The following is a 230,686-nucleotide window of genomic DNA, read 5'->3' as shown; positions in this document are numbered from 1 at the left end:
TTGACCATTTTCAGACTTAATTATGCGGTGGATTTGCGCTATGGCGTGCTTTTGGAAATAGCGAAATCGGTTAAAGCAGGAAAGCCTATTAACATCACCATGGGAAATGTGAACTGTATTTGGCAGGGGGATGCGAATGAAATGGCTATTCGTTCCTTGAATATTGCCAGTTCCCCGCCTACATTCTTAAATGTATCCGGTCCTGAAACTTTATCGATGCGTTGGGCGGCAACGATGTTTGGCCAAAGATTTGGTGTGGAACCTATCTTTGTAGGCGAAGAATCACCAACGGCTTTATTGAGCAACTCGGCGAAAGCTCATCAGCTGTTCGGCTATCCTCATGTTTCCATGCAGCAAATGATTGAATGGACCGCTGAGTGGTGTTTGGCTGATGGTCATACGTGGAATAAACCAACCCATTTCCAAGAGAGGGAGGGGAAATATTAAAGATGAGCAGATTTATACCACTTAGTGCGGAAAAAAACAAAGCCCTGCATGAGGGAGTGGTCATTCCCGCGCATCCGCTTGCTTTGAACGCTGCAAGAGAGCTGGATGAACGCAGGCAAAGAGCCTTGACACGTTATTATATGGCTTCAGGCACGGGCGGCATCGCAGTTGCTGTGCATACGACACAGTTTGAGATCAGGGACAAGGAGCATAATCTTTTCGAAAAGGTGCTGAGATTAGCATCCGAAGAAGTGAAGAATGCCAAGTTAAACAGGCCATTCCTTCAAGTAGCCGGCATATGCGGCCCAACCGAGCAAGCCGTTTACGAAGCGGAAACAGCGGCGGGCCTCGGATATGACCTCGGTTTAGTCAGCATGGGAGGACTCCAGAGTTGGACGGAGAAGGACTTATTGAAGCGAATTGCCACAATCGCGGAGATCATTCCGGTATTCGGCTTTTATCTGCAGCCTTCTGTTGGTGGAAGAGTATTGAGTTATGATTTCTGGAAAGAGTTTACGAACATTTCTGGCGTGGCTGGTATCAAAATGGCACCGTTTAATCGTTATCAAACGATCGATGTCGTGCGTGCCGTATGTAATTCCGAACGGAGAGATGAAATTGCTTTGTATACAGGCAATGACGATAATATTGTGAATGATCTGTTGACCACTTACCATTTTGTCGTTAACGGAAACAAGGTTGAGAAAAAAATAGTAGGCGGCTTGTTGGGTCATTGGTCTGTTTGGACGCAAAAGGCTGTTGAACTCTTGGATGCCATCAAACTTGTACGAAACGATGAAAGTCTAAGTTCCCACTGGTTGACTCGCAATATTGAAGTTACGGATTCGAATGCGGCATTTTTTGATACAGCAAATGGGTTTGCAGGCTGTATAGCCGGGATTCATGAGGTGCTTAGGAGACAAGGTCTTCTGGAAGGACGTTGGTGTCTGAACCCCGAAGAAGAGCTGTCTAACGGACAAATGGAGGAAATTGATCGTGTCTATCGGGATTATCCGAATTTGAACGACGATGAATTTGTTAAGAAGCACTTATCCGAATGGTTAGCAGATTGAATGTCGAATGGAGGTTATACAGATGATGTCTGATAAACCGATTCGAATTGGGATGATAGGACTCGATTCATCGCATGCTCCCACATTTACGCAATTGCTAAACGATAAGAATCATGCTTATTATGTGCCAGGCGGGGAAGTAACGGTTGCTTTTCCAGGTGGTTCAGACGACTTTGAGATGAGTTATTCACGAGTTGAAGGGTTTACGGAGCAAGTTCGCGACAAATATGGTGTGAAAATCGTTGAGTCGCCGGAGGAAGTGGCTGATGCTTGCGATGCCATTCTGATGGTGTCGGTCGATGCTCGGGTTCATCTCGAGCAGTTTCGCTGCATTGCGGCTTATCGCAAACCGATCTTCATCGATAAGCCAATGGCTCTTTCTTCTTCCGATGCGAAGGCAATCGCGGAACTAGCGCAGCTGCATCGTATACCGATGATGAGCTGTTCTTCGCTTCGTTATGCCGAAGCATTAACGGAGGCGCTTCTTACCTCTGAAAGCGGCAGCATTATCGGCATGGACTGTTATGGTCCGCTAGCTTTGCAACCTACACAGCCGGGGTTATACTGGTATGGCGTGCATACGGCGGAGATGCTTTTTAAAACGCTGGGTAAAGGTTGCGTGAAGGTTTCGGCCGTTACCAATGAGGAGCATGATCTCATTACCGGCGTCTGGGAAAATGGTATCATCGGTACGATTCGCGGTAATCGCCAAGGCAATTCCGAATTTGGCGCACTGCTGCATAGGGAAACCAAAACGCAATTTATCGATGTATATCAACATCCGAAACCGTATTATGCCAGCTTAATGGAGAAAATAATGAGCATGTTTGCAACAGGAACACCTGATATCGATATGGAAGAGACGCTGCAGATTATGCGATTCTTGGAGGCGGCTAACGAAAGTCGTGAATCCGGTTTAGAGGTATATTTGTAGAATCGGGAAAGGATGAAACGGCCATGCAAAACGCAGAATTAAGGGTAGCGGTGCTTGGTGCGGGTATTATTGCCAAAGAACATTTTGATGCTATCCGAGCAACGTCAGGCTTTGCAGCTTGCGCGGTTGTAGATATCAATCTCGATAAAGCGAATGAAATCGCCCAGCTCTATGAAATAAAGGCCTATATCGATTACCGTGAGATGATCAAACAGGAAAGACCGGATGTCGTGGTCATTGCATTGCCTCATTATTTGCATAAAGAGACAGCCGTGTTCGCAGCGGAACATGGATGTCATTTGATGCTGGAGAAACCGATGGCTTTGTCCGTATCGGAATGTGATGAGATTATTGAGGCTGGACGAAAAGCGGATATTCGCATCTTGGTAGGACATACTCAGCACTATATTGCTGAGAATATACAGGCCAAAAGGATCATCCAAAGTGAAGAATTAGGAAAGCTCGTCATGATTCATGATGTCAGACATACGAACTACTTCCAAGACTCTCGTCCGCAGTGGTTTCTCGAAAAAGAGAAATCAGGCGGTGGCATTCTGGCTAATTTGGGTACGCATTCAATCGATAAAATTCAATGGCTCACAGATTGTACAGTCCGTAAATTAAAATCATCTGTGAGTTATCATGGAAGCCGGGGCAATGTAGAAGGCAGCGGCATGATTTATCTGGAACTTACATCAGGCATTCCTGCGACGATTGTTCAATCGGGTTACTTAGGGGCAGCACGCAATGAAACGGAGATTATTTTTACGGGTGGTATGCTGAAACTTGTTACTGGTGATAGCTTATGGATGAGTCGGGGCGGTGAGTATGAAAAACTGGAGAAGTTAAACACCGTTTCTCCATTCGAATTGCAGTATTTCGACTTGCTCATGGCCATACGAGACCATTCGGAAACAAGCTGCTCTCCAGTGTATGCGCGAGGCGTTATAGCTGCACTGGAGGCTGTATACCGTTCTGCGGAAACAGGTTTGGAACAGTTCGTTGATCGTAAAATTGGATAGTGAGCATGAAAAAAAGGGGTTGTTTTCAAGGTCTTCTCAGACCTGAGAAATAACCCCTTTTGCTTTCTAGAATTTATGCACACATTGTTGAATTGAATGCATATCTTCGTGTTCTCCTTAGACTTATAATCTATGAGAATGCAATTTGTAAGCGCTTTATTTAAGGGTGGTACACTAATTTGCCAGGAAAGGAAGGTTATTCATGAGTCGATTTAGAAGTTCGCAATTCTTATCTGTTTTCCTGTCTGTTGTAATGGTGCTTTCGGTATTTACGGGATTTCCCGGAAAAGCAAAAGCGGACCCGCCGCCGTTTCTTCTTAACAGTGGATTCGAGCAGGTATCCGCTGGAAAGCCTGTTAACTGGTCCGTTATGAGCGGGACGGTGACATCTTCAACGTACACAGTACACAGCGCAGTTTACAGCGTGCAGTTAACGGATAATAGCAGTACGGCATCCGTTGGTCTGCGTAGTCAGAAGATCGCGGTTACGTCTGGCAAGGATTATGAGGCTTCCGTGTATTCTTACAATGCACAGGGCAGTTCGTCCCTTTATTTGGAGTTCTGGGATGCGAGTAACACGCTCATCCTTTTCCCAACTGCCACTAATAATACTTTAAATCAGTGGAAGCAGCTCGGAATCAGTCAAACTGCGCCGACAGGAGCTGTTTACGCAAGCCTAAGAGTCTATTCAGGGCTAGGGAACATCGGAACCTCTTATTTTGACGATGCAGATTTCCAAGAGTTGGTGAAGGAACCGAACACGCCACTCAGAAACGGTGGAATGGAGAGTACGATTGATGGAATGCCTCGGTATTGGGATTCTATCTTCGGCGGTAATATTACATCCTCCCTGGAACGGAAGCGTTCGGGAGATCGCAGCATAAAAATGGTGGATACGAGCGCAACCGCTGGCATCGGAGTCCGAAGTCAGAAAATGCCAGTTTCAGTAGGAGTGAAATATGAAGCGGAAGTATTTGCCTATGACGAATCCGGCGCCTCTACTATTTTTCTGGAGTTTTGGGATGCCAATAACACAAATTTAACGAACGTGATTGCGGGTAGCACTTCCCAGAATGAATGGAAGCCGATTCGCGCAGTCGGTGCTGCGCCTGTTGGAGCAGCTTGCGCCACGATAAGATTGTATCTGGGGGCCACTAACATCGGTACGACTTATTTTGACGATGCCAAATTCGGTGAAGCCCCGCCAGACCCAAGTCCCTATTTGAATAACGGCAGATTCGAGTTGTTGGATAATGGCAAGCCAAGTCATTGGCGGGGAGTTGATGGGGGTGCGGAGGTTTCTGGCGAGTTGGCCTATGAAGGAGTCCGCAGCATCAAAGTAACAAATGCGGCAGACCAGTCGGCAGGACTGCGCAGTCATCTCATTCCCGTTTCACCCCGCGTTGAATATACGGCAAATGTGTTTGCTTTCATGAGTACAGGGACAGCTGAGTTGAAGGTCGAATTATGGGATGCGGACAAAGTCCTCCTTTCATCAGTGTCCCAGACGGGTACGTCCAGCAACACTTGGAAGCCCATTACGCTTAAGAGCATTTTTCCAGAGCAGACCGCTTATATTAGTCTTCGATTAGGCACCTCACCGTCAGCTGGAGGAACTGTATATTTCGATAACGCGACATTCATTAGGTCGGGTGAATTGATGAATAGCAAAACGAGGACAACACTGTACAGCCAGGAGAAGGTCGCTGCCGCCCGGCAAAATATACAGCAGCTGCAATGGGCAAAGAATTTGAAGGATGCGGCGGTTACAAACGCGGATAAATATCTGGCAAAAGGATTGGACTTTTTGTGGAACGCGGTTCCCGGTCAAATGCTTCCTCGCAGTTATGCGGTTAATCAGTCGTTAGGAAGTCCGATAACCGGCAAGGAGATCGATAAATACGGGAATTATCCTTATCGCATCGATCCATTGAACGATCCATGGAAAATTGTGGACCCCTCAAGCGGGTACAAGTTTCCGACGAACGACTTTGGAGCCTATTACCGCAGTGGTTTGGATGAGCATGGCATATTCCAGCCTGCACTCGCGGACCGAAGTCTGCTTGTGAACACGTTATATCCTGAAAAGGGACCCACCTGGGGAGTCGACGATGGTTTTGGCTGGGTAGATGAGCAAGGAAAACGGTATACATTCATCGCTTACTATGTTCATTGGTCATGGTACGGAGGAGATTCTCTGATTCAGCGTTCGCTGAATGCATTCCGCGATGCTTATTTATATACGGGGGACATCAAGTATGGCAGTGCTGGTTCTATTTTACTAGATCGAGTGGCCGATGTTTATCCGGAAATGGACATAAGCAAGTTTGATAGAACGGTTTTTCTAAATTCTTCGGGCAAATCTGTTGGCAATGGAAAAGTATTAGGCGGCATTTGGGAAACCGAATTAGTGAAGTCGTTTATTAGTGCCTACGATGCTTTATTCCCGGCACTCGATGACCCTGGAAACCATTCAATTTCTGAGTGCGAAGTCGACGCAATTTCGATTGGTAAATACGAAAAATTCCGGAGCAAACATTCGTCGGAATATTGAGGACGGTATGATTAAGCAAGTATTTCCGGCAGTAAAAAAGACGCAAATACTCGGCAATGACGGCATGCATCAAAGTGCTCTGGCGATGGCAGCAGTTGTCTACGATACGATGCCTGAAACGAAAGAGTGGCTGGACTTCATTTTTCAAACAGGAGGAGTCCTCGCCAATCCAACCCGCTTGACTGGTGGGAATATTCTAAATTCACTTGTTTCGGACGTCGACCGAGATGGGAATGGTAATGAAAGCGCGCCTGGTTACAACGCTTTGTGGCTGGTCAATCATCGGTTGACGGCCGATATTTTGGAGGGCTACGATTTATACCCACAGGCCGATCTGTACAACAACGTGAAGTTTAGAAAAATGTTTTCCGCTATGAGTACACTCATTTTGAGTGAAAAGTTTACAGCTAACATCGGGGATACGGGCCGAACCGGAAATCCATTTATCATTGAGCGAATGACGGACTCCGTCAAAGCGTTTGAAAAATTCGGTGATCCGATTTATGCACAGCTGGCTTATTTTCTGAACAATAATACGACTGACGGGATCCATAAGGACGTATTTTCCTCCAGCCCTAGTGCGATCGCTAATCAAATTCAAGAGGTTATTAATGTCAATGGTCCGCTGAATATGGAAAGTGTTAATGCGAGCGGATATGGATTTACGGCGCTGCGGGATGGTGATAACCCGAAAGTCGATTATGGAACGAGGATTGGCTTTAGCGGCATGAACATATCCGCACAAAGTGTACCGACGAAGTTTGTTGATGCTTCCGGTTCTATCCAACTAGCGGCAACCCAAAGCGGGGAAACGGCAACATTTGAATTTAATGTTCCAACTACGGATGAGTATGAGTTGGATCTACTCCCCATAAAAGCACAGTCTAATGGCATTTATCATATTTCCATCGATGGGCAAGCTGTTAAAGAGCTGGATTTCTACGGGGCTGATACGAATTCATACGAGATCATCAACCAGATGAGTCTTACGCAAGGACTGCATACCATTTCCTTCGAGGGCATCGGGAAGCATCCTTTATCCAGCGGCTTTAATCTGGACGTTCGCGTATTGAATCTGCTAAATGCACAGGCGCGCTCCCAGCGGGATGCCCAGCTGAACGCGATTAACACGCTTCGGGATGAATGGATGTTCTATGGCCGCAACGTAAGCCACGGTCATGGGGACACGTTAAATGTTGGATTTCACGCATTTCGTCTCGATTTGTCGCCAGATTTGGGCTACCCCGAATTCGCGGACAGCGTCGATATGCATCGAGCGCAGTGGGTCGTCAATACAATCAGCCATAACACGGTAGTCGTGGATAAACGAAAACAGAACACGAATTTGTGGGCTGCGGATGCAAAGCATTTCGATGATACAGATTTGGTGAAGCTCATTGATGTGGAGGCGCCTAAGGTATATCCGCAGACGACGCTGTATAAGCGGACTACGGCCATGATCAAGGCAGATGACAAAAACTCCTATACCGTGGATCTGTTTCGGGTTAAGGGAGGCAATGATCATTACTTTAGCTTCCATGGAGCAGAAGGAACGGTCGCGACGGAAGGGTTGAACCTGGTTCCGCAGGCAACAGGGACGTATGCAGGAGCAGGCGTGCCTTTCGGAGAAAGGATCGATGATGTCGCAGGGGCCGGCTATATGGGCAGCGGATTTCATTATTTGAAAAATGTGGAACGCGATACATCTCCGATGAACAAGTTCAGTGTCGACTGGAATGTGAAAGATACTTGGAATATGTACGGTCAAGGCAGCGGAGCAGCAACTGACGTTCACCTTAGATTGACGATGTTAGGCAATGTGGATGACGTAGCCCTGGCCGACGGCGTGCCGCCACGCAATAAAGTGGGCAATCCGAAGGATCTCCGGTATTTGATCGCTCATCGCAGCGGCACTAGCATCGATAGTCTATTTACTTCGATCATTGAGCCTTATAAGGAAGAAAGTTTTATCAGCTCCATTACGCTATTGATCGTTAAGATGAACGGACAGACCGTGGACGACAGCGGGGTTCGAGCAGTTCGTGTGAAATTGAAAAACGGCAGAACCGATTTTATCGTTAGCAGTTTGGATTCAAGCAAAGCTTACACGGTTGAACTGCCTGATACCGCATACTCCTTGGAGTTTAAAGGATTCTTCGGCGTATATTCCGTGCAGGAGGATGGAAGTGCAAGCACTTATTTGCACGACGGTCTCGTATATCGGAAAGAACACGGAAGTCCGGCAGGATCGGGTAGGAGCCGTTACCGGAACAGTCGTTGACTATACGAAGGATTTGTCACCTAATAACGAGATTATTATCGAAGCGTCCGGGCTTTTCGGCAGCCCCGCCGATTTGATTGGTAAGAGTATCACCATTCAAAATGACGGTGTCCGCTATGCGTCTTACCGCATCAAGGATGTTTCTGTCTTGGAAGGAAACCGCTTGAAGCTCGACATTGGGGACATTACACTTGTCCGATCCTATAAGGATTCGAATGATTTCAGCAAAGGATTTATTTATGATATCGCAAGTGGCGCTTCATTTAGGATCCCGCTGACGTACATCACAAGTCAAGCTGCGCAACCACCAGCAGATGCAATCCTTTCTGCAGATATTACAGCACCGACCAACACCGATGTCACCGTATCGATTAGCTATCCGGCTGATGCAGCGGTGAAAGAATATAAAGTAGGTGTTAGCGGCACATGGACAGCATACACAACGCCAGTAGTCGTTTCCGAAAATGGCATGATTTATGCGAGAGGAACAGATGCGGCAGGTCATTCGTCCAATATTGCCAGCTATACAGTGAACAACATTGACAAAATAGCTCCGATTACAACAGCCAATGTGAACCCGGCACAGCCGGACGGACCAAACGGTGCTTACGTTGGGCCGGTTACATTTAGTCTAAGTGCAGTGGATGACCAGTCAGGTGTGAAGAATACAGTATACAGTCTGGATAATGGCACTACATTTCAGCCTTATACATCACCTGTTACCTTGGATAAACAAGGTCAATATACCTTGATCTTTAAGTCAACGGATCAAGCCGGGAATGTTGAGTCGGCACATACCCTTAGTTTTTCGCTTGCGACAACTGTGGTAAAGATTGAGTTGAAAGACAGTAATAGCAATCCGCTTAGCGGCGGAGTAGTGAAATACTACGACGGAGGATGGAAGGATTTTGGTGTGACGGACAGTAGCGGCAGGGTAAGTAAATCCATAGCAGACAAAAGCTACACCTTCGCCATTACGTATGAAGGAACTTATAAGGAGAAGGTGCAAAATACGGGATCGGATGCCGTGGTCGTATTTCAGACGGTAAAGGCCAAAGTACAGCTGAAGGACAGCCAAGGAAATCTGATGGACAGCGGCAGCGTGAAATACTATGCGGGAGGCTGGCTGACATTTGGCCAAACAACTGGTGGAGAGATCAGCAAGGAGCTATTGCCTGGTTCTTATACCTTCGGAATGACGAACGAGGGAGCGTATAAGGAGAAAGTACAGAATATAGGAACTGATGCCGTGGTCGTCTTCCAGACAGTCAAGGTCAAAGTACAACTAAAAGACAGTCAAGGAAATCTGATGGACAGCGGCAGCGTGAAATACTATGCGGGAGGATGGCGGACATTTGGCCAAACAACTGATGGAGAGATCAGCAAGGAGCTATTACCTGGTTCTTATACCTTCGGCATGACGAACGAGGGAGCGTATAAGGAGAAAGTACAGAATATAGGAACTGACAACGTGGTCATATTCCAGACGATTAAGGTAAAGGTACAACTGAAGGACAGCCAAGGAAATCTGGTGGATACCGGCAGTGTGAAATACTATGCGGGAGGCTGGCAGACATTTGGTCAAACAATCGGTGGAGAGATCAGCAAAGAATTATTGCCTGGTTCTTATACCTTTGGTATGACTTATGGCGGAGCGTACAGAGAAATTGTAAATAACATAACGATAAACCAGGCGGTAGTATTCCAGATGTAAAATCATGCTGGCTGTTTGCAGCAGAGTGCACTGATGAACATCAACGCGAGATACGGGTATACTAAAAAAAAGGATAGTCAGGCTGCGTCTAAGCAGCTCACTATCCTTTTTTTGCTTCTTCTTTTATAAAGCCGAACTGACGCGAAATTTCTTTCGCTGTTTTCACGACTTTATTCGTGTAGGAGACGATTAGGTTCTCGTCCATACGATGCATCGGAGCAATTAAAGTAAGTGCAGATATGACTTGACCGGTCGAGTCTCGAAGGGGTGATGAGATGGAAACCATGTTTTCGATGTATTCCCCGAAAGTAATGCAATAATCTTGTCTCCGAATAGGTTGAAGCTGCTCTTTCAACTCCGACGCGTCCGTAATGGTCATGGGTGTATATTTCATAAGGGGGCGGTTCAACATTTTGTTTAGTAGGAGTTCATCTTGATAGGCCAAGAGCATTTTGCCGGAACTTGTGCAATGGACAGGATTTCTTCCCCCTACGTAAGCTGCTATATCTTCTTTTCTTTGACCCTTTACTTCAAAAATGTACACAACCTCGTTTTCTTCTATTACAGCCACTCGGAGAGCTTCGGAAGTTTCACGAGCAAGACGTTCGATGATGGGAATAGCCGCTTCCGCTAAATCAAAATAGGTGGTGGCCATAACGTGGTACAGCGATACAATTCGTTGACCGAGCCTATAGGTATGAGTGACAGGATCTTGGTAGACAAATCCCTCACTCAGTAAGGTGGATAGCAGTCGACTGGTTGTGCTTTTGCCCAGACCCAACTCAGCAGCCAAGTCAGTTAGCCTTTTTTCAGGCGTTTTTACGGTAAATAGTTTTAATAGGCTTAAGGCGTTTTTAACAGAAGTAAGCAGCTGCGGATTCGTATTCGGCACGAGTGGCTCCCCCCCTCCCATTATTATTTTATTATTCTCGTTCCGTATACAGGAACAAACGCATTGTTGAGCCGCCAATTGCTTTTTATTATACATACATATGAGCTCTTATCCAATCTAGGGTTTCATTTTAAAAAAAAGAGAGAAGAGGAGATGTTCAACATGGAAAATAAAGAACAATATGAACAATTAGTTTCATTGCTAGAAGAAAAGGCGGTAGCCGCCAAGCGGAACGATTACGATTACGTGGTCAAACCGATCCCAGATTCGGATGACTTAGGGCAACTAGACCCGCGGGTACATCATGTCCAGCTGCAGCACGCCATGGCCATGGCGTCTACGGAAAGACCGAATTTCGACCCTTCCAATATACCGACTTTTGTGAAAATGATTAGAGCTATGTTCGGATGGAAAAATGAAGACATTACCCGAACACAAATTGATACCGTTTACAAAGAAATTAAAGGAGTAAATGGTTCGATCCCGTTACGTATTTATAGCCCCGCGGGCGAAGGACGATTACCTGTAGTCGTGTTCTTTCATGGCGGCGGCTTTATTGGCGGAACCGTAGATGTCGTCGAAAATCCTTGTAAAGCTTTGGCTGAAAAAGCGGGAGCTGTTGTCGTCTCGGTCGATTACCGACTAGCACCAGAGCATGCGTTTCCTGCCGGACTAAAAGATTGCTTCGAAGCGGTTCAATGGGTTTACGAGCATGCTGACGAAATCGGCGTCGACCCGCAGCAAATCGCAGTGGCTGGCGACAGTGCTGGCGGTAACTTGGCTACGGTCTGCGCCTTGATGGATCGTGACAAAGGAACGGGCATGATTAAATATCAGGCACTCATTTATCCGACCGTTAACATGGCGGCAGTCGAAACGGAGGATTTCAAATGGAGCCTGGACGAATACGATATTCGCAATCACCGGGAGCTCATTATGGCTGGGGTTGAAGGAATAGGTGGAATGAGCAATTTAATTGTGAATCTGTACTTGCAAAATAACGCGGAGCCATCGGATCCTTATTTCGCTCCATTATTGGCAGAAGATTTAAGCGGCATGCCGGAAACGCTGATTGTGACGGCGGAATATGATTACTTAAGGCTGGAGTGTGAAGCGTATGCCCGAAAGCTTACTCGTGCGGGTGTTGCGACGAAGCTGATTCAGTATAACGGCATGGACCATGCGTTTCTGGATAAGACAGGATTATATCCACAGGCGGAAGATTGCGTCCATGAAATCGCCCAAGACATCAAACGTATATTTTCATAAATGAGTTAGCGCGGCTGCGGCCAAGCCTTCCGTCGATGCTGTGGACGGAAGGCTCTAGGTTAAAATATACCCTAGTTTTCGTTAATATTCGCCTATCCGAGTGGATGAACGGACCTTTATAATTTGAAATGAAAGCGTTTTCTATGTTGATGATATTTATTTAGAAAGGAGCAACCAAGATGTCGACCAGAGGAACAAAGCGATTTATACGGGGATTTTTTATACTATGGGTCGCATTAATGGCTATATTTACTTTTGCTGATTTGAATGTATCCAAAGCACTCTACAACGAGGAGCATTCGCGGTTTGGTTGGTTTTTTGAAGTGTACGGGGAGCACCCGGCTTTCCTTGTGTTATTTGGGGCCGGAAGTATTCTTTTTAGTACCGTTAGGGATGCACGCTTGGTTAAAAAGATCCTAATTCGTCTGATTACCGGTTTATTCATCCTGTTAAGTGGATTTAGCATCGATTTTCTGGGGAAGAATGCGTTTCCGCAATATGGATGGCGACTATTCTCAGTTTACCAGCTGGTTCCTTCCGCAAGGCATTCAGGAGAACGGGGTCACGGCTGAGGCGCATAAATCGTTTCCTTCGGGGCATCCGCCAATGGCTGGACAATGATGGTATGGATGCTTTTTATGCCTTTCGTGAACAAATGGCGCAACATGATGCTTATCATTGCAGTGGCATGGGGACTTTGCACATCGACTAGCCGCGTCATTATGGGAGATCACTTTGCCACGGACGTGCTGACGGGGGCATTTATTACGATCACTTGCATGCTGCTGTTTTGCAAGTTGTTTAAGGTGGACCTATTTCCGGACATTCAGAAGAACGCTTCCGTTCTGCTAAAAGATAAAAATACCCCCTATTTTCGTTAAAATAAGGACAGTTTTAAAAGAATCTTCAAGTTACAATCATATTTAGAAAGCGCTAACAAATAGAGCAGAGGAGATGCTAACATGAATCAAAATCAAGTGCCATGGAAAGAGCGTATTAGCTACGGTCTGGGCGATACAGCGTCTAATCTGATTTTCCAAATGACAACGCTTTATCTGATGTATTTCTATACGGATGTCTTTGGTTTGAACCCTGGAGCTGTAGCTACACTATTCCTTGTTGCGCGTGTCATTGACGCGATTGTCGAGCCATTCATTGGCGTCATGATTGACCGCACCCAAACGAAGTGGGGTAAATGCAGACCTTATTTCTTCTGGCTTGCCATTCCATTTGGCATTACAGCCGTACTCATGTTTTTAACGCCGGATTTTGGCGATACGGGCAAACTTGTATACGCCTACATTACGTACACCGTGCTCGGTATTATGTACTCCGGTATTAACTTGCCACTGTCGGCGATCCTGCCGAGTCTGACTAGCGATTCCAATGAACGTACGGTGGTCAACACGGTTCGCATGGTTTTCGCTGTGGTTGGGGTTATCACAGTAAGCGCGGGAACGATGCCGCTTGTAAATGCATTTGGCGGAGGCAATCAAGCAAAAGGATTTATTGTGACCATTGTCTTGTTCGCGGTCATTGCCATTCTTCTGTTTTTGAACATGTTTGCTAACACCAAAGAACGCGTTAAAGCGATTGACGAGAAGCCGCTTCCGATGCGTGAAGGTGTCAAGGCGCTCAAAGGCAATACACCTTGGGTGATCATGCTCCTGATAGGCTTGTTCATTTGGATCACAAACTCGATTCAAGGACAGACGAGCATTTATTATATGACTTACTATATTAAAAAGCCGGAGCTCATTCCGATTGTGAATTCCATGCAGTTGCTGATGATCGTTTCCATGGTGTTCGCTCCAATGGCAGTGAAAAAAATCGGGAAAAGGAACACGATTATTATTGGATCCATTTTTTCCATCCTTGGTAACATTGTTGCGGTTATGGGGGGGAACGCGCTTTCTGTGCCTACGCTTTTGACTGGGCTGCTAATTAGCGGGCTTGGCATGGGCGCAGGCGCAGGTCTTCTCTTTGCTATGATGGCGGATACGGTTGATTATGGCGAATGGAAATCCGGCGTGCGGGCGCAAGGTCTGCTGTATTCAGCTTCCAGCTTTGGGGTCAAAGTTGGAATGGGACTTGGCGGAGCGCTAGGAGGCTGGATATTGTCGATGGGCGGTTATGTGGCTAACAGCACGACGCAGTCGGACTCCGCATTAGCGGCGATCTCGTTTAACTACTTATGGGTGCCGATTATCGGTCAAATCATCATGATTGCTTTGCTGTTGTTCTATCGTCTAGACAAGATTCAACCGGTCATGCTGAAGGAACTGCAGGAACGCCGCAACCAAGCGGTCGCTTAACTAAACAAAAAGGAGAGAAATCGATATGAAACCAAACATTCAAGAACTTATTGCGCAAATGACTTTAGAGGAAAAAGCGGGCATGTGCTCCGGCTTAGACTTTTGGCGGACCAAAGCCGTCGATCGGCTCGGTATCCCGTCCATCATGATGACGGATGGTCCGCATGGCCTGCGTAAGCAAAGAGCCGGCAGCGATCATTTAGGCATTTTCGACAGCGTACCCTCCACGTGTTTCCCGTCAGGAGCCGGAATGGCCTGTTCCTGGGACACGGAGCTGATCCATCAGGTTGGCGCAGCGATTGCGGAAGAGTGTCAGGCTGAAGATGTCGCGATTTTGCTGGGGCCTGGGGCCAACATTAAGCGCTCGCCATTATGCGGCCGCAATTTTGAATATTTCTCCGAGGATCCGTATCTGTCCTCCGAGATGGCCGCAGGTCATATTAACGGTGTACAAAGCCAAGGCGTAGGCACATCGCTCAAGCATTTTGCCGCGAACAATCAAGAGCACCGGCGTATGTCTGTAGATGCCATTGTGGATGAGCGAACACTGAGAGAAATCTACTTAGCTAGCTTCGAAGGCGCTGTGAAGAAGGCGAAGCCTTGGACCGTTATGAGTGCTTACAATCAGGTGAATGGGGAGTACGCCTCAGAAAATTCGTATCTGCTTACAGATATTTTAAAGGATGAGTGGGGTCATGAGGGCTTTGTCGTTTCCGACTGGGGCGCAGTCAATGAGCGCGTTAATGGGCTAGCGGCAGGTTTGGAATTGGAAATGCCGACAAGTAACGGCGTCGGCGATCAGAAAATCATCGAGGCCGTGCGCAACGGGGCATTGTCGGAAGAAGCGCTGGATCGTGCGGTTGGCCGCCTGTTGACCATTATTTTTAAAGCGGTAGAGAATCGAAAGGTGGATGCTTCCTTTGATCCGGAGGCGCATCACCAATTAGCCAGAGTAGCTGCTAGAGAAAGTATGGTGCTGCTCAAAAATGAGAACAGCCTGCTGCCTCTGAAACGCGAAGGCTCCTATGCGGTGATCGGCGACTTTGCCCGTAATCCGAGGTATCAAGGCGGCGGAAGCTCGCATATCAAGCCTACCCAACTGGATGATATTTACGACAGCATCGTTGGTGAAGCGGGAGCGTCCGCGCAGTTATCTTATGCGCAGGGCTACAACGCTGACAGCGATGAGCCGAATCCGGAGCTCATCGCACAGGCTGTGGAAGCTGCTTCGCAAGCTGACACAGCGATCGTATTCGTCGGATTGCCGGAGCGCAACGAATCCGAGGGCTATGACCGGAATCATCTGCGGATTCCGGAAAGCCACATCCGCCTCATTGAGGCCGTCGCGGACGTTCAACCGAACATCGTCGTTGTGCTGAGCAACGGCTCAGCGATTGAAATGCCTTGGCTCGGCCGGGTCAAGGCAGTGCTGGAGGGCTACCTCGGCGGGCAAGCCCTCGGAGGCGCCATTGCCGACCTGCTGTTCGGCAATGTCAGTCCGTCTGGCAAGCTGGCGGAGACGTTCCCGCAGCAGCTTGAGCACAACCCGTCCTTCTTGAACTTCCCCGGCGAGGGGGACCGTGTTGAGTACAAGGAAGGATTGTTCGTAGGGTACCGTTACTATGACGCCAAACGGATTGATCCGCTTTTCCCATTTGGATACGGTCTCAGCTATACAACATTCGCGTACTCCGATCTTTCGGTAAGCACGAGCAGCATGAAAGATACCGACACGCTGCAAGTTAGCGTGAAGGTTACGAATACTGGTGCTATGCAAGGTAAAGAAGTCGTGCAGTTGTATGTCAAAGATGTGGTCAGCAGTGTCGTGCGGCCGGAGAAGGAGCTGAAGGGCTTCGCGAAGGTAGCGCTTAACCCTGGGGAAACGAAAACAGTGACGTTCACGCTGGATCAAAGAGCTTTTGCCTATTACAACGTCGAGCTGAAGGATTGGCATGTGGAAACGGGAGAATTCGATATTCTCATCGGACGTTCCTCCCAAGAGATCGTACTCACAGAGCGTGTTACTGTGGAATCCACGGTTGAGCTTGCCAAGAGTTACACACGTAACTCGACAGTAGGCGATCTGACGAGAGATCCGAATGGTGCCGCGATCATTCAATCCATGATGAGTCAAGCCGGAGGGATGATGGCGATGATGCAGGATGGTTCGGACATCATGATGGCCATGATGCAGAATATGCCGCTCCGCGCGCTTATCGCTTTTAGCGGAGGTGCTTTGACGGAACAGGGATTGGATGATTTGTTGAACCATTTGAACCATTGATAGATACTTCCAGGAGAGAGAGGAATCAGACATGATAGATTTGAAAGCAAAGCCGTTTCATCTGGACGAAGAACGGATTACATGGGTCACACAAACGTTGGCAGCCATGGATTTGGTAACCAAAGTAGGGCAGTTGTTCTGCCCCATCGGGTTCACCGATGATAAAGAGCACCTAGTGCAATTGACGAAAGGCGTCAAGATCGGGGGCATTATGTACCGCCCCAGGGGGACAAGGTGCAGGAAACGCACCGCTATTTGCAGGAAACATCGGATATTCCACTGCTGATTGCCGCCAATTTGGAGGCAGGAGGCAACGGCTCAGCTGTGGATGGCACTTTCTTCGGGAAGCAGCTTCAGGTAGCGGCGACGGATAACACGGAGATGGCGCGCAAGCTGGGAACCATTGCAGCACGGGAAGGCGGCGCAGTTGGCTGCAACTGGGCGTTCGCCCCGATCCTTGATATTGACTATAACTTCCGTAATCCGATTACCAATGTAAGAACGTTCGGTTCGGATCCGGAGCGGGTAGCCCGCATGAGCAAAGCGTATACGGAAGCGATTCAGGAGCATGGGATGGCCGTATCCATTAAGCATTTCCCAGGCGATGGCGTAGACGAGCGGGATCAACATTTATTGACGTCGATCAACTCACTTACAATCGAAGAGTGGGACGCTTCTTTTGGCAAGGTGTATCAGGAATGTATTGAAGCGGGAGCGCACACGGTCATGGTGGGGCACATCGCACATCCCGCTTATTCCAGACATTTGCGTCCGGGGATCGAAGATACGGAAGTTATGCCTGCGACGTTGGCGCCGGAGCTTCTGAACGGATTGCTGCGCGAGAAGCTCGGTTTCAATGGGTTGATCACGACGGATGCTACGCCGATGGCCGGGTTCACGATGGCGATGAAACGGGAGCTCGCGGTTCCGACATCCATTGCAGCGGGTTGCGATATGTTCCTCTTTAACAAAAGTCTGGAAGAAGACTTTGCCTATATGATGAAAGGGATCGAGAACGGCATCCTGACGGAAGCTCGGGTGGATGAAGCGGTCACGCGGATCCTCGGTGTCAAAGCAGCGCTGGGACTTCACCGGAAGAAACAGGAAGGAACTCTTGTTCCAGGCAAAGAGGCTTTGTCCGTCCTTCGCTGCGAGGAGCATGTCCGATGGGCGCAAGAGTGCGCCGACCAGTCGGTCACACTAGTGAAGGACACGCAGCAGCTGCTGCCGATCAGCCCAGAGCGTCACAAACGACTGCTGCTTTTCACACTGGGGGGAGAGGAAGGCTTTTTCGGAGGATCCGATATTGCGCCAAGCTTTATTTCCAAGCTGGAAGCGGAGGGCTTCGAAGTGAAGCTATATGATAAGAAAAACATCGATCTAAGCGCAATGTTCAGCGGTGTAAAGGCGTTGACGGATCACTACGATGCGGCGGTCTACTTCTCGAATCTGGAGACACACAGCAACCAAACGGTTGTGCGAATTAACTGGGCGCCGCCGTTCGGGTCTGACATGCCGTGGTTCATTCCCGAGCTGCCGACGGTATTCATTTCCGTGGCGAATCCGTATCACCTGTTGGATGTGCCTCGCGTGCCTACGTTTATTAACGCGTACTCGCCAAGCGATTACGTAGTGGATGCGCTCATCGAGAAGCTTGTGGGACGATCCTCCTTTAAAGGCGTAAATCCGGTTGACCCGTTCTGCGGCTACTGGGATACTCGTCTGTAAGTAGTCAGGCGAAAGGAGGAGGTTCGCATGATGGCGATACAAGCAGTCATTTTTGATTTGGATGGCGTACTCGTTCATACGGATCGCTTTCACTATGAGGCTTGGCAGCGGATGGCAGACGAGGAAGGCATTTCGTTTGATCTGTCGATCAATGACCGGCTCCGCGGCGTAAGTCGGATGGAGAGTCTGGACATCATTCTGGAGAAGAGCAAGCGAAGCTATACGCAGAGTGAGAAAGAAGCATTAGCTGATCGGAAAAACGTGTATTACCGTGAGCTGCTTCTTCAATTAACGCAAGCCGATTCGGCTGAAGGAGCGCTTGCGTTCATTGCTTTGTGCAAGCAGCAAGGCGTGAAAACCGCCATCGGTTCGTCCAGCCGAAACACGCCGATGATTCTGGAGAGAATCGGACTGGCGCATGTATTCGATGCGATAGCCGATGGCAACCAGATTGTGCGCAGCAAACCCGATCCGGAGGTCTTTCTGCTGGCGGCGCAGCAGTCGGTGTGGCTCCGGTGAATTGTCTCGTCGTGGAAGACGCCGAAGCGGGTCTTATCGCTGCGGAACGTGCCGGCATGCTGAAGGCAGCTATAGGTGCTGCGAGCGAAAGTCCTGTTGCGGATTATCGGCTCCGAAGCCTTGCTGAGCTAGTGGAGATTCTGTTTGGATAATAGGAAGCGGTTGAGTAGGCATTATCTGCTCAATCGCTTTTTTTTGATATGTTTGCGTAATGAAAGAGCCGTTAACGCAGTACATGGGAGTAAGTAAGGCAACTGATGTTGCTTATTTAGCTGAATAACCTCTGTTATGCATGCTTAAGCACACCACGCTTGTCTATTGTTCACAAATGCGCCCTGAATGTAGCGTTATGCAGATAATAAGCACATGCTGAGTTCCTATCTCACGAGGCGCCCCGAAGATTGAGAAGATAAGCAATATTAGCTTGCCTATCTTTGGATAAACCGCTACCCGTAGTAGACTCGGAGTGTGCCAGACAGTTTGTAAGAGCGAATGCGTTCTGTGCCGGAAGCAGGTTGTAATAGCCCCATCTGAGCAAGTTTACGCAGCAGTTTACCGGCATGGTTTCTGCTAATGCGCAGCCGCTGTGAAATGGTTTTTGACAAGAGGGGTTCATTGGTTTGTCCGGCGATTCTCAGAATTTCTTTTTCTTCCAATGTTAACGCTGGACCAGCATGCTCCTCGCCAAACCAGCTGCCCATCATTTGGAGGATCAATTGCTGACATCGACGTGGCTTTTCTTTAATTTCATCATAGGCGAAACGGAGCACCTTCCACCCATCTAGAATGAGATGGTTTTGACGAGTTAGCTGATCTGCAAACTGCCATCGATTCAGATCCTTATGGTGCGCATTATAACCGTCAATTTCTATACAGATCAAATGAGCCCCGCGAATATAAGCGAAGTCCAAATATCGATCCCCGTCCTTAAAGTCCGCAATCTGATATTCGGCATGAAGAAAATCAAATCGACCGACAGCCGGCCACCAAACCTGCTCGAGGAACAATTTCTCAGCATGACCATGACCTCCTGAAGTCGCCTAAGTGATTCGCCCGACCTCGTCTGAAACTGCAATTGCAAGAATGCCTCATAGCATGCGTCAAATAGCATATCAATGCCCCCTATTCTTCATAGCACCAAAGAAAAAACCGCTCATCTCCTGTTGGAGAGAGCGGTCTGTGTGCTTCACGACCAGTGATCCTATCACGATTATTTTACAAGAATGAATGACTCAATAGCAAGAGGGTTGGGGATGAAAAATGTAGGGATCGACTTTGAGGTCGTAGTTTATCATATAGTCCCTAACTAACAGATTAGGTTTATGTTGTGTCAAAGAATGTAAGCGTATTACAAAGAACGTATGATTTGGTCTCACGAAAGATTATAATAGAATAATAGAAAACGCATTCAGGGTGAAGGAGGAGACTATGTGCAAAGCTACACTTATGAAAATATTGAGACGGACGACCGTCTTCCCGTTCACTTGTTTTTGCACAGTACCCATCAGGTTCCGAATCATTGGCATGACAGCATAGAAATACTGTTCGTGCTCAAGGGAAAGCTCCAACTCTTCACGAAAGACAGATATATCGAGCTGAATGAAGAAGATTTATTTCTGATTAATGCCAATGATATTCATGCTATTGAAGCTGAGGAGAACAATTTGGTTCTGGCGCTGCAGATTCCAATCGCTTATCTCATTCAGATAGAACCTCAGATCGAACGGATATCGTTCGGGTGCAACTCTGCAGCCTTCGGTCAGAACGAGCAGGTTAAGTTTGATGAGCTTCGCGCTCTGCTCGCCGAAATGATGCTGCTCCATAATAAGCGCCTGCAAGGGTACACACTGCGCATACAGTCACTTCTGCTGAGCTTGATCTACTTGCTTGTGCAAGGCTTTCGCGAGCAAGAGCAGAACACAGAGAAGCTTGATGTTAAGCATCGCGAGCGGCTTCTGCGCATTACCTCCTATGTGAAGGAAAACTATAACCGCTCGATCAATATCCAGCAATTGGCGCAGCAGGAGTACTTGACGGTTCCGTATTTATCGCGGTTTTTCAAGGAATACATGGGCACTTCCTTCACGAAGTATGTAAATGCGGTGCGTTTGGACAAAGCGGTAAAAGATTTGACGCTAACGAATCTATCGATCACGCAGATTGCCCATGACCATGGGTTTCCGAACTTAAAATCGTTTAACGCGGTTTTCAAAGAATTTTATAGGCAAACGCCTGGCGAATACCGGAAAACGGTTTTGGATGGCCGAAGTAGGGTTCAGAAAAGCAGCGCGAGTCATTTTAATTATTTTGAAATGAATCCGTCACAAGCGTTCGAGTCACTCGTCAAATATCTCCCGGATAAGGCGGCCCCAGCGGCGTCAATTCTGCCTGCACCCCAGTTAAAGCGTTCAAGCAAAGTTTCAGTAGAAGCAATTTCGGAGACCAAGATTGCTCATACCTGGAAGAAGCTAATGACGGTGGGCAAAGCCAAAGAAGTGCTGTTTGCTGAAGTGCAAAAGCATATGCAGCGTGTACAGCGGGAAATCGGATTTCAGTATGTGAGGTTCCATGGTATTTTTGATGATGAGATGATGGTATACGGCGAGAACGAACGGGGAGAAGTTAGCCTAAACTTTGCTTATAGCGATTCATTGTTTGATTTTATGCTGGCCTCCGGACTTAAGCCGTTTCTGGAGCTCTCCTTTCTGCCGAGCCAGCTAGCGGGAGAGGAGCACGGTACCGTTTTTTATAAAAAGAGCATTGTAGGCAGTCCTAAGGATCTCGGTAAGTGGAATCAAATGATTCATCAATTCATTACGCATTACATTCGCAAATATGGCATTCATGAAGTGCGGCAATGGTATTTCGAGGTGTGGAATGAACCGGAAATCCGTATTTTCTGGCCGGACACGTATGAGGCTTACTGTGAACTGTTCGTCTCCACGTATCACAGCATCAAATCGATCCATCCAGAGCTGCGTGTAGGGGGACCAGGGCTATTGTCGATCACGTTGATGCGGGAGGATTGGCTGACCCGGTTTGTGCGGGATGTACGCGAACGACATGCGGAGCCTGATTTTATTTCTATCCATAACTACCCGTATGATGAGGCGATGAGCTTTTCAAATGAAGAAATCCAGGTTGATTTTGAGCAATTTCCGAATCTGATTTTTCAGCATATTGAATTATCAGCGGATACAGGGTATTTATCCCAAGTCATTACTAAATTAAAAGAAACAGTCTCTGCATCGGCAAGCGGCTATACGCCTGAACTGCACATGACCGAATGGAATTCCACGGGGTCTCACAGGGATCTGGTGAATGATACGTGCTATAAAGCGGCTTATATCGTGAAAAATGTGCTGGAAAATATGGATGCCCTCCGTAGTTTTGGCTATTGGACGGTGACAGACCTGTTGGAAGAGTTCAAAATGTCGGCCGAGCTGTTTCACGGTGGTCTGGGCTTGATGACATATAACGGCATACCGAAGCCAGCCTTTTATGCTTTCAAGCTGCTTGCGAAGTTAGGTGATCGCTGTATAGATCGAGGTGAAGGCTATTACATCGCTGGCAGTGACAAGGGGCTGCAGGTTTTGATGTATGCTTATGTGCATTTGGATGCTTTGTATCGCAAAGGGGATGCGTCTTTCATTAACCGTACCAATAGGTACGATGTGTTTGAAGAAGATGGGCCCACAGAGCTGACGCTGGAACTGACGGGTATTCGATCGGGGACTTACACGCTCAAAAGGCATACGATCAATAGGCTGCATGGCAGCGCTTTCGATCTCTGGGTGCAAATGGGGGCGCCTGCTCACATGGATGCAGATACCGTGGATTATCTAAAACAGGCGAGCTGTCCTCAATTGACTGTTGAACAGATTGAGATTAAGGATGGTGTTTATACGTTAGTGAGTACGTTGTCGCCGCATGAAGTGCAGCTGGTTGAATTGGTAAAAGGAAACCAAAATTATACCTCAAATAAGAATGATAAGGGAATGATTTCCATATAGCTAACCTAGATGAATTTTCATGGCTGCTTCTCATTTTATTTTGAATGCCAGGCAATATCTAGTTTATCATTGAATATTAATTCGTATAAATGTATAATTATTCATTATTGAATATGGAGGGAATAATCAATGTCACTTATCGTAAGAAATGCTGAACCTGATGATGAAAATAGCTTGACCGAATTAATGTATGAATACATTGTAGGATTTTATCAGAAACCTAAGCCAGCCGATGGAAACATACATCAATTGATTCATACCCTTTTAGAGAAACAATTAGGTATACAGTTTGTCGCAGAACAAGATGGAAAGCTAGTAGGTTTTGCTACCTTATACTTCGCATTTAGTACGATGAAAGCAGACAAAATTACCATCATGAACGACCTTTATGTCATGGAGCCATTTAGAGGTACAGAAGTGGAATCAGAACTGTTTTTAGAATGTCAAGGTTTCACAAAGGATCAAGGATATGCGTATATGTCTTGGATAACGGCTCCTGATAATAAACGAGCTCAACATTTTTTTGATAAAATGGGTGGGGTTCAAGGGGATTGGGTTAACTATTCCATAATCTGATTAATCTGGCCGCTGATTCGTTCGAGTTAACGATCAACGGCCCTTTTTCGTACAAGGAATGTCCTTCGATAAGCGGAAGGGCTTATTTGCATTTGCTGCGGGCAGCTAGTATATTTCTAAGTCCGAATCCGTCTTATCAGGCTGCGAATTTAGCCTTCCACTTGGTCGTCAAACCAATTCTTTTTCCAATAGCTCATTTTTCAAGCGCACATTTTTTCTTACTACATTTTTTTCTTAAAATTCCTTCACTTGGGGAATAATACCTATAACTCAAAAAAGGTTATTTTACAGGGGGTTTTAAGATGAAAAAATTACTCGCAACGACAGCAGTTACAGCATTACTCCTGATTTCGATAGGCTGTAGTTCAACTAAGCCAAACGCAACACCGTCGGCATCTTCGCCGAGTAAGGCGGAAATTACGATCGGCACCGAAGGTACATATGCACCTTTCACTTTTCATGATAAGGCCGGCAAGCTGACGGGATTTGATGTCGAAACGGCAGAAGAGGTATGTAAACGGATTGGCATGACGCCGCGTTTTGTTGAAACCAAGTGGGATGGCATGATCGCGGGACTCGATGCGAAGCGGTATGACATGGTGGCCAACGAAGTGGCAGTTCGGGCGGATCGTTTGGAGAAGTACGATATGTCGATGCCTTATATTGTTTCCCGCGCTGTTCTTGTGGTGCATACCAATAATACGAATATTAAGACGTTGGATGACCTTAAAGGCAAGAAGGTCGGACAATCCCTCGATAGTAATTATCGGAAAATAGCGGAAGAGCACGGTGCCACTAATACGGTTGTGGAGGGGTTTAATCAAGCAATTGATCTTCTGACTTCGGGCAGGATCGATGCGACGCTTAACGATAGTTTGTCCTATTTGGATTTGAAAAAGCAGCGTCCCGAGCTCCCGATCAAAACGGTTTATGAAGAGCCTTCCGCGACGAGCAACGCCTTTTTATTCCGCAAAGGAAGCACGGATTTAGTTAGTAAAGTAAATAAAGCTCTGACAGACATGAAATCGGACGGTACATTGGTTCAGATTTCGCAAAAATGGTTCAATGCCGATGTAACGAAGTAAGGACCCAGCCTAATGACAAATGATCGTCTTGAGCGAATTATAGGGATTCTGTCCGATTCCTTCTTACCTATTATAAAGGCGGGGCTTACGTACACAGTTCCGCTTACTTTAATCACTTTTGCACTAGGACTTAGTTTGGCTTTCATCACGGCGCTTGCTCGATTATCGGATTTTGCCATCCTCAGGGTGATAGCAAGATTCTATGTTTGGGTTTTCCGCGGCACGCCACTTCTGGTCCAGTTGTTTATACTCTTTTACGGTTTTCCAAGTTTGGGCATCACGCTGGATCCTTTTCCGACAGCCATTATCGGGTTTACGTTAAATAAAGGAGCTTATAGCTCCGAAATCATTCGTGCCGCGATTTTGTCGATTCCCAAAGGCCAAAGAGAGGCAGCTTATTCAATCAATATGACGAAATGGCAGGCAATGAGGCGCATCATTTTACCCCAGGCTGTGCGGGTCGCTATTCCTCCATTAGGAAATTCCTTCATTAGTTTAATCAAAGATACTTCTTTGGCCGCCACGATAACAGTTACGGAAATGTTTCAGAAAGGGCAGCAGATTGCAGCTGTTACGTATGAGCCATTATGGCTTTATATCGAGGTGGCCTTCGTTTATTTAGTTTTTAGTACCGTACTTTCCTATTTCCAATCTAAGCTAGAAATCCACTATGAACGAAACATTTCTAAGTAAGAGGGGGCCCAGCATGATTCGAATGCAAGGCATACATAAACATTTTCAGGACCTCCACGTCTTAAATCAGATTGATTTGGATGTTGAAAAAGGGAGCACGACCGTTGTTATCGGACCTTCTGGTTCCGGCAAAACGACCCTATTAAGATGTCTGAAATTATTGGATTTTCCTGATCAGGGGACCCTCTCGATAGCCAACGCGACGATGACTTTCTCAAGTGATGTCAAATGGAATAAGACGGACATCCGTTCCATCCGTCAACACACCGGCATGGTCTTCCAGAACTACAACTTATTTCCCCATTTAACCGTTTTGCAAAATATTATGGAAGGTCCTGTTATTGTCCTAAAACAATCCTTGAAAGCAGCTAAGGAAAAGGCTTTATCCATTTTAGACAAGGTTGGACTTCGAGATCGTGCCGATCATTATCCTCATCAGCTGTCAGGTGGACAACAACAACGAGTAGGAATTGCTCGGGCCATGGCGATGAATCCAGAGGTGCTTTTATTCGATGAACCAACGTCTGCACTTGACCCGGAATTGGTAGGCGAAGTGCTAAAGGTGATGAAGGATCTAGCCCTCGAGGGCATGACGATGGTCATTGTGACACATGAGATGGGCTTTGCCAAAGAAGTGGCTGATCAAGTTATCTTTATGGATCAAGGCGCGATTGTGGAGAGAGGAACACCAGCCGATATTTTTGATGCTTCAACGAATGAGCGAACCCTGCAATTTTTGAGAAAAGTGAATCGGAAAACAGAGTAAGATTAACTATATATTTTATAAATTAAAGGATTCACGCTGGTTGCGAGAAGTCTCTATAGAAATCCCTAACTGGTAGCAAGACATGCTTAAATAGAAAGGATGGAAGGAAAATGAAGTCTTTTGTCGAATGCTATATCCAGCCAATGAAGAGGCCAGTTTACAGGTAGTGTAAGTATAGAGGAGTCGTTTCTATGATAAATCCTGCGAATAGATTACTTGATGTGAAGACACTCCTAAGCATGATGGATAATATGGAAGACTCGATTTATATCATGAGTGTGGATGGATCGGATATCAAGTACTATTATGTGAATCGTGCTGCTACGAAATTTAGTGGAATTACAATGGATGCTGTCGGTCTAACTTTTTTTGATATAAACACGAGCCAGATGGCGAACTACTTACATAAGAAATATACGAGAGTGATTACCGAACGACGAACCATTAAGTATGAGGATGGCGTTGTGCTGCCCAATGGTATGTTAAGCGGAGAAAGTGTACTTACGCCAATATTTAATGAAAGCGGTGACATGGAGTTCATCGTCACAGTTACTCGTGATATTACTGAGCGTAAACAACACGAAAATTTACTTTATCATTACGCCTATCATGACGATCTTAGCAAGCTATATAATCGAAGATTTCTGCTTGAGCATGTGCACAATCCGGCGAACATTTATTTGCTTGATCTGGACTATTTCAAAAACATTAATGATATTTTCGGACATGATGTTGGTGATACCGTACTCGTTGAGGTCGCGAATCGTCTTGTTGAGAAATTTGGTACGGAGTACATACTTGTACGATTGGGCGGGGATGAATTTGTCGTTGTAGCCATGGGGGAACCTCGATCAGCTGAGGAGACCGCCGACCAAATTAATCAACTATTTGCGGCTCCCTTTACGGTAAATGATCATCTAATGAAGTTAAGTGTAAGTATTGGTGTGGCTCAAAGTGTAAAAAATGAAACCATCCAAACCCTGTTAAAACAAGCGGATATTGCCTTGTATAAGGCCAAAGGGGCGGGAAGAAAAAGATTTCATATTTTCGAAGCTTCATCTAAATATGACCATGTTGAGAATTTCATTCATGAGCTCGCTCTGTCCGTAGCCGTTGAGAAAGAAGAATTGCATTTGCGTTATCAGCTTATTTATAATCCGGTCAGGGAGGAAGTCATAGGTGCCGAGGCTCTGCTAAGATGGAATTCGGCCAATATGGGAATGATCCAGCCCAATGACTTTATACCGATTGCCGAGGGAACGGGCTTGATTATTCCGATTGGATACTGGGTCATCCGGCAAGCTTGTAAGGATTGGCATCTTTTAAAAGAGATATACGGTTCTCAATTTAAAATTTCCGTCAACATTTCGAGGATTCAATTAAACGAACCTCTTTTCGTTGATCAAATGCTTCAAATATTGGAAGATGAGCATGTGGACCCACGTATGATGGAGTTAGAAATAACGGAAAGCACGACGATTCACTCGATGGAAGATGTCCAACAAACGCTGCGAAGATTGCGGACCGAAGGCTTTACCATTGCCTTAGATGATTTCGGAACCGGCTATTCCTCGTTAAGCATGTTAACGTTGCTGCCTATAGATAAGTTGAAGATAGACAGATCATTCATTTGGGAAATGAATGTTTCGCTGATTTCAGCCATTTTGGCTATGGCCAATGCACTGAACTTACAAGTAATCGCAGAAGGCATCGAGACGTATGAGCAATATAGGATGTTAAAGGAAATGAATTGTTGGGGCGTACAAGGTTTTTTTATCAACGAGCCAGCCCAATTTGCATTATTACCTAAACAGGTTGCAGTAGTTAGAAAGTAAACGAGTGGTCAACGTCCAGTGTGCTGCTGGTGATGTTGATCTTTTTTATTTTACTTGAAGAATGTGATACAATTTTTTAGCAAGATTAGCCTGTTGGAGGTAGTCGATGAAAGCACTAATTTTCGAAAAATTTGGTGGGCCAGAAGTCCTGCAGTATGTAGACATTCCTGATCCCAGCTTAGAACCAGGTCATATCTTGGTGAGAATGGAAGCCATCGGCTTAAATTTCGCCGACATATATAGGAGACGAGGCAACTATCATTTGGCTGGAAAGCCACCCTTCATTCTAGGGTACGAGGGAGCCGGCATTGTTGAACGAGTAGCGTCGAATGTGGACCAGATCAAGATTGGAGATCGAATTGCCTTTGTGGATGTTCCTTTTGCCAATGCGGAATTGGTTGCTGTGCCTGTAGATCGAGCTATACCATTACCCATGGATATCACGTTCGAACATGCCGCGGGTATTTTGCTTCAGGGAATGACGGCGCATTATCTGGTGAATGACAGCTATCGCGTTCAATCCGGCGACGAAATCGTCGTACATGCGGCAGCAGGAGGCGTTGGACAGATTTTGACGCAGCTATGTAAAAGTAAAGGCGCAAAAGTCATCGGTTTGACCTCTTCGGAAGCCAAAAGGGAAATCGCCTTAAAGGCCGGTGCTGATGAAGTTCTTCGTTATGACAGCGATTGGGTAAATGGGGTCAAGATTTGGTCTAGCAACCATCAGGGCGTAGATGCCGTATACGATTCTGTTGGGTCTACGCTAATGGATAGTTTCGCTGCAGCCAAAACGAAGGGGACAGTCATTTTCTATGGAATGGCTGGCGGAGATCCGTCTCCTATCGATCCAAGAATGCTCATGGACACCTCAAAGACGCTGACGGGAGGCGACTTGTGGAACCATGTGACCTCCTTGCAGAATCGAATCGAGCGATCACACGAACTTTTTGAAGCGCTGCGGCGAGGGGTTATTCAAATAGAAAGCCTTACATGCTTTCCTTTGAGCGAGGGTGCGGAAGCCCACAGACTCTTAGAGAGCAGGAAAAGCACAGGGAAAATCATATTAATTCCTTAATAGGAGAAAAGGCGGCAGAATACGGTATATCACGTATTCTGCCGCCTTTTTGAGTAGAAGAATAGGTTAAGTGAGAGATCGTCGATTCTCAGAAAGTGCAATTTTCATTTAGCATAGTAATAAATAAGAGCTTTCGACGTGAACAGCTCCTCCACGAACTCTTTTTAATTGCCATGTGCAATAATATACCCAAGCCTACATAAAGAAAGTCCATATACAATCCTTGCCGAATCTTGTATCTTGTTAAAATTGACACATTGCATCGTACAAGGAAACGAGGAAATGCTCATGTTATCAGCTATGAACAAATTTACAGCTATGAATAAACTAACAGCGATTAAACTGCCGTTTTGGGTCATGTTTATGAATACATTTAGTATGGCGGTCGGATTTTATATGATGATTCCGCTGCTTGCCTCGTATTTACTGCACGATTTACTGTTAACTGTCACCATGGTTGGCGTCATATCGGCTATCCGCAGCTTCAGTCAACAAGGTTTGTCCGTTTTCTGCGGTACTTTGGCCGATAGATTTGGATATAAACGTACGATCTTGATTGGTTTAGTAATCCGTACCTTAGGATTCGGACTATTCGGATTCGTGAATCATATTCCAGGCTTGATCCTAGCATGCTTCTTCTCAGGTTTGGGCGCAGCAATGTTCCAACCAGCCAGTTATGCCTACTACGCAGCGCTTTCTACATCGGAAAACCGGATTACAGTTTACTCGATACGTGAAATGTTAAGTAATTTGGGATTTGTGGTTGGGCCCATAATAGGCGCGTTTTTAATGGGTTTTCATTTTCAATATGTCAGTATAACAGCAACGTTGATTTTCGTGTTTTCGTTTTTGTTAAGCCTTTTCTTTTTACCTCACATTAAAATGGAACAAACAAAAGCAGATGACGCAGGTATGCTGCCACAGCTGAAAAAAGTGCTGCAGAACCGCAGCTTTCTGCGATTTATGTTGTTTACGATGATATCCTGGTCGCTTGCAGTCTCAGCTTTATATCGCCGTTCCATTTCGAGTGAATCAGATTGCTGCAGGAGCCAATATCGGTTTCATTTATAGCTGCGGAGCCATCGTAATGGTGCTGCTGCAGGTTCCTTTTTCTAAATTAAGTCAGACTAAGATGCAGCCGTTTGGCGTGTTATCACTAGGAACGTTACTAATTTCGGCAGGGCTGTTTACAATTGGGATGTCGGGATCCATGCTGGGGATTTATGCGGGAGTCATTTCATTAATGCTCGGGCAAGTGTTTTGGCAGCCAATGATGAATACCATGGTATCTGAATTCGCTGGGACTGGAAGTATAGCAAGTTATTTTGGCTTTAACAGTTTTGCTTTATCCATCGGCGCTATGATTGGCAATGTTGGCGGGGGATATTTGTACGACTTGGGGAGCATGCTCGGTTGGGACGCTTTGCCTTGGTTTAGCTTCTTTATAGCTGGGCTTGCTAATATTTGGTTTATGCTCAAAGAACAAAGATCACCAAGATAATGAAAGCCTTATTTTGACCATATAATCCATGGATATGCTCATCCTATGCATTCTACCTCAGCTAAAATCATGCTATCCTGATTGCATATGACACGAAGGAGGCAAGTATTTACAATGAGCATAAACAAAATGAAAATTGGTGTAATCGGAGCAGGATCGATATCCGATATGCACTTTGAGTCCTATGTGAAGCAAGCAGACGCAGAATTGGTTGCCGTATGTGATTTGAATCGTCAAAGAGCGGAGGAGAAAGCCGCAAAATATAACGTTGAGCATATTTACACCGATTATCGGGAGCTTCTGGCGAATCCAGAAGTGGATGCTGTAAGTATTTGTACATGGAATAATACACACGCTGAGATTAGCATTGCAGCTTTGCGCGCTGGCAAGCATGTTCTTGTTGAGAAACCACTTTGCAAAACAGTGGAAGAAGCTGAGCGCATTCAAGAGGCCGTTCGTGAAACGGGGAAAATTCTGCAGGTTGGTTTTGTAAGAAGATATGATACCAATGCTCAGCTCGTTAAGCGCTTTATCGATAATGGCGATTTGGGAGAATTGTACTATGCCAAAGCATCGTGTCTACGTCGATTAGGTAATCCGGGAGGCTGGTTTGCTGACTCGGAACGATCTGGCGGCGGACCTTTAATCGATATTGGTGTACATGTGATTGACTTATGCTGGTATTTAATGGGGAGACCAAAGCCAGTATCGGTTAGTGGTCATACCTATAATAAGCTTGGGAATCGGGCGAATGTACGCAATCTTTCCTTTTATAAAGCTGCCGATTATAATGTTGAGTTGAATACGGTTGAAGACATGGCTAATGCTTTAATTCGGTTTGAAAATGGGGCCTCCCTGATGGTTGATGTTAGCTTTACTCTTCATGCCAAAAAGGATGAAATCGCGGTCAAGTTGTACGGAGATAAGGGCGGCGTGGAATTGGAGCCTGAGCTTGTCCTCGTCACGGAAATGCTGGATACCATTTTGAATGTAGCGCCACAGACAGATAGCAAATCTATCAACATAACAGAAGCTTTTAGTCAGGAAATCAGTCATTTCTTAAGCTGTTGTCGAACTGGAAATTCACCGATTAGTCCTGTAGAAGATGGACTTACGATGATGAAAATTCTGTGCGGTATTTATGAATCAGCTGCCAAAGGTCAGGAAATCAGGTTATAACTATCTAGGAACAGATGTGGAGGAACGGATATGAAACTTGGCGTTAGTACGTATAGTTTATTTCAGGCTCTAAAGTCTGGAGAAATGGACATTATGGGTGTTATTGACTGGATTGCCGATCAGGGTGGCGAACATGTTGAGATAGTGCCCCTTGGCTTTGATTTACCCGGGAATTTGGAACTTGCGGATGAGATTCGACTTAAGGCGCAGTCGCGCGGCATCGAAATATCTAATTATGCAATTGGAGCAAACTTTCTAACGGACTCTCGAGAGGCCTACGAGCAGGAAATTAAAAGGGTCAAAGGGGAAGTCGATCTTGCTGCAAGGCTTGGTGTACAACGAATGCGCCATGATGTTGCATCAAGTGAGGATCGTTCTATTGCGAACTTTAACAAAGAACTTGAACGTATGGCGGAGGCCTGCCGTCAAATTGCTGACTACGCTTCGCAATATGGCATCATAACGAGCGTTGAGAATCATGGATATTTTGTGCAGCACAGTGACCGCGTTCAGACGTTAATTCAAGCCGTAGACCGTTCCAATTTCCGCACAACTTTGGATGTGGGTAATTTCATGTGTGTAGATGAAAATTCCGTTGCAGCGGTGAAAAATAATCTGCCTTTTGCTTCGATGGTCCATGTGAAGGATTTTTACCTTCGTCCTTCCTATCAAAATCCAGGCACGGGGTGGTTCCAGACCCTGCAAGGCAATCATTTGCGCGGCGCTATTGTGGGCCATGGTGATATTGATATGAAAGAAGTTTTGCGCGTTATTAAAAGCTCCGGCTATGACGGTTTCATTTCCTTGGAATTCGAAGGCATGGAGGAATGCAAAATGGGTACGATGATTGGGTTGCAAAATATTAGAAGGCTATGGGATGATGTGGAATAGGCAATAGAATTCAGCGATACGAAAGGTGTGTTGATGAGATATGGGGAATCCGATTGGTATTATGGTTGACAGTCTGCGTCTAGGCTTGCGCGATGGTTTGAAGAAAGCCAAAGAGCTCGGTGCAGACGGGGTACAAATATATGCAGTTTCAGGCGAAATGGACCCGGCGAACTTATCGCCTCAAGCGCGTAAGGAATTGAAAGCTTATATCGAGTCATTGGGGCTTAGCATTTCTGCTTTGTGTGGAGATTTGGGCGGACATGGCTTCCAAGATCACTCCGTGAATGCCGACAAAATTGAAAAATCAAAGCGTATTCTCGACCTTGCGGTTGAGCTGGGAACCAAGGTTGTAACCACTCACATCGGTGTCGTACCTGAGCAAGCCAATGGCCTGATCTATGAAACGATGCTGCATGCGTGTGAAGAATTAGGCGTGTATGCAAGCAGCTTAGGCGCTTACTTTGCCGTAGAAACCGGTCCAGAAACAGCTGCTCACTTGAAAAGCTTTCTAGATTCGTTGTCTACCAAAGGCGTTTCCGTTAACTTTGATCCGGCGAATATGGTGATGGTGACTGGCGATGATCCTGTTCAAGGGGTTATCACGTTGAAAGACTATATTGTCCACACGCATGTGAAGGACGGCATCCGACTGCGTCAAGCAGACCCTCGTGAAGTTTACGGCTCACTAGGTTATCAACCGATGAGTCACGAGCTTATCGCCGAGGCAGCGACATCAGGACCTTATTATCGAGAGCTCGCGTTAGGCGAAGGACATGTCGATTTCGAGCGCTACTTTCAAGCGCTTCGCGACATTGGTTACACAGGCTATTTGACCATTGAGCGTGAAGTTGGGGAAAAGCCTGAGGTAGACATTGCTAACGCGATTGCGTTTATTAAGAAATTTCAGTAAAACATCAGGAAAGTATTGGAATCATCAGGGAATTATCGATAAGGTAAATCGTCGTTAATCATCAGAAAATCGTCAGAAACAGAAAGAACCTCGCAATTTTGCGGGTTCTTTTTTACTTGGTCAGGTTTGGTGGTCGAAAATAGACCGCTCGGTGGTGAAGCGGTAGAGAAAGAGCTGTGAGAGGTCCGAAAAGAGTCTCTCAGCAGCAAGTGAAGCGTACAAAAGCTAGCTTGCGACCTGAGAGGTCGGAAATAGACCGCTCGGGGGCGAAGCGGTAGAGAAAGAGCTGTGAGAGGACCGAAAAGAGCCTCTCAGCAGCAAGTGAAGCGAACAAAAGCCGTTTCGCGACCTGAGAGGTCGAAAATAGACCGCTCGGGGGCGAAGCGATAGAGAAAGAGCTGTGAGAGGTCCGAAAAGAGCCTCTCAGCAGCAAGTGAAGCGTACAAAAGCTAGCTCGCGACTTGAGAGGTCGAAAATAGACCGCTCGGGGGCGAAGCGGTAGAGAAAGAGCTGTGAGAGGACCGAAAAGAGCCTCTCAGCAGCAAGTGAAGCGAACAAAAGCTGGCTCGCAACTTGAGAGGTCGAAAATAGATCGATCAAGGTCGAAACGGTGGAGAAAGTGTTGTGAGAGGTACGAAAGGTCCCAAAACGACCTTGCAAAGCGTTAATAAATGAAATTCCTACAGGAAATTTATGGTACAAAAGGATGAATTTTTTTATAGCATTGAAATCCCTTTCAGTTTTTTATTCGCCAAATGGTTAGGTCTATGTAATCAAAACGTCTAGACCTTTACTCCCGAAAATCACTATTTTCCATTTTATGAGACACAAAACTACAAATAATACGAAGTATATAGTCATATTCAGCCCTTTTGACTGTAAAAATTTAACTGTTATGATAATGGTAAACTTGAGTATTGTTTAAGGAACCAAATACAAATATCGGTTAAAGGATGATTACACAGATGAGAAAGATGTTCTCTGGTGGAAGTAAAGTCTTTTACTTGTACCGGTATATTTCACTTGGTGGAACTTCGTTAGTGTATGCCATTGAGGATCGTGGCCCCCCGTTAAGTATTAAAATTGGCATCATTTTGGCGCTATTCATCTTTGCCAAGTGGATTACGGACATGTATTCCCGAAGTGGCCAAGCCTCTCGCACAATTAAAATAACCGTAGGCTTGGAAATGACGGGGATGATGATCCTGCATCTTCTGAGCGGCGGTATGGACAGTCCGTTTCTGTGGTGCGTATTCAATCCCGCTTGGATGGCTGCCAGCTATTTATCCTCGGTTTATTGCTGGTTTATGATGCTGATTTACTTCTTATTCGTCACCGCATTTTCCTACTTTTTTGCCAATGACCAATCGCTAACCACTATTTTGCTTGAAGAAAATCGATTTTACTTGATGTTATTGTTTATGACGCTCTCAATTCAACTATTAGCTGGCGTCAAAAGTAGGCTTGAGATCGCGAACGCTCGTACCACGGAAACGATGGAGCATATGAAGTCGCTGTATCAATTCGTGGAAGCAGCTACGCATAGTGAATCGGAGAATTTGAAAATTATTTTTGCAGAATTTGCTTTAAAGCTGACCAAGCTCAAGATGTCCTTCTTCTGGGATGTCAATGGGAATGGCGGACATGATCCGCTTATTACCCAGGGTATCACGCCAGCTGGCGTAGAAGCTGCCCTGATTGCAGCTATTGATATGCATGCAGCCGAGCTTAGACAGCTCGATAGCTGTATGGTGATGAATTTACCTGAGTATGGTGATTTTCTAGTAATTCCCATCAAGTCGTCTACCCGGTTCTGGGGAGTGATGGGGGTGAAGATTGAGCGCTCCACCTATGAGGAAGGAAGGCATTGGTTCGTCAAACAGCTGTATTTTCTATCTGAGCTGTGCGCCGTCATTCTGGAAAGGCACCAGCTTGAGCGTATCGAGAACCAGCTGATGATTATCGAGGAGCAGAATCGGATTGCCGATGAGATGCACGACAGCGTTTCGCAGTACATTTTCGGAATTGTGTATGCCGTACATTCGCTCAGCCGCAAATGGAAAGACATTTCAACAGATCAGATTAAGGAACAGCTGCAAATCATTCAAGAGTCATCTGTTGCAGCTTCTCAAGAGCTTCGTTCCACGATTTATAGTCTTAGCTCTCGTAAAAATGGCGGTGCTTTTTGGATCACTACCGTCAAATCTCATCTGGACAGCTTGTCCAAGCTGCACGCTGTGAAAGTAACCTTAAATGTTACTGGAGATGATCATGGCCTACAGGTCAATTATCAAAAGGCATTGTTTAGAATCATATCGGAAGCAACTGGAAACGCCATTCGTCATGGTCGAAGCAGTCACATTAAGGTAGATCTCAGTATGAAGACAGAAGAGGTAAGGCTTTCGGTCTTGGATAACGGAAGTGGTTTCAGTGTTACAGAACGTCTTTCTGACCCTAAGGTATCAGGGCTTGGCGTGAGCAACATGGAGCTGCTTGTTCATTCTTTTGGCGGAACGATTAGCATTCAGAGCACGAAAGGAAAAGGTGCACATATTCAAGTGACTCTCCCATCTGGGAATCAGGATAAAAAAGAACAAAATGAACTTCAGTTGATGGGCTAAACAAGGTCATGAAAGCAATTCCCATTCTAACGAAAGCAGGTGGTACTGTGAAAGTTGTTATCGTAGATGATCATCCGTTGGTGCGAAAAGGATTGTCAGCTGTGCTAAAGCTTGAAGCTAACATCGAAATTTCTGGCGAATCGGAAACGGTGGAGCACGCTTTGGAGTTAATCAAGGAAACGAAACCGGATTTGGCAATTGTGGATCTGAAGCTCGGTAATCGCTCTGGTCTCGAAGTGGTTGAGAGTATCAAGGATTCATCTTGCCGAAGTATCATTCTAACCTCATCGACCATGGAGCAGGATGTCAGAAGGGCAGAGGCCGTGGGGGCGGATGGTTATGTGCTCAAAGAAGCGCTGCCAGAAGAATTGCTGCTTGCAATTAAGTTGATTTTCAAAGGGAAAAAGTATTACGATCCGGGTTTGATGGAAATGTTGTTCAAGAAAGAGGAAGAGGACAGCTTCAGTAAGCTCACGCCGAAGGAGCGGGAAGTGTTAATTGGTCTAGGAGAGGGCTTGTCCAATCAAGGAATGGCCAAGAAACTGATGGTAACTGAGTTCACAGTCAAGAAGCATGTTAGCCAAATCCTAAACAAACTATGCGTCAACGATCGTACCCAAGCGGCTTTGTTAGCGCAATCCAAGGGACTGGTCAGCAGTTTTCAGTAAGCCATTTATGCAAACATGGTCCGAAAGTATACCATCGCTTTATTACATATAGCCATTGGTGGATACACGAAATAGACCCTAAAAATTATAATATCGGGTAATATCATAATTCTGGGAATTCATATAGTATTTGTGTATAACCAACTAACTGACAAAAAGCGGCATTCTTCATTCCTTATGATCGTAGAGTGCTTCACCTTAGCTACTGAATAGCTAACTCTGTCGAAAAGAGATTGTTGAATGCTCTGGCTAAAGGAGTGATTGAATGTCGGTTCGATAGTGGGTGTAATCGCAAATGAAACGCTTTCATTGCAAATATCATAGCTCAATTTTTTGGGAAAAGCAATACTGAATTCATCGATTTTTAACTATTTTTTTGGGAGGGTACCATGGAGAAATCGATCTTGGATTACTTTGTACTCATTCGCAAAAAACTGTGGATGATTGCGCTGTTCGTTCTTCTCTCGTGTCTGACAACGTTCTATGTCAGCAAATCTTTCGTCGAGCCGGTTTACAAGGCGAACACACAAGTGCTGGTTAGCAGCACGTTCAAGAGTGAAGAAGCGATAGATCTTAATGATGTGTCGATGAACTTGAATTTAATTGAGAGCTACAAGGAAATCATGAAATCAGATCATATCATTCAACAGATGCTGCAGAGTCACCCCGAATTCGGAATGACTCAGAAGGAGCTGCTGAAGAATCTGAAAGTGAGCTCCACGGATAAAACACAAATTATCAAAATTGAGCTTGAGGATCATAGCTATGAAAAAGCGGTTGTGATTACCAAGACACTTGCGGATACGTTCATTAGTGAAGTACCAAGCTTGATGAATATGAATAATGTCAAGATTCTTTCTAGTTCCGATGTTGCCGTGAAGCCATTGCCAGTTAATTCCAGTGTGGTCATCAATCTTGCTTTGAGCTTCATTTTATCGGCGATGGCAGCCATTGGTGTTTTCTTCTTCTTTGAAAATATGAATGATACGATTCGTTCTGAAAAAGAAGCCGAGCATATCGTTGGGCTGCCTGTACTCTCTTCCATCGGAACAATTAAAAAAGGCAAAGCATCGAAACCTTCGCGTGCACGAAGCAGAGAGGTAGGGGAAAAGGCATATGTCACAGCTAAGTAATGTTCTTGTGGCTGAATTGGATCCAATTTCGTCGGTCTCCGAAGCTTATCGTTCCTTGCGTACAGCGGTACGCTATAAAAAGGTTGTGCCAGCTGGTCAAGGAATGGTGCTCATGGTTGCATCTCCCAAGCCGCAAGAAGGCAAGACGACGACACTTGCTAATCTGGCTATTACCTACGCTCAGGAAGGTAAGTCTGTCGTGGTCTTAGATTGTAATTTACGGCAGCCAGCCCTGCATGAGATGTTTGGTGCCAAGAATACGAAAGGCCTGGTCCACTTTTTAAATAAGGGGTTAACCGCCCAAGAAATCATTACACCGACAGGAATCATCGGGCTTGATTTGATCGCCAGCGGTGGTCAACCGCTGAATCCATCCGAGCTGTTAGGCTCCGCCAACATGGATGCCTTGATGAACGAGCTCAGGCAGCGATATGAAGTCATTCTAATCGATTCGCCATCAACGCTTGACTATACAGATGCTTGTTTACTTTCTGAGTACAGTGACGGCGTGATGTTAGTTGCCAAGAATGGCAAGACGAAGCGAGAATGGGCGAAGCAAGCGAGAACCCAATTAGAGCAGTCTGGAGCCCGGATGCTCGGCATTGTTTTCAACCAATAATTGCATATAGTAAAGGCTAGACTTTCCATAATCGATAGGAGGATGAGAGAGAGATGAAAAAGGTGAAGAAAGCCATTATTCCGGCCGCAGGCTTAGGAACGAGATTCCTGCCTGCTACGAAAGCGATGCCTAAAGAGATGCTCCCGATCATCAACAAGCCGACTATTCAATACATCGTGGAAGAAGCCATCGAATCCGGAATCGAAGATATTATTATTGTTACCGGTAAAGGGAAGCGGGCAATTGAAGATCACTTCGATAATGCGTTCGAGTTAGAAAATAAGCTGTTGGAAACGGGGAAGCTGGAGCTTCTTAAGGAAGTTCAACGTTCATCCAAGGTAGAGATTCATTACATTCGTCAAAAGGAACCCAAAGGTCTTGGACATGCGGTCTGGTGTGCAAGAAGGTTCATTGGAAATGAACCATTCGCTGTGCTGCTAGGCGATGATATTGTCACAGGGAAGGTGCCTTGCCTAAAACAGCTCATTCAGCAATATGAATTATCAGAAAATTCAGTTATTGGCGTGCAAACTGTACCGCCAGAGCTTACCAATCGTTACGGTGTCATTGATCCAGGTGAACAAAATAACCGGCTTTATCAAGTGAAAGACTTTGTTGAAAAACCAAAATTAGGTACTGCCCCATCCAATCTTGCCATTATGGGCAGATATGTGTTCTCCCCTAAAATCTTTGAATTTTTGGAGCTTCAGGAAAAAGGCGCTGGCGGAGAAATTCAGCTGACTGACGCGATTCAGAAGCTTAATCAGATAGAACGAGTGCTAGCCTATCATTTTGACGGTATCCGTTATGATGTGGGTGAACGTCTCGGTTACATTCTCACAACAATGGCGTTCGCCTTGGAGAGTAAAGATCTACGGCCGGATGTACTTGAAGCGATGGCTGCCATCCTTATCAAGGAGCAATATGCGCCAATTCTAGAGCATCTGGGAGGTGGAAACCATGAGCTTGCGCGAATTGCAGGAGGATTATGAGTACCTGGGACCACAGAAAATTTCCCAGAAGAGCTACTACACGGCTGCTGCCCCTAGATCGCAAGAGGGGAAAAGCGCTGCTTCCTATTTGTTCATAAAGCGTATGCTCGATATTATGCTATCCCTCATGGGCCTTTTCTTCCTGACACCGTTATTTATCATCATTGCTATTTGGATTAAGTTGGAAGATCCTAAAGGCGCCGTTTTCTTCAAACAAAATCGAGTGGGGAAAGACGAAATCCTCTTTCCCATGTATAAGTTTCGCTCGATGGTGTCCAATGCGGAAGAACTGAAGCAGCAGTTGATGAGTCAGAATGAAGTTGAAGGCGCGATGTTTAAAATGAAAAATGATCCTCGCGTCACTCGCGTTGGACGATTATTGCGCAAAACAAGTATAGATGAGTTACCCCAATTGTGGAACGTACTCGTCGGTGATATGAGCTTAGTCGGGCCAAGACGGCTTTGCCGAGTGAAGTAAGTGAGTATACACCATATGAGAAGAAGCGTTTAGCCGTTACTCCTGGCTGTACGGGTTTATGGCAAGTAAGCGGACGAAGCAATTTAAGCTTCGGGCAAATGGTTGAACTTGATTTGACTTACATTAAAAAACGAAGCATTTTCTATGATTTGAAAATCATCCTGAAGACAGTTTCGGTCCTTCTTGGCTCCAAAGACGCCTTTTAGAGAACAAAAGGGAAAGGAGTAACACCGTCGTGCTGATTCAGCCAAAACCAAGGGTTTCTATTGTCATCTGTACCTATAACCGTGCTGATTTGCTTCAAATCACTTTGAATTCGTTACCTGCTTTAAAGGCGATAGACAAGGCTGAGATTCTCATTGTGGATAACAATTCCGCAGATCATACGCGTGAGATCTCACAATCGTTTATTCAGCGTCAAGCAGGGGGGATGGACGTTCATTATCTGTTTGAACAAACCCAAGGGCTTTCGGCTGCGCGAAATAGAGGTATTCAAGAAGCTAAGGGTGATATTGTTGCCTTTCTCGATGATGATGCAGTTCCTTGCATGGAATGGATTCGCACCATCATAGACACCTTGGATAGTCGAGAGGATGTCTATGCGCTGGGAGGTGTGATTCGCCCCCGTTTCGAAACAGAACGGCCAAAATGGCTGATCAAATCGCTAGAGCTGCCTTATACGATTGTGGATAGGGGAGCAGCAGTTCATGAGTATCCGATGAACAGGCATCCATTTGGCGCGAATATGGCGATTCGCAAATCCTTTCACGACAAATACTTGTTCCCAACCGACCTAGGAAGGAAGGGAACACTGCTGTTGTCTGGGGAGGAATCCTGGATATTTGAGCAGATGAAGAAAGAAGGGAAGGCTATTATTTATCAGCCTTCCATGGTGGTTGATCACTTCATCCCGGATAGCCGGTTGACGAAGGATTGGATCAAGCAGCGCTATTATTATCAAGGTGTTACGAATGGCTCGATGCATAAGAGTCGTATCAGCAAGCTTGTTCTTCTCGGTAAAGTTGCAAGCAAGGTGCTCTACATTGCCGTAGATGCCTTGTTCGCGCGTACCGAAGGAAGAAAACTGCTGATTACATGCCGAATGCAAAGCATACGAGGCACGCTAGACACGCTCAGCAGACGCGGAAAAATGCACTTAACAGGGTGAGGATACTGATGATGCCGGATCTTCCAATACAGCTCAAAAAACCGATGTATTATGGTGCGGTTTATGTCCTTTTTGCCGTCATGGTGGGCGTAGCGGCTGCTTATCAGCCTCTGTTCAGTATCTTGGGGCTGGGCGTGCTTTTCTCATTCGTTTATGCCATCTACCAGCCGGAGAAAATGAGTTATCTAGTCCTGCTCTCAACCGCCATATCGATTAACTACATCGTCGAAGCGAATGTGCCTGGGCTAGAGATTATTTCTCTGTATAAGCTTGGCATTTTGATTCTGTTAGTTCCCAGTATGCTGCAAAACGGACTTCGATTGAAGTTCATCTATCCCATAGCAGCTATCGCCAGCATGTTATTTCTTACCTTGTTCTTCTCAGAATGGCATCCAAGGCTGACGTTGTCACTCACCTTGAAAGCATTTATCGGACTGACGCTTCCCTTCTTTTTTCTCATGATCAAATGGAACAAAGGAACAGCGCAAAGGCACATCCGAATCATTTGTCTGCTGCCATTGGTAAGTGTTGGAACTGGGGCCCTGCTTCAATTGGCTCATCTGTATTCGTTTCTCAATGTGGAGTTCACGGGAGCGATTCGGGTACAAGGAGCGAATATCGCACCCCATTTGGCGATGCTAGCTTTTCTAGGCATTACCGTTGCCTTAATAGAAACTAAACGCAATCCGCTGCAAGCCAGGTTTTTTTATTGCACATTGGCTGCTAACTTTGCGATTCTGATCGCTACGGGAACTAGAGGACCTATTCTCGCCATGCTGGCCATGGCTGCTTACTATTTCTACGATATGGTTAAGCAGTATATCAAAGGGAAGCTAATCTTAATTATCCCGCTGCTTTGTTCCTTGGTCTTGATCGGTGGGGCCGTCTATGTGCAGTGGGACAATATGACAAAGCGTTCGTTTGAACGCCAGACCGGCACGGGTATTGACTTGTCAGGAAGAACCGAAGCATGGAGCTACTTCTTAAAAGGGGTGAAAGATTCTCCTCTGACAGGTAGAGGGCTAGGTGCAGTTACCGTTGCAAATGATGGAAGTTTATATGAAGGATTTGTGGTTCCCCATAACGAGTATATCCGTTTTTATTATGATGCTGGTTATATCGGATGCAGCCTGTTGTTTCTATCTTTACTCGTCTTATTTGGAATGATTTATCGAGTAATCCCGCAGAGAATCAAGATTTACTACGTGGCGTTCATCCTGGCGTTCTTTCTGTACTCCTTGTCGGATAACACCTTATCGACTGTTCAATTCATCATCCCTTTTTGCTGGTATTTGAATAGCTTGTATATTCTGTCAACGACAAATTCGAAAAAAGAAGAAGTGATCTGATGAGTAGAGTGACCATGTTCGATGTACATTTTGATAATTATGATTTTCTGGACTTGCTTGCCTATATGGATGAGGTCATACGTCAGAAAAATCATTCTTACATTTTGACCTGTAATGTCGATCATTTAATCAAGCTCAGAAAGGATGCTGAGTTTCAGAAGGTGTATTCAGGCGCAGGTGCTATTGTTGCGGATGGAATGCCGATCATATGGGCATCGAGGATGCTCCGTAAACCGCTCAAGCAGAAAGTATCCGGGTCCGACTTATTCAATAAGTTAGGTGGAGCTTTCGCAAGCAGACAATATAAGCTCTTTTTCTTAGGATCAGCTGCTGGTATTCCGGAGCAAGCGGTAAAGAATTTGAAGCTCGTATTTCCAAATCTGAATATCGTTGGCTGTTATTCACCCTCTTATGGTTTCGAGAAGAAAAAGGAGGAGAATGAGCAAATTGTTCAGATGCTGATAGATACGCAGCCGGACATCGTGTTCGTAGGCGTTGGCGCTCCGAAGCAAGAGAAGTGGATTTACCAGAACTATCTTCAGTATAAAGTTCCGATCTCAATTGGCGTTGGCGCAACGTTCGATTTCATTTCGGGCACAGTGAAGAGAGCTCCGAACATTATGCAGAAAACAGGATTCGAATGGTTCTGGCGTCTTGCCCAAGAACCGCGAAGGCTATGGAAGCGTTACTTGGTTCACGATGCGATGTTTGCGGTCCTGCTATGGCGGGAAATAGTTAAGCAATTCAAGATGAAACGGGAGGGGACGGGAATCAACAGTGGATGAAATAAGCAAAATGATTAAGCCCCCTTTTATCATGATGCAGGCTAGCCGGATGACAATCCTGTTGGTTGGAATGGCTTTGTTCGTCTCTTTACTCATTGGTTATTCTAGTGCGACTCTGAGTCCTGAACTTAGTATCCAAATCACAATCTTGTCGATGCTGCTGTTTCCCGCATTTGTGATGGCCTTGCTAGATTCACGTCGATTGATTCCTTATATCCTGCTCGTTTGGGTCATTTGCCCGGAGATCCGAAGAATCCAGGATTGGATGGAAGGTACGTACCATTCTGTTTCCTTGCTGAGCATTGCCCCGCTGTTAACGAGTGCGGTGCTTATCATTCCAATCCTTGCTAAGTTTCATCAGATGGAATCTCGCATATACAAGCTGCTCATCTATGTGGGTATTGTGCTGCTGTATGGAAGTCTGATTGGTGCAGCTAAGAATGGGAGCGGAGCTTTCTATGACTTAGCTAACTATGTGATTCCATTATTGTTAATCCCTTATGCTGCCTTATCTCATTTCGATAATAAAGCGTTAGACCGCTTAATTGTCGCATTCTCTAACACCGCTATCTTGGTTGCTGTTTATGGCATTATCCAATATGTGATGGTACCGCCTTGGGATGCATTCTGGATGAACCATGTGGAGATGACCTCAATTGGTCACCCGTCTCCCTTGGAGATCCGAGTGTTCTCTACATTGAATTCCCCGGGACCCGCAGGGATGTATATGGGAACTGCGCTTGCGCCGATGATTCTGGAAAAAAGGTGGCGGGGGCCGCTGGGCTGGATCGGTATTATTCTGGTAACGGTAGGGCTGCTTATCACATTAGTCCGGTCGGCTTGGGTCATGTTATTCATTGATATCGCCATTTATACAGCCGTTTCAGCGGGTAGACAAAAATGGAAATTGATTGCTCAATTAACAGCGGTTATTGCAGCCATGTATCTGATTATTCCAAAGCTGCCTGGAGCACAGGGGCTGATCGCCCGATTGGATACAATGACAGCCATTCAGGACGATCATTCCTACAATGAAAGATTAGATTTCTTTCATACTGTTTTCCCTATGTTGTTTGCTAAACCACAGGGGTTAGGTCTTGGCAGTATTGGCGTCGGCACCAAGCTTAGCAACGGAGGAGCACTTGGTGAATATGGCATTTTCGATAATGGATTCGTAGCTATTTTCCTTACCTTTGGTATTCTCGGAGGGTTGCTGTTTCTATGGGCCTTATGGCTCGTCACCCGTTATCTGCTATCCCAAAAGAAACAACCCGGCGGTATAACCGCTTACGGAAAACTGGGGCTTTCAGCTTTGCAAGGTAGTATCGTTTGTCTCGTGTTTGAAAATGGTTATACGGGTTTGAAAGGTTTTCTACTATGGATGGTTGTAGGAATTGGAATCATGGCGCATCAAACGATCGTTCAAGAGAGGAGGCAAATTCCGGATGCAGCAACCAGTCAACTTGAAAATAGTCCGCATAAAGCCTCTATTCGGCTTCATTAAAGCATTTTTTTCAAGCAAGAGTCATATCTCGGCTTCCATCAGAACGATGTTTTTCAGTGTACTCATCTTAGTGATTAATATGCTTACAGGTATTTTGACAGCACGTTTTCTAGGACCATCCGGCCGAGGAGAGCAAGCCGCTATGGTCTTATGGTCACAGTTTCTAGCCTTTAGTTTCACTTTCGGTCTGCCTTCCGCCATTATCTACAACGTGAAAAAGAACATGAAGGATTCCGCCAAGCTTTATTCGACCGCTGTTCTCATGGGTTTGACAGCAGGCATACTTGCAATGAGCTTGGGGATACTGGTTTTACCCTATTGGCTCCGTACGTATTCAGACAGCGTGGTCCTTTTCTCGCAATGGTCCATGGTGCTCGTACCTCTCATCGTATTGTCTCAGATTAATAATGCGATGATGCAGGTGAGAGGCGAATATAAGCTGTTCAACCGTCTGCGCTTTCTTGTTCCGCTTAGTACGCTCATCGGCTTAGGACTGCTAATCCTAACAAGAACCATGAATCCTTACACGTCAGCCGTGGCTTATCTCGCTCCGGCGGTTCCCTTTTACATATGGACGACAGTACGCTTACTTAATCAGTACAAATTTGTGATAAGTGATGCTTTTCACTCCTTTAAGACATTAATCCGGTACGGTATTGGATCTTACGGCAACGATTTAATGGGGAATGTCTCCTATTATATTGATCAAATTGTTATTATCGGTCTCCTTAATCCAGCAGAGCTTGGACTGTATGCGGTAGCGGTAAGCCTTTCCCGTGTAGTCAATATATTCTCTACATCCATTATCGTGGTGCTGTTCCCGAAAGCCTCGGGTTTACCTAAGGATAAAGTCGTTGAGATGACCTTCCGTGTATATAGGATCAGCACATGTGTCGCTTTGCTTTGCTCATTGATGATTATGCTGGTTGCACCTTTCGTAATGCCTTTACTGTATGGCCCTGATTTTAAGGAAGCGATCAGTGTTTTTCGAATGCTGCTCCTCGAAGTTTCCATCTCCGGTGGAACCATGGTCTTGGCTCAAGCGTTCATGGCATTAGGAAAGCCGAAGATTGTTACGATTCTGCAAGGGATAGGGCTGCTAATCGTCATCCCGTTACTAACGGTACTGATTCCGAAGTTCGGATTGTTCGGTGCGGGAATGGCCATCTTATCATCGGGTTTACTTCGATTCGTCTTTATTCTATTGAATGTCAAATTCACCTTAAAGACGAAACTTCCTAAATTATTGATTAATAAAGATGATGTGCGTTGGTTACTTTCAGCAATATCAGCATATAAAGCCAAATAATTTGTTTGAAACTGGGGGAGGGGCGAACGAAATGAGTCACTATAGTGACGCTGTGGGAGAGAATCGGATTTCTGTTGTCATCATTGCGCAAGACGATGAAACGAGAATAGCGAGTGCGATTGCCTCCTGCAAGCCTTTTGCAGACGAAATTGTTGTCATTGATGGCGGGAGCAAGGACGGAACGGTCCGTGTATCTGAGCAGTTAGGCTGCAAGGTATATGTGAACGCTTGGCCTGGTTATGCAAAGCAGCGTATTTATGGCAGTGATCAAGCTACCTATGATTGGATTTTCGTTATTGATACCGATGAGGTTGTCAGTGAACCTCTAGCGGCTTCCATTCAGAAGTTGAAAAGTGACTTGTCTAATCCGAGCAAAGCCTATGCTGTCTTACGTATTGGTGACTTTCTAGGACGCTGGATGGGCAAAGGCGAGAAGCTTGTCCGTCTATATAACCGTACCGAAATTCAGTACCGGGAAAGTCTGGTACATGAAACGCCGGATGTTGCAAGTGAGAATATCGTGTATGTGCCAGGTGTTCTGTGGCATTATGGTTTCCGCAGCATTCATGATCACATTCAGCGGTTTAACAAGTATACCGATCTGGAAGCGGAAGGCGCTGTTGCTGCGGGGAAACGATTTAGCCTGCTGCGAATGATCGTCCGTCCATCCTTGCGATTTGTACAGAAATATATCGTTCATGGCTTGTATAAGAAGGGAATTCCAGGACTTGCGGTATCCCTCTTCTGGGGCATATACGAATTCCTAGTATGTATGAAGCAGTATGAGCTTGGGCTTGCTCGGAAAAGAGTGAAAAAGTCCCAAGAAGAGCCAATTAAGGAGGGGAAAGCTTATGCTACACTGCAATAGTTTGCGGATCCTGTGTACCGGAATGGGTTGGCCATCTGCACAGCCTGGAGGACTAAACACCTATTTCAAGCATATTTGCGAAAGCTTAGCTGCCCGTCATGAGTTGGAGGCGCTGGTATGCAGTGCGAATAAGCCGATCGTTCAAGACATTCGTGTCACGAATGTTGCCGCAACTGATATGAAGTTGAGTAAAAGACGAGATGCCTTTCGGAAGCACGCTGCAGAGCTGATGAATGGGCAGAACATCGATATCGTTTATTCCCACTTTGCTCCCTATAGCATAGGCGTTGCCATGGAGGCCAAAGCGCGAAATATTCCGGTGGTGATGACGTTTCATGGTCCTTGGAGTGAGGAAATCAGACTCGAAGGCAAGGGATTGAGGCATCGAATCAAAACAATGATCGCTAAGAGTTGGGAAATGAAAGCATATCGGCTCGCGGATGCCTTCATTGTGTTAAGTGAAACCTTCCGTGATATTCTTCATCATCAGTACGGTGTCCCGCTTTCAAAGATTCACATTATTCCAGGCGGGGCTGATGTTGCCCGGTTAAAGCCGGCTGCGGATCGCACAGCGATAAGAAGGAAGTTGCAGCTGGAGGAAGGGACGACAGCGGTGTTGACCTTAAGAAGATTAGTCAACCGAATGGGTCTTCTTCAATTACTGGAAGCTTGGAAAGAGGTTGCGAGAACGGTTCCGGATGCCGTGCTGTTCATCGGTGGTAAAGGGCCGCTGCAAGGAGAACTGGAAAGCCGAATTGCTGAATATGGTCTCCAGTCTCGCGTTCGAATGCTGGGCTACATCCCCGATGGCGAGCTTGCTGATTATTATCAGGCTGCTGATCTGTTCGTTGTACCTTCCCAAGCATTGGAAGGCTTCGGATTAATTACCGTAGAAGCCATGGCTGCCGGAGTGCCAGTCATGGCGACACCGATTGGAGGCAATCGAGAAATTCTTCAGAAATACCGACCAGATATGCTGTTTGCAGGTAAAAGCAGCGAAGCTATGGCATCTGGTTTAATTCGCTTATTGCCGCACCGTGAAAAGTGGCCCACCGCAGAGCAATGCAGAAGCCATGTGTTGGAGAATTACACCTGGGATCGTGTATCCAAACAGGTAGATAGTATATTTAATCACGTAATCGATCAACATACGATTGCTTACGGCGGCAATCGTCAGGAAACCGCTGAGAAAAAAGGAGGACGTGAACAGGATGAGGGTAGCTTATTTGGATCATACCGCTAGATGGAGCGGGGGAGAAGTCGCACTGTATAACATTATTACCCATCTCGGAAACGAAGTAGACCCATTAGTCATTGTGGCCGAAGAGGGGGCGCTCGTAGATCGTTTAAGAGACAAAGGTATCGACGTTCGCGTCCTGCCTTTAAGTGATAAGGTGCGCAATCGCAACCGGAATGCCGTGAATTTGCAAGCTGTATCGGCCGCTTTTGAGCTTCTCAGCTATGGGAAGAGGCTCTCCAAATTATTGAAAGCCGAACAAGTCGTCTGTGTACATACGAATTCGTTGAAATCAGCTTTTTATGGAGCGGTAGCTGCTAAATTGGCTGGTATTCCTCTTATCTGGCATATACGGGACCATATCGGAGTTCCGTACTTGAAACCGATTGTCGCTCAGGCGATACGATGGATGTCCCGCTTTCTGCCGAACGGCGTTATAGCCAATTCGAATTCAACTTTGAATGCTTTGCATTTGCCGAAATCGAAAAAAACGTTAGTGGTTTACTCGGCTTTCGCAAAAACGAAGCATGCAGAGGTTGCTGTAGAGAAAAAATGGATGAAGCCTTACGTTGTCTTGCTAGTTGGCAGGCTGGCGGAGTGGAAAGGCCAACATATTTTACTCGAGGCGGCCAAGTCGTTTCTACCTGATCAGCAGGTTCAGTTCTGGATAGCCGGGGATGCCTTGTTCGGAGAAGATGCTTACAAGCAGCAGCTGCTTCAGCAAATGGCAGATGACAAGCTGTACAATGTCACGTTATTGGGACATGTGGATGATATTCAAACCTTAATGCAGCAAGCGGACCTTCTCGTTCATACGTCCATTACTCCGGAGCCATTTGGTCAGGTCATTGTAGAAGGTATGGCAGCTGGATTACCCGTGATTGCTTCTAATGAAGGCGGTCCGACCGAAACGGTCGTGAATGGCGAAACCGGACTTCTCATTACACCCGGGGACCCCGCTTTGCTTGCCGATTCCATACGCTACCTGCTGGAGAATCCTGATGTGCGGCGCAGAATGAGCGAGAATGGCATAAAACGCGTGGAACAACACTTTGTCATCGAACGAACCGTTACCCAAATCACTCATTACTATGCAGGTTTAATTGCGAACTCGTAATTATCCTACTAGTAAATAAAGGATGGATCAAATGAAAATAGCAATCGCGCATGATTATTTGGTTCAAATGGGCGGGGCCGAAAGAGTGGTTGAAGTCTTTCACCAAATGTACCCGAGTGCTCCCATCTATACGACCATGTTTAGCAATAATCGGCTGCTCGATGAGCTAAGAGATGCGGATATTCGAGCTACCTGGTTGCAAAAAATGCCTGGAGGGAAAAGCCATTTTAAAGAAATGCTTCCCCTATATCCGTTTGCGATTAAGGATTTTGATTTCCGAGAATTCGATATCGTACTTAGCTCAAGCAGCGCTTTCATGAAAAGTATTCAAGTTCCGAAGGAAACGTTCCATCTTTGTTACTGCCATACCCCGATGCGATTCGCTTGGGATTATGACACCTATATGGAGCGACAATCCAATTCAAGTGTGATGAAGCGGCTTTTGAAGATCTATATTGATAGGCTTAAGCAATGGGATCAAAAAACGTCGGCTAACGTGAATCAGTTTATTGCTAATTCCTCCGTCGTAAAAAATCGCATTCGTAATTATTACCAACGTGATTCCGATGTTATTTTTCCGCCGATTAATACGTCACGCTTCCATAGCTCAACTTCCATTGATGATTATTATTTGATTGTGTCGAGACTTGTTTCGTACAAGCGAATTGATCTGGCGGTAGAGGCATTTAATCAAAATGGACTGCCTTTGTACATCGTTGGTGAAGGACCCGATATGGCAAGGCTTAAGTCAATGGCCAAAGGAAATGTCCGTTTCCTCGGAAGACTGGATGATGGTTCGGTGACCCAAATGATGGCGCAGTGCCGAGCGTTAATCTTTCCTGGTGAGGAGGATTTCGGCATTACACCGCTGGAAGCGAATGCTGCCGGAAGACCTGTTGTTGCCTATCAAGCAGGAGGTGCATTAGACACGATTGTGTCTCATGTGAATGGTGTATTTTTCAAACGGCAAGAGGTAGAAGATCTGATGCTTGCGATTCAGGAAGTGGAAAACCATGCATGGGATGTCAGGCAAATCGTGCAGCATGCGCAGAAATTTGATGAGAAAACATTCATGGATAAACTAAAAGACTACATGGGTAAGGCCTATCAACAATTCAGAGAGGGGCATTGATCGTATGGATATTGCAGTAATCGGGACGGGGTATGTGGGGTTAGTTTCCGGGGTATGCTTCGCTGAAGTGGGCAATAACGTCATCTGTGTGGATCACGATGAACAGAAAATTGAAAAGCTGCAAAACCTGATTTCTCCGATCTATGAACCTGGTATTGAGCAACTGATGGAGAAGAATCTGAATGCCGGTCGGTTGGCCTTTACCTCTGATTTGGCCCAAGCCATCAGTCAATCTGAGCTTATTATCATTGCGGTAGGCACACCTTCTTTACCCAATGGAGAGGCTAATCTGACTTATATCGAGCAAGCGGCCATGGAAATTGGGAAGGCGATGAATAGCTATAAAATCATTGCAACGAAAAGCACTGTTCCTGTTGGTACGAACGAGCATATTCAAATGATTATTGCCATGAACACGATGCAGTCTTTCGACGTCGTATCGATTCCAGAGTTTCTACGGGAAGGCTCGGCAATCGACGATACCCTACATCCGGATCGGATAGTCCTCGGGATTGAAAATCCAAGCTTAGCCGCACCTCTCACGGAGCTGCACCGCTCATTTACCGATCAAATCTTCGTTACGAGCATTCGCAGCGCGGAGATGATCAAGTACGCTTCGAATGCCTTTCTAGCGACCAAAATTTCCTTTATTAATGAAATATCGAACATTTGCGAGAAAGTTGGCGCTGATGTCACCGAGGTTGCCAAAGGAATGGGGCAAGATAAGCGAATTGGCTCTTCCTTCCTGAGTGCGGGTATCGGCTATGGGGGTTCTTGTTTTCCAAAAGATACAGACGCGTTGATTCAAATAGCCGGTAATGTCGACTATGAATTTCAACTGCTAAAGTCGGTTGTCGAGGTGAATAAATCACAGCGGTATAAGGTGATATCCAAGCTGGAGGCGTCCCTCGGTCCGCTTAGCGGCAAATCTGTTGGCATCTGGGGATTGTCTTTTAAACCAAACACGGACGACATTCGTTATGCGCCTTCCATCGAAATCGTTGAAACCCTGATTCGTGCGGGAGCGCGGCTGAAGCTGTATGATCCCATTGCGATGGAGAAATTTCGGGAACGCATCGACCATCCGGCGATTCAGTGGTGTGAGAATGCCTTGGAGGCAGCCACGGGGGCCGACGCTATTTGTTTACTTACGGATTGGGAGGAATTCAAAGCGGTTCCCTTGTCTCAGGTCATTTTCGTTATGGAGCAGCCGATTCTGATCGATGGTCGCAATGTATTTAGCAAAGAGCAGGTTCAGGGAACTGGACTCAAATATTATTCCGTAGGGAGACCAGATTTGATCGGGGCATCCCGTCCCAAAGCATTGGCTAGATAATAGACAAATAAACCGAGTGGAGCGTGGTATTCATGAAATTGGTTCTTCTTTCCGGCGGGTCGGGCAAACGACTATGGCCATTGTCCAATGATTCCAGATCCAAGCAGTTTCTTAGGGTACTTGAAGATGCTGAAGGCAGAAGCGAATCCATGGTTCAACGTGTATGGAGACAACTGCAGAATACGGGGCTCGGTGATGATGCTTACTTGGCGACGAACCGCTCCCAGGTAGAGATGATCATTAGTCAATTGGGTGGCGATGCACCGCTTATTGTCGAGCCTGAGCGAAGAGATACTTTCCCTGCAATCGCGCTTGCGGCTGCTTATATGTATGATGTCGAAAGTTTGCCTCTGAACACTGTGATTACGGTGTTACCCGTAGATCCGTATGTCGATGAGGCTTTCTTTCAGAAAATCAAACAGCTAGAGTATGTTCTGCACGAAACGGATGCGAATTTGGCACTAATGGGCGTTGTTCCAACGGTTCCGTCTGAGAAATACGGGTATATCGTTCCCTCTGACAAACGTAGAGAAGGGTCAGAAGCACTTCACGTTAACCATTTTGCTGAAAAGCCGAATCGTGAACAGGCAGCAGCCTTGATTGAACAGAAGGCGCTTTGGAACTGCGGTGTCTTCGCTTTCCGACTAGGCTATCTCATCGAAGTCATGGTGGAGAAGGGCATCCCGATTCAGTATGAAGAAATGCTAAAAAACTATCATAGATTAACGAAAATTAGCTTTGATTACGAAGTTGTAGAGAAGGAAGCTAGTTGTGTTGTCGTACCTTACGACGGCTATTGGAAAGACCTTGGCACCTGGAATACGCTGACAGAGGAAATGAGTCGATCGCAAATTGGAACGGGCATCGTGACTGAGGATTCCGAGAATACCCATTTGATTAATGAGCTGGACATCCCTGTTACGGTGATTGGAATTAAGGATGCCGTCATCGCTGTCAGCCCTGATGGAATACTTGTAACGAGCAAGTCAGAAAGTCCACGCATTAAGGAAGTCATGAATAAAATTGAACACCGTCCGATGTACGAGGAGCGCAGGTGGGGACGTTATCGCGTGATTGACTATGTCAAATATGCCGAAGATAATGAGGTGCTAACCAAACGGATTCTCGTTCATGCAGGTAAAAATATAAGCTATCAGCTGCATTATAAACGCAGTGAAGTGTGGACGATCGTAAGCGGCGTTGCGGATATTGTCATTAATGACAAGCTCTATCAAGTGAAGCCAGGTGATGTCGTTCGAATACCAGATGGAACAAGGCACAGCATTCGAGCGATAACGGATGTTGAATTTATCGAGGTTCAAAGCGGGTCCGAATTGGTTGAAGAAGACACGGTTCGTATTTGTATGGCATGGAAGGATATCCCCCTTCACCAATTTATTTAAGATTTGTTTTGAAACAACGAACCGCCTTCTATTCGACTTTAAGCGAATGGAAGGCGATTCCTTGTTTGAAAGCATAACTGAAATTGGAAAAACTTTCAAAACATTAATATAATGCTTATACAAATCTAATATATGCCCTGTATGGTAGATTAAGCAGAATGAGCATGCGTGTAAGGAGCGTACATCAGGGTTCATTGTGTCAAACTACCATACTGGAGGAAAGATGATGATCGATTTTTTTGGAAAGGCGGGTGTGCGAAAGAAGGTGATTTCCTTATTGTTTCTACTCTCTTTGCTAGCACCGAATATCTTGCTTCACCCTAATGTAACGAATGCGTCAGTTGTTCCTATCAACTCACAAGCTACGTATGAGGCAAAGGCTGTACTGCAGCAATTGTATGCCATTTCGGGGGTAAGCATCATTAGCGGGCAGCATGATTATTTAGAAAATCCGGATGAATGGACGAATCAAGTCAAAGGCTTGACGGGTAAATATCCGGGGCTTCATGGTTATGAATTCGGCGCCATTATGGATCAAACTGAAAGTCAATTGGCAGATCAAAGACAAAAGGTGGTTAATAGTGCGATTGCGTGGAACCAGGCTGGCGGTCTGGTAACGATATCATTTCATGAAAGTATTCCTGGAACATGCCTTTGCTGGTCGAATGTAAAGAAGGAAATGAGCCAAGCCGATTTTGATAAGTATGTTACGCCAGGTACTCCCGAGAACACGCAATTGCTGGCAGATCTCGATAAAGCAGCCGTGTACTTAGGGAAACTAAGGGATGCAGGTGTTCCAGTCTTATGGCGTCCGTATCATGAAATGAATGGGAATTGGTTCTGGTGGGGCAAGAAGAGCAACTTCCCTGCCTTATGGAATATCATGTACGACCGCTTCGTAAATGTGCATAAATTGAACAATTTACTTTGGGTTTGGAGCCCGAATGCACCGAATGCATGGTCTGACTCGTATACAGCCACTTTTCCTGGAGAAAATAAGGTGGATGTTCTCGCCGTTGATATCTATGACAACGATTACCATCCGGATTATTACGCGAAAATTGTTGAATTAGCGAATGGTAAGCCTGTAGCGGTGGGGGAAAATGGTGAGCTGCCTAGCGGTACTATTTTGAATGAGCAGCCCAAATGGGCCTATCTGATGACTTGGGGCAAAATGCTGGCCGAAAATAATAACCTTCAAGAAATTGAAACCTTTTATACGAATTCCAAATTACTAACCAGAGAGTCTCTTCAATCTATGAAAGCTCCAGTCTCTCCACCTTTCTTGCAACCTGTCTTACAGGATGAGAGATATGGGCTGCAAGCAGAATATTACGATAATAAGGATTTGACCGCGCTGAAGGAAACGAAGGTGGATGCTAAGATTGATTTCAATTGGTCTACGGCGGCTCCCTTTCCTTCCATGCAAGCAGATACGTTTTCCGTGAGATGGACGGGGAAACTTAAGCCCAAATATACGGAAACCTATAAGATTTCAACCTTAAGTGACGATGGCATCCGAGTTTGGGTGAATGGTGTGTTGGTTATTGATAGTTGGTTTAATCAAAGCTGGGTGGAACGATCCGGAACCATAGCGCTTACCGCAGGCGTGCCTGTTGATCTCAAGGTCGAATATTATGATAATACGAATGGTGCTGTTGCCAAAGTCATGTGGACGAGCCCGTCCCAAGTGAAAGAAATTATACCCGCGAGTGCCCTATTACTTCCTTGATGGTTGAGAGGTATCTAACATGATGAGATATGTGATTGTACCAGCTGCCTTGTTGATCTTACTGATCCTGACCTCGGCTTCGAATAACTATGGTGCATCGGCAAAAACAGATTTGGTAAAAGTGATGACAGCTTCTAATCAGATTGGTAATCAAATATGGATGTTGGGCAGTCAGAACGACTCCTTTTTGGAATTTGGAAAAGAAAGTGCAGGACAGAGCAGTTACACGGTTACGCCCGACTTGAATCAGACGGATGTTTGGGACAGCGTACCTCAAGGTCTTAATAAATCCTTGAATCCTACCTTTGCGATCCATTTCTCGTTAGCTGAGATACCCGAATTTGGCGTTCATTTCCGTGTTCGAATTCTGGATGCTCATAAAGCCGTTCCACAGATGGCGGTTTTCTCCAACAAGATGCTTTCCGGCATCATCCAGATTGCTGGAGTCGGGGGAACAACAAGTACTTACCCGTACAAGAAATTATATGAGCTTTATATTCCTAAGGAGCAGCTGCAGCTGGGAACTAACGAATTGAAGCTGTCAGCCATAGGCTGTTTGTATTGTACGGCAGATGAGAATAAATTTCTCTGGTGGAAATGGGACTACCTCGCGCTGGATGCGCTGTCTTCACCTGCCCAAGAACCGATTCATGGGAGATATGTGGAATCCGGTACGAAGGTAAGTAATCTGTCGTTCTACTATGATCAGGGAGCAGTAAGGCACCTTCCGTATGTATTGAAATGGTTAGGAATCGCCTACAGCGGCAATGTGATGAGGGTAGATTGTGCGACTGATGTAAAAATGGGGTGTTCGTCGATCAAATCGTATTACGAAACCTTGCGTGATTATCACACTGGGGCCGTAGCTCTTCATCTGCATACAGGAAATATTAAACTGAAAGAGGATGGCACACTGCCAGCAGATGCCGAGAATAAATTATTGGATTATGTGAAGCAGTACGGATCCATGTTTCAATACTATGAGATTGATAATGAGCCAGGCTTGTTCAATCGCTCCAAAGAGGTGAATATAGCCATTGCAAAGTGGTTAAAAACCCATCTTCCTGAACTTGCTCCTCATGTAAAAACAGTGGCCCCCGGCTGGGCATATGCGCCTAAGTACAACATTAGAACATGTCGAAATCAAACCTCATCAGGCATGTTTAAATGTGGAGACCCCGACGGGTGGGAAGACGATCCGGCGCAGCGAATGGAATTAGAAGAGTTGACAGATCTAACGAATGGACATGCTTACGGAACTTCGTATTCCGATAATAAGGACGGAAGCTTCTTAGAAAATCTGCAAACCTTCGGAGGATCAGAGGATGGCCTCAAGAAGCTAATGTTGAATACGGAGTATGGGACATCGGATAGTCATATGGATCCCAAAGAGTTTGGTGCTACGCAGCCCCATTCGGCGGTCTTCGATCGGATTATGAGGGCTCATATCGGTTATGCCGATATGTTTATGCAGCATGCAGCGTTTTATCCGCAATATGCCTTGTTCGAGTCGGGGAATGATTTGAATCATCAAAACCCGGCTCAAATGAAGATTCATAAGAACTCAGTGGACAAAGATACACGAGTTGGGATTATGCGCAGGTTGAATCTAGCCTATGCCACGCACGGGAAACCGCTGGTTTACGAGCTCACCAACAAGTCGGAGCTGGCTGATAAGCTTGTTTATTTTCGCGGCGTGGATACATCGACATTGCCACCATTGCCAGGATCAGGAGAGAAGTCGGACAAAATTCTGCTGAACTTCGTAAATTTTGGGACGAGCACGCAAACGATCCATGCGAAAGTCACTATGCCCGAAGCTGCTTTGTACGAGGGAGAAAGATTCGGAGCGGGTGATACCTATGAATCCGCTCGTACGTATTTGACAGGACTGCAAGCAGCCCCTGAGCTTGAATTCAAGGAAACGCTGCAGCCAGGTGAAGCAGTACAGTATATCCTAACACGGACAGATCGGGTAAAACCGATCGCACCTGCGTGGATTCAGGCAAAGCCAATAGAGAATTATGCGATTGAACTTAGTTGGAAAGAATCGGAAGGAGCACATAGTTACGATGTTTTACGAAAAATGGGTACGGCTGAGGGCAGCTATGAGGTGATCGCTGAACAAGTGCCAGATACTGGCTTTGTCGATACGGATACTTTGGTTGGGAACCCATACATGTATCAGATCAGGGTTTCAGGTACAAAAGAGGTTTCACCGGCGGCAACGGTGACAGCTGCCGATGAAGTTGCGCTAAAGCGGGAAGAATGGGAAGTAACCAGCAGTTCTGGCAAACCTCAAGGTGCGATTGATGGCAGTCCCTATACGCGCTGGGATACTGGGACAGCTCAAGCACCCGGGCAATTTTATCAAATTGATATGAAGACCTCGTTCACAATCAACCAAATCGTGATGAGAACGGAGAACTCGCCGAATGATTATCCAAGGAAGTACGAGGTATATGTATCTTCTGATGGCTTCAATTGGGGATCACCAGTCGCATCGGGTTTTGGCATAAGCGTTCTAGAAATCAACTTGAAGCCACAAAATGCTCGCTATGTTAAGATTGTCCAGGCAGCGAAAGCAGGAAATTATTGGTCGATCCATGATCTGCAAATTTACGGTCACAAAACAGATTGACAGAAGCTTGTCACGAATAGAAGTAAAGGAAGGACAGCTGCTCCGAAGGAGAGCTGTTTTTTTTTGTCGTCACATAAGAAAGTAAAGGTGTAGAGAAAATGAGCGACATTTATGAGCGGGAGTTCACACTGCAGTACTAACAGAATACACTTAGAATAGATGACATTAAACAACGGTGTGACGAGGAGGGGTACAGTTGAGATATACAGTGCAATATATACCTCTAAGTAAAATTAAGCCGGAAAGTATCGCTGCTAAGACCTCACTAAGAAATAAGGAGTTAAAAAAAGTTGCGCAGGATCTAATGCATCTGTTAATTGTTCGGAAAAGCAGAAAAGAAGGTGGTTACGTCATTCTGGGCGGACATCATCATTTCGATTTTCTCAAAAAGCATACAAAAAAAAGTGCAGCTGTATGTCTGGTTGATGAAAGAAAAATTTCAACAAGTGTAGGAACTTGGATTCATCGCTTCAGGAAACGACCGCTGCCTTATGATATTCCCGAAATCTCACCGGAACGGATTGCAGTCAACAGCTGGACGATCATTCGTACTTTTCTGAAAAGGGAGCCCCGATTTCGAAGGCTTTCCCGAAGACAGCAATTGAAGGTACTTCGGCTTGGTATTCAATATAGGAAAACAACGATACGATCCATGCAAGCAAAAGTAGAAGATCTATTAAATAAGATGGTGCATTGAATACAAAAGGGAAGGAGCCCCCGCGGGAAGCCCCTTCCTTTTTCATGAGCCTAAAAAAATGTCCAAGACGAAGACCATTTTAGAAAATAGCTGACGTAGTTTTTATTGACGACAGCACCGGATAACACGGATAAAACATGATAAACATGAGAAGCACTGTGCCCAAATATATATAGATCCATTTTGCTCGAAGCTTCAAATGTTCATGGGCATATTTAATGACGTAAGTGATACATAGGATCATGAAAGGAACGGTCGCGAAAAAGTGGTAAATAAATGTGAGCCGAGGTACGCCGATCCATGGCACATATTCCGCCGCTAGTCCGATAAGGACAACCATCATCCACTTTTCTTTCGTTTTCAGGCAAATATAGATGGCTGCAAAAACGGCCAAGATGCCAGGCCACCAAATGGCCGGATTCCCCATGGCGACAATGCTGGAAACTTGGTCAGGTGAGAGTGAAACCTGCCCATAGTACCAAATCGGTTTTCGAATAATAGGCCATTCCCACCATGAGGAGGCAAACGGATGAGTAGCTACAAGGTGACTGTGGTAGTTGTACATAAATTTTTGGAAAGAGAGTACAGCCGATAAGTCGTGTCCCGGTCCGGGAACGCGTAGAAAGGGAATATAGCTTAACGTGTAAATGACAACCGGAACAAGAGCGAACATGACGAATGCCGTACAGATTGTTTTCCATAATAAGGGAGGGAAACTGTGAGCGAGAGTTTGCGTTTGACGAATAGCTGATGTATTCGATTTATGTTTGGCTTGTGTTGTTAGAAGAAGTGTTGTATGTCGGTATTCTTTATATTTTTCGTATAAAACTAAGCCTAGAATTACAGCCAAACCAGCACCAGCGTAGAGGTCAATCCATTTACAAGCAGCGCCGATACCAAAAAATAACCCTGATAAGCTAAGCGAGATCAATGCAGTTTTGAGAGGAGCTCGGCTGAGGCTGAGCACGTAATATTTGTACATAAAGTAGTACATCATCATAATGAAAAATACACCGTAAACATCAATGGTAGCAATCCTTGTCTGAGTAAAATGCATAAAATCACAGGCTAGCAAAAAAGCGGCAATAAACCCGTATTCGGATTTTCCAAACAATTTTTTAGCGAACAGATACATAAGTGGGATCATCGCGATACCAAACAGCGTGCCCACGATTCTCCATCCGAACGGATTCATGCCAAACATGGCGATTCCCATGGATATTAGCACTTTTCCCAGCGGCGGGTGGGTCGTTTCGTAAGGCTCCATGCTGTGTAAATGCTCGAAGGCTGTTCTGGCATGATAGATTTCATCAAAATACATGCTGTTCATAAACGAAGGTTGGCGCGGAACGGTGCCGGGTTCGTTAAATAGGTTTTGTGCTTGTGCCAAAGAATCATTGCCCATGTTCAAGGGAATCTGTTTGGAAATAAGGATGGGTTCCTTCTCCTGATCGCTCATAAATGCAAGCTCATAAAGAGATGCACCTGGTTTAACTACGGTAATCTTAGCAAATTGCGCTGAGAAAGAGACAGGGGACTGCTTCCACTGAAAAACGGTTCCCCCGTTCAAGGAAATGGTGGTCACAGGTTTCCATTGAATGGTATCGTTCGACTGTTCGATTTGAAAATCGCCATCTCCGATACCGCCATACCACATGACGCGATTGATAGATGCGATGTGATTGAAGTCTACGTAGAAGCTTTCCTGGGCGAGCTTTGGCTTCCAATCCTTTTGTGGAGCGCTGAATGAGCCGAGCTGATACAGTGCAATGGCGGCGAAGAGCAGCGTCAACCCAGTCATGGCAGTTTTATCTTTTTTGGTAAGTTTGGTGAGCATTTTCATTGGCGTAAAGGTTTGCTTTTGCAGCTCAGTATGCTTGGACACTGATTTAGAGAGTTTGTTCTCCTGTTGATCTGATTTTCTAGATTTAAAGAGCTGAACGTTGTTTCTGATATAAATCTCCCATCCTACATAAATGGCATAAACAGCAAGAATCACATGGCATAGGGACACAATTTTCATGAAAATATCAGGGCCACTCGTGAAGTACTGCTGGTCCAAGCTATATTTGAATATATAAGCTACGTTGGCAAATTGGGTGAAGCTTAGCGAAATGAACAAATAGAGGATTCTTTTATCTTTTATGCCTAAATAACTAATCAGAGAAAGCAGAACGACAGGATACCCATATCTCTCGTGCATACCGGTTTTGAATACGAAAACGAGCAAACTGATGAGAAATGCTGAATAGTAAAATCTCGAATTGTCTCGACTTTTGAAAAACAAAAATGCGGTAATAGCTACAATAGCCACTACAATTATATTTCCCCAAGTGCTCATACTCATAAAAAGCCACTTCGTTGAGGCTGGCGAGCCGTTGAAACCGAATAGGGTATACAGGTTAGCCGCATTCAATGATGCATAAGGATAACTTAGAAACATGGATTTATACAGATCCAGAATCCAATACCATGGTTTGTGAAGAGAGAAGGGAAGCACGCCAAGGACAAAAACAACTGCACTTATAGCAAGTGAAGAAACCCACGTTTTCACATTTTTTTGTGTTATTAATGGATACAGCAGCAGCGGGGTGAAAATAATCGCCTGTGGTTTGATCAGGAAGGCTAGGGTGAGTAGCCCGGCTGCTTTTGGAACTTTTTTATCGGTAAGAGCCGTAATCATGAAGAAAATTACAAGCGTATAGACGGAATCAATTTGCCCCCAAACCGTAGAGTTCAGATAGACAGCAGGGTTGAGGAGGTATAGGAAAGCAAATAGGGCGGAAACTTGATGGTTCATGTGCTTTTTGGCTAGTCCATAAATCAAATACGAAGTGAGAAGATCAGCCATGATAGCAGGGAGTTTGATCAAAATGATGGCCGCCGCCGATTGATAATTCAGAGAGAAAATCTGCTTAATCGCCCCGATCACATAGAGGATATAAATGTAGCCGGGAGGATAATCGACAAACATTTGATCATTGTAAAAGCCGGGCAAGCCTGCCGTGAAAGCGTGATCGGACCAAGCGCTGAAATCGATGAAATCGATAGGATGCCCTTGAATGAGAGGGGCACCAATTGTTCTAAGGACAAAGCCTGCAAACATAAGCAGTCCAATATAGGTGGGAGCAATGTTCTTTGGATCTGTAAGTTTACTGTTGTGATCAGGCGCTTTTGCTATCATCCGAATGCAAATGATTACGTACAAGAGAGAAAATACTAGGGTGAAAATGAAAAAACCTGTATGAGAGCTCGTGGTGGCATGATTAGTAACGGAAGTGGGCTGATCGTCAGGAGAAACGGAAAAGACTTGTACCCCAGCTGGAACAGCAGCCACTTCTTCCATTGAAAAATCATCGAAATCAGCTGTGCCTGTATTCAAACTTCCATACCCTCCGAGGCGCACAGCTACGACAATCTCCTTCTGGTTGGCACTTGTTTTTCCATAAAAATCGACTAGTTCCCATTTCCCGTTCGTCTCCTTGACGTCCCGGGACATGGAACCAACTCCAAGCACTGAAATGTTAGCGCCAGTCTTATCGGATCCGATACCGCTTGCCCTAACCCAACTGGAGAGCTTATAGATGGCGCCGGATTTCACTTGCACACGCTGGATCCATCTAGCGTCATTGGGTTGACTATTATGAACACGCAAAAAATGATTGCCTGCATGTGCCTGGCCGCTTTCCAACGTAAAATTGCTCACATCAGAACCTTGCTGATACGCATCTTGCGTCCATCCGGTGGGCCTATTTGATTCCACAGATTCGAATGAACCGTTTGTTAGTTCAACGCCATTTTCATATGAGTACGCTTTCGAACTGGGGATCAACAAAACTAAAAATAAACAAAACAGTGCCAAGCTTTTCTTCATAAATCACCTGCCAGTTTATGTATATTACCTATACGCGTATTATCTTGGACGAAACCAATAAAGTCAATCAACTTTTTAAACGCAAACTAATTAGAATTAGACATGTTAATCGTAATAATGCTCATCGGAAATAATTAACAACTTAGCTATAATTTATGAGTAAGACTTTTCAAACTTTGAGTTAATAAGACGGGAGGTGCTTGTAAAGACGTTTGACTTTTACACCTTTGAAAGCGCATACGTTTTAGAGGGAATCCATTAGAAGTATGGAATTCAAGCATTTTCAGACTAGGAGGATGATTATGTCTGCAAAAAGGCATTCTTTTAAAAGAAATCCATTCATAAATTGTTTGCTGGTTATGGCTTTAATCATCACACAGTTTTCATTCTTTCCTTCAATTTCATCAGCGGCAACGAATTTGGCATTGGGAAAAGCGGTTACGGCAAGCGGTCATAACGATGTTTACATAGAAACCAACGTGAATGACGGCAATCAAGCAACGTACTGGGAAAGTATCAATAATGCCTTTCCGCAATGGGTTCGGGTTGATCTTGGCAGCACAAGCACAGTAAATCAAGTGGTGCTTAAGCTTCCAGCAGGCTGGGGAGCAAGAACGCAAGCCTTGTCGGTACTGGGAAGCACAGACGATGTAAACTATAGCACGGTGGCTGCATCTGCTTCTTACACGTTTGATCCAGCTAGCTCCAATACGGTCACGATTAATTTCACAGGTACCAGCGCAAGGTATGTCAAATTGAATATTACTTCTAATAGCGGATGGGCAGCTGGACAATTATCTGAGTTTGAAGTATATGGAACTACAACGCCGACTCCAACTCCAACACCGACTCCAACGCCAACACCGGCTGGAACTTATGAAGCGGAAGCAGCAGTGTTGTCTGGCGGTGCAAAAGTCAATACAGATCATACCGGCTACACAGGGACTGGATTTGTTGACGGCTATTGGAACCAAGGAGCTACGACACAGTTTAATGTCAACGCAGCTACTGCGGGGAACTATAATGTAACCTTGAAATATGGAAATGCAAATGGCGGAACTCAGACTCTAAGTATATTTGTCAATGGAACTAAGATTAAACAAACCTCACTAGCCAGTTTGCCGAATTGGGATACTTGGTCCACCCAAAGTGAGACATTGGTATTAAATGCCGGTAACAATACCATTGCCTACAAATATGACACGACCGATTTAGGCGTTGTTAATTTGGACAATATTACAGTGGTCGGTACGGGCCCAACACCAACGCCGACACCGACACCAACACCGACACCGACACCGACACCGACACCAACACCAACACCAACACCGACACCGACACCAACACCAACACCAACACCAACACCAACACCAACACCAACACCAACACCAACACCAACACCAGGTCCTAATTCAAATTTAGCATTAGGTAAACCCATCGCAGCCTCGTCCTCCGTGTTCACTTTTGTACAAGGAAATGCGAACGACGGCAGTGTTACGACTTACTGGGAAGGCAGCGGCAATCCGAATACCTTAACGGTAAGCTTGGGAGCCAATGCGAATACGACATCGATTGTGTTGAAATTGAACCCTGACCCCGTATGGGCTGCACGAACTCAGACCATTGAGGTGCTTGGACATAATCAAAACACGTCAAACTTTTCAAGTTTAATCCCAGCAACCGTATATACATTCAACCCTGCTTCGGGAAATACGGTAACTATTCCTTTAACAGCTACGGTTAGCGACGTCCAGCTTAAAATCACCACAAACTCCGGTTCTGGGGGCGGACAGATTGCTGAGTTCGAAGTGTATGGTTCAGCTGCGCCAAATCCGGACTTAACGATTACGGGAATGTCATCTTCTCCGGCTTCACCCATTGAGACCGATGCCATTACGTTAAACGCTACGGTGAAAAATATGGGAACAGCTTCATCTGGAGCTACAACCGTTAATTTCTATGTGGGAACCACGCTGGCTGGTTCAGCTTCAGTCGGCGCTTTAGCGGCGGGAAGCTCAGTTACGGTTTCCAAAAATATCGGTGCACTTAATGCTGGAACCTATACGCTCAGTTCAAAGGTTGATGAAGCTAATGCAGTCATCGAACAAAATGAAACGAATAATAGCTTCACGAATCCAACATCACTGGTTGTCGGTCAAGTGGCAAGCTCTGATTTGATCGCATCATCGGTTAGTTGGACGCCGAGCAATCCATCTGCCGGAAATGTTGTAAGCTACTCCGTTTCCATTAAGAATCAAGGTACTGTTGCTTCCGCCAGTGGAGCCCATTCGGTAACACTGACGCTTACCGATGCTGCTACTAATGCGGTTGTGAAGACATTGACCGCTTCCTACTCGGGTACGATTGCTAGCGGAGCTGCAACCAATCCTATTCAAATGGGCACTTGGACCGCTGCGAACGGTAAATATAATTTGAAGACAGATGTGGCTGTCGATGCTAACGAGCTTGCAGTGAAGCAAACCAACAACATCACGACACAATCCTTCTTCGTTGGTCGCGGTGCGAACATGCCATATGATATGTATGAAGCTGAGGATGGAGTGGTTGGCGGCGGTGCTGCTGTCATAGGTCCAAACAGAACGATCGGTGACTTAGCCGGTGAAGCTTCGGGAAGAAAAGCGGTTACTCTGAATACAACTGGCAGCTATGTTGAATTCACGACAAAAGCAAGCACCAATACCCTCGTTACTCGATTCTCAATCCCGGATGCGGCTGGAGGAGATGGAATAACGAATACGCTAGATATTTATGTCAATGGCGTCTTCACCAAAGCGATTACCCTTACTTCCAAATATGCGTGGTTGTATGGTTCGGAGACGTCTCCCGGCAATTCGCCTAGTTCAGGTTCTCCACGTCATATTTACGATGAAGCCAACATCATGTTTGATTCAACTATTCCAGCAGGAAGCACGATCAGACTGCAGAAGGATGCTGCCAATACGACGACGTATGCCATCGATTTTGTCAGTCTTGAGCAAGTCGCTCCCATTGCTAACCCTGATCCTGCAAAATATGTGACTCCATCAGGCTTTACGCAACAAGCTGTACAGAGTGCTCTTGATCAGGTTCGCATGGATACGACAGGCACCCTTGTTGGTGTTTACCTCCCTGCAGGAAATTACGATACTTCCAACAAATTTCAGGTATACGGCAAAGCGATAAAAATTATCGGTGCCGGACCTTGGTACACGCGTTTTATAGCTCCGGCAAGCCAGTCAAATACAGACATTGGGTTCACGGCTAGCTCAACAGCCAATGGCTCCACGTTTGCAAACTTTGCTTACTTTGGCAATTACACATCCCGTATTGATGGTCCAGGAAAAGTCTTTGACTTCGCCAACGTTTCAAACATTCTCATCGACAATATATGGGTTGAACACCAGGTTTGTTTGTATTGGGGTGTAAACACAGACTACATGACAATTAAGAATTCAAGAATTCGCGACACCTTTGCCGACGGCATAAATATGACGAATGGCAGTACCAACAACTTGGTCAGTAACAATGAAGCCCGTGCGACGGGTGATGACAGTTTTGCCTTGTTCTCGGCTATTGATGCAGGAGGAGCTGATGAGAGAGATAATATTTTTGAAAATCTCACATCCATTTTAACATGGCGTGCCGCAGGTATTGCGGTTTATGGCGGATATGCCAATACGTTCCGGAACATCTATATAGCCGATACTTTGTGTTATTCCGGCATCACGATCAGTTCGCTTGATTTTGGGTATCCAATGAACGGATTTGGCGCTTTGCCGACAACAAACTTGCAAAATATCTCGATCGTACGTGCTGGCGGACATTTCTGGGGTAATCAAACATTCCCTGGTATCTGGGTCTTTTCAGCTTCTAAGGTATTCCAGGGGATACGAGTTAGTGATGTGGATATCATTGATCCTACCTATAGCGGAATCATGTTCCAAACGAATTACAGCGGAGGCAGTCCGCAAAATCCAATAACGGATACCATCTTTACCAACATCACAATTTCAGGCGCTCAAAAAAGCGGCGACGCTTTCGATGCTAAATCAGGGGTTGGAATTTGGGCAAATGAATTGCCTGAACCTGGTCAAGGGCCTGCTGTGGGTTCCGTGACGTTTAATAACCTGAAATTTATCAACAATGTCACAAACATTAAGAATACAACTTCAACTTTTACGATCACCGTGAATCCGTAATATTCGAAATCGTTTTTTGCATAATCGCTAAAACGCAGAAGGGCCGCTTCAAAATAGCGGCTCTTTTTGTGCGCTGTATAGTTACTATTTTAACCCAAAACTACGCCTGCGGATCTGTACATGCAAAAATTCAAGTATATTACACATGATTATCGTCATATTGCACATTGTTCGTAAGTAAGCGTATTCATATACTTTATACAGCATAGTAATCATGTCCCTCGTATTTACATTTCTGCTTGATTTTAAAAGGGAAAAGGTGGTGAAAACCCTCGATAGGATTTGCGTAGAAGGGTATGTAAACAGGTTCAACTCATTCGAAGCCAGGCTGATGGAAGCAGCTTTGCAATCAATCCATTTGGAGGTATAAACCGGAATGTCACAATTCAAAAAAATCATTTTGTTATGGTTGGCGATTTTGTTAGTGCTGCCTTTTCAGACCCAATCTTACGCTTCACCTTCAACGTCATCTAACCTAAATACTTCCTCTGCAGATTCAGTAACAGGCTTTGTACGCCTCAAAAATAAATGGAAAAGCAATTATCTTTATGAAGACTCAAGCGGCATTGTCAGATATGGATTCACGAATATTACGGACCCCACCTCGCAGTGGCAGATTGAAGCTGTTCCGGGAACGGAAGGTTTCAAACGGCTCAAGAACCGGGCGACAGGTCACTACATAACAATGGCAAATGTGGCTAAAAGGAAAGATGCGCTGACAAGTAGGGATATTCAAACAAGTTCAACAATGGATCAGTGGATCATCAAAGATGCAAGCAGGGTAGGCTATACAACGATTCAAAGCGCTACGAATCCGGGAACGAACCTCTTCATACATGAGGAAGACCAACTGGGCTTTGCCGAAGTCAGCTCGGACATAGGCGCAGCCTGGGAAAGTCCGCAGTGGATGCTGGAGCCGGCTTCTGAGATTGAGCCAGTTCGTATTCTTAATCAGTATCGGGCAGGTCAATATTTGTTTGAAAATAAAGACGGTGTGGTCGAGTATGGAAAAATGCCAACGAACGATCAGACTTCGCATTGGTACGTAGAAATAAAGACCGTAAACAATGGAACCCCAATCGTTCGATTGAAAAATAGAGCTACGGGTCATTACATTACGCAAGGAACACTATGGGCTCCAATCAAAAGCTTGGATCTCAACAGATCAACAAAAAATGAGTGGATTATGGCCGCAGGCACGTCATCGAATTGGGTAACTTTTACGAATGTTTACGCATTAGGAACAGATCGGATAGCCAATGACCCGGATGAGATTGACGCTGGAAGCGTTTCTTATGTGCTGAATACACAATTTGACGATACTTCCGCCCGTTCCAATAACTGGTCCAACGCTAGTAAAGATAACGCCCAATGGAAGCTGGAAATGGCTTCTGATGTTCCTCCAGTTCGTATTGCAGGCTATACAGACCAAACGATTAGCCAAACGTATCTTTACGAAGATCAGGGGACTGTGAAATACGGCTCTTTGGGAGCAGGCAGCGTCACGAATGCAGTCTATCAGTGGTTAGTGGAGGACTATAACGGGAAGAAAAGATTTCGCAACCTTGCAACCGGCAATTATGTTTCTATGAAAAATGCTGTGCATGCTTCAGATCCTTTGCAAAGTCTGAATTTACCGTCGAGTTCAACCAGTGACCAATGGATTGTTGCCAATTCTAATCAGTATGATGATTATGTGACTGTGCAAAGTGCTGTTTATACATCCCATTACATCAACATAAAAGATGGCCAAGGATTCTCTCAGTCAGCGGCTATCAATCCGATGATGGATGCAGCACAGTGGTTGTTTGAGGATCCTTCGGCAGCAGCTGGTGGGGTGCAATATGTGCAAATTCAAAGCGAATGGCAATCGCTCGTCATGTACGAAGATGAGCAAGGCAATTTGAAATACGGCAATGCCAAGCAAGACGATCAAAGAGCACAGTGGCTTATCGAAAAGTATGCAGGTCGAAAGCGGATTAAAAATCACGCCACAGGCCATTACATCAACATGCAGGATATGTCTTCAGGACATATCAAGGTTACGAACGTGGAGGATAGCTGGACCAGCGCGATCTGGGTTATTGAAACTTTGGATGGAGGGGCCAAACTCATTCATAGTGTCAAAGATAGTAACAACGATCCCAATCATCAAACATTCATCCATCTGCAGAACTTAACGAAGTTCGCAGAATACGGCGAGATCAACCGAAACTGGGGAAGTCCGCACTGGAAGTTCGTGAATGTGACAGACGACTCCGTTAACTATTTCTTACTGAAAAATAAAGACACGAATACGTATTTATTTGAGGAAAAGAAAGCAAACGAAGAGAACGGTAAAACCAAGTACGGCAATCCGGATGTTACCGACGCAAATGCGCATTGGTTTATGGAAAGCGTTGGGGGCGGACCGCAATATATCCGTAATCGCGCGACAGGGCATTATATGGCCATGGAAGGCATTGATCCCGCGAACGATACCCAAAAGGATCCTCTAAAAAGTATGTTTGTCGATTTAAGCTGGGGGATAGCAAGCCCCAAATGGTATATCGAGGATGCGCAAACGCCAGGGTACAAAGTGTTCCGAAGCGGTTGGACGGGCGAGCACTATGTCAATGAGAAGGACCATACTGGCTATGCCCAAGCCAACAAGAACGTTGCGGCTCAGGATAGTGCACAATTTAAGCTGGAGATAGCACCTAGCCTCCCCTTGTCTCTTCCACAAGGCCACATACGGATCAAAAATTCGGCGAACGGCAAGTATTTGTACGAAAACAATAAAGGGATCGTCATGTATGGCACACCTGCTGAGAACAATGGATATTCGCACTGGATCATTGAAACAAGCAGCGGTATTCAGCGGCTTAAAAATGTGGCAACAGGGCATTACATGGCAATGAATACCGATTACGCTTATATTGAGAGCGTCGAAGCAGCAAACGTTGGCTCTGCTGCACAGTGGGTGATCGAGAGCAACACGGGTGGAACCAGCTACTTAATCCGCAGCAACGATTCGAGCTTTAATGACGAGTATGTGAATGTTCAAAATGGCGTTGGTTACCCGGAGCGAGGCTTGTATCCGAATTCATTTGGAACGCTGCAATGGATTTTTGAAACAACTACGCAAGAAGCCCAAGTTCCTCCTTCCAATGAAGTCAGAAATCTGAATACGAGTACCAAGGTATTTGACGACTCTAATTATGTACGAATCTATAATAAAGCTTCAAAGCAATATCTGGTTGAGCAAGCAGGACTAATAAGTTTGGTTAGTGATGCACAGAACGAATCTGCCCAGTGGCTCTTACAAGATTTTAACGGCCGTAAGCTAATTAAAAATCGGGCTACGGGGCATCTCATCTCAGCAAACAGCCCAGGACAATCCATTACGAGCCGTGATGACAATAAAAGCAATTTGCGCAGCCAATGGACGATTGAAGATTACTTGGGTTACAAAAGAATCAGCAGCCTGGCTGGCCCTATCCTTTATCTCTATGAAGCTGATGGTGCAGCTAAAGCAGGAACAACGAATATCCATCAAGATCATGTGCAATGGATGGTAGAACCTGTTGCGGGAGATGCCGTCTACGAAGCAGAGAATGCCTTTGTTGCTGGAGGTGCAGCCGTATCGTCCGTGAGTAAAAATTTCTCCGGAGTAGGCTACATCGATCAGTTTGTAAATATTGGCGCAAAAGCGATCTTCGCTGTTAACGCCCAGACAGCGGGCAGCTACAGCACAACGATTCGTTACTCCAATCCTTCAACAGTTTCACAAACATTGAGTCTATATGTGAATGGCTTAACCGTTCAACAGCTCGCCTTTGGAGCGACAGACTCTGGGGATTCGTGGAAGGAGCTTACGGTAACACTGCCGCTCAGAGCAGGCTATAACTCGGTTTCGTTTGAACTACAAAGCGCTGATAGCGGACATATCGCCATCGATTCTCTTACCGTCCATCGTGCGGTGAACAAAGCATATCGAGGCTCTATCGAACCTTACACGACTTACGAGGCTGAACATGCGGATACGAATGGATTGATTATCGGACCGACACGCGTGTATCACGAGATGGCTTCTGAAGCATCTGGCCGACAAGCGGTAAGGCTGGATCAGACGGGGCAATACGTGCAATTTGCACTTGCCAAGCCTGCTAACTCCATTGTTCTCCGATATTCCGTTGCAGATAGTGTTTATGGCGATGGCATCAATACGACTCTTGGCTTATATGTCAATGACATGAAAGTGAAAGACTTACAGCTGACATCCAAATATGCTTGGGAATACGGCAACTATCCTTGGTCGAATGATCCTTCACAAGGCAGCGCTCATCGCTTCTTTGATGAAGTCCATGCATTAATCGGCGATGTGCCTGCGGGAGCCGTCATTAAGCTGCAAAAGGATGCGGCCAGCACAGCAGATGCTTATATCATTGATTTTGCTGAAATGGAGCAGGCTCCAACCGCGGCCTATGAGCGTCCTGATGGTTTTGTTTCAATAACCGAATTTGGCGCTGTACCTGATGATGGGCAGGACGATTCGCAAGCTTTTAAAGATGCTATGGCGGCTGCCAAAGCTCAGCATAAGGGCGTATGGTTCCCTGCTGGCACATTTGAGATGAATAATGGCTCGATGTACTTTTTGCTTGACGATATTACAATTCGTGGAGCTGGCATGTGGTATACGACGTTAAAAGGAGCCAAGTTTTTCGGTAACGGCAGCCATATTCGCGTCTATGATTTGGCCATTGACGGGGAGCTCAACATTCGCGATGACGCAGCGCATACGAATGGATTCGAGGGAGCTTTTGGAACGGGTTCCACCATTCAAAGCGTATGGATCGAACATACCAAAACAGCGATGTGGATTGCGCGACCTAAGCAAGAATTTGGCTTAAACAGCGATAATTTTACCAATGAGTTTTATGTGGCAGGATTAAGAATGCGCAACTTAATGGCTGATGGGATTAACTTCAGTATTAATACGAAAAACAGCATGGTCGAACAATCCAATGTTAGATACGCAGGTGACGATGGTCTCGCCATGTGGTCTACGATAACGGAAGGTTACCCATCGGATTATACCGAAAATAACACATTCCGCTTCGATACGGTTCAACTGCCGTGGCTAGCAGACAATATGGTCGTTTTCGGAGGAAAAAACAATAAAATGCAGGACAATATCCTGACTGATACGATTGGTCTTGGTGGCGGAATCGCGGTGTCCACTCGGTTTAGTCCGGTTACGGATTTAGATGGAACTACACGGGTTGAACGCAATACGCTGATACGGACGGGAAGCCGTGATGCCGGCTTGAACTTGAATTTTGGGGCGATTTGGATCTATGCCGATACCAAACCGATTCATAGTTCGGTGATAGTGAAGGATAATATAGCACTGGATAGCACCTATCAAGGGGTTTCTATTCAAGGGACTTCACCGCTAAGCAATGTAACTTTTGAAGATATGGTTATTGACGGTGCAGGTACTTCGGGTTTTGAAATTGCTAGTACGATATCCGGCAGTTTGACTGTTGATAATGTTATCATCCGCAACGCTCGGTTGGGCGATGTTGCCAACAATGCCGGGGAAAATGTTTCCATGCTTGAGATTCATGATGGATTTGCAAGCACGAAGAAGCCGACGATACCAAACCCATCAGACCCTGACACAGGTTCCTACTTCAACCCAATGCCAACAACAAGCCCAGGAATAACGAAGCTGGATGATAAGACGTTTGATGATGCGATTGCGGCGAATGAAAAGAAAATAGTTGTAGAAACTGATTCGTCGAAAAGCTCCGCATGGGTAGAGATCAGCGGCAGCACTTTACTCAAAGCAGCTAAGCAAATGCCTAAGGCCGAAATCGTGATCAAGTTTCAAAATGTGAGCTATACATTACCGATCAATATTGAGCTGATTGCAGCGAATAATGATCTTCAGCTCGATTTTGCCAACAGTACAGTGCTAATCAAGATTGAGAAGGTCGATTCAACTACGGCTGAAGCTATTAAGAAAAATGCGCAAAGTGCGAACATGCAGCTTTTAGATACACCTATTCGGTTTGAAATCCTGCTCCAAGCCGGGACAAACAAGACGAGATCAAGCATTTCGGGCAAATCTATGTAACCAGAACGATTACCGTTGACGGCATCCTGGATAACAAGTCGACCACGGCCGTTATTTACAATCCGGAATCGGGTGAATTTCGTTATGTGCCTGCCATCATTGCCACCGAAAGCGGCAAAACAAAAGTAACGATTGAAAGCACTAGCAACAGTATCTACACCATTGCCAAAAGTCAAAAAACCTTTGGAGATATCCAGACCCACTGGGCGAAGACAGAGATTGAACTTCTTGCCTCCAAGCTTATCGTAAATGGCAGAGAGGGTTCGATCTTTGCCCCTGATCAAAACGTTACTAGGGCCGAATTCGCGGCATTGCTTATACGTTCGTTGGGACTATCCTTGAAAAGCTCAACAACAATTAGCTTTAAAGATGTTGCCGCCAAGGATTGGTATTACAACAGTGTGCTGACGGCAGCTGGATATGGGATCGTGAATGGCTATGACACCGGAACGTTTGCGCCAGATCAGACCATTACTCGTGAGCAAATGGCTGTTATGGTTGCAAGAGCGATGAGATTGCATACCTCAGATCCAGAGCTATTAACAGGAAATAGTGCCAGACTATCCTTTTTTGAGGATGCAGGAAGTATTAGCAGCTGGGCTAAGGACGCACTTGAGAAAGTCCTTTCCTATGGTCTTATGCAAGGCAAAGCGTCAAAGGTGCTAGCGCCAGGGGATCTAGCGACACGCGCAGAATCTGTCGTGGTGCTGCTCCGTACATTACAGGCAATGAATTTGATCAATAAATAGTTAGCCATCTCACGACTAGTCGAAATAAAGCTTATAGAAAATGATCGCATGCTATATAATTAAAAAAGGAGCCGTTTAACGGCTCCAGGTCTGAGGAATAGACGTCCTGTGCGAAGGGAAACGTCTATTCCTTTCTTATTGTGTTACTTCCTTCCATTAGTCATCTTCACCAACCTTTGCAATGATGACCTTAACTCCTTTACTTTCAATATCCTCAATAGCTTCAATGTTTGCTTCTTCATCTGTAATGAGTATGTCAATTGGTGTAATAGGTCCCAGCTTTGCAAAGGCATCTATACCTAATTTCTCATGGGGAGCCAAGCAAATCGTTTTCCTCGATATTTCAATGGCACTTCTTCCTAAGCTGGCTACTTCAGGAGTTGCTGTACTAATGCCATTTTTGGAAATGGCGCCACCCGTAATAAAACAAAGGTCTAACGAGAATTGACGGATAAAATCATAGGCTAAGGAATCTGTTATATTGCCTGAACGCTTTACTTTACCTCCGACAAGATAGGTTTCAATGTTTGTCCGCTCTTTCAAATGATCCCCAATTTTAATTGAATTGGTTACTACAGTGAATGGAAATTCGGGGAGATATTTCAACATACCATAATGAATGCCTGAACCTGAAATAAAAACAGTATCTTTTTCTTGAATAAATGAGGCAGTTTTCCTTGAAATGGCATTTTGGAGTGGGGTGCCTTCTCCATAGCGTAGTGATAGATCTGGGGTTGGTGTATTTCTTACTTTTCCAACGGGAACCGCGCCTCCATGCGTGCGCTTCAGTAATCCCTTTTCCTCCATGATCGAAAGGTCTCTTCTAATGGAGTCAATCGACATTTCAAACATATCTGCTAACTCCTTTGCAAGTATTCGTCCGTTCTTATGAAGAAGTCTTAGGATTTCCTCTCGTCTTTCTTCAGAAAACATGGTACCTACCTCCAATCGAAAATTTCATCGATTACCGATGATAATTCCATTATATTCATGTTTATTCGGTTATGTAAATGGTTATTTTCGTGAATATTCATGTTTATTCGCGTTTAAAGGTGGGGGAGCAGTAGGATAGCCCATCTACCTTCACGAAACTGGCGTTTCGTTCAATGAACAAGATTTCTTCTAAGGACGCGGTAATCTTTATTCAAAAAAGAAAGGGGCTGTCCCATAAGGCGTTCATCTTTAGTCTGACTCTGTTTTCACAATTGCAATACATGGAAAATCTCCCGTTATTTCTGATGTTTCTACCCTAAAATAACGATTCCCCCCTAAATTAGAGGGAGGTTTTCCAGTTAGATGACCGTTTAGAGCAATTAACGACAAATTAACGGGAGGGATTCCAGTTAGATTTCGCTCCATATCGAAATAAAATAGAGGCCGCTCGCTAGGTTATTAACCTTTTGAGTCAGCCTCGATTTTTTGCCGTTAATCCTCTACATACACACCGATGAATTGGGCTACTTCACGGTCATATCCCACTGGATCCGAGTGTCGGGCCAGCCCGTGTCCTGCACCAGGTACGATCAATAATTGTTTTGCCGAGGGAGCATGCTTGAACAATTCGTAAACCATCTCAGACGGCACGAACAAATCAGCGTCGCCGTGGATGAATAGCATCGGTGTTTTGGATTTTTGGATTTGGTCTATAGCCGAAGCTTCACTGAAAAAATACCCGGCTCGAAGTTTGGTTAACATACTAGTTAAATGAAGGAGCGGAAATACCGGGAGCCGATACATTCTCCTCAACTGGTAAGCCAGTTGGTCCTTAACAGAAGCATAGCCGCAATCCTCTACGATGGCTTTGACGTTGAGCGGCAAAGCCTCGCCGCTGGTCATCATTACCGTCGCTCCGCCCATAGACACACCGTGAAGGACGATCTTCGATTGTTCACCCGAATGATCGATAACTTTGTTGATCCATTGGACGTAATCTTTGCGTTCAGGCCAACCGAAACCGATATATTTGCCTTCGCTTCGCCCATGCCCGCGAGCGTCAGGGAGGAGGACATTGAAGCCTAATGTGTCCCTATACATTTGCGCTAGATTGCCCATCTGCATAGCTTGTCCAGCATATCCGTGAGCGAGAATGACGGTTTTATCCGTCGGTTGATCGGCAGCCATATAGTAAGCATGGAGTTTTAAACCGTCGTTGGACGTTATGTTCCATTCTGCAGGCGCTTGCTCAATCCACCAGTTTTCGTTGCCGCTAAACGGATTCTCGACGCTTGTAGTAACGGCTAGATCGGGATTGTTGTTCAAAAAGCGCTTGTCGGTGCGGGCAATGGCAACGCGATAGAAAAAAAAGCTTGCGGAAACGAGGATAAGAAAGATCACTGCCACTAAAGCAGCGATTAACAACAAAATCAACAACAAACACCCTTTCTTATTACATGTTACCGAGTTAAATCAGATGAAGTGGATTATGAAAGCAGCTTCATCTCTCTTAATTTATCAAAAATAATTTGGCTAACAGGAGATACACGATCCCGGTCCTGATAGGTTAACCAGACCAATTCCTCTATTTCAGAAGCTGATCTCAGGTCTCCGTCATAATCCCCCGTATAGCAAGTCATTTTTACTTGCATACCTTCCGATTTACCATGAGCCCCAGCTTCGAACGTTCCAAAATGCGAGACGGTTTCTTGCTTTATGCGAACGGATAATTCCTCTTCTATTTCTCGTAAAAGAGTTTCGATATCGGTTTCACCGGGTTCCCTTTTTCCTCCAGGTATATAATAGATGTCTTTTCCTTTGGAACGAGCACCTAATATTTGACCATCAACAACGTATATCCATGCAATTTTATCTATGAATGTAGTCATCCCGTACTCCCTTAACTTATTTTTCTGAAATTATAGCATAATGGCATACAAGAGTGTAATCATTGATCAGACTTCTGCTGGGGGCTTTTGATTATGGGAACGGGAGATTATTTTGAAAAAGGAATTCCAAGAGATAAAACCGAAATAGAATATAGTGCAGGACGGGCAAGGAAATGGACGAACACGTGCACCTGGATAGCTAAATAAAAAGAGGTCAACCCGTATAAACTGGCTGACCTCATTATATGCTGCTTTATGCTCTAGAAAGTGGACCAATGCGCTGGTCGAGTGAGGGATGGTGGCAACTTGGTGTCGCCATCTCCCTTCGCCGCGTTAAGTTGGGCTTGGGTAAGAAAAATACTATCGGTGAGGTTGGCGCCGCTAAGATCAGCATCCCGGAAATCAGCCCCGATGAGGTCTGCCACTCTCAGGTCGGCACCTCTGAGGTTTGCTGCAATAAGGTAGGCCCCTCTTAAGTTAGCGCCTCTGAGGTCGGCGCCTTTGAGATTGGCTCCGATGAGGTCGGCTCCTCGACCGTATGTCTTCTTACGCACAGCTGGGTTCTTCTGCTTGTGAAGGGCTTCGGCTCGCACGAGCTCGCTCGTCCTTAGAAGCAGCACATTGACATGGGCTCGGTGAGCTGCCACGTCCAGTTTCATGAGAGAGTCGCTGTTAAGGTGAGTGAGGCGTTCCGTTTCGTCGAGCGCTAAGCTCAGTTCACCGTGGATAGAACTGGCCGGTTGCAGCGTCAGCGCTTCGGTCAAATACCAGAGCAGCTCATGGAGTTGACGCATGATCGGGAAAACCTCGAACATTTGCTTCGCAGACCCTGGAGCTTGACGCCAGTCGTTTCCACCGAAGGTGACATGGGAAACCTTTTGTCCCGCACCGAAGCAATCATAAACCGTACAACCTCGAAAGCCCAGCTGTCTGAGGTTATTGTGAACGCCGCAGCGGAAGTTAGGTTTCAGGTTGGGGCAGGGTTGGCCGGCGTCTTTATCAATCGCGAAGTCTGACGAGGCTGCATAAGGTAGTGCGACACAGCACAAGCCGAAGCAATTCTCGCAGTCGGATTGCAGATTGAGGGGATTTCTGCCGTTTAAAGTTTCTGCATACTCGTGATTCTCAGACATAGTTGGCCTCCTTCCGCCACACCAATTTCTCATACTTGTCTAGTTTAATTAGCAAGGTTATGGGATGGTAATAGAACGTTTTTATATGTATGAAAAATGAATGGTTTTTCAATTCTATTATAGTATTACTGAAATTTTTTTCTGTCAATCTTTGACCATGACAAGGAGAGGGCTTAAACGAAGGAGTAGATAACCATCAGCAGTAATTGGTTCGTTCATAATTATGATAGACTCATGAAACCCTTGGAAACTAAAAGATTTATACATATTCGCTCCGAGTTAATTAGCAAAGCAAAGGGAGACGTGTTGGAAATTGGATGCGGAACAGGAATTAATTTCAGCTTCTATAAGGATGTATCGGTAACAGCAATTGAGCCGAATCCATTTCTAAGGAAGATGTCGTACGAGCGAGCTGCCGCAGCCAAAACTCCTATCCATGTCATGGAAGGTAACGCTGAGCAATTGCCATTTTCAGAGCATTCGTTTGATACTGTGATTGGGACACTAGTTTTATGTACGATACCGAACCCAGTAGAAGCGATCAGGGAAATTAGCAGGGTTTGTAAGCCAACTGGAACCATTTTATTATTTGAACATGTTCGGCATGAAAATAGCTTTTTGGGGAAGTTACAAGATCTCCTGACACCGATTTGGAAGCGAGCTTGCGATGGGTGTCATTTGAATAGAGATACCGTTCATTTATTGAGACAAGAAGATATAGAAATAATTGAAATAAACAAGCACGTAGGAAATATTTTTATAACCGTTGAAGCTAGAAAAAAACAGAAGTGAGTGGATTCATAATAATATTTTTATTGAAAATTACATCTGGAATAGAGGTTTTTTTCCATTAGAGACGAATAAGCTACAATCACGTGTTTGGAGATAAGGGGATGCTTACTCTTGAAATTGAAAGAACATCTAATTGATTCCTTTATGAATTTAACCTCAGACGGAATTGTTATTGTTGATGTGAATGGAAAAGTATTAGAGGTGAATAAGAAGTTTGAAGAATTACATGGCTGGACAAGAGAAGAAGTGATCGGGAAAGTATTGCCGATGACTCCTGATAAATATAAGGAAGATGCGCTTCGGCTATATCAGTCATTAATAGATGGGGAGCAAAGCTCGGATTTCGAAGCGTTAAAACTAAGAAAAGATGGTTCTACTTTTTATGCGAATGTTACTGTCTCACCCATGAAAGATAGCGAAGGTGTTGTTATTGGGTTCATTGGTGTGGAAAGGGACATTAGTGAAAAGAAAAGAGCCGATGAGGAGCTTTTAGAAAGAGAAAAACAATTTAGAAGGTTGATTAAACTTAATCCAGAACCCATTGCTTTGCATAACGATGGTCTTATTCAGTTTGTGAATGATGCTTGTTGTTCACTGTTTGGTGGTGTTTCTTCAGACGACTTCAAGGGGAAACGAATATATGATTTTTTCTGTTTAAGTGCCAAGGATTTCATTTTGGAGCGGCTTCAGTATGTGATGCAGTCTGATTCTTATACGGAGTTTATGGAGGTAAAGCTGCGAAAGTTAGATGGCACTTTTTTTGATGCCGAAATATCATCCATTTATGTCCACAAAAACATGGGAGTTCCTGTCGTGCAGACCGTGATACGTGATCTCACTGAGCGTAAAAAGTCTGAAGAAGCCATTATTAGATCAGAAAAACTGTCACTCATTGGTCAATTAGCAGCTTGGGATCGCACATGATATACGGAATCCTTTAACTTCGTTGAAAGGTTTTGTAAAATTACTAAAGGCTAAAAATGCCGACTACGTTGATGTCATGTTGGAAGAATTGGAACATATTAACTATGTTGTCAATGAATTTATGACACTAGCTAAGCCACATCTGAATTGTTATATGGAGAGCACTTCCCTGGGACTTGTCAAAAGTGTAGTTGGCTTTCTGCAACCTCATGCTCATCTCTATAACGTTCAAATACATATAGATATGGATCCAGACATACCAGCCATTTATTGTAACCCAGATCAAATCAAACAGGTTTTAATTAATATTTTAAAAAATGGCATCGAGTCTATGCCTAATGGGGGAATCATTCAAATTGCTATCCGAAATGCAACGAATCAAGGTGTGCTGATACGAATTGAAGATCAGGGGATTGGCATTTCTGGAGAGAGGTTATCCCAGTTGGGGGAGCCGTTTTATACGACAAAAGTGAATGGAACGGGTCTAGGGCTTATGGTTTGTAAGCGGATTATCGAAGGACATGGAGGCAAATTAGTAATTCAAAGCAAAATTAATGAGGGTACTACGGTGGAAATCGAATTACCTAAAAATGAAAAACCGACTCAACCGCATTAACTGCGCGAAGAGTCGGTTTTATTTTTCCTGATTCAGCATAGAATTCATTAGTAAGCTTTAGACTGACTCGACAGCTTCTTCCGCCTGTCCAGCAGTTGGTTCAGCCACCGCGTCAAGCTTCTGCATGCCAAGTATGGTGACCAGAATGGTTTCTGGATCACTTAACACTTCAACATGCTTGGGAACTTCAAGATCAGCAACGGTGATATGTCTCTATTGCTTATTTACCCGATAAATAGTCCTTTGAAACAGGAAAGAATCAGGAAAATTTTTCGTTTTGGGCTTCTTTATCTTCTCATTTGATAGTAAAATAGAGGACAAGAGGAGGTTTGATTAATGATGAGTACACTAAAGAGTTTCACTGATGCAGATCAACAAATATCGTTGGAGTTAAGAGATGATCATTTAACTGTGCTTCGTTTCTACGGTGAAACATCCATTTACCCGTTCAAAAATATTTCTCTTGCCTCTGAGCCTATTCCTGAATATCCACTCAATCGTGTGGCTTTAACGGTTATTGATTTCAACACTGGTGTAACCGATTTCAAATTTTCATCTAGTAAAAATGATTTTGAGATATTCGTCCAAAAACTGATCGAAATTCATAGTGAATTTATTCCAAACCACTAGTTTTATCGGTCATAGTTGAAGCTGCTAAGGACAGACGATCCAATCGTTCTGTCCTTTTTTTGTGTGCGTTGGCAAGCACATTATTGTCCCATCCGCGCCAAAAAAGAGGGAGTTTGTCGTAATTTGTAGAATATATACACCTAAACGTGATACATAGTCTCAACCAAAGAGAGGGCTTGCCACATGCAATGGATTCGGAACGCTAAAATAAATTACAAGCTGATTATTATGATTGCACTACCTATGTTGGGGTTGTTATATTTCTCCTCCAATGCCATTTATGGAAAAGTGAAAGAGCTGTCTGATTTAAACAAACTGCAGACACTGGTTACAACGGAAATCTACATCAATGATCTGATTCATGAGTTTCAGAAAGAGCGCAGCCTATTATCAGGTTACTTTGAAGATAAAACAGTTGCACGTCAACTCATTGATCAACGTAAGCTAACCGAAGAGAAATCAAATGCATTTCGGGAGCAATTAAAGTTACTGAACACATCCGTTTTGGGAGATAAGTTTAAGAAAAGTGCAAATAATGCGGTAAGCAAGCTAGACCAAATTGTGATTCTTAGAACACAACTGGATCAAGGGAAAGCCAATGAGAACGAAACACTTTCTTTTTATTTGGATACGACAAACAGTCTCTTTGATATGATGCAAAACACGAACGAAATAAGCTCAAATAAACAAATCTCAAACATGCTTAATTCCTATATTTTGTTTTCCAAAAGTAAGTTTGCAACGAGCAGGGAGCGCGCAGTATTATTTCATATTTTCTCTGCGAATCGTGCGGATTTAAGTGATATTGAACAGATCGGTGTGTTGGAGAACGAACAATTGCTTTATTATAAGGAATCCAAATTACTAGCAACAGAAAATGCACAACAACTCTATCAAAAAATGGTGAAAGGACAAGTTGTTAATGAGGTCGATCGTCTTGTTCAACTAGTCCAAAAAGCAGAACCTGGGAAAAATCTTGGGGTGGATTCACAGCAATGGTACAACGTAGCGACACAAGAAGTTGACCTTCTTAAAGAGGTTGAGGATGGACTTTCAACTGAATTAACTCAAAGTATGGAAACAATCAAAAAGAGTACCACGCAATCGTTGATTGGTGTGGTCATATTTAACGTCATTATTCTCATCCTCTCCTTCTTGGTCATCGTTTTGATTTCCAGAATGCTTTTATCTCAAATCCGGCTGCTTAAGAGATCGACGGAACTCATTCTGACAGGCGTCACAGATATTAATCTGGAGATTCAATCGAAGGACGAATTTGGCGAGCTGATGGGAGCCTTCAATCACATGGTTGCGAGCTTTAAAGAGGTCATTACTCAGGCGGATCGCATCTCATTAGGTGAATATGAGCAGACGATTGTTCCTCGTTCAGATCGAGACCAGCTAAGTGTGGCATTAATTCGCATGCTGGCTTCATTAAAAGAAACAACCGCCGAAAATGAGCGGCAATTCTGGTTGAAAACGCAGTTAGCTCGTTTGACGGGGCTTGCACAAGGCGTTCCAAGTGTACAGCAGCTAGTGGGCATGCTTATATCTGAAATATCGACTCTTGTCGGAGCAGGCCAAGGCATTATCTATTTGAAAGAGATGCAATCAAATGAAAGTCAATCAAGTAGGTTTGTCCTGCTTGGCAGCTATGCTTTTAAAGAACGAAAGAACGTAACGAATCGGGTTCGACCTGGTGAAGGTCTAGTGGGTCAATGTATTCTGGAGAAAAAGCCTATCTTGTTATCGAATGTGCCAAGCGATTATATACATATACAATCAGGTCTCGGGGAATCCAAACCGTTCCAAATCTTCGTTCTTCCGATCCTCTTCGAGGAGGAAGTGTTGGCTGTTATAGAGCTTGCCGCTTTTAAACCATTAACAGAGATAGAGCACGATTTACTGGAGCAATTATCCGATACACTAGGCGTTGTCATTCAAGCCGCTATCAGCCGTCAGATAACGGAAGCGTTACTGCGTGAATCACAGCTGTTAACGGAAGAACTTCAAACGCAGCAGGAAGAATTGCGCACAGCTAATGAAGAACTGGAAGAGCAGACGATAATGCTGAAGCAATCCGAAGAAAAGATGCGAATCCAAAGTGAGGAGCTTCAGGCCATTAATGAGGAGCTTGAAGAAAAAACCAACTATTTGGAAGTACAAAAAGCCGACATCGAGAAGCAAAATGCTTTTATTCAATTATCGAAGCAGGACTTAGAAGAAAAAGCGAAAGAGTTGGAGCAAGCGAGTCAGTACAAATCAGAGTTTTTGGCCAATATGTCACACGAACTCCGGACTCCGCTTAACAGCTTGCTGATTCTATCTAAATCATTATCCTCGAATGAAGATGGCAATTTAACGGAAGATCAAATCGAGTCAGCTAAGATTATTCATAGCGGCGGCTTGGATTTATTGACGTTAATTAACGATATTTTGGATTTATCCAAAGTGGAAGCGGGCAAATTGGACATCCAAATGGAAGAAGTGAGGCTGGACGATTTACTTCAGTCACTCCGTTACCAATTTAACCCAGTTGCCAAAGAAAAGGGCCTTTCGTTTATTTTAAAACTTGACGATCTAACCCCGGAATTCATAACGACAGATGGTCAGCGTACAGAACAAATCCTGAAAAACATTTTATCCAATGCCTTTAAGTTTACAGCTTCTGGTCGTGTGACGGTTGAGATCGCAAGGGCTGGTAAAGGAGCGGCTTACCAGAATAACCATCTGGAAGAAAATGGGGCTCTTGCTTTAACAGTAACTGATACGGGGATAGGAATTCCTCCAAGTAAACAACAAGCCATATTCGAAGCCTTTCAGCAGGCGGACGGCACGACGAGTCGCAAATATGGAGGAACGGGCCTGGGTTTAACCATTTCTAGAGAGTTGGCTAAGCTATTGGGCGGCGAAATTCATATGCAAAGTTCCGAGGGGAAAGGCAGCAGCTTTACCCTTTATCTCCCGCTCGATGGAACCGCTAATACCGAAATGACAGAGCCAAAGGTAGTGTCGTCTAAAGATGAGGTTGCTGCAGTCGATTCTCTACAGATTTCAAGTGAATTGTTGGTTGCAAGCACGATTGAGGATCATCTTTTAACGGCTCAGCAGGCGAAAACGTTCTTGCCTGATGATCGGGAACACCTTAAGAATAGTGTGCAAGACAAGGTTATTTTGATCGTGGAAGATGATCCGTCATTTGCCAAAATTCTTATGGACATGTCTTACAAAAAGGGATTCAAGTGCCTTGCGGCAGGAGATGGCTTTAGTAGCCTTCAATTAGCCAAGCAGTATATTCCAAGCGCGATTCTATTAGATTTGGGGCTTCCAGATATGGACGGCCTGAAGGTCCTTGATCATTTGAAGTATCACAACGAGACACGTCACATCCCTGTGCACATTATTTCAGGTCGAGATAAGAGCTCAGACTCCTTGAAGCGCGGGGCCATCGGCTATTTGTCCAAACCGATTCAAGCGGAAGACATTGATGTTGTTTTTAACAAAATTGAACATAAGCTGCAAGAGCGCATCCAACAGGTCTTAGTGGTGGAGGATGATTTAAATAACCAAAAGGCTATTCATGAACTGCTCAAGCACAAGAAGGTTGATATTCATAGTGTTTCTAAGGGTATAGAAGCTCTGAAGCTTTTGAGATCACAGCCTTTTGATTGTGTAATTCTTGATTTGACATTGCCGGATATGACTGGCTTTGAACTGCTGCAGCAGTTAGTTGTTGATTCAGAGGGCTCCATACCGCCGATCATTATTAATACTGGAAAAGAGCTCACACAGGAAGAATATAAGGAACTAAACCAGTTTACGGACAGCATTGTGATTAAAGGCGCGAATTCGCCGGATCGCTTGCTGGATGAGGTTTCTCTATTCCTTCACAGCGTTCATAAATCTCTTCCGCAAGCGCATAAAGAAATGATTCGGATGGTGCGTGATTCGGATGAAACCTTGAAGGGACGCAAAATTTTACTGGTGGATGATGACCTCCGCAACACGTTTGCCCTATCCAAAATATTAAGAAAACACGGCTTGGATGTCGTGATGGCGGATAATGGGAAGCTGGCTTTGGATAAACTGGAAATTGAATCCGGGATCGAGCTCGTCATTATGGACATTATGATGCCGGTGATGGACGGTTATGAAGCCATAGGTCATATCCGCACCATGCCGAAGTTCCAGTCCCTCCCGATTATCGCTTTAACCGCAAAGGCTATGACGGGTGACCGTGAAAAATGTATAGAGAGGGGAGCCAATGATTATATGACGAAGCCGGTAGATACCGATAAATTGTTATCATTAATCAGGGTTTGGCTCTTACGATAAAAAATGCCTGAAAAACTCGCCGAAAAGATTGAAGTCGATCTTGTATTGGAAGCTATTTATCAGCGGCATGGATATGATTTCCGTAACTATGCCCGCTCATCTTTAATGAGAAGATTGCACTATGTCAGGCAGAAATCAAGTCTTGAGCGACTGTCTGACATGATTCCTTTGGTGCTCTATGATGAAGCGTTTGCCAATCAATTATTGCTGGATATATCGGTAACTGTCACTGAAATGTTTCGGGATCCTGAGTTCTTTGTGGAGCTGCGCAGTCTAGTGATTCCCTTGCTGAAGACTTACCCATTTGTGAAAATATGGCATGCCGGATGCGCAACTGGAGAAGAAGTTTACTCGATGGCTATTTTGCTGGAAGAAGAAGGCTTCTACGATCGTGTTCAGATTTATGCAACGGATATGAATCAAGAATCATTAACTACGGCGGAAGAAGGCATTTACCCGATCGAAAATATCCGAAATTTCACTAAAAATTATCAAAAAAGCGGAGGTAAATCCTCCTTCTCGGATTACTACCATGCCAAATATCAGATGGGCAAAATGAAGGAAGCTTTGAAAAGAAACATCGTGTTCTCGCAGCATAATTTGGCAACGGATAACGCCTTTGGTGAAATGCATCTCATCATTTGCCGGAATGTGCTCATTTACTTTGATAAGCAATTGCAAAATCAAGTCTATCAGCTTTTCAACCAAAGTCTCGTTCCTCGCGGCTTCTTATGTCTCGGCAGTAAGGAATCTATCGAATTTTCAGAGATTCAGTCTCAGTATGAAGCACTCTCCTCGAAGTGGAGAATTTTTAGGAAGCAACTGCCCGTGTAAGTAAGTTATGGAGGGGGATTAGAGTCCATGCGCCCATTGGAAGCTGTTGTTATGGGGGTATCGGCAGGCGGGCTTAAGGCACTTTCGCGTCTGTTATCCTATCTCCCGTCTGACTACAGATTACCGATTATCATCGTACAGCATATCTTGGAGAGCAGCGACAGCTATTTAGCTGAATATTTAAATACGCAAGTGGCTATACACGTCAAAGAAGCGATAGATAAAGAGGCCATTCAGCCGAATCACGTTTATCTCGCACCTCCTGGTTATCATTTGCTCATTGAAGATGATCGCTCGTTAAGCCTTTCCATTGATCCTAAAGTCAATTATTCGCGTCCTTCGATTGACGTTTTGTTTGATAGTGCAGCGTTTGCCTTCCAAGAGGGTTGTGTAGGTGTTGTCTTAACAGGAGCCAACCGAGATGGCAGTGCCGGACTCCTGACGATCAAGGAGAGTGGAGGCATAACGATTGTGCAGGACCCTGAAACAGCGGAGTTCCCTGTCATGCCACAAGCAGCTTTAGACACAGTAAAGGTTGATTATATTTTGTCCTTAGAAGACATAGGAAAGTATCTGAGACAATTGCATGATCTCGAACGAATCCATCATTTTAAGGATTAGGAGGGCCTATATGGATACTCAGAAAAATAGGCATCAGGCGCCGAAAATTTTAGTCGTTGATGATCGAAAAGAAAATTTATTCGCTATGCAAAAAATTCTGCAAGTGCTCCATTGTGATGTGTATGTCGTCCAATCAGGCAATGAAGCCTTATCTCATACTCTGCGCCATGACTTTGCGCTTATTTTACTTGATGTAAATATGCCGGAAATGGATGGCTTTGAGCTTGCGGAGCTGCTGCGAAGCAACGAGGAAACGAAGCATATTCCCATCATTTTTGTGACGGCCAGTAATAAAGAGGATCAAAGCGTATTCAAAGGCTATGAGAGCGGCGCTGTGGATTACTTGTTCAAGCCAGTCAATGCCGATATTCTTCTCAGCAAAGTGAAAATATTTCTAGAGCTCAATCGAAGAAATAAAGAGCTGGAGGCCATTCAATCGGAGCTTGAGCGCAGCAACGAGAGCCTAAGGGAGTTCGCGCAGGTCGTTTCGCATGATTTGAAAAATCCGCTGAATGTGATTACGGGGTTGAGCGAGCTGCTTATAGCAAGACATAGTGCGGATATGACGCCAAAAGGCAAAGAATACATGAATCAAATTTCAGCGACCGCTGAGCGGATGAACCACTTGATCACGGATTTGCTCTCGTATGCCCAGTTAAATGCGAAATCGGCTACTTTTGGAAATGTAGATTTGAATGACGTCGTGACGAACGTGATTTCGGATCTAAGCAGCACAATCGAACAAAATGATGGACAAATCCTCATGCAAGACAGGCTTCCAATTATTCAAGCGGATGCTACGCAAATGTACCAGCTGTTTCAAAATATTATCGCAAACGGACTAAAGTATCGTAGGAAGGAACAATCGCCGATTATTCAGATTTCCTTATTGGAAGGATATGAACCGGATACCTTCGTCATTCACATCCAAGATAATGGCATTGGTATGGAAAAAGAGGACATCCCGTCTATTTTCACTCCCTTCAAACGGCTGGACAATGCCAAAGCCTACGAAGGTACCGGTCTAGGACTTGCCACTGTGCAGAAAATCATCGAGAGGCACGATGGCCTCATGGAAGTGGAAAGCATACTCGGGGAAGGTACAACTTTTCGTGTGTATCTGCCGATTTCTCAAGGTTTTTAAAACAAAACAGTCTGTCATGTGAAGCCATTGGTTTAACTCAGGGGTTTTCAAATGCTATTCTATGGGGAACACATCCAAACCCACACACATCCAAACCGCCGCGGCGGTTTTTTTGTCCACATATCTGCATCTGAAATTCAATCCGAATCGGGCACACTAGATTTTCGCGGAACGTAGATGCCTTATTTTGTTATACGTTTGGAGTTGTACAACGTACAACATTCAGGAGTAAACCCCTTGGATTCCCCACCCTTAGCTCGTTAGTTGTTTGTTCTCCATATAGGTCTCGATAATATCGAGAAGAGACTTATTTTTGATCGGTTTGCTCAAATAATCATCCATGCCTGCAGCGAGGCAGCTTTCGCGATCTTCTTTTAAGGCGTTGGCCGTTACAGCGACGATCAGGGGACATCGTTCTGGCGGGAGTGATTGTTTAATGATTGCGGTTGCATCTAATCCATTAATGATCGGCATGTGGAGATCCATAAAGATTATATCAAAACGGTCTCTTAAGGCGCACTTCACGGCTTCTTCTCCGTTAGCAGCAACTGTGATGAGATGCCCCTGTTTCTCTAGCATTTTAATTAAAACAAATTGATTGATGGCATTGTCTTCGGCGATAAGTATGTGCAGGGAAGCATGCGCCCTACCTTCATTTGTATGACCCTGGTATTCATTTGAATGATGATCCTCTTTAAGACAAAGCGTGAAGATGATCGTTGTACCTGGGTCGTCGGCAGGCTCTACCCAAATATCTCCTCCCATGAGTCGAACCAACTTTTTTGTAATCGCCAAGCCAAGCCCTGTACCCTCATATTTGCGAGTCATCACATGATCGACTTGATTGAAAGGTTCAAAGATATAGCTTCTTTTATCAGCTGGAATGCCGATCCCGCTATCTTTCACAATGAATTCCAGTTGTATGACATGATCTTCTTGTACACGTTTATTGACGTACACGGAGATCCCGCCGAATGGTGTAAACTTGATCGCATTGCCAACCAAATTGATAAGTACCTGCTTCAACCGTTCCGAATCACCAACCAAAGAGTGGGGAACATTGGGATCTACTGTAAATGTCGTGGATAACTGCTTTTCATCCGCTTTGGTCGATAAAATATGAAACGTTTCAGAGATCGTATCTCGTATATTGAAAGGGAAATCGTGTAATTCTGTTTTACCGGATTCGATTTTGGAGAAGTCTAAAATATCATTAATGATACGAAGCAGCGTTTCACCGCTCTTATGAATAATCTCGACGTACGCTTTTTGTTCTTCGTCTAACGTTGTTGTTTGCAGTAGAAGGTCCGTCATTCCGATAACGCCATTCATCGGCGTCCGAATCTCATGGCTCATCATCGCCAGAAACTCACTCTTCGCTTTATTCGTATTCTCAGCTGTTTCCTTCTCAATCATTAGTTTCTTCTGCTCAGTCATGTCCTTGGCTATGATATAGAACCCAACATTCATTTCGTTCATGATGATGGGAGCAATCGTCGTCAGTACTTCAACAATATGACCGTTTATTTGGCGGATATGGTCAATCTTCTTTTCCATGGAAGCATCTAATAGGGAGTCGTTAAGGATTTGTTTCACATTGTTTTTGCCGACAAATCTGGAAAAAGGCATTCCAACGAATTCATTGTTGTAAAAGCCTAACAACTCCTGTGCCCGCGTATTGCCATTGACAATAATTCCGTCCAAATCAAGCGAAATGACGGCATCATGCGTGTGCATTTTCAGAGGGGTATACCGATCAATAGACTCTTGAAGCTTTTGTTCCACGGACTTGAGTTCCGAAATATCCGTCAAATGAACGATACCATAAAGAGGGTGCCCGGTTTGAATATCGCAAACGAATGTGAGTTGGACGGATGTCCAAATGATGTCGCCATTCTTGTGCAAATATCGGATCTCCATGGTAAAAGAAGCAGCAAGACGATCTATCAAGTTTTGAACTTGATCCGAGTAGGGGAGCCAATCTTCAGGGTAAGTGATTTCACGAATATTAAGCTTCTCGAGCTCATCTGCCGAATACCCAAGAATCGAACCAAATGCGGGATTCACTTTCAGTAGGGAGCCATTTAAGGACAAACAAGCAATCCCATGAGGAGAAAACTGAACCATCTGCTCGTAAAAATGATGCTTATCGAGTTGTAAGCTGCTCATCATTAGCCCCCAATCATTTTACCCATATATACCCATCATAAGCTTTTTTTGAAACGAAAACGAAAACGAATGTCAGAATGTCAGATTGTCATGTAGGCAGTCGAACTAACGGAAATCTTCCGAAAGATTCTTTTTGCTGTATTGATTTCTGAAAACTTCGGGCGTCAAACCGACGGATTTGCGAAATGTCGAAATGAAATGCGAAGCGTCGAGGAAGCCGGTCGCGTCAGCGATCTGTTTCACCGTTTGATTAGGTTGGGCAATCAGCAATTCTTTGGATTTCTGAAGCCGCAGCTGCAGTAAATATTGGTAAGGAGAGAGACCAAATGCTTTGCGGAACAATGTATTGACATGTTGAGAGCTTATGCCAAGCAACTGCGACATCCATCCAAGTCCTACATCGGAAGATGCGAAGCTATGCTCAAGCTCCAACAATAGGGGCAGCAAGCGCTCATGACTTTGGGAAAAGGATGCGCTTTTATTTACGTTGCCGTGCTTTTTGAGCAGAGTCAGGAATTGATAGATTTCAAGTGAGCCATTCATGCCCGTGAAGTCATGGCTGTAGCGGTACTTTTCGTAATAGTACTCATGAATACTAGCGAGTGGAGTTTCCATGCCCCAGCTAATTGTAGTGGATAACGGTATCTCTAGAGCATAGACAATGGAGGCAGCGAGTGCGCCATCGAAAGTTAAATACCACGTCGACCACTTTGCGGTCGTGATGTTATATTCATGCGGGACGCCTGCAGGCAGGAGCATGCCTTGATTCTCACTCAGCTTGACGGATCCGTTTTCGAGGATGATCTCTCCGCTGCCTTCAATCGTTTGGAGCCAATGGAAGCAGGGATAGCCTTCTTCCCGTTTGTAAAATTGCTGCTCATTTTCATAACCGACTGTTTCCAGGATAAGAGGAAGTTTGCGATCGGTTTCTGTAATGACGAAAAATTTCCTGTAGTCGGTTGCCATCGAACTGAGATTCACTCTTTCATTTTTTGATATGTGATGCGTAGTATCTTATATTTTAAAAGAAATTATTGTCTTGTACAATAAGAAGGTAGTTGATGAAATTTATACAACCAATAGAAGTGAGGAATTCAACAGATGGCTAAAAAATTCGAATATACACCTCCAGTAAACGGTTACCCGGAATGGAATAATAATCCTCAGATTTTTCAATTGAATCGTATGGAAGCACACGCGACGATGATGCCTTTCAAGTCCGAAGAAGAAGCACTTGCGGGGATTCGTGAAGCATCCGATTCTTACCAATCTTTGAACGGAACTTGGAAGTTTCATTTTGCTGAGAATGCACAAGGCCGCCCGCAAGAGTTTTATAAGAACGACTATGATTGCACCAGTTGGGCGGACATCGCCGTGCCTTCCCATTGGCAGCTGCAGGGCTTCGATTTTCCACAATACACGAATATCATCTATCCTTGGGTGGGGCATGAAGATCTGAAGCCTCCATTTGCTCCGGTAAAATATAACCCCGTTGGCTCTTATTCTCGGAGCTTTACGGTTCCGGCAGCTTGGGCTAATCAACCCGTATTCCTCAGCTTTCAAGGCGTAGAATCGGCTTTTTATGTGTGGGTAAATGGTGATTTGGTGGGCTTTAGTCAGGATTCGTTTACACCTGCGGATTTTGATATTACACCGTACTTGACAGAGGGTGAGAATAAGCTTGCTGTTGAGGTTTACCGTTGGAGTGATGCGAGCTGGCTGGAGGATCAAGATTTCTGGCGGTTAAGCGGTATTTTCCGCGATGTGTATATGTATAGTACGCCAACAACACATATTGCAGATTTCAAAGTGCTAACGAATCTGGATGATGCCTTCGAGAATGCAGAACTGCGAATTCAAGCAAAAGTCACGAATTACGATGGACTAAGCAGCGGTACTCGCCATGTTGAAGCTGTTTTATATGATAGTGAGTTGAAACCGCTGTGGAACAAACCTCTTTCCGTAGAAGTTAATGTAAGTGGCGCTGCTGAGCAAGAAGTAGAGCTCTCCATTCAGGTGGATCAGCCTGCAAAATGGAGCGCAGAGAAGCCAACGCTATATACGCTTGTTTTGAGCCTAAGAGATGAAGAGGGCTCGCTCCTGGAAACGGAAAGCTGCAAGGTTGGTTTCCGTAAATTCGAAATCCAAGACGGTTTGATGAAGATCAATGGTGAGCGAGTTGTGTTCAAAGGTGTTAATCGCCATGAATTTGATACGGATCGCGGCCGTTCTGTTGATAAGGCAAGTATGCTTGCTGATATTTTGCTCATGAAACAACATAATATTAATGCAGTTCGGACCTCGCATTATCCAAACGACCCGCACTGGTATGAGCTATGTGACCAATATGGGCTGTATGTGATTGATGAAACGAACCTCGAGACCCATGGCTCTTGGACTTATGGATCAGAAGTTGAAGGAGATGCTGTACCGGGAAGTAAGCCGGAATGGACGGGAGCTGTCCTGGACCGGGCGAATTCGATGATGCAAAGAGATAAGAATCATCCTTCCATTGTCATTTGGTCGCTAGGCAATGAGTCATTTGGCGGCGATAACTTTATTAAAATGCACGATTTCTTGCGTGAAGCCGATCCTTCGAGAGTTGTCCATTATGAAGGAGTTACTCTCTTCCGCGCATCCGACGCGGCGTCGGATATTGAAAGTCAGATGTACAGCAGAATTGAGAAGATCGAAGAGTACGCTCAGCATAACCCGAAGAAGCCGTTTATTCTGTGTGAATACAGCCATGCGATGGGGAATTCATGCGGTAATTTATTTAAGTATTGGGAGCTCTTTGACAAGTATCCGGTTCTCCAAGGCGGCTTTATTTGGGACTGGATCGATCAATCGATCCGAACCACAGCACCAGACGGTATTACCTACCAAGCCTACGGCGGCGATTTCGGAGATACACCGAATGATGGCAATTTCTGCGGTAACGGATTAATTTTCGCTGATCGTACGCCATCACCAAAGATTTATGAAGTGAAGAAGTGCTACCAGAATGTGAAGATCGAAGCCGTCGATCTTGCTAGTGGCCAAGTGAAAGTGACGAATCAGTATTTATTTACGGATCTGAGTGAGTTTGATTGGACATGGTCCATCGCACGTAATGGTGAGCCTGTAGGTGAAGCCAAGCGTGGACAATTTACTGTAAAGCCTGGAGAATCAGCTGTAATTGAGTTGGCTCTAGATCAACTGGAAACCATTTTCCCGAAAGATGAGTTCGTACTGACGATCAGTCTACAGCTGAAAGAAGATACGAATTGGGCGCAAAAAGGACATGAAATCGCTTGGGAGCAGTTCTTGCTTCCGGTAAGTAAAAAGGCTTGGTCTCCAACTGAACAGGCTGTCCAAGAATCCGCGGCGACCTTGTCTGCTTTAGAAGCTGTACAAATTGCATCAACAAAGGAAACAATTAGCCTCAAGGGAGGCAATTTCACTCTTCAATTCCATGCAGCAACAGGTGATATCACTTCTTATGTGTACGAAGGAAGGGAGCTGTTCCTGACAGGCCCGGCACCTAATTTCTGGCGTGCCTATACGGACAATGATCGCGGCAACCAGCATCACATTCGCTGCGCGCCATGGCAAGAGGCGGGAAGTGGAAGAACGCTGAAATCTTTGACAGCTAAATCGATTGGCGATGGCCGCGCCGAGGTACATGTTCAATTTGAACTAGCGACTAAGCCAAGTTCCGAGGTGCAATTGGTTTACACTGTATCGCCTAGCGGTGAAGTAGAAGTGCTTATGGAGCTCGTGCCTGGAGCTCATTTACCTGAAATTCCGGAGATTGGCGTACTCTTCCAATTAGACCGATCCTTCCAGCAATTGAGTTGGTACGGCCGTGGTCCGCATGAGAACTATTGGGACCGTGCTACGGGAGCCAAACTCGCCTTGTATAGCGGTACCGCCCAAGAGCAGTTCGTGCCTTATTTACGCCCGCAGGAATGCGGTAATAAAACGGATGTGCGCTGGGCGACGCTGACAGATGCGAACGGGCGTGGTCTCCGGATTACAGGACTGCCAGCCGTTGAATTGAATGCTCTGCCGTATTTACCTTCCGAATTAGAGGCTCATGACCATACGTATAAGCTGCCAGCTAGCGACAAAGTCGTGCTGCGGGTGAATTATAAGCAGATGGGCGTCGGCGGGGATGACAGCTGGGGCGCAAGGACACACCCTGAGTTCACGCTGTATGCGAATCGTACCTATGCCTACTCATTCACGTTTAAAGGCATCTAACGAATTGGAAATGAAAAGTGCCACTTCATCTACAGATTTGCTGTAGTTGAAGTGGCACTTTTTTAACTTAATGCGACATAGCTGCTTCCGTTTCTTGAGTTGGATCCAGCTTCTCCTTGCTCATCGCGATCGCACAAATGAAGGCAAGAACAGCAGGAACTACCGTCCAAGCAAAAGTGAGAACGATGGAAGACGATAAAGCGGTAGTGATTTTCTCGAGAACCGGTGCAGGAATCTCCATTCGTTTCGCTGGATCAAGCAGCGCATGCGAGTCCCCGGTTGGAATTACAGCTCCGGCTTGACCTTGACCTGCGAATACATCCGTCAATTTTCGCGTTAAAGCATGGCTCTGAACAATTCCAAATACGGTGATACCCAGCGTCATCCCCAAGGAGCGGAGAAAATTCAATGTTGAGGAGGCTGAACCACGCTGCCGCGTCTCGAATAGATGAATGGCAGCATTACTTAATACTGAGAAGGAAGCCCCGATTCCAAGTCCTATAATAACCATGTAGATCGTGACGAGCCAACGAGGGGATGCTGACGATAATGTCGTCAAGAGAGCTGTTCCGACAATAAGAAGGAAGGTCGTTGGAATCATAATCGAGCGATAACTCATTTTATTCATTAAGAAACCGCCGCCAGTTGCCGTTACAACTGATCCTAACATCATTGGAAGTAGTACTAAACCGGAATTGGTGGCAGTCCCTCCTAATACACCTTGAATGAAAATAGGAATATAGACAGAGGCTGTGATAAAAGCAGCGCCGCTAAAAATGGCAACGGCATTGCTTGATGCATACAACCGATTTTTGAACATTGCAAAAGAGATAATAGGTTCGGCAGCTCGGCGCTCAACGAAGATGAAAATGATTGTTAAGACCGCAAACAGCGCGAATAAACCAAGGATAAAAGATGAATTCCAAGCGTATTGCTTGCCGCCTAATTCTAGAGCGAACATGAGGGATACGATGGCACCAACGAGTGAAAGAGCGCCCCACCAATCGATTCGTTGTTTTGAATGCTCCACGGATTCGCGATAGAAGAAAGCGACAAAAACAAGTGAGATTAAACCGAGAGGCAGATTAATGTAAAATACCCATTTCCAGTTCACATAGTCTGTAATATAAGCACCTAAAAGTGGGCCGAAAATGCTGGACATGCCGAACACGGCGCCGAACAATCCACCAAGCTTACCGCGGCTTTCTATGGGAACAGCATCGAACATAATCGTGAAAGCAACCGGCATCATGGCGCCGCCGCCGATGCCTTGAATAGCGCGATAGATGCTTAGCTCTATAATCGAACTTGCAGTTCCGCATAGGATGGATCCAAGCATAAACACGATAACACCAAAGATGAAAAACTTTTTGCGTCCGTACATATCGGACAACTTGCCGAATATCGGCATGCCGGCCATTTCCGCCACCATATAAGCCGAAGTGACCCAAACGAATTTATCCAATCCGCCTAATTCACCGATGATGGTGCCCATGGCTGTGGCTACAATGGTATTGTCCATGGCTGCCATTAGGATACCCAGCAATAGTTCGGCAATGACAATGCCTAGACCTTTGTTTTTGCTTTGCGCTGCCATAATAATTGATTTCCTCACTTTCTCTGAATCCGATTTAATTTTTTCTATGGGAAGAGTTACCACTAAATGATAGTAACATGACTTAAGTTGGCTTTAAACCCTTTTTACAAAGCGTAGGAGACTTTATCTATCTTGGCACCTTTTAGATTGGAATGATGAAAAAAAAGTAGTTCCTGTAAAGTGTAGGTTATCCATACACACACCAGTTAAATCGCAAGAACGGAATTCTGCTAGATCTAACTACAATTCTTGAAGCTGGAACCTCTAAGATTGGATTTTAGAAATCTTTGCTCCTGTCAGTTTGACCAGATGCACAGACGGTGATAACTTAAGAATGTAACATTCGAAATCAGCAACTGTTAAAATGAGAGGTGGCATTCATTGTGGTAGTCAATCCGGCACAAACGATTGTAGGCTTAGTAGGAACAGGTGTCATGGGGAAAAGTATGGCAGGCCATTTTATTCAAGCAGGCTATGAGGTACATATATATAATCGAACGAAATCCAAAGCACAGGAGCTGTTGGATCGGGGTGCTCACTGGCAGGATTCACCGGGTCAATTAGCGCAGCAATGTGATGTAATTATTACAATGGTAGGCTTCCCTAAGGACGTAGAAGAGATTTATTTAGGCGAAAATGGTATCCTTTCTAACACTAAGCCGGGCAGCTACGTTATTGATATGACAACCTCTAGTCCGATGCTGGCCAAACAGATTTATGAACAAGCACTGGCACGCCAAGTATTTTCACTAGATGCTCCTGTTTCTGGTGGTGATATTGGAGCTAAAGAAGCGAGACTATCGATTATGGTTGGGGGCTCACATGAAGCTTTTGATGCCATGCTGCCGCTTTTTCAGAAAATTGGCACCAACATCGTTTACCAAGGAGAAGCAGGTGCAGGCCAGCATACGAAAATGTGCAACCAAATCGCAATTGCAAGTAATATGATGGGCGTTGTTGAGGCGCTGGTATATGCGAAGAAATCAGGCCTCGATCCTTCGACTGTGCTCAAAAGTATAGAGTCGGGCGCGGCGGGCAGCTGGTCCTTAAGTAACTTAGCTCCGCGCATCATTGCTGGGAATTTTGCTCCGGGCTTCTATGTGAAGCATTTCATCAAAGATATGAAGATCGCGCTTCAATCTGCCGAGGAAATGAAAGTGGAGCTGCCTGGACTCGCATTGGCGAAATCTCTTTATGAGCAGTTAGCAGCAAGCGGCGAAGAAGACAGCGGTACTCAAGCTTTATTCAAACTTATTGATAAGTAGCTCGAAATAAGGCTTTGAAGGAAGACAAGCATCCCGTGAGGGGTGCTTGTTTTTGGTTTAGGGGCTATAACCGCAGCATCATAACGTGACAGGTTCTCGAATACATATGAATAAGGGAAATGGAAGGTTGTCACATACATAATCCTGTAAGCTAGTGAGAGCGCTTTACTCTGTGTTTCAACATTTTACTGAAGAGGTGAATCGAAAATGAGTACGGAAAAAAACAAGCTTACGACCAGCTGGGGAGCTCCTGTGGGGGACAACCAAAACTCGATAACGGCGGGTTCACGGGGGCCAACGTTGATTCAGGATGTCCACCTTTTAGAGAAGCTGGCACACTTTAATCGGGAACGCGTACCTGAGCGAGTCGTTCATGCCAAAGGTGCGGGAGCACACGGCTATTTGGAAGTCACGCAAGATTTAACAAAGTATACGAAAGCGAGCTTGTTCTCGGAGGTAGGCAAGCGCACGCCGTTGTTCGTTCGCTTTTCAACCGTGGCTGGGGAGAATGGTTCTTCGGACACTGTCCGGGACCCGCGCGGATTCGCCGTGAAATTTTATACGGATGAAGGCAATTATGACTTGGTCGGCAATAATACGCCTGTATTTTTCATTCGCGATGCGATTAAGTTCCCTGATTTTATTCATACACAGAAAAGACACCCTCAAACTCACTTGAAAAATCCAAATGCCGTCTGGGATTTCTGGTCATTATCTCCTGAATCTTTGCATCAGGTCACGATTTTGATGTCCGATCGGGGGATTCCCGCAACGCTGAGGCATATGCATGGATTTGGCAGTCATACGTTCAAATGGGTAAATGCCGAGGGTGAAGGCGTGTGGGTGAAGTATCATTTTAAAACCGAACAAGGCGTTCAGAACTTAGCGCCAGATGTGGCTGCACAGCTTGCGGTCTGACAATCCGGATTATCATACAGAGGATTTGTTTAATGCGATTGATAAAGGCGATTTCCCGACTTGGAAACTATGTGTACAGATTATGCCGCTGGAAGATGCGAATACGTACCGTTTTGATCCATTCGATGTCACGAAAGTGTGGTCACAGAAAGACTATCCATTAATTGAAGTTGGGCGTATGGTGCTGGATCGCAATCCAGAAAATTATTTTGCTGAGGTAGAGCAAGCCACATTTTCGCCAGGGACGCTCGTACCAGGTATTGATGTTTCACCAGACAAAATGCTGCAAGGACGCTTATTTGCTTATGGGGATGCACATCGGTACCGGGTAGGGGCTAATCATCAGACTTTGCCGATCAATCGCCCGCGGAGTGAAGTGAATAATTATCAGCGTGATGGTCAAATGCGTGCAGATAACAATGGCGGAGGTTCCGTATATTACGAACCGAACAGCTTTGGCGGACCAACGGAAACGCCTGCGGATAAACCGGCACCCTATGAGGTGTCTGGAGTAGCTGACAGTGTTGCCTACGATCATCATGATCATTACACACAACCGGGTGATTTATATCGCCTGCTAAGTGAAGAGGAACGGACTCGTCTTGTTCAAACGATTGTCGGTGCGATGAAACCTGTTGAGTCGGATGAAATAAAGCTCAGACAGATTGGTCATTTCTATAAGGCTGATGCCGAATATGGTATCCGTGTGGCAGAGGGTCTTGGATTATCTATACCCGAATGAAGTGAATAGTGAGAGGCAGCTACCTTTTCGCCACAAAAGGATAGCTGTCTTTTTTCTATGGCATATGCTGTAAGGAGAAAGGCATAATCCGGAGAGGTGATCAAGGTGGGAACTCGTTTATTGTCCGAGAAACTTGTAAGAAATCGTTTTCCGCATTTAAGATATATAAGGATTCATACGCCTGAAAAGCATAAAGCGACGATCTACGCTTGGAATGGAGATTTGTACTTGCCCGAGAAGGATGTTCAAAGTCTACAGCATTATGCAAACGGTTACTTATATCCCTATGTCAACTTTCAAATCAAGGCTTACAGCGCGGTTCAACCCGATAAAGTCCCGCAACTGCAAGAAATACCGGCAGCTATAGTCGAAACAGCGATGCGCAGAAACTTGAATCAATATGGCATTTTAGAGGCGATAAACCGACTATTTCCGTATGGTCGTTTAAAATATAACAGATATCAAGCTGCAGATAGTATCATTCATTTTGATTTTCATGCAATTAGATTAATTCATGATAAGGAAAAAAAGGCCATGTACGATTATTTGCAAGAATTGATTCCCCTAGGTTCCTATTGTGAAGTGACCTTTTATTAAGGCAAAAGGTTGGAGCGTTCCTCAATACGGAACTCACTTTCTTCCCGCAAATAATTCGTTTCGCCAATCTTTACGTAATGAGACGTATACTTTTCGATCACGCCTGCAGCAATGAAGACAGGAATATCATCTGCTGTATGTTGAATGACTGCTACCCTAACTTGAGAGAGCGCTGCCGCGAATAATTCCATATCTGTTGACAGTGTCTTGTTCATTGGGCTTTTCACCTCCGGTACCTTGTCTCGTTAATCCATTCCTCTGATTCTAGCACAGGAACTTTAACGTTAAAAGAGTCGGGAATGGCTCATGCAGCTTCCAAGGGTGAAAAGCTATCGAATCATACCGTAGTCACGAATTGTGGCATCTACTTCTACACGGATATCGGCTCGGGGATAAAGGGATTCCCAATTCAAATTATTCCAGTTCTCATAGCTCATACTGTTGCGGACGTAAGTGCCGATACCCAAGTTATCCCCGCCGCTGCGCTGCACATGGCTAACTATAGCTTGTAACTGTTTGCGAATGGCTTCAGACAAATCCTGATCTAATTTTTTTTGCTCTTCCGCTTTTTTGAACGTTGATTTTCCTGAGTATTCTAAAATAATGCCACTCAATCGAATACGGATGACGACTTGAGGGACGGTGCTTTCACGTTCCTGTTTGTTAACGATGACTTCTCTTTTGCTTGCGATTGAACTAATCATTGCATTTTCTTTTCGCCCTGAGGAACTATCCATAAATGTAATCTCGAACTCACCCATTTTTAGGCTTTTATTAAGAATAGCAAACAGTACGGTTTGTTCTGCATTAATTTTGCCAATGTAACGATCCTTTTTGAAAAGGGCAATTCCGTCGATTTCAACATTATCACCTTTCACAATAAGCATAGGAGCGATTGGATCGGTACCATCGTCATAATAGTCGCGTACGAAACTGTAGAGTGATACGTCAGGAACCTCATGGATTTTGGCCTCTTGGGTTAATAACTGATCAATGTGGCTCCCGACGGATCGAATTTGTGCATATTTATGGGTCAACATGTCTACAGCACTGCCGTTAACTACGACAATTTTCAAATGTTCCCCAACGGTATAATCGCGGCGATAGGAATCAAGTTCCTTCCAAATTCCCTGTTTAGCCAAGTCTTTCCCGAACAGCATACTTCTCAACTGCCCTGAAACGAGGACTTTGTTAATTTTACGGGACATTTTACTCCGCCCATCTTTAGGGGATTCAGCAATGGTTTGCAGAATTTCTGATTGCTGGTTGTCCACAGTCCCAGCTTTTGGGATGGCGATAGCAACAGTCACATCCGTTTGAGAAGGTTTTCCATTCTCTTCATACACGGAGTCCAAAGCAACAGTATCAGACATGCCTAGTTTCTCAATGCGATTTTGTTCGACACAACCGGTGAGACTCAATAGTAAGATAACCAAGACCCAATTACGCATAATTCCGCCCTCGATATTTGTTAATTAAAAGGATTGCCAGTAGGAAGATCGGCAGCAAGAAAGCAACTCCAGCTTCAGATAATCCAAACAGACTTAACCAATGTTCTGTCTTTTCAAGCGCAGAGGGTATGACAAACAAGGAAGCTAATGGGAAAATCGCTAAAATAACATAGGGTATCCATGGTTTATTTGTAGTTGGCAGGAGCCATTTTATCGTTTCAATTGCTGCCCAACTGTATAGGACACTCGTAATGAGAACTCGAAACAAAGTTATATTAAACACGAGATCATCGATGCGTCTCACAAAGGGGAGTTCCACATACGAGAGCAAATTGAGTACAGGATACTTCATATGCTGAAGTTGATGCAGGCTGAAAAAGCCAAAGGCAATAAATGCAGTAAACGTATAAGTAAATGTGGATATAAGATTTGCAATTTGAAAAGCACGGATTAAATGTGTTTTTTCATTCGTATATGGAAATAGCAAAAGGCAAAGTTCATAACCAAGAAAGGCTATGTAAACCTCAAGCCACCCTTTAAAGGAGTGAGTGGCATCCTTGAACCAGAAGGTCGTCATTCGGGATAAATCAAAATCTTCATAGGCATAAATCAGTAGTAAAAAAATCCAAATAATGATATAAAATGATAGGACTGTTGTTCTGGAGATACTCATAATGCCCTTAGTTAAAAGCAAGAAAACAAGAATCTCAAACAAAATATACAAATAAGCGTAATGGAGCGTGGGGAAGGATAACGATTTTATTATTAATATATATTCCTTACCAATCAAGCTGCCTAGAATTGCCCATAATCCAGCTAGAATCCCGAAAAAAGGAACTAAAATGATTTTTGGTAAAGCCGAGTGTGAAATTTCGAAAATAGATTTCCCTCTACCTAATCGATATACGAATGAAATGAGCAGAATATTGAAAGCGGCAACGGACGAACAGATAAGTAAGGCTATCCACCCATTTGTACCGATATTCTCAGATAATAGCCGAGGAAGGCTGATTACGACGACACCGGTTTGAGCGAAGTTTGCCATAATGGTGGTCTGAAAAAATGGAAGCTTAGCGCGCATGAGTGTCTCCTTCATTTGTTTGGATTATTGGTGGGGGGCTTCTTGAGTTTGGTCAAAATCTGTATAGGTGCTCGGATAATAAGTTCTAACCAACGACTTGGTTTCGACGGTGCAACTGGGTATAAATAAGATATGCCAAACATGTTAAAACCAGAAAGTTGAATCATAATAAAGCTGAGTCCAAACACGAGGCCGAAATTTCCGAGGAGACCGGCCAGTATAATGATCGCAAATCGGAGCAAGCGGATGGAAGAGCTCATGATATAGCTGGGTATGACGAAGGAAGCGATAGCCGAAATAGCTACCGAGATAATGAGGATATTGCTTGTAATGCCAGCCTGAACGGCTGCTTGTCCGATGACGATCCCGCCGACGGTACCGATGGTCTGACCGATTTTGGTAGGTAAACGTGCCCCTGCTTCACGAAGCAGCTCGATCGTCATTTCCATAACAATGGCCTCTATGAGAGGCGAGAAAGGCACTTTATTGCGGGATTCCATTAAATTTAACAGCAGGGACGGTGGAATCATTTCATAATGATAGGTAACTAAAGATACATAAAGTGCAGTGAAGCAAAGGGTGATGAATAAGGCAATGAACCGTAGAATGCGAACCGCAGAGGCAACGGCCCATGGCTGATAATAATCGTCAGGCGATGAGAAAAATTCAATAAACGAGGTTGGAGCGCTGAAAGCGACTGGACTCCCGTCAAGCAGCCCCACTATTTTGCCGCTTGTCAGCTTGTCTGCCATATGATCAGGTCGAACGCTTGTTAGGAATTGCGGAAATATCGCTAGTTTGTTAGGCGTTAAATGTTGCGTAAGTGTATTCGTATCATAGATCGTTTGGATATCAAGGTTTTCAATCATTTCGCTTAACTTTTGCACATGCGCCGGTTCTGCAAGTTCCTCTAAATAAAGGAGAACCATCGTCGTTCCTGTTCTTGTACCGATCGTGTAGGTGATTGCTTTTAAACCAGGGTCCTTGATACGCCTCCGTATCAAAGACAAATTTGTGCTTAGCGACTCGGTGAAAGAGTCCATAGGACCATTAATGACGCTTTCTGTCTCTGAATTTTGAATGGATCGAGATTCAGGCGCGTAAGCTTCGTGCAAGTAACCTCTACTTTTATAGTAAATAGCGATATTTCCAGCCAAAATGCCTGTAACAAGTTCGCTTGCTTGCAGCTTAATAATATAGGAAGATTGGCTAAGTGTAGCGACCAAATCAACGTCTTTCCTATTGAAAGGCTCTATGGCATCTTTTCTTAAAGCCTCTGTACTGACAAGGTGACCGAAATATAGGATATCGATTTGCTGAAGCGGGAGATGCAGATGAGATAAATCCGAGCAATCGCTGAGCAATTGCAGCGTTTGCTCTAACAGATTAGGATCACTCTTCAAATCTCCGTTCATGCTTACCGTTCTCCTCTCTCGCTGTGGATATGGATTACCCAATATTTCCATTCTTTATTATGTTTCTTTTTCGAATGCACTATGCGAGTTCACGGAAAATATCCCAACGAAGCGTCTTATTTTCCATACATCGCCTAGTAGGTTGAATCCTATGTTATCATGGTGAATGAATATGTGATGAAGTGAATGAACCAAGAGTTATTCAAAAAAGGAGCTCGAATCGATATGATCAAACATTCCCCCTACATTCTGCTAGTTCTCGCCACATGTATATGGGGAGGCAATTTTGTTGCTGGCAAGGCGCTTGTCCTTCACATTCCACCGATTACACTAGCTGCATGCCGTTGGAGTATTGCTTTTCTTTGTCTTCTTCCATTCTTCGGAAGGCAAGCTTGGCTGTTAAGAGCTGAATTTCTCCGCAGCTGGAAAATGATCCTTTTTCTGTCCGCAAACGGTGTTGCCGGATTCAATACCTTAACCTATGTGGCCGTCCAATATACGGGTTCGATTAATGCTTCGTTAATGAATTCGGCCACGCCAATCATGGTTGTGCTTCTAACCTGGTTAGTTATGAAAGAGCGGTTCGCGTGGTCGGCTTTACCAGGGATTTTGGTGTCCATGGCTGGTGTAAGCTGGATTATTAGTCGAGGGAGTGTATCGGCGCTGCTGAGTCTTTCATTTAACAAAGGCGACTTGTTCATGCTAATGGCCGTTCTGTGTTGGTCTTTATATTCGGTAGGTATGAAAAAAATGTCAGGACGCTTCCCATCCAGTCCTTTTTTACTAATTCAAATAACTGTGGCCTTACTGCTGCTTCTTCCGCTTTCAGCCGTGGAATGGGCGTGGAAGTCGCCACACGTTGATTGGAGTCCACCGCTTGTAACAGGTCTTATTTATATTGGTTTGTTTGCTTCGATTGTAGCCTTCTTGAGTTGGAATCGAGCAATTGAGCTGGCTGGACCGCAGCGCTGCGCGGGTTTTCTAAATTTAATTCCGATGTTCAGTGCCATTTTTGCAACAGCTTTTACCGGGGAATCGTTAAGGATGTATCATCTTTTAGGTGCCATATGGATCATTGTTGGGGTGTACATCACGAATTATGCAATAAAGAAACGGCAAACAAAAGGCGCAAGAATAGAGATAGCAAAAACCTAGCGGAGCTTTCGCTAGGTTTTTTTCATGAATCGATTTACTCCAAATGATTGAAATGAATATGAAAGTGATCGGTAAAGCATACTAACCACAATCACATAAAGAATAAAACAAATAAGGGGTGTACGATGTTAGTAACTAAAGGTTCTTATAAAGTTTTGATTTTAACCGCAGCGACCATGTCCATATTACTATCGGGCTGTGCTGCTAAACCAAATACCCAAAACCAGCAAAATGCACCAATTAAACAGCAGCAAGTTCAACAACCAGTGAATGAGGATAATCGCATCCAAATAGCGAAAGTAGCGGCAGCTAAAATTGTAGAGCTAGGCACAGTAAAACAAACAAATGTTCTGGTGACCAAAAGAAATGCCTATGTTGCAGCTGTGCTAAAAAACGATCAACAATTAACGCGTGATATTGAAGATCAAATTGCCAATCAAGTCAAGGCAACGGATCCAAATATCCAGAATGTTTACGTTTCAACGAATCCAGATTTGGTAAACCGCTTCAATACTTATGTACTTGATGTTCAACAAGGAAGGCCTGTTGCCGGTTTTGTTGACCAGTTTAAAGAGATCGTAGCTAGGGTTTTCCCGACCGCCAAATAATTTCTTATCAGGGATGGTTTATGAGCAGGCAGCCGGCATTTTGACCGGCTGCCTGCTGCTTTTTCGGGCTGGGCTCGGTCAGTATGTTCGTCTCTACAAAAAGATTATATTCTTTTATTTCTCTTAACAGCATATGAATCAGACAAGCCTTTTACAGGAGCTGGTTTGTTTGCCTTCGTTACAAAAGCATGCAGCAATCATTTTGGGAAGTTTACTGATCGCAATAGGTATCAATTTTTTTCTGATGCCTTATAAGATACTGGATGGCGGGCTTATTGGAATTGCTCTTATTATCCATTATTTATTTGGACTCAAAGTGGGACTTATTATGTTTTTGTGCAGCGTTCCTATCTTCATATTGGTTTGGTTTCATTACAGTGACATGTTTTACAACAGTATTTATGGATTGTTCTTTTCTTCATTCGTGATCGATTTCCTAGGGCCATACAGTGGACTTTTCTTATATTATGTGGATTTAACATCATTCAGCAGCTCCGTGATCGGCGGATTTATTGTGGGTACTGGAATAGGAATCATGCTGCGTTATGAAACGAGTACCGGAGGAACGGACTTGCTGGCTCAATATTTCTCAAAATGGGTTCCGATCAATGTGGGGATCATTATTTTTATCACCGATGGTGTGATTATCAGCCTTGGAGGACTACTGCTGTCGGCTGAAACATTCCTGCTTTCCATCCTTACAATTACCGCAGGCGGTTTAGCGACTAGTTTTTGTACGATGAAATTGAAATAGCACTGGAGTGCACCCCAAAATGCGTCCCCTACAACTGTAGAGTACGCATTTTTTTTGTCTTCATCGATAAAGCGGTAAGAGATCACCTTTCAACCAAAATAAATTAAACTTAGCATAATAATCGGGATAATCGGGATTGAGTTAGACATACATCCTGCATTATAAGCGATAATGTGAGAAGGGATTAAATCTTTTGATTGGACAACAAGCTGTCTTTAGTTCAAAATAGAATTAAGTGCAGGGGAGGTCTACCAACATGCCGATGAATAACTTTCGTCAATTACTACGTATTTTTTGGACGTTTCTTCGTATCAGCCCACTCACATTCGGTGGTGGTTATGCCATGCTTCCTGCAATCCAAAGAGAAGTTGTCGTAACGAACAAGTGGATGACTGACGATGAGATGTCGGAACTTCTTGCTATTTCAGGTGCCGCTCCGGGTGGTATTGGCGTTAATGTATCAGCTTTAGTTGGATATCATTTGGCAGGGATAAGAGGAGCGGTAGCAGCCGTCGTCGGCATTACGCTTCCTTCTTTTATTATTGTGATACTGCTTAGCATCATCTATACATTCCTTCAAAGTTATCCGAAAATGCAAGCTATTATGGAAGGCATCCATGCCGCTATCGTAGGATTAATCGCTGCCGCTGCTTACAAAATGGCGAAATCCTCGATTATAGATAAAATGACACTAACAGCGGCAGTTGGCACCGTGCTTCTGCTGCTCTTCCTACCGATATCCCCCATTTTAATGGTTATATTCGGCCTATTGGTTGGGATTGTCGTTGTTTTCTTGAAACAACACTGGGGAATGAAGAGTCCAATCAAGAAGCAAGAAGACGCTATGGCAGTGGACAAAAGCAATCGTCCTGCCGACTATTTCATCGCAGACGGGATTTGAGGATTGAGGTGGATTATGCTCGTAAGTTTGTTTATTACTTTCTTTAAAATTGGCCTTATCTCCTTCGGTGGCGGTTATGCCATGATGCCTGTTATCCAACTTGAGGTGGAGAGGCATCAATGGCTTACTGCAGATGATTTTAATAACGTGATATCCTTAGCAGGTACAGGACCAGGACCGATTGCAACGAATAGTGCTACATTAATCGGTTTTCATACGGCAGGCGTACCTGGCGCTATTGCAGCTACGTTAGGAATGGTGCTGCCTTCGCTCATCCTTATTATTGTATTAGCCGCTTTTTTGTATAAATGGCACGCGAATAAATGGTTTAAATCTTCTTTCTATGGCTTGAAACCAGTTGTAACAGGCTTTATCATTTTTGCAGCGATACACTTCGGATGGTCGGGGTTAGGTTCAGTGAAGCAGCACATATCTTGGGACCAAATTGCGACGGTACTTATTGCGGCAGGTGCCTTTGTGGCCATTATCAAATATAAGCTGCATCCCTTTATGGTCATCGTATTTGCGGCTGTTATGGGCATCGTATTTTTCCAGTAATTTATAAAGCTGTCTTCTTACAGTACTCTCTTTTCATTCCTTCAGATGGAGTGAAAGGAGAGTTTTTCGTATTATTGTGTATTATTTGTGTCGAATGGTGATAAAAAATTATTTTATGTGCTATAAACAATATTATATTCACTTATTTCGTTATATAATGTACACTATATAATAAATAGAACACACTATATAAATGAATACCTTATGGATGAGAGGAATGGGAGAATGAGCATAGAACTAAAGGTTGAACAGCTAAGAGCAGGTGCCACCCACTACAATTTGTCAGTGTCAGAGCTAATGAGAATGAGCATCGAGCGCAAAGAAGGATCTTTCGCGTCCTCTGGAGCGCTTCAAGTGAACACTGGTAAGTATACAGGGCGTTCTCCCAAGGACAAATACATTGTAAATGAAGCTTCTGTAACGGATCATATCGATTGGGGAGCCGTGAATCAACCGATGTCGGAGCAGCAATTCGAGCGGTTGTATCAAAAAGCGCAAGACTACATGGCGACGAAAGAATTGTTCATCTTTGATGGCTTTGCAGGAGCGGATACGGCGTACAGGCTGCCGATTCGGGTAGTCAATGAGTATGCTTGGCACAATTTGTTCGCCAAACAACTGTTTATTCGTCCGAGTCAGATGGAACTGCTGGCGCATAAGCCGGAGTTCACCGTTATTGCTCTGCCTGGTTTAAAAGCGGATCCTCTCATTGATGGTACTAGATCAGAAACGTTCATCTGCCTCTCCTTTGAGAAAAAGATTGTTCTGATTGGCGGTACGGAGTACGCGGGTGAAATGAAGAAATCCATTTTCAGCGTCTTGAATTATATCTTGCCCGGTCAAGAAGTTCTACCTATGCATTGCTCGGCCAATGTTAGTGAAGAAGGAAATGTAGCCTTGTTCTTCGGGTTATCAGGCACCGGGAAAACGACTCTTTCCGCGGATCCGAATCGTCGTCTCATCGGCGATGATGAGCATGGCTGGTCGGAGACGGGCGTGTTTAATTTCGAGGGAGGCTGCTACGCAAAATGCGCTGGCCTTACCGAGCAGAAGGAACCGCAGATTTGGCAAGCCATCCGATTCGGCACCGTTTTGGAGAATGTGGTGATTGATCCAACTAGCGGCATTGCCGATTACGGTAATACGCAGATTACGGAGAATACACGCGCAGCCTATCCACTGGAGTATATCCCTGGAGTGAAGATTCCGGGAGTTGCCGGTCATCCTGATGTGATCATGTTCTTGACGGCAGATGCTTCCGGCGTTCTGCCTCCTATATCCAAGCTTACGAAAGAACAAGCGATGTATCACTTCTTGTCTGGTTACACGTCAAAGCTGGCAGGTACAGAGCGCGGAGTTACGGAACCAGAAGCAACATTTTCTACTTGTTTCGGGTCGCCTTTCCTGCCGCTTCGTCCTAACGTTTATGCACAAATGCTGGGTCGTAAAATCGAAGAACATAAAGCCAACGTATACCTCATTAATACGGGTTGGGTCGGCGGTTCTTATGGCGAAGGTGAACGTATGAATTTGGGGTATACAAGAGCGATGGTGACAGCTGCTTTAAACGGCAGCTTGGAGAAGACGACGTTCACGGAAGTTCCGTTCTTCGGTCTGTTATGTCCTGATGCGGTACCAGGGGTTCCGAGCGAGCTCTTGCTGCCAAGGAACACTTGGCAAGATCAAAGTCGATATGACGTCAAGGCGAAGGAATTAGCGCAGCGTTTTATCCATAACTTCCACAAATTTGCCGGTGTCGATGAACGGATCATCGCTGCTGGACCTAAGATTTGAAGCCATATTTAGATGAGTTAGAATAGGTAAGACAAGATTTAGGAAAGGAGGGAAACATCATAGAGCTTACAACCCGACAGATGGAAATGATCGATCTCGTCAAAAAGCATGCACCGATTACAGGGGAGCGAATTGCTGAATTGCTTGGAATTAGCCGTCCGACCATTCGTTCCGACCTTGCTGTTTTGGTTATGCTTCGCTATATCGATGCCAAACCAAAGGTTGGATATTTCCTAGGAACGGCTGCTCTGGAAGTAGATTCACCATTCAAACATATAGAAGCTGTAAGAGTAAAGGATGTAATGGGAATCCCTATTGTACTAAGGGAAACCGTCACCGTTAGCGATGCTGTAGTCACTCTTTTTCTCGAGAATGTAGGAAGCTTGATCGTTGTGAATATGCAAGGGATTTTGGCTGGTATTGTTACGCGGAAGGACTTGTTGAAGGTTACGCTGGGGCAGGCGACGGCAAATACGATGCCCGTTTCACTAGTCATGACTAGGCATCCGAATGTTGTGACGGTAAATCCGGAAGACAGTGTATTAGAAGCAGCGCGGAAAATGATTCATCATCAAGTGGATGGGCTGCCTGTGGTTAAGAGTGAGGCTGATCAAGAGCCAGGTGAAGTGGTTGGCCGAATTACGAAAACAACAATGACCAAATTGCTGCTTGATGTAGCGCTGGGGACTTAATCAGGGGGAGTGTAAGTGGGAGAGAAGATCCATACGATTTTCGTTTGTTCGGATTCAGTGGGGGAAACGGCAAATACTGTCGTACAAGCAACGATCCGCCAATTTAATGCAAGCCAAGTGCAAGTCAGGCGTTTCGGATCTATCCGGACTGAAGATGAAGTGCGCGCTTTAGTAGAAGAGGCAGCGAAAGTGGATGGTTTCATTGCTTATACACTAGTACTCCCTGAGCTTAGAGAGATGATGCGCCAGGAAGCCATACGTTTAAGTGTAAATGCCATTGATATCATGGGACCCATGATGCAGGCTTTCATAGATACTTTTAAGGGTTCCCCTAAACGGAAAGTCGGTTTGCTTTATCAGCTAGATGAACAATACTACCAACGAGTAGAAGCGGTCGAGTTCACGGTAAACAGTGACGATGGCAAGGACCCAAGCGCGATGAAGCAAGCGCAGATTGTATTAATTGGACCTTCCCGAACCTCGAAAACGCCGCTTAGCATTTATTTGGCACACAAAGGCTATAAGGTGGCGAATTATCCGCTTGTTCCTGAGGTAAGGCCGCCTGCAATTATATATGAGCTAGACCCGAGTAAATTGATTGGTTTGACGATGAGTCCCGAGCAATTAGTACGTATTCGTACGGAACGTCTGAAAGCGGTCGGGCTTCCTTTTGGCGCTAAATATGCGACCGGGGAGCGAGTTGAAGAAGAGCTGGCATTTGCAATGAAATTATATCGTGAGCTTGGGTGTAAGATCATCGATGTAAGTGAGAAAGCCATTGAAGAAACGGCTGGTCTGATTCTAGCAGACAGATAGCCAGCCAGGAAGCCAACATTTCCTAATAGAAAGGGTGAATGATGTATGCAAAGAGATTTGTCTCTGGAAATTGTACGAGTAACAGAATCTGCAGCTTTAGCGTCCGCACGTTGGACGGGAAAAGGGAATAAACACAGCGCTGACGAGGCAGCAACTTCTGCTATGCGTTCTATTTTTAGCTCCATACCATTCCGAGGAACGGTTGTCATTGGTGAAGGTGAGATGGATGAAGCCCCGATGCTGTTCATCGGTGAGTCTGTAGGAAATGGGTTGGGTCCCGAGTATGATGTGGCTGTTGATCCGCTTGAAGGCACCGATATTGTAGCAAGCGGCAGGAACAATGCCCTGTCTGTTGTAGCCATTGCTGAGAAAGGGAACCTGCTGCATGCACCGGATATGTATATGGAAAAGCTGGCAGTAGGACCGCGTTTGGTGGGTCAACTGAAATTGGATGACCCCCTCGAATTAACGATTAGAAAGGCCGCTGCACTTTTACAAAAAGAGATAACAGAGCTGACCGTTTCCATCTTGGATCGCAAGAGACATGCAGATCAAATCCTTGTTTTACGGACGCTGGGTGTCAAAATTCATTTGCTAAATGATGGCGATGTTGCGGGTGCTATGGCAGCAGCTTTCCCAGAAACGGGCATTGATCTCCACGTAGGTTCCGGAGGCGCACCGGAAGGTGTGCTCGCAGCCGCTGCCTTACGTTGTATGGGAGGCGAATTTCAAGGACGGCTACTCCCGGAGAATGACGAAGAAATAGAGCGATGCAAGGAAATGGGGATTGTTGATCCTTCCAAAGTGCTTGGAATGCGCGAATTGGTAGGCGAATCTGACATTTATTTCGCAGCAACGGGTGTGACCTCAGGAGACTTCCTGAGCGGTGTTAAATTTTTATTCGGCGGTCGTGCAGAAACACATTCGGTCGTTATGAGGGCGCAAACTCAGACGGTTCGTTTCATCCAATGCGCTCATCAGATGCATGAGTACCACCTCGGGAGCGCCTGAGTAGACATATAGAGAACTACATATGCAAAGAAATCTCTCTTTGATTTAAGGAGAGATTTCTTTGTGTTTTAAACAGAGGATTTGCTTTCATGTGATATTGCATTTCGGTTGGCACGATTTTTGCTAGATAAATAGATGGGGTCTAATTTTTCCATAAGCCAAATGGATCTAAAATGAGCTATAATAGATTTATAATATTCGTAAGCGTTTTCAAGTCAAAAAGCGTATACTCACCACGAAAAGTGTTACCAAGGCAAAACTCAAGGAGGAACTAGGTATGAAAACAGGCTATAGTCTAACACAAGTGCAGAACCAAAAGCTAACGATGACTCCTGAACTGCAGCAGTCCATTCATATATTGCAATTATCCAGCTATGAATTGTCGCAGTACCTCCAAGAACAAGCCTTGGAAAACCCCTTACTGGACATCGAATCTTTTACAAGTTCTTATTCGAAAGCGGGTAAATCTTCACTGCAGGCTGGGTCAATCCCAGATCCGCTATGGAAGGCAAAGGCGAAAGAGGAGACATTGGAACAGTGTCTTCTCAGCCAACTGCGGATAGCAGGGGTTCCCGATGATGTATATAAGACGGCAGCTTATCTGGCAGGAAATTTAGATGATAGAGGTTATTTACCCCTATCTATTTCGGAAGTAAGCACATTTTTGAATAAGTCAAAAGAGGTTGTTGAAGTAGCGCTAGCTTGTCTGCAGTCGCTGGAACCGCCAGGTATAGGAGCAAGAGACTTGCAGGAATGCTTATTGCTGCAGATTTCTAGGGATCCCGCAGCGCCGCATGGCACTTTTGAAGTGGTCAGCCAATGTATGCAGCAGCTTGCTCAGATGAAGCTGGATAAGATTGCGCAGCATTTAGGTGCAACTTTCATGCAAGTGAAGGAGATCATCACCTATATTCGCAGTTTGAATCCACGGCCTGGTATGGCCTTCAGCTGGATCGAAGAATCTTATATGATTCCCGATGCCACTATATATAAAGAGCAAGGGAACATCGTGATCCAAATGAATGCGGGTGCAATCCCCAGGACCTCAGTCAATTCGGACTATTATAGCCATATCCAGCAGGCAGGTTGTCAAGATGCGGTTTCTTTTATAAAAGAAAAATGGAAAACTGCCGATTGGGTTGTGCGCAGCTTGGAGCAGCGGAAGATGACCCTGTACCGGGTCATTCGCGCTATTTTTGAAGAACAGCTGGCGTTTTTAGAGATCGGCGTACGAGGCATAAAACCCTTAACTCTAAAAATGATTTCAGAGAAGCTTGATCTCCATGAATCTACGATAAGTAGAACTGTTCAAAACAAGTACATTCGAACCCCATATGGCGTGGTTGAGCTAAAATATTTCTTTTCCTCGGGGCTGCAATCGGATGAAGGTGAACTAACGTCTATCAAAACAATCAAGATAAGAATCAAGGAACTCATTTCACAGGAACAAAAGAAACAGCCGTATTCCGATCAAAAGGTTGTAGAAATCTTAAACGAAGAGGGCATTCGCATTTCACGCAGAACGGTGACCAAATATCGTGAAGAGATGCATATTCTATCTTCTGCATTACGTAAAAATATATTGTAAGCATAAACCCGCCAGAGGCAATTCCTCTCGGCGGGTTTTCTTTGTCTTGAAGCTATGCAATAGGTAGTTATTATTCAAATATGCATAAAATGCGGGTCAGTCCTAAGAGGATTCTGCAGTTAAAGAGCTTACCTATCGAGGTTAAACCCTATCCGTATCCTATATTACGCCTTGGCACTGTTCTTGCTGATAGATAAAGATATCAAGATATCAAGAAAAATACACTGGATGAGGTGCCAATGATGCTAAGTATCGACGCAAAAAGAGAAACAGTGCCTGCTACAGCTTCAAATGAAAGTATGGAAGTTGAAAATCCGTTAACCGCCTTTCAATCCCTATTAAAAGAAGCGACTGACTTACTGCTGTATCCCGAACCCGTTTATCAATTGTTAAAAGACCCGATCCGATTTCTAGAAGTGAAGATTCCGGTTCGGATGGACGATGGCAAAACGAAAATATTTGCCGGGTACCGATCTCAGCATAACGATGCCATCGGCCCGACCAAAGGCGGCATTCGATTCCATCCCGAAGTCACAGCTGAAGAAGTGAAAGCGCTCTCTGGCTGGATGAGTTTGAAATGCGGGATCACCGATCTGCCCTATGGGGGAGCCAAGGGAGGCGTCATATGCGATCCAAGATCCATGAGCTTGGGAGAGCTTGAGCGGTTGAGCCGTGGATATGTGAGAGCGATCAGTCAATTGGTTGGGCCTTCCAAGGATATACCCGCACCTGACGTGTATACGAATTCGCAAATCATGGCATGGATGGCTGATGAATATGACCATATTCGGGAGAATGATTCACCTAGTTTTATCACAGGAAAACCGATTATTTTAGGTGGTTCCCTAGGCAGGGAAACCGCAACCTCCAAAGGTGTGCTGTACATTTTGAAGCTGGCAAGCGAACTTACGAATCTTCCTTTGGATAAGATGCGAGTCATCGTGCAAGGATTCGGTAACGTAGGAAGTCATTTGGCGCAGATGCTTTACATGGAAGGCGTGAAGGTCGTTGGAATTTCAGATGCATTAGGAGCGATCTACGATGAAAATGGACTGGACATTCCCTATTTGATGGACCGCCGAGATTCCTTCGGTACCATAACGAATTTATTTTCAAACACGATCACGAACCAGGAATTGCTTGAAAAAGAATGCGAAATTCTCGTTCCTGCAGCTTTAGGCGGTCAAATTACAGAGGAAAATGCCAGTAAGTTAAAATGTCAGATTATAGTGGAAGCAGCAAATGGTCCAACGACAATTGAAGCAACCAAGATTTTAGAAGAACGCGGTGTAATGGTAGTTCCTGATATTTTGGCCAACTCCGGTGGGGTTATCGTCTCTTACTTTGAGTGGGTTCAGAATAATCAAGGATTCTACTGGACGGAAGATGACGTGGATCAAAAGCTAAAAGCAAAAATTGAGGCTAGTTTCCATAAAGTATATAAAACTGCGCAAACCAAAGGCGTGGATATGAGGATGGCGGCCTATATGGAAGGAGTTCGCAAACTAGCGGATGCCTCGCTGGCACGTGGATGGGTCAACAGAACTTGAGTGAAGGAGAATGGTCACTATGAAATTAGATATCTTGTACGATGAGACTGAAAGACCAACCACACGCTATGTTTCCTATGCAGCAATGAATAAGAGATACGATTTTGGATTGGTGTATACGAAGCATTTCTTCGGAAAAACGATTGTCTTCTCTCTACAGAGCATGCAGATGATTTTTATGTCTTATGATGACATTTTGGATGATTTATTTTGGATTGAGAAATTGGATATACACGAACAGGATGTTGAGGCTGTGAAGGAGTTTTTACAAAACGTGTTGGTTCCTCTCCATAGTTTGATGACGCAATATTGATTATGCAAATTTGCATAATATGCTTTTTTGCATAAGTTCAAAGACTTCGAAAGCTAATTTTGTGCGGAAAAATGAGCTTCTGCCATTGGCATCATTATTGCTAAGTTATAAATTGAGTCTTTCAATAGCTGAAGGAAGTGATAAAAAATGATTCATCTTAAGATGTATATTAATGGTATATGGGTAAAGGCAATTAGCGGAAAAACGCGGGAGATTGTTAGTCCCGCGAATGGGGAAGTCATTGCTCTAGCTGCTGAGGGGGACGAAGAAGATGCCCGCCTCGCCATACAAATAGCAAGGGAAACTTTTGATCGCGGCGATTGGTCTGAAATGCCTGCGGCGAAGCGTGCATCGTATTTATTTGCCATAGCGAATAAGCTGGAGGAAAAAGCCGAGGAAATCGCTCAGCTTGAAACACTGGATAATGGCAAACCCTTGCGAGAAGCCAGTTTCGATATAGCGGATGCGGTAGCTTGCTTTCGTTATTATGCCGGTTTGGTAACCAAACCGCATGGACAGACCTACCAGGTGGCAGATCCTGTGCAGACCCTAGTCATTCATGAGCCGATCGGCGTATGCGGATTAATCATTCCATGGAATTATCCATTGTTAATGGCCGTTTGGAAAATTGCTCCTGCCTTAGCTGCGGGGAATACGATTGTTTTTAAACCGTCTGAAGTCACTCCAATCACAGCCATGAAGCTGTTTGAAATCATCGATGAAGCGGGAGTGCCGCACGGTGTTGCGAATATGGTGATGGGTGCGGGATCGACTGTAGGAAATGAGTTAGCCGAAAGTCATTTGGTTGATAAAATTTCATTTACAGGCGGTACTGTGACTGGGCGCAGCATCATAAAGGCGGCAGCAGGCAATATCAAGAAGATTTCCTTAGAGCTTGGCGGCAAATCTCCAAATATCGTGTTTGCGGATGCTGATTTTGAAACCGCTGTGGACTATGCCTTATTCGGTATTTTTGCCAATCAAGGTCAAGTCTGTGCGGCCGGATCTCGCTTGCTTTTGCAGGATTCGATTTATGATTCGTTCCTTGAACGACTTGCCCAAAGAGCGCAGCAAATCCGAATAGGTTCAGGGGATGACCCCACTACTGAGATGGGACCGTTAGTTAGCGGGGCTCATATGGAAAAAGTGCTGAGTTATATTGAAATCGGCAAGCAGGAAGGCGCTCGTCTCCTATGCGGAGGGCATCGAATGACGAAAGATGGACTAGATAAAGGCTATTTCGTAGAGCCGACGATTTTTGTGGATACGACACCAACGATGCGTATTGTGCAGGAAGAAATTTTTGGGCCTGTGCTTGTTGTTCAGAAATTTACGGATGAGGCCGATGCGATCCGACTGGCTAACGATTCTCCGTATGGTTTGGCTGCCGGTGTATTTTCGAGCGATGGCGCCAAGGCGCTTCGTGTCATTAAAAAGCTCCGCGCAGGCATCACATGGATTAATACTTATCATAATACGTACAATGAAGCGCCTTGGGGCGGTTATAAGCAAAGCGGGATTGGGCGCGGCCTTGGGACTCATGGGTATGAGGAATTTACAGAAGTGAAGCAGATTAATATCAATTTAGACGTACAGCCAATAGGTTGGTTCGAAAATTAAGGAGGATACTATTATGAATAACACATCATTGCCAACACAGGGAAAAGAAGAGTTAACGACCAAATATGCGGACGTTTATGCCTATACGAATAAAGTGCTTGGTTTAATCGAAAAGACAGATATTAATAAAGAAGAGGCAGCGTGGATTACGAAACAAACGGTTGAAAACTTCCGTGATCACGTCAATCCGGGTTTTCTCTCTTATCGCAAATCGGTAACCAAAGACGGTCAATTCGCTGCCGTAGAATGGAAAGACTCTGGTCTTAACTGTTTTATGGACGTAAATGGCAAAGAATATATCGACTGTCTAGGCGGATTTGGCATTTATAATGTTGGCCATGGTCATCCCAAAGTGAAACAGGCCGTAATCAATCAGCTAAGCCGTCAGGCGCTGCACAGTCAGGATTTGCTCGATCCGCTTCGTGCGATTTTGGCCAAAATTGTTGCCGATGTTTCACCAGGAGATTTGAAGTATGCGTTTTTTACGAATAGTGGTACTGAGTCTGTAGAAGCAGCTTTGAAGCTTGCCAAAATGCATAGCGAACGGACGACGTTCATCGCAACAACTCGCGCTTTCCATGGAAAAAGCCTTGGAGCTCTGTCCGGTACAGCGAAAGGGATGTTCCGTAAACCGTTCCTTCCCATGATTCCTGGTTTCCGCCATGTTCATTTTGGCGACATCGTTATGATGAGAAAGACGTTTGAGGCTTGTTCGATGGTTGGCGAGGATGTCGCTGCAGTTCTTCTTGAACCGATTCAAGGAGAAGGCGGGGTTATTCTTCCTCCGGATGGTTACCTGAAGCAAGTTCGCGAGCTTTGCGACGAGTTCGGTGCCCTCTTAATCTTTGATGAAGTTCAAACGGGGATGGGACGTACAGGTAAAATGTTCTGCTCGGAGCATTACGATGTAATGCCAGATATTATGTGTCTTGCCAAAGCGTTTGGCGGTGGCATTATGCCTGCGGGAGCGGTTATTGCCAAAGAGGAAGTATTCAAAAGCTTCTTCCCGAATCCCTTTATGCATACTACTACATTTGGCGGAAACCCATTAGCATGTGCGGCGGCTATTGCTACTTTTAACGTTCTAATTGAGGAAAACCTGCCAGCTAGAGCAGCAGAACTTGGGGAGTATATGCTGAAAGGCCTTCGTGAGGCAGCTGCAGATTACGGGGATAAAGTTTTGGAAATCCGCGGGTTGGGCCTTTTGATCGGTATTGAGTTCCATAACGATGAAATCGGGTATGAGGTATCCAAAGGATTATTTGACAATGGAATCCTCGTTGCAGGAACACTCATTAATGCCAAAACGATCCGAATCGAGCCGCCTTTAACGATTACTTACGAGCAAGCTGATATTGTTATCACGCAATTTAAGAAAGTACTTGGACAAGTACGGATCTAATAGGTTAGAAAAAGGAGGCTGCTCATGGCCTTCTTTTTCCATTGCATAACAGCAGGTGCTTATTATTGTATAATAGAGGTATTCAGTTTATACATCCTAGGGGGAGCACTTAATGGCTACACAATGGTATGTTAGAAAAGCTTATACAGTCACTTTCGACTCTTCTGCAAATGATGTATGGGAATTGATGTCTCAGTATAATGAACCCTATGTTTACATAACGGACCCTGATCAAGAGGGAAAGATTATCGCTTATATTCGTAACACGGACATTATGCCGTCTGTAGGTAATAAGGAATGGATGAATAGGCAGATTAGCTCATTTCCTTTTCATACACACATCATGTTCATTCAGCAGGAAGCGGATATGTTGGATTTTTTCAAAGTATTCGGTGAAGAAGTCGTCGTTATTCTTAATGCGCAAAGTCAGCAGGTGGGTTATTTGCAGCGGGAAGATGTTCTGTATTATTTGCTGACTAATCAATCCTCTGGTTCAGATTGGATGCGTTCACTGCTCAATTCGATCCCTATGGGGATTATTATTGTTGATGTTCATGGGCGAATAGAAAACTTTAGTTCAGAAGCTCTTCGAATGATTCGAATTAATCCGGATGAGTTGCGCAAGCAGCGAATTGGCGATCTATTTGGTGAGGAACAGTTCAAAAAAGTCATTGATCATGGTGAAGTCACGCTAAATCATATTATTGTCAACGATCGCATTGGCGTTCTTGCAGACTTTGGGCCGATTCGGAACAAACACGGCAATGTGACGGGGGCGATCGTGGTCCTACAGGATTTACCGTATATTGAGAACATGGCGATGGAGCTTGAATATGTCAAAAATCTCAATACGGATTTGCAGGCCATTCTATCCTCGATTTACGATGAAATTATCGTTGTGAACGAGAAGGGGGTTCTGCTAAGGTATAGTGGCAATTTGATTCAAGATTTCTGGGAAATCGATAAAAAGCAGCTAATCGGCATTAACCTGATGGAGCTCGAGCATGAGGGTACTTTTTTTTCAGCCATTGTGAAAATGGTTCTAGAACGGAAAAGGAAGATATCCGTGACTCAAGAAAGTAAATCAGGAAAGAACGTGTTGGCTGTAGGTAACCCTATCTTTGATGATAAAGGTAAATTAGAACGTATCGTCATTGCCCTGCGGGATATTACCGAAACCATGATGCTAAAAGAAGAATTGCGCAACGTGAAAAAAATGTCCGAACGGTACAAAAAAGAACTGGAACATTTGCGTGATCAGAAAGCTTATTCCACTCCTCGTCAAATGATTTATGGCAGCGAGGTCATCGAGAAGGTCATGAAATATATTCACAAGGTTGCCAATGTGAGCTCGACCGTTCTACTGACCGGTGAATCCGGTGTCGGCAAAGAAGTGTTTGCCCGTACGATTTATGAAATAGGGCCAAGGAGCAATAAACCGTTCATTAAAGTCAACTGCGGAGCTATTCCGGAAAGCTTGCTGGAGAGCGAATTATTCGGTTATGTAAAAGGTGCTTTTACAGGTGCCAATACGAATGGCAAGATGGGCTATTTTGAAATGGCGAATAAAGGGATTCTGTTCTTGGATGAAATTGCCGAGATGCCCTTGAACTTGCAAGTGAGATTGCTACGTGTGCTGCAGGAACGGGAAATCACCCCTATTGGGGGGACAAGTGTTGTCGAAGTAGATGTGCAGATCATCACCGCAACGAATAAGAACCTCGAGAAAATGGTGGAGGAAGGGACTTTCCGGGAGGATCTGTATTACCGCCTGAATGTGATACCCATTCATATTCCCTCGCTTCGGGAAAGACCGGAGGATATTCCTTTATTAAGCTTACACTTTTTGCAGAAATTCAATGAAAAATACGAACGAAATAATCAACTCTCCCAAGATGCTTTAGATGTGCTTGAATCCTATTCCTGGCCAGGAAATGTACGGGAGCTGCAAAATATAATTGAACGGGTCTCCGTAACCACCGACGAAGAATTAATAGATTCGAATCAAATTACACCCCTGTTGAAAAAAGGCAAACAAACGCAAGTACAGCGGAAAGTAAGCAAAATCGTTCCTATGAAGGATGCGACGAAAGCGTTAGAAGAACAGTTAATCAAAATGGCGATGGATGAATATAAAACGACATCTTTGGCTGCCAAAGCGTTGGGAGTTAGTCAATCCACAATTAGCAGGAAATATCAAGAAATCCAAGAGAAGCTTGAACGGGGTGAAGAAATTGGGATTTAGATTTGATGTGATAACACCATTCGCCGGAACGATTGATCGCATTTATTACGCAGCAGGGGAAAGCGTAGAAGAGGGAGCCATATTGCTATCTCTACAATCAAACGGCATGGTCCACCAGATTCTTTCGCCGGTTACAGGTTATTTAGATAGTACAGAAGTTTCTCAAGGAGATTTTGTTATATCTGGCATGATTGTTGCTTGTATGTTGGAAGCTGAAAAGATAGAAGAAGAGTCGGCGGTGTGAATCATAAAAACTGTTATCAGGAAACTGTGACAGTTTTTTTGTTTTGCGAATCGGATGGATTACTCGATACTCATTTGCTTAACGTTGTATTCCAGCTCGCAGAGCTCTCGCTGAAAGCGCAGTTTTCGCGCTTAATTGTTCGGTTGCGCTGACAAAAAAACACCCGCTCCCCAAGCAGCAAATGCTGAATAGGAAAGCGGCGTGTTCTTCACGGACCGTCATAACTATAGATTTATACAGTTATTGTAGGTTAGATGTATAAATTGAGTCAACCAATACCCACAACAATTCTACCAGCCGCGTTGAGCCATAAGCTCACTTGGTTGTAAGGTAGAAAGCTCAATTCCTTTCATGGCGGTGCCTAAATTTTTGGATACAGAGGCTATCAGTGCATAGTCTGTATAATGAGTAGTTGCTGCGACAATGGCGCGCGCAAATTTCTCTGGACATTCGGATTTGAAAATGCCGGAACCAACGAAGACGCCTTCCGATCCCAGATGCATCATTAAAGCTGCATCCGCAGGAGTTGCTACACCGCCTGCAGCAAAATTGACAACAGGCAGCTTGCCGGTTTTATGCACTAGCTCCAACAATTCGTAAGGGGCCCCAAGTTGTTTGGCTTCAGTCATCAATTCATCATAGGACATACTTTGCACTTTTCGAATTTGTTGCTGCATTGTACGCATATGACGGACGGCTTCAACGATATTACCTGTACCTGGTTCACCTTTCGTACGAATCATAGAAGCGCCTTCGCCGATTCGACGGAGTGCTTCCCCTAGATCTCTAGCGCCGCATACAAAGGGGACGGTAAAATCTTTTTTGTTGATATGATAGACTTCATCCGCTGGAGTAAGCACTTCACTTTCATCCAAATAGTCTACCCCCATGGATTCCAAAACGCGTGCCTCCACATAGTGGCCTATTCTGGCTTTGGCCATAACGGGAATGGAAACCGCCTTGATCACCTCATCTACCACTGATAAATCAGCCATTCTAGCTACGCCGCCAGCTGCGCGAATATCGGAAGGGACTCTTTCTAAAGCCATTACAGCCACAGCGCCGGCTTGTTCGGCAATCTTAGCTTGCTCTGCATTCACAACATCCATGATGACGCCGCCTTTTTGCATTTCAGCCATCCCGCGTTTAATTCTGTCTGTTCCTACTTGTGTCATGTTGTATATTCCTCCTGCAAGATGAATTCTAAATGAATGGTACGATACCCTTATACTAGCAAATTGTATGCCAACCTTTTTGGATCAGGGATAACAGGATAATTAAAGCCAGTACATGCATTTGTGCATGGATTATTCAAAAATGCATAAATGCATCTTTGACTCGTTAATAGAGACTTATCAGATGGGCTGTTACACGTGGGTTAAAAATCTTCTGTAAAGTGGCATCATTATTGCTAGGAAGTATATACATATGCTAATTTCAGCGTTGTTAACAAGGAGGATGCTTAATATGAGCACTAATAATCGACAATTTGTATCTATCTCAAGTTCAGTACCAGGAGTTAAATCACTGGAGCTGCTTGAGCAAAGAAAAAGATATGTACCTAAGGGAGTTAGCAATAATACGCCAATTTTTGTTGAAAAGACGGAAGGGGCCTTATTGTACGACGTAGACGGCAATGTGTTTTTGGATTTTGTTGGTGCGATCGGTTCATTAAATGCAGGGCATTGCCCGCCGGAAGTTGTAAAGGCAATTCAAAAGCAAGCAGAATTATATCTGCATACTTGCTTCCATATTGCGATGTACGAACCTTACGTGCAGCTTGCCAAGAAATTAGATGAAATCACGCCAGGCAACTTCGAGAAAAAGACGATTTTTCTGAACAGTGGCGCGGAAGCTGTAGAAAATGCGGTGAAGATCGCTCGAAAATATACAGGGAAAACAGGCATCGTTTCGTTTACTCGTGGGTTTCATGGACGCACTTTACTTGGCATGTCGCTGACTAGTAAAGTAAAGCCCTATAAATTTAACATGGGACCGTTTGCACCGGCGACCTATAAAGCTCCGTTCCCGTATCCGTTCAACCGGCCTGCCTCGATGACGGAAGAAGAGTATGCTGATTTTTGCCTGAAACAGTTTGAAGACTTCCTATACACAGAAGTGGCTCCAGAAGAGATTGCCGCGGTTATTATGGAGCCTGTTCAGGGAGAAGGCGGATTTATTGTACCTCCCAAATCCTTTGTGCAAGGTGTTTACAAGATCTGTAAGCAGCATGACATTCTTTTTATCGCGGATGAGATTCAGACAGGTTTTGGACGGACAGGTACAATGTTTGCCTCCAGTCAATTCGATATTGAGCCAGATTTAATGACATTATCTAAATCGATTGCGGCGGGACTTCCCATTAGTGCAGTGGTTGGCAGAGCGGGGATTATGGATGCGCCTGGGCCTGGGGAAATCGGAGGCACCTACGGTGGGAGCCCGTTAGGATGCGTGGCTGCTTTGGCTGTCATTGAAATGATGGAGCGAGACGACCTCCCGGGTAAATCCAAACTCATTGGCGATAAAATCCGCAGTTTCTTTGTAGATTTGCAAAAAGATGTTCCACACATTGCCGATGTAAGAGGACTTGGAGCGATGTGCGGGATAGAGTTTGTCGATCCAGCGACAGGTAAACCCTCGAAAGAGCTGGTGGCCAGCTGCGTAAAAGCTTGCTATGAAGCGGGCGTCATCGTGCTGAGTGCAGGCGTTCAAGGTAACGTTCTGCGCTTCCTCACACCGCTGGTCATTACAGATGAGCAGCTTCAAGAGGGATTGGACATTATCGGCGAGGTTCTGAGGAAGCTAGTTCCGGCCAAATCTACGATGGGGGTATGATGTTCGTATGAAAAAACATTTATTTATCAATGGAAAATGGAAAGAAGCAGCTGTCTACACCGATTTATTTTCGCCGTATTCTGGGGAGCTTATTGCTCAAGTAGCCCAAGCAGATGATGAGGATGCAGAGGATGCGATTCAGGCAGCCGAGGCTGCAAGTACGATAATGAAGAAAATGCCAGCTCACGAACGCGCAGCTATTTTGGAGAAGACTGCGCTTCTGATGGAAGAACGCAAAGAGGAACTAGCCCGTCTACTGGCGATGGAAGCGGCCAAACCGATAAGAACAGCTAGAACGGAGATTTCTCGAACGATTCATACTTACAAATTTGCTGCGGAAGAAGCTAAACGCATTCATGGCGAGACTGTTCCCCTAGATGCCGCACCGGGTGGCGAAGGGCGTCTAGCGTTCACTGTGCGTAAACCGCTTGGCATCGTAGGGGCTATAACCCCATTTAATTTCCCGTTCAACCTTGTTGCCCATAAAGTAGGACCTGCAATTGCAGACTGGCAATACAGTCGTATTGAAACCAGCCGGTCAAACACCTTTAAGTTCGCTTGCATTAGCAGAGATCATGCTCGAAGCCGGCTTACCTGCGGGAGCTCTTAACGTAATCCCGGGCAAAGGATCAGTCATTGGCGAGAAGCTGGTACGCGATCGAAGAATTGCTGCTATCACGTTTACAGGCAGTCCTGAAGTAGGTATTGCGATGAGGAATAAAGCTGGGCTTAAACGAGTTACTCTTGAACTAGGTTCCAATTCAGCCGTAATCATTGACAGCAATGTGGACATAACGCAGCAGCTAGTGGATCGTTGTGTACTGGGAGCGTTCTCCTTCAGCGGTCAAGTGTGCATTTCTATTCAACGTATTTATGTTCATGAAAGCAAATACGAAGCATTTGCAACTATGTTCAAAACAGCGGTAGAGAAATTGGTCATTGGTGATCCGCTTGAGGAAGCTACAGACATGTCTGCATTAATCTCCACGAAAGAGGTTGACCGCATCGCGAGCTGGGTATCCGCTGCAATAGCAGGTGGCGCGATTGCGCTTTCCGGAGGGAAAGCATTGTCACCGAGCCTATTTCCGCCAACGATTTTGACAAATGTGGCTGAAACGGCAACAGTCTCGTGCCAAGAGGTCTTCGGACCCGTTGTGACATTGTCCCCGTTCACCACGCTGGATGAAGCTGTCTCAGCCGTCAATAACTCCCGGTTCGGGTTGCAAGCGGGCATCTATACGAACGATATTAACGCAGCGTTAAGAGCAGCAGAAGATTTAGAGGTTGGCGGCGTGATGATCAACGACATTCCGACCTTCCGTGTTGACAACATGCCGTATGGAGGGCTCAAAGATAGCGGCGTTGGACGTGAGGGTGTGAAATATGCGGTGGAAGAAATGACTGAGCTGAAATTGATTAGTTTGAAGTTATAATGATATTGAAACTGACGCGAGATCAACACTACTGCTGCCGTGCAAGCTGCCCGTTAAGCGCATAAAAGACGCTAACGGCCCGCTGCGCCGCGCGAATCCCGTCCGTTAAGGTTTAGGTTTGTATCTGAAATTTCACAAAACAAGGCCATTTCATGGATGACCGGGAATTTCAGATAAAGAGTAGAACAGAAGGAAGTTGGGAATGGGGGGAAAGCAAATGTATGCATTAAACAAAGGACCTGAGGCGGAGCCTCAGGTCCTTTGTTTAACATGTAATTAATATGTTTTGGGTGAGGTTGTCTCAAAAGTGTTCGCATGATTAAGAACTTCCCGAATTTTACGCAAAAGAACCTCCAATTCCACTAACGCAGTGGGAAATGGAATTTCTTTATTGCTGATTTGACATGTAATACATATCCATATTTTGCGTACAATCCTAGCCTTTGGCTAGGTCATTTAAAATATCTACTTTGAGCTATGGAATGAAAAAGCAAGCTAGGTGTGCTAATTCCTTCTAACTATGGAGGTATCTCGTGAGATAAGACAACAGATCGTGCTAATGTTCTGCACAACGCTACATTCTGGGTGCATTAGGGAACAATAAGCAATCGTAGCTTGCTTAAGCATCCATAACAGAAGCTATTCGAACAAATAAGCAGCTTCAGTTACCCTATTTTCCGTATCGAACCGCGTTTAAACGGGTCCCCCTGTGGGATATGGATTCACTCCCGAGTATGGAAAATGGGGGTTCTTTTGTATATGAAATTTGACTCATAAAGAGTGCTCGAAAATCATAAATAGGTTTTTGAGACAGCCCCATTTATTGGACGCCGCGGAATAGTGACTTAATAATGAGAAAAGCACGCCTAATATCGGAGGATACATCCGGAAACTCCGTGAAGTTTGCTGATGCGATGAAATTCATCGCTAAAGTGTGGGAACGGTGCTAGAGCGCAGTGAGAGGTAGAAAATGCATTATTCAGATGCTTTAAATAAAGTAGCATGTTGAGTCCTGAGAAGGCAGAAAAGGCTGTCTCCGAGGACTGATTGCAGCGAAAGTGGCACGAGACGTCTGAAAAAGACTTCTCAGCCGCTGAGAGCAGGTAAGTAAGCGGGTTTGTGTCCTGAGAAGGCAGAAACGGCTGTCTCTGAGGCTAGAATGGATCGAAATTGTCGCGAGACGTCTGAAAAAGACCTCTCTGCTGCTAAGAGTAGGCGAGTTGCGGTATTTGTGTCCTGAGAAGGCAGAAAAAGGCAGTCTCGGAGGCGCAAATGGAGCGAAAGTGGCGCGAAACGTCTGAAAAGGACTTCTCAACTGCTGTTTGCTTATGTGCTGCTTGCAAGAGCTGATTTTGTGTAAGACGCTTTTATTGGGGAACCAACCAGCGCAGAAAATAATTGAAAAAAACCTCCTCATTCTTGAGGGGGCTATCGTTCTGTACAAAAAAAAGAATGGACCAATGAAGTCCATTCTTTTTTCTGCTCTAAAGCTAGCAATCTCGATTTACAATTCGACGGCCGAAAGATTAGTCATTCGAGGGACATCCGCTTCTTCCTCAACTACAGCAAAAGGATTTCTCCTGAAGAATTTAGTCGCATAGAGGAGGTAAATGAATCCAATTGAAGCCCAACCAATGCCAAGCATAAAAGCACTTTTCTCCAGATTAAACCAGAGGATGGATACGAGAGAGGCACCGATTAATGGCAAAATCACATAAGAGGCAAATCCTTTTAACGTTCTGTACATCTTCAATTTTACAGCATAATGGGCAATAACGGACAAGTTAACGAACGTAAAGGCGATAAGTGCTCCGAAGCTGATAAATGCAACGGCGATCTCTAAACTAAAGAATAAGGCGGATAGGGAAACAATACCGACCAGAATGACATTGTAAAAAGGCGTTCTGAATGTTGGATGTACATAGCCAAAAAATTTGCGAGGTAGAATATTATCGCGACCCATTACGTACAAAATGCGCGATACACTAGCGTGAGACGAAAGTCCTGAAGCAAGTTGAGCTGCAATGGCAGCGGAAAGGAAAAGTATTTGAAATATTTTACCCCCGATATAAAGAGCGATTTCGGGCGCAGCGGCTTCCGGATCACGAAACAAGGAGTCATCAGGAAATGCCGTTTGTACAAAATAAGAAGTGACAATAAAAATAACGCCGCCAATAAGTGCTGTAAGAAAAATAGCCCGTGGAATCGTTTTTGTCGGGTTTGGTGTTTCTTCCGCGTACGTAGTCACCGCATCAAATCCCAAAAATGAAAAACATAAAATGGTTGCACCCGTTACTAGTATGGAGAACTTCATGTCAGGTTTATAAATAGGTTGAATGGTGAATGCGCTGCCATAACCCATGCCATTTTTTATTGCATGAAAGGCCAAAATGATAAAGAATACAGTAATCAACACCTGGAACAAAACCAAAAATGCGTTTAATCGGGATGTCGTATTTAAACCCATTAAATTGACAGAGGTGAGCAAGAGTACAAAACCCACAACCCATATCCATGACGGAACCCCCGGAAAAAAAGCAGTGAGATAAATCTTAGCTAATAACGCAGTTATCATAGGGATCATTAAATAATCAAGCAATGAAGCCCATCCAACCAGAAATCCTAAATTGGGATCGATCGTTTTTTGCGTGTACGTATACGCTGATCCTGCGCTTGGAAAAGCACGTACCATTTTACCATAACTGAAAGCTGTAAATAACAAGGCAATTAAAGCAATGACATACGCAGTCGGCACATGTCCGTTCGTCGCCTCAGCTGTAATTCCGAACGTATCAAATACAGACATTGGCGTCATATACCCAATACCAAGCATCACAATCGGCCAAAGTCCAAGTGAACGCTTTAATGTTACCGTTTTTTCCATTACCATTCCTCCTCATGAATTGAAGGTTGCTTCAAGTTTGAAACCGCTTTCGTTTACCTATAAGCAATAATGATGCCGATCTATTGTTTAATTCGTAATATCGTTGATTTCTAATTTATTTATCCGGTCTAGTGGCTTTTTTCGCCTATATAATAATCCTATCAAAACGCAATCCAAATCTACACTGGGAAAGTTTGTATGGAAAGTGAATCAGCAATAATATAAAGCCAATCATGATTATGCAATTTTTCATAACTAACCCAAATATGCATAACGGATTAACTTGAGATACAATTTAGCCAAGGTAAGCAGATTGGGGGCTCGCTTGATCACCAGTAGGAAACTCGTCCCTTGACAGGGACGGGTTATTTTTGTGTTTTTTCGTGTAGACCCTGGGTATAGCAACGCAAACCTATGGTTTTTCACACAAAGGGGCTGTCCCATAAGGCGTTCATCTTTAGGCTGCCTCTGTTTTCACTGTAGCACTACATGGAAAACCGACCGTTAATTTGGGTGTTTTTTCATAAAAATCTAGTTTACATGGAAAATCTCCCGTTATTTCTGTTGTTTCTACCCTAAATAGCGATTCCCCCCTAAATTAGAGGGAGCTTTTCCAGTTAGATGACCGTTTAGAGCAGTTAACGCCAAATGAACAGGAGGAATTCCAGTTAGATTTCGCTCCGTATCGAAACAAAATAGAGGCTGCTTGCTAGGTTATTAACCTTTAGAGTCAGCCTCTTTTGTGTGGAATAATGAAGTCCACTCAGGTGTGCAGCGAATATGGGGTAATTCGTATTCTGCTTTATGATAATGTGCATAGACTATTCAATGGTGAATAAATTATAGAAAATCGGCCCTTTCGTGAAGTAGGCGAACTAGTGCCGATTTTTTTCCAATATAGCATCCCTGATGAACATGAAATGAAATCATATTTGTTGTACGAATATTCAAGATGTTGGAATGGTTATTGCTATATTATTTACTGAAAAATCAGCAAGTTAAAAGGAGTTGGTTTGTAAATGTTTATCAAGTATGAGGTGATTAGTCCTTTTCGTGGAATGGTGGAGAGTGTTCTTAGCCAAGAATCCTCCTATGTGTATGAAGGGGAATCCATATTTGTAATAAGAACAGCGGAGAAGTTAGTTCATATTTCAGCGGAATACAACGGTGTTGTAACAGGACTTCATGTGCAGCCGGGTGATGAAATCATTCCGGGGATGATACTTGCTGATATGGGAGAGAGCATGTATACGATCTTAATGGGAAGTGATTAGTTGGGAAGAGATTCATCATTATCTAAAGTTTGCGGCACAATATGATCAATTAGCATCTACTTGATATGTTGTGACTGCCACTCATGGGCCAAGTTCTCTACCGCATATACTTTAGTTGAGTATGATGCGAAAAGAGGGATAACGATGAGTTTGACCCCAATTGATTTCCATTCCGTCGTCCGAAGCTGTATACCTCAGGAAGCCGAGGTTGTCGTATTGAAGAGGGAGGGGAGCCCCTCGGCTATCATTTACGCGGATGTAGATGGCGATGGTCAGCCTGAAATCACAGCCATGTATAGATATTTAGACAATCAGTATCTATTTTCGCTCAAAAACTATTCCGGTAACTGGTTTCCAATCGCCTCTGCTGCAACGGGTAGAATCCAAGCTGTAACGGATTTCGCGGCTGCTCCTGTGTCACGTAGAGAAGGCTGGGACCTGGTTATTGGCTGGAAAAATGAGCGTGAATCCTCCTCCGAGCTCGATATCGTGCAGTGGACACCAACCGGTTTCCAACGGCTGATTCCTCCAGGAACTTTCTACAATCATCTGGAAATTGAAGATATGCCTGGTCGTGATGGCAGCAGAGACGGTCTTTGCGAAATAGCGCTGTGGGGGCATGAAAGGGATCAGGCTTACAATGTGGAAACGTATCGATGGGATCCTTACAGACTTGTCCCCATACAAGATGTGTATTCGTATTATTTTCAGAAGGTCACTCGTTACTATGAGGATATAACCCGTAATCACCCGGATGGGCAAGCCTACAGAAGTTATCTGGAGGATGCGCAAAGGAAAGCAGGAGGAAGCGAGTCATCATAGAATCATAATTAACCAGAAGGTTAACACCTGTCTGGTTTTTTTTGTGTCGTAATTTCTTAACTTCATTGTCCTAAAGTTAGACTAAAAATATCGTTATTCCTATGCTACATTTATGACAGATGTCTTAATATCATATAGCGATGAGGTAAACTCGATGAACAAAACGTTGAAGATCGGCATTATTGGAGGCGGCGGTATTGCTGGCGCTCATGTCAGAGCCTATCGTGAGCTAGCTGACGTAGAGATTGTAGCGGTAGCAGATGCGGTACCTGGCAAAGCGGCACAATTCATTGATTTTTGGCAAATTCCTTCGGCACAAGCCTTTGATGATTATCGGCAGCTGTTGGAATTAGACCTTGATGGGGTAAGCATTTGCACACCGAATGTGGCTCACCATCGGACGACGGTAGATTCTTTATTGGCAGGAAAAAACGTTATGCTGGAAAAGCCGATGTCCGTCACGCTGGAAGAAGCCGTCGAGATGGCGCAAACGGCGAAGAAAACGGGCTTCATGCTCAATGTTGGTTTCCAGCCGAGATATGATCCTAATATGAAGATTATTCAGGACGTGGTTCAGTCTGGTCAGCTTGGTAAGGTCTATTATGTTGAAACAGGCGGCGGTCGCCGCAGAGGTATGCCTGGCGGTACATTTATTAGCAAGGAAATCGCCGGAGCAGGAGCAATGGCTGATATCGGTTGCTACTCACTAGATATGGCTCTGAATGCGATGGGGTATCCGAAACCGCTTACCGTATCCGCTTACAGCAGCAACTATTTTGGAACGAATCCGTTATATCATAAGGAAGCTAGTCGATTCGATGTGGAAGATTTCGGTGTGGCGATGATCCGTTTTGAAGACGATCTGGTGCTGAATTTCAAAATTTCCTGGGCGATGCATATGGACACGCTAGGACCAACGTTATTCCTTGGTACGGATGGCGGACTCAAAGTAACACCTGCCGGTAAAGGGCCATGGAGCGGAGTGTTTGATGGAAATGTGGGTTCCATTGCGTATTTCCACGATGTTCGCGGACATCACACGGAAAGCCAAATTCCGCTGATTGATCATAAGCTGAATTTGTTTAACGAGAAGGTCCGCGATTTCGTAGAGGCTGTCCGGGATGGCAAACCAGCACCGATTCCTGGCGAACAGATCGTTCGCAATCAAGCAATTATTGATGGCATTATTCGTTCATCGCTCATTAAACGCGAAGTTACGATCGAACTTCCTAATTAACTCAAAACTACACATTACTCTGGAGGTATTCTCATGTCACGTATTTTCCGTATTGGTATTATTGGTTGTGGAGGCATTGCAAACGGCAAGCATTTACCAAGTTTGAAAAAGCTTTCGAATGTTGAATTGGTCGCATTCTGTGACATCGTGCAAGAGAAGGCTGAAACTGCCGCTGAGAAATATGGCTCTAAAACCGCTAAAGTATACGAGGATTACAAAGAGCTTTTGCAGGATGCGACGATTGATATCGTTCATGTGTTAACACCGAATGATTCACACGCCGAAATCGCCATTGCTGCGCTAGAAGCTGGCAAGCATGTGATGTGTGAGAAGCCAATGGCCAAAACAGCAGCGGATGCTAAGCGCATGGTTGAAACAGCGAAGCGTACTGGCAAGAAGCTAACAATCGGCTACAACAACCGTTTCCGGGCGGATAGCCAGCATTTGAAGCGCGTATGTGAGGAAGGGGAACTTGGCGAAATTTATTTCGCGAAAGCGCATGCCATTCGTCGTCGCGCAGTTCCTACATGGGGCGTATTCCTGGATGAAGAGAAGCAAGGCGGAGGACCGCTGATTGATATCGGTACACATGCTTTGGATCTAACGCTTTGGATGATGAACAACTACAAGCCGAAAGTGGTGCTGGGAACGAAGTACCACGAATTGTCTCAAAAAGAAAATGCGGCCAATGCTTGGGGGCCTTGGGATCCTAGTAAATTCACAGTGGAGGACTCTGCTTTCGGAATGATCGTCATGGAAAACGGGGCTACAATTATGCTGGAATCCAGCTGGGCACTGAATACGCTTGAAGTCGATGAGGCTAAATGCTCATTAAGCGGTACGGAAGGCGGGAGCCGATATGAAAGGCGGGCTTCGCATCAACGGTGAGAAACATAGCCGCTTATTTACAACTGAGGTGGATCTGAAAGCAGGCGGTGTTGCTTTCTATGACGGCGCTAAGGAAAGCGATGCAGATTTGGAAATGCGTACATGGATTAAAGCCATTGAAAATGATATCGATCCTGTTGTGACGCCTGAACAAGCATATGTCGTTTCACAAATTCTTGAAGCGATTTATGAGTCTGCACGCACAGGGAAAGCCGTTTATTTGAATGAATAGTGCGTCAAATCTATAAGTTTAAAAAAGAGGAGCCTAGGCTCCTCTTTTTTAAACCCATTGAAATTTGAAAAAAGAAGTGGAATAGGAGTATGCTAGAATTATTGAAGGACCCAACTAAGAATTGAAGGAAAGGAAGCGTGAACCGATGCATTTGGGATTACAGGGCAAGGTAGCTTTGATTACTGGGGGAAGTAAAGGAATTGGATTGGCAACAGCGATTTCCTTATCACGAGAGGGAGCCAAAGTTGCGATACTCGCGCGGAATGAGGAGCAGCTTCAGGAAGCCGCTGTCCATATTGCCAATCTGACAGAGGGTGAGGTGCTTGCGATTCAAGCGGATGTGACCTTGGAAGCCGACTGTCAGCGTGCTGTGGAACAAACCATTCAGCGATTTGGAAGTTTACATATTCTGGTGAACAATGCGGGTACGTCTGCAGCCCAGCCTTTTGAAGAGGTAGGCACGGAACTATGGCGGCAAGATCTTGAGTTGAAATTATTTGGAGCCATTCATTGCTCCCGTTATGCAATCCCTTACATGCGTCAAGCAGGAGGCGGTTCTATAGTAAATATAACGACTTCCGCAGCCAAAACACCGCCTGCTTCTTCGCTGCCAACATCGGTCAGACCGTGCCGCAGGACTTGCATTAACGAATGCGATGAGCAAAGACCTGGCATCCGCTCAGATTCGTGTGAACACCGTCTGCATTGGGAAAATTCGCAGCAGTCAAATAGAGAGAGGCTGGAAGCGCGAGGCGCCAGAGCAGACTTGGGAAGAGTATGCATCGGATCCCAAGCATGACATTCCGCTCGGCCGGATTGGGAATGCGGAGGAAGCAGCTAATGTGATCACCTTCTTATCCTCGGATGCAGCTTCTTATGTTACTGGCACTTCCGTCAATATAGATGGCGGTAAGAGTGCGGCGCTCTAAGTTGATAAGCGAATCGAAGGGTGCTAACCCATAATTTTTTATTCACTACAAACAGTAAAAAGGCTGCATCTCTAGAAGAAATTCATTCTTCAGAGGAGCAGCCTTTTTCCATTCAATCTCGACAAACGCTGGCGTCCTACTGGACGTCATGGGCGTGTATAAGAATGTATTTTTTCATGGTGATACGAGTATGTTACGCTCTTCGCTTCTTTCGTAGATACCAGACCAACATGGAGATTGCGTCTCGGATCGAAGCGGTTTGGTGAAAAGCGAGTGTTGTTGTCATAAGCAAGAAACCTCCCTAACCCTGAAAGAATGTCATGCATAAACAGTATTACGTAAGAAAAGTGTAAAAGGTTTTATTTTTTTTTTTATGTAAATGATCAGAAAAATAGATCCGCAGCATGTGCTGTGGATCTGAATGTGATACATATAGATGCATTTATTTTATCTCTTGACAGGTTAAACGTTTCAATTTAAGCTATAAGAGAATGTTAAACGTTTAACAAAGCGGAGTTGAAACAAGTATGAGCAAGCCTAAACAAGTCACAATTGTAGAAGTGGCGGCAGCAGCAGGAGTATCCATTGCCACAGTCTCCAATGTGCTGAATCGAGGTGGTATTCGTTCGTCCAAAGAGACGATACGCAAGGTAGAATTGGCTGCTGAGCAATTAGGTTATCGACGGAATACGATGGCAGCGGGGTTAAGCCGCAGCAAGACGTATGAGATCGGCCTCATCTTACCAGGGTTAACGAATTACTATGGAGAGCTTGCTGAGCATTTGCAGATTGAAGCACATAATGCGGGGTATCACTTATCTGTGTTTTCCTCTGGGGGATTCGATCCGGATATTGAGCGGAGAAATCTCGAAGTATTGCTGCAGCGCAGAGTAGACGGATTGATTTGTCATGGTCTAGCCATGGGATTCGAATCTACACGTTCGATCGTAAACAGCGGTACACCATTAGTCCTTATTAATGGTTGGAACTGGCCGGAGGATATTGCGTTAGGTGCAGTGAATTTAGGCTTTGCCGAGGCATGCAAACAATCCACTAAATTGTTGGTAGAACGTGGCTGTAAAGCGCTTTGCTATGTGGGCAGTAAAGGTTCGAAAGTCATCGACGAGCAGCGCCGCAAGGGTTTCAATGCCGGGATCCGGCAATATGCAAGCGATGTCATTCATGAGATCGTGGACGCGAAAGATTTGGATATGGAAGCTTTTCTTTCAAGCTTATTGCAGCGCCATGCGATGCCCGTAGGTGTGATCGCTTTTGATGACCATGTTGCCCTGCGACTCTTATCGGCAGCCAATAAGCTGCGAATTGCGATTCCAAGCCAGCTTCAGATTATTGGAATTAATAACGATTATATTGCTAAACAAAGTTATCCAGGTATATCAAGCTGGGACATTCCTTATAGCTATCAAGCCCAATCGGCCATTAACAAACTGCTGCATAAATTTAGCAATAAGGCTGAGTCAGGTGAGGAACGAGAGATCGAGGTCCCGCTTACTTTCATAGAACGAGAATCAACCAAATCATACAAAACGGAGTGAATCGATCATGTGGAAACAAGCCATTGAAGATGTTTTGCAAAAAACGAAAGTGAATATCGAACGTTTTGGGGATTTATTTCCTCACGTTAGTGAGAACGATGTGTATCATTTGAATCCGAATACAGATTGGACAGACGGCTTCTGGTCAGGTATTTTGTGGCTTAGTTACGAATATAGCGGTGACAAAGCGTTCCAGCAGGCCGCTCAGAAAACAGTGGAAAGCTTTAAGCACAGACTGGAAAACAATGTTGCACTAGATCACCACGATATTGGGTTCTTATATTCTCTATCTTCTAAAGCGCAATGGATTATTGAAAAAGATGAAAATGCTAAACAACTTACTTTGCAAGCTGCCGATGTACTGATGAAACGCTGGAGACCAAAGGGCCAATATATTCAAGCGTGGGGGCCTGAAGGGGACAAAGAAAATGGAGGACGCATCATCATTGATTGCATGATGAACCTACCACTTTTGTACTGGGCTTACGAGCAAACTGGCGATGTTAAATACAAGGAGGTTGCCGTGATTCATGCGGATTTGAGCCGCCGCTATTTGGTTCGCGGCGATGATTCATCCTTCCACACGTTTTACTTTGATCAAGAGAGTGGTGAACCACTTCATGGCGGAACGCATCAGGGGTATCAAGATGGTTCAACTTGGACTCGCGGCCAAGCTTGGGGAATTTATGGATTCGCGCTTTCGTACTACTATACGAAAAACCCGCTTTACTTAGAAACATCCAAGCGCTTAGCGCGTTACTTCTTTGACCGCTTGCCGCAGGATGATGTGGTTTACTGGGATTTCAATGCGCCGGTGAACGCAGAAACGAACCGTGATAGCTCAGCTTCTGCGATTGCTTCAGCGGGAGCCTTAGAGCTATTGGAACACTTGGCTGCTGATGATGCTGATCGTGCATATTTGGAAAATGCGATTCAACGCTCCATGACTGGGCTAGTTAAATCCTACGCAACCATTGGCAAGCCTGATGCTCAAGGCTTCATCGAACGCGGTTCCTATCACGTTCGCGGTGGAAATGCTCCAGATGATTACATGATCTGGGGTGACTATTACTATTTAGAAGCTCTCGTACGGATGGAAAAAGGAATCAAAGGTTACTGGTATGAGTAATCAAGCTGCAGCCTGCAATGACCGTGCATATTGGTTGGCTACGATGCTTCGTATAGCTGATCCTGTGATAAAGGCATTGGCATCTAGGAAGCTGCGAGCAACAATGCCAGTAGAGAATAAAAAAGAAGAACAGCTCCAGTTTTCGCATCTAGAAGCATTCGCACGAACACTGGTAGGCATGGCACCGTGGTTAGAAAATCCAGCTCAAGATGCCGAGGAAGAGAAGCTTCGCATTCACTACGGCGAGCTAGTCCGAGCTGGTCTGGACGCGGCGACGGATCCGGATTCGCCTGATTTTTTAAACTTTTCCAAAGGCATGCAGCCGATTGTAGATACGGCATTTCTGGCTAATGCGATCCTAAGAGCTCCTAACACGCTTTGGCATCGATTGGACAGCCGCGTTCAGGGCAATCTGGTGAAAGCCATGAAGGCAACAAGGACGCGCAAACCGGGTTTCAACAACTGGCTCTTGTTCGCTGCTATGACCGAAACGGCTTTAGGGGTGATTGGCGAGGATTGGGATGCCATGCGCGTGGATTTTGCCCTTAAACAGCACGAGCAGTGGTATCTGGGTGATGGGATGTACGGCGATGGTCCGCACTATCATGCCGATTATTACAACAGTTTCGTCATTCAACCCATGTTGGTTGATATCGTTGAGCATGTACATGGGCATTACGATGATTGGGCTGGAATGCGCGAGAATATTTTGATTAGAGCACAGCGCTATGCGGCCGTGCAGGAACGATCGATTTCACCTGAGGGGACGTTTCCTGTTACTGGTCGGTCGCTTGCTTATCGTTTTGGCGCCTTTCAATCACTTGCACACATGTCGCTGCGACGTGAACTACCCGATGGTGTTGCGCCAGCTCAAGTAAGATGCGCACTAAGTGCGGTCATTCACAGGTTGATTGAAGCCCCAGGCACATTCGATGAGGCCGGCTGGCTGAAGATTGGACTTTGCGGACACCAGCCCGAGCTTGGTGAAACGTATATTTCCACAGGCAGCCTATACTTATGTTCAGCTGTTTTCCTTCCTTTAGGATTGCGGGCAGATGACGAATTTTGGCAGGGGGCAGATACCCCTTGGACGTCTCAGAAGGTATGGTCAGGGCAAACAGTTGCCATTGATAAAGCGTTATAATCGATTGTTGCATAAAAAGCGTTCTGTTTCTTAATGAAACAGGCGCTTTTTTCGTGTAAACTTAGAATGACAACTAGCTTGAACTTCGGTCAATTAGCTGCTGAAGCGTATTTATCCACAAATAGCCTAATTGGACGGTTGTGGATAACTTTTAGATATGAGTGGAAAGAAAGTGGAGTGACTCCTTTGAATCAAGATTATCAATTAACGCTGCAGGAAGTACTGGGACGGCCCACTTTTCAGCATGCCTATATCGCGGCAGGTAAAGAGGGATTACAACGTCTAGTCCGCTGGGTACATATCATTGAAGTGATACAGTTTGAACAACTGCTGCAGGGCGGAGAAATGATCCTTACGACAGGGGCTGCCTTCAAGAGCGATACCGAGTTGTTCATGACCTATCTGGAGCAGTTGCTCAATAAAAATGTGTCATGCCTCTGCATCGAAATGGGACATTACTTGAGTTTAGTGCCACAAGAATGGATACAAGCGGCGGAATCCTATCAATTCCCGCTCATTATTTTTCCGCAAGCTGTTCGGTTCATCGACATTACGCAGGATATTCATGCGCATATCATCAACCAACACCATAAAGCACTTCAGGATTTGGAGAAAATATCGCGAGAATTCCATCGAATGACACTATCCTCACAAGGTGTTTCTCATGTACTGGGGCTGCTGCAAAGCAGTACCAAAGCTCAAGTTATTTATGTTCCTCTGAATGGACAGCCCAAGTTTATCCCTCATTTAGGGAGCCGGGAGTCAGGACAATGGTTGGAATTTCTAGAAAGTCGTCTGGTCGAAAGTCCGAATAATGGTAACACAGCGGCTCCTTCCGTGATGGAAGTTGAGGGTCAAACGGTTATCGTACAACCCGTTGGGGCCATGGGCAAAACTTGGGCGCACATCATTCTGGTGTTCAGCCGAAAGCCGCAGGAATATGAATACTTAATTCTAGATTCAGCCTCATTGTCTATCGCACAAGATTTGCTGCGCAAACGTTATATCGAGGAGCGTAAATTGTATTCACAGACGCTTTGGGTTGATGATCTGCTGCATCTGCGGATTCGTGACGAAGAGCAAATAAAAGTATTGATTGGGACTGAATTTAAGCGGCTTAATGAGCTTCCCTATCACGTTATCTTAATCGAGTTTGAGCATGAACAAGCGGAGGGGGAAAACACGGAAGAGGAGGGTGTGGAGTCTTCGGGGATTCATCTTTCACTTGCTGTAAGATCCGTTTTCGAGCAGCATTCCTTTCATCCATTGATCACGTTGAAAAATAATAGGCTTGTCGTCGTAGCCTTTGATAAAGCAACGAAAAAACGACCGTCTAAAGAACGCCTTCAGCAGGTTTTCCAATCCATTCAATACCTGAAAGCCGAGGATGAGATCAAGTTAACCATTGGCGTTGGACAGAGCAATCGAAGTTTTCTGCAAGCTCACATTAGCTACCAAGAGGCGCTTCAAGCGATTCCGCTTGCTCCTACACTGCAAGGGAAGGTACTGTTTTTTGATGAGCTTGGCGTATTTCAATTGTTATTTCACATTCCAGATAAACAGATATTACAATCTTTTGTCCGCACCTATTTGGGACCGATCATTGATCATGATCAGATGAAAGGCAGCGAGCTCCTGCGCACGCTCAAGGTTTACCTCGACACGGATGGTTCTAAGCAAATCGCTGCCCAGCAGCTTTTTATCGTCCGACAATCCCTTTATTACCGTTTGGAAAAAATAGAAGAGCTCCTTGGAGCCGACTACATGCTGCCGGAAAAGCGCTTGGCGCTGCAGGTGGGGATACGGGCTTATCAGCTTTTGAATCCGGAAATAAAAATGTGAAAAGATTTTGTAAACATTTTTTACAATTTGTCTAATGGAACGTCCATGGATCGGTCTTATACTTGGAGACAAGATAAGATTGATCCATTTTTTATGGGATCATCCAGAGAGGTAGATGCAGAATGATCATTGGGGTTCCTAAGGAAATTAAAAATAATGAGTTTCGTGTCGGCATGACGCCTAGCTCCGTACTATCTTACAAAAAAGCAGGGCATGACATTATCGTCGAAACCTTAGCAGGTCAAAGTATCGGATTCACAGATGAAGATTACACAGAAGCAGGTGCAACCATCGTTGCCTCAGCAGCTGAAGTATGGACGGCAGATATGGTCGTTAAAGTGAAAGAACCGCTCCCTGAAGAGTATGGTTATTTCCACGAGGGTTTGATTTTGTACACGTATTTACACCTTGCACCTGAGGCCGAATTGACGCACTCTTTAGCTTATAACAAAGTAACAGCAATCGCCTATGAGACCATTCAATTGGACAATGGCAGCCTTCCGCTGCTGACACCAATGAGTGAAGTGGCTGGACGCATGTCCGTTCAAATCGGTGCTCACTTCTTAGAGAAAGCACATGGCGGCAAAGGTATCCTGCTAGGTGGAGTACCGGGAGTTGAGCCAGGCAAGGTAGCTGTCATCGGTGGTGGGATTGTTGGTGCGAATGCGGCGAAAATGGCCATCGGACTTGGCGCCGATGTGAGCATCGTTGATTTGAATCCAGATCGCCTGCGTCAATTGGATGATCAGTTCCAAGGTCGCGTGAAGACGATTATGTCCAATCCCTACAACATCGCCGAGGTCGTTCGTCGCGCTGATTTGGTCATTGGGGCTGTCCTTATTCCAGGAGCTCGAGCACCGCGTCTCGTGACGGAAGACATGGTCAAAATGATGAGCCCTGGCAGCGTTATCGTTGACGTGGCAATTGACCAAGGCGGGTCCATCGAGACGATTGACCGCATAACCACGCATGATCAACCTACCTATGTGAAACATGGTGTCATACATTACGCGGTGGCCAACATGCCAGGAGCTGTTGCACGTACGTCCACGCTGGCTCTGACAAATGTGACAACACCATATGGCTTGCAAATAGCGAGCAAGGGCTATGTGCGTGCAGCTTTGGACAACAAAGCGATCGCAAAGGGCATCAACGTGGTCGCCGGTCATGTTACTTACCAAGCTGTAGCAGAGGCACATGGCTACACGTATACTGATATTTACTCGCTGTTGCAATAAAGCATGCAAACTATGAGGACTTTCGCTGAATTGCGGAGGTCCTTTTTTAGTTATGACTGAGTAGGACAAAACGGGAGAATAGAGGCTCCTCGTTCCGCGACAAACGGAAATGAGCCGTTTCGAGCAAAATAAGGTCCCTACGTTTCCTCGAGCGACATGGTAGGAGCGAGTTCTGACATATACGCTGTGGTTTTTTTACTTAATGTATGCATGGGTTCATTTTATGGGCAAATAAGGGTATAATAGACGATCAATGTCGTTATTGAGGAGAATTATTATGAATAGAATCAAATGGATCAATATTGCGGCCATCATAGCTGGTTCTGCCATCATCGCTTTTGGTATCAATTATTTCAATCTTGCAAATGGACTGGCAGAAGGAGGGATAACTGGCCTAGCTCTTTTGCTCAAATATGTGCTTGGATGGAATCCCGCATGGACGAATCTACTCATTAATATTCCGCTTATTCTTATCGGTTGGAAAATGCTCGGACGCATTAGTTTCATTTATACAGTTGTAGGGATGTTATCGGTTTCGCTGTTTTTGTGGTTATTCGAGAGTTTTTCCATGCCCTTGCCTGACCCTCTGTTAGCTTCGTTATATGCAGGAGGGATTGTTGGACTTGGTTTTGGCATTGTGTTCCGTTTCGAGGGGATGACAGAGGGGACAGATATCATTGCGCGTCTGATGCAGAAGCATTATGGGATTGGGATCGCGAAGACTATATTAGCGCTGGATTTCGTCATACTGTTGTTGTCGCTGATTTATTTGGATCTCACGCGTGCGATGTATACGTTAGTTGCGATTATTGTAGGAGCTAGAGTCATTGATTTTGTGCTGGAGGGTGCCTCCGGCGCGCGGGCGGCTTTTATTATAACAGCCAAACCAGATTTGACAGCAAATGCGATTATGACGGAATTAATTAGAGGGATTACTTTTCTTGAAGGAAGAGGCGGCTATACGGGCAAACACAGAGAAGTGATTTATTGCATCGTAAGCCGCAAAGAAATCATCAAGCTGAAAACACTTGTACATCGCGTGGATCCATCCGCTTTCGTAACTTTCAGTGATGTGAGGGAAGTCGTTGGGAATGGATTCGCAAAGCAGGAGTAAACGGACTCTTGGGTGTTGCAGCTATATCAAAAAACAGCCCGTCCCTGAAAAAGGGGCGGGCTGTTTTTTCTCTTGCTGAATGCTTAGAACGCAGGCACGATCGCGCCTTTGTATTTATCTTCAATGAACTTTTTCGTGTCAGCGGAGTTCAGTTCCTTAGCAAGCTTTTGCATCGCTTCGGAGTCCTTGTTGTCCGGACGAGAAACAACGATGTTTACGTAAGGCGAGTTTTTGTCCTCGATGAACAAAGCGTCTTTCGTCGGATTAAGATTCGCTTGAAGTGCATAGTTCGTATTAATTAAAGCCAAATCAAACTCGCCGATTGTACGTGGCAGCATGGCTGGGTCTAATTCTTTGATTTGAAGCTTCTTTTTGTTTTCTACGATATCTTGAACCGTACCTTTGATGCCAACGCCGTCTTTCAGTTTAATCAGTCCGTTTTTCTCCATCAGCGCAAGCGCACGGCCGGCATTAGAAGGATCATTAGGAATAGCGACGGAAGCGCCATCCTTCAATTCTGCAGCAGCTTTCACCTTTTGGGAATAAGCGCCGAACGGTTCGATGTGCACGCCAACTACTTTTACGAGGTTTTGTTTTTTATCTAGGTTATATTGATCCAGGTAAGGCTGATGTTGGAAAAAGTTAGCGTCCAATTGTTTTTCAAACACTTGTACGTTCGGTTGAACATAATCGTTAAACTCAATAACTTCAAGCTTCACGCCTTGCGCTTTCATTTTGTCTTTGATGCTATTCAAAATTTCGGCATGAGGGACAGAAGATGCACCGACTTTAAGTGTAACTTCTTTTGCTGCAGCTGGAGCAGCAGAGGCAGCGGGTGCCGAGCTTGCAGGCGTTTCAGCGGCTTTCTGTCCGCATGCTGCAAGTGCAAGCACAACGAATATAGCCATTAAAGATAGCGTAAGTTTCTTCATGATGAGATGACCTCCAAAAAAATGTGTTTTATTTGCGGTTAAATTTAACGACCAATCGGTCTCCTAGCATTTGCAGGAACTGAACGAAAAGGACGAGAATGATGACTGTCACGATCATGATATCGGTACGGAACCGCATGTAGCCGTAGCGAAGCGAGAGATCGCCAAGCCCGCCGCCGCCGACGACGCCTGACATGGCGGAGTAGGAGAGCAGGGCTACAGCCGTCACGGTAACGGCTGAGATCAGACCCGGGCGCGCTTCCGGCATCAGGACGCGCCAGACGATTTGCCACGGCGTAGCGCCCATCGATTGCGCGGCTTCAATGACGCCGCCGTCGATTTCGCGCAGCGCGGTTTCGACCAGCCGCGCGAGAAACGGCGCAGCTGCGATCACGAGAGGCGGGATCGCGCCCTGTACGCCGATGGTTGTATGCACGATGGCCTTCGTGATCGGAAAAACCGAGATCATAAGAATCACGAACGGTACGGAGCGCAAGATGTTCACGATCAGCGAGAGCACTCCGTAAAGCGGCAGATTTTGCAGCAGCTGCCCTTTGGAGGTAAGAAATAAAATGATGCCCAGTGCCATGCCGATGATGACTGTGAATAAGAGTGACCATCCAAGCATGACGAGTGTATCGCCGGTTGCTTTCATAATTTCGGACCAGTTAATGTCCCAGGTCATATTCATGGGTAGAGCACCTCCACGTCGATTCCTTCTTGCTCAAGCTTGGCAATCACAGAATCGATTTCTTCTTGGTGTCCGCCTGTTAATTCAACAACCAATTGACCGTAAGGTACACTTTTCATGGAAGAAATAGTACCCTGAAGGATGGCAAAGGACACATTCGTCGACTTGACGGTTTCGAACAGGATCGGCTCATACGTTTTGGCGCCGATGTAGGTAATCCGGATTACCGTTCCGCGCTTTTCTCCCTGTTTCACCATCGGATCCTGATCTGAACTTTGTGCGAAATCCGAAACTTGTCCGACGAACTCCTTCGTAACCGGATGCTGAGGCTTTAGAAATACGTCAAGCACTTTCCCGGTTTCAACAATCAAGCCTTTCTCCATAACAGCAACGCGATCACAGATCGCACGAATGACCTGCATTTCATGCGTGATGAGCAGGATCGTAATGCCAAGCTTTCGATTGATATCGAGCAGAAGCGCAAGAATGGCATTCGTTGTCTGAGGATCGAGCGCTGAGGTCGCTTCGTCGCATAGGAGAATATCTGGATGATTAGCCAAAGCTCTTGCAATACCGACGCGCTGCTTCTGTCCGCCTGAAAGCTGGGCTGGATACTTCTGCGCGTGTTCTTGCAGACCGACTAAATCAAGAAGCTCCTTAATACGCGCTTGAATTGCCACTTGCCCCATCCCTGCCAATTTCAGAGGAAAGGCAATATTTTCGGCAACGGTAGATGAAGAGAGGAGATTGAAATGTTGGAAAATCATCCCGATTTTGCGGCGTTTCGTTTGCAGCTGGCGAGAATCCAACTTTGTCATTTCTTCACCATCAATGTGAATGCTGCCAGAGGAGGGTCGCTCCAGTAGATTTACACAACGCAGTAAAGTACTCTTTCCTGCACCGGAATGTCCGATGATGCCGAATATTTCTCCGCGATCGATATGTAAATGGATCTGCTGGATGGCCGGTACACGTCCCGGAATATCCTCATATACTTTTTGTAAATTTTCGATATGAATCAGGATGAATACCTCCTATTCCATGCAAATATTGGTGATTGTATATTTTGACCAACGGTAGATCATTTTATAAGAATTTGCAAGAGGATGCAATATCTAAAATATGGAAAACGAATATTTACTTTGCATTGACGCTCCAATTATTAACCTATAAACTGAGGTTAACCGTTTCAATTTAGAAAGATAGCGCTTAAATAAGGTGAAAACCGGTATTTTTAAGTTTTTATTAAGGAGGTGACAAAATTGACAAATTTGCAACAACGCCAAAATGACATCAAGTCCAGAATTGCTGAAGCGGCATTCAAGCAGCCTATTTTAAACAGCGGTTTATTATTTCATCACGATATCCGAGATAATTTCTACTTTGCTTCTTATTTATTTGCAGCGTCACAGGAAGAAGCAGTCCCTTTTGAAGGGGATCGCGAGCAGGCTAAGATCAAGGCTGAGGGCATTCTGCTTCATATACTGGAACTCCAGGACCAGAATGAAGAGAGTGTGAACTACGGTCATTGGCCCTTGCATCTAAGACCTACTCCACAAGAAGCACCGAAAAATACACTTCCTGTTGAATTAATGGGAAGTTTGATGGTTTATTTCTATCAACGCTATTCAGACAGTTTGAGTGAGTCCTTGCGTAACTTATTTGCTGTAGCTCTGCTGCATGTTTATAGAAGTGATTTTTATCGCAGACCATCTGAACACTACAACCATCACGAAGCGAAATACACGGCAGCTAAGCTTATTTTCGGACAGTTTTATGAGGATACGGCATTGCTTGAGGATGGCTGCCTAAGCTTGCGCAGTACGCTAAATCGGGTTATTTCGAGAGGCATGTCAGAGTATGGGGGATTACCTTGGTTCTGGCACTGGATGCAGGCTTTTACATGTGCTTGGGAGCTTATGATGGATGTAGAAATTAAATCTGAATTGGCTCGTCTATTGGACTACCTCTGGGAGGTTCGCTCGACGTATTATCTGGGAGGGGCATGGGTCGGCCCGCATTCACGGATATGGCCGCATGATATGCCAAGGGACACCAATGTGCTGCATGATTATGTCCAGTTTGGCGATTTCATATTACCGGATCAGATGCCTCGAACCGAGTATGCAGGTTTTATTGCCTATGAAGCTTCGTCAGAAGTTAAGCGTTCAGCCTTACAACGTACGGCTCCGGTAGAAGTGATTCGCAGAGTTCCCAAACAAGCAGTCTTAGCTGTTAGCGATAACGATGTGCTGCACAGTTATGTATATATCACAGAAAACTTTGCACTAGGCGGTATGTGGGAACGCGTACTGGAGTTTGATAATGAACAGCATCGCTGGGATATAGCCCTTCCGTTAGATGCGGTCCAAGGTATAAATCATTTGTATTTTTTTCACCCTGGTCAAGGCTATGCACAAGAAGATTTACGTCATCAAAGTGAGTTTTCTGAAGTGCTTTTTCATCAAAATGCCTTGATTGCATCCTATCAAATTCCAGACGGCCAGCCTGAATTCATCTTGGGATGTCTGCCTGTAGGAGATTGGGTAGAGGAACCTAACGGACTGTTTGGATTATGCGGACATGTTTACATGGCTGTTTATGTGCAGCAATCTTTTCAAAGGGAAGTACGCGAAGATCGATCCGTTGTTACAAGCCAAGGAAGAATGAATTCCGTTGTTGTCGAGTGTATAGACCAGCGAACAGCAGAAACCCTTCAGATAAGGGATGTACAGCAATTTGTGAATAGGATGAAGCAGAAACAACCCGTTTATACCCTTTCCAGCGAGGACGAATTACTAATCACCTATACGACTTTGAAGGATGAAACGATGGTTTTAAGCAGTGGCCTGCATCGTGACAGGAAGATCATCAGACTTGTGAATGGTGAAGCTGTTGATTTCTCTAGCTATACGGTTTCTTGAAAAAAATAGAAAAGAGGATTGGACATGCCATTATTTGATTTTCCATTAGACAAGCTAGTTACTTATGAAGGACGTAATCCGCGGCCTGAAGATTTTGATTCTTATTGGGAACGGGCCATTGCTGAAATGAAGGCTGTCGATCCTCAAATCGAGCTTCGTCCGAGTGAATTTCAAGTGCCGTACGCCGAATGTTTTGATCTCTATTTTACAGGTGTCAAAGGGGCGCGTATTTATGCCAAATATGTTCGTCCGAAACACGCAGATAAGCCGCATCCAGCTATCGTTGAATTCCATGGCTACTCTGGAAGCTCCGGCGATTGGTTAGGTAAATTACCGTATGCCGCTCTAGGCTACTCGTTCTTTTCCATGGATTGCCGTGGTCAAGGCGGTTTATCGGAAGATACGGGAGGAGTTAAGGGGACGACGCTTCGCGGACATATCGTTCGCGGCTTAGATGATCACCCGGATCAATTGTTGTATCGGGATATTTTCTTAGATACGGCTCAACTCGCCGGCATTGCGATGAACATGCCAGAGGTTGATCCCGAGCGTGTAGGCGCATTGGGTGGCTCTCAAGGGGGCGCTTTGACGATCGCATGTGCGGCACTTGAGCCTCGCATTAAGCGGTTAGCGCCAGTTTATCCATTCCTTAGCGATTATAAGCGTGTATGGGAAATGGACTTGGCGAAGGATGCTTATCAGGAACTGAAGGATTTCTTCCGCCGCCACGATCCACAGCACAAACGCGAAGATGAAATATTCACGAAGCTGGGCTATATTGATATTCAAAATCTAGCAGATCGCATCCAAGGTGAAGTATTGATGGCCGTTGGTCTAAGTGATACTGTATGCCCGCCTTCCACGCAGTTTGCTGCATATAACAAAATCAAGTCGAAAAAGCAGTTTGAGTTGTACCCGGACTATGGTCACGAAGGTTTACCTGGCTTTAGCGATAAAACTTTGCAATTTATGTTGGGTCTTTAAAACTGAAAAACTGAAACTGAAACTGAAATGCCTCTCACATCTTCGTGATGGAGGGGCATTTTTTTGTTATCTATATTGTTGTCGGAATTGACTGGGTGTGATCCCGGTTATCTTTTTGAAAAGGTGGTTAAAAAATTTCATATCCTGATAGCCGACACTTGCAGCGACATCGCTGATCTTGTGATCGTTTGTTCGTAATAGCTGACAACAGGCTTCAATTCGTGCGTGCTGCACGAACTCCATGAAGGACATTCCCGTATGCTTTTTAAGCTGGCGATGAAGCTGACGTTCGCTGATCGACAATCTGGCTGCAGCTTCCTTAAGCGAGATTGGGCTGCTGCTATGCCCGCGAATATAGATAAGTAGACTATCTAAGTCCTGTAGATTAGCTTTGGACGCTTCCGGAGTGAAATCCATTTTGGAGCGATACATGTAAACTAGAAGCTGGGCCACACAAGTTTGCAAAATCGTCATAAAACCGCTGCGATGCGCATTAAACTCGAAATGCAATCGTTCAAAAAGAGGCTGGAATTCCCCATTGCGCTCTTTAAAAGAAAGCCAAGCAGCGCGTTCGGTTGCCTGCATGAATAGGACGTTGAAGTCATCTTTACTTCCACTCAATTGCAAGTGAAATAACTGGTTTAACCATTCCTGCGTGAAAATGCAATTGTAAACCACAAGGTTATTTTTCTGAGCAAAAGATGAGGGGCGGAACACATGGGAGACGCCAACCGGAAGGAAGAAGAGATCCCCTTTGGATACGGGTAAAGAAGTATTGTCGATGTAATGTGCACCACTGCCTTCAGCGACATAGCTAATTTCAATGAAATCGTGCTTATGCTGCAGCATTTCAAATGATTCGTGAACTCGGTTGACGTACAGCGGAAGTTCCGGAAGGAAATATTGATCGCCGGGCGTTTCGATAATGCTTCGTTTAATGGTCATTTCATTTTACTCCTGTTATGTCAAATAAAGCCATAATGAATGTCGGAATGAACCCTAAAGATGAGTACGCTCTCATCATAAAATAAAGGCAATGAAGTAACAACCATTTTCCTCCAGCTAATTTGACTCCGACATCGTGAGCAATGCATCTAACTGGAGTTTTCCCGTTAATCAAACCTGCGATCAAGCATTCTTCCGCCGGTACACCCGCTCCGGTCGACCGACCACACCGTAAGACAAGTCGGCGTACAAATCGCCTGAGCTGACTAAGTGCTCGAGGTAGCGGCGGCCGGTGGAGCGACTGACACCGATTTCTTTGGCGATTTGATCAGCGGTCAAGCCGCCGGATGCGCTTGAAATCGCTTGTACGATTTTTACCAACGTGAGCTTATCAATTCCTTTGGGCAGGAATGAGGTGTCTAAGTTGGTTTCCTTCTTAGAGGTTCCAGACATAAGGCGATCAACATCGCTCTGATTGATCATACCGCTTTCGTTCATCCGACTCAGTTCTCGATGGAAATTCAGATAGCGCAAAAGTGTTTCTTGAAGCCGATTAAAGACGAGCGGCTTAATGATATAATCAAACGCACCGCTGCGAATAGCGTCACGAATGGCGTCTATTTCTTTGGCAGCGGTGATCATAATGACGTCTGTTTCCCGGTAATGCTGCCGAATAAAGGAAAGCATCTCTAAGCCGTTGGCGCCCGGTAAATAGACATCGAGTAGGACTAGATGCGGAGTCAGAATTTCCAACTGTTCCTTGGCTTGACCCACATCCGTGGCGATACCGACAACGTGGAATCCATCTACTTTTTCTATGAATCGTCTGTTAATTTCGGCAATTTTCACATCATCTTCTACGATTAATACTTCAACGGTTTGATTTTGGTGTTCCATGGAGCAGGCTCCTTTCTTTGAGATCAGGGATCTTGGGAATCGCAACGGTGAAAATGGTGCCACCTGCGGGGTTTTTATGAAACGTAATGTACCCGCTCAACTTTCCGACAGCATGCTGGACCAAAGCGAGTCCGATGCCGCGGTGTTCCCCTTCTTTGGTCGAAAAGCCTTTTTCAAAAACAGCCATACTCGTTTCCTCAGGAATGCCTACGCCTCGATCCTCGCACTCGATAATAAGATCCTCACCAAGGTCGGTTAGAAATAACTTCACATGCGGTTCCGTCTGATCGCCACCAGCAAGTACCGCTTCCATGGCATTGTCAATAAGGTTACCGATGATGGTAACGAGCATATTTCGATCCATCTGAATCGGGATGTCACTGAATGAGCTTTCGTGATCGATTTCGAACGTTATTTTTAATTCCTGCGCATGATTGAATTTGCCAATGAGCAGCCCGCCAATCATGGGATCGGGGATTTCTCGCATAATGAACTGTACCCAATTCTGATGCACATTGGACTCTCGTGAGATAAGTTCAACAGCTTCTTGATACGATTCGAGCTGGATTAGCCCAGAGATGACATACAGCTTGTTCGAGAATTCATGCGTTTGTGCACGGAGAGCTTCAGCGAAGCGTTTGACCTGAGAAAGTTCTTCGGCCAATCGATACAGTTCTGATTTGCTGCGAAAGCTCGAAACTGCGCCTGTCACGCCTAATTTTCGCTCAATAATTGGTACCCGATTCACAATAACCTCATGGTCGCCAATGAGCATTTCATGGTCAAATTCGGCTTTGCCCGAACGAACGACTTCATACAATCTCGTGTTCGGAATAATGTCCTCAATGTGTCTTCCAGTAATCTTTGCCGTGACAGGCAGCTGCAGCAGTTGAAGCGCATAACGGTTTGCCATCGTTATAACACCCTCACGATTAATTGCTATAATACCTTCGCGAATGGACTCTAGAATCGCCTTCTTTTCGGTATATAAGGCACCGATTTCTTTGGGCTCCAAGCCATGAATGGAACGCTTGACGTTATGGGCGATGAGGACAGAACCGACAAGTCCGATGACGAGAACGATCAAAGAGATCATCTCGATTCGTGTTTGATACGCAGTGGTAACCAGATCAATGTCCTCTGTCAGGAAGCCAACAGATACGATACCAATCACTTGATCATTATCGCCAAATACCGGAGCTTTGCCGCGGAGTGATGGACCTAAAGAACCAATTGCCTCGGAAATAATGGATTTCCCCTCAAGAACAGGGCCGTTATCTCCCCCAACCATTTCTTTGCCTATTCGATCAGGAAGAGGATGCGAATAACGGATCCCTTCACGGTTTCCAACAACGATGTATTCCGCATCTATTTTCTCACGAATCGTTTCCGCAATGGGTTGAATGACAGCTGAGGGGTCATTTAATTGAAAGGCATGCCTTATTTCAGGCATACTGGCCACAGTTTCGGCAACCTTCAAGGCGCGTGTACCAATCTGTTCCTCAAGGGCTGAGGTCATCAGGTAATAGAAAATGCCGCCAAGACTTAGGATGATAAAGACAAGCAGTGAACAAATAATCAGGATCAGCTTGGTTTGCAGTCTCATTCCCCAATAAAGCCCCCCCGTTTTTGCTAGTATTGTATCATAAAGCGCTCTCATTTTGAGGGAAAACGCATAGGAGCTGTCGTGAACAATATGAACAAAATGCCCAAAACGACGTTATTATAATTAATCTTGTTAAACTTTTCAATTTTCTATTCAGGTGATATTCTGAAAGCGCTTCAAAGAAAGCGGATACACGTATAAAACCAAAAAGTTGGAGGGGTTTCTTTTGATAAAAAATGTATTGTCAGCATCTTGGAAAGTAACATCGATCAGTTTGTTAGCAATTTCCTTGGCAGCATGCGGTAATGGGGGAGCTAAACCAACAGAAGCAACGGGTGACAAGGCTAAAGAAACAACGGCACCAGCACAAGCGGCATCCAAATATCCTGAAAAAGCGATTAGCATCATCGCACCATCCGGCGCAGGCGGCGGTTGGGATATGACAGCTCGTACGATTGCCAAAGTATTGACGGAAACGAAAGCGATGGATAAGCCTATTTCGGTTGAAAATAAACCGGGCGGAGGCGGTGCCGTCTTCATGGCGGAATATGCGACTAAAGATGTGAAGGACAATTACAAATTGTTCGTAAGCTCGCCGCCGATTCTCATTAACCATCTGAAAAAAGAAGGCAACACGCCATACGGCTATGCCGACACAACACCGCTTGCTCAATTGACGAAGGATTATGGCGCGGTAGCGGTTGCGGCAAACTCGAAATATAAAGATTTGAAGTCGCTTTTGGATGATTTGAAAGCAGATCCTACGAAACTGACGGTTGCTGGCGGTTCTGCACCTGGCTCTATGGATCATCTGGTTTCCATTCTTCCTGCCTTTAAATACGGGATCGACCCGAAAAAGGTGAAATACGTTTCCTATGATGGCGGCGGGGAAGCGGTAACAGCCTTGCTTGGCGGTAATGCGGATGTGCTTGGTACCGATGCATCTTCCTTGGATCAGTATGTGAAAGCAGGCAAAATCAGAGTGCTGGCGGTAGCAGCCCCACAACGGCTTGGCGGCAGCATGAAAGATGTGCCTACGATGAAAGAGCAAGGTGTTGACGCTGAGTTCTTAATCTGGCGCGGTTTCTTCGGACCTAAGAATATGGATGCGGGTGCGAAAAAGTTCTGGGAAGATTCGATCAAGAAAATGGTTGATTCTGATGTATGGAAAAAAGAAATGACAGCGAACAATTGGGAAACAGACTATAAAAAAGCGGATGATTTCAAAGCTTTCTTAGGTCAGCAAGAAACGCAATTGAAAGATATGCTAACAGCTTTGGGTATGCAGAAATAAGAGAGCCTTGGGATGCTGGGGAGAAGCGAATTTTGCTTCTTCCCATGCACGAAGGGCGGGAGGTTGAGTAGGCAGATGAATACCATGTTTGACCGCTATGCAGGTATCGTTTTTTTCGCTATCGGCACCACATTTGTGATCGGCAGCAGAAGCATTTCAACAAGTGCATACGGCAGTAATGTAGGCGCGAATATATTCCCAATGATGCTGGGGGCTTTCTTAGCACTAATGAGCATTCGTCTCATTTATGATACGTTCCGCAAGCAGCAGGCGAAAAAGCATAAAGAAAATTTGGATTACAAAAGATTTGGAATCATTTTCGTTGCAGCAGTCCTTTATGCGTTATTTCTCGAAGATATCGGATTCGTCATCTCCACGTTTCTCTTTTTAATGATTGGGTTCCAAACGATGCAAAAAGGTAGAGTTTGGGTTTCGCTTTTGATCTCAGCTGCATTCTCCTATGGGGTATATACGTTGTATGTGAATGGTTTAGATGGGTCACTTCCTGGTTTCCCAGCTTGGTTAGGCTTCTAAGATATCGCTTACGCAGTGGGTTTGCTAAAAGCAAGCTCTAAGGAGGTTATTAAAATGAGCACGATTGATTATGTGCTTCATGGCTTGGGTACTGCAATGCAGTGGCACAATGTCGTGTTTGTTTTTCTAGGCGTATTAATTGGTACCGTGGTAGGTGTCCTACCCGGGATTGGACCCATGAGCGGTGTAGCTCTGTTAATCCCGATAACAGCGACAATGACTGCAGGATTAGGTCCTGAAGAAGCCGCGACGAGCTCCATTATTCTGCTCGCTGGTGTCTATTATGGAGCGATGTACGGAGGTTCGACGACTTCCATCCTGCTAAATACACCGGGAGAATCTTCTTCCGTAGTAACGACCCTTGATGGTTATCAGATGGCTAAACAAGGCAGAGCAGGTGCTGCGCTTGCGATTTCGGCGATCGGTTCCTTTGCGGCCGGCATTATTTCCCTAATAGGACTAATCTTCCTAGCCAGACCCTTGTCGGCGGTTGCCATCAAGTTTGGTCCTGCTGAATATTTCTCGCTCATGGTTCTCGGCTTACTCGCAATCAGTGGTCTAGCTGGCAAATCCATGGTCAAAGCCTTAATGATGACAGCCTTCGGGCTGCTGCTCGCAACGATCGGGATTGATAATGTATCCGGCGTTGAACGATTTACATTTAATATCCCAGAACTTTATCAGGGCTTGGAATTCCTGACTGTAGCTGTAGGTACATTCGCTGTCGGTGAAGTATTCAAGACCATTCTGCAGCGAGAAGGAAACGACGGTGAATTGGCCAAAATCAATCGAATCCTACCGTCCAAGAAGGATTTGAAGGATAGCGCGGCACCAATCGCTCGAGGCTCGGTTCTTGGATTTTTCATCGGGCTTCTGCCTGGAGCCGGTGCCATTCTTGCCTCCTTTTTCGCGTACATTGTAGAAAAGAAAATCAGTAAAAATCCCGAGAAATTCGGGAAGGGTGCTATTGAAGGTGTAGCCTCTCCGGAAGCTGCAAATAATGCGGCGTCAGGCGGCGCTATGATTCCACTTTTGACACTCGGCATTCCTTCATCCGGTACAACCGCTATTCTGATGGGTGCCTTCATTATGTACAATGTTCAGCCGGGTCCTTTGCTCTTCCAAGATCACCCACAGCTCGCATGGGGCGTTATTGCCAGTATGTTCGTGGGCAACCTTATGCTGCTTATTCTGAATATGCCGCTTGTTAAAGTGTTTGCCAAAGTTATTGAAACACCAACGAAATATTTGATTCCATTAATTATCGTGTTTTCCGTATTCGGTGTTTACGCCGTTCAATATTCAACGTTTGATTTGCTCTTGATTATGGGCTGCGGTCTTGTAGGGTACTTCTTATCGAAAAACGATTACCCGTTAGCACCATTGGTACTTGGTCTTATTCTTGGACCGATGCTGGAAAATAACATGCGCAGAGCATTGACGATTTCGAATGGAGATTTCATGATTTTCTTACAAAAACCTGTTTCCTTAATTTTCTTGATCATTGGTTTCCTATGGTTGACGATCCCTTTAATCCTGAAGATGAGAGGCAAAAATGTTCTTGTAAACGAAGAAGCATAAGCTGGACGTAAACCCCTATGATGCTGGGTGGAGCTCTGATACCAATCAGCCTCTATCGGTAGATTAGGGGTTTCGTTTCATGGAGTGAAATTCGGATGGTCGTACTTTTCCTTATCGTGCTCAATGTCATTATTCCTGTATTTTTATTAATTGGGGCAGGGGCTCTGATGCATCGTGTTTTTAATTTTGATATGCATACGCTGTCTAAGCTCAATGCGTATTTCTTGCTCCCAGCCGTCTCTTTTACGAATATTTATCAAAGTAAGCTGGAGTGGAGCACTCTGCTGCAAATCGTTAGCTTTTTGCTTCTGCAAAGCATCGCTCTTATCGCGATTAGCGTAGGATCAGCAAAACTGGCTAAATTCGATAAAGGCTTGTCTGCCAGCTTCTCAAATAGTGTAGTACTTAGCAATTCGGGTAATTTCGGCTTGCCGGTGTCACAGCTTGTGTTTCAGGGGAACCCGGTCGGTTTAGCTGTTCAGGTTATTGTAACCATCTATCAAAACCTTCTAACGAATACCTTCGGCTTGGTTAATGCGGTTTCCGCACAGAACCAAGGGCAGAAGATGCTGCGAGAGCTTTTGAAAAATCCCATGATACATGCATTTGTACTGGGGTTGATAATGCATATTTTGGCGATTCCAATTCCGGCTTTTATATGGCATCCGATCCAGAATGTTTCAAACGCTTTCCTTGCGGTAGCACTAGTTACTTTAGGTGCACAAAGTGCTTACTTGCAGTTTAAGCGGCTAAGCAGCGTACTTGTCTTCAGTCTGCTAGGAAGACTAATTGTCTCCCCGATCCTAGCATTAATTTTCATTTTTCTGCTTCATTTAGAAGGTACAACTGCTCAAGCATTGTTTATCGCCAGCTCGTTTCCTACGTCAAGGAACAGTGCGGTATTCGCATTAGAATACGGGAATCACCCGGAATATGCAGCTCAAGTGGTACTGCTCTCTACATTGTTCAGCAGCTTGACTGTTACCGTAGTCGTGTATGTATCGAAACTATTATTTTAGGCATGATGCCCTAGAAACGAGGAGTTCACTTTGAAAGACACTATTGGTGGCAAAAGCATTATTCTGCGTGTGGAGCTGCAAACGGAAGCCGTTCATTTTGGACAATTAATCACTGTCATCACGGAAAATGGCGGGGATGTTATTGCAATTGACGTTATTCAAACAGGTCCAAATTGGACTGTTCGTGATATTACGGTCACAGCATCAGAACAAATTCAACTGGAGGCCGTCACTGGTGCCATCAAATTGCTTCAAGGTGTCAAGCTTGTTCATGTATCGGATCGTACCTTTCTGCTTCACCTAGGCGGCAAAATCGAGATGAAACCTAAGGTGCCGATTCAAAATCGGGACGATCTGTCTCGTGTGTATACACCTGATGTTGCTCGAGTTTGTATGGCGATTCATGAGAAGCAGGAGAATGCGTACAAGCTTACGATTAAGCGGAATACGGTAGCCGTTGTTTCTGATGGCAGTGCAGTGCTAGGTTTGGGTAACATTGGACCCTACGCGGCTATGCCTGTTATGGAAGGTAAGGCGATGCTGTTCAAGCAGCTTGCGGATGTCGATGCCTTTCCAATCTGTCTAGACACGCAGAACACGGAAGAAATCATTACCACGATTAAGAATTTAGCCCCTGCTTTTGGCGGGATCAATTTAGAGGATATCTCTTCGCCGCGTTGTTTTGAAATTGAGGAAAGGCTGCGCGAAGAGCTTGATATTCCTGTATTCCATGACGACCAGCATGGGACGGCAGTCGTTCTATATGCGGGGCTCATTAACGCACTGAAAGTCGTTGGCAAATCGATTCATGAAGCGAAGGTTGTTGTATGCGGAATTGGGGCAGCTGGTATTGCATGCTCCAACATCTTACTCGCAGCAGGTGTCAAGGAATTGATCGGAGTCGATCGAGAAGGGGCTCTGGTGAGCAGCACTTCCTATAACAATCCCATGTGGAACTGGTATGCAGAACGGACCAACCCGAATCGACTAACGGGATCCTTGTACGAAATTATTGAAGGGGCCGATGTATTTATCGGATTATCTTCCGGTGGTGTGCTGAAACGAGGCGATGTTGAACGGATGGCGCCGCGCCCCATTGTATTCGTCATGGCGAATCCGACACCGGAGATTCATCCCGACGAGATTGAGGACATTGCTGGCGTAATCGCGACTGGAAGGTCTGATTTCCCAAATCAGATTAATAATGTCCTATGCTTTCCAGGCATATTTCGAGCTGCGTTAGATTGCCAGGCTACGACAATTAATGAGGAAATGAAGCTAGCTGCTTCAGCGGCCATCGCTTCGGTTGTAGCCCCGCAAGAATTAAATAAACTGTACATTATTCCTAGTGTTTTCAATCAAGAGGTCGTTAGACGGATTCGAACAGGGGTCATTGAAGCAGCAATAAGAACCGGAGTGGCTCGGAGAATGCCGCGTGAATTCAGATCGGGGGGATCCATATGAGTGGTGTCGGGACAAGAGCGATTGTAGAAATTAACCAAGTCGCAAATCAATTTCAATCGAGCATAGTTATCAAAGTAGGCCAACGTTACATCGACGTCAAAAGTATACTTGGTCTAAGCATTACACTTTTCAGCAACGAGGTGTACCAGTTAGAAATTCACGGCCCAGACGAAGCTGAGGCTAAGCATGCAATGGAGGAGCTATTTATTAAACATGGGCTTCCGCTGAGCGAAGATTAGATAGGAATGTAGAGTTGTCAGAAAGGGTAACACCAAGAGCACCACTAAGTGATAAAACCAAGAGAACCACCAATCGCACCACAAAATGAGGCAATCCCGAACTTGAAACAAAAACCTTCAACACCACTATAGAGTGGAGCTGAAGGTTTTTTTAACGAAATATTACTTACATTGGAGGGGATTTGGAAAGCAAGTTGTACAACGTACAACAATTTTCTCTATTTCTTCCTGAAATACGGAAAATGTTGTATTTTGTGCAACAATTTTGCCTTCATTCCTGTCTTAGAGCTACTTTTGGCTGAAGATGTTGTATTTTTTACAACAATCGCTAGGAATAATGTGGATTGGTCTACTTAATGTTGTAAAAAATACAACATCTAACAAGTAGATGGTTAAAAACTACAGTAATTTGGTCCTACCTTGCTTTGCTTCTGAGGCTTCAGCAAGGTCGAAAGGAAACCAAATCCAATTCAGACTTACGCATGAAGCATGTTAATTTCATTTCACCTTAAAATGCACAACTGCGCTGTACAGCATTTTACCAGCATTCGGATCGAACACGATATGATGCTGAATCGCGAACACGTCGAGCAGCAAAGCTTTGTTGTTATCGATTTGCTCGTTGATTTGGCGTTCCAGCGTTTTCATATCATATGCTTGAAAAAACTCGATTTTATTATCTATACGATCCAAAATAAAGTCCATTATGGTACTCCTCCCTAGGCTAAATTGTAAAGTTAAGACAACTTCTCTTATTATAACGTCAATATCTGATATAGGAAGTAGGTATGAATAGGCGTATACTGTAGTGGAAGACACGACCGCATATTGCACTGGATCTAGAATACCTTATTTGCAAGGCAAACTTGTTACAGGAAGTGATGTCGTTTTGAAGTCTACACGGTTATTGTTTGATTTCTTCAAAGAGAAATGGCCGTTGTACGTCGTAGCCGCATTGTCCATTTCTTTAGGTAACATTATTCATTCGTATTACCCGAAGCTGCTAGGCATGTTTACAGATCAGCTGCAGCAAGGACGTTTAAACAAAACTCTTATTATTGACTACAGTCTGAATCTGCTGACGATCGGCGTTACATTCGGTATTTTGACAGCCATCGGTCAGTACATGATCATGCGTAACGGAAGACGCTTCGAGTTTGTTTCAAGAAACCGCTTGTTTAACCATTTCACACAGCTAGGCGCAACATTTTACTCAAAGAACGGCGTGGGTAAGCTGCTGAGTTATGTAATGAATGACGTAACTGTCATTCGAGAATCGATATCCATGGGGATTAACCAAGTGGTAAACTCGGCGATTTTGATCACGGCTGTCATTCTAATGATGATTTTCAGTTCGATCCCGCTCTATTTAATTCTTATCTGCATATTGCCCTTATTGCTTATTCCTGTTCTAACCGTTCGATTTCAGCCTATTATTAAAAAGCATTCCTTACAGGTACAAGAAGCATTAGGCAAAATGACGGAGTCGGCCGAGGAGCAATTCGGAGGCATACGGGTAGCCAAGAAATTCGCGGTGGAGCCAATCATGGTTCGTAGGTTTAGTGAAACGGTAGATCGGATTCGCGACAACCAATTGAGGCTCGTTCGGCTATCTTCCTTATTTGAAGCACTTATTCCGTTTCTGGGCGCAATATCGCTGATCATCGCGATTGCTTTTGGGGGCTATTTGACTATTCAAGGGCGGATTACGATTGGCAATTTCGTTGAATTAACGCTATACATACGGATGATGGTAAACCCTTTACAGCAAATTGGCCGCGTTATTAATGCTATGCAGCGCTCTCGAGCTTCGCTAGAACGCATGAATGAGCTGCTCGATTTGAAATCCGAAATTGTGCAAAAGGAGCTTGCGCAAATATCCGACCTCGATCACGAGGGAATTCGGATTGAACATTTGTCCTTTGCCTATCCAGATGACGAAGATGAAGTACTTCATGACATAACATTAACGATTGAACCTGGTAAATCCATTGGCATTATCGGGAAAACAGGCAGTGGCAAATCGACCTTGGTGAAGCTCATGCTTAGGATATACGACCCACCGGAGGGGACGGTATGGATCGGGGATACGGATATTCGCGATGTGACATTAGAAAGCCTGCGTAATCAAATCGCTTACGTACCGCAAGAGGGGTTCTTGTTTAGCACGACCATCCGGGATAACATCGCCTTTTATAAAAGAGAATCACCCTTAGAGCAGGTCGAGCGAGCTGCCAAAAAAGCTCAAATCCTCTCCAGCATTACGTCATTTCCTGAAAAGTTTGAGACGAAGCTGGGAGAGCGCGGTGTCACCTTATCGGGAGGGCAGCGTCAACGAACAAGCTTAGCCAGAGGAATCATTAAGGATTCTCCTTTGATGATTCTAGACGATAGTGTAAGCGCTGTAGATTCTGTGACGGAGAGGCACATTATTGATACGATCCGCAAGGAGCGATTGAACAAAACGACGATCTGGATCGCTCATCGTATCTCCGCTCTGAAGCATACAGATGAGATTATCGTGCTGCATGAAGGCAGGATTGTACAGCGCGGCACGCACGAAGAGCTAATTGCGCAAGAAGGCTTGTACGCCGAGCTTCATGCAATACAAGAGGGAGGCAGCGACGATGCCCAAACCGAGTAACAAAAGTAATGAGGAGCGGCAGAAGACGCGATCTTCCTTTCGTTCTTTATCCGCTTATGCCAAACCGCATAGGTTCACCTTTGCAGCTGTTTTATTTTGCGCAATACTGGGGATAGCAGCGGATCTGTTTCAACCTTATCTGGTTAAGATCGCGATTGATGATAATTTGATGATTGGGAAAAATGACTATCGCTCCCTGCTGCTCATTTGCTTGTTCTATGCAGGTTTATCTATCAGCAGTTTATTCTTCAGTTATCTGCAGAACAATTTATTGCAGTTTGCCGGGCAAAGTATCGTCGCCAAAATACGCAAGGATTTGTTCGAGCACATCTTTAAGCAGTCGATGTCTTATTATGACAGGACGCCAAGCGGCAGCCTGATAACACATGTTTCTAGTGACACGGAGACACTGAATCAGTTTTTTACGCAGGTTCTTCTAAGTCTGGTACGTGACGGCATGACACTCGTATTCATCATTGTGCTGATGTATCATCTAGACCCGCAGCTAACGCTCTACAGCATGATCGTGATCCCGATCATTGTGCTCATAGCGGTCAGCTTTCGCAGATATATGCGCAAAACCTATCAGCTCTCAAGGACGCAGCTGTCTCAAATGGTTGCTTTTGCCGCTGAGAATTTATCTGGGATGCATCTTATTCAGGCTTTTCATCAAGAGAAGGAACAGATGAATCGCTTCACGGAGCGGAATCTTGGGTATTTTCGAGCTAATTTGAGAGAAGTTCGCACCAATGTGTTGTTTAATCGTTCTTTTGATATTTTGGGGAATTTATCGGTAGCCTTTATTACTTGGATTGGCGGTATGGCCGTTTTTGATAAAACGATTGAATTCGGTGTATTGTACGCTTTTATTACGTATATCCGGCAGTTTTTTCAACCGATTAATAGCATTACTCAGCAGTGGAATACTCTTCAATCTACGACTGTATCTGTCAATCGAATTTGGAATATCTTCTCCATTCAGCCGGAAGTAAAGGATAAGGAAGGCGTGCCGCCACTTTCGCTCAACGACGTTAAAGGGGACATTCATTTCAATCATGTACATTTTGGTTATTCGCAGGATACAGCTGTTATTGAGGATCTAGAGCTGCATATTGAGCCCGGCGAAATGATTGGCATAGTTGGAACGACCGGCGCGGGGAAAAGCTCGCTGATTAGTCTGCTTTGCCGCTTTTATGATGTGCAGGAGGGAAGTATCCGCATGGATGGCACGGATCTTCGAGATATCCCGCAAGCTGATCTACATCGAATGGTTGGACTTGTGCAGCAAGAACCGTACTTATACGCTGGCAGCATACTAGACAATGTTCGGATGTTCGATAAAACCATTGCACGTGAAGAAGTGATTGAGGCATGCCGGATGGTTGGGGCAGACAATCTCGTTTCACGAATGAAGGATGGTTATGAAACACGCATTTCCGAGAGAGGAAGCGGGCTTTCCGCAGGAGAGAGACAGCTGATCTCGTTCGCGCGAATTATCGTATTCAAGCCGAAAGTACTGATTCTTGATGAAGCTACAGCGAATTTGGATTCCCAAACGGAGCAGTTGATTCAATCCGCGCTGCAGGTTGTAGCCGAAGGAAGAACGACACTTGTCATCGCGCATCGCATCTCGACTATTATGCATGCCAACCGCATCATTGTGATGAGTCAGGGCAAGATTGTTGAAGAAGGGAACCACGCTCAATTACTTGCGCTTCGGGGCTATTACGAGCAATTATTTCTGCATTCACAGGGGAATATGGATGCTGCACAAACCATTTCATAGCATGAATCTGCAATTGAGAGTTGAAAATAAGCTTTGTCAGACTCCTTGTTAGGAAGTCGTGACGAAGCTTTTTTTTATTTGTGTGATAAAAGTCCCAGAAAGGTACTGCAAGATTCTAGCATTTATTGCTTAAATGGATGGGTATAAATGTCTCGAAGAGAGACAATTGATCCTATTTTACCAGGGGCCTTGGAAAATGTTAAAAAAGCAATTTAGTTACAATATAATAAATTAACAAACAATATTGGAAAATTGTGTTGTTTTATTTAATTTACTATACTATACTAATGTATAAAATTGTAAAGTTTTGCTGTCGATTAATGTCGAAGATGGGATTTTTCACCTACAACTTTATAATGGCAAACCTATTGAAAAATAGGGACGCAAAGCTAGAGGGACTACATCCAACAAGGATATGTCAGCCAGTTGCATTGTAGCAATTGGTGGAATAGGGCATTTATGCCTATGTTTCTCCTTTTTTTTTGTGAACATTTTCTTCAAGCAATTCTATCGATAGGAGAGAAATGAATGAGAGAGAAAAGACTAACGAATGTACAGCAATTATTCCCCAGTGAGGATGGAAACCAACAAACGCGTCAAATGGTTTTACGGCTCATTGAACAATTAGTAACGGGAGTCGATGATCTCAAAAACCCGGATGGCGTCAATCTCAAGGGCGAGAAAAACCGAACAGGAACTTTCTATAACAACCTTATTCGAAATAGCTCCATCCCTAATGGCAGTGTCCCTATGGAGGAAGTTAATACCGAGTTATTGAAATTGCTGCATGATCATCCTTATCATACGAAAAATTTCTTGACGAATATATTACCGATGGCGAGCATCCCGGGAATTATGGGCATGATTGCGGCGTTCTTGGTTAATGGCAACAATTTATGGGATGTATACGGCCCGGCCGGAGCTGAAGCAGAAGTAAGGGTAATCAGCATGATGTCCAAATTAATAGGCTATGATGCGTTGAAAAGCGGCGGGTATACGACGTGGGGCGGACAAGGAGCTGTCTTCTCAGGACTTCGGATAGCAATATCTAAATTCGTTCCGGACGCCTTGCAAAAAGGTGTTCCCGACAACTTGTATGCATTTTGTTCCGATGCCGCTCACTACAGCTTGTTTAAATCAATGGAGGCATCGGGCATAGGAAGCGATAGATTGATCAGAGTTCGCACGAATGCAGATAGTTCCATGGATGTGAATGATCTCCGATTTAAAATGGAAGAAGTGATTGCAAGAGGCGGAATCCCGATTTACATTGTAGCTACAACAGGTACGACGGATGCTATGGGGATTGACGATTTGGAACAAATTTATGCCGTGTCAGACAAGGCAGCAGTTCATCATGGTTTGCTTAGACCTCATATTCATGCAGACTCAGCTTTAGGTGGATTCTTTGCTTTCTTTAATGACTATGATTTCACTGCTAATCCACTCGAATTTAAGAAAGATGTCACTCAGGCTTTAATCTCTATTCAAAGCAAAATGAAGCATTTGCATTTGGCGGACTCGCTCTGCTTCGATTTTCAAAAGCTGGGTCAAACCCCTTACGTGACAAGCCTATTCCTGGTCAAGGATGCCGCCGATTTAAGACTCATGGATTTGCATCCAGATGAAACCCCTTATGTCGGACATCGGGGATACGGGCAGTATCATACCGGATATACGTTGGAGTGCTCGCGCATGGCTAGCTCCATTAGCATATACAGCGCTTTGCTTGCATTCGGCATTCAAGGGTATCAGCAATTACTAGCCCAGTTCGTTGAGGTTAATCTCGCTTTTAGGGAAGCGCTGCGCCAAGAAATTCCTCAAGCTGAGATCGTTAATAGCGATAACCCTGGCATAATAACACTTTTTCGAATATATCCAGAAGGCAGTCCTCATTTTCAGGAAGAAGTTTCGGGCAAATGCACACTTAAGGAAATTGAACGAAATAATAAATTTAATGAGCGTTTGTTCGAAATACTTGGGAATCATCGCGACCGGATATTTTTTGGCGATACCAAAAAGCATTTGCTTGTTCAAACGAAGGATGATAGTTCTGTTGCACTGTACGCGACAAAGATTTTTGTCATCTCCCCTTATACAGAGACCAAACATGTGCATGACATCGTTCAATATTTGAAGGAAACCGTAGCGCAAGTCTACGAGAAATATTCCGAAACATCGATTTTAAGCGGGAGGTAATTGAAAGTGGCAAAGCATGCTCCAACAAAAATTTTAAACTGGTTCAGAGGACAAATCGCGGTAAAAATGACGAGCAGTATCTTGTTGCTGTTGCTATTTGTATGCGCAGCTTTCTCCGTCTCCGGCTATTTGACCAGCAAAAGTTTAACAACGAAGCTTGAAGATCAATTCGTTCAAAGATTAACGACAAACATTGAAAATGTTTCGAAATATTTGACCTCTATTCCCGAACATGCTGATGAAATTACTGGCAAGGATAAACCGGCCTATACCAAAATTAAACAGCAGTTTGAGCAATTTAAAAAGCAAGACTCTCTTGAGAATGTTTATGTCCTGCAGAAAGTTCAAAATAAAGATCAAATCGTCATTTTAACCGGCGTTGATGAAGATTATGGCTCCGAGTATCCCTTTACACCTGAAATGAACAACGCGATCAAAGAAAATAAACTAACGATCAGTGAGATTTACAAGGATGAATTTGGTATACATAAATCTGTCTTTGTTCCCCTCAAAAATGGTAAAGGCGAAAATGTCGGAATTGTCGGCATTGATTTGGACGCCTCGGTCGTTCCCAAGACGCAGCAAGAATTGTTATGGACAACCTTAACGATTACCTTAATCGTTATCGTACTAGGCGGCCTGATTGGCTATTTCATAAGCCGAAGTGTGACGCGACCGGTCATTCAATTGATGCGTGTAACTGAGAAGGTTGCTGCCGGAGATTTGTCTGCACAAGTCTCTATCCAGCGAGTAGATGAGATTGGTAAATTAGCAAATGCTTTTAATGAGATGCGTCAGAATTTAGATTCCCTGATCCGCCAAATATTTTCTTCCTCCAACCTCATTACTAATACCAGCGCGCAATTGTATCAGTCAGCGGACGAATCCAGCTCAAGTGCTGGGCAAGTAGCCGTTTCCATGAACAGCATGAACGAGGGCGTTGCTGAAGTTGTTTCTTCGATTACAGAGAGTACTTCATCCATCGTAGAGATCAATACAGAATTATCAGAAGTAACATCAGAAGTCAAAGAGATGCAGGAAATGGCCCATAAAGTAGGTGCGCAATCTGCTGACGGCCAGCAGCTCGTTGAGAAGACATTACATCAGATGAATGTGATTCAGAAAGAGATGAAGCATTCTCAAGAAGCGGCGCAGCAGCTAGGAAACCGCTCGAAGGAAATTGGAGAAATTATCCATATCATTACCGAAATTGCACAGCAGACGAACCTGCTGGCTCTGAATGCTTCGATTGAAGCGGCACGGGTTGGCGAGCAAGGGAAAGGCTTTGCCGTTGTAGCTGGCGAGGTGAAGAAGCTGGCTGAGCAATCGACGAAAGCCGCAAGCTCTATCACCGAGCTCGTTTCCAGTACCCAAAATGACAGCCTTCTTGTCATGGAGAGCATTGTTCAAGGAAATCAAGCAGTCGAACAAGGTCAAAGCTGGATTAACGATACATATGAAAATTTTAAAGTTATTTTTAACGGTATTTCCATTTTCACTAATCGGACTGACCGCTTGATCGAGACTTTAGAGAGAGCGGAAAGATCCTTTGAGATTATTTCTAACGCTATGCAGAAAATCTCTGGCATTACCGAGGAACAATCGGCAGGCTACGAGGAGGTGGCGGCGGCTGCTCAAGAGCAAAGTGCTTCCATTCAGGAAATTACTTCAGCGATTCGCCAATTATCAGATATGGCTGTTGTCCTGCAAAGTTCTGTTCAAAATTTTAAGATTACAGATTGACGATAATCGCATCATTTGATTACGTGCCAGCCTAGTGCTGGCTTTTTTCAGTAGATAAGAAAGTATAAGTTTTATACTTTTGCTTCGCATCTACCTTGACAAACGCGCTCGTCCCGGTGGGACGACGGAGTCGTTTATCCTTGTGTCATAAAAGCGGAATCCACCCTAGGCTAATGATCTGGTACTAGGAATAGATAGTACTTCTCAAGCTGTATATTTCTAGTACAATTAGAAGTAAGCGAGAGGAGGAATATCATCATGAAATCCAAATTTGTTACGATTCAACTAGGCTATGTATTGGGAGCTAGTGCTCTACTAACCGCCATTGCATATTTTTTTGCTACGAATTGGGAGAAATTAAACCGCTGGGAGAAATTCATTCCTGTCTTTGTGCTTATCATGGGTTTTTACGGCTTATCTGTATGGCTTTCTCGTCAAAATGGCAGGCAGTTTCTAAGTAAACTCAGCCTATTTGCGAGTTGTATTTCCTTCGGTATAGGTGTTGGACTCATTGGTCAAACCTACAATTCTCATGCTGACAATTACAGCTTGTTCGCCGTATGGTTCATTCCGGCATTTTTACTTGCCCTATTAACCAGGTGGCAGCCATATTATATACTAGCCTACATGTTAGGTCATCTCGCTTATGGGATTTATTTCTTTGGGCGTTGGGGAGTGAGTTCAGATGCGGAAGTCATCCAAATTGTCATCTGGGCTCGGAATCGCCATTGCGAATGGCATTTTGTATGTTTTGACTGAGAGGGGCCGGTTGTACTCGCCATTTCTCAAATGGATTTCTTTTCAAGTTGGGATAGCCGTTTTAATTGTGACTTCCAATTCGCAAGTGTACGAGAAGTACGGTGTGTTTATGAATTTGCCTCTCATCCTCGTACTAGCGGCAGCTGTTTACTATACTCACAAGACAAGGAACAAAGCTTATCTTTTATTTGCCGGACTGTGGGTATCGATTACGGTGACAGTCAAATATATCGAGCTTATTATCCAGCATTATAACGAGTTCTTTTTCATTGCCAGCTTGTTGTTTATTATCGTGTTCATCTTTGCGAATGTGAAGTTCATGAACTTTATTCGCTCTTGGAATCCTTCCTCCAAGCAGTTGGAATCGGAAAATAGCTCAGATCTAGAAGCTTCGGATCAAGTGAAGCCGGATGGAGATTTTACGAAATGGGTCGTTCGTGTCCTCACGGTTTCGGTCATCATAATTGGTTCGCTTCTGGGCAGCTTGACGATCATTGGGATTGTTACTGTTGTACTAGGATTTAATAAACCGGAGAATGTACTAATTGGCTTTGGTATTGTAACTGTTATAGCGATGATCATAGCCAAAAAACTAAATCCCTTAGTGCGTTACACAATTCTAATTAGTGGATTGCTCCTTGGCGCAGGAGCGGCTGTTTTTAAGGAGAATGTTCCTATTCTATTGGTTTTCCTAGTGCTTACGGTTGCTGCTTTCATCTATATGGCTGGGTTGGTACATCGTATATTCTTTTTTCTCGCGGCTGTCATTATTGCTTCTTTCGTACTTTTCAATTGGACCGATAGCGGTATTATTGTTCTTAGCATACTTAGTGGCTTACTATTCGTTATATTTGTCAGTTGTCAGGTCATAGCAAATGTTGGAGTCAGACAGCCTATTCTTTACAGCAGTTTTCCTTCTCTTCTGCTAACTTTATTTATCCTAACCTTTATGGCGGATTCAGCTTGGTATTATATAGTCAATGTGCTGTACTTTATCGTCGTTGTTCTCGCTTTGGTCATAAGTAAACAATTGCATATCAGATGGATTTATGCTTGGTCAATGGGCTTTTGGATTGCTTTCCTGGTATACAAATATTACGATCTGGCCTGGAAGCTTCTGCACAAATCGATTAGCTTCGCTGTCATCGGGATTTTGATACTTGCATTTACGGTTTGGTATGAAAAAAGACATCGTTTGGAAGCGATTGAACCAAATGAGGTTCACTCAAATTACGCAATGAACCGCTGGATTATTGCTCTGCTAGTTCTGCTGCAAGTTATGGCTATGTCCTTACAAATTGGTAAAAGTGAGTGGCTGCTCGCTCATGGACAGCTAATTAAGCTGCAGCTTGAACCGATTGATCCACGTTCTCTTATTCAGGGTGATTATGTGCGGTTACGCTATAAGATAGCTGAGCCTCCATTATTTGAAGATAACAATCATGTTCTAGATTCTAAGGGGAAAATTACAGTCGTTCTTGCTCCGAACATGGCGACAGGTGTTTATGAATATCGCCGCGTGTATACAAAAGGGGAAGCTCTTGCTCCTGGAGAGGTTCGCTTGAATGGAAACAAAATCGGCTATGAGGGCATTGAATACGGGATTGAGACTTATTTCATTCCGGAAGGAACAGGTCGTGAATATGAACGTGATGCCAAATTTGCGGAAGTGAAAGTTTCTGCTGGCGGCGATGCGATTCTTGTGCGCTTATTGTTACAACCAAGTATTGTTCAATAAAGATTAATGTGGTAAAATAACCCGATCTTTGCTTAAAAGAAAGGGGTATCTGTTCTCATGTGGCTCATATTTTCAGTACTTGCGGCTGCCAGCTTCGGGCTGCGAGGCATTCTATATCATTGGACCAGCCAGCAATCGTTGAATCGGAATGTGCTGCTCTGCGGCACATTTTTTATGGGGGCGCTCGTCAGTATCGGATGCGCCCTTATTTCTCAGCAGCAGTGGACAGTGTCTGCTCTGATTGGTGTTCAAATGGGATTGTTCTCCTTTGGAGCCAATGCCAGTATGTTCAAAGGCTTTGCGGTAGGTAAAGCCTCGTTAGTAGCCATCCTCACCGGTTTACCGTCGGTTGTTGTGGTCTTCGTCGCATTTCTGCTTTGGGATGAGCGGCTCAATTTATGGCAGTTCTTTGCCTTCCTTGTGATTGTAGTAGGCATCTTATTCGTTCGTTACTCGAATGATATCACCTTAAAGAATCTGCAAGGAGCCGGATGGGGAGTGCTTGCTTTGTTTCTTTTTGCCGGGAATGATTTATCTAGCAAATGGACAACCATCGTTTCTGCGCCATTGTTTCCAACACTATTTTTTATGTTTGCAACAGGGACATGCTGTTTTGGATTATGGTGGTTGAAGGACAGGGCAAAGGATAAAGGCAAGGAAGCTGCGCCAGCCAGTTGGACAGAACGAAGAACGTTCCTGTTTGGGATGGTCGTCGGGATTACCAATGTCATTGGTATGATCTTCATTATTCATGCGTTCGCTCTAGGGAAAACGGGGTTAGTTTCTGCAGTCGTTGCACTAAATGTATTGATCGTCTTATTGTATACACGTTTTGTTTTGAGGGACAAATTCTCAATAATGGAACAATCCGGCCTAGCTTTAGCGTTCATTGGCATTATGATGATGAAATTAGTTGCATCTTGACAATACATTATTATTGCTGTAATATTCAGTAAATTCGTAATTTCATAAGAAACATTGGTGAACAGGACAGTAATTCTTGTCGGACAGTCGCAGCGAGCCGGAGCAGGTGGGAACCGGTACGAATGTCAAGAGTGAAGCGGGCCTGGGAAATGGTCTTCCGAAAGTTCAACGTAGGGAGATCCGGCATAAGCCGTTATCGTTGGAGTGGTTAAACCTGTGGTTTAACACTTAGAGTGGTACCGCGGGAATGAACAGCTCTCGTCTCTTATTGTAGAGACGGGGGCTTTTTTGCGTTTTCCCATAACTAACATGCTTAGCTTTGCATCATCCATTTAGGAGGAATATTCCATGATTCAGCAGCTTCTAACAAATGAAATCGAATATCATGTAGGTGTTTTATTTCAAGAGTGCGGAATAGAACAGCCTGCGACTTTGAAGATCTTGACAGAGCACCCAGCTCACGCAGAGCATGGTGATTACAGTACGAATGTGGCTATGCTACTAGCAAAAATAATTCGTAAGGCTCCTTTGCAAATCGCGCAGGAGCTTCAGCAACGCATAGAAAAAAGCGGCTCTGTTCAAGGCTTATTCGCTAAAGTGGCTGCGGTGCCGCCGGGATTTCTGAACTTTTATATAAATTGGGACACCTGGTCATCTGGTCATTATGGAGCTGCAAAAGGGCTTGTTGACGAAAGAAACAAAACAAAAATTTTGATCGAGCATACGTCAATCAACCCTAATAAAGCTGCTCATGTTGGCCATTTGAGAAATTCCTGTATTGGTGATTCCTTATCTCGCATGCTGTCGCAAGCTGGGTATCAGGTAGAAGTGCATAACTATATAGATGATCTGGGGAATCAACTGGCGGATACAGTGGTGGGCATTCTGCATACACAATCAGAAGAGATTTTTCATCGATTTGGCGACTTTTGTTGGGAGACCTACGCGAAGGTGAATCAAGCTTACAAAGTGGAGCCGGAGCTTGTTGAGCAGCGTTTAACAGTACTTCATGCGCTAGAGAGCGGGCATTCCAATCTTGCTTGGATGGGGGCATTGGTGGCGGAAAGGATTGTACGCGAGCAGTTGGAAGAAATGAAGCAATTCGGCATTCACTACGATGTGCTGGTTTGGGAAAGTAGCATTGTAAGAGCGGGATTCTGGGATTCAACCTTCGAGCTGCTGAGCCAAACAGATATGTTTCATAAGGTGACGGATGGGAAATTGGCAGGCTGCTGGGTGCTGAAGAATCTAGAAGAAGGGGCTGTTACAGCTGGGGAAAGCACGGATTATCAAGGGGATAAAGTGCTCGTTCGTTCCAATGGTATTTTAACGTACACAGCGAAGGATATTGCCTATCATTTATGGAAATTCGGAGTGCTGCCGAATGATTTTGTATATAAAAAATGGGAGGATGGACTATGGTCTACCGCTTCCCAAGGGAGGAAGAAATCGATCGGGCAAGCGGATATCGTCATTAATGTCATTGATTATCGTCAACAATACCCTCAGGAGATGGTTAAGCTAGCTCTTGAAGTGCTGGGTTATGAACAGCAGGCGAGTCAGCTTAAGCACGTGAGCTACGGGGTAGTTTCCTTGAGTCCAGATACTGCTTCAGGCCTGGGTATTGATATTTCGGATGGCAAAAGCTCTTATGCGATGTCTGGGCGTCAAGGGATTGGGATTAAAGTCGCTGACCTACTTGATCACATGGAGAGAGTCATTGACGCAAAACGCTCAAGAAAAGCGGGGATCTCCAGCAGAGCGATAGCCGCGGCTGCGATCCGTTATTATTTGCTGAAATATCAGCTGCAAACGGAAGTTGTTTTTGATTTGGAGCATGCGACAGAAATAACAGGGAACACGGGCGTTTACTTGCTTTATGCGTACTCAAGAGCAAACAGTATTTTGGACAAAGCAAAGAAAAATACTCGTCATCCAAGGATAGAGGCAAAGTTCGATGGGACTCTTTTGGAAGATCAGGAATACCTCCTTCTGAGGCACGTCGCCTACTGGCCAGAAACACTGGAAACTGCCACTAAGCAATTGGCTCCGAACGTACTTTGCCATTTTGCTTTCGAGCTAGCTTCGCTTTTTAACCATTTTTACAGCGTTTGTCCGGTCTTAAAAGGCAGTGAAGAAAGCATCGCCCATCGCCTTTGGATTACGCAAACGTATAAAGACACCATGCATCAAGTACTGGAAGTGCTGGGTATGCCGACGCCCAAACGGTTGTAACCGGAAAACCGATCTCATGCTTCGGAAGTCGGGGTTGTTCGCATTCGTCCTTAAAAATGCAACATAAGCTTTCTGATCTTGATCAAATGCGGTACAATAAGAATATTCGTGCCAATTTGAATGATTCAGGAGGCTTTAACCACAATGACAGAAAAAGATATCGATACACAAGCTCCAGTAGATAACGAACAAGAACAAGATCAAGAACGCGAACAAGCCCAAATCATTATGACTTGGTTTCAGCACATTCAAGAAGTAATGAAAGAACAATTTCCTGAATATGAAGTAGATGGACAAATCGGCAATAATCCGACTTATGGTCCAATGTTTGCTTTCACACTTAAAAATGATGAAAAGTCCACATCCTGCGGATTTTTCTTGAATGAAATTATGAGAAACTTCCAAACGAATCCGAATGCAGGGCTATGGCTATCGTCCTTCTTCGTAGATTTGCTGAGAAGCCCAGAAAATCATCCGCTGCCGAATCCTCCACAATCGGAAGATGAAGCCAAAGAACTGCTGGATAAACATATTGTTCCTTATTGCGCGGCTACTGTGCGGGAAGAATTCCCTGATCAAAAGATCTATGTTGACTTGGAGCTTCATGAGGAGCATGGCCCAGTTCTTGAGGCTGGCTTCGTAGCTGTTGAAGACGGCAATAATACGTGTGCGCTTCCACTGCAATATTTAATGACGTTATATTTATTGAATCGTGACCCGGCCGAGCCTTTAATTCAAGCAATGTATCGGTTGTATGAAGAAAATAATTTAGGTCAATAAGGTTGAGAAGAGAACAGCCGGGAGGGTTTCCTCCTGGCTGTTTGATTTTATGGGCTTATAGAGGAATAGTCTACCTGTTTACAGGGGGTTCTCCGTGTTTGCAACGAGAGAAGTTGTACAACGTACAACAATTTTCTTAGTTTCTTCTCGCAGAGCTGGAACTGTTGTAGTTTGTGCAACAATTTGGTCGATTTTCTCTCAAATGCGCTGATTTTAGGCGAAAATGTTGTACTTTTTACAACAATCGCCTAGAAAGAGGCTAATTTGTTTGATTTATGTTGTACAACGTACAACAATGCTCCTTTAAACGTTCGGATGTTATGCAGTATGTCAGAGAGTAAGTGTAAGTATTGAAGAAGAAGTAGGGGTTGGAATAGGAATAGGAATCTCTTAGCCTCCAAGAAACACGTTAAAAGTTTACTTCCTACAAACGGAGATACTCCTCATAGCTGCTAATAATCGGAAGTGAAGAGAAGGATCCAAACTTCACATATTTCATCGCATGCGACGTATTAAAAAGCACAACGGAATCGCTCGGGCGCAGCCATCCGCTGTCGCAGAGGGCGAGCAGACCTGCCCAGGTTGCCGAGCCTTCGGGGGACGCGGAAATGCCCTGCGAGCCCAAAGTGCGAGTCGCCTCGGCAATTTGGCTCTTGGAGATGGCGATGGCTGTGCCGCCGCTTTGTTTCACAATCGACAGGATAAGCGCCAAGTCTGGCGGATTCGGTACGCGCATGCCTGTCGGACTTGCTTCTACTCCAGCAGGCAAGGAACTAGCAGTTTGGCTGTTTGCTGTACCATCGACGATGGGCTGACATCCCTCTTCCTGCACGCAGACGAATCTTGGCATGGGACCGTCAATCCAGCGTAGTGCTTTGAGCTCCTGGTAAGCTTTCCACATGCCGATAATACCGGAGCCGCCGCCGGTGGGATAGATGATGACATCGGGGAATGTCCAACCGAGTTGTTCAGCGAGTTCAAGTCCCATAGTTTTCTTGCCTTCTACACGTCCTGGCTCCTTCAGAGTGCCGACGTTTACCCAGCCCTGATCTTTTTTACCAGCTTCAATGATTGCTGCTGCATCATGAATGAAGCCATCGACGAGGAAGGTGGCTGCTCCATATAACGGACATTCGTCCACGATTAATGGCGGGCAATCCATAGGGATAAAGACGGAAGCCTCGATACCAGCACGTCCAGTATAGGCAGCTAATGCCCCCGCGGCATTTCCATTTGATGGTACGGCCGCTTTCGTCGCTCCCGCTTCCTTGAGCAAGGAAACGGCGACGGAGAAGCCTCTCGATTTGAAGCTCCCTGTAGGGTTCTGCTCTTCTCTCTTGATCCATAGGCGTTTAATAGGAAGCTTCTTCTCCCATTCCTGCATGCGCAGAAGTGGCGTCCAGCCTTCGCCTAATGTGATGATACAATCAGGGTTACTCACTGGAAGCAATTCTTTATATCTCCACATTGATGGGTAGCGTATTTGTAAAGCTTCTTTCGTTAACGTTCTAGCTATGTGCTCCAAGTCGTAATCGACCAATAAAGTGCCACCGCAGTCACATTTCATTTCTTGATAGCGGAAAGGGAGCCTTGCAGAACATCGTGAGCAATAAAGCCCCAATCGGTTCATCTCCGGGCCTCCTCCAAGTTTTCGACAGGAAAACTAACGTAGTTGTAATTTGAGTCTTGCAATAGCAAACTCTTATTTAGACTATTATCAAGAGGAGAAGAAGGAAACGGCTTGTGTCTTTTGATTTTATTTATTTTCGTTTTATTTTTGGTTTATTTTAGGAGTACTTCTCGGTATATTTCTCCCTATATTTCTCCCTATATTTCTCCCTATATTTCTCCGTCAATTTCTTAGTTAATTATCATTGTTAATTAACTCTTTTTATTGGTTTGCTTTTGTGAAATGACTTCATCTTCTGGAACATCGACTTATCCTTCAACTTCAAAAATAGCTCAAGCATCGGAGCGAAATTAACCTCAATAATCCACACATTTCCTTCTTTATCCAAAGCCATATCAATCCCCATCGTACGCACCCAAGAATAATAAGGACTTAATTGCTGAGCTGCTTTTAGAGCAACTTTATCAAGCTGTGAATGGAGGTCGGCAGCCCGCATCTTTTTGAGCTCCGAGTTTTTGAGAGCATAATCCAAGGATACGACCTTACCGCTGCTCAGGCGAATATTCGTCACGATAAAGCCCTTTCCGGCTACTTTGGCCAGTTTACCAGTTACTTCCCAAGGAGAATCCAAACGGCGCTGCACCATCACTCTGAGATCAAAAGGGCGGTCATTCACCGTGGCAAGCGGAATCCGCCGCTGAATAATGTTGTTATTGAGCGCCTTCTTTTTGATATAGGCGTTTAATTGGTTATATTGTGTAAAGCTTTTCTTCGTAGCGCCATCCTGAACCACATAGGTGGAAGAATCCATCTTTTTGATCCGAATGACACCATTTCCCCCATAGCTCCCAGTTGGTTTAATGATGATTTCACCGTATTTTTTTATCATTCGCCAGAATGAGCTTTCTCGCAACCATGCTGTTTCAGGAAGATTCACACTAAGTTTAGACGATTTCCGCAGCAGCTTATATTTGGTCCATTTGCTTGTGTTTAGCTTACTCATTGGATTTCGCTTCTTGTTTGAGAATAACTAGATCATGTTCTTCAACTCGGAGCAGTTGGTTGCGTTCATCTACGAAAACCACTTGAGGTTTGAGGTTGTTAATTTCAGTTTCATTCATAAGTCCCATACTAAGAATAATAACGAGGTCGCCTGGAGCAAAAAGGTGGGCGGGAGGGCCATTCAAACCGATCTTGCCGCAGCCTTCCGGCGCAGGGATCGCGTATGTTTTCCACCGGGTGGCGTTACGAAGACTTGTCACTTGAACCATTTCATAGGGTAAAATGTTCGCTTTGCGCATCAATAAACCATCTATAGTAATGCTTCCCACGTAATCCAAATCGGCTTCCGTTACCGTCGCACGGTGGATCTTCCCTTTACACATTAGTCGCAGCATATTGCAGTAGCTCCTTTATCATCACATTGGGTATTCCTCACAAAGTATGCCTAAGGTCGGTCAACTGGTGTAGGCTAAAGCCTATTTTGAGCGAAAAATGGGTAAATGCCCCGTTGATTTATGGCTGTGATATACTATTAAAATGGATATATATAAACTTGGATAGATGGGAGTGAAAAGTACTGCAGCCTATTCTGGTTATTGAAAATCTACATAAGAAGCATCCGAATGAAGGCCTGACGCCTTTAATGGAGCAAATAAGTGCGAACGTCATGCCCAAAGATCGAATTGCAATTCTAGGTCCTTCCGGCCAAGGGAAGAGTACACTGCTTCGGATCTTGTCCACCTTAGAAAGCATGGATGGCGGAAGCTTATCCTTGCATGGACAACAGGTTGCGAGCTGGGGACCAAGTGAATGGCGGAAGAAAGTCTGTTATGTCCCCCAACAGCCGGTTATGCTGCCTACTACGGTCGAAGACAACCTGGCTTTGGTGAGTAAACTGCATCAGCGTAATTTCGATAAATCATTGGCGCTAAGCTTGATGGAGCAGGTTGGGCTTGGAGACCTGAGCTGGTCTCAGAAGGCGGCTGATTTATCTGGAGGACAGAAGCAGCGGGTTCAATTAGTCCGGTCAATGCTGCTGGGAGCGGATATCCTCTTACTTGATGAAGTAACTTCTGCACTGGATGCACACAGCAAGCAAGCAGTTGAAGATACCCTGATGAATTGGCTTGAAGAGCGGGAAGCTGGGCTTATATGGGTAACGCATGAGATGGAGCAAGCCAAGAGGGTAGGCAATCGGTTCTGGTATTTGAATCGCGGATTATTAGTTGAAACTGTACCGGAAGACTCGTTGGAATGGACGGATATGCCCTCAGTCGAAGGGGGGATGGATTAGACGTGTCTACGCTAGCGTTAGGCTTTACATTGACCTTTGTCATGATTACAGTTGCCTTATCTAAATGGCAGAAGCTTGGGCTTGAGAAGGACATTGCTGTGGGAACCATTCGTGGAGCCTTGCAGCTGTTGTTCATTGGTTATGTGCTTCACTTTATTTTTCAGACGGAGCATTGGGGACTTATCTTTATGATCATTGCTGTTATGATTGTGGTTGCTACACACAATGCGGGCAAACGTGGAGAAGGGTTAAAGGGGATATATTGGAGAATAGCTGCTGCGATTGCTGTAACGGAAACGATTACAATGTCACTCATGCTCAGTTTACAAATTATCAAGCCAACTAGCCAGTTCATTATCCCGATTAGCGGGATGACCATTGGTAGTTCAATGATTGTTTGTGGCTTGTTTTTGAATCAAATGAATCGTGAGGTGCAATCGTCGCGCGGAGAAATTGAAGCGCTGCTAGCTCTCGGATCCTCGGTTAGACAGGCGATTCAGCAAGCACTGCAGCGCTCCGTGAAGGCCAGCATGATTCCGACGATAGACGGAATGAAAACAGTTGGACTCGTACAGCTGCCTGGAATGATGACGGGGATGATTATCGCAGGAGCAAATCCTGTGGAAGCCGTTCGATATCAAATGTTGATTTTGTTTGCATTCACAGCAGCAGCGGCAATTACAAGTATCATATTAAGCATGCTTAGTTATAAATTGTGGTTTACTCGGGAAATGACATTGAAATAAAGCAGCGGATATTTCCCGGGGAACCGCACAAAACGACATGATATGTGATCAGCAAGAAGCGTCCGATTGGTTTACTCGGACGCTTCTTCGTTATGGATGAACGGTTGCTGTGCTTCATCCTATTAATTTAAGGCCGCTAATTAATACCAGACTTGCAATAATCGTGCGCAGAATAGCGGTCGGTGCCTTGGTGGATAGCATGCTTCCGATAACGACGCCGGGAATAGAACCGATGAGAAGATTGAGGACGAGTGTATAATTCACATTCCCCATACTTGCGTGCAGAATGCCTGCTGTCGTCGCAAGGAAAAAAGCGTGAGCGATGTCTGTTCCTACAAGTTGAGCGGGATTCATGCGGAAAAAGTAAAGCATGACAATAGCGTACAGGGAGCCAGATCCTATGGACGTAAGCCCTACAACAAAACCCAGTACAGCACCAATTGTAATGGTTAGTCCTCGTTTCTCCTCCAAAGATTGGAGCTGCCAGCGATTTTCTTTGATCTTGTGGCCGAAGAAAACTTTAAACAAGGTAGCAAAAGCTACCAGAATCAAGACATAACCAAGTGCATGCTTAATAATAATTTCCTGGTTATGAAAGAACGAATTGAATAATTTCAAAAAAACAACGGCTGCGATAACACCTGGAATACTACCCATAGCGAGCATTTTAACCAGCTTGAAATCAATCGTTTTCTGCCGCCAATGCTGAATCGTGCCAAAAAGCTTTGTAATCGAATTATAAAAAAGGTCTGTTCCCACGGCAATTGAAGGATGAATACCAATCAGGATCAAAATAGGGGTTAGCAGCGAAGCTCCGCCAACACCAGTTAATCCGACCATAAAACCTACGAATACGCCCATAAATAATACACTTAAAGTCATGTTGTCATGTCCCCAATCGAATTACCCACTAACCTTATTGGATTAATTTTATTATATAGAAAAGCATTATGTAAAGAGGAATTTTTTGATTTGCTTTTTTAATTGACTTCATCATACTCTGAACATGCTATTCATCCATTCTGGAATCAGTTACAATATGTGGATGTGAATAAAGTCAGCAATTAGGAGGGAACATCCATGAGAAATCGAACAACGGTTATGGTGAGTATTGTTTTGGCGGTATTAGTCTCGTCGATCGATACCACGATTGCGAATACCACAATGCCGATTATTGTGAACGAAATTGGCGGCAATGACCTGTACGCATGGGCATTTACCTCATATATGGTTCTTTCTACCGTATTAGCTCCATTAGCAGGCAGATTATCTGACCTATTTGGGCGGAAACGGATCTTTGCAGCAGGCATATTGTTGTTTCTTTTCGGATCTGTGCTTTGCGGTCTATCCCAGAGCATGCTGCAGTTGATCCTGTTCAGAGCGATTCAAGGTATTGGCGCAGGAGTGATGATGCCTTTTCCTGCCATCATAGCGGGAGATATTTATCCAGTGGAGGAGCGAGGTAAAGTTCAAGCGTATTTCACAGGGATGTGGGGGTTATCTGCGATATTAGCGCCTTTATTAGGAACGTTCTTCGTGACCTACCTGAGCTGGCGGTGGATTTTTTTCGTGAATATACCGGTATGTATCGTTGCACTTCTTGCCTTGCAGCCGTATAAGGAAGTGTATCAACCGAAGAAAGCAGTGGTCGATTATGGTGGGGCTATTTTGTTTGCCTGCGGAATATCCTTTTTGCTGCTTACTACTGCAGTTGAGCATTATAGCTACATATATGGAGCGTTAGGGGGCATATTCATGATGGCATTCTTTTTATATGAGAGAAAGCATCCTGCGCCGATCGTTCCGTTAAATCTGCTGCGGAATCGTCCGGTGGCGATTATGATTGCAAGCTCGTTTCTCAGCTGCGCGGCGCTCTTTGGGACTTCCAGCTTCGTTCCTCTCTTCTTGCAAAATCAAGGCTACTCGTTGTTTGTCAGCGGAATTGCGCTTTTGAGTACATCGATTGGGTGGATGGCCGTTGCTGTACCATGCGGAAAATGGGTGGTTCGCTATGGATATAAACGTCTTTTAATCATAGGAAATGTGATACTCGTCATTACAGCGGCTTTGTTTTATTTTATACACAAGGGTTCTTCTTTCTGGTACACGTTTAGCGCACTAATGATGCTTGGTCTTGCTTATGGATTAATCTTCACAATAACAACAATCGGTTCACAGCAGCTGGTAGAAGCGCATCAGAAGGGCATTTCCACCTCGCTGCAGCTCTTTGCACGGAATATCGGGACAGCGGTCAGCGTAACGATTATGGGGGCAATCCTTACTAAATCCAGCGTCTTTTATACAGGGATTCACGACATGTTCGTGTTTGGACTTTTGGCAAGCTTACTTTCATTGGCCATGCCGTTTGCTATTCGTTCAGCGTCCAATCTGAAAAGCCAGAAGACGGAGTAACCTCCGAATTCTGGCTTTTCTCATAAAGCATTTGGACTAGCATTTGCATCATGGATAACATAGCTCGTTTCAAATAGCTGGTCAGTAAGCGGAACAGAGAATAAATATCCTTGTATATGTTGACAACCAATTTTCTCTAGAAAAGTGAGCTGTTCTTGAGTTTCCACACCTACTGCAATGACATTCTTGTTTAAACTATGTGACATGGCCATTATAGCTTCAATGATAGAAGATGCAGATATACTGGTGGAAATATCTTGAACGATCGATTTATCAATTTTCAAAGTATTGATAGGAGAATTCTGTAAAAAGCTTAAGGATGAGTAATCAGTTCCGAAATCATCGACAGCGATTTTAACTCCCTTGCGCCGTAAAGCATAAAGCTTTTCCATGATGTTACGGCCGTTATTCATCGATACACTTTCGGTAATTTCGAGTTCTAAATACTGTGCTTCCAGCTCGTTTTGATGCAGAATATCGAGTATCATGGTCACCAAATCTTCTTGATGAAACTGGACAGCGGATAGATTGACTGCAATTGGAACAGGCTCCATACCCGCAGATTGCCATTTTTTCATTTGTAGGCAGGCAGTTTGTAAAACCCATTTTCCGATGGCAATAATTTGTCCGGATTCTTCTGCAATCGGAATAAATTCCTTCGGCGAGACACTGCCTAACTTATGGCTATCCCAACGCAGTAAAGCTTCGACACCGATTATTTTGCCGGAAGGAATATTGAATTTGGGTTGGTACATCAAGATGAGCTCATTATGTTCTATGGCTGTTCGGAGGGATTGTTCGCATGCATTTCACCTCGAATAAAGGACACTCATTTCCTGTTTATAAAAATAATAATGGTTTCCTCCGCGTTCTTTGGCCATATACATGGCTTGATCGGCATTTTTCAGTAGAACCTCGGGATCTTCTCCATCGATCGGATACAAAGAGATACCAATACTGGTGGAAACAAAAACATTGCGCCCGTCGATTTGGAAAGGAGCTTCCAATTGTTGAATGATTCTTTCGGCTTGCACAGCAGCTGACTTCTGATTGCCTAGCGGGTACAAAATCACAAATTCATCGCCGCTTAGTCTAGAGACAATGCTTTGAGCTAACAAACTTTCCGAAAGCAATGCGGAGAACTTCTTCAAAACAAGATCTCCTAAGTGATGGCCTAACGTATCGTTGATGAGCTTAAACCGATTTACATCAAGGAAAAGCAGAGCTAAGCTCTGATTATGTTGTTTGGCGTTGTTTAACGCATCATGGAAAAGCTGATTGAACTGGTTGCGATTCGGCAACCCTGTCAGCAGATCAAAGTAGGCTAGTTGATGTACGATTTCCTCGGACTTCTTTTTCTCTGTTAAATCGCGGATATAAGCTGTATAGACATACATTCCTTTATACGAAGAGCTCGTCATCGTTATTTCTGCGGGAAATACGCTGCCATCCGAACGATAGGCTTTCAATTCGATTCGCTTACCGATAATCGTTTCGTCTTTGGCTGTGAATAGCAGATTTAAGAAGGTTGTCTCCTGGCCATCTTTTTCAAAAAGAAAATCGATTAACGTAAGCCCTAAAGCTTCTTTGCGTTCGTAACCAAAAATCGCTTCAGCCGCCGGATTGAATGCAATGATCTTTCCACTTGTATTAAACATCATGATACAATCGATAGCAGACTCTAGTATGGAAGCGTTGAGTGCTGTTTTGTTACTAAAGGATATGTAAAGAGCAATGATTGAAATAATGAGCACTAGCAGCATGAGGTAAATCAAATAATTATCTATCAGCGTAAGATGCATGAATCAACCTCATTTCGTATAAATAAAAAAGTCCATCCCGAATGAAAGGATGAACTCCTTGACTCGGTAACCTGTCGTCCATAGCATCCAAGTTAGGGATGCCTTAGGTCATGGCTTTGCGTCGCATTGTTTCCAATGGTTTGCTTTTAACGATTCCATATATGTAGTTCAAAAGGCACTGGTAAATGTTGCGAAAAGCTTAAATACCAGTTAATACGCCTCATTATAATTAGTTGAAAATGACGTGTCTATAGCGGTATTTGCATATAAATAGCGAAAAATGTCGAATTCAACTAAGAATAATTTATAATGCTAATTTCTTAAATATTTTGTAGTTCTAGAGATGGATAGGTGAGGCTTAATGAATAAATCAAGCCAAGTTCGAGGCATTATTTTTGATATGGATAATACGCTGCTGAGGTCGAGAATTAATTTCCAAATGATGAAAAAGCAAGTGGCAGACTTCCTTACCGAGAATGATCTATTACCGGTTGATTTTCCGATTCAAGAGCATACCACGTCAACCATGATTGCGTATGTGAAAGCGAAGGGGATGCCTGAAGAGACCTATACAGAAGTGATGAAAATGGTCGTTCATCATGAACTAATAGGTATGGAGGGCGCAGGTCTGGAATCCCATGTTTCCGAGCTTCTAATGATTTTAAAGTCGCACTATGTCCTGATTATTGTGACAAACAATTCGTACAAGTCCGCGGTTCATGCGCTGGAAGAGACCGGAATTCATCCATACTTTGATTTGATTATCGGAAGAGAGCAAATGGCAGCGATGAAACCCTCTCCATCCGGATACTTAGCCGCCAAGCAGCATTTTCCTCAAATTCATGAGCGAGAATGGATATCGGTCGGAGATTCGTGGATAGATGGCAGAGCATCCATAGATGCTGGAATCCCCTTTATTAGTTATGGGACCAACGATCACTTGATGAAGGAGAAGGGGATTACACCTATAGCGAATATTGACAGCTTGCTTAAGTTGTTAGATTATGTGTAGATAACGATTAATGAAAGTAGTGAATAAAGATGTTAGTAAATGTGAAATCCCGACTCAACGAAAATGACATACAAGAACTGCTTAGTTACAGTGTTTTCCCTGATCCGGAGGCGCTTCAACCGGTTCTTGAGAGTTATGAAAATGATGCAAATCTTTGGCTGTTTGGGTATGAATCCGAAGGTATCATGGTGGGCATTATCGGCTTTGAACTGAATGATAATCAGGAGATGACGATCACTCATCTGGCCGTTGAACCGGAGAGCAGAGGGGTAGGCTTTGGCCGAGGGATCATCCTTGAAATTATTGAAGATATGCATCCGGTTCGAATCGTGGCAGAAACGGATGAAGAGTCGGTCCAATTTTATCGAAATATTGGGTTCGTCATCCGCAGCCTCGGGGAGAAGTATCCCGGTGTAGAACGTTTCCTATGTACGTATGAGGTGGAAGAAGCGGAAGAGGAGTAGGTTTGTATAGATGTATCTCTTTTAAAAAGGACCAGAGTCGTCGACCGTCGACTCAGGTCCTTTTTGTGTTGCGTCCAGCATGTGCGTTCGTGGCTAAACGCCACCTCCAACTCAATTGCTAGGTTACATCGATAAGATTACTTTTAAGCGTTGGACTAAATTAAGTGTCATGTTAGCAGGCTTTTCGCATATATTGTTTTAGATTATTAACTTAAAAAAAAGAGTGAAAGCGATTTCGTTTCGTCATTTTAAGTGACAAAATTCACAATGCTGACAAGCTCCGATCCGTTTGCTGTCGAATGTGCAAGTAAGTTTTCTAAGAAATAGGAGGGTGCAGAGATGCTGCATATTGTCGTTTGTATCAAGCAGGTACCTGACTCTAGAGAAATTCGCATTGACCCCAAAAATAATACGTTAATTCGCCAAGGTGTCCCAAGTATCGTGAACTTCTATGATATGCACGGGCTGGAAGAGGCGCTCCGTATTAAGGATGAACAAGGTGCAAGGATTACAGTAGTAACAATGGGACCTCCGCCTGCGGAGAAAGGTTTAAAGGAATGCATCTCCCTCGGGGCAGATGATGCTGTGTTGGTGACGGATCGCGGCTTCGCGGGAGCGGACACGCTGGCGACATCGTACGTTGTTGCCCGAACCATCCGCAAAATTGCTGAAACGTGGGGACCGGTGGATATTGTTTTTTGCGGCAAACAAACGCTGGACGGCGACACGGGGCAAGTTGGGCCTGGCGTCGCATGCCGATTGGATTTGGAACAGCTTACTTATGTCAACAAAGTCGTCAGTGTGGATGAAAAGCGGCGAAAAGTTCGTGTGCATCGGCTCTTGGAAGATGGCATTGAAGTCGTTGAGACAAGCATGCCGGTGCTGATAACGGCACTGAAGGAACTGAACAAGGTGAGACGAGCATCGCTGCCTGGTATGATTCGGGCTGCGCGTTATAAGCCGACTGTTTGGACGACGGCTGATTTTCCGGATCTTGAAAAAGCGAAAATCGGGCTAAAAGGCTCACCAACGATCGTAGCCAAAACATGGGTGCCGGAGGTAAAAGCGGTTAAAACGCATATGATCGCGTTTGATTCGCCGGAAGCAGCCGCTGCTCAGCTAGCTGATCAGCTCATGACGAAAGAGATGCAGACTTTGTTAGACTGGTCTTCGTGAAAGTAAAGCATGTGTACGACCCGAAAAACTCAGAATCACCGTTATGGGAATGGAGGAAGTCACGATGTCAAATGAACAATCACCGGACCAGCCTGAAGTATCGATGCCCGATTGGTCGGCTTATCGGGGAGTATTGATCGTTGTGGAGCAGCGAGATGGAGCTGCGAAGAAGGTTTCCTGGCAGCTGCTAGGCGAAGGCAAGAAGCTGGCAGCGAAGCTAGACGCGCCGCTCATGGCGCTCGTCATCGGCGAAGATGTGGCCCACCTCGCCGATGAAGCCGTGCATTACGGCGCGGACAGGGTGTTCCTATGCGAAGCCCCCGAGCTTCGCACCTACCCGGACTCGGCCATACAGCCGAGTCTGCTTGAAGCTGATCGAGGAAGCGAAGCCCGAGATCGTGCTGTTCGGCGCGACAGCGACGGGCCGCGACTTGGCAGGCGCGATAGCGACGCACCTGCCGACGGGGCTGACGGCCGACACGACGCAGCTCGACGTGGAGCCGCCGCCGTCCAGGCTGCTGCTGGCCAGCCGGCCTTTTCCGAGAAGATGATGGCCACCATCCTCTGTAAGCAGTACCGGCCGCAGATGGCGACGGCGCGCGCCGGGGTGTTTCAGGCGCTGACGAAGGACACGTCGCGCCAAGGTGAAATCATCGCTATCTCCGCGGCGATGCGAGAGGAAGAAATCGCCGCGCAGGTGCTCGACTTCCTGCGCGAAACAGGCAAGCTCAATCTCGAGGATGCCGAGATTATCGTGGCAGGGGGCCGTGGGCTGGGCGGGCCCGATGCTTTCGGGATGCTCGGCGAGCTAGCGGATGCGCTCGGCGGCGTCGTTGGCGCGTCGCGTGCCGCGGTCGACGCGGGCTGGATCGGGCATGAGCACCAGGTTGGTCAAACTGGTGCCACGGTCAGGCCGAAGCTATACTTCGCCATCGGCATTTCCGGTGCAGTTCAGCATACCGTAGGCATGAGTCATGCGGATGTCGTTGTGGCGATAAACAAAGACGAAAAGGCGCCAATCTTTCAATTCGCTCATTACGGCATCGTAGGCGATATGTTCAAAATTGTTCCTGCCATTACGAATGAGATAAGGAAGCGTCGAACTTTATTTGGCATTCAACTAGCAAGTACAGAAAGCTCCTTGCCGTCCGACGATTCGAAGACAGGGGTTAACGTGGTCCTTGAGAGGAGTGAAGCCAAGTGAACGAGAAATTTGACGCGATAGTTGTTGGCGGCGGTCCTGCGGGCGCAGCAGCTGCTTTGACGATGGCACGAGCAGGATTATCCGTTGTTTTGTTGGAGAGGGGCGAGTTCCCTGGGGCCAAAAACATTTTCGGAGGCGTCCTATACCGTAAACAAATCGAAGAGCTGGTTCCCGAATTTTGGAAAGAAAAAAACTTTCCTATGGAACGTTACATTGTGGAGCAGCGCATCTGGATGATGGGCAAAGAATCCATGGTCACCTTCGGGCACCGCAATGAGGCTTACAAAGAGCCTTACAATTGCTTTACTGGACTGCGGGTTAAGTTCGATCAGTGGTTCGCCGACAAAGCCGTTGCCGCTGGGGCGATCCCAATTTACGAAACCGTTGCACTCGATGTGATTCGCGAAGGCAAAAGGATCGTCGGTGTTCGTACCGATCGAGATGACGGCGATTTGTACGCCGATGTTGTTGTCATTGCCGATGGCGTGAACTCCTTGCTCGGCAAAGCGATGGGCATTCACAAAGAATGGATGCCGGACGAAGTTTCGTTGGCTGTGAAAGAGGTCATTGCACTACCTAGGGAGAAAATCGAGGATCGATTCGGACTCGAAGGTGACGAAGGCGTTACGATTGAGTTTATGGGCGAGACCTCGCTAGGAATGGCGGGCATGGGTTTTCTATACACGAATAAAGAAACCATTTCACTAGGCGTAGGCGTTATGGTTAATCATTTGCGGGACAAAAAGGTGAAGCCTTATGCGGTTCTCGATGCAGTTAAGCAGCACCCTATGATTCGGAAATTGATTCAAGGGGGAGAAACGAAGGAGTACTCCGGGCATTTGATCCCTGAGGGTGGCTTTCACTCAATCCCGCCGTTGTCGGGAGATGGCTGGTGCGTCTGCGGGGATGCCGCGCAGTTAATCAACTTTGTGCACCGCGAAGGAACGAATTTAGCCATGACCTCTGGTCGGCTAGCCGGTGAGGCGATTGTCGAGGCCAAAGCGCAAAGCGATTTTTCAGCTGCTACACTCAAAGCCTATGATCAAAAGATCCGCGAATCTTTTGTCCATAAAGACTTACAGAAATACAAAGGCATGCATCAATTCCTCAAAGAGCAGGATCCAGAGTTATTGTTCGACAAGCTGCCCAGAGCGCTGAATGAAGCGGCTTATAACATGTTCCTCGTGGATGGGATTACCAAAGCGGATAAGCAAAAAATGGCCATGAAGCTCATCAAAAATGCCGCAGGCGGTACTGTAAATCTGATGAAGCTGGGCTACAAGGGATGGAGGGCGATGAATGGATGAGTCAAAGTGACATTTCAGATAAGCTATTTACCATTCGTTATAAATGCGACGATAAGTCGCACCTCGTTATCAAGGATACACAAACCTGTTTAAATTGTGTAACGAAGGATTGTAATTATTTTTGTCCCTCGGACGTTTATGAATGGGAAAAGAAACTCAAAATTACAACCGTTGCGTTTGAGAATTGTATCGAATGCGGGACCTGCCGTATTGCGTGTCCATCCTACAATATTGATTGGGTTTACCCCAAAGGCGGCTATGGCATGACTTATAAATTTGGCTAAAAATGAAAAATACGAAACGGAGCTAGGGCTATTTAGAGCCTTAGCTCCTATTTCTATGTACCCAAAAACTACATTCCTCCATATGTAGGTGCTAATCCTCCATAGTTTTGTTTACGAAGGGATACGATAATAAGAGGTAGGAGGGATATTATGCGAATTACATTTGAACCAACACAAGGACTATTCCATTTACAAAACAAGCAAATGAGCTATGTTATTCAACTAATCAATTCCGCTTACCCAGCTCACGTTTACTGGGGACGCCCTATCCGATCAGGTCAATTGGCTTCGATCCTGCAATTTCAGGAGAGATGTTCATTCTCACCCAATCCTGTTCCTGAGGATCGCAGCATTTCTTTCGATACATTACCTCAGGAGTACCCGGCATACGGGACAAGCGATTATCGGGAGCCAGCTTATCAAGTTGCTCTTCCGGATGGATCAACAATTTCTGAGCTCATCTATGACAAGCATCGAATCTACCAAGGAAAACCCGTGCTCGAAGGGCTTCCTGCGACATATGCAGAGCGAGACGATGAAGCGGAAACCTTGGAGCTGGAACTCGTTGATTCTGTGATTGGTTTACGCGTCATTCTTGCTTATACGATTTTCGAGCAGCATGCAGCACTGACTAGATCGGTACGATTCGTAAATGAAGGATCTGGGGATCTAAAGCTGCTCAGAGCACTTAGTATGAGCGTTGATTATCCGCATAGTGATTTTGATCTTTTACAGCTTTCAGGTAGCTGGGTTAGAGAGCGACATATCGAGAGAAGACCTTTAGCTCCTGGAAAATTAACCGTTGAAAGTCGCCGCGGATCGAGTAGCCATCAGCATAATCCTTTTGTTGCACTGCTATCCAAGGACGCAAATGAAGATCATGGCGATGTGTATGGTTTCAGTCTTGTTTATAGCGGCAATTTTGCTGCCCATGCAGAGGTTGAGCCGTATGGATCTGCGCGTGTATCTATGGGGATCAATCCATTTGATTTTAGCTGGCTGCTGGAGCCGGGACAACATTTTCAAACGCCTGAAGCCGTAATGGTTTATTCAAACGCTGGTCTAGGGGACATGTCAAGAACGTATCACAAGCTTTACCGTACTCGGCTTTGCCGCGGTGAATTCCGTGATCGGACAAGACCAGTGCTCGTGAATAACTGGGAAGCAACGTATTTTCAATTTAATGCGGATAAAATCGAAAGCATCGCCAGCGCCGGCAAAGAGCTTGGCATCGAATTATTCGTACTTGACGATGGTTGGTTCGGCAAAAGAGACAGTGATAACAGCTCCTTGGGAGATTGGGTCGTTGATAAGGCCAAACTGCCAGGTGGACTTGAAGATCTCGTCTCCAGAGTCAAGGGGATGGGACTTGAGTTTGGACTGTGGTTTGAACCGGAAATGGTTTCCCCAGACAGTGACTTATACCGAAAACACCCAGACTGGTGCCTGCATGTACCGAATCGTAGACGTACGGAAGGTCGTCAGCAGTTAATACTGGATTTTTCACGTGCAGATGTATGTGAAGCGATCACGAACATGATCCGTGATATCCTAAGCAGCGCGCCGATCACTTATGTCAAATGGGACATGAACCGTAATATGACCGAAATTGGTTCTGCTGCGCTGCCTTCAGAAAGGCAACGAGAAACCGCTCATCGCTACATGCTTGGGCTGTACAGCGTACTAGAAACATTGACGACCGAGTTCCCGCATATCTTGTTTGAGAGCTGCTCTGGTGGCGGTGGTCGGTTTGATCCAGGCATGCTGTATTATATGCCGCAAACGTGGACAAGCGATAACACTGATGCGATCTCCCGTTTGAAAATTCAGTATGGCACGAGCATCGTTTATCCTGTTAGTACGATGGGAGCTCACGTTTCCGCAGTACCCAATCACCAAGTTCACCGTGAAACTTCGTTGGAAATGCGCGGCAATGTTGCGATGTCCGGCAACTTTGGTTACGAGCTTGACCTAACCCGGTTCACTGACGAGGAGAAAGAAATCGTCAAAAAGCAAATTGCCGATTATAAACATATTCGGCCGCTTATCCAATTCGGCGACATGTACCGCTTACTCAGTCCATTCGAAGGTAATGAAACGGCTTGGATGATCGTTTCCGAAGATAAGACCCAAGCTATGGTCGCTTACTTCCGAGTGCTCGCCGAACCCAATGCGCCGCTCAAAACGCTGCGGCTCAAAGGTCTCAACCCATCCTTCGATTACCAAATCGCAGGCTTGCAAGGCGCGTACCCCGGCGATCATCTTCTCTACGCCGGGCTGCCAGTCTCCGGTCTCCATGGAGACTTCCAAAGTAAAATCTGGCTGCTCGAGCATAAGCCGTTATAGACCGTTCAAAAACGCTGACTTCTTCACTGAGGTCAGTGTTTTTTATATTTGTTCTGAGCTAGAGGTATCTATGAACACTATCCCTTTAGCTCAGATAGTTGGAACTCTATGATGGTCCTGAACCTCTATCCCCAAGACTCAGTTTGATGTGAATTCCAGAGATGACCCCGATTATTCTCAAGAAGTGCTCAGGGAATACCATGAGAAAGCTTTCACCGGACTATCCCTTGGACTCAAGGCTTTTAAGTAGATTTGTAGATATCACAGAAAGGCTTGGATTGAAAAATAGAAAAGAGTGGAGCGCCAATGAAAACTATATGATGGCTTCATATTTGTTTTGAATTACGATAAGATAAGGACATACATAATTTTAATTTTTTTATCACGAAGGGAGATTCATTCGATATGCTGCAGCGACCTGCTAGTGAAGAATACTCGCCATATTTTACTGGTTATATTAATCAAGTTCCGGAAGGTGATTACCAGTCCATTTTACACAGCCAATTAGACGCTATTGTCGATTTGTTTTCGCCGATTAATGATGAGCAAGGGCTTCATCGATATGAGCCAGGGAAGTGGAGCTTGAAGGAAGTCTTGGGGCATATAACGGATACGGAGCGAATTATGAGTTATCGGATGCTGCGTATTGCTCGCGGAGATACAACGAATTTACCAGGATTTGATCAGGATTTATACATCGCCAATACTTCTTTCGACGAGCTGTCGATGGAGGATTTGTTAAATGACTTTAAAGCCGTACGACAAGCCACATTTACGCTGCTAAAAACCATTTCAGAAGCAGCCTGGTCGCGTAAAGGGATCGCTAATAACAATGAAATCTCTGCACGCGCGCTTGCTTATGTGATAGCCGGTCATGCTCAACATCATCTTGGCGTCATCCAACAAAAATATAATGACTAAAAAAACGAGAAGTCCTTAGGACTTCTCGTTTTTTTAGTATAGGGATAATGCAAGGGAGTCGCGCTCATTAAACGAATGGAGAATCGCTTCACAACCTACGATCTCAATACTAATAATAGAGTCCAGGCATTTCTTAATTGTTGCTCTTCCTTTTGTCACTTTTGCTTCGAGTGCAGATTTCAATAAATTGAATTTCTTTTTATTTTTCTCATCTGAGTAGACTGGCACGGGTTTGTTGTGAATTGTAATAAACATTTTCATCATTTTTCACCATCCTAGGAATTGGATATAAGATTAGCATATATGAATATTATTAAATTAACCTTAAAATAGTTTTACAATTTTGAAACAAAACCAAATATTTCTATGTATTTCTACTTCTCATAAGAATATACGTATGAGAGAGAAGAATTGTTTCATTCTTAGATCGTATTTCTTGAAAAATTTGTGAATTCGATGATTTTAATTTTGCTGAGCGTTTTGGCGAAAAAGCTTGGGGGATATGCCAAATCTATGTTTAAATGCTCGGTGAAAGTAAGGATAGCTGCCAAAACCGCAGCTTAGAGCGATTTGCTCCAGGGACATTGAACTATCATGCATGCGTTCAACTGCACTGGCTAGGCGCACTTCAAGGGCATATTGGATCATGGTTTTGCCGAAGCATTCTTTGAACAAATGAACAGCGCGGGAAACGCTGAGACCAACATGGTTGGCAACATCATCTACTTTAAAAGTAGCAGTAGCTTGTGCTTCTATGAACCTCTTCATACGTGTACCAGTAAATGGACGACCTTGTAAGGAGACTGTTTCTGTTGCAGCACGCTCGACATACAGGCAAAGTGCTTGAAGCAAATATCCGCTAAGCTCGTGGTTTTCTTCTTCCATTCTTCGCTTCTCAAGAATAAGCTGCCGCCAAAGCGAGATTATCCGAGCATCTAAGTCGATCCGTGTACAAGTTTGTTTGAGGCTGCGTTTCCACCAGGCATCGATCCAAGCGCCCTTACAGAATACATAATAGTCGCCACTAGCTATTTTACTGCTTGGTTGATCCAACTCGTGTTCGATACGAAGTTCATAAGGGTCCCCCGGTTGAAAAAGGAGTAAATGACCTGCTTCCACGCGCTGCATATGGCCATCCACTAGAACCTCGGAAGTGCCTTCTGTTTGTAAACGGAAAAGATAAGAAATGAGACCTGATTTGGTGCTCACATTAAACGGTTCCATATGAAAAGAATAGCCGCAGGTTAAGACCTCAGTTTCCATTGTATTCACCTTTCATAGCCAAATAAGAGATGTTTTGATTATATCGTGAATGGTCATATAAGGCTATGATCCATTATACTGATTCTATTATGTTCGATTTATCAAAATATGGATGATGAGAAAAGAGGAGAACGAATGGGACGTTTAGGAATTGGTCTGCAATTGTATACATTAAGAGATGATATGGAGAAAGATTTGGAAGGCACACTTCGCCATGTAGCGAAGTTAGGATATGAAGGCGTTGAATTTGCTGGGTATTATGGAAAGCCTGCAGATGAGCTCAAGCAGCTATTGGATGAGCTGGGTTTGAAGGCATTTGGCAGCCACGTGAGTTTAGAGAGATTTCGTAAAGATCTGCAAGGGGAACTTGATTACCTAAAAACAATCGGTGCAAAGTATGCGATTTGCCCATATGTTGGTGCTGAAGAACGGGAGTCAGCAGACCAATGGAAAGCATTGATTGCTGAATGCCAAGCGATTGCCGTAGAAACGAATAAACAAGGTTTGCAATTCCTTTATCACAATCATGATTTCGAATTTCATTATAAAGTGGATGACGAGTTCGTCTTTGATGCTATGTTTGCCAAAACAGGTGAAGATGCAATTAACGTAGAGATGGATGTTTGTTGGGTTCAATTCGCTGGTCAAGATCCACTTGCCTACATAGCCAAATATGCGGGTCGATTACCGCTGCTTCATTTCAAAGATTTCACGAAAGATGCAGACGGTAAACTAGTAACACTAGAACTGGGCTTAGGCGATGTTCCTTTGGAAAAAGTGATTAAAGCGGCTGAGCAAGCTGGCGTGGAATGGTTAGTAGTTGAGCAGGATCACTGCCAAAAGCCTCCACTTACAAGTGTGGAGAACAGTTTGAACTGGGTAAAAGAGCATTACACAAATGTTCATAACTAACCTTTAAAAGGAGCATTCATAAACATGAGCAAAATTAAAGTGGCCGTAGTAGGTTGCGGCGCTATCGCTAAACATAGACACATCCCGGAATATGCTTGGAATTCAAGTGTTGAACTCGTCGCATTCGTTGATCCTGTTCTGGAGAGAGCGGAGCACTATGCGAAGCTGCACGGCGGCAAAGCATACAGCAGCTATACCGAAATGTTGAAGCAGGAGAAAGTGGATGCGGTTAGTGTATGCACACCTAACTTCCTCCATGCTGAAGTATCCATTGCCGCTGCAAATGCAGGTGCTCACGTACTGGTTGAGAAGCCAATGGCTTCAACGGCAGAAGAAGCAGAGGCAATGATTGAAGCGGCAAAGAAAAATGGCGTGTTTTTGATGGTTGGTCACAACCAACGACTGATGCCTCCACATGTCAAAGCCAAAGAAATTTTGAATTCCGGCAAATTAGGGAAAGTGCTGACATTCCGTACATCTTTCGGACATCCTGGTCCTGAAGGGTGGAGCGTGGACGGACGCGAAAGTTGGTTCTTCCGCAAAGAAGAAGCAACAATGGGCGCGATGGGCGATCTTGGCGTACACAAATCAGATTTAATTCGTTGGTTGCTTGCTGATGAGGTTGCACAAGTGGCTGCTTTCGTCGGTACCCTGCATAAAGAAGGTACTGATGTTGACGATAATGCGACTTGCTTGCTTCGCATGAAAAGCGGCGCTACTGGTTCATTAGTTGCTAGCTGGACTTATTATAAAGGTCAAGACAACTCAACTGTGTTATGGTGCGAGAATGGTGTAATCAAAATTGATACCGATCCGAATGACCAAGTCATCGTTGAGCTTCGTGATGGTACGGTTGAACGTTATAAAGTCGGACAAATCGCAACGAACGAGAAACAAACGCACAGCGGTGTTATCGACGAGTTCGTAACGAGTATACTGGAGGGCCAAAAGCCGCGTATCTCCGGCGAAGAGGGGCTTCGCTCCTTGCAAGTCATCCTAGCAGCCTTCGAATCCGAAGCAACAGGAAAAATGATCTCCCTGTAATCATACGATATTGAAAAGCTCATCCATTCGTGGATTGAGCTTTTTTCTTATGAGAGACTGAGGTCCTGTTTCATTTAAAATTTTCCATACAGAAAAGCCCCCTTTTTCTCATATTAGAGAGAAGGGGGCTAGACGTCTAATTTCGTTTAACGCCCGCCTATTTCAATTGGCAAGGTGTTTGATTTACCAACGATGGTTTCCTTTGAATCTTTGACATTCACTTGAATGTCCCAGATGCCAGCTTTGAGTAAATGACCTTCGACCTTGGCAGTCAGTGTATGTTCATCTTGCCATGTGCTTGGAAGGGTTTTGCCATTTAAAGTAACATAGCCAAGGGGGGGGATATTGCTTCCTCTCACCGTTAGGGTTACACTCGAACGTCCAGATAGATCCTGCGTATCTGATTCGACTTTTTCAAGCTGGATCGGCCCGAATCCGAGCATATACTTAGAATTAATAATGGGAACTTTATAATCCTTGTAAGCATGCCGATCGCCAAAAATGATATCATATTGCAAGGTCTCGTAATCCTTAAGGTCCTGTTCATTAATATTCATTGACTCATAATGATCCTTCGGTGGTATGACTGGGATCTTTTTCGAAAGTTGACTTAAATAATCGGTATAATAGCTGCCTTGCTGTTTGGATAATTCAATAAGATAAGGGCCTAAGAAAGAAGGGCTAATATTTAAGGTATCTTTGCGCTCATGGTCAAAATTGTTCCAAACGACCAGCGGAACGCTGTACATCTTTTTCAGGAAATCAGGATCGTCTTTGCCGCTAATATACTTCGTGTCAATGTAAGTGGCATAATCATCACCTAGGGCTGGTAAGTGGTCTCCCCAGAAAGCGATAATCGTTGGTTCACCCTTTTTGTCATAATAGTCAACTAATTCCTTCAACATTTTATCTGAGGCATTAATGCCTTGGGCAAGCGTTTCAAGCATACCTTGAGAAGAAGGAGACATATTGCCAGTAACATCGATTGTATTTTTTGGGAACTTACCTGGGAAAAAGTGAAAATGGTTTTCCATCGTGTTGGCAAATACGAAATCGGGTCCATCGCTTTGGTCGGTGGCATGAATAATATTAGCAGCAACTTCGCTGTCAGCGATATAAGGACCTGAATAGTTAGGCTTAAAATATTCGATTGGAATATACTTGGAGAAGCCAAAGTACTTATATATTTTATTACTGTTGAAATACCAATTGTAGAATGGACTTATCGCTGTTGAAGTATAGCCTTGTCTAGCATAAATACTTGCCAAAGAATCTACTTCATTCGTAATGAATTGATTGTAGGCGATAGACCCTTGCGGTAGGAAACGCATAGAATTGCCGGTTAACACCTCGAACTCGACGTTAGCGGTACCCCCGCCATACTGCGGTGAAAGCATCGTGCCGCTTGTCCCCGTCTGCTGCAGCTTATGGAAGAAAGGGATGGGATCACGACTGAATTCCACACCTTTGATGACGGTTGGATCCCAGAATGCCTCACTTAACACAACAATTACGTTTGGTTTTATAGGGTTGTTTGGATCCCCGGCTTTAATCGGCTTAGGTGTATTACTGACAATAGCTTGAACAGCTTTATCATCGTAACCTTCACGTTTTTCGGTTAACATCGACTTGGTATTCAGAAACGTTGCTAATGCGTAGCCGTTCGTTGTGGTATTCTCAACTTGGTTCCATACGGATGCCTTGATACCGCTCCATTTCTGAATCGGAAGAGGCAGATCCGTGTAAACCGCAGACAACATTGCAATCGCGATCACAGCTAGGATTCCACGTTCTTTTAGTGAAACCTTTTTCGAGATCAAGGTCGTGCGGTATAACAAAAAATAACTGGCAGCGAGGAAAAAAAGAAGCATTATCATGATTTGGAAGCTAAGAATATTGGAGATATATTTCACCATATCCGAAGCTTCGCCGGCCAAGACGATGTCCCAAGGTGTTAAAGGGACCCCTAATATTTTCAACTTAACGCCGCTTACGAGAGCCAAGGCAAGAAGAATACCTGAAATGACCCAATAGGCAATTCTAGTCCGGCCAATCATGGCGATGAACAATAATAACAAGCTGAAGACGATCCATTCATTGAATAGCAGTTCAAGCAGATGCTTGTAACTCCAAGTTATCATTTCTATATAATTCCCGCGGCTCAAAATTTCCATGATCAAGACAGGAATTAGGGTAATTAATAAAAGTGGCAATCGGTTCCGGGTTAGAAGCAATAAGCGATTAATGTGCTGGTTCATATATGTCTCCTATGACATTCAAATTAAGAAATTGTAAATGATAACAGCCATCATTATACCATGGCCACCGTTAATATTCGATGGTATATTATCTAACATTTTTTATAATAAAGTATCAAAGGAAAGGCCTAATTTGCAGGAAATAGATGGTTTTGTCGAGAAATGTATGTATAGAGGAAAGAGATATGGAGGGGATTGTATGGCGGAGGAACAGCTTCAATATTTGAAAAAAGCGACAATGCAAATGCAGCATCGAAGAATGACCAAGAAAGCTTTACTTCGGCGCAGCGTGTTTTTATTTTTAGGCGCTGTGCTTATGTCACTTGGATTGGAGATTTTCTTAGTCCCTAACCGAATTATTGACGGAGGCATCACGGGGGTATCCATCATTTTATCGTATCTATCCAATATTCAAGTCGGGATATTTTTGACCTTATTAAATCTTCCATTCCTGTTTATCGGATATAAATTAATAGGTAAAACATTTGCATTATCAACGCTTTTCGCAATTCTGGTCATGTCCACGGGAACTTATCTGCTGCACCCAGTGAAAGAGCTTACCAATGATCCATTGCTTGCTGCTGTCTTCGGCGGCATCATTCTCGGTATTGGGGTAGGAATGGTTATCCGTTTCGGGGGTTCACTAGATGGGACAGAAATTGTTGCGATTCTCGTTTCCAAAAAGATTCCATTCTCCGTAGGCGAGATTGTCATGTTTTTCAACCTATTCATTCTAGGCAGTGCAGGCTTTGTATACAGTTGGGATCGTGCGATGTATTCGCTAATCGCTTATTTTATTGCTTATAAAATGATTGATGTGACCATTGAAGGGTTTGATGAGTCGAAGTCTGTGTGGATTATCAGCGATAGCTTCAGATCAATAGGTGAAGCTATTCTGGACCGCTTAGGGCGCGGTGTGACTTATCTGGAAGGGGAAGGCGGCTTCACGGGAGATAACAAGAAGGTCATCTTCTGTGTCATTACAAGGCTGGAGGAAGCGAAATTGAAATCCATCGTGGATGAGCTCGATCCTGCAGCGTTTCTAGCAGTTGGCAATATCCACGATGTCAAAGGCGGACGGTTCAAGAAGCGGGACATCCATTAGTCCTCTTTGCCGTCGCCGCCCGTTGTATGTCCTCGTTCAAACAAGCCCAAGTCTCTGATTTTCTGTGCGGCATCTTTGCTGCTCGGACTACCTAATTTCTTCAAGATATGCCCCACATGAATTTTGACGGTTCGCAAAGAAATGAAAAAGCGGTTCGCAATTTCCGTTTGCGTATGTCCTTGATCAATCATCTCCAATACCTGAAGCTCAGTAGGTGTGATTAGATCGCTGACTTCTTTTACTTTAAACTGGTGTTCTAGCTTTTTAAGCCTGCGAAATTCTTCTCGCATTTGTTCAGCAACTGCCGCGTTAATCGAAGATTGACGTGCATGTACGGCTCGAATAATGGCAGGAACTCTTCGAATCGGGATTTGATCTGGTAGTCAATAGCACCGGCTTGAAAGGAACGGAAGATGAAATCTTTCTCCTCCATCGAGGTAAGCATAATGACCTTGGCGCCCCAAGATAAAAGTGCTTGTTCAGCAAGTCCAATGCCCGCGGGCTCATCTTGCAGCATGATATCCATGAGAACGACATCGGCTTTTGGTTCCTTATTAGCAAATAGTTCCCTTGCTTCTTCTGCGGTTGATACGGTGCTCTCAACGCTCAAATCGGGTTGACGATCCAAATAAGCTTTAAGGCCGCGAAGCCAGTCAAGGTCATCCTCAACAATCAATATTCGTATTGGTTCCAAGCAGGAATCCCCCTTTATCTCAATAGTCGGTTGCCGGGGAATGTTAGAAACACACTCGTGCCTTTCCCTGGCGCACTGCTTAATTCCAAAGCCCCTCCATGTTTCTTCATAACACTGTAGCAGTAAGCGAGTCCAAGTCCAAAGTTGCTATGACTGCCGCTTTTGGTTGTATAGAACGGTTCCAATACTTGCTTCAGCACGGATTTCTCCATGCCAATTCCGGTATCTCTTACTTCCAAAATAATGTTCTTCTTAGCATGAAATGCTTTCATCGTTAGCTCGCCGCCTTTGGGCATCGCTTCCACTGCATTCATAAGTATATTGGTTAACGTTTCTGCAATTTGAATTGGATCTAATTGAAGAATTAAGTTCTCAGGGATGTTCTGGTTCACCTGAATTTTACTTAGGTAAGGTCCAAGAGGAAGAAGAACGTTACGAATAAGCTCAGCTAAATCGACTGGAGATTCCCGGAGAGGGAGTTCTTGAGTTTGTTCGTGTACACGGCTAATCATGTCACGAATATGCGTGGAAGCCCCCATGACGACATCGATGTCTTGCATAAGTTCCGGTTGATTCGTTTCCTCCGCATGCTGCTTCATTTTCTCGAGGAACAAACGCATTTTCCCGACATCGTTCTTAATCGAATGGTTCAAAATCGCTGTTCCTGATGTAATGGCACGGAGCGTCGAGTCCAGCTTGCGACGCTCGATGAGCAAACGCATGCCGAGAAAACCGTATTTGAAAAAGGTAAACACAAAAAAAGGTACAACAAAAGCAAGAATCCATACGTGATAGACCCACATACGGTAAAAACCGAAGCTTGGCATAACGTAATTAAGTATGCCTACACAAAGGATAGGCGGAAGGAGGGCTAAGCAGGTAAACAAATGCGTTCGCTTCATTGCCGGAAGCCGTTCTGTTTTGATTACAATTAGGAAAGTGCCAATGAGAATGTAAGGAACAGCCCAGGAGGCTACGATGGGAAAAGCAATAGGCAATTCCTCCGTGTAACCAGGTGTGAAAAGCAGGCAGGCAATGGGAGGAATGAGTAGACCAATTGGCAGCCAAGTTTGAAGGGCTGGTTTCTGCCAGGATCCGTTATATCTCAAAGAAAGCATGGCAAATGAGTATGGCAATCCATAGTAAGATATCAGTGAACTTATGCCCATAACGCGATAAAGTAAAGCACTGATGGATGGGTTGGGTATTGTTTGTTGGATATAGGGGATAAATGTTTCAGATAAAACGGCAGCAAGTGCCCCGAAGCCACCAGTAAAAGCAATAGCGCTCATCCAGCGCATCGTACTGGATCGTGGATCTACCATGACAAGCCCCAACGCGATGATCCAGAGTGCAAATAGAACGAAAAGCATGTTTCCTCCGTCAAATGAGTCTAATGTTTCTTCTATTGTGGCATGGAGCCAACATTTGCACAAGAGTATCCTTTCCTTCCGAGGTTGGCAGGATATGGGCAATTATTCTCGAATAAGTGGTTTAGAAGGGAGTGGTACCTTATCGAGGTAAACAAGTCAAAGTTTTTATCCATTCTAACAATTGTGGGTAAAGTACTATTAACACTCGTTTTCATTGTTGTTATTACCGTGTTATTATCGATCGTAGCCGCTGTTGTATCTATTCTGAGACATCCAGCAGCTCAGGAGTTAAGTATGGCAGGAGTTGCTGGAGATCCATTCTTTATAAAGGCAGCTTTATGGGCGCAAATCATTGGTTTTATTAGCGGCGTAATTCTTTCGTATGCCATTTTCGAGAGACGTAAAGGCTGGACACTTGGACTGCATACTCACCTGCTTGGCAGAAAATTAGGAGAAGGCTTCGGTGCAGGCGCTTTACTTATTACGGTCAGTAGTGCAGGGATCTGGCTGTTGGGTGGGATTAAGATAGTCTCGTTTCAATGGACTGGAACGCTCGGGCTCGAGCTGACGTGGGGTTTTTTACTCTTCGTAGGAGTTGCTGTAAATGAAGAGTTATTTGCGCGCGGCTATTTACAAGGACTGGTGAAGGCCAGGTTCGGCGCCATATCAGGTATGACGGTTTCGACGATTGTTTTTGCCTTTTTGCATACATTTAATCCTGGTATGTGGAGTTCGCCGCTTCCAATTTTGAATTTACTTCTAGCAGGCTTATTATTCGCCTTATGTAGAGAGTACTCGGGCGGTCTATGGATGCCGATCGGCATGCACTTGTCTTGGAATTTTTTTCAGGGCTGCATCCTCGGATTCGATGTATCTGGTACACCGATGTCGTCTCTCATTAAGACCGAGATACAGGGAGCTTCATTTATTTCAGGAGCGGACTTTGGGGCAGAGGGCAGTTTGGTCACCACTATAATCCTTATACTTGGAATTGTTATGATTTCTACATACTATCAAAGTCGTGCTAAGCAAATGCTACATACTAAGGAGGATTCATTATGAGCCAGTACGAGATTATCAACAGCGAGTGGGACGGGGAGTCGACCCTGCGCCTAGTCGACCATCATGCACAGGCCGAGGCCGAAGTCATTCCGGCCGTCGGATTGCATCTGTTCCGCTTCGATGTGCGGAACCATGCCTACATCGCGAAGCCAGCCAGCTTAGCTGAGCTTCGCGTCAAGTCTTCGCGCTACGGCGTGCCCATTCTGTTCCCGCCGGGGCGCGTCAAGCTTGCGGCCTTCTCCTTCGGAGGCCGCGATTACAGGCTCCCCGTGAATCGGGAGCCGGACCACGCCCACGGCGAGCTGCGCGAGCGGCCGTGGAAGGTCATTGCCAGCGGCGCGGATGCCGCTGGCGGGGCCTTTGTCTCCGCGGAGTTCGACTTCGCGGAGCATCCGGACGTGCTGGCGTATTATCCACACGCCGCATGCTTTCGCTTCACGTACCGTCTGAAGGACGGTACGCTGTCGCTCAGCGGTGAAATCGCCAACCGCAGCGGCCAAACGATGCCGCTATCTCTTGGCTTTCACCCGTACTTCGCGTTCGCGAAGGGCGAAGCCAACCGCGTGCGGGTGGTGATTCCCGCGGCGGCAGAGTGGCCGCTCAGCGCGGATGGCTACGCGGCGGCGGAGCCCGCGTCTTCGCCGCTCACAGCGGCGCTGCAGGAAGGCACGCTCGTCACGGAGCTGCCGAATTACCCGGGCGGCTCGCAGATGCTCAGCATCGAGCCTGGCCCGCAAACCTGCGAGCTTCAATATGAAGCTCGGGGGACTAAGCTCGTGTACGACATGGGAGACAAATTTCCCATTCATGTGCTATTCACAGCGCCGTGGACGGAAGCTGTGTCACTTGAACCTTATACGAGCATCATGAACGTATTCAACGAGCCCTTTTCTCCAGAAATTTCAGGTGCCCAGGGCTTAGCAGCGGGAGAAACCTTCAAATTTAAGTGGTCCATTCATATTGAACCTTTACAGTAGCACACAAAAAAAGAGTCAAGCTAGAAAGTCACAATTTGCTTTCTAGCTTGACTCTTTTTCTTGTTTATTCCGGATGCCTCACCAAGGCTCATAACCAAACCCAACAGTTGAATAACCAGAGTAACTATGCTTATGCAGCTCTTGAATAAGTCCCTCAATCTCCTTAGATTTAACAAGCGCACCCCCTCGTGAGGTGTTATAAGCATTCAGTTCGACGGTGCCATCTAATAAATGAAAATGAGTTCCATCTTGAAGGGCGATGGGAGGCCCTGTCGTTCCGTAGTAGGCATGATAATGGCCATATCGGATGCCGGAAATACCTGAGTATTGATGTACGTGATTGTCATAAGCCGTACCGTTTGCACTAAACGTATATAGTCGTAATAAGTGATGATGGTTTAATTCTTCTGTTGTTATAGTTTTAAAGAAATGAACATGAGCAGGCGGGATACGCGGGTGCATGAAAAACCCCCTCGGCTACAGGATATGCTTCATCCTATTCGAGGGGGGCAAGACTCATGACTAGGGGAGAGGATAAAGGTTGGATTGGCCAATCTTCATCTTTTTGTCATCATAAATACGCACTTCGACTTGATGCGGTTTTCCAGCCTCTAAAGGTGGGTTCTCTAACAGATCGACATAAAGCGTATCTTCACCATCGAAATTGGATTTAAACGCTACGCCATCAATATATACATTACAGGAGGAATAAAAGGGCTTACCAACAACTTGAAGCTTTTTATCATTTTGAATCACCTTTGTAATAACAGGATCGCCGTACCCCAAAGTGTAACCTGGTTGTACAATCGAGTCTTTAAAGCCTTTTGCTTCGTACCCATACCGGCCTCCGAATAAATTATCGTATTGAAGCTTCATATAGTCGGAGAGATCACTTTCTTTGATTTGATACTTGTCCCACATCTCATTTGGCGGGATGACAGGAATTTTTTGCGACAATGCGTAGAGATAGTCTGTGTAGTAACTGCCCTGAACACCAGCCATTTGAAGAACTTTAGGGCCTAGAAAGGATGGGCTGATTTTTAGATCCTTTTTCTCTTGATCCGCAGGCAAGAAATTGTTCCAAATTAAAAAAGGCGTGTAATGTGTCTTTGTATACAGATCCGGATCATCAGGAAGAACATATTTGGCATCGCGGTAAACCTTATAATTTTCCTCGAAGAAAGGTAAATGATCCCCGAAAAAGAGAATGATCGTTGGCTCGGATTTATTTGAGTAATAATCAATTAGGGACTGCAGCGCTTTGTCAGTACCCGAGATACCTTGGGCGTATGTCTCTAAAATACCCTTGGATTCAGGAGTGATATCTCCTTTAACTTCAATCGTGTTTTTGATGAATTTCCCGGGTTTAAAGGGATGATGATTCTCCATCGTGTTCGCGAAAATGAAATCAGGCCCCTTGCTTTTCTCCGTTTCCTCAATAATCTTCTTTACAACCGCTCGGTCCGCATAGTTCGGACCTTCAAAATCATTGGGGAAAAACTCACTCGCAATGAAACGTGAAAACCCAAAATGCTTGTACACCTTTCTGCTGTCGAAGAAATAGCTGAAGAACGGGTTAATGGAGGTAGCCGTATATCCCTGCCTCGTCGTAATACTGGCTAAAGAGTCAACGCCATGGTTCATGTACTCAATATATGGCAGTATTTTATCCGGTGATTTCCCGAAGAATCGCATGGAATTACTTGATAAGACTTCAAATTCAACATTCGCAGTGCTGCCTCCGAATTGTGGTGACAACATCCAACCGCTGGTGAATGTTTTTTGTAGCTGGTGCAAATTTGGTATTGGATCTCGACTAAATGTGATGTTTTTCATGATCGTTGGATCCCAGAATGCTTCTCCAAGCATCACGATGATGTTTGGCTTTTTGTCATTTGCCGCTTTTTGCTCAGGAATCTGTTCAAGAATGGACGTAATGGCTTTTTTGCTGTAACCATCTGGTTTTGCAACCTTCAGAAAACCTAACATTTGAACAGACGAATACAAGTATCCATTCTCATCGTAGGTGATCGTTTGATCCCAAGGCACCGTATAAATGCCATATAGATTCATGAAAGGAATCGGCTTGTCCGTATAAAGACTAGTCGCCATAATGATGGCAATAACAGCATAAATACTACGTTCAATCCAAGTGAATTGGATACGTCGATGCAGCAAAGTCAAATGAAATAATAAAGCAATTATTGCGAGGAAAATGGCCACTGTACCTATTATCCTAAAATTGAGATACCCTTGCAAAAATGCTTTGTACTCAACAATTTGATTATTAAATACAAGGTCCCATGGATAATATGGAGCTCCAATAGCTTTTAATTTACTGCCGCTTATGGCTCCTAAAGGAAGTAAAATTGCACAAAGCATCCAAAAAGATAACCGGCTTCGACCTGTTAAAGCAATAAAGAATAAATACATAGTTCCAACAACAAAGTAGGCAAGAACCATTGAAAGTGGGTGTGACATGACCCATTTATGAAGTTCTTCATAGGTGCCTCTTTCTAAGTATTCAACCATGCCCATAAGAAGAAAAGGGATTACAACAATCAAAATGCGAGAAGGTACATGCTTAAGTGTTTGTATTAAATTAGTCATTCTTATAACTCCTGTTCTATATGAGCCAGTTCCATTCGTCCATTATCTTATATTATCGAAAAAGATGAAAGATAGCACTTGACAGTCCTAACTATAACATTTATTATTACAGTTAATTGTTATGAAAAATATTACAGTTAGTTGATTGTAATTGTTTTTTCCAGTCAATATAAGAAACTCTTATGATAAGATGGCTGGAGATATAGAAAATGGAGGTGGAAACCATGCAGCATGTTGCAACAGCAACAGACATGACACAAGAAAAGGTATTAGACGCCAAGAAGGCTGTGCCATGGATTATTTTTCTGATTTTTTTCGCGGTGTTGAACGAAACCGTTTTTAACGTTTCCACGCCAGCGATCGCCAAGCAATACGCGATTACCCCGACAGGTGTGAGTTGGGTACTCACCACATTTATTATCTTTTTTGGGATAGGCTCGGTTATTTATGGCCGCTTATCCGATATTTTCAGCTTGAAAAAGCTAATTGTTGCAGGAATCGTCATCTATAGTGCTGGTTCCGCACTGGGCTTTCTTCTTCAAGCTTGGTATCCGGCTGTCATTTTTGCCCGCGCAGTTCAAGGTGCAGGCGCATCAGCTATTCCGGCATTAATTATGGTCGTGGTCGCTCGGTACTTTTCTCCTTCGGATCGGGGGAAAATATTCGGAATTTTAACATCTACAGTATCATTTGCTATAGCTGTTGGCCCCGTTGTAGGCGGATTTGTCTCATCAACATTGCATTGGACCTATCTATTTATCATTCCATTATTTACACTGATCTCAATTCCTTTCTTCAGACAAATATTACCTGAGGAGAAACGGAAAGAAGGAAGTGTTGACATCCTTGGTGCGGTCCTCGTTGCCTTTTCCGTAGCAGGTATCACGGTATATTTATCATTCCCTCATTGGTACTATTTGGCCGCGAGTATCGTCTTATTCATTTGGTTCGTTGCTCATATTCGCCGAGCGAAAGAACCATTTATCGAGCCTGCCTTGTTCCGTAACAAGCTGCTTCGCGGCGGTTTGATCGTTGGTTTTCTCATCTTTTGTACAGTGATGGGAATTATGTTTGTCATTCCTTTGATGCTAGCGACAGTAAATGACTTGAGCACGAGTATGATCGGTCTTATTCTGTTCCCTGGTGCCATTTGCGCAGTTGTATTTGGAACAATAGGCGGTAATTTGGCAGACAAGAAGGGTAATAACTTCGTCGTGTACATTGGTATGGGGCTTCTGTTTGTAAGTCTAGCGGCCATAGCGCTTACGGTAGGTCATTCTCCTTGGCTCATTTCAGCAGCGCTGCTTCCCACCTACGTTGGTTTTTCCTTTATTCAGACTGCTTTAGCTAACCGTGTTTCCTTGACCTTAGAAGTGCATGAAACGGGGGTAGGGATGGGATTGTTCAACCTCATTTCGTTTATCTCAGGCGCAGTAGGAACGGCACTTGTTGCCAAACTGCTAGATGGCGGCATGATGGAGTTTTACAAGAATCCAATTTTAAATACAATTAAAGCTGTGCCGTATAGTAATCTTCTCCTTATTTTTGCTGTAGTTGTGATTATTAGTGCATTATTTTACAAGCAAATATTTGGGAAAAAGCAGCAGACAGCTTAATCCATCCATGTTAAAAAAATAAAACCGACTACTTCTCAACAATGAGAGAGTCGGTTTTTTGCTTGTTTTAAGCCTCTTCTTCCGATTGCTCCTCACTGATTTGCTGCAGAGCTTGCAGGAAGGTAGCCGAAGGTTGAGCGCCAGTAAGCGCATATTTACGATTGATTACGAAAAAGGGTACTCCTGATACTCCAGCTTGTCTAGCAAAATCAAGATCATCCTCGACTTGCTCTAACCCTTCCTTTGCACTTAAACGAGTGGAGGTTTGTTCCCGATTCAAGCCGAGTTTCTCAGCAAAGTCAAGCAAAATATCCACATTCCCAATATCTTTTCCATCTTCAAAGTAAGCTTTAAACAAATCGTCAACAAGATCTTTTTTACGATCTTCCGGTGCGATAGCAATCAACTGATGCGCCTTTAATGTATTCGGCATTTTCTCAACCTTAGAAAAATCGAAATGTAATCCCGAAGCTTGACCAGCTTGAGTAACCTGCTGCAGCATACCGTTCAGCTTGGCTTCATCCGCCCGAACCTTTTGGAGCATTGATGCCCGGAAAGGTGATCCCTCAGTAGGTGTTGAAGGGTCAAGCTGGTAAGCACGATAGTGAATTTCAACAGGCTCCGATGTAAAATTAGCTAACGCATCCGTTAAATTCTTTTTGCCGATACGGCACCATGGACAAACAATATCTTGAAATATTTCAATAATCATAGATTAGACTCCTTTGATAAAAAAATAGTAACTATATTTTTATTATAGCACACTCATTCAATTGCATGAAACTCTCGGATGTTAGCTCGAGATGCTTGCGAAAACTCGCGACAAACAAGCTTGTATTTCGGAAACCTACCTGCTTAGAAGCTTCCTTGACGGTCTGATACAGCTGTTTCAATAGCATCTTTTGGGATTTACAAAAAAGCAACATAATGTAAGAAGGAATAAGGAGACAGTCTCCAATTGCACTCATGTGGTCATCATTTTCAATCGATAGAATCACTTTGCCATTTAATTGTCTCGGGATCGATTGTTGCACTCAACTTAGATTGGGCGCCTCCAGATGATGTAGAAAAGTCAGTCTCAGGCTAATCATCAACAAAACTTATATTCTGTGGTATCTACAATGAATGCTGGATTAACTAATAACTATTACCCGTAAAACCCCTATCAGATAGCTGGATATATGATCTAATATCTTTAATTTGCTGATAAAAAATCAAATATTAAGTATCACTCTATAACATTTCGAACTAAAGAATTTAAATGCCATTTTTGTATATGTCTCAGATTTTTACTAGTTACAGCTTGCTAGCTCAAACCGGTATCTTTTGTAGATATAGCAGAATTCAACTTTTTACAGAGAGTTCTTTTAAAGAAATACTTTACAAGGGAACGTTTGTTTGGTATTATAGAATTAAGAACAAATGTTCGGAATTGAAGGGGTTGAGGATATGGAACTGCAAATTACCGATGTGCAATCTCATACGTTTCGATCAGAAGAGGAATGTGAGAATTTCTTAATGAAGATGCGCTGGTCTAATGGGTTTTGCTGTCCTCGCTGTGACCACAATGAAGCTTTTAAAATCCGTACACGTAGATTATTAGAGTGTAAGGAATGCAGAATGCAGGTCTCTATAACTGCTGGGACGATCATGCATAAATCCAAGCTCTCATTACTCCACTGGTTCCATGCCATCCAACTGATATTGCAAGAAGGCAAAGAGTATACTGCGAGTTCTTTATCACATATCCTTGAAATTAATTATAGAAGTGCTCAATTGTTGCTTCAGAAAATTCATTATGCAAATTTGGTTAAAGAGAATAGACTTAATGTATTCCAAAAATTAAGAGAATCAACATCTATAACTCCATTATTTAATGATCAGGTCTCAAGTGAAGAAAAACCTCAAACCAATTTAAGTCAAAACTCCCCTAACGAGTGGAATTTACGCTCTTACCTAGAATCCAAAATAAATAGACTCAATTCCAAATTGATGATACGGAGTATTTTACCTAAGGAGCACCAAATATATCTACGTAATAAGGATAGATCTGGGTATACGTTTAATAAATGGATTAAGTCGTTTGTTTCGGTGTATTTTTATCCTGCTTTTCTAAAGTGTTTTCAACTTTCTGCTTAGCTCAATGGCATGAATTGACTCAGTCTTTATTTTCAGGCATGATGGAAGGGCAGCATGTTTGAAAACAATGGAGCAGGAGAGTGGCTCAGTTGAAGAAGACTTTACAAGTACCTATTCATTTCTATCGGAAGTTTATTTCTCCGTTGAAGCCGCCAACTTGCCGATTCTATCCTACTTGTTCGCAATATGCTCTAGAAGCAATTGAAGTTCACGGTGCGTTGAAGGGATCGTGGTTGTCGGTGAAACGGATTTGTAAATGCCATCCATTTCATCCGGGTGGTGTGGATCATGTGCCGGCACGTGCGGAAAATTTATCTCATAACGATCAGTCTGCTTGACAGGCGGCTCATATTTTCGATATATTTGCCTTAAGTTGTAAATAATATGGTTTCGATGAACGGATAAGTACAAACGGAGGCCTATAAACAGAGAGCCGGGTTAGGTGAAAGCCGGTATAGGAGTAGGTTTGGAATATGGTCCCGGAGAATAGGCTTTCGAGCTGCTCAGATTGCATTTGTGAAGCAAATGGCAAAATGGGAGTAAGCTGGCCTCGTGTCCCAGCGTTAATGGGCAAGTCGTAATCGACTTACTGAGCCCCGAGCTTGTGAAAGGCGGGGGAACCTGGGTGGTACCGCGTGAGTTCAGCTCTCGTCCCAAGATGGATGAGGGCTTTTTGTGTTTTCTACTATTTGCTAGGAGGAACGAATGATGTCAACCCAATCGAAAACATTTTACATTACAACACCAATTTATTACCCGAGTGATAAGCTGCATATTGGTCACGCATATTCCACGGTAGCTGGTGATGCTATGGCGCGCTACAAGCGACTGCGCGGCTTTGATGTCAGGTATTTAACAGGTACGGATGAACATGGTCAGAAGATTGAGCGTAAGGCTCAAGAGAAAGGAACAACGCCTCAGCAATTTGTTGATGATATTGTTTCAGGAATCAAAGAGCTTTGGTCGAAGCTGGATATCTCATATGATGATTTTATTCGAACAACCGAAGATCGTCATAAAGATGCCGTTGGTAAAATTTTTCAAAGGTTACTGGATCAAGGGGATATTTATTTAGGCGAGTATGAGGGCTGGTACTGTATTCCCGATGAATCTTTTTTCCCGGAAAGCAAGCTGGTAGATGGGAAATGTCCAGATTGTGGGCGTCCTGTGGAGAAAATGAAGGAGCAAACTTATTTCTTCCGGATGAGCAAGTATACCGATAGCTTGGTGCAGTATTATGAGGAAAATCCAGATTTCATTCACCCAGAATCTCGTAAAAATGAAATGCTGAATAACTTCATTAAACCAGGTCTTGAGGATTTGGCTGTATCTAGAACGACGTTTGACTGGGGAATCAAAGTTCCTGGGGATCCGAAACACGTTATTTATGTCTGGATCGATGCGCTTTCCAACTACATTACTGCGCTTGGCTATGGCTCAGAAGACGAAAGTAAATTTAAGAAATATTGGCCTGCGGATGTTCATTTAATGAGTAAGGAGATTGTACGATTCCACACGATTTATTGGCCAATTATGCTGATGGCTCTTGACTTACCTTTGCCGAAAAAGGTGTTCGCACACGGCTGGCTGCTTATGAAGGACGGCAAAATGTCGAAGTCCAAAGGGAATGTTGTCGATCCGGTTACGTTGATCGACCGTTATGGGTTAGATGCGCTGCGTTACTATCTCATGCGCGAAGTGCCTTTTGGGGCGGATGGAACATTTACGCCGGAAAGTTTTGTTGAGCGAGTCAATCATGATCTCGCCAATGATCTCGGGAATCTGTTGAACCGTACGATCGTGATGATCGATAAGTACTTTGCAGGCAAGATTCCCGCATATGTTGCGGGGGCTACCGAATATGACGAAAGTCTCATTGAGACTGTTGGTTCTACGGTAGCGAAGTACGAGGAAGCAATGGAGAAAATGGAGTTTTCCATTGCGCTTTCTGCCGTGTGGCAGCTTATCAGCCGCACGAATAAATATATCGACGAGACGCAGCCGTGGTCGATGGTGAAGGATGAAGCCAAGCGTGAGACACTTGGCTCCGTGATGTATGTGCTGGCTGAATCCCAGCGCATTTCATCTGTGCTGCTGCGTCCGTTTTTGACCAAGACGCCTCAATTGATCTGGCAGCAGCTAGGCTTAGCTGCAGAAGACCTGCCACGTTTGACGGCGTGGGATAGCGTGCAGAGCTTCGGGCATCTCCCTGCTGGCACCAAGGTACAGAAGGGAGAGCCTATGTTCCCTCGATTGGACGTGGGGGCAGAAGTCGCCTACATCGTCGAGGCCATGGGAGGCGGCGCTGCAGTTAACGCCGACGAATCGACAACGGCAGCGCCTGCGGCAGTTGCCAACGCAGTGCCCGCGCCAGAGGCAAAGGAAGAAATCGCGATTGACGATTTCGCCAAAGTGGAGCTGCGCGTAGCACAGGTGTTATCGGCCGAGCCTGTGAAAGGCGCCGATAAGCTTCTCAAGCTGCAGCTCGACCTCGGATACGAGCAGCGCCAGGTTGTATCAGGCATTGCGAAGTTTTACTCGCCAGATGAGCTTGCTGGACGCAAAGTGATTTGCGTAACGAATTTAAAGCCCGTCAAGCTGCGCGGCGAGCTGTCACAAGGTATGATTCTCGCTGCTTCACATGGCGACCAGTTGACACTTGCTACTGTCCCTGAATCAATGCCAAACGGAGCAATTGTTAAATAATAGGAATCAAACGAGTAAACACCTCATCCCTTATTTCTCCGGGGTGGGGTGTTTCTGTTTGTATGGGTGATTTTAAAGTGAGTGGGGCATGATAAAGGAAACTAACCACGGAGTGAGGCATATGAATGTTCGGTTTCTAGTGAAATTGATGTGTATGACAGGAATGGTTATTCTTATATCGGCTTGTTCGATTTTCGGTGGCGACTCGGCTAAGAAGAAGGAGGATGCCAAAAAAGATCAATCGAAACCTAAAGCACAGAGTACGACGGGGAAAGAAAGTATCATTGATCAAGAGTTGAAAAAGCAATACCAGATCTATAATGAGATTCTCCAATATAAGATTGAACAGGATCAAAAACTTATTAAACAATCAGAAGAACGTTATAAGAAATTAAAAGCGGAAAGTGAGAAACCATCTGATTCTAAGTCAGGCGGGGATACAAGTAAAAAGGACTCCGGAGGGAAGACAAGTGAAGAATCAAGCGGGTCAAAAGATGGGAGTTCAGATAGTTCAAAAAACACAGATGATAGTGGAGATCAATCGAAATAACCTACACCAACGAATTACTTGCAACAGATGGGGCCATGCTGTGAATTCTACAGCTGGCTTTTTTTTTTTAAGCTTCGATGTATTGACTTCAATTAAGTGGACTCGTATAATCAATTCGTTAATAAAAATTATTACGATTTAGAAATGGGTGGATTGATTATAATGGTAAGAAATAAGAAAGTTCTTTACATAGTATTGTTGGCTATTTTAACTGTTGTTATGGCTGGTTGTGGAAATACGTCAAGTTCGAAAGAAAAGATGGTCCAAGGTAAAGTCAACGTGGTAACCAGTTTTTATCCTCTTTATGAATTTACCCGTAATATTGGCGGAGAGTATGTGAATACGATCAATTTGGTCCCAGCTGGCGTAGAGCCGCATGATTGGTCGCCAAAGAGCAAAGATATCAAAAATATGACCCAAGCTCAGGTATTTGTGTATCAAGGAGCAGGATTTGAAGGCTGGGTGCAGGACTTCCTCGGTAGTTTGTCAGCAGACTCCACTTTAAAGGTAGTTGAGGCTAGTAAAGGGGCAGATTTAATTAAAACGACAGAAAATAAAGAGGAATATGATCCACATGCATGGTTAAGCCCGTTAAATGCTGTGAAAATGGCTAATAATATTAAAATGGCATTGATTGAAGCGGATCCTGCTCATAAGGATGCTTTTGAGCAAAATTATGCGAAATATGCAGCGAAATTAACAGATTTGGATGCACGGTACAAAAAAGAAATTGCTCGTACCTCGAAGAAAGAAATTGCGGTTTCCCATCAAGCTTTTGCGTATTTATGTAGGGATTATGGTTTAACTCAAATGTCGATAATGGGATTATCGCCGGATGCTGAGCCGACGGCTCAGGATTTGAAAAAAATGAATGAGTTTTTGAAAGATCATGACTTGAAATATATATTCTTTGAAGAATTGGTATCCGATAAATTAGCCAAAACGTTAGCCAAAGATGCTAAAGTGGACACGATGGTACTTAACCCACTTGAGGGATTAACGGACGAACAGATGAAAGCAGGCAAAGATTATATCTCAATCATGGACGAAAATTTGAAAAACCTAGTAATTGCCTTACAATAAAGTAAGAGTAATTTCATTCTTAATGAGTGAGGAGCAAAAAGATGGAGAATAAAAGTAAAAACTTTTGCCATCGGAGCATAGTATCTATTGATAGCCTTTCATTCTCCTATGATAATAAAAAAGTGATAGAAAAGCTTCATTTTGATGTTCTTGAACGAGATTTTGTGGGTGTTATTGGTTCCAATGGTGCGGGGAAAACCACACTGCTTAAGATGCTTGTAGGTCTGTTGAAACCAACAGAAGGGGAGATCAGACTGTTTGATCGCCCGTTGAGCCAATTCAAAGATTGGGAACGTATCGGTTATGTTCCTCAAAAAAATGCGTTTAACCCTTTATTTCCAGCTACTGTCAGGGAAATTGTTTTATCTGGCATGTATAGCAAGAAGCGGGTCTATCGTCGGTTGACCAAAGCCGACATTCAAAAGGCTGAGGATGCGATGCTTGCCATGCGCATCGAGGATTTAGCTGACCGTCGCATCGGCCAGCTGTCGGGTGGACAGCAGCAGCGCGCATTCCTCGCACGCGCGATCGTAAACAACCCTGAGCTGCTCATTCTTGATGAGCCGACCGTTGGCATTGATGCTGAAACGCAGGTCGGATTTTTTCGGATGATCCGCCATATGCACCAGCATCATCATATGACCTTCATCATGGTGTCCCATGATATGGACATGATGCAGTCATATCTAGGTACAGAGCCGCAACAGGTTAGTGGCGGCATTAAGTTTTATGTAAAGCATACTCATGATCCGGAGGATTGCCGTGAGACGAATTTGACACACTCCATCGGCCAGATTCGTGAGATGATCGGAGTTCAATAAAGAGGAGAGGCTTTGTTCTCCGAACAAAGATCCCTACAATAGGAGCGGGCGTTTTGGACATATTTACGGAATACTTTTTTCAACGTGCATTATTAGGTGGCATACTGATTGGGCTTACAGCGCCTTTAATGGGCGTTTTTCTTGTCCTTCGACGGTTGTCCATGATTGGGGATACGCTTGCGCATGTTTCAATTGCAGGTGTTGCTCTTGGATTTCTAATTAACGTGTATCCTTTGGGTGTCGGCCTCGTGTTTGCTTTGCTTGCGTCGTTTGCTATTGAACGCTTGCGCAAAGCCTATAAGACTTACGCTGAGCTTTCCATTGCCATTATTATGTCAGGCGGCGTTGCACTAGCTACTCTCCTTTTTACGATTGGCAAAGGCTTTAATATGAACGTCATGAGTTATTTATTCGGCAGTATATACACATTGGATTCAACGGATTTATGGGTTGTTTTTACGGTTTGTGTACTCGTGGTTGGCGTAATCGCGGCCCATTTCAAAGAGTTCTTCCTGATGTTCTTTGATGAAGATGCAGCGAGTGTAAGTGGACTTCCGCTTAAATATTATAATATGATGATTACAATGCTAACGGCTCTTGTGATTTCAGTCGCTATCAAAATTGTCGGAGCTCTGCTCGTTTCCTCGTTATTAACTATACCGGTAGCGTGCAGTTTATTAATCGCTAGGAGTTTTAAACACTCGGTCTTTTTAGCGATACTATTTTCTGAAATTGCTGTTGTCATAGGTCTTGTCGTTGCAGGTGTATGGGATCTTGCTCCGGGGGGAACGGTTGTACTTACACTCATAGCGATACTGATCGGGATCATTTTGAAAAGAGGATTGAGGATTTAATATGGATTCTGTAAATTTGTGGATTGCCTTGTGGGCGGGAATTGCTTCTTTCATATCACCTTGTTGTTTGCCCTTATATCCTTCTTATCTTTCTTACATAACGGGAATTTCAGTAAGTGAATTGAAATCTGGGGAATCTTCTTCGGCAGTTCGGCGTCAAACGATGCTTCATACATTAAGTTTTATCGTTGGGTTTTCAATCATTTTTTATGCGTTAGGCTTAACAGCGGGCTTCCTAGGCAATTTCTTCATCGATTATCGTGATTTGCTTCGTCAAATCGCAGCGTTATTAATTTTCATCATGGGATTGTTCCTACTCGGCATTTTTCAGCCTCAATGGTTAATGAAGGAACGTAAATTCAATATCAAATTTCGTCCTGCCGGTTATATTGGTTCTGTTCTCGTTGGAATGGGGTTTGCAGCTGGGTGGTCTCCATGTGTTGGACCAATTCTATCCGCCATCCTTGCGCTCGCTACAACGGAACCTGGAACATGGTTTCAATTAACGACGGCCTATTCGCTTGGTTTTGCGATTCCATTTTTTGTATTATCTTTTTTTATTGGATCTACGAAATGGATACTGCGCTATTCAAACCTGATTATGAAAATAGGAGGGGGCTTGATGATCGTCATTGCGGTTCTGCTCTATACAGGCAAAATGACGCAAATCACGCTTTGGTTAAACTCCGTAACCCCCGATTGGTTGAAATTTTAGTTGCGTGAAATATTCGATCTTTTCATCTTTGTAAACGTATTTCCCTATACCGTAGTCTGCCAACGACATAACTTAATAAACCATGGGATATTTGACCGCATCTGGGTTGATGCATTATGATAGTTAAGCAGTAGGCAGGAAATAAAGGAAAAGCAGGGGGAAATAAAGCAATGGCAACGCCAAGCATGGAAGACTATTTGGAGAGAATATACAAGCTTATTGACGAGAAAGGTTACGCTCGTGTCTCCGACATTGCTGAAGGGCTTGAGGTTCACCCCTCTTCTGTAACTAAAATGATTCAAAAGCTGGATAAAGATAATTACTTGATCTATGAAAAATATCGCGGACTCATGTTAACTCCTAAAGGGAAGAAAATGGGAAAGCGGTTGGTGGAGCGTCATCAACTTCTAGAAAATTTCTTAACGACTATTGGTGTCCAAGAGGACAATATATATAAGGATGTAGAAGGAATCGAGCATCATTTAAGCTGGGATTCCATTACTTGTATTGAAACGTTATTAGAATATTTTCGAAGAGAACCAAACCGGATGGATGATTTAATGAATGTTCGTAAAGAATTAGAAGCTGAAAGCTAGGCAGAGACCGCTATTCGCGGTGCTCTGTCTTTTTTTTATGGGTATATAAACAAACTGCCTCCGCATACATAACTATGGAAGCCCTGTAGTCGATATAGTAGGAGGGGTGCGATTTGAAGATCAATGGAGTATTTGAAGGCGGAGGCGTAAAGGGGATTGCACTGGCTGGCGGTGTGAGCGCGGCGATGAAGCAGGGGCATGTCTTCAATGAAGTCGCAGGTACAAGCTCAGGGGCAATCGTAGCCGCTCTTTTGGCCGCAGGTTATACGGGAGAAGACATGAAAGAAATGATCCTGAGATCACCTTTCAGATCGTTTATGCAGCGTTCTCCCATTTTTAATACAAAAATTATTGGTCCAGCCGCGCGGCTGGTTCTTAAGAAAGGCTTGTACTCCGGAGAGGCGCTTGAGGATTGGGTCAGTCAACAATTGGCAGCCAAAGGAATCCGTACATTTGGTGACTTGAGACACAATCAGCTGCGTGTTATAGCATCAGATATTACACAAGGTAAGCTTTTGATATTACCTGATGATATCGCGCAGTATGGGATCGATCCTCGCAAATTCTCTATTGCCAAAGCCGTTCGCATGAGCACTAGCATTCCTTATTTCTTCGATCCTGTCATGATTCGGCGCAAATTAAAAAGCTCTGCAAAGGCAGCGCCTTTCGCAGAGCAATTTTATTATATTGTAGATGGCGGCTTGTTAAGCAACTATCCACTTTGGGTGTTCGACCAGGAAACGGATCGAGAGGATATCATCCCTGTTATTGGTTTCCAATTAGTCGGTAAAAGCGATATATCCACACATAAAATTAAGGGACCGATAACCATGCTGGAAGCCTTATTTGGAACAATGCTAAGTGCTCATGATGAGCGCTACATTGAGCAAAAGAACCGATTCCGTACAGTCAAAATCCCTACTTTAGGTGTTGGAAATACACAGTTTAACTTATCGAAGGAACTTAGTATGTCTTTATACGATTCAGGCTTTCAAGCTTCCAATGATTACTTCAACAATTGGTCCGCTGAGACATATGAACAGAATTATGAGAAGTTAGTATTGCGACGCTAATAACGCCTGGTGATTTTAATGATATTTGGGTAAATCATCCGAATCAGAATCTTTACTTCCGTTGATAACACGGAACTTGGCGTTTTTCCTTTTCCCTTTGGCAGGCCCCCGACCCGTCGAAATCTTTCTCCAACGAGAAGGCGGGAATTTGTATAGAAGAAAAATAATCCCTAACACGAGAATAGGAATGAATAAAGTTCGCAAACTTACCAGCAAACCAATCGCAATCAAAATCGCAATGGCGACCTCGATCGGGGAAAATTTTCTTCTCATGCCCGTCCCTCCAAAATTCGTTGTTCTGCTTCACGCATGCGGTTGAAAGAAGCAATCGAAACCTCAACTTGACTGTCTTCAGGTTCCTTAGTCGTAAGCAATTGAAGCCATAGTCCTGGATAGCCTAAGTAACGAAGGACTGGAACTTCACGGAGTGAATTCGTAAATCGCAATACCTCGTAAGAAACACCGATGACAACAGGCAGCAATATTAGACGCTGCACGATGCGTTCAACATATCCGTCATAGTGAAGGAAGGAGTAAATGACGACTCCGATCAGTACAGTGAAAACGATGAAACTGCTGCCACAACGATAGTGGAGCGTGTTGAATTTCTGTACGTTACTGACTGTAAGCTCTACGCCAGCCTCATAAGCACTAATGACCTTGTGCTCTGCGCCGTGATATTGAAACAATCTGCGGATCATAGGTGTCAAAGATATGAAATAAATATATCCGACAAGTAAAATAATCTTAATAACACCTTCTATAAGGTTATGAAGAAATTGATTGCTAAATACATTTTGAAACAAAAACTGTTCAATGACAGCGGGAACTAATGTGAATACGAATTTCCCAAATAGAAACGAAATCACACCCACAACAGCTACCCCAAGAATCATCGAAATATTAGAAAAGAAGCCGGGACTTTCTTCTTTCTTGGCGCTGTCTGCATCCTCACCTTCTTGTTCAGCAAAGGATTCAGCCGAGAAATTCAAATGCTGAGCGCCTTTAGCGCTTGATTCTATGATTCCCACAATACCGCGAATGAACGGAATTTTCTTGAGTGTTTGGACCCAAGGGATCACTTTCTTCGGTACTTCTAAATAATCAAGGGAACCGTCTTTTTTGCGCACAGCGGTTACATGCACATTTTTTCCTGCGAACATGACGCCTTCAATGACGGCTTGTCCTCCGTATATACTGTTTTGTTCTGCCACAAGATCCACCTTCTTATCTTTCTCAAATTCAATTATTTGTACTTTCTTATTGTAACGGATTCGTAGATTGAATGCTACCGATAGCGGTAGAACATACTATCCTTACCTAAGGAAAGACAAGTAACATCTGCAGAGAAAGGAAGACAATGGATGGTAAGTGATAAAAAGGAAGGGGAACTTCTGACAAATCGTTGGATGTTTGTCCTTTACATCGGTTTTTTCGCTGGATTCATATGGGGTGCAATTAAAATTGTTGAGTACTATTTAAAGTTCACTAAGATTACAATCGGTTTTCTTGTGGAACCTTTTTTCAAACATGATTTTTTGTATACATGGCAAGGAACGCTAATTGGTTGGGGGTTCTTCACCGTATTTTCAATCATTGCCGCATTCATCTATATGGTCACAATGTGGAAACTGCAAGGGCCATGGTGGGGGTTCGGGTATGGAGCTTTATGGTGGGCAGTGATCTATCTACTTTTAGGACCTTTATCGGGGATGACCTATTGGATTCAGGATCTGGACATAGATACAGTTCTTAGTGATTTTTGTTTGTTCCTTCTCTGGGGGATGTTTATTGGTTATTCCATTTCGATTGAATACACAGATGCAAGAACAAGACGACCTATACACAAGACATGAAAGTTATGGTAAAATATCAAAGGTTAAATAGGCTTGTAGCGCCCATTTTTCAATGAAAATGCTTGGGAGTGATTTCCTGTTGAAAAAGGTTCTAGTCATTAATGGTCCGAACTTAAATATGCTCGGCGTACGTGAACCTGGCGTATACGGAACACTTTCGCTTTCAACGATTATTCAAGGTTTGAATGAATTAGCCGAGACGCTATCGATCGAGCTTGAGAGCTTTCAATCGAATCATGAAGGCGATATTATTGATAAAATTCATGAAGCGTTTGGCACAAAAGATGGTATTGTGATCAACCCAGGTGCATTTACGCATTATAGTTATGCTATTCGCGATGCACTTTCCTCGGTTCAATTGCCAACTGTAGAGGTTCACATTTCGAATATTCATAAGCGCGAAGAGTTTCGTCATCATTCGGTTACAGCACCTGTCGTTATCGGTCAAATCTGTGGATTCGGTGCACAAAGCTATGAACTTGGTTTAAGAGCATTATTACCCCATCTGTAAGAAAGAATGGTGATCTGAGTGCAGGAGAAACGTATTGAACGTCTTCGCAAGATTATGCAACAGCAAGATTTACCGGCTATACTCATCACGAACGCATACAACCGTACATATGTATCTGGTTTCACTGGTTCTTCTGGTTATGTTCTTATAACGTTAGACCGTGCCTTACTGTTAACTGATTTTCGTTATATGACGCAGGCTCCTCAGCAAGCAAAGCTATTTGAAGTTGTTGAGCATAAAGCAAAAGCAATCGAAACAGTGAAGGAACTCTTGCAGCAGCAAGGGATCACGAAGCTTGGCTTCGAGCAAGTGGATGTCTCCTACGGCGATTTCCTAAGCTACCAAGAAGGATTAGCGGGTATCGAATTGGTGCCTACTTCACGCGTTGTTGAGTTGATTCGAATGGTTAAAGATGAGGCTGAATTGCAGATTATGCAGGAAGCTGCTGATTTGGCTGATCAAACATTCACACACATCCTGTCTTATATCAAGCCAGGCGTGCAAGAGAAGGACATTGCGCTTGAGATTGAAATGTTTATCCGCAAAAATGGCGGGACTTCAACGTCGTTTGAAACCATCGTTGCTTCTGGTGAACGCTCTGCGCTGCCTCATGGTAAAGCGAGCGATCGCGTGCTACAATTAAACGAATTTGTCAAATTGGATTTTGGAGCGTATTATAAAGGGTATTGCTCTGACATTACTAGAACGGTTATGCTAGGTAAGCCGACAGACAAACATAAAGAAATTTATGACATTGTTCTAGAGGCCCAATTAAATTGTTTAGCTAACCTCAAACCGGGTATTACTGGCAGAGAAGGCGATGCTTACGCACGAGACGTGATTGTGAAGCATGGCTATGGCGATTACTTCGGTCACGGTACCGGACATGGTTTAGGCATGGAGGTACATGAAAATCCACGCTTGTCGAAAACCGAGGATATGATTTTAACACCTGGTATGGTGGTTACGGTTGAACCTGGTATTTATCTCCCCAACTTTGGCGGAGTTCGAATTGAGGATGACGCAGTAATTACTGACACCGGCATTAAAATACTTACACATTCTACCAAAGATTTTCTTATTATTGACTAGCGGAGGGATTCACAAGTGATATCAGTTAATGATTTCAAAACAGGTCTTACGATTGTAGTTGAGCACGATATTTTTACCGTTCTAGATTTCCAACACGTTAAACCAGGTAAAGGTGCGGCATTCGTACGTTCCAAACTAAAAAACCTGCGTAACGGTAATACCGTTGAACGTACATTCCGTGCTGGCGAGAACGTTGGACGAGCGCACATCGAAAACCGTGAAATGCAATACTTGTACGCAGCTGGCGACGAGTACACATTCATGGATACAGAGACGTTTGATCAGATTTCCCTTTCCCAGGAACAATTGAAATGGGAATTGAACTTTCTGAAAGAAAACATGAACATCAAAATCATGAGCTATCAAGGTGAAATTCTTGGGATTAACCTTCCGAAGAGCGTTGACTTGAAAGTTATCGAAACCGATGCAAGCGTTAAAGGAAACACAGCTCAAGGTGCTTTGAAAAATGCGAAAGTGGAAACAGGTCTAAATGTGATGGTGCCACTTTTCATCAACGAAGGCGATATTCTTTCCGTTGATACAGATGATGGAAAATACCTTTCACGCGCGAGCAACTAATAAGCAAAGCCTTTCTGACTCGCAGGAGTCCGAAAGGCTTTTATTCTCTTATCAAGGATTTCTTACCACAATAAGGTGTTTTTATGCTATAATATTGAATTGTTATGCTACTTGATGCGTTGGGAGTGGGTCAGCTTTGTCTCTTATAGTGATGAAATTTGGCGGAAGTTCTGTTGGTGATGCAGAGCGAATGAAGCGTGTTGCAAAAAGAATCGTAGAGCGAAAACAAGCAGGACATAGCTGTGTTGTTGTCGTTTCGGCGATGGGAGATACAACGGATGATTTGATCGACCTGTCTAAGCAAATTTACGATGGAGCCCCTCCGGCTCGTGAAATGGATATGCTGTTAACGACAGGAGAGCAGGTATCGGTAGCTCTCTTATCGATGGCGATACATAATTTAGGTGAGCAGGCTGTTTCTTATACCGGTTGGCAAAGTGGTATCTTTACGGAACCGGTTCATGGTAAGGCAAGAATTACGGATATTCAGCCGCATCGTGTTCAGAACGCACTAGAACAAGGCAATGTTGTCATCGTAGCCGGCTTCCAAGGGATGACCGAAGCAGGTGAGATTACCACATTAGGCCGCGGCGGGTCGGATACAACAGCTGTAGCGCTTGCTGCTGCTATTAAAGCAGACCTATGTGAAATATATACCGATGTAGATGGGATTTATTCGACGGATCCGCGCATCGTGAAGGTAGCGAGAAAGCTAAATGAGATTTCCTACGATGAGATGTTGGAGCTTGCTAATTTAGGGGCTGCTGTTCTGCATCCAAGAGCTGTAGAATATGCCAAAAATTATAACGTTACCTTAGTGGTGCGTTCCAGCTTTACTTACAATGAAGGTACAAACGTGAAGGAGGAAGCAGTGATGGAGCAAGGAATCGTCGTTCGAGGCATCGCTTATGATAAGAATGTGGCAAGAATTAGTATTCTGGGTGTTCCTGAGAAACCAGGACAACTGGCGAAAGTATTTATTGCACTTGCCAATGAGCAAATTGATGTCGACATCATCGTCCAAAGCGGTGTGATCAACGGTTCGGCTGATTTCTCTTTCACAACAACCCTTGCCGATCGTGAAAAAGCATTGACTGTCATCGAAGAAATTCGCCGTGAAATTGGATATCGTGAAGTGACTTCTGAAGTGAACCTCGTGAAAGTGTCGATTGTTGGCGCTGGCATGGTAAGTACACCAGGAGTTGCTGCGACGATGTTCAAAGTGATTTCTGATATGGGTATTTCTATTTCCTTAGTTAGCACTTCCGAGATTAAAATGTCGTGTGTTGTTGACAACACGAACTTAACCGAAGTTATCCGTGCTCTGCACACGGCGTACGGCTTGGACACTATGGAGCAAGCGTTTGTTGGTGGACCAGAAGATCGCAGATAACCGAAATTTTAGCCGATTTTATCCGAAATAAAATAAGCTAGCTTTAATAAAAAAGCCGTTATTCCGGCTGCCATTAAAGGGCCAACCGGAATGCCGCGCATAAATATAATGCCGAAAATAGAACCAATCACAAGACCCACAATTAATTGTGGGTCTATTTTTAGCAGTTCCAACCCTTTTCCATTCATATAAGTAGCAATAGCTCCGCCAAGTAGTGCGACGATACCTGGCCAAGTAGTGAATACCGAAAGGATATCCTTCATGGAGATGCGTTCGCTGGCAAAGGGTACAAGGACCCCGATTGTCAAAAACAGCAGCCCGAGTTCCAATCCTCTGCGCTCCATTGTGGGGAAATAACGATCTAAACCAATAAGTTTGATTGCAAGTAAGATGCAAGCCGCGGTCGTAATTATTGGTGATCGGCCAATAAGTCCAATAATAATGAGAATAACTAAGAGCAAATCGCCATTCATAATCAAAACCCCTTGTCCTCATAACTTCAATCTTAGTTTATGAGAAGGGCTTGTATTTAGAACGCAGGCGAGTCTGTCAGTTGTGAAGCAGTACCATTTTATCATGTTCCAGTATGGGAACATGATCTGTGGAATTCGGTTTTGCACAAAAAACCAAATCGGCCTGGAAACCAGACTTATACATTTTCTTTCCATTACTGCAGCTTAATATAGTTTCATACAACTTATCCCTCGATTGCAGATAACACCCTCGCATGGCCATGCCGAAATCATTGACTGCTATATGTTTATCACCGAGCAGAATTGACAATTCTTCGAGAATAAGACCTGCGCAAAGCCCATCTTCCAAAGAGAAAACATCTTGGGTGCCTGCACACAAAATAACGGTGTCCCGTTTGAAATCAACTGCAGCCCTCGCACAGGCTCCGCTATTTAATAGGGCTCCCGCTAGCACGTGATCGGCTCTCATCGCTTTCTGAATGCCTCTTGTTCCATTCGTAGTTGTGAGAATGATTCGTTTGTCTTGGACGGCAGCTTTTGAGTATTCCAGTGGCGAATTACCGAAATCGAAACCAGGAATCTTTTTGCAAAAACGCTCGCCTCCAAGCAAATCACCCTCTCGGAATAACTCTTTGGCTTTCAGAACTGTTTCCACAGGTACAATGGCTTTGCAACCGTTCATCAGTGCGGTGATGATCGTGCTAGTTGCACGTAAAACATCAACGACTATGACGGTTTTATGAAGGAATTCGTCACTTCTAGCTTCGCCGATGTTGGCGACTACCTCGATATGCATTTTTTAATCCTTTCTGGTACCCAATGACAACGTATCGGAACGAAGTCCTCTCCGTAGTGCTTCCAGCGCAATCAACTCATCCGGTGGAATATTACCTAAGTGGATGTTGGGGCCTAGCATGTTAATTAAATGTACCTGCTGACTTTTGAGCGGAACTTCCCATAAGAGCAGTTCTCCGGGAATTGCGGAAAGCACTCTTTGCAGCTCGTCGTCCTTGCATTTCCCGTTCTGATCAAAAATGCCGACGCCCATACCCGATTCCCGGGCTTCAATGGTAACCATTTTTGCCCCGAGTTCCGTGTCGATTAAGACGGTTTCAATTAATTCCTCCAACTCAATGGAGGATCCCCAGCCTTTCTTGCCATATTCGGTAATGACCTCAAAACCTTCTTCCAATCCTCTGGAAATAAGTTCATTTCGAAGTCTGCGCTCCATCTCAATCGTCCCGTCCGAAATTTCCACACCATTAAAACCAAGCGCGATAAGCATGTCAAAAAAAGAGCTTACAGCATTCTGTCTGATAGCGACCTCCAGAAAGGTACCGCCTGGATAAATACAGATGCCGTTTTCTTTTGCAGAGTAAATTTTACTTTTAAGTACGGGTAACGGGTAAAGCGGCGAGGTACCGAAGCCAATTTTGATCATATCGAGATGGCTGCTTGACGTGCTGAGCAGGTCTTGAAAAGCGTTCAATCCTAATCCTTTATCCATCACCATCGTTTTGCCCAGCGTTCTTGGTTTAGCCTGCCTTTGTCCTGTGGGGTCGGCTAGAACGGGGTTCCATTTCAAATGAGAGGTCACTTCCATCGGTAATTCTCCTCACTGTCCTTTGAAGGTTCAATTCTGTGTTCAGCATATGCATCTTCACAAATGGAGGTGCCCAGTATGCCTAAAATCAGACGAGCTTGCATAAGGTAGGGTAAAAAGCTTTGACCCTATCCTTTGCGTTCTGTCGAATGAATGGTCGCTCCGCGAATTTATAAAAACCTCCAGGACTCCATTGTAAAGCTGTTCCTTTTATTGGAATAAGTTGGTAGGAACAGCTTTACAAAAGTCGCTCTTCCGGCCTTTTATAAATCCGCTCCGCTAAATATTCGACGACACATAGAGTTCAAACATTTTTACGAGGAGGAGTAGAAAGAAATGAATAAAATTGTCCTAACGATGGCTTCGCTGAGGATGATGTCGGGGAGTATCGAAATTATTGCAGCGATCTTGATGCTAAGGCTCGCGACGGTAGAGAAAGCGCTGCTGGTGAACTCGGGTTTGGCTCTAGTAGGTCCTCTAGTATTACTAGCAACAACGACGATTGGATTGGTAGGGATTGCAGAGAAACTATCAATGGGTAAGATGCTTTGGGTGATTGCTGGGGTTAGCTGTCTGTTTATAGGCATTTTAAAAAAGTAATCGGTCATATTTCTTTCTATTAAGCATAGAAATGAGTATAGAAGACTGGACAACTTGGAGGGATGTCTCCCTATGCTCGATTCGATTATGTACTTGCTGCCTCAAACTTTCCGATTTCTCTTAGCCGCACTGCCGCCAGACGTACAAGCTAGTGTTGAAGAAATCAGGGTGAGAGAGTCACGGCCCCTTGAGATTAGCTGGGGGGATCGTTATACCTTTGTAGGTGAACGGGGGGAGATGGTGACTCAGGAAACGAAGGCATACAAGCCTTCACGGCAGGACTGTCTGACGCTGCTAGAGATGCTCACGAATCATTCCTTGTATACCTTCGAGGAAGAGCTGCGCAGAGGCTATATCACGATTGCAGGCGGTCATCGAGTAGGACTAGCAGGGCGAACTGTTTTGGATCAGGGACATGTCAAGCAAATACGGGATGTGAGTTCTTTTAACATCAGGATTGCCCGTGAGATTCAAGGGGTTGGCCAAGAGGTCTTACCACAGCTATTCGATCCTTTGCTTAGAAGCATCCATCATACGCTCATCATTTCACCGCCGCAGCATGGGAAAACAACGTTGATCCGCGATCTGGCTAGATTGATTAGCCGGGAGACTGGGGGGCGAATAACGTCTCGGCGTCTGGTAAGAAAGTGGGAGTAGTGGATGAACGATCGGAACTGGCTGCTTGTGTCAAAGGTGTACCCAGATTCGATCTGGGGCCACGGACTGACGTCATGGATGGTTGTCCGAAGGCGGAAGGCATGATGATGATGATCCGATCGTTATCACCGGATGTCCTGATTGTGGATGAGATTGGGCGTCCAGAAGATGCGAACGCCATCCATGAGGCGGTACACACCGGGATTCGCGTCGTAGCCACTGCGCATGGCGCTGATTATGAGGATGTACGCAGAAGGCCGGTTCTGAAGCAGCTGTTGGATGAGGGGGTATTCACAAGGTATGTCATCCTGCATAGAAGAAAAGGTGCACCAGCTTCCTATCGCATCTTGGATTATCAGGGCAAGTCCTTGGAGCTCTATCCTGTGCGTAAAGGATGATGTTAGATGCTGAAATTTGTCGGTGGGGTTCTTATTATCGGTGCTGCCACATTGTTTGGCTTCCTCAAGGCTGCGCACTATGTAAGGCGTCCCAAGCAAATCCGTACCCTTATCAGCGCGTTAGGGAGAATGGAAACGGAAATTATGTACGCACTCACACCGTTGCCTGAAGCTTTTGCCTCACTGAGTAAGCAGGTCGCAGAACCGCTTTCTTCCTTATTTCGATTAACTTCAGAGCGGTTATTGAAGAGTGACGGTAAGTCCACCCGTGAGATTTGGCAATGGAGTGTCAATGATGTATGGACAAGAACTTCGATGAAGCAAGCGGAACAAGAAGTAGTGCTGCAGCTGGGAGCCGTTCTTGGACTCACGGATCGAAGTGATCAAATCAAACATTTACGCCTCGCTATTAGCCAACTTCAAACGGAAGAAAACGAGTCTAGGGAAGAGCAGCGGCGCTACGAGAAGATGTGGAAAAGCCTCGGTGTCTTAATCGGAGCATTGATCGTGATATTGATGTATTAAGGGTAGCAAGGGATACTTGGCCGTACAAGTGAGTTCCTTGTCAACAGAGTGAGGTGCCTGGAATGAACGTAGATGTGAATGCCATTTTCCAGATCGCCGGCATCGGAATCATCATCGCGATGATCCATTCGGTGCTCAAGCAGATGGGCAAAGAGGATATGGCACACTGGGTCACGGTCATTGGCTTCGTGGTCGTGCTCTTTATGGTCGTCAGTATGCTCGATCATTTGTTTAAAGAAATCAAAACGATCTTCCTATTCCAATGAGGTGGGCCTGATGGAAATCATCCAGATCGTAGGTTTAGGACTCATCGTTACCATATTAACGCTCATCATCAAAGAGCAGAAGCCAATGTTCGCTTTCTTGCTGGCAGCATTTACGGGCATCATGATTTTTTTGTTCCTGATTGGTAAAATTTCCTCTGTCATCCAGGTGCTCGAGGACATAGCTCAAAAATCAAGTATCAATATGGTTTTTCTTAAAACAATTCTGAAAATCATCGGTGTTGCCTATATCGCTGAATTCGGTGCCCAAATCGTGCGAGATGCCGGTCAAGAATCCATTGCCTCCAAGATCGAACTTTCTGGGAAAGTGCTCATTATGGTGATGGCAATTCCCATCATATCTGTCATCATTGAGACCGTTGTTAAACTACTCCCTGCTTAGATGATCCATGAGGAGTGACCTAAATGAATCTACTTTATTCGCACCAGAAGCTGAACAACCGCTGGATCCTTTTGATCATAATGACAATGGGCTTATGGCTTGGCTTGACGGGCACGATGGCTGCTGAATCCCCAACGGATATCATTATCAAAGAGCAGGCCAACCATCTGAATACGGAACCTGTTGAGCAATACTGGGATAAGCTCATGAAGGATTATGGCGGTTACTTCCCTGAAAGCAAGACGCCAACGTTCATGGAATTGCTGCTTGGAACGAAGGGCATTAGCATGAAGAGCATTTTCAAAGGGCTGCTAAGCTATGTGTTCCACGAAATCATCATTAATGGAAAGCTGCTTGCTTCGATCGTAATCTTGACGATTTTCAGTATGATACTCGAAACGCTGCAAAGCTCCTTTGAAAGAAACACGGTTAGCAAGCTTGGTTATTCAATTACCTATATGGTTCTGATCATTATAGCCATCAACAGCTTCAGCGTCGCAATCGGTTACGCCAAAACGGCTATTTCATCCATGATTCAATTCATGATTGCCATTGTTCCTTTGCTGTTAACTCTTTTGGCATCGATGGGAAATGTCACTTCTGTGGCGATCTTACACCCTCTGATTGTGTTCATGATTCATTCCGTTGGCACAGCGATATATGTGTTTATATTCCCTTTGTTGTTCTTTTCAGCTGTCCTGCACATCGTGAGTTCGCTAAGCGAGAAATACAAAGTCACCCAGCTAGCGAATCTGCTGCGCACAATAAGTTTAAGTATGCTCGGCGTATTCGTTACTGTTTTCCTCGGCGTTATATCGATTCAAGGGACTGCGGGAGCGGTTAGAGACGGCGTGGCGATTCGAACGGCAAAGTACATTACCGGAAACTTTGTCCCCGTTGTGGGACGCTTATTCTCGGATGCAACAGAGACCGTAATTGGGGCATCGCTGCTTGTGAAAAATGCCATCGGACTCGTTGGGGTTGTCATTCTAATTATGTTGTGCGCGTTTCCGGCTATCAAAATTTTAACATTAGCTTTCATCTATAACTTATCCGCAGCGATCATGCAGCCCTTGGGAGATAGTCCGATAATCGCTTGCTTGCAAACGATAGGAAAGAGCTTAGTTTATGTGTTTGCGGCACTGGCAGCCGTCAGCTTGATGTTCTTTTTAGCTCTGACGATCATGATTACGATCAGTAATGTCTCCGTGATGATGCGGTGAAAGGAGGCAGCTATGGATTGGTTAGCGGGTTGGCTAAAGAGCGTCATCATGGTCATTATGTTGGCTACATTCGTTGATCTACTGCTTCCTAGTAATACCATGCAGCGGTATGTCAAAACGGTTATGAGTTTATTCATCTTGCTAACACTGCTATCTCCGGTACTTCAATTGTTTCAAAAGAATTGGGACATCGATCAATTGATCGGTCAAGCGGAGCAGCGGCAAAACGAGAAAACAATGCTTGCGAGCAGCGGCGGTGGAAATCCATTTATGAAATCGCTCGATGTGATTACGAAAGATGCCCAGAAGCTACAAGAAGCAGGACAAAAGCAAACACAGCAAATGATTCAAACACAGCTTGCAGGACTGATGAAAGAGGATTTACAAAAACAAACTGAGCTGATCGTCCAAGATGTTCAAGTGCTGGCGCAAATCGACAATAACGGGAAACCCGCGATAACGAAAGTCAGGGTAACCCTTGATGATATAGAAAAGACGAAACAGGTACAATCAACGTCAGCCTCCAAAAGCATAGCTGTCATGGAGCCAGTCAAGCCGATTGATCCGATACGGATCGAACCAGCAACAAAGCTTCAGGGAAGTAACTCAAGTGACAAAGAAGCAGCAGCTCAACCTAAGTTATCGTCACGAATCGAGCAAGAGGTAGACCAACTCAAGCAAAAAATCGTGCGTGATTGGATCGTGGAGCCTGCACAGATTGATATCCAAATGAATCAGCGGAATGGAAAGATTGCGAGGTGAATCGATGGGAACATTGCTGCAATGGATGGAGCACAAATTCGGCGGAGGTCCGGGAGGACCCAAACGTAAGAACACGCTATTGTGGGTCGTCATGATTGGACTCTTGGGAGCTGCGCTGATGATTATGAATGCATTTATGACTGTAAAAGAAGTTGATCCCATCAATGCGGGCAGAGCCTCTCCGCAACCCAGCAAAGAAACATTTCTCAATAGTAATTCCAAAGAAAATTCTGCCTTTCACGACTATGAAGCGGCCTATCAAACACAGTTGAAGGAGATATTGCAAAAAATTGTTGGCGTAGGCGATGTTGAAGTGCTCGTTACAATTGAGTCAACGGAAGAAATGACCGTCGACAAAAATTACAATGACAATCAGCAAATGACGACAGAACGTGACAATGGCGGAGCAACACGGAATATATCTCAGGTAACGCGGAGCGGAGAAGTGGTTGTCTATCAAGTTTCCGGTGACCAGAAACCGCTTGTGCTCAAATACATTAAACCGAAAATCAGAGGCGTCATCGTTGTCGCCAAAGGCGCCGAGAATCTCACGGTAAAAAAAATGATTACAGAAGCTGTAGAGCGAGGACTTGATGTGCAAGCAAGTAGGATCTCTATTTTACCCCGCAAAACTGGGGGATGAATGTAGTAGTTAATCAAAATTGAGGAGGAATTTCAATGAATGCGAAAAGACAAACAATTTGGCTCGTTTCTATGCTTAGTTTAATGGTGGTACTCTCTGCCTATTATCTGTTCACAGAAGATGTCAATAAGCTTGATTTAGCATCAACACAAACGATCAATAAATCACAAGAAGTGAAGATTGATATGAGTCAGGTTGACCCTGCAAATGCAGCCAAAACTGATGTGAAAGCAACAACTGGCGGAGATGCAAAAGTCGACACAAAAGCTGTGACTCCACAAAATTCAACAAAAACAGACGTGAAAACCGATGCTAAAACAACAACGACGCAAGATGCTTCCAAGACAACTAATCCAAATACGGCCAAAACGGATGATCAAGTTCTCAAGATCGTTGAAGAGCAAGCGAAAACGACATCAGCTAGCGATTATTTCACGACTGAGCAAATGAAACAAAGTGATTATTTTAGCAAAACGTCCACTGCTTTGATGGAAATTATTACCGATTCGAAGAAGTCACCGGAAGCTGTAGTAAAAGCGACGAATGACTTAGCGAAGCTGACAGATATCCAAGATAAAGTAGAAAATATAGAAGCTGTGCTTATGAAAGATTTCCCGCAAGCTATCATTAATCAAGATGGTAACAGTAACAAGTGGAAAGTGACAGTTCAAAGCGATAAATTGGAGAAAAGTCAAGGTGTAACAATCGTTGATTTGGTGATGAAAGAGCTTGGCACAGGTCCGGAAAATATCAAGATTCAATATGTTCGTCCTTAGTAAAATGAGGTGAGTTTAGCCTGCCTAGGATGGCAATGGAAAGGGTCCGGACAAACTGGACTCTTTCCATTTCTTGCGTTTATGGGTATAATACATACGTTGCGGCTATGAAACCGCATTTTTTACTGGTTCACCAACCTTGAAGGAGTGACATGAATGTTCAAATTGAGTGAAATCAAAGAGTTGATCAAACTCGTCGATCAATCCTCTTTACAAGAGCTTGAAATCGAAAATGAAGGTGCACGCCTTTCTATTCGCAAGCCGAATAAAACGGAGTCAGTCTACGTAACGGCCCCCGTTCAACACACGTATGCTCCGATCGGTCAAGCAAGCATTGCTAACACAGCGCCTGCAGCCGCTATCGAAGTTTCTATTCCAACGACTACTGGACATGCTAAGCAAGAGGACTCATCTTTACATAAGATAGTTTCACCGATGGTAGGAACCTTCTACCAGTCTGCTTCTCCTGGCTCTGCTCCTTTCGTAAGTGTTGGCTCCAAAGTAGGCGACAAAAACGTCGTCTGTATTGTGGAAGCTATGAAATTGATGAATGAAATCGAAGCTGAAATTAAAGGTGAAATCGTTGAAGTGCTCGTAGATAACGGTCAGCTTGTTGAGTATGGACAACCTTTATTTTTAGTTAGACCAGAGTAAGCGATCAGTAAGCTTATGCTTATGACGCAGTTTTGCTTGAGCAAAACTCAGTACACGCTTATGATGCAAGTTTTCCTAACGGAAAACTTTTAGGAGGAAAAACAATGGAATTTCATAAAATCCTAATAGCGAATCGCGGAGAAATTGCTGTTCGTATTATCCGGGCTTGTCGTGAGCTTGGCATTTATACAGTAGCTGTTTATTCAGAAGCTGATCGTGATGCGCTTCATGTGCGTCTAGCCGACGAAGCCTATTGTATTGGGCCGACTGCTTCCAAAGACAGCTATTTGAACTTCACGAACTTGATGAGTGTTGCTACACTAACGGAATGTGATGCTATCCATCCGGGATATGGCTTCTTAGCAGAAAATGCGGACTTCGCAGAAATTTGCGAGAGCTGCAATATTACCTTTATCGGTCCATCCCCGGATGCGATTAGCCGTATGGGTGATAAAGCGGTTGCCAAGCAAACGATGAAAGAAGCGAGAGTACCGATCATTCCTGGTTCTGACGGTTTGGTTGAGAACATTGACGACGCGATTGTCATTGCTAGAGATATCGGTTACCCGATCATCATTAAAGCAACAGCAGGCGGCGGCGGTAAAGGGATACGTATTGCCGAGAACGAGGAAACACTTGTTCAGCAAATTACAGCAGCGCAGCAAGAAGCACAAAATGCTTTTGGCAACGCAGGTATATATTTAGAGAAATACTTAACAGGCATGAAGCATGTTGAAATTCAAATTATAGCTGATAAACACGGTAATGTAGTTCACTTAGGTGAGCGTGACTGTTCCGTTCAGCGCCGTAGACAGAAGCTTGTTGAGGAAGCTCCTTGCCCGATTCTGACAGCTGAAACACGCACGGCGATGGGGCAAGCGGCCGTTCGTGCAGCGAAAGCCGTTAATTATTCCGGTGCTGGAACTCTTGAGTTCCTACTCGGCCCTGATGGTAATTTCTACTTCATGGAGATGAACACGAGAATTCAAGTTGAGCATCCGGTAACCGAAATGATTACAGGAATCGATATCATCCAAGAGATGATTCGTGTAGCTGAAGGCAATCCCCTATCTTTTGCACAAGAGGACGTCCGCATCAATGGATGGGCCATCGAGTGCCGTGTGAATGCGGAGGATCCGAACCGGAACTTCATGCCTTCAGCGGGTCAAGTGAAATTTTACTTGCCGCCAGGTGGTTTTGGCGTTCGTGTTGACAGCGCGGTATATCCGGGCTACACAATCCCGCCGCACTACGATTCCATGATCGCTAAGCTCATTGTTTGGGGAAGTACGCGAGAAGAAGCGATTGCCCGTATGAAAAGAGCGCTCACCGAATTTGCAGTGGACGGTGTGAACACGACGATTCCATTCCATTTGAAGCTGCTTGAGCACAAGAAATTTATCAAGGGTGACCATGATATTAAGTTCTTGGAAGAGCACGATGTGAATGATCCAGAATCGTAGACAAACATTTGTCATATTTTTGGTGAAATGGTATAGTTATAAATTAAGATGGCTTATCCAAACCATGGATTAAGCAAAAAAATGCTTACGAAGTAAGTTTGCATTACAAACTCTAAGGAGGTGCCACAATGAGCACAATCGCTCCGGATTACGTCAAAACAGACATGGGCAGCATCCAAATTGCCCCCGAGGTTATCGAAATCATTGCCGGTTTGGCAACGGTGGAAGTGCAAGGAGTAGCGGGGATGAGTGGCGGATTAGCTGGCGGCATTGCTGAATTGCTTGGACGTAAGAATTTGTCCAAAGGCGTAAAGGTAGAAGTCGGACAACGTGAAGCAGCCATTGACGTCTCCATCATTATTGAATATGGCAATCGAATTCCTGAAGTTGCAAGCGACATTCAGCATAATGTGAAGCAGGCCATTGAATCGATGACAGGCTTAAACGTTGTTGAAGTCAACGTTCATATTCATGATGTTCATTTTAAACAGGCAGATAAACCGGTTGAAGAAGAAACAGCAGTTGCCCATCGTGTGAAATAGGCGGATTGCTGCATCCATATGGATCAATTGAAACCCCCTACAGGTTGCAGGGGGTTTCCTCTAACTATAGGAAGGGGACAAGCTTACGTGGGTAAAATTGTGGACAGGCTCTTGCTACTTCTCTATAGCCTAATTATTCTAGTTGCTTCTATCGTTGTTTTGTTCACAGCTTCAAGCTGGATCCCGTTAGAACAAGCAGGTCAAATGCTAAGTAATTTTTATTTCGAAAAAAGCTTTGCTTATCCGGCGATAATTATCAGCTTGATCATGCTGCTGATCTCTGTTCGTTTTCTCATTTTAACACTGCGTCGTGGCCGTTCTCAGGCACCATCTATCGACCAACGAACGGATTTCGGAGATATTCGTATCTCGATTGAAACTGTTGAGAATTTATCTTTGAAAGCTGCTGGTCGTACCAAAGGTGCCAAAGATCTTCGCGCCCGAGTAAGGGTGAATCAATCAGGTTTAGAGATTACGATCAGAACGATTGTGGATGGGGAAAGTTCGATTCCTGAGCTTACTGAAGAGATGCAAAGTACTGTGAAAAGTTACATCGAAGATATTACTGGCATTCCTGTAGCTTCCGTTACCGTATTCGTAGCGAACATCGTGCAATCAGCCCCAACTTTTAAAAGCCGAGTCGAATAGAGGTGAACCCACTCATGTGGAATGAGCTGTGGGAGTCCCATAGGGGCAAAGTGATCGGAGTGGCAGCAGGCGTTTTCTTCGGCTTCATTTATTTATTTTTTGGTTTTTGGGATATGTTGATCTTTGGATTCATTGTTCTGCTCGGCTTGTATGTAGGGAACAAACTGGATCGGAAAGAAAGATTCGTCATTCTAGAAGACATTTGGCGCTATCTCACGCAAAA

At 44.7% G+C, this 230,686-nt stretch carries 191 protein-coding genes, 9 pseudogenes, 2 riboswitches and 1 other annotated feature (2 of these 203 cut by a window edge); of the genes and pseudogenes, 157 read left to right on the top strand and 43 right to left on the bottom strand.

What is annotated here, in order from left to right:
* From ACBP55_RS25175 to ACBP55_RS25145, 7 genes are all read left to right on the top strand, one after another.
* A protein-coding gene (locus tag ACBP55_RS25175; protein WP_464645627.1) for an NAD-dependent epimerase/dehydratase family protein crosses the window boundary here: on the top strand, window positions 1–447 show its end. Its footprint begins 570 nt before the window's first position; the window shows 447 of its 1,017 coding nt (coding positions 571–1,017); its start codon lies off the left edge, out of view; it ends in the stop codon at window positions 445–447.
* 2 nt (window positions 448–449) lie between these two features.
* On the top strand, window positions 450–1,520 hold the full coding sequence (locus tag ACBP55_RS25170) for a dihydrodipicolinate synthase family protein (protein WP_464645626.1): 1,071 nt from the start codon (window positions 450–452) through the stop codon (window positions 1,518–1,520).
* A gap of 22 nt (window positions 1,521–1,542) precedes the next feature.
* Window positions 1,543–2,454, top strand: a complete 912-nt coding sequence (locus tag ACBP55_RS25165) for a Gfo/Idh/MocA family protein (RefSeq protein WP_464645625.1) — start codon at window positions 1,543–1,545, stop codon at window positions 2,452–2,454.
* A gap of 23 nt (window positions 2,455–2,477) precedes the next feature.
* Window positions 2,478–3,476, top strand: a complete 999-nt coding sequence (locus ACBP55_RS25160) for a Gfo/Idh/MocA family protein (protein WP_464645624.1) — start codon at window positions 2,478–2,480, stop codon at window positions 3,474–3,476.
* 202 nt (window positions 3,477–3,678) lie between these two features.
* Window positions 3,679–6,030, top strand: coding sequence for a carbohydrate binding domain-containing protein (locus tag ACBP55_RS25155; RefSeq protein WP_464645623.1), 2,352 nt, complete (start codon window positions 3,679–3,681; stop codon window positions 6,028–6,030).
* A 7-nt stretch (window positions 6,031–6,037) separates the two neighbouring features.
* Window positions 6,038–8,311 carry a heparinase II/III domain-containing protein gene (locus ACBP55_RS25150; protein ID WP_464645622.1) on the top strand — a complete coding sequence of 758 codons (2,274 nt, stop codon included), beginning with the start codon at window positions 6,038–6,040 and terminating at the stop codon, window positions 8,309–8,311.
* A complete protein-coding gene (locus ACBP55_RS25145) occupies window positions 8,217–10,025 on the top strand; it encodes an OmpL47-type beta-barrel domain-containing protein (RefSeq protein ID WP_464645621.1) in 1,809 nt (602 codons plus the stop codon). The genes ACBP55_RS25150 and ACBP55_RS25145 overlap by 95 nt, the downstream gene beginning before the upstream one ends.
* Before the next feature lie 100 nt (window positions 10,026–10,125).
* Here ACBP55_RS25145 and ACBP55_RS25140 read toward each other — a convergent pair whose 3' ends face one another.
* Window positions 10,126–10,917, bottom strand: coding sequence for an IclR family transcriptional regulator (locus ACBP55_RS25140; protein ID WP_464645620.1), 792 nt, complete (start codon window positions 10,915–10,917; stop codon window positions 10,126–10,128).
* Between the two features lie 162 nt (window positions 10,918–11,079).
* Here ACBP55_RS25140 and ACBP55_RS25135 point away from each other — a divergent pair, with 162 nt between their 5' ends.
* The 9 genes from ACBP55_RS25135 to ACBP55_RS25095 all read left to right on the top strand — a co-directional run bounded on the left by ACBP55_RS25135 (window position 11,080) and on the right by ACBP55_RS25095 (window position 19,184).
* Window positions 11,080–12,186: an alpha/beta hydrolase gene (locus ACBP55_RS25135; protein ID WP_464645619.1), complete on the top strand. Its 1,107-nt coding sequence runs from the start codon at window positions 11,080–11,082 to the stop codon at window positions 12,184–12,186.
* A 179-nt stretch (window positions 12,187–12,365) separates the two neighbouring features.
* A complete protein-coding gene (locus ACBP55_RS25130; RefSeq protein WP_464645618.1) occupies window positions 12,366–12,758 on the top strand; it encodes a hypothetical protein in 393 nt (130 codons plus the stop codon).
* A gap of 9 nt (window positions 12,759–12,767) precedes the next feature.
* Window positions 12,768–13,067 (top strand): phosphatase PAP2 family protein, encoded by a 300-nt coding sequence (locus tag ACBP55_RS25125; RefSeq protein ID WP_464653405.1) that lies wholly within the window; start codon window positions 12,768–12,770, stop codon window positions 13,065–13,067.
* Between the two features lie 81 nt (window positions 13,068–13,148).
* On the top strand, window positions 13,149–14,501 hold the full coding sequence (locus ACBP55_RS25120; RefSeq protein WP_464645617.1) for an MFS transporter: 1,353 nt from the start codon (window positions 13,149–13,151) through the stop codon (window positions 14,499–14,501).
* 25 nt (window positions 14,502–14,526) lie between these two features.
* A complete protein-coding gene (locus tag ACBP55_RS25115) occupies window positions 14,527–16,785 on the top strand; it encodes a glycoside hydrolase family 3 C-terminal domain-containing protein (protein WP_464645616.1) in 2,259 nt (752 codons plus the stop codon).
* A 31-nt stretch (window positions 16,786–16,816) separates the two neighbouring features.
* Window positions 16,817–17,071 carry a hypothetical protein gene (locus ACBP55_RS25110; protein WP_464645615.1) on the top strand — a complete coding sequence of 85 codons (255 nt, stop codon included), beginning with the start codon at window positions 16,817–16,819 and terminating at the stop codon, window positions 17,069–17,071.
* Window positions 17,020–18,513, top strand: a complete 1,494-nt coding sequence (locus ACBP55_RS25105) for a glycoside hydrolase family 3 protein (protein ID WP_464645614.1) — start codon at window positions 17,020–17,022, stop codon at window positions 18,511–18,513. The genes ACBP55_RS25110 and ACBP55_RS25105 overlap by 52 nt, the downstream gene beginning before the upstream one ends.
* 27 nt (window positions 18,514–18,540) lie before the next feature.
* Window positions 18,541–19,032 carry a beta-phosphoglucomutase gene (pgmB, locus tag ACBP55_RS25100; protein WP_464645613.1) on the top strand — a complete coding sequence of 164 codons (492 nt, stop codon included), beginning with the start codon at window positions 18,541–18,543 and terminating at the stop codon, window positions 19,030–19,032.
* A complete protein-coding gene (locus ACBP55_RS25095) occupies window positions 19,029–19,184 on the top strand; it encodes a hypothetical protein (RefSeq protein WP_464645612.1) in 156 nt (51 codons plus the stop codon). The genes pgmB and ACBP55_RS25095 overlap by 4 nt, the downstream gene beginning before the upstream one ends.
* A 294-nt stretch (window positions 19,185–19,478) precedes the next feature.
* On the opposite strand, the gene ACBP55_RS25090 is transcribed toward ACBP55_RS25095, so the two are convergent.
* On the bottom strand, window positions 19,479–20,039 hold the full coding sequence (locus ACBP55_RS25090) for a DUF559 domain-containing protein (protein ID WP_464645611.1): 561 nt from the start codon (window positions 20,037–20,039) through the stop codon (window positions 19,479–19,481).
* A 423-nt stretch (window positions 20,040–20,462) separates the two neighbouring features.
* On the opposite strand from ACBP55_RS25090, the gene ACBP55_RS25085 reads away from it, so the two are divergent.
* The 32 genes and pseudogenes from ACBP55_RS25085 to ACBP55_RS24930 all read left to right on the top strand — a co-directional run bounded on the left by ACBP55_RS25085 (window position 20,463) and on the right by ACBP55_RS24930 (window position 58,345).
* Window positions 20,463–23,045 (top strand): GH39 family glycosyl hydrolase, encoded by a 2,583-nt coding sequence (locus ACBP55_RS25085; RefSeq protein ID WP_464645610.1) that lies wholly within the window; start codon window positions 20,463–20,465, stop codon window positions 23,043–23,045.
* 129 nt (window positions 23,046–23,174) lie between these two features.
* Entirely contained in the window at window positions 23,175–23,621 is a 447-nt protein-coding gene (locus tag ACBP55_RS25080; RefSeq protein WP_464645609.1) for an N-acetyltransferase family protein, read from the top strand.
* A gap of 302 nt (window positions 23,622–23,923) precedes the next feature.
* Complete coding sequence (locus ACBP55_RS25075; RefSeq protein ID WP_464645608.1) at window positions 23,924–24,706, top strand: amino acid ABC transporter substrate-binding protein; 783 nt, start codon at window positions 23,924–23,926, stop codon at window positions 24,704–24,706.
* Window positions 24,707–24,718: 12 nt separating this feature from the next.
* Window positions 24,719–25,399, top strand: coding sequence for an amino acid ABC transporter permease (locus ACBP55_RS25070; RefSeq protein WP_464645607.1), 681 nt, complete (start codon window positions 24,719–24,721; stop codon window positions 25,397–25,399).
* A gap of 13 nt (window positions 25,400–25,412) precedes the next feature.
* Window positions 25,413–26,165 (top strand): amino acid ABC transporter ATP-binding protein, encoded by a 753-nt coding sequence (locus ACBP55_RS25065; protein WP_464645606.1) that lies wholly within the window; start codon window positions 25,413–25,415, stop codon window positions 26,163–26,165.
* Between the two features lie 191 nt (window positions 26,166–26,356).
* Window positions 26,357–28,000, top strand: coding sequence for a putative bifunctional diguanylate cyclase/phosphodiesterase (locus tag ACBP55_RS25060; RefSeq protein WP_464645605.1), 1,644 nt, complete (start codon window positions 26,357–26,359; stop codon window positions 27,998–28,000).
* A 106-nt stretch (window positions 28,001–28,106) separates the two neighbouring features.
* Complete coding sequence (locus ACBP55_RS25055) at window positions 28,107–29,075, top strand: quinone oxidoreductase family protein (protein ID WP_464645604.1); 969 nt, start codon at window positions 28,107–28,109, stop codon at window positions 29,073–29,075.
* A gap of 288 nt (window positions 29,076–29,363) precedes the next feature.
* On the top strand, window positions 29,364–30,146 hold the full coding sequence (locus tag ACBP55_RS25050; RefSeq protein WP_464645603.1) for an MFS transporter: 783 nt from the start codon (window positions 29,364–29,366) through the stop codon (window positions 30,144–30,146).
* Complete coding sequence (locus ACBP55_RS25045) at window positions 30,067–30,576, top strand: hypothetical protein (protein ID WP_464653579.1); 510 nt, start codon at window positions 30,067–30,069, stop codon at window positions 30,574–30,576. Before ACBP55_RS25050 ends, ACBP55_RS25045 begins: the two co-directional genes overlap by 80 nt.
* Before the next feature lie 114 nt (window positions 30,577–30,690).
* The gene (locus tag ACBP55_RS25040) at window positions 30,691–31,755 is read left to right on the top strand and encodes a Gfo/Idh/MocA family protein (RefSeq protein WP_464645602.1); all 1,065 of its coding nucleotides are present in this window, start codon (window positions 30,691–30,693) and stop codon (window positions 31,753–31,755) included.
* A gap of 30 nt (window positions 31,756–31,785) precedes the next feature.
* Window positions 31,786–32,646, top strand: coding sequence for a sugar phosphate isomerase/epimerase family protein (locus ACBP55_RS25035; RefSeq protein WP_464645601.1), 861 nt, complete (start codon window positions 31,786–31,788; stop codon window positions 32,644–32,646).
* A 40-nt stretch (window positions 32,647–32,686) separates the two neighbouring features.
* A complete protein-coding gene (locus tag ACBP55_RS25030) occupies window positions 32,687–33,556 on the top strand; it encodes a sugar phosphate isomerase/epimerase family protein (protein ID WP_464645600.1) in 870 nt (289 codons plus the stop codon).
* Between the two features lie 965 nt (window positions 33,557–34,521).
* Window positions 34,522–36,177: a GAF domain-containing sensor histidine kinase gene (locus ACBP55_RS25025; RefSeq protein WP_464645599.1), complete on the top strand. Its 1,656-nt coding sequence runs from the start codon at window positions 34,522–34,524 to the stop codon at window positions 36,175–36,177.
* A gap of 8 nt (window positions 36,178–36,185) precedes the next feature.
* Window positions 36,186–36,845 (top strand): response regulator, encoded by a 660-nt coding sequence (locus ACBP55_RS25020; protein ID WP_464645598.1) that lies wholly within the window; start codon window positions 36,186–36,188, stop codon window positions 36,843–36,845.
* Between the two features lie 389 nt (window positions 36,846–37,234).
* Window positions 37,235–37,978, top strand: a complete 744-nt coding sequence (locus tag ACBP55_RS25015) for a YveK family protein (protein ID WP_464645597.1) — start codon at window positions 37,235–37,237, stop codon at window positions 37,976–37,978.
* Window positions 37,962–38,597, top strand: a complete 636-nt coding sequence (locus ACBP55_RS25010) for a CpsD/CapB family tyrosine-protein kinase (protein ID WP_464645596.1) — start codon at window positions 37,962–37,964, stop codon at window positions 38,595–38,597. The genes ACBP55_RS25015 and ACBP55_RS25010 overlap by 17 nt, the downstream gene beginning before the upstream one ends.
* Before the next feature lie 53 nt (window positions 38,598–38,650).
* A complete protein-coding gene (gene galU, locus ACBP55_RS25005) occupies window positions 38,651–39,589 on the top strand; it encodes a UTP--glucose-1-phosphate uridylyltransferase GalU (protein ID WP_464645595.1) in 939 nt (312 codons plus the stop codon).
* Window positions 39,558–40,273, top strand: a pseudogene (locus tag ACBP55_RS25000) (sugar transferase). Before galU ends, ACBP55_RS25000 begins: the two are co-directional and overlap by 32 nt.
* Window positions 40,274–40,302: 29 nt before the next feature.
* The gene (locus ACBP55_RS24995) at window positions 40,303–41,235 is read left to right on the top strand and encodes a glycosyltransferase (RefSeq protein ID WP_464645594.1); all 933 of its coding nucleotides are present in this window, start codon (window positions 40,303–40,305) and stop codon (window positions 41,233–41,235) included.
* Between the two features lie 8 nt (window positions 41,236–41,243).
* A complete protein-coding gene (locus ACBP55_RS24990; protein ID WP_464645593.1) occupies window positions 41,244–42,584 on the top strand; it encodes an O-antigen ligase family protein in 1,341 nt (446 codons plus the stop codon).
* Window positions 42,584–43,369, top strand: coding sequence for a WecB/TagA/CpsF family glycosyltransferase (locus tag ACBP55_RS24985; RefSeq protein ID WP_464645592.1), 786 nt, complete (start codon window positions 42,584–42,586; stop codon window positions 43,367–43,369). Before ACBP55_RS24990 ends, ACBP55_RS24985 begins: the two co-directional genes overlap by 1 nt.
* Window positions 43,362–44,873: an O-antigen ligase family protein gene (locus ACBP55_RS24980; RefSeq protein ID WP_464645591.1), complete on the top strand. Its 1,512-nt coding sequence runs from the start codon at window positions 43,362–43,364 to the stop codon at window positions 44,871–44,873. Before ACBP55_RS24985 ends, ACBP55_RS24980 begins: the two co-directional genes overlap by 8 nt.
* Window positions 44,815–46,182: a lipopolysaccharide biosynthesis protein gene (locus ACBP55_RS24975; protein ID WP_464645590.1), complete on the top strand. Its 1,368-nt coding sequence runs from the start codon at window positions 44,815–44,817 to the stop codon at window positions 46,180–46,182. Before ACBP55_RS24980 ends, ACBP55_RS24975 begins: the two co-directional genes overlap by 59 nt.
* 31 nt (window positions 46,183–46,213) lie before the next feature.
* Window positions 46,214–47,050: a glycosyltransferase family 2 protein gene (locus ACBP55_RS24970; protein WP_464645589.1), complete on the top strand. Its 837-nt coding sequence runs from the start codon at window positions 46,214–46,216 to the stop codon at window positions 47,048–47,050.
* Entirely contained in the window at window positions 47,034–48,293 is a 1,260-nt protein-coding gene (locus ACBP55_RS24965; RefSeq protein ID WP_464645588.1) for a glycosyltransferase family 4 protein, read from the top strand. The genes ACBP55_RS24970 and ACBP55_RS24965 overlap by 17 nt, the downstream gene beginning before the upstream one ends.
* A complete protein-coding gene (locus tag ACBP55_RS24960; RefSeq protein ID WP_464645587.1) occupies window positions 48,262–49,404 on the top strand; it encodes a glycosyltransferase family 4 protein in 1,143 nt (380 codons plus the stop codon). Before ACBP55_RS24965 ends, ACBP55_RS24960 begins: the two co-directional genes overlap by 32 nt.
* Before the next feature lie 31 nt (window positions 49,405–49,435).
* Window positions 49,436–50,536 (top strand): glycosyltransferase, encoded by a 1,101-nt coding sequence (locus tag ACBP55_RS24955; protein WP_464645586.1) that lies wholly within the window; start codon window positions 49,436–49,438, stop codon window positions 50,534–50,536.
* Between the two features lie 4 nt (window positions 50,537–50,540).
* Window positions 50,541–51,872: a UDP-glucose dehydrogenase family protein gene (locus tag ACBP55_RS24950; RefSeq protein ID WP_464645585.1), complete on the top strand. Its 1,332-nt coding sequence runs from the start codon at window positions 50,541–50,543 to the stop codon at window positions 51,870–51,872.
* A 32-nt stretch (window positions 51,873–51,904) separates the two neighbouring features.
* Window positions 51,905–53,275 carry a sugar phosphate nucleotidyltransferase gene (locus ACBP55_RS24945; protein WP_057306545.1) on the top strand — a complete coding sequence of 457 codons (1,371 nt, stop codon included), beginning with the start codon at window positions 51,905–51,907 and terminating at the stop codon, window positions 53,273–53,275.
* Between the two features lie 223 nt (window positions 53,276–53,498).
* On the top strand, window positions 53,499–55,007 hold the full coding sequence (locus ACBP55_RS24940) for a glycosyl hydrolase (RefSeq protein ID WP_464645584.1): 1,509 nt from the start codon (window positions 53,499–53,501) through the stop codon (window positions 55,005–55,007).
* A 19-nt stretch (window positions 55,008–55,026) separates the two neighbouring features.
* Complete coding sequence (locus tag ACBP55_RS24935; protein ID WP_464645583.1) at window positions 55,027–57,648, top strand: discoidin domain-containing protein; 2,622 nt, start codon at window positions 55,027–55,029, stop codon at window positions 57,646–57,648.
* A gap of 196 nt (window positions 57,649–57,844) precedes the next feature.
* Window positions 57,845–58,345 carry a hypothetical protein gene (locus tag ACBP55_RS24930; RefSeq protein ID WP_464645582.1) on the top strand — a complete coding sequence of 167 codons (501 nt, stop codon included), beginning with the start codon at window positions 57,845–57,847 and terminating at the stop codon, window positions 58,343–58,345.
* A 79-nt stretch (window positions 58,346–58,424) separates the two neighbouring features.
* Here the strand turns inward: ACBP55_RS24930 and ACBP55_RS24925 are convergent, their stop codons facing one another.
* Complete coding sequence (locus ACBP55_RS24925) at window positions 58,425–62,219, bottom strand: glycosyltransferase family 39 protein (RefSeq protein WP_464645581.1); 3,795 nt, start codon at window positions 62,217–62,219, stop codon at window positions 58,425–58,427.
* A gap of 302 nt (window positions 62,220–62,521) precedes the next feature.
* Between ACBP55_RS24925 and ACBP55_RS24920 the strand changes: the two genes are divergently transcribed.
* The 3 genes from ACBP55_RS24920 (at window position 62,522) to ACBP55_RS24910 (ending at window position 73,291) form a co-directional block, all read left to right on the top strand.
* Window positions 62,522–66,418 carry a galactose-binding domain-containing protein gene (locus ACBP55_RS24920; protein WP_464645580.1) on the top strand — a complete coding sequence of 1,299 codons (3,897 nt, stop codon included), beginning with the start codon at window positions 62,522–62,524 and terminating at the stop codon, window positions 66,416–66,418.
* A gap of 376 nt (window positions 66,419–66,794) precedes the next feature.
* The gene (locus ACBP55_RS24915; RefSeq protein ID WP_464645579.1) at window positions 66,795–72,542 is read left to right on the top strand and encodes an RICIN domain-containing protein; all 5,748 of its coding nucleotides are present in this window, start codon (window positions 66,795–66,797) and stop codon (window positions 72,540–72,542) included.
* An 86-nt stretch (window positions 72,543–72,628) separates the two neighbouring features.
* Window positions 72,629–73,291 (top strand): S-layer homology domain-containing protein, encoded by a 663-nt coding sequence (locus ACBP55_RS24910; RefSeq protein ID WP_464645578.1) that lies wholly within the window; start codon window positions 72,629–72,631, stop codon window positions 73,289–73,291.
* A 156-nt stretch (window positions 73,292–73,447) separates the two neighbouring features.
* On the opposite strand, the gene ACBP55_RS24905 is transcribed toward ACBP55_RS24910, so the two are convergent.
* From ACBP55_RS24905 to ACBP55_RS24890, 4 genes are all read right to left on the bottom strand, one after another.
* A complete protein-coding gene (locus ACBP55_RS24905; protein ID WP_464645577.1) occupies window positions 73,448–74,224 on the bottom strand; it encodes a DeoR/GlpR family DNA-binding transcription regulator in 777 nt (258 codons plus the stop codon).
* Window positions 74,225–74,716: 492 nt separating this feature from the next.
* Complete coding sequence (locus ACBP55_RS24900; RefSeq protein ID WP_464645576.1) at window positions 74,717–75,658, bottom strand: alpha/beta hydrolase; 942 nt, start codon at window positions 75,656–75,658, stop codon at window positions 74,717–74,719.
* A gap of 53 nt (window positions 75,659–75,711) precedes the next feature.
* Complete coding sequence (locus ACBP55_RS24895; protein ID WP_464645575.1) at window positions 75,712–76,113, bottom strand: NUDIX hydrolase; 402 nt, start codon at window positions 76,111–76,113, stop codon at window positions 75,712–75,714.
* Between the two features lie 260 nt (window positions 76,114–76,373).
* On the bottom strand, window positions 76,374–77,246 hold the full coding sequence (locus ACBP55_RS24890) for a pentapeptide repeat-containing protein (RefSeq protein WP_464645574.1): 873 nt from the start codon (window positions 77,244–77,246) through the stop codon (window positions 76,374–76,376).
* Between the two features lie 234 nt (window positions 77,247–77,480).
* Here ACBP55_RS24890 and ACBP55_RS24885 point away from each other — a divergent pair, with 234 nt between their 5' ends.
* The 8 genes from ACBP55_RS24885 to ACBP55_RS24850 all read left to right on the top strand — a co-directional run bounded on the left by ACBP55_RS24885 (window position 77,481) and on the right by ACBP55_RS24850 (window position 87,142).
* Entirely contained in the window at window positions 77,481–78,038 is a 558-nt protein-coding gene (locus tag ACBP55_RS24885) for a class I SAM-dependent methyltransferase (RefSeq protein WP_464645573.1), read from the top strand.
* A 111-nt stretch (window positions 78,039–78,149) separates the two neighbouring features.
* Window positions 78,150–78,962: a PAS domain-containing protein gene (locus ACBP55_RS24880; protein WP_464645572.1), complete on the top strand. Its 813-nt coding sequence runs from the start codon at window positions 78,150–78,152 to the stop codon at window positions 78,960–78,962.
* 22 nt (window positions 78,963–78,984) lie between these two features.
* A complete protein-coding gene (locus ACBP55_RS24875) occupies window positions 78,985–79,578 on the top strand; it encodes an ATP-binding protein (RefSeq protein WP_464645571.1) in 594 nt (197 codons plus the stop codon).
* A gap of 336 nt (window positions 79,579–79,914) precedes the next feature.
* Window positions 79,915–80,208 carry a hypothetical protein gene (locus ACBP55_RS24870; RefSeq protein WP_029195227.1) on the top strand — a complete coding sequence of 98 codons (294 nt, stop codon included), beginning with the start codon at window positions 79,915–79,917 and terminating at the stop codon, window positions 80,206–80,208.
* Window positions 80,209–80,391: 183 nt separating this feature from the next.
* A complete protein-coding gene (locus tag ACBP55_RS24865; protein WP_464645570.1) occupies window positions 80,392–84,543 on the top strand; it encodes a response regulator in 4,152 nt (1,383 codons plus the stop codon).
* Between the two features lie 3 nt (window positions 84,544–84,546).
* On the top strand, window positions 84,547–85,377 hold the full coding sequence (locus ACBP55_RS24860) for a CheR family methyltransferase (RefSeq protein ID WP_464645569.1): 831 nt from the start codon (window positions 84,547–84,549) through the stop codon (window positions 85,375–85,377).
* A 27-nt stretch (window positions 85,378–85,404) separates the two neighbouring features.
* Window positions 85,405–85,998, top strand: coding sequence for a chemotaxis protein CheB (locus ACBP55_RS24855; protein ID WP_464645568.1), 594 nt, complete (start codon window positions 85,405–85,407; stop codon window positions 85,996–85,998).
* Between the two features lie 10 nt (window positions 85,999–86,008).
* Window positions 86,009–87,142 carry a response regulator gene (locus ACBP55_RS24850; RefSeq protein ID WP_464645567.1) on the top strand — a complete coding sequence of 378 codons (1,134 nt, stop codon included), beginning with the start codon at window positions 86,009–86,011 and terminating at the stop codon, window positions 87,140–87,142.
* 252 nt (window positions 87,143–87,394) lie between these two features.
* Here the strand turns inward: ACBP55_RS24850 and ACBP55_RS24845 are convergent, their stop codons facing one another.
* Together ACBP55_RS24845 and ACBP55_RS24840 are read right to left on the bottom strand one after the other, a co-directional pair.
* Complete coding sequence (locus ACBP55_RS24845; protein WP_464645566.1) at window positions 87,395–89,314, bottom strand: PAS domain S-box protein; 1,920 nt, start codon at window positions 89,312–89,314, stop codon at window positions 87,395–87,397.
* A 102-nt stretch (window positions 89,315–89,416) separates the two neighbouring features.
* A complete protein-coding gene (locus ACBP55_RS24840) occupies window positions 89,417–90,277 on the bottom strand; it encodes an AraC family transcriptional regulator (RefSeq protein WP_464645565.1) in 861 nt (286 codons plus the stop codon).
* 135 nt (window positions 90,278–90,412) lie between these two features.
* Between ACBP55_RS24840 and lacZ the strand changes: the two genes are divergently transcribed.
* Window positions 90,413–93,556 carry a beta-galactosidase, LacZ type gene (lacZ, locus tag ACBP55_RS24835; protein ID WP_464645564.1) on the top strand — a complete coding sequence of 1,048 codons (3,144 nt, stop codon included), beginning with the start codon at window positions 90,413–90,415 and terminating at the stop codon, window positions 93,554–93,556.
* Between the two features lie 67 nt (window positions 93,557–93,623).
* On the opposite strand, the gene ACBP55_RS24830 is transcribed toward lacZ, so the two are convergent.
* Window positions 93,624–95,153: an MDR family MFS transporter gene (locus ACBP55_RS24830; RefSeq protein ID WP_464645563.1), complete on the bottom strand. Its 1,530-nt coding sequence runs from the start codon at window positions 95,151–95,153 to the stop codon at window positions 93,624–93,626.
* A 383-nt stretch (window positions 95,154–95,536) separates the two neighbouring features.
* On the opposite strand from ACBP55_RS24830, the gene ACBP55_RS24825 reads away from it, so the two are divergent.
* From ACBP55_RS24825 to ACBP55_RS24815, 3 genes and pseudogenes are all read left to right on the top strand, one after another.
* Window positions 95,537–96,418, top strand: a complete 882-nt coding sequence (locus tag ACBP55_RS24825; protein ID WP_464645562.1) for an NAD(P)-dependent oxidoreductase — start codon at window positions 95,537–95,539, stop codon at window positions 96,416–96,418.
* 207 nt (window positions 96,419–96,625) lie between these two features.
* A pseudogene (gene katA, locus ACBP55_RS24820) lies at window positions 96,626–98,078 on the top strand (catalase KatA).
* A gap of 120 nt (window positions 98,079–98,198) precedes the next feature.
* On the top strand, window positions 98,199–98,675 hold the full coding sequence (locus ACBP55_RS24815; protein WP_464645561.1) for a hypothetical protein: 477 nt from the start codon (window positions 98,199–98,201) through the stop codon (window positions 98,673–98,675).
* Here the strand turns inward: ACBP55_RS24815 and ACBP55_RS24810 are convergent.
* The 4 genes from ACBP55_RS24810 to ACBP55_RS24795 all read right to left on the bottom strand — a co-directional run bounded on the left by ACBP55_RS24810 (window position 98,672) and on the right by ACBP55_RS24795 (window position 102,622).
* A complete protein-coding gene (locus tag ACBP55_RS24810) occupies window positions 98,672–98,890 on the bottom strand; it encodes a hypothetical protein (RefSeq protein ID WP_464645560.1) in 219 nt (72 codons plus the stop codon). The genes ACBP55_RS24815 and ACBP55_RS24810 overlap by 4 nt on opposite strands.
* A gap of 114 nt (window positions 98,891–99,004) precedes the next feature.
* A complete protein-coding gene (locus tag ACBP55_RS24805) occupies window positions 99,005–100,126 on the bottom strand; it encodes a Ger(x)C family spore germination protein (RefSeq protein WP_464645559.1) in 1,122 nt (373 codons plus the stop codon).
* On the bottom strand, window positions 100,119–101,207 hold the full coding sequence (locus tag ACBP55_RS24800) for a GerAB/ArcD/ProY family transporter (protein WP_464645558.1): 1,089 nt from the start codon (window positions 101,205–101,207) through the stop codon (window positions 100,119–100,121). Before ACBP55_RS24800 ends, ACBP55_RS24805 begins: the two co-directional genes overlap by 8 nt.
* Before the next feature lie 11 nt (window positions 101,208–101,218).
* The gene (locus tag ACBP55_RS24795) at window positions 101,219–102,622 is read right to left on the bottom strand and encodes a spore germination protein (RefSeq protein ID WP_464645557.1); all 1,404 of its coding nucleotides are present in this window, start codon (window positions 102,620–102,622) and stop codon (window positions 101,219–101,221) included.
* A gap of 225 nt (window positions 102,623–102,847) precedes the next feature.
* Here ACBP55_RS24795 and ACBP55_RS24790 point away from each other — a divergent pair, with 225 nt between their 5' ends.
* The 18 genes and pseudogenes from ACBP55_RS24790 (at window position 102,848) to ACBP55_RS24705 (ending at window position 119,873) form a co-directional block, all read left to right on the top strand.
* Window positions 102,848–103,777: a DMT family transporter gene (locus ACBP55_RS24790; RefSeq protein WP_464645556.1), complete on the top strand. Its 930-nt coding sequence runs from the start codon at window positions 102,848–102,850 to the stop codon at window positions 103,775–103,777.
* Between the two features lie 125 nt (window positions 103,778–103,902).
* Window positions 103,903–104,385 carry a YhcN/YlaJ family sporulation lipoprotein gene (locus ACBP55_RS24785; protein ID WP_464645555.1) on the top strand — a complete coding sequence of 161 codons (483 nt, stop codon included), beginning with the start codon at window positions 103,903–103,905 and terminating at the stop codon, window positions 104,383–104,385.
* Between the two features lie 169 nt (window positions 104,386–104,554).
* Complete coding sequence (locus tag ACBP55_RS24780) at window positions 104,555–105,139, top strand: YitT family protein (protein WP_464645554.1); 585 nt, start codon at window positions 104,555–104,557, stop codon at window positions 105,137–105,139.
* 256 nt (window positions 105,140–105,395) lie between these two features.
* Complete coding sequence (locus ACBP55_RS24775; protein WP_464645553.1) at window positions 105,396–106,040, top strand: chromate transporter; 645 nt, start codon at window positions 105,396–105,398, stop codon at window positions 106,038–106,040.
* Window positions 106,041–106,055: 15 nt separating this feature from the next.
* Complete coding sequence (locus ACBP55_RS24770) at window positions 106,056–106,598, top strand: chromate transporter (RefSeq protein WP_464645552.1); 543 nt, start codon at window positions 106,056–106,058, stop codon at window positions 106,596–106,598.
* 225 nt (window positions 106,599–106,823) lie between these two features.
* Window positions 106,824–108,392: a phosphoenolpyruvate carboxykinase (ATP) gene (gene pckA / locus ACBP55_RS24765; RefSeq protein WP_464645551.1), complete on the top strand. Its 1,569-nt coding sequence runs from the start codon at window positions 106,824–106,826 to the stop codon at window positions 108,390–108,392.
* Window positions 108,393–108,472: 80 nt separating this feature from the next.
* A complete protein-coding gene (locus ACBP55_RS24760) occupies window positions 108,473–109,084 on the top strand; it encodes a helix-turn-helix transcriptional regulator (RefSeq protein ID WP_464645550.1) in 612 nt (203 codons plus the stop codon).
* Window positions 109,085–109,099: 15 nt separating this feature from the next.
* Complete coding sequence (locus ACBP55_RS24755; RefSeq protein ID WP_464645549.1) at window positions 109,100–109,900, top strand: pyruvate, water dikinase regulatory protein; 801 nt, start codon at window positions 109,100–109,102, stop codon at window positions 109,898–109,900.
* A gap of 45 nt (window positions 109,901–109,945) precedes the next feature.
* A complete protein-coding gene (gene glpX / locus ACBP55_RS24750; RefSeq protein ID WP_464645548.1) occupies window positions 109,946–110,911 on the top strand; it encodes a class II fructose-bisphosphatase in 966 nt (321 codons plus the stop codon).
* A 277-nt stretch (window positions 110,912–111,188) separates the two neighbouring features.
* Window positions 111,189–112,499 carry an RNA polymerase factor sigma-54 gene (gene rpoN, locus ACBP55_RS24745; RefSeq protein WP_464645547.1) on the top strand — a complete coding sequence of 437 codons (1,311 nt, stop codon included), beginning with the start codon at window positions 111,189–111,191 and terminating at the stop codon, window positions 112,497–112,499.
* Between the two features lie 299 nt (window positions 112,500–112,798).
* Window positions 112,799–114,049: a Glu/Leu/Phe/Val family dehydrogenase gene (locus ACBP55_RS24740; protein WP_464653404.1), complete on the top strand. Its 1,251-nt coding sequence runs from the start codon at window positions 112,799–112,801 to the stop codon at window positions 114,047–114,049.
* A 19-nt stretch (window positions 114,050–114,068) separates the two neighbouring features.
* Window positions 114,069–114,362, top strand: a complete 294-nt coding sequence (locus ACBP55_RS24735; protein WP_464645546.1) for an SAV0927 family protein — start codon at window positions 114,069–114,071, stop codon at window positions 114,360–114,362.
* A 147-nt stretch (window positions 114,363–114,509) separates the two neighbouring features.
* A complete protein-coding gene (locus ACBP55_RS24730; protein ID WP_464645545.1) occupies window positions 114,510–115,982 on the top strand; it encodes an aldehyde dehydrogenase family protein in 1,473 nt (490 codons plus the stop codon).
* A 13-nt stretch (window positions 115,983–115,995) separates the two neighbouring features.
* A complete protein-coding gene (locus ACBP55_RS24725) occupies window positions 115,996–117,384 on the top strand; it encodes a putrescine aminotransferase (RefSeq protein ID WP_464645544.1) in 1,389 nt (462 codons plus the stop codon).
* A 112-nt stretch (window positions 117,385–117,496) separates the two neighbouring features.
* Window positions 117,497–118,549, top strand: a pseudogene (locus ACBP55_RS24720) (PAS domain-containing protein); the annotation flags it as partial.
* A 15-nt stretch (window positions 118,550–118,564) separates the two neighbouring features.
* Window positions 118,565–119,374: pseudogene (locus ACBP55_RS24715) on the top strand (sigma-54 interaction domain-containing protein); the annotation flags it as partial.
* A gap of 30 nt (window positions 119,375–119,404) precedes the next feature.
* The gene (locus ACBP55_RS24710) at window positions 119,405–119,629 is read left to right on the top strand and encodes a hypothetical protein (RefSeq protein ID WP_464653403.1); all 225 of its coding nucleotides are present in this window, start codon (window positions 119,405–119,407) and stop codon (window positions 119,627–119,629) included.
* On the top strand, window positions 119,610–119,873 hold the full coding sequence (locus ACBP55_RS24705; RefSeq protein WP_464645543.1) for a biotin/lipoyl-containing protein: 264 nt from the start codon (window positions 119,610–119,612) through the stop codon (window positions 119,871–119,873). Before ACBP55_RS24710 ends, ACBP55_RS24705 begins: the two co-directional genes overlap by 20 nt.
* 290 nt (window positions 119,874–120,163) lie before the next feature.
* On the opposite strand, the gene pdxS is transcribed toward ACBP55_RS24705, so the two are convergent.
* Window positions 120,164–121,048, bottom strand: a complete 885-nt coding sequence (gene pdxS, locus ACBP55_RS24700) for a pyridoxal 5'-phosphate synthase lyase subunit PdxS (protein WP_464645542.1) — start codon at window positions 121,046–121,048, stop codon at window positions 120,164–120,166.
* 292 nt (window positions 121,049–121,340) lie between these two features.
* On the opposite strand from pdxS, the gene gabT reads away from it, so the two are divergent.
* Window positions 121,341–122,708, top strand: a complete 1,368-nt coding sequence (gabT, locus tag ACBP55_RS24695; protein WP_464645541.1) for a 4-aminobutyrate--2-oxoglutarate transaminase — start codon at window positions 121,341–121,343, stop codon at window positions 122,706–122,708.
* 7 nt (window positions 122,709–122,715) lie between these two features.
* Window positions 122,716–124,141 (top strand): annotated as a pseudogene (locus tag ACBP55_RS24690) (aldehyde dehydrogenase family protein).
* A gap of 1,504 nt (window positions 124,142–125,645) precedes the next feature.
* Here the strand turns inward: ACBP55_RS24690 and ACBP55_RS24685 are convergent.
* Window positions 125,646–127,025, bottom strand: a complete 1,380-nt coding sequence (locus ACBP55_RS24685) for an APC family permease (protein ID WP_464645540.1) — start codon at window positions 127,023–127,025, stop codon at window positions 125,646–125,648.
* A gap of 1,019 nt (window positions 127,026–128,044) precedes the next feature.
* Here ACBP55_RS24685 and ACBP55_RS24680 point away from each other — a divergent pair.
* From ACBP55_RS24680 to ACBP55_RS24630, 11 genes and pseudogenes are all read left to right on the top strand, one after another.
* Window positions 128,045–128,299: a biotin/lipoyl attachment domain-containing protein gene (locus ACBP55_RS24680; protein WP_029195195.1), complete on the top strand. Its 255-nt coding sequence runs from the start codon at window positions 128,045–128,047 to the stop codon at window positions 128,297–128,299.
* Between the two features lie 144 nt (window positions 128,300–128,443).
* The gene (locus tag ACBP55_RS24675) at window positions 128,444–129,121 is read left to right on the top strand and encodes a hypothetical protein (RefSeq protein WP_464645539.1); all 678 of its coding nucleotides are present in this window, start codon (window positions 128,444–128,446) and stop codon (window positions 129,119–129,121) included.
* Window positions 129,122–129,275: 154 nt separating this feature from the next.
* The gene (locus ACBP55_RS24670; RefSeq protein WP_029195194.1) at window positions 129,276–130,358 is read left to right on the top strand and encodes a Gfo/Idh/MocA family protein; all 1,083 of its coding nucleotides are present in this window, start codon (window positions 129,276–129,278) and stop codon (window positions 130,356–130,358) included.
* A 33-nt stretch (window positions 130,359–130,391) separates the two neighbouring features.
* Window positions 130,392–131,478 (top strand): annotated as a pseudogene (locus ACBP55_RS24665) (Gfo/Idh/MocA family protein).
* Window positions 131,479–131,623: 145 nt separating this feature from the next.
* Window positions 131,624–132,407 (top strand): annotated as a pseudogene (locus ACBP55_RS24660) (SDR family NAD(P)-dependent oxidoreductase).
* Window positions 132,408–132,934: 527 nt separating this feature from the next.
* On the top strand, window positions 132,935–133,963 hold the full coding sequence (locus ACBP55_RS24655) for a LacI family DNA-binding transcriptional regulator (RefSeq protein ID WP_464645538.1): 1,029 nt from the start codon (window positions 132,935–132,937) through the stop codon (window positions 133,961–133,963).
* Between the two features lie 7 nt (window positions 133,964–133,970).
* The gene (locus ACBP55_RS24650) at window positions 133,971–135,092 is read left to right on the top strand and encodes a glycoside hydrolase family 88 protein (RefSeq protein ID WP_464645537.1); all 1,122 of its coding nucleotides are present in this window, start codon (window positions 133,971–133,973) and stop codon (window positions 135,090–135,092) included.
* The gene (locus ACBP55_RS24645) at window positions 135,085–136,236 is read left to right on the top strand and encodes a DUF2264 domain-containing protein (RefSeq protein ID WP_464645536.1); all 1,152 of its coding nucleotides are present in this window, start codon (window positions 135,085–135,087) and stop codon (window positions 136,234–136,236) included. Before ACBP55_RS24650 ends, ACBP55_RS24645 begins: the two co-directional genes overlap by 8 nt.
* Before the next feature lie 186 nt (window positions 136,237–136,422).
* Window positions 136,423–138,078 carry a PucR family transcriptional regulator gene (locus ACBP55_RS24640; RefSeq protein ID WP_464645535.1) on the top strand — a complete coding sequence of 552 codons (1,656 nt, stop codon included), beginning with the start codon at window positions 136,423–136,425 and terminating at the stop codon, window positions 138,076–138,078.
* A 122-nt stretch (window positions 138,079–138,200) separates the two neighbouring features.
* The gene (ald, locus tag ACBP55_RS24635) at window positions 138,201–139,316 is read left to right on the top strand and encodes an alanine dehydrogenase (protein WP_464645534.1); all 1,116 of its coding nucleotides are present in this window, start codon (window positions 138,201–138,203) and stop codon (window positions 139,314–139,316) included.
* A 277-nt stretch (window positions 139,317–139,593) separates the two neighbouring features.
* Window positions 139,594–140,430: a YitT family protein gene (locus ACBP55_RS24630; RefSeq protein ID WP_464645533.1), complete on the top strand. Its 837-nt coding sequence runs from the start codon at window positions 139,594–139,596 to the stop codon at window positions 140,428–140,430.
* 83 nt (window positions 140,431–140,513) lie between these two features.
* Here ACBP55_RS24630 and ACBP55_RS24625 read toward each other — a convergent pair whose 3' ends face one another.
* The 3 genes from ACBP55_RS24625 to ACBP55_RS24615 are packed head-to-tail and all read right to left on the bottom strand — an operon-like array spanning window position 140,514 to window position 143,075.
* The gene (locus ACBP55_RS24625; RefSeq protein WP_464645532.1) at window positions 140,514–141,362 is read right to left on the bottom strand and encodes a MetQ/NlpA family ABC transporter substrate-binding protein; all 849 of its coding nucleotides are present in this window, start codon (window positions 141,360–141,362) and stop codon (window positions 140,514–140,516) included.
* Between the two features lie 28 nt (window positions 141,363–141,390).
* Complete coding sequence (locus ACBP55_RS24620) at window positions 141,391–142,053, bottom strand: methionine ABC transporter permease (protein ID WP_464645531.1); 663 nt, start codon at window positions 142,051–142,053, stop codon at window positions 141,391–141,393.
* Window positions 142,050–143,075, bottom strand: a complete 1,026-nt coding sequence (locus ACBP55_RS24615) for a methionine ABC transporter ATP-binding protein (RefSeq protein WP_464653402.1) — start codon at window positions 143,073–143,075, stop codon at window positions 142,050–142,052. The genes ACBP55_RS24620 and ACBP55_RS24615 overlap by 4 nt, the downstream gene beginning before the upstream one ends.
* Before the next feature lie 240 nt (window positions 143,076–143,315).
* On the opposite strand from ACBP55_RS24615, the gene ACBP55_RS24610 reads away from it, so the two are divergent.
* Both ACBP55_RS24610 and ACBP55_RS24605 read left to right on the top strand, forming a co-directional pair.
* Window positions 143,316–144,977, top strand: coding sequence for a hypothetical protein (locus tag ACBP55_RS24610; protein ID WP_464645530.1), 1,662 nt, complete (start codon window positions 143,316–143,318; stop codon window positions 144,975–144,977).
* Between the two features lie 24 nt (window positions 144,978–145,001).
* On the top strand, window positions 145,002–145,961 hold the full coding sequence (locus tag ACBP55_RS24605) for an alpha/beta fold hydrolase (RefSeq protein WP_464645529.1): 960 nt from the start codon (window positions 145,002–145,004) through the stop codon (window positions 145,959–145,961).
* 66 nt (window positions 145,962–146,027) lie between these two features.
* Here the strand turns inward: ACBP55_RS24605 and ACBP55_RS24600 are convergent, their stop codons facing one another.
* The 3 genes from ACBP55_RS24600 to ACBP55_RS24590 form a co-directional block, all read right to left on the bottom strand.
* Window positions 146,028–146,906, bottom strand: a complete 879-nt coding sequence (locus ACBP55_RS24600) for a helix-turn-helix domain-containing protein (RefSeq protein ID WP_464645528.1) — start codon at window positions 146,904–146,906, stop codon at window positions 146,028–146,030.
* Window positions 146,907–147,089: 183 nt separating this feature from the next.
* Window positions 147,090–147,803: a DUF977 family protein gene (locus ACBP55_RS24595; RefSeq protein ID WP_173184269.1), complete on the bottom strand. Its 714-nt coding sequence runs from the start codon at window positions 147,801–147,803 to the stop codon at window positions 147,090–147,092.
* Complete coding sequence (locus tag ACBP55_RS24590; protein WP_464645527.1) at window positions 147,778–149,409, bottom strand: ATP-binding protein; 1,632 nt, start codon at window positions 149,407–149,409, stop codon at window positions 147,778–147,780. Before ACBP55_RS24590 ends, ACBP55_RS24595 begins: the two co-directional genes overlap by 26 nt.
* A gap of 226 nt (window positions 149,410–149,635) precedes the next feature.
* Here ACBP55_RS24590 and ACBP55_RS24585 point away from each other — a divergent pair, with 226 nt between their 5' ends.
* The 6 genes from ACBP55_RS24585 to ACBP55_RS24560 all read left to right on the top strand — a co-directional run bounded on the left by ACBP55_RS24585 (window position 149,636) and on the right by ACBP55_RS24560 (window position 155,540).
* Window positions 149,636–150,703 (top strand): Bug family tripartite tricarboxylate transporter substrate binding protein, encoded by a 1,068-nt coding sequence (locus ACBP55_RS24585; protein ID WP_464645526.1) that lies wholly within the window; start codon window positions 149,636–149,638, stop codon window positions 150,701–150,703.
* Between the two features lie 75 nt (window positions 150,704–150,778).
* Window positions 150,779–151,237 (top strand): tripartite tricarboxylate transporter TctB family protein, encoded by a 459-nt coding sequence (locus ACBP55_RS24580; RefSeq protein ID WP_029195176.1) that lies wholly within the window; start codon window positions 150,779–150,781, stop codon window positions 151,235–151,237.
* A gap of 54 nt (window positions 151,238–151,291) precedes the next feature.
* A complete protein-coding gene (locus ACBP55_RS24575) occupies window positions 151,292–152,818 on the top strand; it encodes a tripartite tricarboxylate transporter permease (RefSeq protein ID WP_464645525.1) in 1,527 nt (508 codons plus the stop codon).
* Between the two features lie 95 nt (window positions 152,819–152,913).
* Complete coding sequence (locus ACBP55_RS24570; protein WP_464645524.1) at window positions 152,914–153,837, top strand: AEC family transporter; 924 nt, start codon at window positions 152,914–152,916, stop codon at window positions 153,835–153,837.
* Between the two features lie 30 nt (window positions 153,838–153,867).
* Window positions 153,868–155,301, top strand: coding sequence for an NAD-dependent malic enzyme (locus ACBP55_RS24565; RefSeq protein ID WP_464645523.1), 1,434 nt, complete (start codon window positions 153,868–153,870; stop codon window positions 155,299–155,301).
* Complete coding sequence (locus tag ACBP55_RS24560; protein ID WP_029195172.1) at window positions 155,298–155,540, top strand: HPr family phosphocarrier protein; 243 nt, start codon at window positions 155,298–155,300, stop codon at window positions 155,538–155,540. The genes ACBP55_RS24565 and ACBP55_RS24560 overlap by 4 nt, the downstream gene beginning before the upstream one ends.
* 498 nt (window positions 155,541–156,038) lie before the next feature.
* On the opposite strand, the gene ACBP55_RS24555 is transcribed toward ACBP55_RS24560, so the two are convergent.
* Complete coding sequence (locus ACBP55_RS24555) at window positions 156,039–156,245, bottom strand: YrzA family protein (RefSeq protein WP_047673864.1); 207 nt, start codon at window positions 156,243–156,245, stop codon at window positions 156,039–156,041.
* A gap of 184 nt (window positions 156,246–156,429) precedes the next feature.
* Between ACBP55_RS24555 and ACBP55_RS24550 the strand changes: the two genes are divergently transcribed.
* From ACBP55_RS24550 to ACBP55_RS24510, 9 genes are all read left to right on the top strand, one after another.
* A complete protein-coding gene (locus ACBP55_RS24550) occupies window positions 156,430–158,184 on the top strand; it encodes an ABC transporter ATP-binding protein (RefSeq protein ID WP_464645522.1) in 1,755 nt (584 codons plus the stop codon).
* Complete coding sequence (locus tag ACBP55_RS24545) at window positions 158,168–159,970, top strand: ABC transporter ATP-binding protein (RefSeq protein ID WP_464645521.1); 1,803 nt, start codon at window positions 158,168–158,170, stop codon at window positions 159,968–159,970. Before ACBP55_RS24550 ends, ACBP55_RS24545 begins: the two co-directional genes overlap by 17 nt.
* A gap of 348 nt (window positions 159,971–160,318) precedes the next feature.
* Window positions 160,319–160,404, top strand: a riboswitch (cyclic di-GMP riboswitch).
* A gap of 94 nt (window positions 160,405–160,498) precedes the next feature.
* A complete protein-coding gene (locus ACBP55_RS24540; RefSeq protein WP_464645520.1) occupies window positions 160,499–162,169 on the top strand; it encodes a pyridoxal phosphate-dependent decarboxylase family protein in 1,671 nt (556 codons plus the stop codon).
* Window positions 162,170–162,175: 6 nt separating this feature from the next.
* Window positions 162,176–163,912, top strand: a complete 1,737-nt coding sequence (locus tag ACBP55_RS24535) for a methyl-accepting chemotaxis protein (protein ID WP_464645519.1) — start codon at window positions 162,176–162,178, stop codon at window positions 163,910–163,912.
* A 258-nt stretch (window positions 163,913–164,170) separates the two neighbouring features.
* Window positions 164,171–164,671, top strand: coding sequence for a DUF2157 domain-containing protein (locus ACBP55_RS24530; RefSeq protein ID WP_464645518.1), 501 nt, complete (start codon window positions 164,171–164,173; stop codon window positions 164,669–164,671).
* Window positions 164,598–166,409: a GDYXXLXY domain-containing protein gene (locus tag ACBP55_RS24525; protein WP_464645517.1), complete on the top strand. Its 1,812-nt coding sequence runs from the start codon at window positions 164,598–164,600 to the stop codon at window positions 166,407–166,409. Before ACBP55_RS24530 ends, ACBP55_RS24525 begins: the two co-directional genes overlap by 74 nt.
* A gap of 57 nt (window positions 166,410–166,466) precedes the next feature.
* Entirely contained in the window at window positions 166,467–167,333 is an 867-nt protein-coding gene (locus tag ACBP55_RS24520) for an EamA family transporter (protein WP_464645516.1), read from the top strand.
* A 48-nt stretch (window positions 167,334–167,381) separates the two neighbouring features.
* Window positions 167,382–167,602, top strand: a binding site (T-box leader).
* Between the two features lie 79 nt (window positions 167,603–167,681).
* Complete coding sequence (locus tag ACBP55_RS24515) at window positions 167,682–169,568, top strand: arginine--tRNA ligase (protein WP_464645515.1); 1,887 nt, start codon at window positions 167,682–167,684, stop codon at window positions 169,566–169,568.
* A 144-nt stretch (window positions 169,569–169,712) separates the two neighbouring features.
* On the top strand, window positions 169,713–170,348 hold the full coding sequence (locus ACBP55_RS24510; RefSeq protein ID WP_029195165.1) for a hypothetical protein: 636 nt from the start codon (window positions 169,713–169,715) through the stop codon (window positions 170,346–170,348).
* A gap of 424 nt (window positions 170,349–170,772) precedes the next feature.
* Here the strand turns inward: ACBP55_RS24510 and ACBP55_RS24505 are convergent, their stop codons facing one another.
* The 3 genes from ACBP55_RS24505 to panD form a co-directional block, all read right to left on the bottom strand.
* Window positions 170,773–171,978: a threonine synthase gene (locus ACBP55_RS24505; RefSeq protein ID WP_464645514.1), complete on the bottom strand. Its 1,206-nt coding sequence runs from the start codon at window positions 171,976–171,978 to the stop codon at window positions 170,773–170,775.
* Window positions 171,979–172,225: 247 nt separating this feature from the next.
* On the bottom strand, window positions 172,226–172,981 hold the full coding sequence (locus tag ACBP55_RS24500) for a YheC/YheD family protein (RefSeq protein WP_464645513.1): 756 nt from the start codon (window positions 172,979–172,981) through the stop codon (window positions 172,226–172,228).
* Window positions 172,974–173,375, bottom strand: coding sequence for an aspartate 1-decarboxylase (gene panD, locus ACBP55_RS24495; RefSeq protein ID WP_464645512.1), 402 nt, complete (start codon window positions 173,373–173,375; stop codon window positions 172,974–172,976). The genes ACBP55_RS24500 and panD overlap by 8 nt, the downstream gene beginning before the upstream one ends.
* 248 nt (window positions 173,376–173,623) lie before the next feature.
* On the opposite strand from panD, the gene ACBP55_RS24490 reads away from it, so the two are divergent.
* Together ACBP55_RS24490 and ACBP55_RS24485 are read left to right on the top strand one after the other, a co-directional pair.
* Window positions 173,624–174,274 (top strand): ABC transporter ATP-binding protein, encoded by a 651-nt coding sequence (locus ACBP55_RS24490; RefSeq protein WP_464645511.1) that lies wholly within the window; start codon window positions 173,624–173,626, stop codon window positions 174,272–174,274.
* A 2-nt stretch (window positions 174,275–174,276) separates the two neighbouring features.
* Complete coding sequence (locus tag ACBP55_RS24485) at window positions 174,277–175,020, top strand: ABC transporter permease (protein WP_464645510.1); 744 nt, start codon at window positions 174,277–174,279, stop codon at window positions 175,018–175,020.
* 114 nt (window positions 175,021–175,134) lie between these two features.
* On the opposite strand, the gene ACBP55_RS24480 is transcribed toward ACBP55_RS24485, so the two are convergent.
* Window positions 175,135–175,902, bottom strand: coding sequence for a sulfite exporter TauE/SafE family protein (locus ACBP55_RS24480; RefSeq protein WP_464645509.1), 768 nt, complete (start codon window positions 175,900–175,902; stop codon window positions 175,135–175,137).
* A 198-nt stretch (window positions 175,903–176,100) separates the two neighbouring features.
* Between ACBP55_RS24480 and ACBP55_RS24475 the strand changes: the two genes are divergently transcribed.
* Entirely contained in the window at window positions 176,101–177,432 is a 1,332-nt protein-coding gene (locus ACBP55_RS24475; RefSeq protein WP_464645508.1) for an MDR family MFS transporter, read from the top strand.
* 20 nt (window positions 177,433–177,452) lie between these two features.
* Here ACBP55_RS24475 and ACBP55_RS24470 read toward each other — a convergent pair.
* Window positions 177,453–178,217, bottom strand: a pseudogene (locus ACBP55_RS24470) (putative bifunctional diguanylate cyclase/phosphodiesterase); the annotation flags it as partial.
* 24 nt (window positions 178,218–178,241) lie between these two features.
* Window positions 178,242–179,234, bottom strand: coding sequence for a diguanylate cyclase domain-containing protein (locus tag ACBP55_RS24465; protein WP_464645507.1), 993 nt, complete (start codon window positions 179,232–179,234; stop codon window positions 178,242–178,244).
* Between the two features lie 62 nt (window positions 179,235–179,296).
* A riboswitch (cyclic di-GMP riboswitch) is annotated at window positions 179,297–179,389 on the bottom strand.
* Between the two features lie 206 nt (window positions 179,390–179,595).
* On the opposite strand from ACBP55_RS24465, the gene ACBP55_RS24460 reads away from it, so the two are divergent.
* The 8 genes from ACBP55_RS24460 to ACBP55_RS24425 all read left to right on the top strand — a co-directional run bounded on the left by ACBP55_RS24460 (window position 179,596) and on the right by ACBP55_RS24425 (window position 187,948).
* A complete protein-coding gene (locus tag ACBP55_RS24460) occupies window positions 179,596–180,246 on the top strand; it encodes an HAD family hydrolase (protein WP_464645506.1) in 651 nt (216 codons plus the stop codon).
* 41 nt (window positions 180,247–180,287) lie between these two features.
* On the top strand, window positions 180,288–180,710 hold the full coding sequence (locus ACBP55_RS24455) for a GNAT family N-acetyltransferase (RefSeq protein ID WP_464645505.1): 423 nt from the start codon (window positions 180,288–180,290) through the stop codon (window positions 180,708–180,710).
* Window positions 180,711–181,049: 339 nt separating this feature from the next.
* The gene (locus ACBP55_RS24450) at window positions 181,050–181,886 is read left to right on the top strand and encodes an electron transfer flavoprotein subunit beta/FixA family protein (RefSeq protein ID WP_464645504.1); all 837 of its coding nucleotides are present in this window, start codon (window positions 181,050–181,052) and stop codon (window positions 181,884–181,886) included.
* A 64-nt stretch (window positions 181,887–181,950) separates the two neighbouring features.
* Window positions 181,951–183,090 (top strand): electron transfer flavoprotein subunit alpha/FixB family protein, encoded by a 1,140-nt coding sequence (locus ACBP55_RS24445; RefSeq protein ID WP_464645503.1) that lies wholly within the window; start codon window positions 181,951–181,953, stop codon window positions 183,088–183,090.
* Window positions 183,087–184,397, top strand: a complete 1,311-nt coding sequence (locus ACBP55_RS24440; protein WP_268616796.1) for an FAD-dependent oxidoreductase — start codon at window positions 183,087–183,089, stop codon at window positions 184,395–184,397. The genes ACBP55_RS24445 and ACBP55_RS24440 overlap by 4 nt, the downstream gene beginning before the upstream one ends.
* Complete coding sequence (locus tag ACBP55_RS24435; RefSeq protein ID WP_036634482.1) at window positions 184,394–184,681, top strand: ferredoxin family protein; 288 nt, start codon at window positions 184,394–184,396, stop codon at window positions 184,679–184,681. The genes ACBP55_RS24440 and ACBP55_RS24435 overlap by 4 nt, the downstream gene beginning before the upstream one ends.
* A 150-nt stretch (window positions 184,682–184,831) precedes the next feature.
* Window positions 184,832–187,027 (top strand): alpha-galactosidase, encoded by a 2,196-nt coding sequence (locus ACBP55_RS24430; RefSeq protein ID WP_464645502.1) that lies wholly within the window; start codon window positions 184,832–184,834, stop codon window positions 187,025–187,027.
* Window positions 187,028–187,432: 405 nt separating this feature from the next.
* Window positions 187,433–187,948 (top strand): DinB family protein, encoded by a 516-nt coding sequence (locus ACBP55_RS24425; protein WP_464645501.1) that lies wholly within the window; start codon window positions 187,433–187,435, stop codon window positions 187,946–187,948.
* A 33-nt stretch (window positions 187,949–187,981) separates the two neighbouring features.
* On the opposite strand, the gene ACBP55_RS24420 is transcribed toward ACBP55_RS24425, so the two are convergent.
* Both ACBP55_RS24420 and ACBP55_RS24415 read right to left on the bottom strand, forming a co-directional pair.
* Window positions 187,982–188,209 carry a hypothetical protein gene (locus ACBP55_RS24420; protein WP_029198041.1) on the bottom strand — a complete coding sequence of 76 codons (228 nt, stop codon included), beginning with the start codon at window positions 188,207–188,209 and terminating at the stop codon, window positions 187,982–187,984.
* Between the two features lie 201 nt (window positions 188,210–188,410).
* Window positions 188,411–189,211: a helix-turn-helix domain-containing protein gene (locus tag ACBP55_RS24415; RefSeq protein WP_464645500.1), complete on the bottom strand. Its 801-nt coding sequence runs from the start codon at window positions 189,209–189,211 to the stop codon at window positions 188,411–188,413.
* Window positions 189,212–189,346: 135 nt separating this feature from the next.
* Between ACBP55_RS24415 and ACBP55_RS24410 the strand changes: the two genes are divergently transcribed.
* Together ACBP55_RS24410 and ACBP55_RS24405 are read left to right on the top strand one after the other, a co-directional pair.
* Window positions 189,347–190,123 (top strand): sugar phosphate isomerase/epimerase family protein, encoded by a 777-nt coding sequence (locus ACBP55_RS24410; RefSeq protein WP_464645499.1) that lies wholly within the window; start codon window positions 189,347–189,349, stop codon window positions 190,121–190,123.
* Between the two features lie 24 nt (window positions 190,124–190,147).
* Window positions 190,148–191,167 carry a Gfo/Idh/MocA family protein gene (locus ACBP55_RS24405; RefSeq protein ID WP_464645498.1) on the top strand — a complete coding sequence of 340 codons (1,020 nt, stop codon included), beginning with the start codon at window positions 190,148–190,150 and terminating at the stop codon, window positions 191,165–191,167.
* Between the two features lie 146 nt (window positions 191,168–191,313).
* On the opposite strand, the gene ACBP55_RS24400 is transcribed toward ACBP55_RS24405, so the two are convergent.
* Entirely contained in the window at window positions 191,314–193,425 is a 2,112-nt protein-coding gene (locus ACBP55_RS24400; protein WP_464645497.1) for a sulfatase-like hydrolase/transferase, read from the bottom strand.
* A gap of 244 nt (window positions 193,426–193,669) precedes the next feature.
* Between ACBP55_RS24400 and ACBP55_RS24395 the strand changes: the two genes are divergently transcribed.
* Window positions 193,670–194,530 (top strand): YitT family protein, encoded by an 861-nt coding sequence (locus tag ACBP55_RS24395; protein ID WP_464653401.1) that lies wholly within the window; start codon window positions 193,670–193,672, stop codon window positions 194,528–194,530.
* Here the strand turns inward: ACBP55_RS24395 and ACBP55_RS24390 are convergent.
* From ACBP55_RS24390 to ACBP55_RS24380, 3 genes are read right to left on the bottom strand one after another with little or no spacing between them, the layout of a single operon-like run.
* The gene (locus tag ACBP55_RS24390; RefSeq protein WP_464645496.1) at window positions 194,527–194,820 is read right to left on the bottom strand and encodes a response regulator transcription factor; all 294 of its coding nucleotides are present in this window, start codon (window positions 194,818–194,820) and stop codon (window positions 194,527–194,529) included. The two genes, ACBP55_RS24395 and ACBP55_RS24390, sit on opposite strands and share 4 nt — an antisense overlap.
* Window positions 194,787–195,224, bottom strand: a complete 438-nt coding sequence (locus ACBP55_RS24385) for a response regulator (protein WP_464645495.1) — start codon at window positions 195,222–195,224, stop codon at window positions 194,787–194,789. Before ACBP55_RS24385 ends, ACBP55_RS24390 begins: the two co-directional genes overlap by 34 nt.
* A gap of 14 nt (window positions 195,225–195,238) precedes the next feature.
* A complete protein-coding gene (locus tag ACBP55_RS24380) occupies window positions 195,239–196,597 on the bottom strand; it encodes a sensor histidine kinase (protein ID WP_464645494.1) in 1,359 nt (452 codons plus the stop codon).
* Between the two features lie 42 nt (window positions 196,598–196,639).
* On the opposite strand from ACBP55_RS24380, the gene ACBP55_RS24375 reads away from it, so the two are divergent.
* Window positions 196,640–197,659 (top strand): lysostaphin resistance A-like protein, encoded by a 1,020-nt coding sequence (locus ACBP55_RS24375; protein WP_464645493.1) that lies wholly within the window; start codon window positions 196,640–196,642, stop codon window positions 197,657–197,659.
* On the top strand, window positions 197,656–198,636 hold the full coding sequence (locus ACBP55_RS24370; RefSeq protein ID WP_464645492.1) for an aldose epimerase family protein: 981 nt from the start codon (window positions 197,656–197,658) through the stop codon (window positions 198,634–198,636). The genes ACBP55_RS24375 and ACBP55_RS24370 overlap by 4 nt, the downstream gene beginning before the upstream one ends.
* A 78-nt stretch (window positions 198,637–198,714) precedes the next feature.
* Here ACBP55_RS24370 and ACBP55_RS24365 read toward each other — a convergent pair whose 3' ends face one another.
* Complete coding sequence (locus ACBP55_RS24365) at window positions 198,715–199,098, bottom strand: YmaF family protein (RefSeq protein WP_029198033.1); 384 nt, start codon at window positions 199,096–199,098, stop codon at window positions 198,715–198,717.
* A gap of 60 nt (window positions 199,099–199,158) precedes the next feature.
* Window positions 199,159–201,246: an LTA synthase family protein gene (locus tag ACBP55_RS24360; protein ID WP_464645491.1), complete on the bottom strand. Its 2,088-nt coding sequence runs from the start codon at window positions 201,244–201,246 to the stop codon at window positions 199,159–199,161.
* 224 nt (window positions 201,247–201,470) lie between these two features.
* Between ACBP55_RS24360 and ACBP55_RS24355 the strand changes: the two genes are divergently transcribed.
* Window positions 201,471–202,862: an MFS transporter gene (locus ACBP55_RS24355; protein ID WP_464645490.1), complete on the top strand. Its 1,392-nt coding sequence runs from the start codon at window positions 201,471–201,473 to the stop codon at window positions 202,860–202,862.
* A gap of 67 nt (window positions 202,863–202,929) precedes the next feature.
* Here the strand turns inward: ACBP55_RS24355 and ACBP55_RS24350 are convergent, their stop codons facing one another.
* Complete coding sequence (locus ACBP55_RS24350; protein WP_464645489.1) at window positions 202,930–203,574, bottom strand: DsbA family oxidoreductase; 645 nt, start codon at window positions 203,572–203,574, stop codon at window positions 202,930–202,932.
* Window positions 203,575–204,311: 737 nt separating this feature from the next.
* Here ACBP55_RS24350 and ACBP55_RS24345 point away from each other — a divergent pair.
* The 10 genes from ACBP55_RS24345 (at window position 204,312) to ACBP55_RS24300 (ending at window position 213,399) form a co-directional block, all read left to right on the top strand.
* Complete coding sequence (locus ACBP55_RS24345) at window positions 204,312–205,001, top strand: transposase (RefSeq protein WP_464645488.1); 690 nt, start codon at window positions 204,312–204,314, stop codon at window positions 204,999–205,001.
* An 89-nt stretch (window positions 205,002–205,090) separates the two neighbouring features.
* Complete coding sequence (gene yidD, locus ACBP55_RS24340; RefSeq protein ID WP_082562511.1) at window positions 205,091–205,339, top strand: membrane protein insertion efficiency factor YidD; 249 nt, start codon at window positions 205,091–205,093, stop codon at window positions 205,337–205,339.
* A 370-nt stretch (window positions 205,340–205,709) separates the two neighbouring features.
* Window positions 205,710–207,707, top strand: a complete 1,998-nt coding sequence (gene metG, locus ACBP55_RS24335; protein ID WP_464653400.1) for a methionine--tRNA ligase — start codon at window positions 205,710–205,712, stop codon at window positions 207,705–207,707.
* 121 nt (window positions 207,708–207,828) lie between these two features.
* Window positions 207,829–208,257: a hypothetical protein gene (locus tag ACBP55_RS24330; RefSeq protein ID WP_464645487.1), complete on the top strand. Its 429-nt coding sequence runs from the start codon at window positions 207,829–207,831 to the stop codon at window positions 208,255–208,257.
* Between the two features lie 144 nt (window positions 208,258–208,401).
* Window positions 208,402–209,340 carry a metal ABC transporter substrate-binding protein gene (locus ACBP55_RS24325; protein ID WP_464645486.1) on the top strand — a complete coding sequence of 313 codons (939 nt, stop codon included), beginning with the start codon at window positions 208,402–208,404 and terminating at the stop codon, window positions 209,338–209,340.
* Window positions 209,341–209,381: 41 nt separating this feature from the next.
* Window positions 209,382–210,161, top strand: a complete 780-nt coding sequence (locus ACBP55_RS24320) for a metal ABC transporter ATP-binding protein (protein WP_464645485.1) — start codon at window positions 209,382–209,384, stop codon at window positions 210,159–210,161.
* Window positions 210,162–210,214: 53 nt separating this feature from the next.
* Window positions 210,215–211,015 (top strand): metal ABC transporter permease, encoded by an 801-nt coding sequence (locus ACBP55_RS24315; RefSeq protein ID WP_029197176.1) that lies wholly within the window; start codon window positions 210,215–210,217, stop codon window positions 211,013–211,015.
* A 1-nt stretch (window position 211,016) separates the two neighbouring features.
* A complete protein-coding gene (locus ACBP55_RS24310; RefSeq protein WP_464645484.1) occupies window positions 211,017–211,730 on the top strand; it encodes a cytochrome c biogenesis CcdA family protein in 714 nt (237 codons plus the stop codon).
* A gap of 170 nt (window positions 211,731–211,900) precedes the next feature.
* Window positions 211,901–212,326: a transcriptional regulator MntR gene (gene mntR / locus ACBP55_RS24305; RefSeq protein WP_029197173.1), complete on the top strand. Its 426-nt coding sequence runs from the start codon at window positions 211,901–211,903 to the stop codon at window positions 212,324–212,326.
* Between the two features lie 113 nt (window positions 212,327–212,439).
* Window positions 212,440–213,399: a patatin-like phospholipase family protein gene (locus ACBP55_RS24300; protein WP_464645483.1), complete on the top strand. Its 960-nt coding sequence runs from the start codon at window positions 212,440–212,442 to the stop codon at window positions 213,397–213,399.
* A gap of 15 nt (window positions 213,400–213,414) precedes the next feature.
* On the opposite strand, the gene ACBP55_RS24295 is transcribed toward ACBP55_RS24300, so the two are convergent.
* Together ACBP55_RS24295 and ACBP55_RS24290 are read right to left on the bottom strand one after the other, a co-directional pair.
* The gene (locus ACBP55_RS24295) at window positions 213,415–213,672 is read right to left on the bottom strand and encodes a hypothetical protein (protein ID WP_464645482.1); all 258 of its coding nucleotides are present in this window, start codon (window positions 213,670–213,672) and stop codon (window positions 213,415–213,417) included.
* The gene (locus tag ACBP55_RS24290) at window positions 213,669–214,562 is read right to left on the bottom strand and encodes a DUF1385 domain-containing protein (protein ID WP_464653399.1); all 894 of its coding nucleotides are present in this window, start codon (window positions 214,560–214,562) and stop codon (window positions 213,669–213,671) included. The genes ACBP55_RS24295 and ACBP55_RS24290 overlap by 4 nt, the downstream gene beginning before the upstream one ends.
* A 201-nt stretch (window positions 214,563–214,763) precedes the next feature.
* On the opposite strand from ACBP55_RS24290, the gene ACBP55_RS24285 reads away from it, so the two are divergent.
* The 5 genes from ACBP55_RS24285 to ACBP55_RS24265 all read left to right on the top strand — a co-directional run bounded on the left by ACBP55_RS24285 (window position 214,764) and on the right by ACBP55_RS24265 (window position 218,830).
* Entirely contained in the window at window positions 214,764–215,255 is a 492-nt protein-coding gene (locus ACBP55_RS24285; RefSeq protein ID WP_464645481.1) for a YqhR family membrane protein, read from the top strand.
* A 79-nt stretch (window positions 215,256–215,334) separates the two neighbouring features.
* A complete protein-coding gene (aroQ, locus tag ACBP55_RS24280) occupies window positions 215,335–215,766 on the top strand; it encodes a type II 3-dehydroquinate dehydratase (protein ID WP_029197168.1) in 432 nt (143 codons plus the stop codon).
* An 18-nt stretch (window positions 215,767–215,784) separates the two neighbouring features.
* Window positions 215,785–216,858: a M24 family metallopeptidase gene (locus ACBP55_RS24275; RefSeq protein WP_464645480.1), complete on the top strand. Its 1,074-nt coding sequence runs from the start codon at window positions 215,785–215,787 to the stop codon at window positions 216,856–216,858.
* A gap of 15 nt (window positions 216,859–216,873) precedes the next feature.
* Window positions 216,874–217,437, top strand: coding sequence for an elongation factor P (efp, locus tag ACBP55_RS24270; protein ID WP_464645479.1), 564 nt, complete (start codon window positions 216,874–216,876; stop codon window positions 217,435–217,437).
* A gap of 136 nt (window positions 217,438–217,573) precedes the next feature.
* Window positions 217,574–218,830 (top strand): aspartate kinase, encoded by a 1,257-nt coding sequence (locus ACBP55_RS24265; protein ID WP_464645478.1) that lies wholly within the window; start codon window positions 217,574–217,576, stop codon window positions 218,828–218,830.
* An 8-nt stretch (window positions 218,831–218,838) separates the two neighbouring features.
* On the opposite strand, the gene ACBP55_RS24260 is transcribed toward ACBP55_RS24265, so the two are convergent.
* From ACBP55_RS24260 to comA, 3 genes are all read right to left on the bottom strand, one after another.
* Complete coding sequence (locus ACBP55_RS24260) at window positions 218,839–219,303, bottom strand: DUF441 domain-containing protein (RefSeq protein ID WP_029197164.1); 465 nt, start codon at window positions 219,301–219,303, stop codon at window positions 218,839–218,841.
* A 76-nt stretch (window positions 219,304–219,379) separates the two neighbouring features.
* Window positions 219,380–220,099, bottom strand: a complete 720-nt coding sequence (locus tag ACBP55_RS24255) for a 2-phosphosulfolactate phosphatase (RefSeq protein ID WP_464645477.1) — start codon at window positions 220,097–220,099, stop codon at window positions 219,380–219,382.
* Between the two features lie 3 nt (window positions 220,100–220,102).
* Window positions 220,103–220,906: a phosphosulfolactate synthase gene (gene comA / locus ACBP55_RS24250; protein ID WP_464645476.1), complete on the bottom strand. Its 804-nt coding sequence runs from the start codon at window positions 220,904–220,906 to the stop codon at window positions 220,103–220,105.
* Window positions 220,907–221,242: 336 nt separating this feature from the next.
* Between comA and ACBP55_RS24245 the strand changes: the two genes are divergently transcribed.
* From ACBP55_RS24245 to ACBP55_RS24180, 14 genes and pseudogenes are all read left to right on the top strand, one after another.
* Complete coding sequence (locus ACBP55_RS24245; RefSeq protein ID WP_029197161.1) at window positions 221,243–221,506, top strand: YqhV family protein; 264 nt, start codon at window positions 221,243–221,245, stop codon at window positions 221,504–221,506.
* A gap of 72 nt (window positions 221,507–221,578) precedes the next feature.
* Window positions 221,579–222,561: pseudogene (gene spoIIIAA, locus ACBP55_RS24240) on the top strand (stage III sporulation protein AA).
* A 6-nt stretch (window positions 222,562–222,567) separates the two neighbouring features.
* Window positions 222,568–223,086, top strand: a complete 519-nt coding sequence (gene spoIIIAB, locus ACBP55_RS24235) for a stage III sporulation protein SpoIIIAB (protein ID WP_029197159.1) — start codon at window positions 222,568–222,570, stop codon at window positions 223,084–223,086.
* A gap of 62 nt (window positions 223,087–223,148) precedes the next feature.
* On the top strand, window positions 223,149–223,352 hold the full coding sequence (gene spoIIIAC / locus ACBP55_RS24230) for a stage III sporulation protein AC (RefSeq protein WP_029197158.1): 204 nt from the start codon (window positions 223,149–223,151) through the stop codon (window positions 223,350–223,352).
* A 10-nt stretch (window positions 223,353–223,362) separates the two neighbouring features.
* Window positions 223,363–223,752, top strand: a complete 390-nt coding sequence (gene spoIIIAD, locus ACBP55_RS24225; RefSeq protein WP_029197157.1) for a stage III sporulation protein AD — start codon at window positions 223,363–223,365, stop codon at window positions 223,750–223,752.
* A gap of 23 nt (window positions 223,753–223,775) precedes the next feature.
* Complete coding sequence (gene spoIIIAE / locus ACBP55_RS24220) at window positions 223,776–224,975, top strand: stage III sporulation protein AE (RefSeq protein WP_464645475.1); 1,200 nt, start codon at window positions 223,776–223,778, stop codon at window positions 224,973–224,975.
* Window positions 224,976–224,987: 12 nt separating this feature from the next.
* Window positions 224,988–225,737, top strand: coding sequence for a stage III sporulation protein AF (spoIIIAF, locus tag ACBP55_RS24215; protein ID WP_464645474.1), 750 nt, complete (start codon window positions 224,988–224,990; stop codon window positions 225,735–225,737).
* 4 nt (window positions 225,738–225,741) lie between these two features.
* Window positions 225,742–226,380: a stage III sporulation protein AG gene (spoIIIAG, locus tag ACBP55_RS24210; RefSeq protein WP_173184379.1), complete on the top strand. Its 639-nt coding sequence runs from the start codon at window positions 225,742–225,744 to the stop codon at window positions 226,378–226,380.
* Window positions 226,381–226,415: 35 nt separating this feature from the next.
* Complete coding sequence (locus ACBP55_RS24205; RefSeq protein ID WP_464645473.1) at window positions 226,416–227,156, top strand: SpoIIIAH-like family protein; 741 nt, start codon at window positions 226,416–226,418, stop codon at window positions 227,154–227,156.
* Window positions 227,157–227,312: 156 nt separating this feature from the next.
* Entirely contained in the window at window positions 227,313–227,810 is a 498-nt protein-coding gene (gene accB / locus ACBP55_RS24200) for an acetyl-CoA carboxylase biotin carboxyl carrier protein (protein WP_464645472.1), read from the top strand.
* Window positions 227,811–227,914: 104 nt separating this feature from the next.
* Complete coding sequence (gene accC, locus ACBP55_RS24195; protein WP_464645471.1) at window positions 227,915–229,273, top strand: acetyl-CoA carboxylase biotin carboxylase subunit; 1,359 nt, start codon at window positions 227,915–227,917, stop codon at window positions 229,271–229,273.
* A gap of 128 nt (window positions 229,274–229,401) precedes the next feature.
* Complete coding sequence (locus tag ACBP55_RS24190; protein WP_464645470.1) at window positions 229,402–229,815, top strand: Asp23/Gls24 family envelope stress response protein; 414 nt, start codon at window positions 229,402–229,404, stop codon at window positions 229,813–229,815.
* 87 nt (window positions 229,816–229,902) lie between these two features.
* The gene (amaP, locus tag ACBP55_RS24185) at window positions 229,903–230,463 is read left to right on the top strand and encodes an alkaline shock response membrane anchor protein AmaP (protein ID WP_173184387.1); all 561 of its coding nucleotides are present in this window, start codon (window positions 229,903–229,905) and stop codon (window positions 230,461–230,463) included.
* Between the two features lie 14 nt (window positions 230,464–230,477).
* Window positions 230,478–230,686, top strand: partial view of a DUF2273 domain-containing protein gene (locus tag ACBP55_RS24180; RefSeq protein WP_029197149.1) — the 5' portion only. The gene runs 19 nt beyond the window's last position; 209 of the gene's 228 nt are visible here — the first part of the coding sequence; it begins with the start codon at window positions 230,478–230,480; its stop codon lies off the right edge, out of view.

The sequence above is a fragment of the Paenibacillus sp. WG02 genome (assembly GCF_055396115.1).
This window is presented reverse-complemented; position numbering and strand designations above follow the sequence as displayed.

Excerpts from the sequence above, each read along its gene's own strand:
- ACBP55_RS24945 (WP_057306545.1), top strand. The coding sequence starts at position 51,905 with ATGAAATTGGTTCTTCTTTCCGGCGGGTCGGGCAAACGACTATGGCCA.
- ACBP55_RS25165 (WP_464645625.1), top strand. The coding sequence starts at position 1,543 with ATGATGTCTGATAAACCGATTCGAATTGGGATGATAGGACTCGATTCA.
- ACBP55_RS24205 (WP_464645473.1), top strand. The coding sequence starts at position 226,416 with ATGAATGCGAAAAGACAAACAATTTGGCTCGTTTCTATGCTTAGTTTA.
- accC (WP_464645471.1), top strand. The coding sequence starts at position 227,915 with ATGGAATTTCATAAAATCCTAATAGCGAATCGCGGAGAAATTGCTGTT.
- accB (WP_464645472.1), top strand. The coding sequence starts at position 227,313 with ATGTTCAAATTGAGTGAAATCAAAGAGTTGATCAAACTCGTCGATCAA.
- ACBP55_RS25160 (WP_464645624.1), top strand. The coding sequence starts at position 2,478 with ATGCAAAACGCAGAATTAAGGGTAGCGGTGCTTGGTGCGGGTATTATT.
- ACBP55_RS24630 (WP_464645533.1), top strand. The coding sequence starts at position 139,594 with ATGAATAGAATCAAATGGATCAATATTGCGGCCATCATAGCTGGTTCT.
- ACBP55_RS24670 (WP_029195194.1), top strand. The coding sequence starts at position 129,276 with ATGAACAAAACGTTGAAGATCGGCATTATTGGAGGCGGCGGTATTGCT.
- ACBP55_RS24860 (WP_464645569.1), top strand. The coding sequence starts at position 84,547 with ATGCCTGAAAAACTCGCCGAAAAGATTGAAGTCGATCTTGTATTGGAA.
- panD (WP_464645512.1), bottom strand. The coding sequence starts at position 173,375 with ATGCTGCGACTAATGTGTAAAGGGAAGATCCACCGTGCGACGGTAACG.
- ACBP55_RS24730 (WP_464645545.1), top strand. The coding sequence starts at position 114,510 with ATGATTCATCTTAAGATGTATATTAATGGTATATGGGTAAAGGCAATT.
- comA (WP_464645476.1), bottom strand. The coding sequence starts at position 220,906 with ATGGAAGTGACCTCTCATTTGAAATGGAACCCCGTTCTAGCCGACCCC.
- ACBP55_RS25055 (WP_464645604.1), top strand. The coding sequence starts at position 28,107 with ATGAAAGCACTAATTTTCGAAAAATTTGGTGGGCCAGAAGTCCTGCAG.
- ACBP55_RS24245 (WP_029197161.1), top strand. The coding sequence starts at position 221,243 with ATGAATAAAATTGTCCTAACGATGGCTTCGCTGAGGATGATGTCGGGG.
- ACBP55_RS24510 (WP_029195165.1), top strand. The coding sequence starts at position 169,713 with ATGACAGAAAAAGATATCGATACACAAGCTCCAGTAGATAACGAACAA.
- ACBP55_RS24515 (WP_464645515.1), top strand. The coding sequence starts at position 167,682 with ATGATTCAGCAGCTTCTAACAAATGAAATCGAATATCATGTAGGTGTT.
- ACBP55_RS24905 (WP_464645577.1), bottom strand. The coding sequence starts at position 74,224 with ATGTTTTCTGAAGAAAGACGAGAGGAAATCCTAAGACTTCTTCATAAG.
- ACBP55_RS24985 (WP_464645592.1), top strand. The coding sequence starts at position 42,584 with ATGAGTAGAGTGACCATGTTCGATGTACATTTTGATAATTATGATTTT.
- ACBP55_RS24370 (WP_464645492.1), top strand. The coding sequence starts at position 197,656 with ATGAGCCAGTACGAGATTATCAACAGCGAGTGGGACGGGGAGTCGACC.
- ACBP55_RS24520 (WP_464645516.1), top strand. The coding sequence starts at position 166,467 with ATGTGGCTCATATTTTCAGTACTTGCGGCTGCCAGCTTCGGGCTGCGA.
- spoIIIAC (WP_029197158.1), top strand. The coding sequence starts at position 223,149 with ATGAACGTAGATGTGAATGCCATTTTCCAGATCGCCGGCATCGGAATC.
- ACBP55_RS24840 (WP_464645565.1), bottom strand. The coding sequence starts at position 90,277 with ATGGCAACCGACTACAGGAAATTTTTCGTCATTACAGAAACCGATCGC.
- ACBP55_RS24595 (WP_173184269.1), bottom strand. The coding sequence starts at position 147,803 with ATGGAACACCAAAATCAAACCGTTGAAGTATTAATCGTAGAAGATGAT.
- ACBP55_RS25120 (WP_464645617.1), top strand. The coding sequence starts at position 13,149 with ATGAATCAAAATCAAGTGCCATGGAAAGAGCGTATTAGCTACGGTCTG.
- galU (WP_464645595.1), top strand. The coding sequence starts at position 38,651 with ATGAAAAAGGTGAAGAAAGCCATTATTCCGGCCGCAGGCTTAGGAACG.
- mntR (WP_029197173.1), top strand. The coding sequence starts at position 211,901 with ATGGCAACGCCAAGCATGGAAGACTATTTGGAGAGAATATACAAGCTT.
- ACBP55_RS24760 (WP_464645550.1), top strand. The coding sequence starts at position 108,473 with ATGGAAATGATCGATCTCGTCAAAAAGCATGCACCGATTACAGGGGAG.
- ACBP55_RS25170 (WP_464645626.1), top strand. The coding sequence starts at position 450 with ATGAGCAGATTTATACCACTTAGTGCGGAAAAAAACAAAGCCCTGCAT.
- ACBP55_RS24310 (WP_464645484.1), top strand. The coding sequence starts at position 211,017 with ATGGATTCTGTAAATTTGTGGATTGCCTTGTGGGCGGGAATTGCTTCT.
- ACBP55_RS25010 (WP_464645596.1), top strand. The coding sequence starts at position 37,962 with ATGTCACAGCTAAGTAATGTTCTTGTGGCTGAATTGGATCCAATTTCG.
- ACBP55_RS24400 (WP_464645497.1), bottom strand. The coding sequence starts at position 193,425 with ATGAACCAGCACATTAATCGCTTATTGCTTCTAACCCGGAACCGATTG.
- ACBP55_RS24295 (WP_464645482.1), bottom strand. The coding sequence starts at position 213,672 with ATGAGAAGAAAATTTTCCCCGATCGAGGTCGCCATTGCGATTTTGATT.
- ACBP55_RS24415 (WP_464645500.1), bottom strand. The coding sequence starts at position 189,211 with ATGGAAACTGAGGTCTTAACCTGCGGCTATTCTTTTCATATGGAACCG.
- ACBP55_RS24475 (WP_464645508.1), top strand. The coding sequence starts at position 176,101 with ATGAGAAATCGAACAACGGTTATGGTGAGTATTGTTTTGGCGGTATTA.
- ACBP55_RS24445 (WP_464645503.1), top strand. The coding sequence starts at position 181,951 with ATGTCAAATGAACAATCACCGGACCAGCCTGAAGTATCGATGCCCGAT.
- ACBP55_RS24420 (WP_029198041.1), bottom strand. The coding sequence starts at position 188,209 with ATGAAAATGTTTATTACAATTCACAACAAACCCGTGCCAGTCTACTCA.
- metG (WP_464653400.1), top strand. The coding sequence starts at position 205,710 with ATGTCAACCCAATCGAAAACATTTTACATTACAACACCAATTTATTAC.
- ACBP55_RS25075 (WP_464645608.1), top strand. The coding sequence starts at position 23,924 with ATGAAAAAATTACTCGCAACGACAGCAGTTACAGCATTACTCCTGATT.
- ACBP55_RS24680 (WP_029195195.1), top strand. The coding sequence starts at position 128,045 with ATGTTTATCAAGTATGAGGTGATTAGTCCTTTTCGTGGAATGGTGGAG.
- ACBP55_RS24530 (WP_464645518.1), top strand. The coding sequence starts at position 164,171 with ATGAAATCCAAATTTGTTACGATTCAACTAGGCTATGTATTGGGAGCT.
- ACBP55_RS24935 (WP_464645583.1), top strand. The coding sequence starts at position 55,027 with ATGATGAGATATGTGATTGTACCAGCTGCCTTGTTGATCTTACTGATC.
- ACBP55_RS24740 (WP_464653404.1), top strand. The coding sequence starts at position 112,799 with ATGGAAGTTGAAAATCCGTTAACCGCCTTTCAATCCCTATTAAAAGAA.
- ACBP55_RS24575 (WP_464645525.1), top strand. The coding sequence starts at position 151,292 with ATGAGCACGATTGATTATGTGCTTCATGGCTTGGGTACTGCAATGCAG.
- ACBP55_RS24775 (WP_464645553.1), top strand. The coding sequence starts at position 105,396 with ATGCCGATGAATAACTTTCGTCAATTACTACGTATTTTTTGGACGTTT.
- ACBP55_RS24525 (WP_464645517.1), top strand. The coding sequence starts at position 164,598 with ATGCGGAAGTCATCCAAATTGTCATCTGGGCTCGGAATCGCCATTGCG.
- ACBP55_RS25060 (WP_464645605.1), top strand. The coding sequence starts at position 26,357 with ATGATAAATCCTGCGAATAGATTACTTGATGTGAAGACACTCCTAAGC.
- ACBP55_RS24375 (WP_464645493.1), top strand. The coding sequence starts at position 196,640 with ATGGAGCCAACATTTGCACAAGAGTATCCTTTCCTTCCGAGGTTGGCA.
- ACBP55_RS24355 (WP_464645490.1), top strand. The coding sequence starts at position 201,471 with ATGCAGCATGTTGCAACAGCAACAGACATGACACAAGAAAAGGTATTA.
- ACBP55_RS25050 (WP_464645603.1), top strand. The coding sequence starts at position 29,364 with ATGTTATCAGCTATGAACAAATTTACAGCTATGAATAAACTAACAGCG.
- ACBP55_RS25135 (WP_464645619.1), top strand. The coding sequence starts at position 11,080 with ATGGAAAATAAAGAACAATATGAACAATTAGTTTCATTGCTAGAAGAA.
- ACBP55_RS24620 (WP_464645531.1), bottom strand. The coding sequence starts at position 142,053 with ATGAATATGACCTGGGACATTAACTGGTCCGAAATTATGAAAGCAACC.
- ACBP55_RS24810 (WP_464645560.1), bottom strand. The coding sequence starts at position 98,890 with ATGAACAAGACACTGTCAACAGATATGGAATTATTCGCGGCAGCGCTC.
- ACBP55_RS24345 (WP_464645488.1), top strand. The coding sequence starts at position 204,312 with ATGGAACTGCAAATTACCGATGTGCAATCTCATACGTTTCGATCAGAA.
- ACBP55_RS25130 (WP_464645618.1), top strand. The coding sequence starts at position 12,366 with ATGTCGACCAGAGGAACAAAGCGATTTATACGGGGATTTTTTATACTA.
- ACBP55_RS24645 (WP_464645536.1), top strand. The coding sequence starts at position 135,085 with ATGAGTAATCAAGCTGCAGCCTGCAATGACCGTGCATATTGGTTGGCT.
- spoIIIAE (WP_464645475.1), top strand. The coding sequence starts at position 223,776 with ATGAATCTACTTTATTCGCACCAGAAGCTGAACAACCGCTGGATCCTT.
- ACBP55_RS24960 (WP_464645587.1), top strand. The coding sequence starts at position 48,262 with ATGAGGGTAGCTTATTTGGATCATACCGCTAGATGGAGCGGGGGAGAA.
- ACBP55_RS24955 (WP_464645586.1), top strand. The coding sequence starts at position 49,436 with ATGAAAATAGCAATCGCGCATGATTATTTGGTTCAAATGGGCGGGGCC.
- ACBP55_RS24600 (WP_464645528.1), bottom strand. The coding sequence starts at position 146,906 with ATGACCATTAAACGAAGCATTATCGAAACGCCCGGCGATCAATATTTC.
- ACBP55_RS24465 (WP_464645507.1), bottom strand. The coding sequence starts at position 179,234 with ATGCATCTTACGCTGATAGATAATTATTTGATTTACCTCATGCTGCTA.
- ACBP55_RS25025 (WP_464645599.1), top strand. The coding sequence starts at position 34,522 with ATGAGAAAGATGTTCTCTGGTGGAAGTAAAGTCTTTTACTTGTACCGG.
- ACBP55_RS24320 (WP_464645485.1), top strand. The coding sequence starts at position 209,382 with ATGGAGAATAAAAGTAAAAACTTTTGCCATCGGAGCATAGTATCTATT.
- ACBP55_RS24540 (WP_464645520.1), top strand. The coding sequence starts at position 160,499 with ATGAGAGAGAAAAGACTAACGAATGTACAGCAATTATTCCCCAGTGAG.
- ACBP55_RS24255 (WP_464645477.1), bottom strand. The coding sequence starts at position 220,099 with ATGCATATCGAGGTAGTCGCCAACATCGGCGAAGCTAGAAGTGACGAA.
- ACBP55_RS24555 (WP_047673864.1), bottom strand. The coding sequence starts at position 156,245 with ATGGACTTTATTTTGGATCGTATAGATAATAAAATCGAGTTTTTTCAA.
- ACBP55_RS24725 (WP_464645544.1), top strand. The coding sequence starts at position 115,996 with ATGAATAACACATCATTGCCAACACAGGGAAAAGAAGAGTTAACGACC.
- ACBP55_RS24605 (WP_464645529.1), top strand. The coding sequence starts at position 145,002 with ATGCCATTATTTGATTTTCCATTAGACAAGCTAGTTACTTATGAAGGA.
- ACBP55_RS24890 (WP_464645574.1), bottom strand. The coding sequence starts at position 77,246 with ATGTCTGAGAATCACGAGTATGCAGAAACTTTAAACGGCAGAAATCCC.
- ACBP55_RS24380 (WP_464645494.1), bottom strand. The coding sequence starts at position 196,597 with ATGCTTTTCGTTCTATTTGCACTCTGGATCATCGCGTTGGGGCTTGTC.
- ACBP55_RS24770 (WP_464645552.1), top strand. The coding sequence starts at position 106,056 with ATGCTCGTAAGTTTGTTTATTACTTTCTTTAAAATTGGCCTTATCTCC.
- ACBP55_RS24915 (WP_464645579.1), top strand. The coding sequence starts at position 66,795 with ATGTCACAATTCAAAAAAATCATTTTGTTATGGTTGGCGATTTTGTTA.
- ACBP55_RS24845 (WP_464645566.1), bottom strand. The coding sequence starts at position 89,314 with ATGATGAGCAGCTTACAACTCGATAAGCATCATTTTTACGAGCAGATG.
- ACBP55_RS24650 (WP_464645537.1), top strand. The coding sequence starts at position 133,971 with ATGTGGAAACAAGCCATTGAAGATGTTTTGCAAAAAACGAAAGTGAAT.
- ACBP55_RS24970 (WP_464645589.1), top strand. The coding sequence starts at position 46,214 with ATGAGTCACTATAGTGACGCTGTGGGAGAGAATCGGATTTCTGTTGTC.
- ACBP55_RS24975 (WP_464645590.1), top strand. The coding sequence starts at position 44,815 with ATGCAGCAACCAGTCAACTTGAAAATAGTCCGCATAAAGCCTCTATTC.
- ACBP55_RS24325 (WP_464645486.1), top strand. The coding sequence starts at position 208,402 with ATGGGTGGATTGATTATAATGGTAAGAAATAAGAAAGTTCTTTACATA.
- ACBP55_RS25015 (WP_464645597.1), top strand. The coding sequence starts at position 37,235 with ATGGAGAAATCGATCTTGGATTACTTTGTACTCATTCGCAAAAAACTG.
- ACBP55_RS24570 (WP_464645524.1), top strand. The coding sequence starts at position 152,914 with ATGGTCGTACTTTTCCTTATCGTGCTCAATGTCATTATTCCTGTATTT.
- ACBP55_RS24500 (WP_464645513.1), bottom strand. The coding sequence starts at position 172,981 with ATGAGTAAGCTAAACACAAGCAAATGGACCAAATATAAGCTGCTGCGG.
- ACBP55_RS24855 (WP_464645568.1), top strand. The coding sequence starts at position 85,405 with ATGCGCCCATTGGAAGCTGTTGTTATGGGGGTATCGGCAGGCGGGCTT.
- ACBP55_RS25110 (WP_464645615.1), top strand. The coding sequence starts at position 16,817 with ATGATAGATTTGAAAGCAAAGCCGTTTCATCTGGACGAAGAACGGATT.
- pdxS (WP_464645542.1), bottom strand. The coding sequence starts at position 121,048 with ATGACACAAGTAGGAACAGACAGAATTAAACGCGGGATGGCTGAAATG.
- ACBP55_RS24785 (WP_464645555.1), top strand. The coding sequence starts at position 103,903 with ATGTTAGTAACTAAAGGTTCTTATAAAGTTTTGATTTTAACCGCAGCG.
- ACBP55_RS24940 (WP_464645584.1), top strand. The coding sequence starts at position 53,499 with ATGATGATCGATTTTTTTGGAAAGGCGGGTGTGCGAAAGAAGGTGATT.
- ACBP55_RS24545 (WP_464645521.1), top strand. The coding sequence starts at position 158,168 with ATGCCCAAACCGAGTAACAAAAGTAATGAGGAGCGGCAGAAGACGCGA.
- ACBP55_RS25080 (WP_464645609.1), top strand. The coding sequence starts at position 23,175 with ATGTCACTTATCGTAAGAAATGCTGAACCTGATGATGAAAATAGCTTG.
- ACBP55_RS24395 (WP_464653401.1), top strand. The coding sequence starts at position 193,670 with ATGCAGCATCGAAGAATGACCAAGAAAGCTTTACTTCGGCGCAGCGTG.
- ACBP55_RS24490 (WP_464645511.1), top strand. The coding sequence starts at position 173,624 with ATGGAGCAAATAAGTGCGAACGTCATGCCCAAAGATCGAATTGCAATT.
- ACBP55_RS25020 (WP_464645598.1), top strand. The coding sequence starts at position 36,186 with ATGAAAGCAATTCCCATTCTAACGAAAGCAGGTGGTACTGTGAAAGTT.
- ACBP55_RS24330 (WP_464645487.1), top strand. The coding sequence starts at position 207,829 with ATGAATGTTCGGTTTCTAGTGAAATTGATGTGTATGACAGGAATGGTT.
- ACBP55_RS24830 (WP_464645563.1), bottom strand. The coding sequence starts at position 95,153 with ATGGCAGCGCAAAGCAAAAACAAAGGTCTAGGCATTGTCATTGCCGAA.
- ACBP55_RS24425 (WP_464645501.1), top strand. The coding sequence starts at position 187,433 with ATGCTGCAGCGACCTGCTAGTGAAGAATACTCGCCATATTTTACTGGT.
- ACBP55_RS24435 (WP_036634482.1), top strand. The coding sequence starts at position 184,394 with ATGAGTCAAAGTGACATTTCAGATAAGCTATTTACCATTCGTTATAAA.
- ACBP55_RS24560 (WP_029195172.1), top strand. The coding sequence starts at position 155,298 with ATGAGTGGTGTCGGGACAAGAGCGATTGTAGAAATTAACCAAGTCGCA.
- ACBP55_RS24365 (WP_029198033.1), bottom strand. The coding sequence starts at position 199,098 with ATGCACCCGCGTATCCCGCCTGCTCATGTTCATTTCTTTAAAACTATA.
- ACBP55_RS25115 (WP_464645616.1), top strand. The coding sequence starts at position 14,527 with ATGAAACCAAACATTCAAGAACTTATTGCGCAAATGACTTTAGAGGAA.
- ACBP55_RS24480 (WP_464645509.1), bottom strand. The coding sequence starts at position 175,902 with ATGACTTTAAGTGTATTATTTATGGGCGTATTCGTAGGTTTTATGGTC.
- ACBP55_RS25150 (WP_464645622.1), top strand. The coding sequence starts at position 6,038 with ATGATTAAGCAAGTATTTCCGGCAGTAAAAAAGACGCAAATACTCGGC.
- ACBP55_RS24895 (WP_464645575.1), bottom strand. The coding sequence starts at position 76,113 with ATGACTACATTCATAGATAAAATTGCATGGATATACGTTGTTGATGGT.
- ACBP55_RS25070 (WP_464645607.1), top strand. The coding sequence starts at position 24,719 with ATGACAAATGATCGTCTTGAGCGAATTATAGGGATTCTGTCCGATTCC.
- ACBP55_RS25030 (WP_464645600.1), top strand. The coding sequence starts at position 32,687 with ATGGGGAATCCGATTGGTATTATGGTTGACAGTCTGCGTCTAGGCTTG.
- pckA (WP_464645551.1), top strand. The coding sequence starts at position 106,824 with ATGAGCATAGAACTAAAGGTTGAACAGCTAAGAGCAGGTGCCACCCAC.
- ACBP55_RS24350 (WP_464645489.1), bottom strand. The coding sequence starts at position 203,574 with ATGATTATTGAAATATTTCAAGATATTGTTTGTCCATGGTGCCGTATC.
- glpX (WP_464645548.1), top strand. The coding sequence starts at position 109,946 with ATGCAAAGAGATTTGTCTCTGGAAATTGTACGAGTAACAGAATCTGCA.
- ACBP55_RS24865 (WP_464645570.1), top strand. The coding sequence starts at position 80,392 with ATGCAATGGATTCGGAACGCTAAAATAAATTACAAGCTGATTATTATG.
- ACBP55_RS24850 (WP_464645567.1), top strand. The coding sequence starts at position 86,009 with ATGGATACTCAGAAAAATAGGCATCAGGCGCCGAAAATTTTAGTCGTT.
- ACBP55_RS24360 (WP_464645491.1), bottom strand. The coding sequence starts at position 201,246 with ATGACTAATTTAATACAAACACTTAAGCATGTACCTTCTCGCATTTTG.
- ACBP55_RS25155 (WP_464645623.1), top strand. The coding sequence starts at position 3,679 with ATGAGTCGATTTAGAAGTTCGCAATTCTTATCTGTTTTCCTGTCTGTT.
- ACBP55_RS24505 (WP_464645514.1), bottom strand. The coding sequence starts at position 171,978 with ATGAACCGATTGGGGCTTTATTGCTCACGATGTTCTGCAAGGCTCCCT.
- ACBP55_RS24580 (WP_029195176.1), top strand. The coding sequence starts at position 150,779 with ATGAATACCATGTTTGACCGCTATGCAGGTATCGTTTTTTTCGCTATC.
- ACBP55_RS24925 (WP_464645581.1), bottom strand. The coding sequence starts at position 62,219 with ATGAAGAAAAGCTTGGCACTGTTTTGTTTATTTTTAGTTTTGTTGATC.
- lacZ (WP_464645564.1), top strand. The coding sequence starts at position 90,413 with ATGGCTAAAAAATTCGAATATACACCTCCAGTAAACGGTTACCCGGAA.
- ACBP55_RS24430 (WP_464645502.1), top strand. The coding sequence starts at position 184,832 with ATGCGAATTACATTTGAACCAACACAAGGACTATTCCATTTACAAAAC.
- ACBP55_RS24950 (WP_464645585.1), top strand. The coding sequence starts at position 50,541 with ATGGATATTGCAGTAATCGGGACGGGGTATGTGGGGTTAGTTTCCGGG.
- rpoN (WP_464645547.1), top strand. The coding sequence starts at position 111,189 with ATGAAAACAGGCTATAGTCTAACACAAGTGCAGAACCAAAAGCTAACG.
- ACBP55_RS24965 (WP_464645588.1), top strand. The coding sequence starts at position 47,034 with ATGCTACACTGCAATAGTTTGCGGATCCTGTGTACCGGAATGGGTTGG.
- ACBP55_RS24795 (WP_464645557.1), bottom strand. The coding sequence starts at position 102,622 with ATGAACGGAGATTTGAAGAGTGATCCTAATCTGTTAGAGCAAACGCTG.
- ACBP55_RS24450 (WP_464645504.1), top strand. The coding sequence starts at position 181,050 with ATGCTGCATATTGTCGTTTGTATCAAGCAGGTACCTGACTCTAGAGAA.
- ACBP55_RS24625 (WP_464645532.1), bottom strand. The coding sequence starts at position 141,362 with ATGAAGAAACTTACGCTATCTTTAATGGCTATATTCGTTGTGCTTGCA.
- spoIIIAD (WP_029197157.1), top strand. The coding sequence starts at position 223,363 with ATGGAAATCATCCAGATCGTAGGTTTAGGACTCATCGTTACCATATTA.
- ACBP55_RS24920 (WP_464645580.1), top strand. The coding sequence starts at position 62,522 with ATGTCTGCAAAAAGGCATTCTTTTAAAAGAAATCCATTCATAAATTGT.
- spoIIIAG (WP_173184379.1), top strand. The coding sequence starts at position 225,742 with ATGGGAACATTGCTGCAATGGATGGAGCACAAATTCGGCGGAGGTCCG.
- ald (WP_464645534.1), top strand. The coding sequence starts at position 138,201 with ATGATCATTGGGGTTCCTAAGGAAATTAAAAATAATGAGTTTCGTGTC.
- ACBP55_RS24290 (WP_464653399.1), bottom strand. The coding sequence starts at position 214,562 with ATGTTCGCAGGAAAAAATGTGCATGTAACCGCTGTGCGCAAAAAAGAC.
- ACBP55_RS24190 (WP_464645470.1), top strand. The coding sequence starts at position 229,402 with ATGAGCACAATCGCTCCGGATTACGTCAAAACAGACATGGGCAGCATC.
- ACBP55_RS25035 (WP_464645601.1), top strand. The coding sequence starts at position 31,786 with ATGAAACTTGGCGTTAGTACGTATAGTTTATTTCAGGCTCTAAAGTCT.
- ACBP55_RS24260 (WP_029197164.1), bottom strand. The coding sequence starts at position 219,303 with ATGAATGGCGATTTGCTCTTAGTTATTCTCATTATTATTGGACTTATT.
- ACBP55_RS24800 (WP_464645558.1), bottom strand. The coding sequence starts at position 101,207 with ATGCGCGCTAAGCTTCCATTTTTTCAGACCACCATTATGGCAAACTTC.
- ACBP55_RS24990 (WP_464645593.1), top strand. The coding sequence starts at position 41,244 with ATGATGCCGGATCTTCCAATACAGCTCAAAAAACCGATGTATTATGGT.
- pgmB (WP_464645613.1), top strand. The coding sequence starts at position 18,541 with ATGATGGCGATACAAGCAGTCATTTTTGATTTGGATGGCGTACTCGTT.
- gabT (WP_464645541.1), top strand. The coding sequence starts at position 121,341 with ATGAGCACTAATAATCGACAATTTGTATCTATCTCAAGTTCAGTACCA.
- ACBP55_RS24590 (WP_464645527.1), bottom strand. The coding sequence starts at position 149,409 with ATGAGACTGCAAACCAAGCTGATCCTGATTATTTGTTCACTGCTTGTC.
- ACBP55_RS24460 (WP_464645506.1), top strand. The coding sequence starts at position 179,596 with ATGAATAAATCAAGCCAAGTTCGAGGCATTATTTTTGATATGGATAAT.
- ACBP55_RS24885 (WP_464645573.1), top strand. The coding sequence starts at position 77,481 with ATGAAACCCTTGGAAACTAAAAGATTTATACATATTCGCTCCGAGTTA.
- ACBP55_RS24390 (WP_464645496.1), bottom strand. The coding sequence starts at position 194,820 with ATGCGAGAAGAATTTCGCAGGCTTAAAAAGCTAGAACACCAGTTTAAA.
- ACBP55_RS24685 (WP_464645540.1), bottom strand. The coding sequence starts at position 127,025 with ATGGAAAAAACGGTAACATTAAAGCGTTCACTTGGACTTTGGCCGATT.
- spoIIIAB (WP_029197159.1), top strand. The coding sequence starts at position 222,568 with ATGCTGAAATTTGTCGGTGGGGTTCTTATTATCGGTGCTGCCACATTG.
- ACBP55_RS24805 (WP_464645559.1), bottom strand. The coding sequence starts at position 100,126 with ATGCGTAATTGGGTCTTGGTTATCTTACTATTGAGTCTCACCGGTTGT.
- ACBP55_RS24405 (WP_464645498.1), top strand. The coding sequence starts at position 190,148 with ATGAGCAAAATTAAAGTGGCCGTAGTAGGTTGCGGCGCTATCGCTAAA.
- ACBP55_RS24655 (WP_464645538.1), top strand. The coding sequence starts at position 132,935 with ATGAGCAAGCCTAAACAAGTCACAATTGTAGAAGTGGCGGCAGCAGCA.
- ACBP55_RS25040 (WP_464645602.1), top strand. The coding sequence starts at position 30,691 with ATGAGCATAAACAAAATGAAAATTGGTGTAATCGGAGCAGGATCGATA.
- ACBP55_RS24870 (WP_029195227.1), top strand. The coding sequence starts at position 79,915 with ATGATGAGTACACTAAAGAGTTTCACTGATGCAGATCAACAAATATCG.
- ACBP55_RS25065 (WP_464645606.1), top strand. The coding sequence starts at position 25,413 with ATGATTCGAATGCAAGGCATACATAAACATTTTCAGGACCTCCACGTC.
- ACBP55_RS24735 (WP_464645546.1), top strand. The coding sequence starts at position 114,069 with ATGAAATTAGATATCTTGTACGATGAGACTGAAAGACCAACCACACGC.
- spoIIIAF (WP_464645474.1), top strand. The coding sequence starts at position 224,988 with ATGGATTGGTTAGCGGGTTGGCTAAAGAGCGTCATCATGGTCATTATG.
- ACBP55_RS24675 (WP_464645539.1), top strand. The coding sequence starts at position 128,444 with ATGAGTTTGACCCCAATTGATTTCCATTCCGTCGTCCGAAGCTGTATA.
- ACBP55_RS24410 (WP_464645499.1), top strand. The coding sequence starts at position 189,347 with ATGGGACGTTTAGGAATTGGTCTGCAATTGTATACATTAAGAGATGAT.
- ACBP55_RS24285 (WP_464645481.1), top strand. The coding sequence starts at position 214,764 with ATGGTAAGTGATAAAAAGGAAGGGGAACTTCTGACAAATCGTTGGATG.
- ACBP55_RS24790 (WP_464645556.1), top strand. The coding sequence starts at position 102,848 with ATGATCAAACATTCCCCCTACATTCTGCTAGTTCTCGCCACATGTATA.